Genomic DNA, 223,226 nt, shown 5'->3' on the forward strand with positions numbered 1-223,226 from the left:
TCCAGGGTGAACCGGAACCGCAGATCGACGACTCCGCCGGGGAAGTCGCCCTCGAGGTGGTGCACAGCCACGTAGTGCTCGTCGTCGACGCGGTGGGCCGCGACGAGCGTCGTGGTGTAGGTGTACTGGCTCGCTGCCCGGGCGAGCCAGTCGCGGATCTCCTGCTTGCCGCGGTGGGTCCGGCCCTCGTCGGTGACGACGGCGTCCTCGGTGTAGCAAGCCAGTGCCGGGTCCAGGTCGCGGGCCTGGTGGGCGGTCAGGTAGCCGGTGATCACCGCGGGCAGCTCGTGGGTGTCGATCGCTTCACTCATGACGACCACCGTGGGGTCTCTCCCGGGGAGAGGGTCAAGCGGTGCACAGTGGGGGAGTGTTCCGTGGATTGACGATCGGCGACTTCGCGCAGCTGACGCACCTGAGCGTGCGGCCCCTGCGCCGGTACCACGAGTCCGGGTTGCTGGAGCCCGCCTCGGTCGACCCCGCCAGCGGCTACCGGTACTACACCGCCGACCAGATCCCCACCGCCCAGGTCATCCACCGGCTGCGGGAGCTGGACGTGCCGCTGGCCGACGTGGCCAAGATCCTCGCGACCGAGGACGCGGCGGAGCGGGCGGACCTGGCCGGCGGGCACCTGCGGCGGCTGGAGGCGGAACTGGAACGGACCCGGGCCGCGGTGGTCTCGCTGCGGCGGTTGCTGCGTCCCGGCGACGACGAGCTTCACGTCGAGCTCCGCTCGGTGCCGGCGAAGACGGTCGCCGCCGTCGAGGGTGTCGTCGACCACGACGACGTGCTGGTCTGGTACGCCGAGGCGATGGCCGAGCTCGACGCCGCGGTCGCCGGCCTGCCGTCGCTCGGCCCGCCGGGTGGCCGCTACGCCAACGAGCTGTTCACCGGCGGCCGGGGCGCGGTCCTCGTCCACCGGCCCGTCGGCGATCCGCCGTCGCGCGGCCGGGTGCGGCCCGTGCACCTCCCGGCCGCCGAACTCGCCGTCGTCGTCCACCCCGGGCCCCACCACGACATCGACGTCACCTACGGCCGGCTCGGCGCCTGGGTGGTCGAGCACGCCCTCACCGTGGCCGGCCCCGTGCACGAGACGTACCTCGCCGGCCCGCGCGACGACCCGGACCCGGCGACCTGGCGGACCGAGATCGGCTGGCCGGTGTTCCGGCTCTCGCCCCCACCGGGGCGCCGTGCGGCGGAACCGGCCTGAGGGCGCGAGCAGCCGGGGATCGTGCGCGAGGATGCGGCGCTGGAGATCGGTCAGCGCGGGAGAGGGGTCGACGCCGGCCTGCTCGACCAGCTCGTGCCGGGCTCGCCGGAGCGCGTGCAGTGCGTCCGCCACTGCCGCGTGCCCGTCCCGGGCCAACCGGCGAAACCGGACCACGTCGACCTTTTCCGGTTCCAGCAGCACGTACCCCGGCGTCCGGGTGCGGATCAGGGAGGCGACCGGCGGCAGCGCGCGGCGCAGCCGTGTTGCGCCGTGGGTGAGGAAGCACCGGCCCGGTGCGGGGATACGCCGGTGGTCCGAACAGAGCAGCCGGTCAGGTGATCGCGTCAGCCGAAAACGCGTCGCTGGATTTCGCGGCGGTAGTCCTCCAGCGTGTTGTCCAGGTGCACCGCGGCGGCCTCGGCGGCCGCTTCCGGGTCGCCGTCCCGGATGGCCGCGTAGATCGCCGCGTGCTCTTCGACCGCCTCCGCGGCGTGCCCGCCGACCGTGCCGTGGAGGCCGATCGTGCTGGACTGGTGCTGCAGGCGCCGGACTTCGCGCACGGCGGCCAGGAGGAACTGGTTGTGGGACGCCGCGGCGATCCCGAGGTGGAAGTCTTCGTCCCCGCGGTCGAACAGCGGCGCTTCGCCGGTCAAGTGCCCCTGACGGCAGGTTTCCGCGGCCGCCTCGATCGCGCGGAGCTCGACCGGGGTGGCCCGGGTGGCGGCCAGCCTGCTCGCGGTCATCTCCTGGACGCGGCGGAACTCGAACAGCATGTAGACGTGGTCCAGATCGGTCGGCAGGAAGAAGCCCGACCACCGGGCCGAGCCGAGCATCCCCTCGTCGTCGGCCACGTAGAGGCCGCGCCCCTTCTGGGCGCGCACCCGTCCGATGGCGGACAGGATCTTGATCGCCTCGCGCACCACGGTCCGCGAAGCACCGAGCCGGGCGGCGAGCTCGTTCTCCGTCGGCATGCGGTCGCCGGCCCGCAGCCGCAGCTCGGCGATCAGCGTGAGGATCTGCTCGGCGACGCGTTCGTACCCCGGCCGGTAGGCGGCCTCCTGGGGCGGCCCGGGCTCGTGCGTCTCGTCCACCCGGTTGTCTCCTTCGTCCGCGGCTCGGTGCCGTGAACCCTACATCTGCCCGACCCCGGCAACAATGTGTAGTACTTATTTTCCCGCACCAGAACTCTTGACGAAGACGTCTCGGCCAGCTGTGATGGGTCCCGATAGAGGCCGCTCGCAGCAATGTGTACGACACATACGACGTGCCGTCGCCTCGTCAGGTGCGACCTGCGGGTGCCACGATGAAGTGGAGTTCCTCATGACAGTTCATGTGCGAGCCACCGGAGTCAGCGGATCGTCGGGGCGCCGCAAGCGGTACGCGGGGCTGGTCCTCGGCGTCGCGGCCGTCCTCGCCGCGGTCACGGCCTGCGGCAACGGCGGGAGCGGCAGCGGCGCCCAGGGCGGGTTCCAGCCGGTGCCGCAGACGGGCGGGAAGATCACCGTCTGGGTCGATTCCACGCGGCTGCCCGCGGCCCAGCTCTACCAGAAGCAGCACCCGTCCGTGCCGCTGGACATCGTCACCTACGACGGGGACGCCAACGGCTCGAACTACCTGCAGACCAAGGTGAGCCTGTTCAACCGCACCCGCAGCGGCTGGCCGGACGTCGTGTTCAGCTCGCAGAACAACGAGGTCAGCTGGGCGGTGCCGGCCGGGTTCACGGCGCCGCTGAACAAGGGGCAGATCCCCGACGCCACCCTGAGCGGCTGGACCACCGGGGCCAACGACCCGTGCACGGTCCAGGGCACGCTCTACTGCCTGCGCAACGACCTCGCCCAGACCGTCCTCTGGTACGACGCGCCGCTGATGCGGTCGTGGGGCTACCAGGTGCCGAAAACCTGGGAGGAGTACCAGGCGCTGGGGCAGCGGGTCGCCACCGAGCACCCCGGCTACCTCGTGGGCACGGCCGGCGACAACTTCACCCCGGAGATCTACCTCTGGGCTTCCAAGTGCGGCGCCAACCAGATCACCGGCCCGAAGTCGGTCAAGGTGAACACCACCAGCCCGGAGTGCACCCGGATGGCGGCCCTGCTCGACACGCTCGTCGCGAACAAGACGATGTCCACCAGCAGCGTGTTCAGCTCCGACTTCGCCAAGAACTCCGCGGACAAGGTCCTCATGATGCCCGGGCCGTCCTGGTTCGGCGGTTCGGTGTTCCAGGAGTCGTTCAAGACGCCGGCCGGCAAGATCGCCGCGGCCCCGCTGCCGCAGTGGGCCGGGGACCCGGCCCCGTCCGTCGGCAACGTCGGCGGTGGCACCTGGCTGCTGTCCGCCCACAGCGCCAACCTCAAGGACGCCACCGACTTCCTCACCTGGGTCACCACCTCGGACGACTATCAGGGCAACGTCGCACCCGGGTACCCCGCCCACAAGGCGGCGGCGAAGACCTGGCTGGCGAAGCAGTCATCGAACAAGTACTACGCCGACGACATCGCGGGCCCGCTGCAGACGGCCGCCCCGCAGGTGTGGCCGGGCTGGGGTTACGGCCAGTTCAGCCAGGAGGCGATCTGGGCGGCGACCGTGACCCCGGGGCTGACCGCGGGCAAGACGATCGTCTCGCTGCTCCCCGACTGGCAGAAAGCGATCACGAACTACGCGAAGTCCACCGGGTACGAGGTCAGCCAATGACCACCGTCCGCCCGGCCGGGACCCCCTCGCGGCGGCGGGGGTTCTGGCCGGGGCGGGCCGGGCACCTGTTCGTCGCCGCCTACGTCGTGCTGCTGATCGCGTTCGGTGTCGTTCCCACGGTGTACGCGGTGTACTTCGCCTTCACCGACGCGGGCGACACCTTCGCCGGCCTGTCGAACTTCGTGGACGCGGCCGGCGATTTCCGGTACGTCGACGCCGTCGGGCACGTCGCGCTCTACCTGGTGTTCTGGCTGGTTTCCCTCGTGGTGTTCGTCGTCGGGCTGGCGCTGCTGCTGCACCGCCTGACCTCGAGTGCGGCGAGCAAAGCCCTGCGCTTCCTGTACTACATCCCGGGAGCGCTCGCCGGGGCCGCGAGCGTCATGGTGTGGCTGTTCCTGCTGGACCCGTCGGTGAGCCCGGTGAGCGCGCTGCTGCGCGTGTTCGGGTTCGACACCTTCGGCCAGGTCGTCGCGCCGGACCACCTCCCGGTCCTGTTCACCCTGATCGCCTTCTGGACCGGGGCGGGTGGCTGGATCGTGGTGGTGTACGGCGCGCTGAACAACATTTCGCCCGATCTGCTGGAGGCGGCCCGGATCGACGGCGCGGGCGCGTGGCAGACGGCCTGGCGCATCCAGATCCCGTTGCTGCGCAAGTGGATCGTCTACATGGTCATCCTGGCGTTCGCCGGCGGGACCCAGCTGTTCGTCGAACCGCAGCTGCTGTCGCAGGCGAGCGTCGGCGTGGCGGGCCGCGACTACTCCCTCAACCAGCTGTCCTACGACTTCGCCTTCCAGAACAACAACGTGAACACCGCCGCCGCGATCTCGGTGGAGCTGCTGGTGGTCGGGCTGGTTGTCGCCGGCGTGTTCGTCGCCCGATCGGGGTTCTTCGATGCCGACTGACATCCGCGTACCCGCGCAAGTGGACGAGCCGGTGCGCCGCGCGGCTCCCCGGCAGCGGCGCGGCCGGCGGCTGCCGAACCCGCTCGTGGCCCTGGTGCTCGTGCTGTTCCTCGTCTTCTTCGTGCTCCCGGTGGTTTGGCTCCTGCTGGCAGCTACGAAGACCGACGACCAGCTCGTGCACGGCAACCCCCTGTCCTTCGGGTCGTGGCCCGCGCTGGCGGACAACTGGCACGCGCTCACGTCCTTCCAGGGCAACGCGATCTTCCAGTGGCTGGGCAACTCCGCGGTGTACTCGTTCGTGGCGCTCGCGATCACGTTGTGCGTGGCGATCCCGGCCGGCTACGCCCTCGCGATGACCGAGTTCCGCGGCCGGCGCACGCTGCTGGTCGCGACGCTCGTGGTGATGCTGATGCCGAACGCGACCCTCGTGGTGCCGTTGTTCCTCGAGGTGAACGCGGTGCACCTGATCGGCTCGATGTGGTCGATCATCCTGCCGTACTCGTTCTACCCCTTCGGCGTCTACCTGACCTACATCTACTTCAGCACCGCAGTGCCGCGGGACCTGATCGACGCAGCGAAGCTCGACGGCTGCTCGCAGTTCGGCGTGTTCCGCCACGTCGCGCTGCCGCTGGCCGCGCCGATCGTCGCCCTCGTCGGCTTCTTCAGCTTCGTGGCCAACTGGACCAACTACTTCCTGCCCTACGTCCTGTTGCCGGAAAGCGACCAGTTCCCGGTCCAGGTGGGCCTGGGCACCCTGCTGAACTCGGTGCCGCAGTTCAACCCGACGGTCGGCACCGCGGCGGTGCAGCGGCCGGAACTGGCGCTGGCCACCCTGCTGGCGATCACGCCCGTCCTCGTGGTCTTCCTGTTCTCCCAGCGTTTCCTGGTCGCGGGGATGCTGGCCGGCGCGACCAAGGAGTAGCCGATGTACCCCGCCATCACCGCCTCGGTACCCCTGCTCGAACCACCGGGCTGGGCGATCGCGCAACGCGAGCTGCTCGAGCTGCTCGACCAGGCGTGGCGCCGGTTCGCCCGCGACTTCACCGGCCCGGACGGACGGCTGGCCTACGACGACGGGCTCACCACCCGCGACGGCGTCGACGACTTCTACGAGACGTTCTTCAACTGGCCCCAGCTGTACCTGCTCGGCGGCGCCGACGACCTGCTCGCCGAGTCCGAGCGGCATTGGGAAGGCGTCACCCGGCAGCTGACCGAGCTGGGCATGCTGCACGACGAGTACGAACGCGGCTACGACTGGTTCCACCAGGGCGAAAGCCTGCTGCTGCTGTACTTCCTGTGCATGGCCGCGCCCGGGCGGTGGCGGGAGCGCGCGCTGCGGTTCGCGGAGCTCTACGTCGACCCGGCCCACGGCAACTACGACCCCGGGCACCGCGTCATCCGCCGTCCGCACAACGGCAGCGATCCGGAACGCGAGGGACTCTTCGACGGCGGCTCGTACCCGTGGTTGCCCCGCGAAGCCGCGACGTACGGCTTCCCGCTGGCGTGGCTGCTGCCCGCGGACGCCGAAGAGCCCCCGCGCGACCGCGACCCGCGGCTGGGCGAGCAGATGCGGCGGCGAACGGGAACCGGGGACACCGCGGTCAACCTGGCCGCCGCCGGGCTCGTCTTCAACGCCTTGCTGCTCTCCGGCGAGCAGCGCTACCGCGACTGGCTCGCCGAGTACGTCGGCGCCTGGCGGGAACGCGCGGTGGCCAACGACGGCATCCTCCCCGACAACGTCGCTCCCGACGGGACGGTCGGCGGACTGCTGGAGGGCCGCTGGTACGGCGGGCACTACGGCTGGTCCTGGCCGCACGGCTGGTACAGCGTCGGGCACGCCGCCGTCGTCGCCGCCCTCTCCGCCGCGCTCGCCACGGGCGACGACACGTACACCGACCTGGTGCGCCCGGCACTGGACGAAATGATCGCCCACGGCAAGGTCATGGCGTTCACCGAAGCCGACTCCAGCCTCGCCACGAAGTGGACCGTGCAGTTGCGTGAAGACGTGGACACGCCGACATTGCACGTCCCCTTCCGCTACGACGACCGGGGCTGGTTCGACTACAACCCGATGCTGATGGGCGTCCCGGCCGCGCTGTGGCACCACACGGCCGCGCCGGAGGACCGCGAACGCCTCGAGCGGCTGCGCGCGGCGGGTGGCCACGACTGGCGGACCGTGCGGCCGTTCCGCAGCAAGGAAGAGGCCGGGCACGAGGAGCCGTGGTTCGCCTACCTCGCGGGCGACAACCCGGACTACCCCGAACGCATCCTGGCCGCGGCCCAGGCCCAGGTGCGGCACCGGCTGACCCGCATGGAGCGCTACCGCGGCCGGGCCGTGCCCGAAGCCGACATCCACCTGTGGCAGCAGTCCAACCCCGTGGTCACCGAAGCCCTCGTCCAGCTCACGTGGGGCGCTCCGCAGGTCATCTACAACGGCGGGTTGCAGCAGGCCCGCGTCCGCTACTACGACGCGCAGGCGCGGCGGCCGGGCCTGCCGCCGTCCGTGGCGGCGCTGGTTTCCGGCATCGACCCCGAGGCGACCGTCGTCGAGCTGGTCAACCTCGACCCGCAGGAGCCGCGGTCGGTGGTCGTGCAGGCCGGCGCGTTCGCCGAGCACCACCTCCGCCGCGTCGAGTACAGCGTGTGCGAGGACCCGTCGTGGGTCGGCGGCCTCTACGACTACGGCCACGGCGAACCGGTCGTGACGTCGGCGTCGGCCGACCTCGACGGCCCGTGGCTGCGGGTGGACCTTCCTCGGTCCAGCCGGATCCGGTTGACGCTGCGGATGGTCCTACGCGCCGGCACGCCGTCCTACGCCACCCCGTTCGACGACGGTGACGCAGGCCGCTGACCGAACTCCCCGAATCCCGCACGATCCTCAAGGAGGACGAGCATGCGTCACCCCGTCAAGAAAGCGCTGGCGGCACTGGCCGTCACCGCCGGCGTCACGGCGCTGACCGCCGTCCCGGCGCAGGCAGCCGGGATCCCCGCGTTGACGATCGTGGTGAATCCCCACGGCGGAGAAACCTTGCAGCACGCCCAAAAGCTCGCCCGCACGCTGTCCTCGCTCGCGGACGTCCACGTCGAACTCGCGGGCGGCACCTACCGGCTGAGCACCCCGCTGAAGTTCACCGCCGAGGACTCCGGCCGCAACGGCCACACCATCACCTGGCAGGCCCGCCCCGGGCAGACCCCGGTGCTCTCCGGCGGCCAGGCCGTGACCGGGTGGAAGCTGCACGACCCGGCGGCGAACGTCTTCGTCGCCGACGTGCCGAAGGGCGCCGATTCGCGGCAGCTCTACGTAGACGGCGCTTCGGCTCCCCGGGCGGCGATCACCATCGCGCGGACCGACGTCCAGGTCACCGCCACCGGCCTGACCATCGTAAACCCGGCGCTGGGCTACCTGGCTTCCCTGCCCGCCCGGAACCGGATCGAGGTGGAGAGCCAGAACTCCTTCACCGACCGGTACTCCCCGGTGCAGAGCATCACCGGCACGACGATCACCATGCAGCAGCCGGCGTGGAACAACAACAACTGGGGCTACGACACGCTCGCCCGTCCGTTCGCGGGCGGGACGCTGCTGCTGGAGAATTCGTACTCCTTCCTGCAGACCGGGCAGTGGTACCTCGACCCGGCCGCCGGGAAGCTGTTCTACAAGGCCGCGCCGGGACAGTCCCCGGCCGGCAAGGACGTGGAGCTGCCGCGCCTGACCTCGCTGGTCCAGGTGAGCGGAACCCCCGGCCGGCCGGTCCGCGACCTCGCCTTCCGGGGACTCGGCTTCGAGCACACCACCTGGCTGGAGCCCGGGACGTCGATCGGCTACGCCGACCAGCAGAGCGGCGCGTTCCTCGCCACCGCCTTCCCGCAGCCCGCCGACTTCCTGACGTCGTGCCAGGTCGGCTGCCCCCTGTTCGAGGCGGCGCGCAACAGCTGGCACCAGGTTCCCGCCGCCGTCCAGGTCTCCGCCGCGGACAGCATCGCGTTCGAGGGCAACACGTTCGCCCACCTGGGCCAGGTCGCCCTCGGCATCGGCAACGACGCCGACGCGCACGCGAGCGGCGTCGGCCTCGGCGCGTCCGGCATCTCGGTGCGGCGCAACACCTTCACCGACGACGCCGGTTCCGGCATCGTCGTCGGCGGGGTGCAGCCCGACGCGCACCACCCGGGCAACCCCGCGCTGGCCGACCGGAACGTCACCATCACCGGCAACCTGGTCACGAACGTGGCGCGGGACTACAAGGACATGGCCGGGATCCTGAGCACCTACGTCACCCACGCCGTCATCGAGCACAACGAAGTGTCCGACCTGGCCTACGACGGCATCGACGTCGGCTGGGGCTGGGGCGCCAACGACCCCGGCGGCAGCCAGGACTACCGCGACCGCGGCCTGTACGCCTACCAGCCCGTGTACACGACGCCGACCACGCTGAGGGACACCGTGGTCCGCTACAACCTCGTGCACGGCACGAAGAAGGTCTTCCACGACGGCGGCAGCATCTACAACCTCTCCGCCAACCCCGGCGCGGTCGTCGACCGGAACTACATCTACGACAACCACAACACCGTCGGCCTGTACCTGGACGAAGGATCGCGGTACGTGCGCCTCGCGAACAACGTCATCCAGGACGCCGGGGTCTGGGCGTTCACCAACGCGAGCAGCACCGACAACACCGACGACAGCACTTTCACCGTCAACTGGTACAACACGGGCAGCACGCGGGTCGCGACCGGCGCGCCGCACAACAACGTCCTCGACGGCAACGTCCAGGTCACCGACGGGAACTGGCCGGCCGCCGCGCAGGACGTGATGCGCAACGCGGGCATCGAGACATCACACGTCTCGCCCTGAAATCAGGGGAGAACACGCACGCCGATCAGTTCGTTCGAGAGAGACATCATACGAATGCTAGGCTGACCTCGTTGAGTCCGAGCAACGAGGAGTGCGATGGCGAGGTCGCTGACCGACGAAGCGATCGACCGGATCCGGGAGTTCGTCCGGTCCGGCCGGTTCCCGGCGGGTGCCAAGCTTCCTCCCGAACACGAACTGGCCACCGAGCTGGGGATCTCCCGCAGCCCCACGCGGGAGGCGGTGAAGGCGCTCGCGCTGGCGCGGGTGCTCGAAGTCCGCCGTGGCGACGGCACGTACGTCACCAGCCTCGCGCCGAGCCTGCTTCTGGAAGGCCTCGGCAACGCGGTGGCGCTGATGCGGGACGGCAGCGTCCTGGAACTGACCGAGGTGCGCCGGCTCCTGGAACCCGCGGCGACCGGCCTGGCCGCCACCCGGATCACCGACGCGCAGCTGCGGGACGTGGGCGAGCTGCTGGACGCGATGCACGAAGCGATCGAGGACGTCGAGCGCCTCACGGTGCTCGACGCCGCCTTCCACCGCGCGGTCGTCAGCGCCGCGGGCAACGAGACCCTCACGGCGTTGCTGGACGGGATCTCGTCGCGGACCCTGCGCGCCCGGGTCTGGCGCGGCACGGTCGAGCGCGGCGCGACGCACATCACGCTGTCGCAGCACAAAGCGATCTACGACGCCTTGGCCGACCGCGACCCGGCGGTCGCCACCGCGGCCGCGCTGATGCACGTGGACACCTCGGAACGCTGGCTGCGCGCGCACCTGGCCGACCTCCGCGACCTCGACGGCCGGCCAGGCGCGTGAGAACCTCGGACGACGCCGTCAGGTCTGCCGCTTGCCGCTGGTGATGCGGGACATCACCAGTGCGATGAGGATGATCGCGCCGTTCAGCGCGCCGATCCACTGGGCCGGGACCCCGGCCAGGGTCAGTACGTTCTGGATCATGTACAGCAGCAGGATGCCCGTGAACGCCCCGAACAGCGTGCCCCGGCCGCCGTTCAGGCTCACGCCGCCGATCACCGCCGCGGCGAACACCGTGAAGATGTAGCCGTTGCCCTGCGCCGCGGCCACCGAGGCGAGCCGCCCGGACAGCAGCAGCCCGCCGAGCGCGGCCAGCACGCTCGCGCCGATCAGCACGATCCACACGATCCGGTCGGTCCGGATACCGGCGGCCTTCGCCGCGTCCTCGTTCCCGCCGATCGCGTACAGGCTGCGCCCGAACCGCGTGTAGCCGAGCAGGACGATCCCGCCCGCGAACAACAGCACGCAGACCCAGATCGACGCCGGGATCCCCGCCCACAGCGTGGTGCCGAGGTAGAGCAGCGAATCGGGCAGGCCGAAGAACGTCTGACCGCCGGAGATCCCGGTCAGCAGGCCGCGCAGCACGATCAGCATGCCGAGGGTGACGACGAACCCGCTCAGCCCGAACCGGACGATCAGCAGCGCGTTGAGCGCCCCGACCACCACGCCGACGGCCAGCACCACGGGGACCGCGGTCCAGGACGGCAGCAGCCCGAGGGAATGCCCGCCGCCGACCGTCAGCCAGGCCGCCACGCCGGGCGCGAGCCCGAACGTGGACTCCAGCGAGAGGTCCATCTTGCCGACGACCAGGACCATCGTCTGGGCCAGCACCAGCAGCGCGATCTCCGACATGGTCTGCAGGATGTTGATCACGTTGTCGTACTGGAGGAACACCGGGTTCACCAGCTGGCCGACGACGGCGATCGCGATGATCCCCGGCACGAGCGCGAAGTCGCGCAGGCGGGCCAGGGCGATGCGCCGGGGCGGCCGGGCGGTACCGGGTCCGGTCCGCGGCGGGACGTCCACCGCGACGGGGCTTTCAGGCATCGAGGTCGACTCCTTCCATGGCGGCCACGACCTCGCGGTCCTGCCAGCCGGCGGGGATTTCGGTGGTGAGCCGGCCGTGCACCACGACCAGCAGCCGGTCGCACAGGCGCAGGTCGTCGAGTTCGTCCGAGGCGATCAGCACCGCGGTGCCCGCCGCGGCGGCCTCCGCGACCTTGCCCAGGAGGAACTCCTTCGACCGCACGTCGACCCCGGCCGTGGGGGTGATCAGCACGAGCAGGCGGGGGTCGCCGGCCAGGGCCCGGGCCATGACGACCTTCTGCTGGTTGCCGCCGGACAGCGCGGACACCGGCAGTTCCGGCCCGGGGGTCTTCACCGCCAGCCGCGTGATCAGCTTCCCGGCGACCCGGTCGCGCAGGCCGGACCGGACGAAGATGCCGGGGCCGAGCCGGTCCATGACGCTCATCGTGGTGTTGTCCGCAATGGACATCTCCGGTACGAAACCCTGGTGGTGGCGGTCTTCCGGGACGAAGCCGACCCCCGCGGCCAGCGCGGCCGGGACGTCGCCGGGCCGCGGCCGCCGGTCCCCGACGGAGACCGTGCCGGAGGTGGGTCTGCGCAGCCCGGCCAAAGACTCGGCCAGCTCGGTCTTGCCACTGCCGCCCGACCCGGCCAGCCCGACGATCTCCCCGGGCGCGACGTCGAACGACACGCCGTCGTAGAACGGCGCCAGGCTCAGCTCGTCCACGCGCAGCACGGGTTCGAGGCCGGACCGGGCCGACGACGTCCGCTCCTGCACCGTGACGGCGTTCTCACCGGTCATCGCCGCGATGAGGTCCGCCTTCGGCAGCTCGGCGACCGGCGCGGTGAGGACGTGCCGGGCGTCCCGGTACACCGTGACCGTGTCACAGATCTCGTACACCTCCTGCAGGTGGTGGCTGATGAACAGGAACGTGACGCCTTGGCGCTGCAGCTCGGCGATGTGGCCGAACAGCCGGGTGATGGCGGCCCCGTCGAGCTGCGCGGTCGGCTCGTCGAGGATGACGAACCGGGCGCCGAACGACAGGGCCCGCGCGATCTCGACGAACTGCCGCTGCTCCACGCTCAGCTCGCGGGCCGGCCGGTGCACGTCGACGGCCACCGACCAGCGCTCGAGCAGTTCGGTGGCCGAGCGGCGCAGCGCGGCCCAGCGGACGAACCCGCCGCGGGTCTCCTGCCGGTTCAGGAACAGGTTCTCCGCCACCGACAGCTCGGGGATGATCGTCGACCGCTGGTACACGCACGCCACCCGCGTCCGCCAGCTGTCCCGATCGGACAGTGCCGGCGTTGGTTCCCCGTTCAGCCGCACGGTTCCGGCGTCCGGCTCGGTCAGTCCGGTGAGGACGGACACCAGGGTCGACTTGCCCGCGCCGTTGCGGCCGACGAGCGCGTGCGTCTGTCCGGGTAGGACGGTCAGGTCGGCGTCGTCCAGCGCGACCGTGGCGCCGTAGCGCTTGACCACCTGACGGGCCTCGACGACCGGCACGGTGTTCATGTTCGGTTCCTCTCCGCGGCGCTTCAGCTCTTGCTGTTGCCCCACAGGGACTGGTCGTCGACCTTGACGCTGCTCACCGGCCCGAACGCGGCACCGTCCGCGGTGACCAGCGGCGCGGCCAGCTGGTCCTCCATCAGGCCGTCGCGGACCTGGATGATCGTGCTGTCGTGGTCGGTCTTGCCCACCGCCGGTGTCTTGCCGGCGATCGCGTCCTTGACGTACTGCAGGGCGTACTTGGCGAACAGGTCCGCGGGCTGGGACACGGTCGCGTCCATCTCGCCGGCCCGGATCTTGGCCAGCTCCTCGGGGATGCCGTCGTTGGACACGATGAAGACGTGCTTCGGGTCGCTCGCCGGGACAGCGAGGCCGCGCTGCTTCAGCAGCTGCAGCGTGCCGGACAGCGCGAAACTGGACTGCATGTAGACGCCCTTGATGTCCGGGTTCGCCGTCAGCCGCGTCTGGAGCTTTTGGGCCGCGGTGTTGGCGTCCCAGTTGGTGGCCTCGCCGAAGACCGTGATGCCGGGGAAGTTCTTCTTCATGCAGTCGTTGAAGGCTTCCGTGCGGTCGCGGCCGTTGATCGACGCGAGGTCGCCCTGCAGCATGACGACCTTGCCCTTGCCGCCGAGCTTGGTGCCGAGGAACTGGCAGGCCTTCTCGCCGTAGGCGCGGTTGTCGGCCCGCACGACCATGTAGACGTTGCCCTGGTCGGGGCGGGTGTCCACGGACACGACCGGGATCTTCTTCCCCGCGAGCTGTTGCAGGGTCGGGATGATCGCCGCGGTGTCCTGCGGTGCCATCACCACGCCCTTGACGCCCTGGCTGATCATCGTCTGCACGTTGGCCGTCAGGTTGGCGACGTCGTTCTGCGAGTTGGTGGTCTTGAGGTCGAGGCCGAACTGCCCGGCGAACTGGGGCACGTACTTGATGTAGGCGTTCCAGAAGTCGGTGTCCGAGCGCGGGTAGTCGACCCCCACGACGGTCTTGCCCCCCGAAGCGGCGGTCGAGCCGCCGCCGCTGCAGCCGGCCAGTGCGGCCGCGGTCAGGACGCCGGCTGTGACGACAGCGGCGGCGCGCAGGTGCTGGAACTTCATGACCTCTCCTCGTTGACAGGTTTCGGGCGGAGCCGCAGGCCGGACATACCGCCGTCCACGGCGAGATCGGTGCCGGTGGTGGCCCCGGAGTCCGGGCCGGCCAGGTAGCAGATCGCGGCGGCGACCTCGTCGGCGGTGACGAGCCGGCCGGAGGGCTGGCGCGCGGCGAGCGCGGCCAGCTCGGCTTCGGGGTCCTCGGCGGTGGCCAGCAGCCGGTCGATCCACGGGGTGTGCGCCGTGCCGGGATTCACGCAGCAGACGCGGATCCCTTCGGCCAGGTGGTCGGCGGCCAGCGCGCGGGTGAGCGCGAGGACCGCGCCTTTCGTGGCGCTGTAGAGCGCCCGTTGCGGCAGCCCGGCGGTCGCCGCGATCGAGCAGGTGTTCACGATCGCCGCCGCGGGTGACGCGCGCAGGTGCGGCAGAGCCGCGCGGGTCACGCGCACCATGCCGACGACGTTGACGTCGAAGACGCGGTGCCATTCGGCGTCGTCGTTGTCCTCGACCGTTCCCTGGGCCCCGATCCCCGCGTTGTTGACGAGGACGTCCAGGCCGCCGAGGTGCTCGACCGCGGCGGCGACCGCGGCTCGCACCGAACCGTCGTCCGCCACGTCGGCCCGCACCCCGGTGAGAGTTGCCTCGACTTCGTCGTTCAGGTCGAGGCAGACGACCCGCGCGCCGCGCCGGGACAGCATCCGCGCCGTCGCGAGCCCGATCCCGGACGCCCCGCCCGTCACGACGGCCCGGACGCCGTCGAACTCCCCGCCGGTCACGCGACCACCACCGCATCCCGCTGCCAGACCGGTCCGTCGGGGAACCGGTACCGCGCAATGGATTCCGGGTGCAGCCGCGCGCCGAGGCCCGGCTCCCGCGGAGCCAGGTAGCGGCCGCGCTCGATGCGGACCGGGTCGACGAAGTGCTCGTGCAGGTGGTCCACGTACTCGATGACGCGGTCGGTCTGGGTGCCGCTCACCGCGACGAAGTCGAACATCGCCAGGTGCTGCACCATCTCGCACAGCCCGACCCCGCCGGCGTGCGGGCACACCGGGACGCCGAACTTCGCGGCCAGCAACAGGATCGCGATGTTTTCGGTGACCCCGGCGACGCGGCTCGCGTCGAGCTGGAGGACGTCGATCGCCTCCGCCTGCAGCAGCTGCTTGAACATCACCGCGTTGTGGGTGTGCTCGCCGGTGGCCACCTTGATCGGCGCCACCGCCCGGCGGATGGCGGCGTGGCCGAGGACGTCGTCGGGTGAGGTCGGCTCCTCGATCCAGTACGGGTCGAACTCGGACAGGGGTCGCAGCCATTCGATGGCCTGGCCGACGCCCCAGGCCTGGTTGGCGTCGATGGCGATCCGGACGTCCGGCCCGACGACTTCGCGGGCGAGCCGCAGCCGGCGGACGTCTTCGTCGAGGTCGGCGCCGACCTTGAGCTTGATCTGGGTGAACCCGTCCTGGACCGCCTCCTTCGCGAGCGCCGCGAGCTTCTCCGGCGAGTACCCGAGCCAGCCGGGAGTCGTGGTGTAGGCGGGAAAACCGGTGTCGAGGAGTTCGGCCTGGCGGGTCGCGCGGCCGGGTTCGGCGCGGCGGAGGATGTCGAGGGCTTCCTCGCGGGTGAGGGCGTCCCGCAGGTACCGGAAGTCGACCAGGTCGACCAGTTCCTCCGGTGGCATCTCGGCCAGCAGGCGCCAGACCGGCTTGCCTTCGCGGCGGGCCCGCAGGTCCCACGCGGCGTTGACGATCGCCGCCGCGGCCATGTGGATCGCGCCCTTGTCCGGGCCCAGCCACCGGAGCTGGCTGTCGCCGGTCAGCCGGCGGGAGAACGCGCCGAGGTCGGCGAGCGCGTCGTCCACCGGCATCCCGACGACGAGGGGCACGAGCGCCCGGACGGCGGCGACCTCGACGTCGTTGCCGCGGCCCACGGTGAAGGCCAGCCCGTAGCCTTCGTCACCGGCGCTCGTGCCGATGGTCACGTAGGCCGCCGAGTAGTCGGGCTCGGGGTTCATCGCGTCCGACCCGTCCAAGCTCAGCGAAGTCGGGAAGCGCACGTCGACGGCGTCGATGCCGCTGATCACTTCGGCCAACGTGCCCACCTCTCATCCGGCCAGACAACATATGTATGGCTACGCGTCGGCACGCGGATTGTCCAGAGTCGAGCCACAATATGGCCATGACTTGGACTGAGCGTTATCAATGACTACATTCCGCGCTTTTACATATGATAAGTCACTTGGGCTTTGAGCGAGACATCATATGTCTGTTACGGTCCCCGCCATGCGCTTCCCCCTCGACCCGGCCGGCGGGCGCGTCGACGCGCACCACCACCTGTGGCGCACCTCCGCCCGGCGCCACGCGTGGCTGGACGGCGACGACACCGCGGCGATCCGGCGTGACTACACGACGGCCGACCTGCGGGCGGCCGCCGCGGGGATCGACGCGACGGTGCTCGTCCAGGTCCTGCCCGACCTGGACGAGTCGATCGAGTTCCTCGCGACCGCGGCCGCGGAGCCGCTCATCGCGGGCGTGGTCGGCTGGGTCGACCTCACGGACGCCCCGGCGCGGGACATCGAACGGCTGCGGTCGGCGCCGGGCGGCGAACTCCTGGTCGGTATCCGCCACCTCGTCCAGGCCGAGCCCGATCCGGGTTGGCTGGTGCGGGAAGACGTCCTGGCGGGGCTCGCGGCCGTGCGCGACGCCGGGCTGGTGTACGACGTGCTCGTGCGGCCCCACCAGCTCCCGGCGGCCACCGCGGCGGCCCGGGCGCTGCCGGACCTCACCTTCGTCCTCGACCACCTCGGGAAACCCCCGGTCGCCACCGGCCGGCTCGAACCCTGGGCGACCGAGCTGGCCGCCCTGGCCCGGGAGCCCAACGTCGTCGCGAAGCTGTCCGGTCTCGTCACGGAAGCCGACCGGAATTGGCAGCCGGCCGACCTGCGGCCGTACACGGAGACGGCGCTCACGACGTTCGGCCCCGACCGGCTGATGTCGGGCTCGGACTGGCCGGTGTGCCTGCTCGCGGGGTCCTACGCGAAGGTCATGGAGGCCGCGGACAGCCTGCTCGACGACCTGACCCCGCCCGAGCGCACCGCCATCCGCGGCGGCACGGCTGCTCGCGTGTACGGGCTGCCGCGATGACCGCCGCCACAACGGCTTCGAGCCGCCGCCCGCGCGGACTTCCAGCCGGGCGACCGGGTTGCGATGGTCGATCACCTGGATGCCTCACCAGTTCTGCGAAGAACCGGTCTTGTAGCGCACGGAGATCCGCTTCGCCGACGGCGCGTCCACCAGCTTCCAGGTGACCGGGACCTCCCCCCGGTCGCGCGCCCCGAGGCGGTCGAACGCCTTCGGGTTCAGGTCCAGCTGCCCGACCCGGCAGGGCGCCGGGCAGAGGTTGGTGATCCGCACCGTCACGCTCGCGCCCCCGGCCGCCTGGATCCGGACGTAGGCCCCGCACGCTCGGGAGCCTTCGAAGTCGGCGACGTTCGAGCAGACGTGATCCAGACCACTAACTGACCAACTGACCAATCCGGTCAGTATGGTCGAAGCCATGAACGACACCACCACACGCCGGGTACTGGTCGTAGGAATGGGCGTCAGCGGGATCGCGACGGCGGCGCGGTTGCGGGCCGCGGGCTGGACGCCCGTGCTGATCGAACGCGCGCCGGGGCGTCGGTCCGGTGGCTACTTCGTCGCCCTGTTCGGGGCGGGCAAGGCGGCGGCCACGCGGCTGGGCATCGGGGCCCACCTGCACGACCGCGGCAGCCCGCGGCCGCCGGTGAACCTCGACCGGAACGGGCGCCGCCGGCCGAGCGCGGGCTTCGGCGACCTGCCCGGCAAGCCGTGGCTGATGGTGCGCGGGGACGCCGAACAAGCCGCCTTCGAGGTCCTGCCCGACGACGTCGAAATCCGCTACTCCACCGTGCCGACCGCGATCGAGCAGGACGGCGGCGGGGTCGACGTCACCCTGCGGAACACCGAGAGCGGCACCGAGGTCACCGAGCGGTTCGACCTGGTCGTCGGCGCCGACGGGCTGCGCTCGACCGTGCGGTCGCTGGTGTTCGGCCCGCACGAAGACCACCTGCGCCGCCTCGGCTACATGGTCGTGGCCTTCGAGTACGCCGGGACCCCGGCCGGCCTCGACCCCGGCCAGGGCGCGACGCTGCTCGAGCCGGGCCGGTCGATGTGGGTCTTCGCCTTCGCCGACCACAACCCCACGATCATGCTGACCTACCGCACCGACGACGTCGACGCCGAGTTCACCGCCACGCCCGCGCAGCGCGTCCGCGCCGCCTTCGGTCCACAACCCTTGCGCGGCACGCTCGCCGACGTCGTCGACCACCTGGAGTCGGCCGACAACGCCCTCTTCGACTCCGTGGAGCAGGTGCGGATGCCGCAGTGGCACCGCGGACGCGTCGTCCTGGTCGGCGACTCCGCCTGGTGCGTCACGCTCTACGCGGGCATGGGGGTTTCGTCCGGCCTGACCGGCGCCGACCTGCTCGGCACGATGCTCGAACGCCACGACGACGTCGGAACCGCGTTGACCGAGTGGGAACGCGCCCTGCGCCCCTACATCGACCACTACCAGGACGGCGCGGCCGGCGACCGCAAGATCTTCATGGCCGACAGCCACCCGGAGATCGTGTTCCGCCGCACGCTCCCGAAACTGGCCAAGACCCGGCTCGGCGGCCGCCTGCTCGAACGCGTGATGCGCGTGGACGACATCGAGAAGTTCAAGAACGCCGATATCGTCGGACGCGTACTCGAACCCGGAGGGACCAACGTTGCCGGATCTGCCTGAACACAGCTCGCCCAAGGCGGCGCGCATCCTCGCCGCCGCGGGCGAGCTGCTGCTCGCGCGCGGCAGCAAAGGCGTCACCATCGCCGACGTCGCCACCCGGGCCCACATCGGCAAGGGCACCGTCTACCTGTACTGGAAGACGAAGGAAGACCTCCTGCTCGGCCTGGTCAGCCGCGACTTCATCGCGCTGGCCGACGACGTCACCGAAACGGTCACTGCCGACCCCGACCTCGCCCGGCCGTCCCGGCTGCTCCCCGACATGCTGGCCACCGCGGCCCGGCACCCGTTCGTCGACGCCCTGCGCCGCGGCGACGACGGCCTCCTCGGCGCGCTCACCGACGACCCGCGCTCGGCGAAGCTGCTGGAGACCCTGAGCCCCGACGCGATGATGTACGGCGTGCTCCCGATCTGGCGCCGGCACGCCCTCGCCCGGACCGACTGGCCGCTCGCCGAGCAGGCGCTGGCCCTCCACGCCCTGCTCACCGGCTTCCTGAAAGCCCCCGCACCGAGCCGGTTCCGGCCGGGGCCGGTGGTCCCGGAGGAGGTCCTCGCCAAGGCGGTGACCGCGTTGCTCGGTCCGGAGCAGGCGACGCCGGCCCAGGTCCGGGCGACGGCCGCCGAAGGCCTCCAAGCCCTCGCCGACGCTCGCGTGACAGCGCTCGAGCTCATCGCCGCACCGGCGATCCCGGCCTCCGCGAACTGAGATCCGCGCCGGTCAGCGGGCGCGCAACCGGCGCAGGCCGTCGACGATCAGTTCCAAGCCGAAGGTGAACTCGTCCGCCAGCGGCACCGGCAACGAGTCCGCGACCGCGTGCGTGGCCGGGAACTCGGCCGGCGGCAGGTCGTGGAAATGCGTCGACAAGCGTTCTCGCTCGACGTCGCTCCCGGATCCGGTGAGCTGGATGGCGAAGCCGAGGACATACCGCGCGAGGGTGGCGTAGGCGCGCGCGGCGAGGTGCGGCGGGAGCCCGCCGTCGAGCAGGACGGCCAGGCAGCGTTCGCGCAGCACCATGGCGTTCGGTCCGGTCGGGGTCTGCTCGATCAGCAGCGGGGCGATCTTCGGGTGCCGGCCCAGCGCGTCGAACATCGCCCGGGCGACGGCCTGGCAGGCCTCGTCCCAGCCCAGCCCGGCCAATGACCGGGGGTCGAGCTCGACCTCGCCGAAGACCCGGTCGATCACCTGGGTGATCAACGCCGCCCGGTTGCCGAAGTGGCGGTAGAGCGTGGCCGTGCCGGATTCGAGCCGCTGGGCGAGGGTCCGCATGGACAGCGCCTCGGCGCCTTCCTCGTCGACGAGCCGCAGCGCCGTCGCGAGGATGCGGTCGAGGGGGACGGCGGGACGGCCGCGCGATCGGCGGGCGGCCGTGGCCGGCGAGGACGAGCTTGTCACCCCGTGAGTATGACCGGCGTTGACACGCCGATGAATAACGGCAACACTGTTGCCATTATGGAGAGCACCCAGTCGCTGGCGGTCGACGGCCAGCACATCCACTACGTCCGCGCAGGTCAGGGGCCCGCGGTGGTCCTGCTGCACGGCAGCGGGTCCTCGCTCGAGGGCTTCGGGCGGGTGGCGGAACTGTTGTCGGCGTCCCACGACGTCATCCGCCCGGACCTGCCCGGCTTCGGGCGCACGGGACCGCGGCCCGACCGCGACTACCGCGTCCGGACCTCCGCGCGCACGATCGCCCGCTTCACGACCGCGCTGGGCCTGCCGCACTTCGCGGTGGCCGGGAACTCGCTGGGCGGCAACATCGCGTGGAACCTGGCCCTGGACGCCCCCGAGCGGGTGGACGCGCTGGTCCTGGTCAACGCCACCGGCTACCCCGGGAAGACCCTGCCCGCCGGGTTGCGCCTCGCCCGGAATCCCTTGCTCCGCCCACTGCTTCGGCGCTGGCTGCCGCGCGGCGCGACCGAACGCGGGCTGCGGGAAGCCGTCGGCGCGAACTCGGCCGTCGTCGACGACGCCATGGTCGACCGGGTGCACGCGCTGACGAGCCGGCCGGGGAACCTGTCGGCGTTCGTCGACTTCGCCAACACCGACCAGCCGGACCGCAGCGCCGAGATCCCGAAGATCGCCGTCCCGACCCTGGTCCTGCGCAGCGCCGAGGTCGACGGGCAGCACTTCGCCCGCGACATCCCCGGCGCCCGGGAGCGCGTGCACGCCGGCGGCGGGCACCTGCTGCCGGAAGAAGACCCGGACTGGGTGGCGACGGCGATCGCGGAGTTCCTGCGATGAGGTACTTCGTCGCGTCCGATGAGGACCGCCGGCTCGACGCGGCCACACGGCGAACCCTGCGCGGCAGCTTCGTTTCCCTGTCCGACGGCGTGACGCACTACGAGCTCGCCGGTCCCGAGGACGGCGAACTCGCCGTGCTCGTCGGCGGCATCACGATCCCGCTGTCCTATTGGGACGGACTCGCCGCCCGGCTGCACGCCCGCAGCCTGCGCACCCTGACCTGCAGCGCCTACGGCCGCGGCTACTCCGACCGCGTCCGGGGCCGCTACGACCAGGCGTTGTTCGTCCGGCAGCTGGCCGAGCTGACCTCGGCGCTGGACCTCACGACGCCGCGGCACCTCGTCGGCACGTCGATGGGCGCCCTGGTCGCGATGGCCTACGCGAACCGGTACCCGGAAGCGGTCGCCACGCTCACCGTCGTCGGACCGGCCGGCTTGGGCGAACGTCCGCGGCCGCACCGGTTGCTGCGCAACGACGTCGTGGCCGGGTTCGTCGCCCGGCGTTTCGGCCGCCGGTTGCTGGAAGACCACCTCGGGCACAACGTCCGCGACCCCGGGCTCTCCGCCCGGCTGGTCGCCATGGTCCGGGACGCCTACCGGTACGAAGGCTCGCTGTACGCGTTTTTCCAGACCCTGCAGGGCTTTCCGCTGTACGAGCGGCAGGACCTCTTCCGCCGCACGGGAGAGCTGGGCCTGCCGGTCCTGCTGGTGTGGGGCGACGACGACCGGGTCACCCCGGTCACGCACCTCGACACCGTCGTCGAGCTGCTGCGCCCGCGGCACACGCACGTCATCACCGAATGCGGCCACATGGTCCCCTTCGAACGGCCCCAGGACGTCGGCGACCTGGTCGCGTCATTCGCCGTTCCCCACCCCGATCGGCTCGAACCGTGAACGAACCCCTCGACGTCCTGATCGCCGGCGCCGGCCCGACCGGCACCACCCTGGCGATCGACCTCCTCCGCCGCGGCCTGGCCGTCCGGATCGTCGACAAGGCCCCGCACTCCTTCGCGGGCTCCCGCGCGAAGGGCATCCAGCCGCGGACCCTCGAGGTGTTCGACGACCTAGGCGTGCTCGACGACGTTCTCGCGGGCAGCAGCGACTACCCCCGCCTCGGCATCCACCTGGGCCCGGTCACCGTCCCGTGGCGGATGTTCCGCGACCGCGAACCCAGCGCCGACGTGCCCTACCCGAACACCCGGCTGATGCCCCAGTACCGCACCGACTCCGTGCTGCACGACCGGCTCGAGCAGCTCGGCGGCCGGGTCGAATACGGCCGCGAACTCGCCGGGTTCGACCAGGACGACACGACGGTCACCGCCACCGTGACCGGGGCCGGCGGCCCCGGACGGATCACCGCCCGCTACCTCGTTGGCGCCGACGGCGGGTCCAGCGCCGTGCGCAAGCACCTCGGCGTGGGGTTCGTCGGCGAGACCGACGACCAGGACCGGATGCTCATCGTCGACGCCGTCACCACCGGCTTGTCCCGCGACCGCTGGCACGTGTGGCCGGGGGCGAAAGGTCGGTTCGCCGGCGCGTGCCCGCTGCCGCACACCGACCTGTTCCAGTGGATGATCCGCCTGGCCCCGGACGAAGAACCACCCGACGGTGAGGAAGCCGTCACCCGGCGAATCCGGGCCCACACCCGCGACCGGCACCTCGCCGTGCACGACATCCGCTGGCGGTCGGTGTTCCGGCCCAACATCCGCCTCACCGAGGCCTACCGCCGCGGACGGGTCTTCCTCGCCGGCGACGCCGCGCACGTGCACACCCCGGCCGGCGCGCAGGGCCTCAACACCGGCATCCAGGACGCCTACAACGTCGGCTGGAAGCTCGGCCAGGTCCTCGCCGGAGCCGACGCGCGGCTGCTCGACAGCTACGAAGCCGAACGCCTCCCGATCGCGGCCGGCGTGCTCGGCCTGTCCACCGAGAAGTACGAGGGCTTCGCCAAGCTCGACCCGTCGAGCCTGCGCCGCGGCAAGGACGAACAGCAGCTGTCGCTGACCTACCACGGCGGCCCCCTCGCCTCGGCCGGCCGCGACCGCACCAAGACGCTGCGAGTCGGCGACCGGGCACCGGACGCCGCCCTGCCCGGCTCGCGGCTGTTCGACACCTACCGGGGACCGCACTTCACCTTGGTCGCGTACGGCCCGAAGGCCGCCGCGGCGAGCGGCGAACTCGACTGGCCCGCCGCGGGAGCCCCGCTGCGACGGATCACCATCGAGGCCCGCGACAGCTACGGCTTCGAGGGCGACACGCTGCTGCTCGTCCGGCCCGACGGCTACCTCGGGCACATCGCGACCCGCGACTTCCTCGAGTCGACCCGCGCCGCCGTGCGCACCATGACTCCCGAGGTGGCCGGATGAACCGCGTCCTGCTGCGCGGCGCGCAAGTCATCACCATGGCACCGAACCGGCCGGACGCCGAGCGCGCCGACGTCCTGATCGAAGGTGACACCATCGCCGCCGTCGGCGACGGACTCGACACGACCGGCGCCGAGATCGTCGACGTGACGGACCGGATCGTGGTGCCCGGACTGGTCAACGCCCACCTGCACACGTGGCAAACCGCGTTGCGCGGCGCGGGCGCCGACTGGACGCTGGCGGACTACCTCGGCCGCGTGCACGGCGCCGTGGCCGAGCACTACCGGCCCGAGGACATGCGCATCGGCACCCTCGCCGGCGCATTGAGCCAGCTCGACCGCGGCACCACCACCCTGGGCGACTGGTGCCACAACACACCCACCCCGGACCACACCGACGCCGCGCTCGACGGCCTCGCGGCCGCCGGCGTCCGCGGGGTGTTCCTGCACGGCACCCCGTACTCCGCGGCCGGCGCGGCGCACCCGGTGAGCGAGATCGATCGGCTGCCCGGTGGACCGCTGCTCACCATCGGCATGGCCGTCCGCGGGCCACAACTGTCCACTCCGGACGCCGCGGTCGCCGACTTCCGCGCCGCCGCCGAGCGCGGCCTCGTCGTGTCGATGCACCAGAGCGGCGGAGCGCCCGGGCCGGCGTGGGCCGCGGTGCGGGCGGCCGGGCTGCTGGGCCCCGGCACCAACGTCGTGCACGGCGCCGGGCTGACCGACGACTGGCTCGAGGCGCTGGCCGAAGCGGGCGCGAGCATCACGTGCACGCCCGAGAACGAGCTCGGCCAAGGCCACGGCACCCCCGTCACCGGCCGGCTGCTCCGGCTCGGCGCCGCACCGTCCCTGGGCACCGACACCGACGCCGTCACCCCCGCCGACGTGCTCTCCGCCGCCCGGATCGCGCTGGCCGCCCAGCGCGGTCACGACCACGAGCGTCACCGGCAGGAAACCGGCTCGCCCTCCCTCACCGCGACGATCACCGCCAGGCAGGCGCTGGCCTGGGCGACGGTCGAAGGCGCGCGAGCACTCGGCCTCGCCGACCGCGTCGGCCGGCTCGAGGCGGGTATGCAGGCCGATCTCGTCGTCATCGACAGCTTCGGACCGGATCCGGTCGCGGCCGCGCTGTACGCGGGTACGGGCGACATCGAAGCGGTCATGGTCGCCGGGCGCTGGCGCAAACGCGACCACACCCTGCTCGACGTAGACCTCGACGCGGTCCGGGAACGATTGCGGGAATCCGCGGCCCACCTCCTCCCCCACGCCCGGTCCCGGTGAAACTTACACGCGGAACCGCAAGCGAAATCGTCGACGCCTCCGCCTTCCGGCCCAACGGCAAACGTTTGCCGGAACGCGGTGCCTGGACGTTCGTCCCACGCCACTCCACCATGCTGTCGGCAAGGAAACCCAGGCGTGGGAGGCTTTCGTGACGGCTGCTCGGCGATGGCGGAAGCGACGAGCGGTCATGGTGACCGGCGTGGCCACTTCTCTCGTGGCGGCGACGCTCACGGCCCCGCCGGTCTCGGCCGCGACCGGGCCCGCGCTGGCGATCGACGTCTCCGCCGCCCGGCACCCGATCAGCCCGGACATCTACGGCCTTAACGGCGGCGATCCGGCGTTCAACGCCGAAATCGGCCAGACGGTCGCGCGCTGGGGTGGGAACGCCACCAGCCGGTACAACTTCAAGAACCACACCTACAACACCGGCAGCGACTGGTACTTCGAGAACATCGTCGCCGACCAGGAACACTCCGTGGAAGGGATGGCCGGGTCCGCCCTCGGCCGCGGCATCAAGCCGGTCGTCACCGTGCCCCTGAGCGGGTGGGTGGCCAAGGATTCGCCGTCATCCCACCCGTTCGCCTGCGGGTTTCCCGCGACGCGGTATCCGCGGCAGGACAGCTTCGACCAGTGGGACCCCAACTGCGGCAACGGCAAGCTCGACCAGCAGAACCTCACCGGCGACCCCACCGCCACCTCCATCAGCACGGACGCGGCGTTCGACGGCGAGATGGTGTCGCACCTGGTGGACCGGTTCGGCACCGCGGCGCGGGGTGGCGTGCCGATCTACGAACTCGACAACGAGCCGGTGCTCTGGTCCAGCACGCACCGGGACGTCCACCCCCAGCCGGTCTCGGACGACGAACTGGGCGGCAAGGGCACCGCGGCCGCCGCCGCGATCAAGGCCGCCGACCCCACCGCGGCCGTCCTCGGCCCGTCCGGCTGGGGGTACTGCGAATGGGTCGCGTCCGGAGTGGACGGTTGCGGACCGGGCGCCGACTCCGCCGCGCACGGCGGCCTCAACCTCTCCCAGTGGTACCTGAAGAACATGAAGGACTACAGCGACGCCCACGGCGGCAAGCGCTTCCTCGACTACTTCGACCAGCACTTCTACCCGCAGATCAGCGGCGACAAGACCCCCGAGGCCAACGCGCTGCGGCTGCGGTCCATCCGGTCGCTGTGGGACCCGGCCTACGTCGAGGAGTCCTGGATCGGCCCGAGCGGCGTCAACGCGCCGCCGCTGCAGTTCATCCGCACGATGAAGTCGTGGGTCGACCGGTACAGCCCCGGGACCAAGACCGCCATCACCGAGTACAACTGGGGCGCGCTGGACGACATCAACGGCGCGCTGGCCGAAGCCGACATCCTCGGCGTCTTCGGCCGTGAGGGGCTCGACCTCGCCACGATGTGGGGCGAACCGAAGCCGACCGACCCGGGCGCGTACGCGTTCCGGATGTACCGGAACTACGACGGCGCGGGCAGCCGGTTCGGGGACGTCAGCGTGTCCGCGACCGCCGCCGACCAGGGCCGGCTGGCCGTGTACGCGGCGCAGCGGTCCGCCGACCAGGCGCTGACCGTCATGGTCGTCAACAAGACCGGCGGCGACCTCACCTCGCCGCTGACGGTGGCCGGGTTCGACAACGCCGGTGCGGCGCAACGGTTCACCTACAGCCCGGCCGATCTCGGCGCCATCGTGCGCGGCGACGATCTCCCGGCGGACAACGGCCGGATCGACGCGACCTACCCGGCGAACTCCATCACGCTGCTGGTCCTGCCGGCGGCCGGGTGCTCGGCGAGCCTCCACGTCAACGGCGGCTGGGACACCGGGCACGTCGCGACGGTGACCGTCACCAACGACCGCCGCACGCCGATCACCGGGTGGCGGGTCGGCTGGACCTGGCCCGGCGACCAGCGGGTCACCAACTCGTGGAACACCACCCTGAAGCAGAACGGCGCGAGCGTCGTCGCCTCCGACGCGGGTGGAACGGCCGGATCGGGCCGGGCGGCAGCACCACCTTCGGGTTCCAGGCGACCGGGGCGGCACCACCACCGACGCTGACGTGCGCGCCTGCCTGACCAGGCCGGTCAGCGCGGCACGACCAGGGAGGCGCTGCCGCCGGGCCCGGTCGCGGTGATCCGGACGGTCACCGTGTCCGGCCCGCGGACGACGGTGATCCGCCAGCTCCGCGGCCACCCGACGTCGAGCGTGCTCGTGGCCTGCCGGACGAGGTCGGGAACGCGGTCGGCCGGGATCTCCGCGCGGCCGGCCAGGGACTCGATGATCGCGCGCAGCTCCTCCGCGTCCGGGGCGGACTCCCGCGGGCCGACGGTGACCGTGCTGGAGCTCGAGGACGACGGCGGCGGCTCGACCGGCTCCGGGGTGAACAGCTCGACGCGGAACAGGCCGAGCACGACGGCCGCGCCGAGCAGCAGCCCGGCGAAGGCGGCGAGCGCGAACCCCCACCCCTCCGGTGGCTCCTGGACCAAAGTGGACTCGGGCGCGGACTGGACGACCGCGTCGGCCGCGCGACGCTCCCACTCCGCCGGCGGCGACGGGACGACCTTGCCCCGCCACGGCCGATCCGGCGGGTACTCGACCACGAGGACGTCACCCGGGCGGTAGCGCGGGAGGTCGACCAGGTTGACGTGGTGGGTGATCCCGGTGCGGAACGACGGCACGTCGCCGGGGGCGATCGTGAGGACCAGGTCGACCGGGACGTCACCCGTCTCGGTGCCGCCGGCGCGCAGGCTTTCGATTCTGGCGAGCGCAACGCGCGGAACGACGATCGCCTCGCGGGCCCGTCGCGGCATGCCCGCGACGAAGAGCAGGACGCCGTAGCCGATGGGCAGTCCCAGGCCGAAGAGGATCAGCGGGACCTTCTCGAGCACGATCCCGGTGACGAACGCGCTCAGCGTCACCCCGGTGACACCGCCGCCGAGCAATCCGCGCACGAGAGAGAGCGGACGGACGGGATCGGGTGTGGTGGACATGGGCAGCACTCCCGGCGCTAGAAGAGGGACCCCGCCGGATCCGGTTCGACCAGCACGGCTTCCGGGTCTCGGGGGTCGTAGCGGACCCGCACCGCCGAACCGCGGCACGGAGCTCGGAACAACGGGGTGACCATCGTCGTCACGACCGTGCGTTCCCCGGTCTCCGCCGGGAACCGCACGTGGACGACGAACTTCGGGTGCCCCATGACCCACACGTCGGTGAACTCGACGTGCGTCACGAAGCCGGTCACCTCCCGGCCGCGGTGACGCAGCGCCTGCTCGCGGTCGTCCGCCTCGGCCTCGCTGAGGAAAGCCTGCAGCAGCACCACGATCAGGACCAGCGCCACGAGCCCGGCCACCGCCGGCACCAGGTACGGCTCGTAGTAGACGACCCAGTCCACATCGGACCACGGCTCGGCTTTCCCGTCGAGGAACGGCAACCGCTGCCCCACCGACTCCGGCGGCGTCCACGACGGGATCGCCACGCCACCGCCCAGCGCCACGCCCAGGGCCGTCGTCAGCGAGCTCACCCGGAAGCCGGTGCCCATCCGGTCCACCGAAGGGACGGCGGCCCACAGCATCGCGAAGCCGAGCGACGACGCCACCGTGATCGCGGCGGCGAAGAACAGCACGAGCGAAACCGCCGGGCCCGCGTCGGCCCCCCACGCGTCGACGCGGTTCAGCCACATCAGCCGGAAGCCGTCCAGCAGCCCGAGCGACCCGGACCAGCCCGCGGCGGCCCAGGCGAGCGTCGTCGGGACGCCGAGCAGCCACAGCCGCCACCCGGCCCGGCGCTCCGGCCGGCCGAACCCGGCGAATCCGAACACGGCGGGCCGCCTAGTCGATCGGGCCGAACACGGCGACCTGCGCCGGGTCGGCCGGGTCGACGCGGGCCTCGTGCCGGGTGCCCGGCGCGTACTGCTGGATCGTCGCGAGCGGGGTGACCAGCGGGGTGACGGTCCCGTAGGTGGTCCCGTCCGCGCGGGTGACCTCCAGCGTCGCCGTGTACCGCGCCTGCCCGGCGACGGTCCGGTCGGCCGGCTCGAGGGCCCGGACCACCAGCGTGGCCGGCTCGCCGGTGTCGTACAGCCGCCGCAGCCGCGTGCCGTAGGCCTGCAGTTCCTGCTGCTGGCGCAGCTGCTCCTCCGGCGGCAGCGCCAGGAACTCCGCCATGGCGGGGTCGGCGTGCAGGCTGCGGAACGCCTGCGCGGCCAGCTGCGGCGTCGGCAGCTGCGGGGTGATGTCGTACCCCTCGGCCGCGGCCGCCCGCCGGAACTGCTCCGCGTGCTGCTGGAACTGCTGCGCGCCCCGGGCCGCGCCCTGCTGCGTCGCCTCGTTGACCTTGTCGCGGATCTTCTTGAACATCGGTCCTGCCTTTCGCTGTGCGGTACGCACACAGCTTCGGCGGGACGCGCCGCTACCGAACCCGGGTTTGCCCGTCGTCGGAGGCGTCGAGGCAGGTCAGGGCCGCCCAGAACACCGGCGAGCGGGCCGCTTCGGGCCGCTCGCGCCACCGGGCGAGCCGCTCGCGCTGCCACGCGCACAGCTCGGTGACCGGGTCGTCGCCGGCGAGCGCGGTGTCCACGGCGATCACCAGCTCGGCCATCGGATCCGCGCCGGGCACCGCCGCCGACGTCGGCAGCGCCCACACCGTCGCGGCCACCAGCCGCGCTCCCGCCGCGACGGCGGCGAGCAGCACGCCGAACGGCTCGGCCAGGCCGAAGTCGCCCGCGCTGGCGCAGCCGATCAGCGCGACGCGCGCCGGCATCGCGGCCACTTCGGACAAGGCGAGGTCGGCGGCGGTGTACGGCCGGTGCGCCCCGATCGGCTCGGCCGTCCCGGGCAGCTCCGCCGGGCACGACAGGTGCAGCGCGGTCTGCGCGCCGTGCTCGTCGCGGACGCGGCTGACGTGCCCGGCGAAGACCAGCCGGGAACACGGCTCGGCCAGCAGCCGGGCGAGCAGCCGCCGGTCGGTGTCGGTGCGGCGGACCAGGTCGAGCCCCCGCGCGGCGGACGGCCGGACCGGCCCGGCGGCGAGCCGCGCGTCGAGGTGGCGGATCAGCGGCGACGCCGCGTTCTGCTTGCCGAGCACGGAACCCAGGTCGCCGAAGGCGCTCTGGCCGGGGATCCGCGGGTCGAGCACGTACACCGGCGGTCCCGCAGCGGACGGCGGACGGCGCGGGATCCCGGCGGGCGCGAGCAGGGAGACGTCGGCGACGTCGAGGACGCGGTCGTCGCCGTCGAAGCAGGTACCCTCCTCACCGGGTTCCAGCACATGGTCCGGCCGCCGGTCGGGGAGGGCGAGCAGCCCCCACGGCACCGCGGCCAGGCTCGGCGACGGCTGCACGCGCAGGAGCGGCCGTCGCCCGCGCTCGGCGGCGTCCCGCAGCCGCGCGACGAGGTCGGCGGGCAGGAGGTTGAGCGCGAGGATCCGGGCCAGCCGTTGTTCACCGGCGAAGCCACCGAAGGCGTCGTCGCCGAGTGCGCGCCGGACGGCGTCGGCGACGCTCTCCCCTTCCCGCGGTGTCGGCGAGGCACCGGCCAAGAGCTCCCGAGCCGTCGCGACCAGGGCGGCGTCGACCGGGTGGGTGTGGACGGTGTCGAGGTCGTCCACGGTCCGCCAGCTGAGGTAGGTGTGCCCGGCGTCGGCGTAGCGCAGGACGAACGTCTCGCGGCCTGCCTCGGCGGCGGGCCACGTCGCCACGGTCGCGGTTTCCGGCCGAGGCAAGCCGTACCGCTCGGCGGCGATCCGGAGCCAGCGGTCGAGCCGCATCGGCGCGCCGGGAGACCACCGCAGGGCGGGCGGCGGGGCGAGGCGGAGCGGAAGCGACGCCGTGACGGCGCCCAGCGCGGCCAGCGGCAGCCCCGCAGCGGGCGGCTCCGGCTCCGGGGTGGGCGGCGTGCCGGTCAGGTCGAGCGCCGGTTCGGCGGCCCCGGTGTAGGCCCCGACCGCGCAGGTGCGCTCGATCAGCTCCGCCGCCAGCCTCGGCTCCCGCAGCCGGCCCAGCAACGCCATCAGCAGCTCGGTCGCCGGGCCGGCGACGTCGCGGGCCCAAGCCGCGCGTGCCCGCGGCGACGCGAACTCGAACCGGTAGTCCGCCGCCGCCAGCGCCACCGGGAGCAGCAGGTCCAGCACCGCCGGCAGGTCGTCGCCCCGGGCGAAACCGATCTCGGCCGCCGCGAAGTCCGTGTGCAGGCGCTGGAGCCACAGCCCGGACGTCGATTCCCGCGCGCGGGTCAGGTGCTCCTCCGCCGCCGCCCAGTCGCCTTCCGCGGCGGCGCAGCGGGCCAGCGCGACGTCGCGCCTTCGCAGGTTCGCTTTGTCCCCGTTGGCCTTCCAGAGCGCACCCGCGTGCTCGAACTGGGCGCGGGCCTGCCGCGCGTCGCCGGCCAGCAGCAGCAGCGAGCCCAGCGCGTGGCTCGCTTCCGCGACGTCGCCGGTCGCGCCGGTCGCCGCGAGCTCGTCGCGCGCGGCGACGATCGCGGCCACCGCCCCCGGGAAGTCACCGCCGAGTGCGCGGTCCGCCGCCAGGTCGACGGCGAACTTCGCGGCCGCCGGCCGGCCCTCGTGCTGGGCGTCGAGCCGGACCAGGTCGGCCCGCGCGGCGGCGTCCTGGCCGCCGGCCTGACGGAGGCCGGCGCGTTCGGCGCGCGCCATCGCCTGCAGCGACGCGACTTGGTCCCGGACTTCCTCGACACCGGCGATGGCTTCCAGCGCCGCGAGGATGTCCTCGAGCGCGGCCAGCGCGCCGGCCGGATCCCCGGCGACCACCCGCACCCGCGCTTCGAGGATGCGCAGCGTCAGCTCGTCGGCGCCGTGCGGGTCGAGCAGCTCGCGCGGGTACTGCCCCGGTTCGGCCGCCTTCCGCAGCGCCGCCCGGCGACGCTGCCCGGCGATCAGCTCGCGGGCCCGCGCGACGTCACCCTCCTCCGTGGACAGAGAGACGAGGACGCGTTCGGCGACTTCGCGGGACCCTTCCATCATCCTGATCTCGGCGTACTGTCCGAAGTGGACAACGGCGGCCACGCCGACGCGGAACGCGTTCAGCACGGCCTCGGCGCACACGCGGGCGTTGGTCAGGTCGCCCGCGGAGTAGCAGACGGTGGCCAGGTCGCTGACGGCGGCGAGCTCGAGGTCGGTCCGGTCGAGCCGGTGCGCGAGCTGCCGCATCCGGCCGTACTCCCGATGCGCGCCCGCGATGTCCCGGCCCGCGGCCAGCTGTTTGGCCGTTCGCTGGATCTCGAGGGCTTCTTCCAGCAATCCCCGGTACTCGGCTTCGGTGAGCGAGCACGCGGGCAGGACGCCGTAAGGTGCCGGGTCCAGGCCGAAGTGCGCGGCGACGCACCGGCAGTTGTACCCGTGCGAACTCGCTCCGGCCAGTTCGTCCGGCAGCGGCCGGTCGGGCGGGCTCAGCGGCGGCGGCATCCCGGCGAGCACGTCAGAACTCCTCGTCGCCCGCCGCGGCGGCCGCGCGCTCGGCCAGCGTCCGGGCCGCCGGCGGCAGCGCGGCGCGCGCCCGGACGAGCGACACCACCTCGGCCCGGTCCGCCGGTGTCGTCCCGGCGATGTCCTCGGCCGTCACGCCCACGGTGAGTCCGATGTGGACGGACGTCGCCCGGCGGGCCGTGGCGTCGTCCAGGTCGGCCGCGCCGGCGAACCACCCCGGCCCCAGGAACAACGGGACTTCCGCGAGCACTTCGCCGTCGTGGGTCGCGAACGCCGTGAGGGTCGCGTCGGCGAGCGCCCCGGCGACCTCGACCTCGAGCCGGGTGGCCGCCGCGGCCGCGACGATCCGCCAGGTCACCGTGTCCTCCGCGGCGTCGAGGACACCCGGGGGCACCCGCGCCCAGTCGACGCTGGCCCGGCCCTCGGCCACCACGCCGTCCTCGCCCGGCCCGGAGCCGGTGCCCGCGGCCAAGGCGTACGCGCGCTGCCCCGGCTCGACGGCGGCGGCGAGCGCGGCGGCGGCTTCGGCCCGCACGACGTCGTCCCGGTCGTCGAACCACGCCGACAACCTCCGGCACAGGTCGCGAACCTCGTCGGCGACCGCGGTCGCGGCGACCCCGTCGACGGCGGCGTCGAACAGCTCGGCCGGAGTGGCTTCGAAGCCGTCGAGCATGCCTTCCGCGACGTTCTCGACGGCGGCGGTGGCGACGGCCGTTTCGAGGTCCAGCAGCGCCGGGTCCAGTGGCGGCACGCCGAGCACCGGGCTCGCGGGCCACCACCGGCGGGCCCACAGCAGCAGCGCGAGGGTGGCCAGTTCGGGGCGACTGGGGACGTCGACGTGGCCGGCCGTGATCGCCTCCACCGCGCGGTCCTCGCCGACCAGGCGGGTCAGCCACGGCTCCGCGGCGGCCGCGTCACCGAGCTCGATCCGCATCGGTCCGGGCGCGCCGGCGAGCAGGTCGGCCAGGGCGAAGCGCACGAGGCCGCCGTCCACCGCGACGACGGGCGTGTGCACGGGGTGCGTCACGACACGGCCTCCAGATCCGGCAGCCGGGCCAGGAGCGCGCGGCGCACCTTCGTCCGCAGGTCCAGGGAGGTCGAGCGGACGACGCCGGTGACGAGGTCCCGGACGTCCGCGGCACCGGCCGGGAGGTCACCGCGCACGTCGAAGCCGTGCAGCCGGATCCACAGCCGGCCGAGGAACTGCTTGGCGAACTCGCGCAGTTCGCGCACGAGTTCGGCGTCGGGCCGCGGGGTGAGCGGCGTGGCACCGGCCAGTGCCCGGCGGGCGTGCAGCACATAGCCTTCCCGCGCGACCTGGGCGTTGAGCTGCCGCGCGAACTCGGGCCCGCGCCCGGCCGCGACGCCGTCGAGCGGCCGGAGCGCGGGTGCGAGGACGACGCCGAGCGCGAAGCAGGTGGCCAGCGCGGGCAGCTCGAGCCCGAAGCCGGCGGCGGCCCGGGCGAGCTCGTCGTCGACCAGGCTTTCGAGGGGCCCTCGCTCGTCGGCCGGGAGCCGGCGCAGCGTGGCCCGCACCCGCCGTTCGACGCTGCGTTCGAGCAGCTCGGGCCCGGTTTCGTCGCGCCGGAGCAACGGCGGGACGGCGGTGCGGTCCCCGCGCTGCAGCCCGAGCGCCGGCCGGCCGGGGAGCACGTCGGCGCCACCGGGCCGGCGCAGGGCGAGCCCGAGAGCGTGCCCCGCGGCGGAATTCGCCAGCACCTGCCACGTGGCGTCGGTGAGGTCGTCGACGAACTCGCCGAGCAGCGCCACGGCGTCCTCCGGCGCGAGGCCGGGATCGGCCTCGCTGTGCCACCGGCGGTGCAGCTCCGCGGTGAGGTCCGCGGCCACCCGCGGATCGGCCAGGTACGCGGTCAGCCGGGCAACGCCGGCTTCGTCGCCTTCGCCGTGCAGCTCGCGCAACGCGGCCGCAGCCGTCTCCGGCGCGTCCGGGCCGGGCATGCCGACGCCCGTCGCGAGTTCGTACGCCAGGGGGAAGCAGACGTCCTGGACGTCGCCCGCGGTGATGCGCAGGGCGCGGCGCTGCCGCTTCAGGTGCGTGAACCACGCGGCCGTCGCCTTCAGCCGGGGCGCGTCGGCCAGCAGGAGCTCGGTGAGCTCCGCCGCCGCGGCCGGTTCCAGCAGCGGACGACCCAACCGCGGTCGCGCGGCCGTGCGGAGCACCAGCGGATCGACGATCTTCTTCACGGTACGGGTCAGCGGGCCACCGTCACCCGACGACAGCACCTCCACCCCGGGGATCCGCGCCCACACCGCCGCGAGGACCGCCGAGCGCAGGAGGGGCTTGCTCGATCCCATGCCCACCGCCCTCCACCACTCGACCGCACCCTACCGGCGGCGCGACCGGCCGGGGCTCAGGACGGCTCCGGCGACCGGGTGTCCCGGACCGCGCGGGCGAGCAGCACGAGGGCCGACTGGGACGGTGACCCGGTTTCGCTCGTCGCGACGACCAGCGTCTGCTCGGCCGCGTGCGCGGGCGTCATCGCCTGCTGGTGCACCACCAGGTCGCCGACCAGGGGGTGCCGCATCGCGTACTCGGTGGCCGTGCAGGCCTGGACGCGGTGGTCGGCCCACAGCGCGGCGAACTCGGGGCTCTTCGTGACCAGCTCCCCGATCAACGCGTTGAGCAGCTGGTCGTCACCGTGGCGGCCGGCGGTCAGGCGCAGGTTGCCGACGACCGCCTTCGCCTTCGCCGTCCACTGTGGATAGAGATCGCGGGTGTGCGCGTCGAGGAAGACCAGGCGGGCCATGTTGGGCCGGTCGGCGGGCCGCGCGGGCTCCTCGAAGTCGAGGTGGCCGGCGAAGAACGCGTGGCCGAGCCGGTTCCACGCGAGGACCTCGGTCCGCCGCCCCAGGACGATCGCCGGGACGTCACCCAGCCCGTCCAGCAGCTGTCCGGTCGCCTCGTGCACCCGCTCGACCGGCGGGCGCTTCACGGCTCGGCGACGCCGGGGCCGGGCGAGCACCCGCAGGTGTTCGTGCTCGTCGGTGTCCAGGCGCAACGCCCGCGCGATGTTGTCGAGCACCTCGTCGGAGGCGTTCGCCGACTGGCCCTGCTCGAGCCGGACGTAGTAGGACGCGCTGACGCCGGCGAGGCTCGCGACCTCTTCCCGGCGCAGCCCGGGAACGCGCCTGCGCTCGCCGTAGGTCTCCAGCCCGACGTCGTCCGGCCGCACCCGTGCGCGCATCGCCTGCAGGTACTCGGCCAGCCGCCCGTGATCAGCCATGGTCCGAGTATGCGCCACCGCGGCGCCGCCAACCTGACACCGCCAGGGGTAGGAAACGCCGGGGCTGGCTCGCCGCGGCCCGGCCCGGTGAACCTGGACGCAGCCGCCAAGGGGCGGCGCACGAGAGAAGTCCAGGAGATCCCCCACCATGACCACGAGCGTTCTCGATCCGGCGGCGTTCACGACGGCGCCGGACCGGTGCCCGGAGCGTGGTTCGGCGGCCACAACCGCCGCGGTGCCCGCGAGTGGGACAGCCGCTCGCAGGCCCTCACCGCCGACCCGCCCGGCGAGTGCTCGTTCGTCGTCGGCGTGATCGGACTGGCCCGATGGCTGCACCAACGCACCGCCGCGGCGTGAACCGAACTCCCCCCGAACCGAAGGATCGCCATGACCGACCGGATCACCCTGGGCGACGTCACCGTCACCCGCATCACCGAGTTCTACGGCTCGGTCGAGATGACCCCCGCCGAGTTCTTCCCCGACAGCACCGACGAGTCCTGGCAGGACCGCCGCGACTGGCTGGCCCCGGACTTCTGGGACCCCGAGACCAACGAATGCCGGTCGGCGGTCCAGACCTGGCTGCTGCGGAGCGGCGGCCGCACGATCCTCGTCGACACCGGCGTCGGCAACCACAAGGAGCGGCCCTACTCCCCGGTCTGGAGCCACCTCGACACCGGCTTCCTCGGCACCCTCGCCGCCGCCGGCGTGCGGCCCGAGGACGTCGACCTCGTCGTCAACACCCACCTGCACGTCGACCACGTCGGGTGGAACACCCGGCTGGACGGGCGCACCTGGGTGCCGACCTTCCCCAACGCGACCTACCTGATGCCGCGGCGCGACTTCGACTTCTGGAACCCCGCCAACGACCACCGGCCCCGCCTCGGCCGCGGCAACCAGAACGTCTTCGAAGACAGCGTCGCCCCCGTGCACGAAGCCGGGCTGACGCAGCTGTGGGACGGCTCGCACCGCATCGACGGCAACCTGCGGCTGGAACTCGCCCCCGGCCACACGCCGGGATCGTCCGTGCTGCACCTGGAGTCCGGCGGGGACCGCGCGGTGTTCGTCGGCGACCTCGTGCACACCGCGCTGCAGATCGCCGAGCCCGAGACCAACTCCTGCTTCTGCGAAGACCCCGCCGCCGCGCGCGTCACCCGCCGGAACCTGCTCGGCCAGGCCGCCGAAACCGGCGCGCTCGTCTTCCCCGCCCACTTCGGCGGGCACGGCGCCGCCCAGGTGAAACGCGACGGCAGCCGGTTCGCCATCGCGGGCTGGGCCGGCTTTCCCCGCAGCGCCTGACCCGAGAGGATTTCCCTTGTCAGAACAGCAGAATCCCGTCGTGCGAACGCCGGCGGGTGCCGTCCGCGGCCTCCGCGACACCTTCGGCGAGCGCTACCGCGCCATCCCGTACGCCCGAGCGCCCGCCGGCGCCGGCCGTTTCGGCGAGCCGGCGCCGCACCCGGGGTGGTCCGGCGTCCGCGACGGGACCGGACCGGGACCGACGGCGCCCCAGCCCGTCCGGGACTTCGGCCGCCTCGACCTGACGCCGTACTTCGGGCCCGGCTGGGTCCGCGGCGCGGACTACCTCACCGTCGACGTCCGCACGCCCGCCGCCGACGGCGCGCGCCGTCAGGTCATGGTGTTCGTGCACGGCGGCGGTTTCGTCACGGGGTCCGCCCGCGCCGCGCTCTACGACGGCCGGGCGTTCGCCCGCGACGGTGTCGTCCTCGTGACCGTCCAATACCGCCTCGGCGTCCCCGGGTTCCTGGCGCTCGACGGTGCCCCGGACAACCGGGGCCTGCTCGACGTGCTGCTGGCGCTGCGCTGGGTCCAGGACACCATCGCCCTGTTCGGCGGCGACCCCGGCAACGTCACGGTGTTCGGCCAGTCCGCCGGTGCCACGCTCGTCGGCGCGCTGCTTGCCACAGCCGGGGCGAAGGGCCTGTTCCGGCGCGCGATCATGCAGAGCGGCAGCGGTACCGGGGCCTTCACCCCCGAGCAGGCCCGGCGAGTCACCACCGCGGCGGCCGCGGCGCTCGGCACCGCGCCGACGGCCTCGGCCTTCGCCGGCATTTCGGACGAGCGTTTCCTCGAGACCCTCCCCGCACTGTCCGGTTTGGACCTTCGCACGGACACCGCCGAGGACCCGCTCGCCGGCCTGAGCCCGTTCAGCCTCGTACTGCCCGCACAACCCGCCGACGCACTGACCGCGGATCAGGTCGACCTGCTGATCGGCACCAACACCGAAGAAGGGAACCTCTACCTGGTCCCCCAGGGAAAACCGGGCGGCACCACCGAGGCCGCCGCGCTCGGCGACGCCCTGTTCGGCCACGGGACGGCCCGCCTGGCCGACGCCCACGCGCGCCTCGCCCCGGGCCGCACGCACGTCTATTCGTTCAGCCACCGCTCCACCGCGTTCGACGGCCGCCTCGGCGCCGCGCACACGGTCGAGCTGCCGTTCGTCTTCGACCTGGCCGACGAGCCGTGGCTGCAGGGCGAAACCGGCCTGCTCGGCCCCGACCGCGCACCCGAAGGCCTCGCCGACCGCGTGCACCGGACGTGGGTCGAATTCGCGAAGACGGGCAACCCGGGCTGGCCGGCGCACGCGACGTCCGATCCGGCGACACACCGGTTCGGATAGCAGATCACCACGGCGGTACTACAGCCGCCACCGGAGGTCGCCCGGTGGGCGGTAGGCGCAGAACGTTCCCGTGTGGACGGTCGCGCGCAGGTGCAGGCCCAGCGGCGGGTGCGCTCGCAGGACTGCTCGATCGCGTCGCGGGTGCGGGCCGTCACCGCCTTGCGGGCGCGCTCGGCGTCGTCGCCGAGGCGGCGCGGGCGGCCCCCCCGGCCGGCCGCCGCGGTGATCCGGCGGACCAGCTCGGCGCGCTCCGCTTGGTGGCGCTCGGCTTCCGCCTCGTCGGCGGCGTCGGCGATGGCCTCGTCGAGGCGGGTGATCCTCGCCCGGTAGGCGCGCCGGGCCGCGTCGTCGAGGACGGGGTCCGCCCCGGTCGCCGGGTGGCCGAGCAGTTCGAGGGCGGCAAGCCCCTTGGTGTGCGGCAGGTGCACCTGCCGCCCTTCGTAGCCGAGTGTCCACACGCGACCGTCCCGGTGGAACACACAGCCGCGCGTGGCGTCCGCCAGCTGCTCCCGTGCCCGCTGCGCCCACGCCGGCGTGCCGAGCAGCCGGTACTGCGTGACGGCGGCCTCGAGGTGCGCGACGGCCTCTTCGTGCCGGCCGAGCGCGGCGCACAGCAGGCCGAGGTGGTGGTCGACCGCACCGGAGTAGGACGCGTAGCCGCCGACGACCACGTGCCTGCTCGCGCTGTTCGGCGGAGCCGATCGAGGCCGCGACGGCGGCGGTGAGCGCGCGCATCTCCAGGTGGTACTGCTCGGGCAGCGCGAACCCGCGGAACTCCGTCCGGGCTCGGTCTTCGGCGTCGCCGGCGAGCAACGTCGCGGCGCACAGCAGCGGCAGCAGCGGCGCGACCGGGTCGTCCGGGTCCAGGTCCGGCACCGGGCCGGCCAGCGGGACGACGAGGCTGGCGCTGAGCCGTCGAGCCGCGGCCACCCTCTTCCCCCGATCCGTTTCCCCGGCTACCATTCCACCTCACTGGGAGCGCTCCCAGTCGTCTCGGGCGCGGCGATGACGGTCACTTCACAGTCGTTCGAAGGAGAACGTGCATGCGAAGCAGGACAGTGGCCGCCGGGGTGCTGGCCGCCCTCGCCGGGAGCGTTGTCGTCGTCGGCACCGGCGCGGAAGCCGCCGGGTCCGCCTTCTACGTCGATCCCACCACCAATGCCGCCCAGTGGGTGGCCGCCAACCCCGGGGACTCGCGCGCCGGCGTCATCCGGGACCGGATCGCCTCCGTTCCTCAGGCCAAGTGGTTCACCACCACCAACACCGCCACCGTGCGCGGGCAAGTGGACGCCTACACCGGCGCCGCGGTCGCCGCCGGGAAGATCCCCATCCTGGTCGTTTACGACATCCCCAACCGCGACTGCGGCGGGGCCAGCGGGGGCGGGGCGCCGTCGCACGACGCCTACCGCGCCTGGATCGACCAGGTCGCCGCCGGCCTGGGCGGGCGGCCCGCGGCCATCGTGCTCGAACCCGACGTGCTCGCGCTCATGACGAACTGCCAGAGCGGCGACCAGCAGAACCAGACCACCGCGTCGATCGCCTACGCGGGCAAACGCCTGAAGGCCGGCTCCTCCCAGGCCAAGGTCTACTTCGACATCGGGCACTCCGCCTGGCTTTCGGCCGGCGACGCCGCCGCGCGGTTGCGGGCCGCCGACGTCTCCAACAGCGCCGACGGCTTCTCCACCAACGTCTCCAACTACCGCGCCACCGCCGACGAAGTCGCCTACGACAAGGCGATCCTCGGCCAGCTCGGCGACTCGCGGCTGAAGGCCGTGATCGACACCAGCCGCAACGGCAACGGGCCGCAGGGCAGCGAGTGGTGCGACCCCGCCGGCCGCGCCATCGGCACCGCCAGCACCGACCAGACCGGCGACGGCTCGATCGCCGCCTTCCTCTGGGTCAAGCCGCCGGGCGAGGCGGACGGCTGCATCGCCGGCGCCGGCCAGTTCGTGCCCCAGCGGGCCTACGACCTCGCCGTCGCCGCCGGGTCGGTGCCGACCACCACCCCGACGACGCCGACCACCAGCCCCACCACGCCGACCACCACCCCGCAGCCGACCGGTGGCTGCAAAGTGACGCACTGCGTGGTCAGCACCTGGTCGACCGGGTACACCGGCGAGATCGTCCTCGAAAACCGCGGCGCGCCGGTCGACCACTGGACGCTCACCTTCTCCGCGCCCGGCGTCACGGTCAGCCAGGGCTGGAACGGCACCTGGACCGACACCGGCGACGTCGTCAAGGTCGACAACGCGTCCTGGAACGGCACCCTCGCCACGAACGCGACCGCCACGATCGGCTACAACGCGAACTACACCGGCGGCACGCCACCCTTCCAGGCGGCGACGCTCAACGGGACCTCGTGCAACTGACACCCCGACGCGCGTAGCCCGACAGCCGGCTACGCGCCGGACCTCGCCGCGCGGGTGGCCCGCGCGGCGAGGTCCGCGAAGGCCGTCCGCAGCTCGGGCGGGCCGACCACCTCGAGGTCGGCGTCGAACCGCGCCAGGCCGGCGGCCAGCGCGGCCCACGACCAGGACCCGGTGCGCAGCCGGGTCTTCCCCGACGCGACCTCCTCGGCGACGCCGTCGCCGGCGAACGGCGCGACCGCGGCGACCGGCAGGTCGACGACCACCTCGCCCTGGCACGGCCACGCGTCGGCGGTGGCGGAGCCCTTGAACCGGGCGGCGAGGAACGTCGCGACGTCGCCGCCCGGCACCTCGCGCGGGGTGAACCGCGGCCCGTTCGGCACGCGCAGGTCCATCCGGTCGGCGCGGTAGGTCCGCCAGTCGTCGCGGGCGGCGTCCCAGCCGACCAGATACCAGCGGCCGTTCCGGACGACGAGGTGGTGCGGCTGCACCTGGCGCCGCCGCGACGGGTTTCCGTAGTCGAACCGCACTTCCTCGGTCGCCCGGATCGCCGAGCTGAGCGCGAGCAGCACCTCGGGGCCGACCTGCGTGTCCCGCGCGGTCGCGGTGAGTTCGAGCTGGTCGACGCGCTGCCGCAGCCGGGACGGCAGCACCTGGCGCACCGTGGCCAGAGCCCGCGCCGCGGCCTCCTCGATGCCCGCGCCGGTCCCGACGGCGATCCGCAGCGCCACCGCGAGCGCGACCGCCTGCTCTTCGTCGAACAGCAACGGCGGCATCTGACGGCCGGCTTCGAGCCGGTAGCCGCCGTCGGGCCCCTTGACCGCCTGGACGGGGTAGCCGAGCTCGCGCAGCCGGTCGACGTCACGCCGCACGGTCCGCTCGCTGACGCTCAACCGCTCGGCGAGCAGCGCGCCCGGCCAGTCCCGGCGGACCTGCAGCAGGGACAGCAGCGAGAGCAGGCGACCCGAGGTCGCCGTCGAAGAGGCGATCGGCACGTCTTCCATGGTGCCACGAGAAGCGGACGTTCCCTGACCGCTACTGCTGACAGTGTGGCTCTCGTCGGACCACCATTCGCAAAGGAACGCCATGTCTCTCACCACTGCCGCCCACCTCAACTTCACCGGCCAGGCCCGCGCGGCCCTCGAGTTCTACGCGTCGGTCTTCGGCGGCCAGGCCGTGGTCGTCACCTACGGCGACTTCGGGATGCCCGCCGAGCTGCCCGACGCGGGCAAGGTGGTCTTCGGCCAGGTCACCGCGGACAACGGCTTCCGGGTGCTGGCCTACGACGTCCCCGGCGCCGACGGGCCGGTCACCCCGGCCGCGCCCACCACCCGCCGCGAGAACGGCACCACGATCACGAAGGAGCCGTTCTTCCTCTCGGTCCGCGGGGAGACCGTCGACGAGGTTTCGCCGCTGTGGAAGGGACTCGCCGAGGGCGCGACGGTCATCGAGGAGTTCGGGCCGGCCCCGTGGGCGCCCGCGTTCGGGATGCTGGCCGACCGGTTCGGCGTCACGTGGGTCATCGACGTCGCCCAGGGCTGATCCGCCTCGCGGTGGGGCGCGAGCCGCGTCCCACCGCGACCGACCAATTGGAGAACCTCAGTGCAGACCCGTCCCCTGGGCCGGACCGGCATCCAGGTCAGCGCCTACACGCTCGGCACGATGATGTTCGGGCCGTACGGCAACCCGGACCCCGACGCGTGCGTCCGCATCGTCCACCGCGCCCTCGACCACGGCATCACCACCATCGACACCGCCGACGTCTACGGCGACGGCGAGAGCGAGCGGATCGTCGGCCAGGCCCTGCGCGGCCGTCGCGACGACGTCGTCCTCGCGACGAAGGGCAACGGCCCGATGGGCTCCGATCCGAACCGGCGCGGCAACTCGCGGCGCTGGATCGTCTCCGCCGTCGAAGGTTCGCTGCGCCGCCTCGGCGTCGACCACATCGACCTCTACCAGCTGCACCACCCCGAGCCCGGCACCGACATCGAGGAGCCGCTGAGCGCGCTGACCGACCTGCTGCGCGCGGGCAAGGTGCGCGCCATCGGGCATTCCAACCTGCCGGCGTCCGAGATCGTCGAGGCGCAGTGGGTGGCGGAACGCCGTGGCCTGGCGCGGTTCCGCACCGAGCAGCTGCACTACTCGCTGCTCGACCGCGGCGTGGAGCGCGAGATCCTGCCGGTCTGCCAACGCCACGGGCTCGGCGTGCTCGTGTGGAGCCCGTTGTCGATGGGCCTGCTCTCCGGCCGGTACCGCGAAGAGACGGCCTCGCCCGGCCGCCTGCACTGGGTGCCGAAGCACCTGACCGACCGGCGGAAGCTCGACACCGTCGAAGCCCTCATCCCCCTCGCCGAGGGGGCCGGGATCCCCCTGCGGCACCTGGCCCTGGCGTTCGTGACGGCGCACCCGGCGGTCGCCTCGGCGATCATCGGCCCCCGCACCGAGGAGCAGCTGGACGACCTGGTCGCCGGCGCCGGCGCGGCGATCGAGGACGACCTGCTCGACCGGATCGACGAGGTCGTCGCGCCGGGCACCGACCTCGGCCCGATCGACGTGGCCTACGAGCCGCCGCACCTGCGCCGCGCCGGGGGCTGATGCACGCCGGCGCGGCACGGGGCAGACTGTCGGCATGGCCGAAATCGAGGGTATCGACGTCACCGCCGCGCCGAGCGGGACCGGCTGCGCGGAGTGCCTCGCCGCCGACGGGTGGTGGGTGCACCTGCGGCGCTGTGCGCAGTGCGGCCACATCGGGTGCTGCGACACCTCGCCCGCCCAGCACGCGACCGCGCACTACAAGGCGACCGGGCACCCGTTCATCCGCAGCTTCGAACCGGGCGAGGACTGGTTCTACAGCTTCGAGACGGGCGAGGCCTACGACGGCCCCGCGCTGGCCCCGCCGGAGCACCGGCCGGTCGAGCAGCCGGTGCCGGGCCCCGAGGGCCGCGTGCCGGCCGACTGGCAGACGCGCGTCCACTGACGATTCGGCGCCTCCGCCCGCACCGCCTCGACCTGCAGCGGCTGATGCAGCTCGGCGTGGACGTGCTGACCACGATCATGCGGTGACGGCGCTCAGCCGCGCCCCAGGCCCGCGTCGCGCGCCCGGATGATCGCGGCCGCGCGGTCGGCGACCTGGAGCTTGGTGAAGATCGCCGACACGTTGTTCGCCACCGTCTTCGCGGCCAGGCCCAGGCGGCGGCCGATGGCGCCGTTCGGCAGGCCCGCGGCGAGGAGGTCCAGGATCTCGCGCTCGCGGCGGGTCAGCTCCGGGAACGGCTCGCCGGTGGCGGGCGGCGCGGTGAGGAAGTTCAAGACCTGTTGCGCCACCGCGGGTCCGAAGATCGCTTCGCCCGCCGCCACGGCCCGGATGGCCCGGACGATCTCGTCCTGCTCGGCGCCCTTGACCAGGTAGCCGCGGGCGCCCGCGCGCATCGCGGCGAAGACCGAGTCGTCGTCGGAGAACATCGTGAGCACGAGGACGGCGACTTCCGGAGCGGCGCGGGCGATCTCCTTCGTCGCGGCGATGCCGTCGAGGCCGGGCATCCGCAGGTCCAGCACCGCGACGTCCGGCCGGGTCGTGACCACTTCGCGGACGGCCGCGCGCCCGTCCGCGGCGATCCCCGCGACGGTGAAGCCGGGCAGCGAGTTCAGCAGCGCCGCCATGCCTTCGCGGACGATCGGGTGGTCGTCGGCGATGACGACGCGCAGGGCGGTCACGGTGCCCCCAGCGGGAACGACACCCGGACGCGGCCGCCCTCGGGCGACGGGCCGGCCTCGAACCCGCCGCCGAGCTCGGCGGCGCGCTCGCGCATGGCGTGCAGGCCGACGCCGGGCCGCCACGGGCCGTCCGGCGGACCGTCGTCGGCGATCTCCAGGTCGAGGTCCCCGCCGGCGCAGCGCAGCCGCAGCACCGCGGTCGACGCCGTGGAGTGCCGGACGACGTTGGTCAGCGCCTCGGTCGCGACCCGGTAGGCCGCGACCTCGACGGCGGCGGGCAGCACCGGGACCTCGCCGGGGACGTCCAGGCGGACGAGCAGCGCGCCCCCGTCGGCCCGCCGCACCAGGTGCTCGACGCGCTGGCGGAGCGCGCCGACCAGGCCGAGGTCGTCGAGCGCGGGCGGACGCAGGTCCTCGACGAGCCGGCGGATGTCCGCGACGGCCGTCCGGATCTCCGCGCGGAGCGCGCCGAGCAGCTCGCGGGCGCGGTCCGGGTCGGTGGCGAGCAGGTTGGCGGCAGCGTCGGCGATGAGCGCGACGCCGGTGAGCGCGGGGCCGAGCCCGTCGTGGAGGTCGCGGCGCAGCCGGCGGCGTTCCTCCTCGCGGGCGGCGATGATCCGCTCCCGCGACGCCTGCAGCTGGTCCGAGAGCAGCGTGGCGTGGACGGCGACGGCGAGCGGCGCGGCGACGAGCGCGAGCACGGCGTGGTCGGCGGTCCCGAGGTCGCCCTCCCCCGAGCGCGCGCCGATCCGCAGCTCCCCGACCGCCGCGCCGCCGTACTCGAGCGGCACGACCGTCACCTCTTCCGGCACGGCACCGTCCTCGGCGAGGACGGCCCCGGTCGTCGCGACCGCGGCGTACGGGACGCGCAGCGCGGCCCGGATCGCCGTCACGACCCCGGCCAGGCCGGACCCGGCGAGCTGCTCGCCGACCCGGGAGACGACACGGGCCGGGTCGCCGCGGTCGCCGTAGAGCGCCCGGCCGACCACGCGTTGCAGCCGCGGGAGGACCGGCGCGACCAGCAGGGCCACCACGATGGTGGCGACCGCGGACCGGCCGAGCTGCGCGGAGACGAACCGGTCCAGCACGGTGACCAGCACGCCGTACGCCAGCACGACCCCGGCCGACAGCAGCACCCACGCGAGCACGCGGGCCACGACCAGGCGGATGTCGAGCAGCCGGTGCCGCACGATCGCGATGGTGACCGCGACCGGGATCAGCGGGATGGCGAACAGCACCACCACGGGCGTCCCCGCGACGAACGACCACGGCACGACGAGCGCGGCCGCGGTGACGGTGGCCAGCAGCAGCCACAGCAGCTGCTGCCGGAGGACGTCGTCGCCGCGCCGGTAGCGCACCACCAGCGCCGCGACCGCCAGCGCCAGGGCGAGGACCGTCCGCAGCTCCGCGACCGTCCACAGTGGACTCAAAGTGTCGTGGCCCGCCAGCGTCAGGTAGCCCGGCGGCAGGCCGGGGACGGGCGGCTCCGGGCTGGTCCCGAGCTCGAGGACGAACAGGGGCGCCGTCGCGACGAGGGCGAGCACCGCCGGGCGCCAGCGGCGGCCCGGCAGCTTGCCGTCCGGGAACAGCACCAGCGCCAGCGGCAGGAACAGCCCGATCGACCACGGCCACGACCACGCGAACACCGTCGCGGTCAGCCGCTGCAGCCCGAGCGGGGCGCCGCCGTCGTGCAGGGCCTGCAGCAGCGGGACGGCCGCCGCCGTGGTGGCGTGCCCGAGCCCGTCCGCGAGGAAGAGCCAGCCGATCGGGGAGCGCCGGCGGTGCCAGCCGATGACGGCCCCGCAGACCGCGAAGGCGACACCCATGACCGAGTTCGTCACGACGAAGGCGTCGAGCGCCTGCTGCCACGACCACCCGACGGCGATCGTGAGCGCGACGGCTACGCCGGCCTCGGTGACGGCGAGCGCACCGAGGCCCGCGGCGAGCCCGCGGCCGGTCGTCATGCGCCTCAGTGTCCGCCTTCGCGGTCCCGCTGTCCCGGGACCACGATCCCGGATCGGCCGGGCGTTTTCCCGGGTCCGCGCGGAACGCGGGCTCATGCCGCGGGAGCGGCCGGACCCGCACGGTGGACGGGACTTCAGGAGGTTCGAAATGTCGCGATCAACGCGTGCCGGGCTGCTGGTGCTCGGCTTCCTGTCCGTGGTGGACCTGTTCGTCCCGCTGCTGACCGACGGCGACCACCCGCCGATGCCGGTCGCCGTGGCCGCCGCCCTGCTCGGCGCGCTCAGCCTGGTCCTGGTCGTCGCGGCCTGGCGGGGCGCGCGCCGCGCGGTGCCCGGCCTGCTCGTCCTGCGGGCGCTGTCCGCGCTGGGCGCGGTGCCGGCGGCCGTGACGCCGGGCGTGCCCGGCCCGGTGCTCGTCCTGGCGGGCGCCGGGGTGCTGGCGACGATCGCCGGCGCCGCGATGGTGCTCGCCAGGACGACGCCGACGGGGGGTGCGCGATGAGCCGCCCGGCGCGGTGGCTCGCCGCGGCGCTGCTGCCCCTCGGCCCGGCCGCGATCGCCGTGCTGCGGCTCGTGCTGCCCTACGACACGACCGACGACGCCGCGGTGGTCGTCCGCAAGGTGGCCGCCGCCCCGGACACGCAGTCGCTGGTCGTCTGGCTCGGGTTCCTCGGGATGCTGACGCTGGTCCCGGCGGTGCTGGCGGCCGGCCGGCTGACCCGCCCCGCGGCACCCCGCACGACGGCCGCGGCGATGCTGCTGCTGGTGCCCGCGTACCTGACGCTCGGCCTGCTCGTGGCCGGCGACGCCGGCGTGCTGTTCGGCGTCCGCGAACACCTGCCCGAACCGGTGGTGGCGCGGCTGTTCGAGGCCGTCCACCCGGTCGCGCTGGTGGCGGGCGTGGTGTTCGTCGTCGGGCACGTCGTGGGAACGGTGCTGCTGGGCGTGGCGATGGGGATCTCGGGGGTGGTCCCGCGGTGGGCCGCGGTGGTGACGACCGTGGCGCAGCCCCTGCACTTCGTGGCCGCGGTCGTGCTGGGAAGCCACCCGCTCGACTTCGTGGCGTGGGGGTGCAACGCGGTGGGGTTCGCGGTGCTGGCCGTCGCGCTCCTGCGGTCTCCTCGAGGCGAGGCCGCCGGCGAAGGGTTCGGCGCGGTGCACCGCCCCGCGGCGGTCAGAGGATCGGCTTCCCGCCGGTGACCGCGATGCGCGCGCCCGAGACGTAGCTGCCGTCGTCCGACGCCAGCAGCACGTACACCGGGGCCAGCTCCGCCGGCTGGCCCGGGCGGCCCAGCGGCACCTGCTGCCCGAACGACTCCACCTGCTCCGGCGGCATCGTCGACGGGATCAGCGGCGTCCAGATCGGTCCCGGCGCCACGCTGTTGACGCGGATCCCCTTCGGCCCCAGCAGCTGCGCGAGCGCGGCGCACATGTTCGCGACGCCCGCCTTCGTCACGTCGTAGGGCATCAGCTGCGGGGTCGGGTTGTCGGAGTTCACCGACGAGCTGCCGATGATCGACGCCCCGGCCTCCAGGTGCGGGACGGCGGCCTTGGCGAGGTGGAAGAACGCGCTGAGGTTCGTCGCGAGCGTGTGGTCCCACTCTTCGTCCGGGATCTCCTCCAGGGTCTCGTGCGTCATCTGGAAGGCGGCGTTGTTCACCAGGACGTCGAGCCGGCCGAACTCCTCGACCGCCCGAGCCACCAGAGTACGGCAGTGCGCGGGGTCGGCGACGTCGCCGGGGACGACGACGGCCTTGCGCCCGGCTTCCTCCACCCAGCGCCCCGTCTCCTCGGCGTCGTCGTGCTCGTTCAGGTAGGAGATCAGGACGTCGGCGCCTTCGCGGGCGTACGCGATCGCCACCGCGCGGCCGATCCCGCTGTCCGCGCCGGTGATCAGGGCTGCTTTCCCGGTGAGCTTGCCGGAGCCGCGGTAGGAGTGTTCCCCATGGTCGGGCCGCGGGGTCATCTCCGCGGTGGCTCCGGGCGGGCGTTGCTGCTGGGCAGGCTGGGACACGGCTGACTCCTCGCCGGGCGGGGGCATGATCGACGCGAGTACCCGGGGGTCACGGCTTCACACGGGCGTCCTTCGGTCCCGGCAGCCGGATACCCTGCTGGACATGGGCATCCTCGGCAGGCAAGGCCGGGCAGCTGGCTACACCGGACCGATCCACTCGGAGGAGCGGATCTGCGGGTTCGTCCGGAACCCGGACCTGCCGATGTTGGTCATCGAGACCTTCCCGGCCGGGATGGTCATCCCCCACCACGGAATGGTCCCGCCCGGCCAGACCGGCGTCGTGGTCAGCTTGACGTAGCCTCCCGGGCCGGTCGGCGGTAACACATCACCCACTCGGTCGATAACCCGTTCGTGTCCGGAACACCCGGACCTTCACGAACGGACCTTCTCACCATGTCTCGTTTCCCGCTGGGAGCGCTCATCGCCACCGGGGCGGCCGCCGCCCTGATCTGCTCGGGGTGCTCGAGCAACGCCGGTACCGCGGAACCCGCCGCCGCCACCTCGGCGCCGACGTCCGCGAGCCCCGCGGCCGCTTCGCTCGACGCCTCGAAGGCGGGCTCCGCCGTCGTCGAGGCCGCGAAGCAGGCCAAGTCCGTGCACGTCCGCGGTGTCGTCTCCGAAGGCGGGAACCTCAACCTCGACCTGCAGCTCAACCCGGACAGCGCGAGCGGCACCGTGGTGCAGGACAACCTGGAGATCCCGGTCCTGCGCGTCGGCGACAAGTACTTCTTCCGGTTCAGCGACTCGCTGATCAAGAAGGCGGGCGTCCCGGCGTCGGTCGGCAAGCTGCTCAAGGACAAGTGGGTGCCCTCGACCTCGCAGATCGGCGCCGGGATCGGCGAGTCGTTCAAGCAGTTCCTCGACTACAAGACGTTCACCGACAACACCGTCGGCCAGCTGGACGCGGCGAGCTTCACCGCTTCCGGCCAGACCACCACCAACGGCGTCCCGGCCCTGACGTTCACCTCCCCCGACGGTACGGCGACCGTGGCCGCCGGCGAGCCGCACTACCTGCTGCGCATGCAGGACCCCAAGAGCGGCACGCTCGAGTTCTCCGACTGGGACAAGCCGACGACCGTCACCGCCCCCAAGGCCTCGGAGATCTACTCCGGCCCCGGGGCGTAGCCGGCGCCAGTGGATTTCAGTGCAGTTCGGTCGTGTAACCGCCGTCGACGGTGACCGTGGTGCCGGTGATGTTGGCCGCCACCCGGTCACTGGCCAGGAAGACGGCCAGGTTCGCGATCTCGGCCGGCCGGGTGAACCGGCCGGTCACGGCGTGGGCGGCCGCCTCGTCGGCGACGGACGCGGCGTCCGCCCCGGTGGTCGCGGCGATCGTCTCGGCGACGCCGCCCGCGCCGAGCCACAGGTCCGTCGCGACCGGGCCCGGGTTGATCGCGTTGGCGCGCACGCCGCGCGGGCCGAACTCCTTCGACACCGACTTCGTGAAGCTGACCAAGGCGGCCTTCGCCGCGCTGTAGTCGATGACGCCGGGGTCGGGCAGGGTGGCGTTGATCGACGCGATCGTGACGACGCTGCCCCGCCCGGCCGTCACCATCGACGGCAGCACCGCGCGGGTGGCGCGGACGGCGCTCAGCAGGTTCAGCGTGAGCGACCGCGTCCACTCGTCGTCGGTGACGAGCAGAAAGCCGTCCGGCCGCGGGGTGACGGCGCCGACGTTGTTGACCAGGACGTCGACGCGCCCGAGCTCGGTCAGCGCCAGGTCCACGAGCCGGCCGGGCCCCTCGGGGGTCCCGAGGTCCACGGCCAGCGCGTGCGCCTTCCCGGCGTGGACGAGCGCGTCCAGCCCGGGACCCGGCTCGCGGGCCCCGGCCACGACGTGGGCGCCCTCGGCGACGAGGGCTTCGGCGACGGCGAGGCCGATGCCGCGGCTGGCGCCGGTGACGACGGCGACCGCGCCGTCCAGACCCAGGTCCACGGCCCTAGACCCCGTGCTCGCGCAGCCAGCCGAGCACGGCGTCGGCGACGTCGCGCCAGCCGCTGTCGATGGTCAGCGAGTGGCCGCGGCCCTCGAACTGCTTCAGCTCGGTGACGGCGGTGGAGTCCCGGTACTGCTTGAGCGTCGAGCGGGTGACCACGTCCGGGACGGTGTGGTCGGCGGTGCCGGAGACCAGCAGCAGCGGGCCGCGGTCGGAGCGGTGGGTGTCGACCTTCGCCTGGGAGTGCAGGACGAAGTTGGCGGCCGCGGCCTGGAACAGCGGCCGGGCCGGCGACGGGATCGTCCAGCGCCCGAAGAGCTCGGCCGACTCCTCGTCGCTCAGCGCGTTGCCGAAGCCGAACCGGAACTCCTTCTCCGTCAGCGAAACGGCCCGGTGCAGGTTGGCGGGGTTGCCCAGCGCGGGCAGGCCGGCCCGCAGCTGCGCCAGCGGGAGCGGCAGGACGCCCTTGATCTGCGCGGGGTCGATCGCGACGCCGGCGAGCCCGATGCCCTGGCCGAGCAGCTTTTCGGTGATCAGGCCGCCGAACGAGTGGCCGATGATGACCGGCGGCCGGTCCAGCCCCGCGATGATCGACGCGTAGTGGTTCGTGGCGTCGTCGATGCCGATGTCCGCGACGGCGTCCGGGTTCGCCCGCGCCTCTTCGACGGTGGCGGGTTCGTTCGGCCAGCCGGGCGCGACGGGCGCGTACCCGGCGGTCCGGAAGTGGTCGATCCAGGGGTCCCACGACGTGGCGTGCAGCCACAGACCGTGGATGAACACGACCGGGGTGCCGGTGTCTGCCATCGCGTCCTCCGCTTCGAGCCGGTTCTCCTGCCGCCAGCCAACCGGTCCACGGCCCCGGCGTCCAGGACCTGGTGCGTGCGCATCGATAGCCGGAATGGCATCGTTGGCGCTCTGCTCCCCTCGCGCGGGAAGGCCCGGATGGACCTCGATCTCAGGCTGGTGCGGTACTTCGTCACGGTCGCCGACGAGCTCCACTTCGGACGGGCGGCCGCCAAGCTGTTCATCAGCCAGCCGGCGCTGTCCAAGCAGATCCGCCGGCTCGAAGCCGACGTCGGCGCGCCGCTGCTGGCGCGCGACAGCCGCCACGTGACGCTGACCCCGCGCGGCGAGCGGTTCCTGCAGCACGCGCGGCAGCTGCTGGCCACCGCCGAGCAGATGCTGCGCGAACCCGCGCCGAACCGCCTGCGCGTCGCGCACATCTTCGAGCTGGACACCAGCCGGGTCGTCACCGACGCGTTCGCCGCCGCCCACCCCGGCGTCCAGGTGGTCCAGAGCCAGATGGACAGCGCCCGCCAGCTCACCGCGCTGCTCGACGACCACCTCGACGTCGCCGTCCTCCGCGTCACCGCCGCGCTGACGGCCGAGCACCCGGCGGGCTGGCGCCACGAGCGGCTGCGGCTCGAACCGTTCTGGCTGATCGGACGCCCCGGCGACCCGCGGCGGGCGGCCGCGTCGCTGCACGAGCGTCCCCTCGAGGTCTTCGCCGACGGCCCCGGCACAGCGCTCTACAACGTGCACGGCCGGTACCTGACGTCGCTGGAGCAGCAGACCGGCCTGGACCTGCGCTGGCTGGGCAACCCCGGCACGTTCGAGCACTGCCACGCCGCGCTCGCCCGGGCCGCCGAAAGCGCGTTCCTGCTGGAGTTCGACAGCTACGCCCGCCGGTACGCCGACCGCGGCGTGCCGGTGCACCGGCCCCGGGAGCTGCAGCCGGTCTACCCGTGGTCGCTGGCGTGGCGGGACGGCGACCCGCCGGAGACCGTCCGGGAGTACCTCCGGATCGCCCGCGAAACCGCGGGCCGGCACCGGTGGCTGCACCCCGAGCGGGCCGAAGCCGCGCCGCTGTGGGCGCCGCCGGAAGACCTCGCCTGACGCGTGTCAGCCGGCGTGTCAGGCCGGTGGCCGCCGGGTGTCAGGACGCCCGGACATCGTGGTTCCCGTCCCCACCGACGGGGACACCGACTCCCAGGAGACCACGATGCCGAACTTCACCACCCCCGCCCCGATCACCGCCGTGCTGGACCTGTCCGCCGGGCGCGTCCACCTCGCCGCCGGCGACCGCGCCGACACCACCGTCGAGGTCCGGCCCGCCGACCCGGCCAAGAACCGCGACGTCGAGGCGGCCGAGCAGACCACCGTCACCTACGCCGACGGCGTCCTGACCGTGCGGGCCCCGCAGGGCAAGAACCAGTACTTCGGCCCGACCGGCGCGATCGAGGTCACCGTCGGGCTGCCGGCCGGCTCCGACGTCCGGGCCACGACCGCCGCGGCGGAGCTGCAGGGCACCGGCCGCCTCGGCGACGTCGCCTTCGAGGGCGCCTACCGCAGCATCCGGCTCGACGAGGCGGCCGGCGTCCGGCTCACCGCGACCGACGGCGACGTCGAGGTCGGCCGCCTGGCCGGCCCGGCGCGGATCAGCACCGCGCGGGGCGACATCCGCATCGCCGAAGCGGTGCGCGGCGACGTCGTGCTGGACACCCAGCAGGGCTCGATCACGGTCGGCGCGGCGCCCGGTGTCTCGGCTTCCCTCGACGCGGGCACGTCCTACGGCCGCGTCGACAACGCCCTGAAGAACACGGGGACGCCCGAGCTGGCCATCCGCGCCACCACGTCGTACGGCGACATCGTGGCGCGGAGCAAGTGACTAGCGGGACCCGGCACCGATGCAGACGAACCCGGCGGACGCGGCCAGCGCGCCGGGACCGTCGGCCGCCACCTTCTGCTGCGCGGACGCGAGCGCGGCCGCCGGCGCCTCGCCCGCCGCGAGGCGCCGGTGGACCTCGGTCATCAGCGACGTCGTGGCCAGGTCGGGCACCGGCACGACCGAGGCGACGAGCTGCGCGGTGCCGCGTTCGATGAAGGTGGCGCTCAGGCCGAGCAGCTCGTTGCCCGGGCAGACCACCGACCGGCCGACGTCGCACGCGGCGAGCAGCACGGTCTCCGGCACGCGGGGCAGCCGCCGCACGTCGTGGACCAGCAGCGGGCCGTCGTGCAGGCGCAACGCCGAGAACAGCGGGTTGTCCACCGCCAGCCGCCCGTGCGCGGCGAGGTGCACGGTGCCCGCCGTGGTGAGCGCCGCGAGCACGGCCTCGACCGTCGCGGCGTCGTCCACCAATGCGGTTTCCCGGTGGATTTCCGCGACGGCCAGCGCTTCCTCGCGGGCACCCGGGAGTCCCGGGCCGCCGGCCACGGCGACCCCGCGCACCGGACCCGGCGGCCGGGTCGCCGCCGCGTGCCAGAGCGTCGCCGACGGCGAGACGGCCACCGGGCGGCCCGCGCACGACGGCAGCACCGCCCACGGCACGTTGTGCAGGATCCCGGTCGGCACCACGACCAGCGGGCGGTCCCCGAGCTCGGCCAGCGGGCCGAGCACCACGGCGTCGAGACGCGCGCCCGCGCCGTGCAGGAACTGCTCGACCGGCATCCGCGACCGGCGGAGCAGTTCCTGCGCGGCGAGCTTGCGCAGCGCGAAGGGGATCCGGTCCAGCAGCCCGGCCACCTCGGCCACCGGACCGAGGGTGTGCAGCCGCAGCCGGCCCTCGACCAGGGACAGCCCCAAGACCGTCCCGTCGACTTCGACGAACTCCAGCAGGGCGCGCTCGCCGAGGGCGCCGGCGAGGTCGTCGACGGGCACCGGGCCCGCCGCGGTGTCCCCGCCCGCCGCGGGCAGCAGCCGGCTGCGGTCGCGGATCCGCCGTTCGAGCTCGACCTGCCGGTGCAGCAGCCGGCCGGTGGGCGCGCCCGCGGCCCGGGCTTCCTCGAGCGCCCCGGCGGTGGCCCGCAGCCGGGGCAGGAGCGCGGCCAGCTCGGGATCGTCCGGCGGCCGCGCGGAGCGGTGCAGCAACCGGCTCGCCCGGCCGCGCTCCGCCCACTCGAAGACCCCGCGCACCCGGCCCTCCTCCAGCGCGACGCGGAGCCCGAGGCCGGCGAGGTCCGCGCGGTGCGACGCCGAGTACGCCCGCAGGTCGCCCGCGCCGAGCGCGGCGTGGTGCTCGTCGAGGATCCGCAGTCCGGTCCGCGCGGCGGTGAGCGCGCCGCGGGGGTTCTCCCGGCGGCGGCGCACGGCCTCGGCGTACCAGCCCCGCGCCCGCAGGGTCGCCGGTCCCGCTCCCCGCCGGGCCCGGGCCGCGACGGTGAGGTGCTCCGCGGCCACGGCCGTCCGCCCGCGGGCCTCGGCGAGCCGGGCCGCGTCCAGGTGAGCCTGCACCGCCGCCAGCGGCCGGCCGTTCGAGTCCACTGTGGACACCATGGCCTCGACGACGGCGCCGCTGACCCGGACGCGTTCCCCGGCGCCCAGGCGGGCACGCAGTTCCGCCGAGCGCGCGAGCGCGGCCCACTGCGCCCGCCCCTGCGTGGTGAACGTGCGCAACGCCGTGCGGGCCTGCGCCGCGGCCGTCGCCCAGTCTTCGTCCAGCAACGCGATCTGGGCCAGCTGCAACCGCATCTCGGGGACCTTCAGCCGCCGGTTCTCGGCGGCGAACACCCGCACCGCGCGCTCGGCGGTCCGGCGCGCCTCGGTGACGAGCCCGACCGACAGCAGCAGCTCCGCGCGGTCCTGCAGCACCGGCGCGAGCTGGCCGCCGTGCGCGCCGATGATCTCCTCGGCCCGGTCGAGGCAGGCGAGCGCGGCCGGGACGTCGCCGCGCTGGCTCTCCACGAAGCCCAGGTTCTCCGCGATGATCCCGACGACGAGGTCGCGGCCGAGCTCCCGCGCGAGGACGTCGGCCTCGGCCAGGTCGCGGACCGCGGCGTCGAACTCGTAGCGCTCGGCGTGCAGGATCCCGCGGTTCATCAGGGCGCGCTGCAGCCCGAGCCGGTCGTCGCCGCGGCGCAGCTCCCGGACCGCGGCCTGGAAGTCCACGGCGGCCTCGTCGAGCCGGCCCACGTGGTAGCGGATCACCGCGCGCTGGGCGAGGACCTTGCCGCTCGCGATCCCGTCCAGTTCGCGCACGGCGACGTCGATCTCGCGCAAGGCGGCCCGCGAGCTGCCCCGCTGCACCAGCGCGAAGGCGAGTTTCATCCGGCTTTCCCCGGCCAGCGCGCGCTGCCCGGCGCGTTCGCCGTGCCGCACCGAGCGACGCAGGTGCCGCACGGCCTCCCCGACCTCGCTGCACTGCAGGAGCGCGTGGCCCCAGGCTTGTTCGGCGAGCGCGGCGGCGTGCGGATCCCGCTCGCGCAGCGCCCGCCGGACGGCCCCGGCCGCGGCCGGGACTGCCCTTCCGGGCTGCAGATCGGCCAGACGTACGGCCGCCCGGGCCTCGGCGAGGGCTGAGTCCGCCACCATGGCTTTCAGCATTCCCGGCGGCGCGGCCCACCGCCACCACGTGTCACGACGGCGACCGCGGGCGTCTGAAGAGGTGCCACCACATCGAGGAGGGGATCGCGGTGTCCGAAAACGGCCCTTACCAGCCCGACGCTGCCGAACACGTGGAACCCGGCGAGCTGATCGTCGACTCCCGCGAGAGCGGACTCGTGACGGACGCGCTCCGGAAACTGGGTGTCGTCGTCACCGACGAAGACGACGTCGAGCCCTTCGACCTGACGAAGCTGAAGCTGGAGTACGAGCCGGACCTCGGCTTCGAGATGGCCGTCGACCCGGTGCTGGCCGAACTGCGCCGCCGGTTCGCCGCGCGGTGCGGCGGCTGGGTCCCGTTGCTCGGCAAGAACCGGACGCTGAGCAACCAGTTCGGGGCCTACCCGCAGACCCGGTCGCAGACCGACTTCGACCCCTCGCCCGCGGAGCGCCCCGAGGCCCCGGGCGCCGGCCCGGCGGCCGGCCACGGTGTCCGGGTCGGGATCCTCGACACCAAGCTCTACCGGCACCCCGATCTCGAGGGCCGCTACGAGACACCGGCCGCCGGCACCCTGTTCGACGCTCCGGGCCCGGACGGGGAAACTCCCTGGGAGAACGGGCACGCCACGTTCGTGGCGGGCATGATCCTGGCCCAGGCCCCGGCGGCGACCCTGGTGGTGCGGGACGTCCTGAACGCGGAAGGCCGGGCCTCGGTGTGGGCCACCGTCAAGAAGCTGGCCGAGTTCCTCGAGGACGGCATCGACGTCCTCAACCTGGCGATGGGCACGCGGGCGGCGCAGGACGAGGACGGGCGCTGCCCGGCGGCCGTGCAGCGGGCGATCGAGCGGCTGAGCCCGCACATGGTGGTCGTCGCGGCGGCGGGCAACCACGGCGAGATCCCCGGACTCCGCAACGGGCTCACGCGGACCGCGCCGACCTGGCCGGCGGCGCTCACCGGTGTCGTCGCGGTCGGGGCCACCCAGGCGAACGGCACGCGGGCGCCGTACAGCCCCGACCTGCCGTGGGTCACCTGCACCGCCCTCGGGGACGGGCTCACCAGCACCTACCTGCCCGGCAACGTCCGGCTGCGCAACGGGCAGGTGCTGGAGTTCCACGGCTACGCCACCTGGAAGGGAACCTCCTTCGCCACCGCCACGGTCAGCGGGGCCATCGCCGCCCGCACCAAGCCCGGCGAGGTGACCGCCACCGGGGCTTTCCACGAGGCGCTGGCCGCGGGAACCGTCGTCAAGCCGTACCAGTGGCGGGACGAAGCCCTGTTCACCTGAAGCTATGCTCGGTGGTCATGCCGCGTCGAGGTCGGGTTCCGGGAGCCACCGGGCCTGTGCTCGGGCGGGCGCTGCGGGTGCTCGCGGCCTTCACCCCCGACCGGCCCGCCCTGCGCCTGTCCGAGGTCGCGCGGCGGGCCGGGCTGCCCGCCGCCACCGCGCACCGCGTCCTCGGGGAGTTCTGCGAATGGGGGGCGCTCGAGCGGGACGAATCGGGCGTCTACCGCGTCGGGCTGCGCCTGTGGGAGCTGGGCGCGCTCGCGCCGCGGGGGCTCGGGCTGCGCGAACGCGCCCTGCCGTTCCTCGAAGACCTCTCCCAGATCACCCGCGAGAACGTCCAGCTCGCCGTCCGCGAAGGCACCGAGGTCGTCTACATCGAACGGATCGCCGGGACCGGGGCCGTGCCCGTGCTGACGCGCGTCGGCGGGCGGTTCGCGCTCACCGCGACCGGGGTCGGGCTCGTGCTGCTCGCCCACGCGCCCGCCGACGTGCAGGAGGACGTCCTGCACCGCCCGATCGAGCGGTACACCCCGGAGACCGTCACCGATCCGGACCGGCTGCGGCACCTGCTGGCCGACGTGCGCACGCACGGTTTCTCCATCAGCGACCGCCAGGTCACCAGCGACGCGCTGTCGGTCGGCGCGCCGATCCAGGACGGACGGGGCCAGGTCGTCGCGGCCGTGTCGCTCGTCGTCCGGTACGGCAGCGCCGCCCCGCACACGCTGGCGCCGCTGGTGATGACCAGCGCCCGCGCGATCTCCCGCGCACTCGGCTGAGCCTTTTCCGTCTTATGGAAACGCCCTTCGTGGGCCCCGGGCCGTTCCCGCACGCTGTGAACCCCGCCACGAAAGGACGAAACCGATGAGCGCGATCCCCCGCGACCAGTGGTACGTCGCCGCCTACGGCAGCGAAATCGGCCAGGACCTGTTCAGCCGTACCGTCTGCGGCGAGCCGATCCTGTTCTGGCGGACCCGCGACGGCGCCGTCACCGCGATGGCCGACCGCTGCGTGCACCGGCGGTTCCCGTTGTCGCAGGCCCCTTCCCGGCTCGTCGACGACCAGGTCGTCTGCGGCTACCACGGTTTCACCTACGGCGCCGACGGCAAGTGCGTGGCCGTCCCCGGCCAGGCGCGGGTGCCGCGGACCGCGCGGCTGCGGCACTACCCCTTGGTGGAGCAGGATTCCTTCGTCTGGGTGTTCATCGGCGACCCGGAAAAGGCGGACACGGCGAAGATCCCGCGGGCGCCCTACCTCGACGCCCCCGGCTACACGACGGTCGCCGGCATGGAACCGCTGAAGGCGCGGTTCTCGCTGCTGGTCGACAACCTGCTGGACCTGTCGCACGAGACCTACCTGCACGGCGGCTACATCGGGACCCCGGAGGTCGCGGAGACGCCGATCACGACCGAGGTCGACGACGAGGCCGGCGTCGTCTACGTCTCCCGGCACATGGCCGACGCCGCGTGCCCGCCGTTCTACGCCAAGTCGACCGGGCTGCAGGGCCGGATCACGCGCTGGCAGGACATCGAGTACACCCCGCCGTGCCTCTACAAGCTGCACAGCCGGATCGCGCCGGTCGGGTCCGTGCCGAACCCCGACGGCAGCGACCCGGACGCCTTCCACGTCGAGGTCGTCTACGCGATCACGCCCGAGACCGAGCACTCGACGCACGACTTCTGGGCGGTGGCCCGGGACTTCGCCCTCGACGACGACGGCGTGTCGGCGTTCCTCGCGGAGAACAACCGCACGGTGGTCCTGCAGGACGTCGAAGCGCTCGACGTCCTGGAGCGGGTGATCGCCGCCGAACCGGACGGCTACCAGGAGCTGTCGGTCAACATCGACACCGGCGGCCTCGCGGCGCGACGGATGCTGCAGCGGCTGGTCACGTCGTGACGCGGCCGATGCTCACCGGCGACCGCGTCTACCGCATCCACTGGGTCCTGGGCACCGACCGGCTGCGCGCGGTCTGCCACTGCTCGGCCGAGCGCGAGTTCGACGACCCGGTGCAGCTCTGGGAATGGCTCCTCGCGCACCCCGAAGGACACGACGCATGACCCTCGAACTGGTGTTGTCCCACAAGGAAAAGATCGCCGACGGGGTCGTCCGCCTGACGCTCCGGGCGCCCGGCGGCGAGCCGCTGCCGGCCTGGGAACCGGGGGCGCACGTCGATCTCCTGCTCCCGGGCGGCGTCCGGCAGTACTCGCTGTGCGGACGGCCGGAGGACACGCCGGCGTACCAGGTCGCGGTCCTGCGGGAGCCCGACGGCCGCGGCGGCTCGGCGTACGTGCACGACGAACTCGTTGCCGGGCAACGGGTTTCCGTCGAGGGTCCGCGCAACCACTTCGCGCTCGTCGACGCCAAGCGCTACCTGTTCCTCGCGGGCGGCATCGGCATCACGCCGATCCTGCCGATGCTCGAGCGGGTCGCCGGGACGGGCCGCGAGTGGCAGCTCGTCTACGGCGGCCGCACGCGTTCGTCGATGGCCTTCACCGGCGAGCTGAGCCGGCACGAGGGCCGTGTGACGCTCCGGCCGCAGGACGAGCACGGGCTGCTCGACCTGCCGGGCCTGCTGGCCGAGCCCCAGCCGGACACGGCGGTGTACTGCTGCGGGCCGGAACCGCTGCTGGCCGCCGTGGAAGCGCACTGCGCGGGGTGGCCCGAGGACGCGCTGCACGTCGAGCGGTTCACCCCGAAGGCCGACGACGGCGCGCGCACGGCGTTCGAGGTCGAGCTGGCCGGGTCCGGCCGGGTGCTGGCGGTCCCCGCGGACCGGTCGATCCTGGAGGTCGTCGAGGAGTCGGGCGCGATGGTGCTGTCGTCGTGCCGGGAAGGCACGTGCGGCACCTGCGAGACGGGCGTCCTCGGCGGCGAGCCCGACCACCGCGACTCGGTGCTGACGGCGGCGGAACAGCGGGCCGGGGACGTCATGATGATCTGCGTCTCGCGATCCTGTTCCCCCCGCCTGGTGCTCGACCTCTGAGAGGAGGCCGGCAAGACGGTGGGTTCGCAGAAGGTCCGGATGGGCGAGACGCACGTCGCGCCGGTCACGAACTCGGGCGACCACCACCACGGCGAAGCCGAGACGGCGATCTACGTCAAGTCCGGCCACCCGGTGTTCGTCTTCGCCGACGGCGACGAAGAGGCGGTGGTGATCATCGCGCGCAGCAGCCAGGAGGGCATCGTGGTCGACCTCCCGAGCCTGTGGGCCCCGGTCGAGGTCCCCGGCGGCTAGGGCGTATCCTGTAAGTGATCCAGCTGCGGTTCGGTTGGATCGCGGACGTGGTTGGCCGCGGTGAGTTGACGGGATCACCGTCAGGTGCCGATGCGGTTCCTGCTCACGCCGGGCTAGGCGGGACACAACCCGCAAGTGGTTCCGCTGCTGGACGGCGTCAGCGTCGGCCGTCTCGGGCCAGGACCCGCCGGGCAGCCAAGGGCTCCCGCGGCGGGCGACCCACCGACCTTCGATCCCACGGTCTACCGGCAGCGCAGCGTGGTCGAACGCTGCTTCGACCGGCTCAAACAGTTCCGTGACCTGGCCACCCGCTTACCGGACAGCGGCTAGGGCACCACGACCAGCTTCCCGCTCGCCTGGTCGTCTTCCATGTACCGGTGGGCCTCGACGATCTCCTCCAGCCCGAAGACGCGGTCGACGTTCGGCCGGTAGACCCCCGCCTCCACTTCGCCCACGATCCGCTGCAGCACGTCCGCGCGGCCCTTCATGTCGTCGCTGTGGAAGGCCGTCAGGCGGGTGCCGGACGGGATCATCGCCACCGGCTGGAAGTCCGCGATCGACCAGCCGCTCAGGGAGCCCGCCACGCAGACCACGCCGCCGCGGCGGACCAGCTTCAGCGAGTCCACCGCCGTGCGGGCGCCGACCAGGTCCAGCACGTGGTCGGGGCCGTCGGGCCACGGCAGCGCCAGCGGGCCGCCGTCGTCGATGAGGACGTGGGCGACGCCGGCCGCGGTCAGCGCGGCCGCCTTGTCCGGGCGCCGGGTCGTCGCCGCGATCTCGGCGCCGTGGCCCGCCGCGATCGACGCCGCCGCCAGCCCGACCGACGACGTCCCGCCGCGGATCAGCAGCCGCGTCCGGCCGATGCCCAGCGCGTCCAAGGCGCCCTGGGCGGTCAGGTACGTCTCGGGCAGCGCGGCCAGGACGTCCCACGGCAACGCCGTCGTGAGCGGCATCAGCAAAGCGTTGGGCAGCAACGCGTATTCCGCGTAACCGCCGTCGAACTCCCGCCCCATCCCGCCCATCACGGCCGCGACGGTCGTGCCCTCCGGCAGCGCCGGATCGGTCGACTCGGCCACGACACCCACGCATTCGATCCCGAGCACGCGCGGGAACCGTACGTTCGGCGAATGCCCCTGCCGGGTCCGCAGCTCCGACCGGTTCAGGCCCGCGCCCAGCACCCGGACGAGGCTCCAGCCGTCCCGCACCGCCGGCACCGGTACCTCGCGGATCTCCAGCACCTCCGGGCCACCGGCTCCGACGCAGACCGCCGCGCGCATAGTCGTGCTCACGGGCGCGACCGTGCCACGGCCAAGATCCGTTCGGCAACGCCTTTTTCCGCGCGGTAGCGCCAGCGCTACCCCCGATCCGGTAGCCCGCGCTACTGATCTTCGCGCCCGGTTCGAGCAGCATTTCCGCTATCGATCCGGACATGGAGGAGAAACGATGCGCAAGGGTGTGGCGATCTTGACCGTGGCGGGCCTGCTGGGCACCGTCACCACGGCGGCAGCCGCCGCGGACACGAAGTCTCCGGTGCAGGACAGCCTCAACGCACTGGTGAGCCAGGAGAAGTTCCCCGCCGCCCTGGCCTGGGTGGGCGACCGCGGCGGTTCGACGTCGCTGGTCGCCGGGTCCGCCCGGCTGGACCGGCGGGTGCCCGTGCCGCGCGACGGCCGGGTCCGGGCGGGCAGCAACACGAAGACGTTCACCGCGGTCGTCGTCCTGCAGCTGGTGGCCGAAGGCCAGGTCGAGCTGGACGCGCCGATCGAGAAGTACCTGCCCGGGCTGGTGCGCGGCGAGGGCATCGACGGCCACGCCATCACCGTCCGGCAGCTGCTGCAGCACACCAGCGGGCTGCCGAACTACACCGCCTACATCGGCGTCGAGAACTTCGAAGACGTGCAGCACAAGTTCTTCCAGCCCCACGACCTGCTCGCCGCGGCGCTGGCCCACCCGGCGGAGTTCGCGCCCGGCACGAAGTGGGAGTACAGCAACACCAACTACCTGCTGGCCGGCCTGCTGATCGAGCGCGTGACCGGGCGACCGGTGCAGGAGCAGATCACCCACCGCGTGATCGAGAAGGCGGGCCTGCGCGACACGTACTGGCCGCAGCCCGGCGACCAGACGATCCAGGGGCCGCACCCGCACGGCTACGCGCTGGCGAACAGCACGGGCACGAAGGTCGTCGACGCGACCGAGATGGACCCGTCGTGGGGCGGGGCGGCCGGCCAGCTGATCTCGGCGCCGAGCGACCTCGCGCGGGTCGACCGGGCGCTGCTCGAGGGCAAGCTGCTGCCGCCCGCGCAGCTCACCGAGATGCGCAAGACGGTCGACGCGCCGCTGTTCCCGGGCTGGCGGTACGGCCTCGGCCTCTTCCGCGTCCCGCTCAGCTGCGGCGGTGTCTACTGGGGCCACGGCGGCGACATCGACGGCTACGAGACCCGCGGCGGCGCCACCGAGGACGGCCGGTCGGTCGGCCTGGCCGTGACCGCGCTGCCGGGCACCTTCGGCGACCCCGAGAAGGCGGCGAAGGCCGTCCTGTCCGCAGTGGACACCGCGTTCTGCTCGTGACGGGGTCGCTTGGCCCGGCGGTTCCCGGGTAACCGGGTCCCATGACCGAAGCCGAGAACGGACCCATCACGCCCGACGCGCCGCGCCCGCCCGGGACGCCCGAGCTCGACCTCGACGTCCCCGTCCCGGAGACCGATCGCGACGAGCCCGAGCACCAGGACGTCGACGAGGACGCCGCGGAGCCCGAGCCGCCGAGCTGATCACCGGATAGAGGGAATCCGCGGTGCCGTCGGTGGTCTCCGGGCTGCCCGCGCCCGTCCCGCCGTGCTTGGGTGTTCCCGGGTTACCGGGAGCGAGGAAGGAAAGCTGCGGTGCGGACGTCCAAAGCGGGGCTGGCGGTCGCCGTCTCGATCCTGGTGGCGGCGACGGCGCCGGCCGCGGCGACGACGCCCGATCCGCTCGCGCCCTACCTGACGCAGAAGGTCGACTGGGGCAGCTGCCCGTTCAAGGCCGGCAAGGCCCGGTGCGCGCGGATCACCGTGCCGCGGGACTGGTCCGCGCCGTCGCCCGGGACCGACCTGAAGGTGTCGGTCAGCCGCGCCGCCGCGACCGGCGAGCGGCGCGGCGCGATCCTGGTCAACCCGGGCGGCCCCGGCGGCCAGGGCACCTCGCTCGCCGGCGCGCTGGCCGGCCTGGAACCGGCGGTCAACGAGCACTACGACTTCGTCGGCATGGACCCGCGCGGCACCGGCCAGGAGGGCGGCGACGACGCGGGGTTCGTCTGCCGGGTGCCGACCGGGCGGCTGCCCGCCGAGGACGACCTCGACGCGCGCGACCGCTCGGCCGCCAGCATCGCGGCCCACCAGCGGACGCCGCGCGCGGTGGCCGAGGCCTGCCAGAGCGACGCGCTCGCGCCGTTCGTCACGACGTGGCAGACCACGCACGACATGAACCTGATCCGCGCGCTGCTCGGCCACGAGAAGCTGAACTACCTCGGCTACTCCTACGGCACGTGGCTCGGCGCGAAGTACGCGTCACTGTTCCCGGAGCACGCCGGCCGGGTCGTGCTCGACTCCAGCGTCAACTTCGAGGGCCGGCTGCAGGCCGCGTTCGAGGCGTTCCCGAAGATCGACCAGCGCCAGTTCGACCGCGTCTACGCGCCGTGGCTGGCCCGGCGGTTCCCGGACCAGCTCGGCAAGTCCGTCGCCGAGGTCGAGAAGACCTGGGAGCGGGTGCGCGGCTACTTCCGCGACCAGGGCGTCTCCCCGGACATCTTCGACCACGTCTTCGTCGGCAACGGCAGCACCAAGCAGTGGCTGGTCGGCGCGCTGGTCCTGACCAAGGGCGTGGCGGCCCTGGACGGCACCGACCCGGCCCCGCCGGCCGCGCTGGCCGCAGACCTCGACCGCGTCTCCCGCGCGGAGTTCGGCGTGCCGGCGGCCCGGCTGACGGCGGCGGACGTGGCGCCGCCCGAGCCCGACTACGCGGACGTGGGCGGCACCCGCCTGGCCGTGGCGTGCGGCGACCAGCCGACCCGCGCGGCGACCTGGTACAAGCTGCTGAGCGACCTGCAGGGCCCGGCGTACCCGTTGTTCGGCTGGGCGTACGGGCTGAGCGAGCCGTGCGGGTACTGGTCCGACCTCCCCCGCCACCAGCTGCCGACGCTACCGGCGGAGGCGGCGAAGAACGTGCTGGTGGTGCAGGGCGAGTTCGACCCGCAGACGGGCTACGAGCAGGCCGAGGCCGCGGCCCGGGCGGCCGGCGTCCCGATGGTGTCGGTGGCGGATTCGCCGTTCCACGGCCAGTACGCGGTCAGCGGCAACTCCTGTGTGGACGCTCTGGTGAGCGGCTGGTTCCTGGGCGCCCCCCGCCCGGCGGCGACGATCTGCCCGGGGGTGCCGCTGCCGGGCGAGAAGAAGGTCTACCCGGTGACGGGCCCGGCGGGCGAGGCGACCGAGCCACCGGAGCCGGCCCCCCGGGACGCGCTTTCGCCCACGCGGCAGCAGCTCCAGGACCGGATCAGCGCCGTCAACCGCGGGGCCTAGCCCGAGTACGCGCCCGTGTCGAGGTCCTCGATCAGCGTGGGCCCGTCCGGCACCCAGCCCAGCAGTTCCTGCGTCGCCGCGCTCGTCGCCGCCAGGTCCATCGCGAAGAACCCGCCGATCCAGCCGTAGTGCGCCGCCACGTCGTCCGGGGCCACCGAGGCCACCGGCAGGTCGAACGCCCGGCCGATCGCCTCCGCGATCTCCTTCGTCGGCACGCCCTCCTCGGCCACCGCGTGCAGCCGCGTCCCCGCGGGGGCCTTCTCCAGACCGAGCACGACCATGCGTGCCGCGTCCTTCACGTGGACCGCGGCCCAGCGGTTCGTGCCGTCGCCCGGGTAGGCCGACACGCCCTTCTCGCGGGCGATCGCCGACAGGATCGCGATGAACCCGTGGTCGCCGGTGCCGTGCACCGTCGGGGAGAACCGCAGGCTCACCGGCCGCACCCCACGGTCGGCGTACTCCAGCGCCAGGTTCTCCGCGCCGCCGCGCGGGGAGTCCGGGCCGTGGAACGGGGACGCGTCGGCCTCGGTCACCGGGTGGCCCTGCCGGATGCCGGCGACCCCGGACGCCAGCAGCAGCGGACGGCCGCTGCCGGAAAGCGCGTCGCCGAGGGTCTCGACGGCGGCGCGCTCGGCCGCGTTCGACACCGCGGGGTTGGCGAAGTCGTGCTTGTTCGCCAGGTGGATGACGGCGTCGGCCGCCTCGGCGCCGGCGCGGATGCCGGCCAGGTCGTCGAGGTCGCCGCGGCGAACGTCGACGCCCTTCGCTTCGAGCTTCGCGGCGGACGCGGCCGAGCGGGCCAGCCCGCTGACCTCGTGGCCGGTGGCGAGCAGCTCGTCGACGACGGCGGAACCGATCCAGCCGGAGGCTCCGGTGACGAAAACGCGCATGGCGTGAACTCCTTCGAGAGAGGGTGACAATGTCAGTCGCTGACATCGCCACCCTACGCCTCCATGTCAGCCGCTGTCATCACCTAGAATCGAACCATGGTGCGCTGGGAACCCGGAACCGCGGAACGGCTGCAGAAGGCCGCGCTCGAGCTGTTCGCCACCCGCGGGTACGAGCAGACGACCGCCGCGGAGATCGCGCAGTCCGTCGGCCTCACCGAACGCACCTTCTTCCGGCACTTCAGCGACAAGCGCGAGGTGCTCTTCCAGGGGCAGGAACTGCTGGCCCAGGCGTTCCTCGACGGCATCGACGCCGCCCCGCCGGACGCGTCGCCGTTCGAGCTCGTCGCCCGCGCGCTGCGGTCGGCGGCGACCTTCTTCCCGGACGAGCGCCGCCCGCACTCCCGCACGCGGCAGTCGGTGATCGACCGCAACCCCGCGCTGCAGGAACGGGAGCACCACAAGCTGACGACCCTGGCCACGACGGTCGCCGCCGCCCTGCGCGCCCGGGGCGTCGACGACGTCGCGGCCACGCTGGCGGCGGAGTCGGGCGCCACCGTGTTCGGGATCGCGTTCACCCGGTGGCTGCGGGAGGAAGGGTCACTGGCCGACATCGCGACCGAAGTGCTGGACGAACTGCTGTCGCTCGCCGCTCAGGCTTTGCGCCCCACGAGGTGAAAGACGCGGCTGAGCCCGCGGTAGGGATCGCGCCGGCCGGCCTCGAGCTCGACGGCCGCGACCCGTTCGGCATCAGCCGGGTCCACCTCGGCGCCGGCGAACCCGAGCCAGTCGACGAACAGCCAGACCCCGTACCACCGCACGGGTTCCACGCCCCGGGCCCGGAGCAGCCCGCTCAGCTCCTCGACGGTGTCCGCTCGCGTCGGAACGCCCAGCACGCCGATCTCGCTCCGGGTGTCGAACGCCGCCAGCGCGTCCTCCCACCGCTGCTCCAGCGCCGGCCGGACCGCCATCGCGTGGGCGTTGCCCGTCATGATCGAGACCACGCCCCCGGGAGCGGCGAGGCGGCACAGCCGGTCGACCACCGGCTCCGGCCGCTCGAGGTACCCGAGGACGCCGTGGCACAGGACGGCGTCGAAGCGCCGGCCGCCGACGGCCTCCTCGGCGTGCTCGCCGTCGGACTCGATGAACGCCACGCGCTCGGCACCCGGCCGTTGCCGCGCCTTGGCCAGCATCGCCGGGGACGGGTCCAGGAGCGTGACGGCGTACCCGGCCTCGGCCAGCGGGAAGCACTGGTGGCCGGCGCCGCCGCCGACGTCGAGGACCGTGGCCGGCGGGGGCGGGAGGTGCTCCAGCAGCTGGCGGTGCAGGACGTAGGTGCGCACCCGGCCCTTCACCGACGCGTAGGCGTCGTCGGCGAATTGGCCGGCCAACGCGGCCCAGGTGTCGTCAGCCACGCGGCTCACGGTACCGGCGCGCGGCTCGTGACTCCGGGGTGCCGCGCGGGGTAGTGTCGTCGTCGCTGCGGTTGAGCACAGCAGCCGCCTCCTGGAACCCCATGGGCCCGCGCGATCCCGCGCCGGCCGGGACCGGCGGGCCGGGCCCGCCTCATCGAGGTGAGGACGCCATGCACGACACCATCACCCGTCCGGGCATCGCCCTGCTGGCGGGGTTGCCGTCCCGGACGGCGATCACGACGACGGCCGAGCGCACGGTCGTGGCCGTCACGGGCGAACTGGACCTGGCGCGGACCGGCCGCCTGGCGTCGTTGCTGGGCGAAGAGCTCGATCTGGCACCGAGAGCCCTGGTCATCGACCTGACCGGGCTGGCCTTCTGCTCGGCCCGCGGGCTGGGCGTCATCCTGGACTCGGTGTCGGCGGCCCGCGCGGCCGGGATCCCGGTGGCCGTCGTCGCCGAGGGCCGGGCGGTGCTGCGGCCCATCAAGGCCCTGGGGCTCGAGGGCGCGCTGCCCCTGCACCGGACGCTCGCCGACGCGACGGAGCACCATGACCTCTGAGCAGGAGTGGCAGCGCGACAAGGAAACCTTCGTCGCCGGCGAAACCCGGCCCGGTCCGCTCGCGGGCGAGTTCGCCCGGCTGACCGCCCGGCTGCTGACCGCCCCCAGCGTCGAGGACGTTCTCCAGCGCGTCCTCGAGGCCACCACGCTGATGGTCCCCTCCGCCGACCTCGCCAGCTTCACGCTGATCGGTCCCGACGGGCAGTTCCACACGCCCGCGGAGACCGGCGAGGTCGCCATCGAGCTCGACCTGCTGCAGTACCGGTTCCGGGAAGGGCCGTGCGTCGAGGCGGCCGAGCCCGCCGGACCCGCCGTCGCGATCGCACCCGACCTCGCCGACGAGCCCCGCTGGCCGCGGTGGGCGCCCGCCGCCGCGGAGCTCGGCGTGCGGGCCGTCGTCTCGACCGCGCTCATCCCCGGCGCGCCCACCGGCCGGTCCATCGGCGCGCTCAACGTGTACTCGCGTTCCGCGGCCGGCCTGGACGAGGCCGACCGCGACGTCCTCCTGCTGCTGGCCACGCACGCATCGCTGGCCCTGGCGGCCACCGACGCCGTCACGCGCGGCGAGCTGCAGGCCGCGAACCTGCGCAAGGCGATCGACAGCCGGGACGTGATCGGCCAGGCCAAGGGCATCATCATGGCCCGCCGCGGCGGCTCGGCCGATGAGGCGTTCGACGTCCTGCGGCGCACCTCCCAGGACCTGAACGTCAAGCTGGCCGAGCTGGCCCGGACCCTCGCCGAACGGCACACGGAGATCGACCTGCCCGGCTGACGTCATCACATAGACGACTTGCCTCTTGTCATCGTTCGGACGACATGTTAAAACGGTAGTGCGTGTTGACACCCCGATGTCGAACAGGAGGAGAACGATGTTGATGCGCACCGACCCGTTCCGCGAGCTCGACCGCTTCGCCCAGCAGGTCTTCGGCAGCCCCGGCACCTGGTCCAAGCCGGCCGCGATGCCGATGGACGCCTACCGCTCCGGCGACGAGTTCGTCGTCTGCTTCGACCTGCCCGGCGTCACGAAGGACGCCATCGAGCTCGACATCGAGCGCAACGTCCTGACCGTCAAGGCCGAACGGCGGCCCCTCCCCGGCGGCGACGACGTCCAGATGCAGGTCTCCGAGCGTCCCCTCGGCGTCTTCTCGCGCCAGCTCTTCCTCGGCGACACCCTCGACGCCGACCACATCAAGGCCGACTACGAGGCCGGCGTCCTGACCCTGCGCATCCCGGTCGCCGAAAAGGCGAAGCCGCGCCGCATCGAGATCGCCGGCGAGGAGTCCGACCGGAAGCAGCTCAACGCCTGACGCACCCGGCCGCGGCGGACCGGCTCCGCCCGGTCCGCCGCGAAGGGGCTTTCGAGGAAGCGCATGACCGATCCCGTCCAGGCCGCGGCGGAGCGGATCTTCGCCGCCGCCGAAGAACTCGGCACCACCCGTCAGGAAGCGGTGCTCGTCACCCGCGCGGTGCACGCGGTCAAGAACGGCCGCCCCACCGACGTCGCCCTCACCGACTCCGGGCCGCACCGGCGGCGCCGGCTCGCCCACGTCGTCGGCTGCGCGCTCTGGGACCCGGCCCTCGACGCGGACGCCGTGCTCGCCGCCGTCACGAGCAGCGCCCGGATCCCGCGCGCGGCAGCCTGATTCCACGCTGTACACAGTGGACGTCCACTGTGGAGTCACCGCCGGTCGCGGATCCACGCGCGGGCGTCGTCGACGGTCGCGTGCACGGCGAACGCCTCGTCCAGCCGGCTCAGCCGCACCGCGCGCAGCACCGGGTACCGGTCGGCGACCACCGCGAGCGGCACGCCGTCCTCCGACGTCCGGGCCGCGAGCTCGGCCAGCACCTGCAGGCCCGCCGACCCGCAGAACCCGATCCCGTCCAGGTCGACGATGAGCGCCCCCGGCCCGTCGGCCAGCACGGCGCCGGCCCGGGCGCGCAACACCGGCGCGGTGGCGAGATCCAGGTCACCCGCGGCCGCGACGACGACGGCCTCGGGCGTCGTGCGCACCCGCACGGTCAGCGTCCGCTCCTCGGTCACCGCGTCTCCCTTCCGCCGGTGCCCGACTTTAAGCGGCCCGCATCGTTTTGTCATCGATTCGCGGGGTAACCGGGGCTGGACCGCAGAAGAGGAAGGAGACGCCCACGATGAGCACCGTGACCGAGACCGTCGACGTCGAAACCGATGTCAGCACGGCGTACAACCAGTGGACCCAGTTCGAGTCCTTCCCGCACTTCATGGAAGGCGTCGACGAGATCAGGCAGCTCGACGACACGCACACGCACTGGAAGATCAGTGTCGGCGGCCAGACGCGCGAGTTCGACGCGACGATCACCGAGCAGCACCCCGACGAGCGCGTCGCCTGGAAGTCGGACACCGGCCCGAACCACGCCGGCGTGGTGACGTTCCACCGCCTCGACGACCGGCACACGCGGGTCACCGCGCAGCTCGACATCGACCCCGAGGGCTTCGTCGAGAACGTGGCGGACAAGCTCGGCGTCCTCGACCGCCGGGTCAAGAGTGACTTGGGTCGCTTCAAGACCTTCATCGAGGAGCGCGGCGGCCGCGAAACCGGCGCGTGGCGCGGCGATGTGCAGCGGCCCGGGTCCTGAGCGGCCGGGTCCTTGACGGATCCCCCGGCGACCGCCCCCACCGTCACCTGGACGGCGGGGGCGGTCGCGCGCATGCTCGACCTGCCGCCGTCGACGCTGCGCGCGTGGCACCGCCGGTACGACCTGCGGCTCACCACGCCCCAGACGGGCAGCCACCGCAGGTACGGCCGGGCCGACGTCGACGCCCTGCTCCGCATGAAGTACCTGATCGACCAGGGGCTCGGCGCGGAGTCCGCGGCCGCGCGGGCGTTCCACGCCGGCGGCACCGACGTCGAGACGCTGCTGACCGCGATCCGGCAGCTGAAGATCGACACCGCGACCGCGCTGCTGGACGCCCACCTGGGCGGCCACGACGTCGTCGGCACGTGGGACCACCTGTGCCGGCCCGCGATGCACGCCCTGGGCGGCCACGACCGGCGCATCGACCTGGTGCACGGGCTGGCGTGGGCCGTCGCCGCGGCGCTGCACCGCATCCCCACGCCCGGCAGCGCTTCCCCGCCGGTGCTGCTCGCCTGCGCCGACGGGGATCGGCACACGCTTCCGCTGGAAGCCTTGCGCGCGGCCTTGGCCGAACAGGGCCGCGCGGCAGTGTTCCTCGGCGCGTCCATTCCGGACCCGGCGCTGCGGGACGCGGTGGCCCGGACGCACCCGGCGGCCGTGGTGCTGTGGGCGAGCCGGGTGGTGGTGCCCCCGCGCCGGCTGCGGGTGCCCTTGGTCGTCCTGGCCGGGCCGGGCTGGCCCCGCCACACCGGACGCGCGGCCCGTCCGGCGACGCTCGGCGACGCCGTGGCGCTCCTTTCCCGGTGACCGGCCGCGCGTACCGGGGTCAAAGCGGTGATCGACACCCGCTACCCGGCCTGCGCGGCCCGCCCGGCGCGCGTCGGGCATTCTTGTGCCCGGAGTTGTCCAGGCGATGAGGGGACGAGGATGGGTGCTTCACCCGAGGTGACCATGCCGGCGAGGGTCGACAGCCCGGTGCCTCCGAAGCCGCCGGCCTCCGGGCTGGCGCGGTGGCTGCTGGAGCACCGGGTGGCACCCGTCGGCCGGCAGGGCGGCGAGGACCACGGCACCCCGCAGTCCTGGTGGAAGGTCATGTGCCTGACCGGCGTCGACTACTTCTCCACCCTCTCCTACCTGCCCGGCATCGCCGCGCTCGCCGCCGGGGCGCTTTCGCCGCTGGCGACCTTGCTGATCGTCGCGCTGACGCTGCTCGGCATGCTGCCGATGTACCGCCGGGTCGCCCGCGAAAGCCCGCACGGCCAAGGCTCGGTGGCGATGCTGGAGGACCTGCTGCCGTTCTGGCGCGGGAAGCTGTTCGTCCTCACGCTCCTCGGCTTCGTCGCGACGTCGTGGATCATCACCATCACGCTGTCGTCGGCGGACGCCACCGTGCACATGCTGGAAAACCCGTACCTGCCGGGCTTCCTGCACGGTCACGCCGTCCTCATCACCGTCGTGCTGCTGCTGATCCTCGGCGGGGTGTTCCTGCTGGGCTTCAGCGAGGCGGTCGGCGTCGCCATCCCGCTCGTCGCGGTCTTCCTGGTGCTCAACGCCGTGGTGACGGTCGCCGGCGTGCTCGACCTGCTCGGCGACTCCGCGGCGCTGTCCCGCTGGACGGACGCGCTCACCGCGGGCGGCGGCGGGTTCGGCGGCATCGTCGGGCCGGCCGTGATCGCGTTCCCGCTGCTGGTGCTGGGCCTCTCCGGGTTCGAAACCGGCGTCAGCATGATGCCGCTGGTCGCCGCGAGCGGGAAGACGCCGGAAGAAAAGCTGGAGTCGCGGATCCGCAACACGCGCAAGCTGCTGACCGCGGCCGCGCTGATCATGTCGGTGTTCCTGATCGCGACCAGCTTCGTCACGACCGTGCTGATCCCGGCGGACGCGTTCAAGGAAGGCGGCGAGGCCAACGGCCGGGCCATGGCCTACCTCGCTCACCACGAGCTGGGCGAGATCTTCGGCACCGCCTACGACATCAGCAGCGTCCTGATCCTGTGGTTCGCCGGCGCGTCGGCGATGGCCGGGCTGATCAACATCGTCCCGCGGTACCTGCCGTCCTACGGCATGGCGCCGGAGTGGGGCCGCGCGGTGCGGCCGGTGGTGATCGTCTACACGGTGATCAGCATCCTCATCACGGTCGCGTTCGGCGCCGACGTCAACGCGCAGGCCGGGGCGTACGCCACCGGCATCCTGGCGATGATGGTGTCGGGATCGGTCGCGGTCAGCATCTCGGCGGTCCGGCGGCACCAGCGCGGCGCGGCGATCGGGTTCGGCGTCCTGACGCTCGTCCTGGTGTACGCGCTCGTCGAGAACGTCATCGAGAAGCCGGACGGCATCGCCATCTCGGCGCTGTTCATCCTCGGCATCATCGTCGTCTCACTGGTTTCGCGGGTCTCGCGGACGACGGAGCTGCGGGCCGAGCGCATCGAGTTCGACGAGGAAGCCCGCCGGTTCATCGAGGATTCGCTCGCCAACGACGGCGCGCTGCACATCATCGCCAACAAGCGGCAGGGCGGCGACGAAGCGGAGTACTCGGCCAAGGAAGCCGAACAGCGGTCGATGAACCCGGTTCCCGGCGCCGCCGACGTCCTGTTCCTCGAGATCGACGTCGTGGACCCGTCGGAGTTCAGCAACGTGTTGAAGGTGCGCGGCGTCGACGTCGACGGCTACCGGATCCTGCGCGCGGACAGCCCCGCGGCGCCGAACGCGATCGCGGCGATCCTGCTGGCCCTGCGCGACGTCACCGGCGTCCGGCCGCAGTGCCACTTCGAGTGGGCGGAGGGCAACCCGCTCGGGCACTTGTTCCGCTACTTGATCCTGGGCCGCGGCGACACGGCCCCGGTGGTCCGGGAGATCATCCGCAGCGCGGAGAAGGACCCCGCCCGCCGCCCGGGCATCCACGTCGGCGGCTGACCCCCGGAACCCTCTCGACGCACCGGCGTCCGGCACACCCACCGCCTCCGCGAGCGGGCTACCCACCTTCGCGGCGGACACGCGTGCCCGTTTACGCGGGCAGCGCCCGGGTAGCCCGCGGCTCTACGAAGCCGAGGGCACCGGAAGTGCCTCTCCCGCAAGGAGGTCGAGATGACACAGGGACCCGGCGGCCAGTCACCGCCGTCGACGACGGACACCGCGAAGGACGAGGCACGCGAGGTGGCCACCACGGCCGCCGACCGCGGGGGTGAGGTCGCGCAAACCGCCGCCCACGAGGCGAAACACGTCGCCGAGCACGCCCAGCGGGAAGCGCGTGACCTGCTTCGCGAAGGCCGCGCGCAGCTCGAATCCCAGGCGCGGGACGGCCAGCGGAAGGCAGCGCAGAGCCTCCACCAGCTGGCGGGCCAGCTGGACCGGATGGCCGAACAGACCGACTCCCCCGGCGTCGCCGCCGACGTCGCGCGGCAGGTTTCGGACCGGACGCGGTCGGTCGCGGACTGGCTGGAGCACCGCGAACCCGGCGACCTGCTCGACGAAGTACGGCGTTTCGCCCGCCGCCGTCCCGGGACCTTCCTGGTCGGCGCGGCGGTGGCCGGCGCCCTCGTCGGGCGGCTCACCCGGGGCGTCGTCGCCCAGCAGCAGCGGGAAAGCACCCCGAACGGCCAGGCGGCCGCGGCCACCCCGCCGCAGCACCCCGGCCCGGCCGGGGTCCCGCCGGTGCCGCCGGCTCCGGGGCCGGGCGGCACGGGATACCCGCCGCCGGTCGCCCCGGGCGGGTACAGCGCACCGCAGCCGGGCGGCCCGGTCGGTCCTGATGGCTTCGGCGCGCCGCAGCCCGGCCCGGGTGGCCTCACCGCACCCCAGCCCGGTTCTGGTGGCCACACCGCATCCCAGCCCGGCCCGGGCGGCCCCACCGCGCCTGGCTCCGGCGCGGCCGAGGCATCCCAGCCCGACCCCGGTGAGCTGGACGCGCCGCCGACCACGCCCGGCGGTTTCGCCGCGCCTCAGCCGGGCGGGTACCCACCCCTGCCGCAGCCCAGCCGCCCCGCCGCGCCCGGGCAGGTGCCGTGATGACTCAGCCACCCGGCCCCCACCCCGATGTCGCCGACAGCTCGGTCGGCGAGCTGATGTCCAACGTCATGAAGGACCTCTCCACCCTCGTGCGGCAGGAGGTGGAACTGGCCAAGGCCGAGACGAAGGCCGAGGCCACCAAGGCGGCCAAGGGCGCCGGCCTGGTCGGCGGCGCCGGGTTCGCCGGCTACATGGTGCTGCTGTTCCTGTCCGTCGCGCTGTGGCAAGCCCTCGAGAACGTCATGGACGGGGGCTGGGCCGCGCTGATCGTGGCCGCGGTGTGGGCGATCGCCGGCGCGGTCCTCTACACCACCGGGCGCGGCGAGTTCCGCCGCGTCAACCCGAAACCCGAACGGACCGTCGAAACCCTGCAGCAGGTCCCGGACGCACTGAAAGGCGAACGACCATGACCGAACCGGACCGGATCCGCCGGGAAATCGAAGGCACGCAACGGAACCTGAGCACCGACGTCAACGCGCTGACCGAGAAGGTGAGCCCCGGCCGCATCGTCGAGCGCCGGGTCGGCCGGGTGCGGACGGCGTTCGGCAACGCCAAGGACCGCGTCATGGGCGCCGCCGACCACCACGCGTCGGCCGTCGGCGACCAGGCCGGCTCGGTTGCCTCGACCGCGCAGGACAAAGTGAGTTCCGCGGCCGACGCGGTGTCCAACGCCCCGCGGCAGATCCGCCGCGGCACGCAGGGCAACCCGCTGGCGGCCGGCCTGATCGCCTTCGGCGCCGGCTGGCTGGTGTCGTCGCTGCTGCCGGCGAGCGAGCCGGAGCGCAAGCTGGCCGGCCAGGCGACGGACCTGGCGCGCGAGCAGCTGGCCCCGGTCGCCCAGCACGCGGCGGAAGAGCTCCGGGACACCCTGCGCGAGCCGGCGCAGCAGGCGGTCGAGTCGGTGAAGTCCGAAGCCGCCGACAGCGCGTCGACGGTGAAGGAAGAAGCGCGCTCGGCCACGGGCGACGTCACCGACCGGGCGCAGGAGGCCCAGCGGAACGTGCGCTCGTCGTGAGCCTTCCCGGGGGTACGGCGGTCGCGCCGTGCCCCCGGGAGTTCAACCGGAACCCACGCGCGGTCCACCCCGGCGGGGTAGCTTGCACCGCGTGAAGACGAGGACGCCGCTCGCCCTGACCCTGTCCGCCGCGCTGACCCTGGCGCTGAGCTCGCCGGCCTCGGCCGCCGGGGACGTGCTCGCGCCGGGGCTGACCGTCTCCACGACGGTCACCGGCGACGGCACGGGCCACAACTCCTGGACCGTCACCGCGCAGGTGCCCGGCGGGTCGAGCCCCGATCCGGACGCGCCGGCGTCCGTGCTCGGCAGCCGCGAGCACGCCGAAACACTCGTGACCTCCTTGCGCGGCAAGGGTTTCGCCGCGCGCGCCGAAGAGGTCGACTGGCCCGCCTTCGTCGACACCCCGCGCGGCGCCCTCGGCTGGCGCGTGCGGGTCGGCTCCTTCGCCGACCGCGCGCAGGCCGCCGCCACCGCGAGCGCCCTGACCGCGAACGGCTTCTCCGGCGCCGTCGAGTGGACCGGCCAGGACGGGCCGGAAGCCCAAGGGCCGCAACGCGTCCGGGTCGCCGTCGTCGATCCGCGGCGGTTCCGCGGCGACGTCGTCGCGTCGCACGGCGAGTCGGTCGCGGGCCGGCGCACGACGTCGGCGCTGGCGGCCGCCGCGGGCGCGCTCGTCGGGACCAACGGCGGCTTCTTCGTCATCGACCCGCGCGACGGCATCCCCGGCGAACCCGCCGGCATCGGTGTCTACCAAGGCCTCCTGCAGAGCGAAGCCACCACCGGGCGGCCCGCGCTGCTGCTCGGCGACCGGCCGTCGATCGGCGTCCCGCGCACCGCGCTCACCGTCGGCGGCCGCGAGGTCAACGGCGTCAACCGCAAACCCGGCCTGATCCGCAACTGCGGCGAGCCCGGCGACGTCCCGACGGACCGGCCGCTGCACGACACGACCTGCACCCACGCGGACGAACTCGTGCTGTTCACTCCGCAGCTCGGCACGCCGACCCCCACCGGCGATGGCGTCGAAGCCGTCCTGGACGCCCACGACGTCGTCACGGCTGTGCGTCCCGCCGGCGGTGGCGTGCCGGCCGGCGGCCACACCGTGCAGGGCATCGGCGCGGCGGCGACGTGGCTGACCGGGCACGCGCGGCCCGGCACGCGGCTGCCGGTCGCGACGCGCGTCTTCGAGGGCTTCCGCCCGGTCCACCCGGCCGGCGTGGTCAACGGCGGCCCGTGGCTGGTCCGCGACGGCCGGATCGCGGTGGACGCGGCATCGGACGGCATCGTGCACCCCGGTGACCCGTCGTTCGTGTACGGCTGGGGCGTCAAGCGCAACCCGCGCACGATGGTCGGCCTCGACCGGCAGGGGCGGCTGCTGATCGTCACCGCCGACGGGCGTCAACCGGGCTTCGCCGAAGGGCTTTCCCTGATCGAGGGCGCGAAGCTGATGGCGCGGCTCGGCGCGGTGACGGCGATCAACCTCGACGGCGGCGGCTCGACGGCGATGGCGATCGACGGCAAGCTGGTCAGCTCCCCGTCGGACGCGACGGGCGAACGCCCGGTCGGCGACGCGCTGCTGGTGCTGCCGCGGCGGTGACCCCCGCGACCGTGGTGTTGGATGGCCGCGTGGAACAGAAGAAGTCGTCCGAGCGGCTGGTGTTCTTCACCGACGCCGTGGTCGCGATCGCCCTGACCTTGCTGATCCTGCCGCTCGCGGATCTGGTGCCGGAGCTGGTCGCGGAGCACAAGCCCGCGACGGACGCCGTCACCGAGAACTGGTCGAAGATCTTCAGCTTCGTGCTGAGCTTCGCCGTCATCGGCCGGTTCTGGTCCGTTCACCACGGCATCTTCGAGCACGTGCGCAGCTACAGCACCGCGCTCGTGCGCGCCAACTTCGCCTGGCTGCTGACGATCGTGGTGGTGCCCTTCCCCAGCGAACTGATCGGCGCCTACCAGTCCGAGCGCTTCACCGTGGTGTTCTACCTCGGGACGTTGCTGGCCAGCAGCCTGTGCCACACGACGATGGTGTTCATCATCCGGCGCGACCCGCAGATCCGCGGGGACGCCGAGCCCGTGTCGGACGAGACGTGGTGGAACCACGTGCTGAGCGCGGTCGTGTTCGCGCTCGCGGTCGTGGTGGCGCTGATCAAGCCCAGCCTCGGCTACTACGTGCTGCTGTTGCTGCTGTTCCCGGCGCGGATCGCTCTCTGGCTGCGGGCCCGACGCACCGCCGGTAAATGAGTTGGGCGCGGGGGCGCCGGGTCGCTATCGTGCCGGAGACCGTGACTCGACGCCGGGAGGTGAGCCCCATGAACGCTGTTTCGATGTGGGTGCTCCCCTCGTCGTCACGGTCGGGCGACTGACGTAGGGGTCGCCGGGAGCGCTTCGAGCACTCCCGAGAGGTACGAACCCATGCAAACCACGCATTTCATCGCGGGTGAACCCGCGGTCGTGATCACGCGCGTCGCGGCGCGGCATTGGCACGCGCTGGAGGACGACGTCGTGGTCGGCCGCGGCGAAGCCACCACCCGGCCCGACGGGCGGACCTTCCTCAGCATCGACTCCTGGCACCGCTCGGTCTTCGACCAGCTCGCCGACGCGATGCTCGCGGACCTGCCCGCTCCCCTGTACACGGTCGTCGACGAAGTCCACACCGACCTGACGGCGGGGTGGGAGCGAGCCGGCTTCACGCTCCGCCGGCGCGAGTGGGAATGCCTGGTGCCCACCGCGCAGCGGACCACCGCCCCACCGCCCGGCGTGACGATCGTGCCCCGCGGCTCGGCTTCGGAAGGCCCGCTGCGCGCGCTGGACCGCGTGGTCCGGGCCGAGGTCGAAGCGAGCGTCGGCTGGCAGGAGATGCCGGCCGAGGTCCTGCCTCGGACGGCCGGGGACACCATCGTCGACCCGGCGCTCTACGCGGCCGCGGCCGAGGGCGACGAGTACGTCGGCCTGGTCCGGGTGGTCCAGGTGACGCGGCTGCCGCGGATCGGCCTGATCGCCGTCCGCGCGGACCGGCAGCGCCGCGGCATCGCCCGGGCGCTGCTGACCGGAGTACTGGACTCGTTGCACGCGGCGGGAATCCCGACGGCGTCGGCCGAAGTGGACGAAGCCAACCCGGCGGCGACGGCGCTGTTCGAGAGCGTCGGCGCCCGGCGGGCGAGCAGCACCCTGGAGCTGGTGCGCCATGGCGAATAAGGGCGGCATCGAAGTCGAGGGCACCGTGATCGAGTGCCTGCGCAACGCCACCTTCAAGGTGGAACTGCCGAACGGGCACCACGTCCTGGCCCACATCAGCGGGAAGATCCGGAAGAACTACATCAAGATCCTGCCGTTCGACCGGGTCCTGGTGGAGCTGAGCCCGTACGACCTCGCCCGGGGCCGCATCCTGTTCCGCTACCGCACCTAGTCCCGGACGGTCGTGAGTACGCAACACCGTTGCGCACTCACGACCGGTCAGGCCAGTTCGGTGAGCAATGCCCGGATCGCGGGGCTGGCGTCGGCACTTCGCCGCCACGCCGCGTGGACCTCCCGCTTCGGCTGCCGCCGCAACGGGCGGGCCACCAGGCCGGCCCCCAGGGGCGGGCCAGGCGCGGGATCAACGCGATCACCTCGCCGGAGGCGACCAGCGCCAGCTGCGTCGCGAAGTCGTCGACCAGGTGCCGCACGTCCGGCTCCTCCGGCGCGTCCGCGAACAAGCGGCGGAACCATTGGTGGCACACGGTTCCCGGCGGGCTGGTCACCCAGGCGTGGCCCGCGAGGTCGAGGCGGCCGAGCGGTTCGGTGGCCGACGCCAGCGGGTGCGTGCGGCTCAGCACCACGTCGCCGACGTCGGTGTGCACCGGCCGCTGCGTCAACGACGGGGGCAGCGGGGCCGGCAGCCCGTCGGCGTCGTGGACGAGGGCGAGGTCGGCCGTTCCCGCGTCGACGCTGTGCAGCGCCTCGTCCGGGTCCTGCTCGGTGATGTGCACGCGCAGGTCCGGACAGCGTGCCGGCAAGTCCGCCAGCACCGGGGCGAGCAGGCCGCGGATCGCGGTCGAGAACGCGACCACCCGCAGCGTCCCGCGTGGCGCGCCTTCCGAGACCGACTGGGCCGCTTCGGCGCAGCGCTCGAGCGCCTGGAACACCTCGGGCGCCGAGTCGACGATCGCCTGACCGGCCGGGGTCAGCACCACGCCGCGGCCCGCGGGTGCCAGCACCGGCACGCCGACCTGCCGTTCGAGGCGCTTGATCTGCTGCGACACCGCGGACGCCGTGAACCCCAGCTCGTCGGCCGCGCGAGCCAGCGTCCCGAGCGCGGCCACCGACCGCAGCGCTCGCAGCGCGCCCACTTCGATCATCAAGCCAGATTACGGGGTATCGGCAAAAAAGCATCGCTGGACCACACCAGTCGCGCCGGGCATGGTCGACGTCATGACCGACTTCGGCGCCAACCTCGTCGCGATGGTGACCCCCATGCAGCCCGGCGGGGCGCTCAGCGAACCCGGCCTCGCGAGCCTCGTCGACCACCTGCTCGCCACCGGCTGCGACGGGCTCGTGGTGGGCGGGACGACCGGCGAGTCCCCCACCCTGACCGAACCCGAAGCCGCCGGGCTGGTCCGGAGCGTGGTGGCCCGGGTCGCCGGCCGGGCGCGGGTGATCGCCGGCGTCGGCACGTACGACACGGCCGCGAGCGTCCGCCGGGCCCGCGACGCCGAGGCGGCCGGCGCGGACGGGCTCCTGCTCGTCTGCCCGTACTACTCCCGGCCGACGCAGGCCGGCGTGGTGGCGCACTGCCTCGCGGTGGCCGACGCGACCGAGCTGCCGGTGATGCTCTACGACGTCCCGGCGCGGGCCGGCATCGCGATGACGCCGGCGACGCTGGCCGAACTCGCCGCGCACCCGCGGATCCGGGCGGTCAAGGACGCGAAGGGCGACCTGTTCGAGGCGATGACGGTGATGGCGAGCACGGGACTGGCGTACTACTGCGGCATCGACGAGCTGAACCTGCCGTACCTCGCCTCCGGCGCGGCGGGCGTGGTCAGCGTGGTGGGCAACGTGGCGGCGGACCGCACGGCGGCCCTGATCGCCGCGGTCCGCCGCGGCGACCTCGAGTCGGCGCGAACGATCAACCACTCGCTGATCCCGCTGGTGGAGACGATCATGCGCGCGGGCCCCGGAACGACGGCGGCCAAGGCGGCCCTCGTCGACCTCGGCGTCATCCCGCACCCGACGGTCCGGCTCCCGCTGGTCGAGGTCAGCGCGACGGCAGCCGGTACACCGACACGTGCGATGGCGACCGCGTCGTGAACTCCGCCCCCGTCCAGTCCGCGTGCCGGGACTCCAGCTCGAACCCGGCCAGTCTGCCCATCAGGTCCAGCTCCGCCGGCCAGATGTAGCGCTGCGGGCACCGGCTCACCCGGGCCTGCCGCCCCTCGCCGAACGAGAAGTGGTGCGACACCAGGTGCTGGCGCACCGTGTCGTACGTGTCCACGCCGAAGTACCCCGACTCGGCGGTGAACACCAGCGCGTCCTGGCCCGGCGGGAGCCGGCGCAGCTCCGGGACGCCCAGCTCGATCACGAACCGGCCGCCCGGGCTCAGGTGGCGGGCCGCGTTGCGGAAGCACGCGATCTGCTCGTCCTGGGTCAGCAGATTGCCGATCGTGTTGTAGACCAGGTAGACCAGCGAAAACTCGCCCGGCGCCGTCGCCGTGGCCATGTCGCCGACGACCACCGGGATCGCCGCCTTCTCGCGGAGCTTGGCGAGCATCGGCCGGGACAGCTCGATGCCCGCGACGGGCACGCCCCGCGCGGCGAGCGGGACGGCCACCCGGCCGGTGCCGATCGCGAACTCCAGCGCGCGCCCGCCGCCGGCCAGCGCGGCGAGCCGGTCGACGACCGGGTCCACGACCTCCGGCGCGAACACGCCGCGGCCCGGGGTGTCGTAGCGGTCGGCGGTCTCGACGTCCCAGATGTCTTCTTGACGCACACCTCCACCCTCGCCGCCACCCCTAAGACTGTCCAACTATTAAAGCTTGCCCGATTTCGGGCAAGAATTTGAAGTCTGCGACACGAGCGGGGCATGATGGCCGACGTGGCAGAGACCGACATCGTCGAGCGCGTGGCCGCGTCCACCGGTCTCCCGCCGGGGGTCGCCGCCCGCGTCGTCGACGACGTCCTCGCCTACTACCGGACGCCCACCGAGGCCTACGTCCGCCGCCGGCACGCCGAGCTGCAGGCCGAGGGCCGGAAGAACCCCGAGATCTTCCCGCTCATCGCCGCCGAGCTCCGGAGGCGCCTGGTGGCCGCGCCCGACCTGTCCGAGCGCCAGCTGCGCCGCATCGTCTACGGCTGAGAAGCCACCGAAAGAAGGTTCGCCATGTGCGGGATCGTCGGCTACATCGGCGGCCAGAACGCCGCCCCCATCCTCCTCGAGGGCCTGACCCGGCTCGAGTACCGCGGGTACGACTCCGCGGGCATCGCCGTCCTCGGTGCCAAGGGCGCCCCGCAGGTCCACCGCGTCGTCGGCCGCGTCCGCAACCTCACGGCCGCGCTGCCCAAGCGCCTGACCGGCAAGGTCGGCATCGGCCACACGCGCTGGGCGACGCACGGGCCGGCGTCGGAGGCCAACGCGCACCCGCACACCTCGGAGGACGGCCGGATCTGCGTCGTCCACAACGGCATCATCGACAACGCCGACGCGCTGCGCGCCCAGCTCTCCGACGCCGGTGTCACCCTCACCTCCGAGACCGACACCGAGGTCCTCGCCCACCTCATCGCGCGCTCGGCCGCCGAAACGCTCGAAGACGCCGTGGTCGAGGCGGTCTCGCGGATCACCGGCACGTACGCGATCGCCGTCACCGACAGCGCACACCCGGACCGGCTCGTCATCGCGCGCAACGGCTCGCCGCTGATCATCGGCGTCGGCGAGCGCGAGATGTTCGTCGCCAGCGACCTCGCCGCGCTCGTCCGGCACACCTCCCAGGTCGCGCACCTCGACGACGGCGAGTTCGCCACGGTCTTCGCCACCGGCTACCGCACCTTCACCGTCGACGAGAGCGACACCACCAAGCCGGCCACCGAGATCGACATCGCGGCCGAAGACCTCGACCTCGGCGGCTTCCCGCACTACATGGCCAAGGAGATCCAGGAGCAGCCCGAGTCCGTCGAGCGGATGATCCGCGGCCGGCTCGACGACCGGTTCGGCGTCGCCCGGCTCGACGGGCTCAACCTGACGCCGCGGGAGCTGCGCGGGTTCAGCCGCGTGAAGATCCTCGGCTGCGGCTCGGCCTACTACGTCGGCCAGATCGGCGCGACGATGATCGAGGAGCTCGCCCGGATCCCGGCCGACGCCGAAGCCGCGTCGGAGTTCCGCTACCGCAACCCGATCGTCGAAGCCAACACGCTCTACATCGCGGTCAGCCAGTCCGGCGAGACGATCGACACCGCGTTCGCCGTCGAGGAGATCAAGCGCAAGGGCGGCCGGGTGGTCGGCCTGGTCAACGTCGTCGGCTCGACCATCGCGCGCGCCTGCGACGGCGGCGTCTACCTGCACGCCGGCCCGGAGATCGCGGTCGCCTCGACCAAGGCGCTGACGAACATGGCCGTCGGTTTCGCGCTGATCGCGCTGTCCCTCGGCCGCGTGCGCGATCTGTCCAATGCGGACGGTCAGCGGATCATCGACGCGATCCGCGCGCTGCCCGGCCAGATCAAGGCCGTGCTCGACGCCGAGCCGCTGATCGCCGAGCACGCGAAGGCCGCGGCGACCGCGAAGAGCCTGTTCTTCATCGGCCGCGTCCGCGGCTACCCGGTGGCCCGCGAGGGCGCGCAGAAGTTCAAGGAGATCTCCTACCGCCACGCCGAGGCGTACCAGACGTCCGAGCTGAAACACGGCCCGCTGGCCCTGATCGACGACTCGCTCCCGACGGTCGCGATCGTCCCCGCCGACGAGCTGGCCGGCCGCAACCTGGCGGCGCTGCAGCAGATCCGCGCCCGCGGCGGGTCCGTCCTGGCCGTGACGCACGAAGACGTCGACTTCGGCGAGCTGGACGTCCCGCGGATCGTCGTGCCGCGGACCGAGCCGGAGCTGGACCCGATCCTGCTGACCATCCCGTTGCAGCTGCTCGCCTACCACGCGGCGCTGACGCTGGGCTACGACATCGACAAGCCGCGCAACCTCGCGAAGTCCGTCACGGTCGAGTGAAGCCGGGCCTGCTTGGGCATGTTCCAGCCCAGCACCCCGGTGACGCGGCCGGCCCGGCGGTATTCGGCCACGAACCGGGCCGCCGCCACCTCCCCTTCCACAATGGACACTTCCGCATCGGCGGACAACGTCCCGTACACGTGGATCCGGGCGTCGAACTGGTTGGTCCAGAAGTACGGCACCGGTGTGTACGGCCGATCCTCACCGAGGATGTTGCCCGCCACAGCGGCCGCCTGCTCCGTCGCGTTGGTGCGGTTTTCCAAGCGCAGCAGCACGTCGAGGCCCTCGTGGTGCCAGCGGGCCACGTCGCCGGCCGCGTAGATCCCGTCCGCCGCCCGGCAGCGGGAGTCGCACACGACGCCGTTGTCGCACAGCACTCCGCTGCCCGCCAGCCAGTCCGTCGCCGGGGCCGCGCCGAACGCCACCACCACGACGTCGGCGGGCAGCACTTCGCCCGTCTCCAGGAGGACTCCGCCGACGCGTCCGTCCGAAGCGGACAGTCCGGTGACCGCGCTCCCGAGTCGCAAGTGGACACCGCGGTCGGCGTGCAGGGAAGCGAGCAGGCCCGCCGCCAGGGGGCCGAACTGGTAGGCGAGCGGCGCGGACTGCGGACCGGCCAGCGTGACCGGCACGCCGAGGCCGCACACGGTGGCCGCGATCTCCGCGCCGAGGACACCGTCGCCGACGACCACGACCCGCTTGCCCGGCGCCAGGTCCGCGCGCAGGGCAAGCGCGTCGTCGAGCGTGCGCAGCACGTGGACGCCCGCGAGGCCGTCCTGGCCCGGCAGGGTGCGCGGCCGGAGCCCGGTGGCGAGCACGACCGCGTCCGCGGTCAGCGCCCGCCCCTGTGCCGTGTGGACGGTCCGCGCGCGGGCGTCCAGCCGCACCGCCGGGTCGCCGAGCACGAACTCGGCGGCCAATGCGGACAGTGCGTCCGGAGTACGCAGACTGGTTTGCGAAGGCGTCCAGCTGCCCGCGAGGACCCGTTTGGACAGCGGCGGCCGGTCGTACGGGAGGTGCGCCTCCGCGCCCAGCACGGTCACGCCACCGTCATAACCCTTGCGGCGCAGAGCTTCCACGGTCGCGAGGCCGGCCGCCGAGGCGCCGACGACCAGGACGTTCACGCGTCCTCGCGGACCGAGATGGCGACACCCGGGCAGACGCTCGCCGCCTCCCGGACGGTCGCGTGCAGCTCTTCGCCGGGGGTCTCGTCGAGCAGGATGACGATGCCGTCGTCGTCGCGCTGGTCGAACACGTCCGGCGCGAGCATCACGCAGGTGCCGGCGCCGCAGCACTTTCCTTCGTCCACAGTGACCTTCATGCCTGTTCCTTTCCGGGGTCGCGGGGTGTCACGGGGGCGAGCCAGAGGCCGACGAGGGCGTCGGTGAGGCCGATGGCGGCCTCACGTCAGTTGGCTCGCGGGGTGTTACTGCCTTCGGCGAGCGCGCGTTCGCGCTCGGCCATCGTGTGGATCAGCAGCTGACGGGTCATGGCGTTGCGTTCAGCGCGGACGTCGGCGGGCAGCTCGGGCAGGCACCGGCTCAGCCCCTCGACCGTCCGCGCCAGCGACGGCGACGAGAGCGTCTCGACGGCGACGGCGGATCGCAGCGACGGCTCGGTCATCACCTGCGCGGTGAACCGGGCGAACCAGCTCGGCGTGCCCACCCGCGCGAGGTGCTCGGTCGACGGGTGGACCAGGCACCGGACCCAGTCGCGCAGGTCCGCGCGGGCGCCGAGCTCGGCGAGCATGCGCGCCCGCAGGTCCTCGACCGCCGCCGAGTGCCGGCGGGCGATGGCCCGGACCAGGTCGGCGCGGGTGCCGAAGTGGTACCCGACGGCGGTGTTGTTGCCCTGCCCGGCGGCCTCGCTGATCTGCCGGTTGGACACGGCGAGCACGCCGTGCTCGGCGTAGAGCCGTTCCGCCGCGGTCAGGATCGCCTCCCGCGTCGCGTGCGCCCGGTCCACCGAAGTCACCACCGGACGGGCAGTTCCCGCAGTCCGCCGACGGCGAGCCCTTCGACGCGGCGCAGCTCGTCCGCCGGGACGGCGAGCTCGAGCGACGGCAGCTTGCGCAGCAGGACTTCCAGCGTCACCTGCAGTTCGGTGCGCGCCAAGGGCTGTCCGAGGCAGGCGTGCGCGCCGGCGCCGAACGCGAGGTGCGGGTTCGGGCTGCGGCCCAGGTCCATTTCGGACGCGTTGTCGAACGCGGTCTCGTCGCGGTTCGCGGCGGCCATGCTGCACATCGCGGTGGTGCCGCCGGGCAGGACGGTGCCGGCGACCTCGAAGTCGTCGGCCAGGTAGCGGGACATGCCGATCCCCGCGTTCGCGTCGAAGCGCAGGGACTCCTCGACGGCGGTGCGCACGAGCGCCGGGTCGGCCAGCAACCGCTCCCAGCGGGTCCGGTCGGCGAGCAGCATCGCGACCATCTTGGCGATCATGTTGGCGGTGGTTTCGTGGCCGGCGATCAGCAGGCCGATGCCGGTGGCGGTCAGCATCGCGTCGGACCAGCCTTCGGGCAGCAGCGCGCTGAGGATGTCGTCGCCGGGTTCGGCGCGCTTTTCGGCGATGAGCCCGCCCATGTACCGGCCGAACTCCTGCTGCGCGGCGTCGAACTCGGCCTGGGTGTAGCGGGTCATGCTGAGCATGACGTCCGACCAGTGCGCGAACCGGTCGCGGTCGGAATCGGGCACGCCGAGCATGTCGCAGATGACCCAGACGGGCAGCGGGAAGGCGAGCCCGGCCTTGAGGTCCCCGGGCGCGCCCTTCGCGACGAGGTCGTCGATGAGCTGCTCGGCCATCGCGGCCATGCCGGGCCGCAGCGCGTTCATCCGCTTGGCGGTGAACCACTTCCCGATCGTGCGGCGCCAGGTGAGGTGGGCTTCGCCGTGCTGCGGGAGGACGGTCGCCATCTCGCTGTTGAAGACCCCGCCGGACTCGGTGTCGGCGACCCGCGCGGCGTTGTCGGCGGGCGTGGGCCGGGTCCACCGCGGATCGGACAGCACGTTCTTGACGTCGGCGTAGCGCGTGATCAGCGCGGCCTCGTCCCCGCTGGCCAGCCGCACGGGCGCGACCGGGCACTTCGCCCGGAACTCGGCCCACTCCGCGGGCGGCGCCAGCGCGGTCTCGGCGACGAACGGGAAGCGCGGCAGCTCGGTGTGGCTTTGCGTCATGGCGGTCTCCTCGTTGGTGAATGACCCCTACGACGCAGCATGGCCACGAAACCCGATTACGTCAAGCGCTTGACTTAAATATCGGTGATGCCGGCGTCCGCCGGACATTTCCGGCCGGGCTACTCGCGCTCGACCTTGCGCAGGCCGCCCTCGGGCGTCCACCACTCGACGACCAGCAGCGTCGCCGCCTCGTTCAAGTGCGTGTGCACCACCTCGGCGACGTCCACGCGGAACCGCTCGCCGTCGTCGACGGCCCGGCCGGAGATCTTCGCCTCCCCCGGCCACTTCGCCTCTTCGCCGTCGACCGGGTCGACCGTCGCGCTGTGCAGCGCCACCCGCGGATCCCGCCGCAGGTCGGCGCCTTTGCGCGCGTTCGGCATCGACCCGAACGTCAGCTCGCCGTCGTCGAACTTCATTTCGATGCCCGAGATCCGGGGCGAACCGTCGGCCCGCAGGGTCGCCATCGTCTTGTGCCTGCGCGCGTCGAACAACGTCCGCACGCGCTGAGCGAACTCCGGTTCCGCCGCCTCGAACTCACGCCACGCCGTCATGCGGTCATGATGGCAGCCACCGCGCGGGGACCGCGACGGGTTTGCGGAACACCAGCCCCGACGGCGCGGCCGGCTCCGCCAGCGCGATGCCGGGCAGCCGGTCGAGCACGGTCTCCACGGCGATCCGCGTCTCCAGCCGGGCCAGGTCGGCACCGAGGCAGAAGTGCGGGCCGTGCGCGAACGCGAGCTGCTTGCGCAGGTTCGGGCGGTGCGGGTCGAAGACGTCCGGGTCCGGGAACACCGCGGGGTCGCGGTTGGCCGCGGTGAGCGAGACCGTGACGAGGTCGCCCCGCGCGATCGACGCTCCCGCCAGCTCGACGTCGCGCGTCGCGTAACGGTCGACCACCGCCGCCGCCGGTTCCAGCCGCAGTGACTCCTCGATGGCCGCCGGGACGAGCGCGCGGTCCAGGTGCGCCGGGTTCCCCAGCAGGTGCAGCAGGAGGTTGGCGATCATGCCCTCGGTCGTCTCGATGCCGCCGAACATCAGCACCGCCGCGTTCGACACCACCTCCGGCAGCTCCAACGCGGTCGCCGCCTCGGTCAGCAGCGAGGGCCGCCCCACCGTGCCCTCGATGTGCGTGCGCAGCTCGCCGAACGCCTCGGAGCCAAGGGAACCCGGCTCACGGCCGGCCGAAATGTCGTCCACTGTGGACACGATCGCGTCGTACCAGGCCAGCACCCGCGCGGTGTCGGTGCCGTCCAGGCCCAGCGCGTCGGCCACCACCGCGACCGACAACGGACCGGCCAGCGCCCGCCGCAGCTCGGCCCGCCCGGCGGCGGCGAACCCGTCGACCAGCCGGGCGCACTCGGCGCGGACGAACCCGGCGAACCGGTCCTCGATCTCCCGCGGCCGGAAGTGCCGGGCGAACGGCGTCCGGTGGCGGGTGTGCGCGGCCGCGTCCAGCGAGAGCATCGACGGGCCGACGACCCGGGCGGTCGAGAAGCGCGGGTCGTCCACGGTGAAGGTGGCCGCGTCGCGCATGACCTGCAGTGCCAGGTCGTGCCGCGTGACGAGCCAGCCGGTCAGCTCCGGCAGCCAGGCCACCGGCTCGGTCGCCCGCAGGTGGGCCAGCAGCGGGTACGGGTCGGTCGTGAGCTGCTCGATCGTCACGCCCGCAGCCCCGCGATGAGCAGCCCGACCAGGCGGCGCGCGTCGTAGTCCGGGTTGTCGTCCTCCGCGCCGACGCACAGGTTGCCCACCCCGCGCATCAGTTCCAGCGGCCGCACCTTCGCGGTCAGCTCGGCCGCTTCGAGCAGCCGGCCGCACACCGGGACCAGGCGATCGAGGAAGTACGCGTGCAGCGAGGCGAAGCCGTCGCCCTGCAGCACCCCCGCGAGCCCGTGCTTGGTCACCAGGAAGTCGACGAACAGGTCGATCCACTCGGCCAGCGCCGCGTGCGGCGAGGACGCCGTCTCCAGCAGCGCGGGACCCGCGTCGGCGCACGCCTCCACCTGGTGCCGGTAGACCGCGACGATCAGGTCCGCCCGCGTCGGGAAGTGGCGGTAGATCGTGCCCATCCCGACGCCGGCCTTCGCCGCGATGTCCCGCACCGGCGCGTCCACCCCCGACGCGACGAAGACCGCGGCCGCCGCGTCGAGCAACGCCTTCTCGTTGCGCCGGGCGTCCGCGCGCTTGGGCTTGCTCATCACACCTCCCGGGTTGCTAACCGGAACAATGCTCCGTATGGTTAGCGGAGCAACGTTCCGCTTGCCCATGATGTCACACGGAGGACCTTCCCATGCAGTACCGCACCTTGGGCCGCACCGGCGTCCAGGTCAGCAGCCTCGCGCTCGGCGCGATGAACTTCGGCGCCATCGGCCGCACCACCCAGGACGAGGCCACCGCCATCGTCGACGCCGCCCTCGAAGGCGGGGTCAATCTCGTCGACACCGCCGACATGTACGGCCAGGGCGAATCGGAGGTGATGGTCGGCAAGGCGATCAAGAACCGCCGCGACGACCTCGTGCTCGCGACCAAGGCCGCCATGCCGATGGGCGAGGAGCGCAACCACCGCGGCACCTCGCGCCGCTGGATCTACCAGGCTCTGGAAGACAGCCTGCGCCGGCTCGACGTCGACCACGTCGACCTCTACCAGATGCACCGCTGGGACCCCGCCACGAGCGACGAGGAAGCGCTTTCCGCACTGACCGACCTGCAGCGCGCGGGCAAGATCCGCTACTTCGGCTCGTCGACGTTCCCCGCGTACCGGATCGTGCAGGCCCAGTGGGCCGCGCGGGAAAACCGGCTGAGCCGGTACGTCACCGAGCAGCCCAGCTACTCGATCCTGCAACGCGGCATCGAGGCGCACGTGCTCCCGGTGACGCAGGAGTACGGCCTCGGCGTGCTGGCCTGGAGCCCGCTCGCGACGGGCTGGCTCTCGGGCGCGGTCCGCGCCGGGCGGGAGATCACGACCAGCCGGTCGAAGATCCTGCCCCAGCGCTTCGACCTCACCGACCCGGCCAACCAGGCCCGCCTGGACGCCGTCGAGAAGCTCGTCAAGCTCGCCGAGCAGGCCGGGCTCACGCTCATCCAGCTCGCGCTCGGGTTCGTCACCGCGCACCCGGGCGTGACCAGCGCGCTCATCGGCCCGCGCACGCTCGACCACCTGAAGTCGCAGCTCGCGGCGGCCGACACCGTCCTGCCCGCCGACGTGCTCGACGAGATCGACGCGGTCGTCGCCCCCGGCGTCGACCTGGCCGCGCACGAGAAGTTCGACACCCCGCCCGCCCTGCTCGACCCGTCCCTCCGGAGGCGTTGATGACCAGCTTCGGCATCCTGACCGCGCCCATGAACGTCGGCTACGACGAGATCCGGCGCGTCTGGCGCGAAGCCGACCGGATCCCGGAGATCGAGCACGCCTGGCTGTTCGACCACCTCATGCCGATCGGCGGCGACCCGGACGGCCCGATCTTCGAGGGCTGGACGCTGCTGTCGGCCCTGGCCGCGCAGACCGAGCGGATCCGGCTCGGCCTGATGGTCACCAGCAACCGCTTCCGGCCGCCGGCCGTGCTGGCGAAGATCGCGTCCACAGTGGACGTCATCTCCGGCGGGCGGCTCGACTTCGGCATCGGCGCCGGTTCCCGCCCGAGCCACCCCCTGGCCCGCCGCGAATACGACGGCCACGGCCTGCCGTACCACACGCAGGACGACGCCGTCGCCGCGCTCGCCGAGGCGTGCACCGTCATCCGTCGCTTGTGGACCGAGGACGCACCGTTCGACTTCGACGGCGAGTACGTCAAGCTGAAGGGCGCGTTCGGCAACCCGAAGCCGGTGCAGCGGCCGCACCCGCCGATCATGATCGGCGGCCGGGCGAGCGCGACGCTGCGCGTGGTCGCCGAGCACGCCGACCAGTGGAACATCCCGGGCGGCGGCGACATCGACGACCTCGTCGGCCGCAGCGAGCTCCTCGACCGCTACTGCACGGAGATCGGCCGCGACCCGGCGGAGATCACCCGCTCGATCTTCCTCGCCGTCGACTACGACAAACCGGCCGCCACGCGCGAGAAGATCGAAGAAGCCGTCGACGCCGGGTTCGGGCACGTCGTGCTCGGCTTGGGCAACCCGTACCCGGACGGCGTGGTCCGATGGGTCGCCGACGAGCTGATCCGCTGAGCTACTTGTCGGCTCCTTCGTAGGTGCCCTGGGTGAACCGGCGCGAGAACACGAAGTAGACGATCGCGACCGGCACGGTCATCAGCAGCGCCGCGGCGAGCTTCAGCGGAAACTGGTTGCCCTGGCCCAGTTCGCCGGACACCAGGCTCGCGACGCCGGAGGTCAGCGTGTTCAGCGCCGGGTCCTGCCGGGACACGATGTAGTGCGGCAGCTCGTTCCACGATCCCTGGAACGACAGGATGGTCACGGTGATCAACGCCGGTTTCGACATCGGCAGCACCACCGACCAGAACGTCCGGAACGGCCCGGCGCCGTCGATCCGGGCGGCCTCTTCGACGCTCACCGGCACGGTGTCGAAGAACTGCTTCATGATGAACACCCCGGTGCCGTCGACCAGCAGCGGGATGATCATCGCCGCGTAGGTGTCGTACATGCCGAGCTGGTTGAGCACCAGGAACTTCGGGATCAGCAGCACCACGCTCGGCACGGCGATGACCGCCAGGACGGCCCCGAAGACCGCCCGCCGGCCGCGGAACCGCAGCCGGGACAGGGCGTACCCGGCGAGGGAGTCGAACACGACCCGGCCGACCGTGATCGTCACCGAGACGAACACGGAGTTCATGGCCCAGCGCGGGAAGTCCTGCTCGGCGAGCGTCCGGAAGACGCTGACGGACCACTGCCGGGGCCACGGCAGTAGCGGGTGCGCGGTGGCGTCGGCGTCGGTCTTGAACGCCGTCGCGAGCTGGATGAGGAAGGGGTAGATGTACAGCGCCGCGACGAGGATGAGGACCGCGTACCCGAGCCAGCGTTTCTTCATCGGCGCTCCCGCAGGGCCCAGCGCTGCACCAGCGTGAAGGCCACGATCACCACGAACAGGAGGAACGCGATCGCCGCGCCCTGGCCCCACTGGTGGCCGACGAACGACGTCGAGTACGACAGGTAGGCCGGGGTCAGCGTGGTGTTGGCCGGGTTGCCGCGGCTGAGCACGTACACCTGGTCGAAGACCTGCCAGGTGCCGATCAGGCCGAGCGTCAGGACGAGGAAGAGCGTCGGGCGCAGCTGCGGCAGCGTGACGCGCCAGAAGCGTTGCCACGCCGTCGCGCCGTCGATGAGGGCGGCCTCGTCGACGGACGGCGGCAGGTTCTGCAGCGCCGCGTAGAACATCAGCATGAAGCCGCCGGTGGAGGTCCAGACGACGAGCACGATGATCGAGCACATCGCCACGCTGGGCCCGGCCAGCCAGTCCCACCAGGACAGTCCCAGGAAACCGTGGCCCGCCAAGGCGGCCGGCGGGTTCGCCGGGTCGCCGAAGGCGAGGTGGAAGATCCCGCGCGGGTCGGCGAACCAGCTGGGACCGTCCACTCCGAACAGCTTCAGCGCGGCGTTCACCGTGCCGGTGCTGGAGAAGAGGAAGAGGAACACGACCGAGATTGCGACCGAGCTGGTCACGGTCGGGAAGTAGAAGGCCGTGCGGAAGAACTGGCGGCCCTTCAGCTTCTTCCGGTGCAGGACCAGCGCGAGGAACAACGCGAACGCCGTCTGCAGCGGCACGACGAACAGCACGAAGTAGCCGTTGTTGCGGACGCTGGTGGCGAAGTTCTGGCGCGTCAGCCCGGGTTCGGCGAGCAGCGCGGCGTAGTTGTCGCCGCCGACGAAGTGCACGCGCGAGGAGAACGGGCTGCCGTTGCCGGTCCAGTCGCTGACGCTCACCCACAGCGCCATCAGGATCGGCAGCACCATGAACAGGCCGAGGATGAGCAGCGTCGGGGCGAGGAAGAGCCAGCCGGCCCGGCCGTCGCGCCGGAGGGGGCGGCGGCTCCGGCCGCCTCGCGCGGGCGCGGCGGCCGGAGCGGTGAGGACGGTGCTCACGGCGTCACTGCCCGAGCGCGGCCGCGGTGTTCTGCTGCAGCTGCTGCAGGATCCGCTTCGGGTCGGCGCCCGGCAGCTGCTGCAGCTGGGCGTCGAAGTCGGTGAGCACGGGGTCCATTTTGGTCAGCGTGACGGGCCCGTGCGCGTGGTCGGCGCCGGCGACGAACGCGGCCTGCGCGGGGAACTTCTGCTCGTACTGCGTCCGCACGGACTGCCGCGACGGGATCACGCCGAACGCCTCGGCGAACGCAAGCTGTTGCTGCGGCTGCATGAACGAGTCGACGAGCTGCTTGGCCTGTTCCTGGAACTTGGTCTTGGCGGCGATGCCCCAGCACTGCGTGAACGACAGCGTCCCCGGCCCGGCCGGTCCGGCGGGCAGCGCGACGACGCGGTACTTGACGTTCGGGTAGTCCTTCTTCATACCGCCGGCCATCCAGTTGCCGTCGATGCTCATGGAGGCTTTGTGCTGGCCGAACGCCTCGCCGGAGTCCCCCGCGCCGATCTGCTTCGGGTACTTCGCGACGCCGGACGCGAGCAGGTCGCGGACGTAGGTGAGGGCCTGGAGGTTCTGCGGGGTGTCGGCGGTGGCCTTCTTCTGGTCGGCGTCGACGGCCCAGCCGCCGGCCTGGACGAGGAAGGCGCCGACGCGGTCACGGGTGTCGTTGAAGACGAGCCCGGTGCGGCCGCCGGTGGTCAGCTTCCGCGCGACGGTCTTCAGCTGGTCCCACGTCTTGGGGACGTCGTTGTCGGTCAGCCCGGCCGCGGCCCAGTCGTCGGTGTTGATCGCCAGCGCGAGGGTCGAGAAGTCCTTGGGGGCGCAGTAGAGCTTGCCGTCCTTGGTGAACGTCGTGCGCAGCGTCGGATAGATGTCGTCCTTGTAGGACAGGCTGTCGCCGTACGGGAGCATCTCGTCGGCGTAGCCCTGGAACTTGGTGGCGTCGACGGCGAAGACGTCCGGCGGGCTGCCCGCGGCGAACCCCTGGCTGAGCTGCTGCGCGAGGTCGTTGGCGCTGACGACCTCGGCTTTCGATCCTCCGGGGTGCCACGCGGCGGCGGCGTCCTGCATGGCTTTGAGCTCGGCGCCCCCGCTCGCGGCGATCATCACCTTGAGGGTGGCTGGCCCGGCCTGCTGGGTCGCGGGTTTCGACGAGTCGTCGAAACCGCTGCCGCAGGCGGAAAGCGGGAGCAGCAGGCCGGCCGCCGCGAAGGCGGCCACAGTTCGGCGGGGAAGCATCGATCCTCCTTGATCGCGCGGGGACTCAGGTGGTGCGGAGCACGAGGTGCGGGGTGAAGAGGGTGGTCGCGGGTTCGGTCTTACCCCGCAGGATGGTCCGCAATTGCCGAACGCATTCGGCGGCGACATCGGCGATGGGCTGGGCGACGCTGCTCAGGCCCAGGACGGCGGCGGTGGGGGTGTCGTCGAAGCCGATGACGGCGGCATCGGCACCGGGCCGGATCCCGCGGTCGCGGAGTTCGGCGGTGACCCCGAGGGCGAGCGAGTCGCTGGCGCAGACGAACGCCGTGGGCGCGCCGGTGTCGGCGGGGCGGCTTCCGCCACCCGCGGCCGGCCTGCCGCCGCCGGCCAGGGTCGCCGCGCGCGTCGCGAATGAGTCATTCACGACGCCGCCGCCACCACTCCCGGCCGCCCCACCCGCGTCGAGCAGCCGGGCGGCGGCCGAACGGCCCCCTTCCACGCCATCGAACACCGCGACCTGCGGCCCTTCCCCCAGCCCGGCCGCGGCCAGCCCCGCCGCCCAGCCGGCGCGGCGGTCGTCACCGCTGCCCGACCCCTCCGGCCAGCCGACGAACGCGATCCGCCGGTGTCCCTGGCGGACCAGGTGGTCGGTGGCCAGCCGCGTCCCGGCGGCGCCGTCGACGTCGACCCACGGGTGCGTGTCCTCCGCTCCCCACGGCCGGCCGAACGTGACGAACGGCAGCTCGCGCTCGAGCAGCCAGCGGGTGCGCAGGTCGTCGTGGTGGGTGCTGGTCAGCACGAACCCGTCGATCCCGACCGAGGCGATCAAGTCGGCGTACGCGCGGGTCTCGGCCTCGTCGTCGGCCGCGGTGAACAGCATGATCCGGTGGTCGTAGCGCTCGGCCGTCGCGGTCAGCGAGTGCAGGAACTGGTCCAGGACGACGCCGCTCACGCCGTTGCCCGAAGGCGGGACGCACAGCCCGATGATCTGCGACCGCGTGGTGCGCATCTGCCGCGCCGCGGTGTTCGGGCGGTAGCCGAGCCGTTCGATGGCGGCCAGGACGCGTTCGCGCGTCTCCGGGCTCACCACCTCGGGCGAGTTGATCACGTTGGACACGGTCTGGCGCGACACCGCGGCTGCCTCGGCCACCGAGTTCAGCGTGGGCCGTCCCATGTCCTGCCTCCGGGTTTGAACGTTCAACTGCGGGCCACTCTGAACCCGTGGCGCTGAGCTGTCAAGACTTCGAAGTCAGTTGACATTCTTTCGTTTGATCGATCCAATCGTGGTCATGGCCGACCTCCAGCCCCTGCTCCACGACCTCGCGATCGCGCTGCACGCGCCGACCGTCGTCCTGTCCGGCCGGGACGGGCAGATCCGCGCCGGCGGGACGCAAGGCCTGCTGCACGGCGACCTGCGGCTGCTCAGCGAGGCCGTCGTGACCGTCGACGGCGACGAGCCCGAGGCCATCGGGAGCGACGAGCCGGGCGCCGACCGCGCGCGGTTCACCGGGCTGCTGCGCCGGCTGGGCGACCCCGGCCCCGACCCGACGGTGTGGCTGCGCCGCGACCGCACGGTCACGGCGTCGGGAATGACCGAGGAGCTTTCGCTGGTCTCGACGGCCAGTGCGCGCCGCCGGTGCGTCGTCGAAGTGGTGCTGGCGGCCGACTTCGCGCCGATCGACGAGATCAAGTCGGGCGGGCGGCGCTCCCCCGTCGTCCCGGCCGGCACTGGCTGGGCCGCGTCCTCGGCGGTCTCCGAGGTGACGGCCGAAGGCGCCGAAGTCGTCGTCGACGGGCCGCGGCTCCGGCTGCGCTGGACCGTCGAAGGACCGGCGACGCTGCGGTGGTCCCTGCGGGTTTCCGACGAGCGGGCCCTGTTCGTACCGGCCGGCACCCGGCTGCCCCGGCCGCGGGTGCACGCCGACGACCGGCGGTTCACGGCATTGCTCGACCGCGCGCTCGACGACCTCGACGGGCTGCTGCTCGCCGAACGCGACTACCCCGCCGACGCGTTCGCCGGCGCGGGCGCGCCGTGGTTCCTCACGCTGTTCGGCCGAGACAGCCTGTGGGCCGCGCGGCTGGCGCTGCCGCTGTCGGTCGGCCTCGCGGGCGGAACGCTCCGGACGCTCGCCCGCGCCCAAGGCACGCGCCACGACCCGGCGACCGGCGAGGCGCCGGGCAAGATCCTGCACGAGCGGCGCCGGGACGCGTTCGAGACGGTCGGTGCTTCGCTGCCCGCCGAGTACTACGGGACGGTCGACGCGACCGCGTTGTGGGTGTGCCTGCTGTACGACGCGTGGCGCTGGGGCCTGCCCGAGGACGAGGTCCGCGACCTGCTGCCGACGTTGCGGTTCGCGCTGTCGTGGATCACCGGCGCCGCGGACACCGACGGCGACGGGTTCGCCGAGTACCGCGACGAGAGCGGGCACGGCCTGGCCAACCAGGGCTGGAAGGACTCGGGCGACGCGGTCCGCTTCCACGACGGCGCGCAGGCGAAACCGCCGATCGCGTTGAGTGAAGTCCAGGCCTACCAACACGAAGCCGTCGTGCGCTCGGTCTCTTTGCTGTCTGCTTTGGGTTCACCTTGCGACGGCCTTTCCGAGTGGGCCGCCGCTCTTCGTTCGCGGTTCCGGGACAGGTTCTGGGTGTCCACTTCGGACGGCCGTTACCCGGCATTGGCCTTGGACGGCGACAAGCGGCCGGTGGACGCCCTGACGAGCAACATCGGCCACCTCCTCGGCACCGGCCTGCTGTCCCCTTCCGAGAGCGCGTCGATCGGCTCGTTGTTGCTGGACTCCTCACTGGCGTCGGGTTTCGGCTTGCGCACGATGAGCGCGTCCGCGGGCGGTTATTCGCCGTTGAGCTACCACTGCGGCTCGGTCTGGCCGCACGACACGGCGATCGTCGTCCGCGGCCTGCAGCGATCCGGTCAGGTGTCCCGCGCTGCCGCCCTGGGCGCGCAACTGCTTTCCGCCGCGCCGGCGTTCGACTACCGGCTGCCGGAGTTGTTCGCCGGGTACGGCGTTTCGGAGACGACGGCACCGCTGCCGTACCCGGCATCGTGCCGGCCGCAGGCCTGGTCGGCGGCAGCCGCGGTGAGCCTGCTGGTGGCGTTCCTCGGCTTGCAGGTCGACGTCCCGGCGCGCACGGTTTCCCTGTCCCCGCCCCGGCCGAGCCCGGTCGGAGCGTTGCGGGTGTCGGGTTTACCGCTGGCGGGCGGAACCCTCGACATCGCCATTTCCGTCGACGGCGAGGTCACCGAACTGCGGCTGCCGCCGGGGTTTTCCGTCCTTCCGGAACAGTCCGGCGAGTAGGAAGGTCATACCGAAGCGGCCGGTGTTTTCCTTCATCGGGCGTAGTTCGAGTTCGGTGAAGGTGCCGAACAGTTTTCGCAGTTCGTCCGGCGCGTAGGCGAGGCCGCCGTGGAGGCTGCGGTCGCGGTAGAGCTGCGCGTCCGGGATTTCCGTGCCGGAGCCGGGGTTTCCGGTGCCGGCGGCGAAGCAGACGAGGCCGAAGTGACCGCCCGGTTTCAGGTACCGGTCGAGCAGGGCCAGGTAGCTGATCCGCCGGTGCGGTGCGAGGTGGTGCAGGCAGCCCGAGTCGTAGACCAGGTCGTACTCCTCGTGCGGCAGGTCCATCGCGAAGATGTCGGCTTGGTGGAAGCGGGCGTCGTCGACGCGTTCGCGGGCCCAGGCGATCGCTTCCGGTGAGCCGTCGACCGCGTCCACGTCGTAGCCCGCCTCCGCGAGCCTTCGCGCGTTGCGGCCGGGTCCGCAGCCCAGCTCCAGCGCGCGTCCGCCGGTCAGCGGCCCGTCGCGGAGCCAGGTGTCGAGGTTTTCGTCGGGCTCGTCGACGAAGAACGGAACCGGCCGGTCGCGGTCCGCGTAGAAGCCGTCCCACTCGATGTTTTCGAAGAGGCCGTCCAGCATCCGCAGGAGGTCGTCGACCGACCGGATGTCCCGGTTCACCGTTCGACGTGCGCGCGCACGGCCTGCAGTTCCTCGGCGATGACCGCCATCTGGGCGTCGACCGCCGCCGGTTCGGTGCCCTCGGGGAAGAACAGGCTGAAGATCAGCTCGGCCCCGGTCAGGTTGGGCACGACACGGGCGAAGAGGCCGAGGTTCGGGGCGTCGGCGCTGACGAAGTCTACGACGCCGTGGTCCGCCGCGACCTTGACGGCGACCGGCCGCGCGTCCTCGCCGACGCGCCAGACGTCACCGTGGTCGTGCTCGACGGTGCTGGCGAAGCCCGGCGCCCATTCGGGCAGGCGGCGGACGTCGGACAGGTAGGCGAAGACCCGCGCGGGCGGCGCGGAAACGGAGATCGTGCGCGTCTCGGCGCGCCCCGGCTTGAATGTGGTCATGACGCAAACGATACGCACCTGCGTATCATTTGTCGACGCGTAAAATCCGGCGGGTGAACGAGGACGACGATCTCGGGGCGTTGTGCGCCGGAGCGGGCCGCGCGCTGGCCGAGGCCGAGCGCCCGGTGCTGGAGTCGCACGGGCTCACGATGTGGCAGTACGTGGTCCTGTCGGCCCTCTCCCCCGGGGCGGCGGCGAGCCAGCTGGTGCTGGCCCAGCAGATCCACTACGACAAGACGCGGCTGATCGCGTTGCTGGACGGGTTGGAAGCGGCGGGCCTGGTGAGCCGAGCCCCGGACCCAGCAGACCGCCGGGCGCGAGTGGTGCGCTTGACGGAAGCGGGCGCGAGGCGGCACGCGGCGGTCCGGGAGGCGATCCGGGTGCTGGAGGAGCGCAAGCTGGCGGGGTTGAGCGCCGAGGAGCGGCGGGTGCTGCGGTCGGCCCTGGCCCACCTCGCGAACTCCGACTGAAGAGGTGAAATGACTCATTCATGTCGCCACACGACATGAATGAGTCATTTCACGCCGGGTTCAGCCGAGCGAGCAGAGAGTTCCGTTCAGCCTGAACGCCGTCGGCAGGATGTTCGGACCGCCGTAGTCCGCCACGAACCCCACATCCACGCCCGAAGACAACGCCGCCGACGACGTCACCTTCACCGCCGTCCCCTCCTGGACCCACGTACCGTTCCAGCCGCTCGTCACCCGCTGGCGCGCCGTCGGCCAGGTGAACGTCAACGCCCAGTCACCCGTCACCGCCGTCGACGACACGTGGATGCCGCCCACGAAACCGCTTGCCCAGTCGTTCACGTCCGTCAACCGGACCGTGCAGGTGCTCGACGACGGCGCGCCCGTTGTCAGCGTCAGCGGTGGGGATGCCCACGACACCTCTCCCGCCGCGTCGCGGGCCAGCACGTTCACCGTGTAGCGCGTTCCCGGGGACAAATTCCTGACCGGCAGCGACGTCCCCGTCGTCTCGCCCCACTCCTCGCTGACCGCCCCCACCTGCCGGTACACCTCGTACTTCACGCCCGGGGCCGACGCCGGCCAGCTGATCGTCGCCGTCGTGTCGGTCGTCGTCGCGGTCGGCTGGCCAGGAGCGGGCAACGGCGAAACGGCCGCGTGCAACACCACCGTCGTCAGGGAATACGGCGGCAGCGTTCCGTCCCATGTGGACGACCAGGTGATCGACGACGCGCCGTTCGTGAACGTGTACACCTCGGCCACCGACGATGGCGCGTAGTCGAAGTGAGCCACCCGTGCCGCCGCGGGGTCCTTGTTCACCAGCAGGACCGCCACGTCCCCGTTCGGCCGACGGGCCGCGTGCGCGTCGACCAGTGGGTCGTCCGCGGCGGCGCGGACGAACTGGTCACCTGGGCGCGCGAACGCGCTCAGCATCTGCAACCCGTAGTACGGCGCGAATGGCGTGTTCAAGGCCGGCTCGCAACCACCGTCCAAACAGGTCGCGCTCGACAGCAGGCCGGAGTCGCCGTAGTCGGGATAGCCGGCCACTGTGGACAGTTTGGTCCCGCCGTTGTGCGTGTCCCACCAGTCCACGGTGAACACGCCGTTCTCCAGCATGGACGCGTACGTCTCGGCCGCGAACAACGCGCCCGGCTGGGTGTCCATTCCCACCGGCGTGTTCGTCTCGGTGAGCGCGATGCCGAGCGGCTTGCCCGCGTACCGCGTGATCTGCTCGCGCGCCAGGTAGAGCATGTCGTCCACCTGCTCGGGGCGGGAAAGCGCCTCCTCGGCCGTGGAGCCGCTCGGGTACCAGTGCAGCACGGCGAAGTCGACGTGCGGGCCGGCGATCGAGAGCACCGTCTGGTTCCACGTCCCGGTGTCGCCCGCCGCGACGATGCCGTCCGGCCAGTTCGCCGGCGTCGTCAGCACGACGCCGATCTTCACCGTGGGATCGACGGCCTTCATCGCGTCGGCGTAGGCCACGACGCCCGCGGCGTACGCGGCCGGACTCTTGTCCTCGTGGTTGTCGGCCTCCCAGTTCGCGCCGTAGTGGCCGTTGCCGTAAAGCTCGTTGCCGATCTCCCAGTACTTGACGCCGTAGTCCTTCGTGACGTTCGCGTAGCGCACCCAGTCCGCGGCCTCCGCCGGCGTCCCGGTGCCGTAGTTGGCGATGACGATCGGCTGGGCACCCGCCCGCCGGACGCCGCCCATGAACGCGTCGAAGTCCGTGCCCGGCGCCACGTAGCCGCCGGGCGCGGTGTTGTCCTTCCAGTGGTAGATGTCGCCGTAGGAGCCGCCCGGGTACCGCATCGTGCGGACCCCGGCGGCGCCGAACAGGTCGGCCACGGTATCGGTGCCGAGCTGGCTGTCCCACACGGCGTGGTTGACGCCGACCGCGGTGTCCGGCACGGTGGCCAGCCCCGCTTTCACGTTGACGGTCACGGTCGTTCCGGCCGGCGTCGCCGCGGTGGCCGCCGGCACCGCCGCCACGAGCACGGCCGCCACCGGCCACGCTGCCCAGCGCAGACGTCGAGCTGTCATCGAAGGGTCCATCCTCTCGTCGGGCACGAACGGATGGCTGGAAGCGCTCTCAGAGCAGCGAACCAGCGCGCGGCCCGGAAGTCAACGGAAGTCCCGGGACGGCGCCGCCCGCATCGACAGGTCGAGCGGCTCGAGCCGGTCCGCGACGAGCGTGACGACCCCTTCCGCCGCCTGGACGTACCCGCGGACGAGCAGCGCGGCACTCGTGTGGGCGACCAGGCGCTGCCGGCGCCAGAGCCCCGGGGAGACGAGGACGTTGGCCATGCCGGTCTCGTCCTCCAGGTTGAGGAACGTGATCCCGCCCGCGGTCGCCGGGCGCTGGCGGTGGGTGACCGCGCCGCCGACCCGGACGCGCGTCCCGTCCTCGGCCCGCGCGAGCTCGGCCGTCGTGATCGCGCCGCGCGCGACCAGCAGCTCGCGCAGGTACTCGACCGGGTGGCTGTCCGGGGAGACGCCGGTGGCCCACAGGTCCGCCGCGGTGACCTCCAGCCGCGTCATGCCCGGCAGCGCCGGCGCGTCGAGGCCCGGGGCCAGGCCGGGCAGGTGCCCGGGCCGGGTGGCCGCCGCGGCACCGGCGGCCCAGAGGTCCTGGCGCCGGTCGCCGCCGAACGCGCCGGCGGTGGCCAGCGCCTCGACGACGTTCTTCTTCAGCTGGACGCGGCGGGTGAGGTCGCCGACCCCGGCGTATGGGCCGTTCGCGGCACGTTCGGCGACGATTTCGTCGGCGGCGGCGTCGCCCAGGTGCCGGACGCCGGCGAGGCCGAGGCGGAGCGCGACGCCGCCGGTGCTCTCGGCGTCGGGTTCGAGCGTGGCGTGCGCGAGGCTGGCGTTGATGTCCGGTTCGCGGACGCGGACGCCGTGGCGGCGCGCGTCGGCCACCAGGGACTGCGGCGAATAGAACCCCATCGGCTGCGCGCGCAGCAGCCCGGCGCAGAAAGCGGCCGGGTAGTAGCGCTTGAACCACGCGGACGCGTACACGAGCAGCGCGAACGACATCGAATGCGCCTCGGGGAAACCGTAACCGGAGAAAGCGTGGATCTGCTCGAAGATCCGCGTCGCCAGTTCGCGGTCGAGGCCGTTGGCTTCGCAGCCGGCGAAGAACCGCGCCATCAGCGCCTTCATCTTGGCGCTGGACCGCTTGGCACCCATGGCGCGCCGGAGCTGGTCGGCCTCGGCCGGGGTGAAACTCGCGACGTCGACGGCCATCTGCATCACCTGTTCCTGGAACAGCGGCACGCCGAGCGTCCGGTCCAAACTGGACGCGAGCAGCGGGTGCGCGTGCTGCCACTGCTCGTCGCCGCGGCGGCGCCGGATGTACGGGTGCACCGAACCGCCCTGGATCGGGCCGGGCCGGATCAGCGCGACTTCGACGACGAGGTCGTAGAACTCCCTGGGCCGCAACCGCGGCAACGTCGCCAGCTGCGCGCGGGATTCCACTTGGAACACTCCGACGGCGTCGGCTTCGCACAGCATGTCGTAGACCTTCGGGTCGGCGAGGTCGAGCTTGCCGATGTCCACAGTGGATCCGTGGTGTTCGGCGACGAGGTCGAGTGTGTAGTGCAGGGCCGACAGCATGCCGAGGCCGAGCAGGTCGAACTTGACCAGGCCGACGGCCGCGCAGTCGTCCTTGTCCCATTGCAGCACGGAACGGTTCTCCATCGTCGCCCACTCGACGGGGACCACTTCGGACACCGGCTGCTTCGAGATGACCATGCCACCGGAGTGAATGCCCAGGTGGCGAGGAAAATCCTCGATCCGGGCGGCCAGGTCGAGGACCTCTTCGGGGATGTCGCCGGCGGTCTGCTGTCCGGTTCGGCTCCAGCGGTCGACGAGCTTGCTGAAGGCGTCCTGCTGCCCGGGGCTGTGGCCGAGCGCCTTCGCGGCGTCGCGGATCGCCGAGGGCGCGCGGTAGGTGATGACGTTGGCGACCTGCGCGGCGTGGAACCGGCCGTGCTTTTCGTAGACGTACTGGATGGCCTCCTCGCGGCGGTCGGACTCGATGTCGATGTCGATGTCCGGCGGCCCGTCCCGTTCCGGTGCGAGGAAGCGCTCGAAGAGCAGGTTCCACTTCACCGGGTCGGCGTGGCAGATCTCCAGCGCGTAGCAGACCGCGGAGTTCGCCGCGGAGCCGCGGCCCTGGCAGAGGATGTTCGACTCCTTGCAGAACCGGACGATGTCCCACACCACGAGGAAGTAGCCCGGGAAACCGAGCTTTTCGATGATGTCGAGCTCGTGCTCGAGCTGGGCGTAGGCCTCGGGGTTCTCGTCCCGGGTCCCGTAGCGTTTCGCGGCGCCGCGCCAGGTCAGTTCGCACAGGAACGACATTTCGTCGTGCCCGGGCGGCACCGGGAACGGCGGCAGGTCGGGCGCGACGAGCTTCAGGTCGAACGCGACTTCGACGCCGAGGACGGCGGCGCGCCCGACCGCGCCCGGGTAGCGGCGTTCGAAGCGGCGGCGCTGCTCCATCCCGGACCGCAGGAACGCCTGTCCGGACGGCGGCCGCCAGGCTTCGAGGTCCTCGGCCGAGCGCCGCGCCCGGACGGCGGCGACCATGTCGGCCACGACGGCGTCCTCGGGGCGGGCGTAGTGGACGTTGTTCGAGACGACGGTCGGCAGCCGCAGCTCGTCGGCCATCGCGGCGAGGTGGTCGTTGGCGGCGTCGTCGAGGGGCTGCCGGTGGTCGATCAGCTCGACGGCGACGTGCCGCCGCCCGAACCGGTCGGCGAGCCGGCCCAGCTCGGCCCGCGCGGCGGCGGGCCCGTGCGCGGCCAGCGCCCGGCGCACCGGCCCCTTGCGGCACCCGGTGAGCACGACGACGTGCCCGGCCAGCTCGTCGGCGAGCTCGTCGAGGTCGTAGCTGGGCCGGCCCTTTTCGCCGCCGGCGAGCTGCGCGCGCGAGATGACTTTGCAGAGCCGGTGGTAGCCGGCTTGCTGCCGCGCGATCACGAGCAGGTGCGAACCGGCCGGATCGGGTTCGCCGGCCTGCGGCGCGGGCAGGCCGAGGGAGAGCTCGGCCCCGAACCCCACCCGCACGCCGAGCTCCCGCGCGGCGTCGTTGAACCGCACGGCGCCGTAGAGGCCGTCGTGGTCGGTGAGGACGAGGGCGTCGAGCTCGAGCCGCGCGGCCTCCTCGACGAGCGTCTCTGGGTGGGAGGCACCGTCGAGGAAGCTGAAGTTGGAGTGCACGTGCAGCTCGGCGTACGGGGCGCGGATCCGGTCGCCGCCGTCGTCCCGGGCCCGGCGGTTCCGCAGGTCGTCGGGCGCGCCGCCGTACCCTTCGCGTTTGCGCGACCACGCGGGGGCATCGTTGCCGTCGCCGGGAACGGGCGGCCGCCCGGAGGCGATCCGTTCCACTTCGGACCACGGAACGTTCGGATTGTTGAACGCCAAATCGGCTCCCCACAAGGAGTTCGCTGTGGGGAAGCCAGCGACTACTGTTCGAACACACGTACGACTACTGTGGATCGATCCTGTGCCTGGTGGGGCGCTGTGTCAACTCGGCAGTCGCCTCGATCACAAAGGACGGTCAGTCGTAGACGCCCTCGACCGTCCACTGTGGATCTCTGCCCACGGTGACCTTCAGCAGCAGCGCGAGGTCGTCGTGCTCCTCCTCCAGCACCACCTGCATCCGGGCCAGCGGGCGGTCACCCCTCTTCGCGGGCAGGGACGGGTGCACCACCCACGGCCCCGCCGAGCCCAGGACGCGGCGCACCGGGCCGCCGTCGATCGCGATCGTTGCCGGGGGGTACGTCAGCTCGCCGCGGTCCGTGCACGCCACCGGGTCGCCCACCGCGTCCAGCACGCTGGCCGGTGGTGGCTCCGGTGGGACCCGGGCCGGGGACGGCGCTGGGAGGCGGCCCGGCCACGGGCGGTCCTCGACCGCCGGTTTTCGCGGCTCGCCCCACGGGATCAGGCGGACGCGCTCGGCCGGGCCGCGGCCGCCGTCCAGCAGCGGCGTCACCACCGCGTCGGGGCCCAGGAGGCCCTGGATGCGCACCAGGGCGCGGCCCGCGCGTTCGGCCGCGTCGGCGTCGCGGCCCAGCGAACCGAGCTGCAGCTGCAGCGCCTGGCCGCCGACGACCTCCTCGGGATCGAGGCGCAGCCGGATGATGCCGGCGCTGGGCCGGTCGCGCGCGGTCAGCCAGCCTTCGCACTGCCAGCGCACGCGGTCCGCCGTCGCGCGGGCGGTCAGGGGTTCGGCGCAGCGCCAAACGCGTACGCGTTCTTCGCCCGCTTCGGTGACCGCGACGATCGCCAGGCGCGTGCAGGCGAGACCGTGGTTCGCGAGGCCGGCGAAGAAGCGTTCGCCGAGGGTCTTCGCGATGAACGCGGCTTCGTCGACCCGGCTCAGGGGGTGGTCGAACTCCTCGGTGACCGCCAGGTCCGGCGGGAGGGCGCGGCGCAGCGGCGGGCGTTCGGCGAGGCCGCGGGCGAGGCGGTGGGCGGTGATGGCGTCCTTCGGGAACCGGCCGGCGACGTCGCGTTCGGCCAGCGCGGCGAACGCGCCGAGGGTGCGCAGGCCCAGGCGCCGCAGCAGGCCGACGAGCTCGCCGCGGTCGTCGCCCGGCTGGTTCAGCTCGGTGATCGGGAGCGGCGCGAGGAACCCGGGCGTGTCCCCGGCCGGGACGAGGGCCGCGCGGCGGGCGGCGAGCGTCGCGGCGAAGAGGCCGTCGGCGATCCCGACCTGGCATTCGACGCCGGCGCCCGCTCCGACCTCGTTGATGAGGAGCTCGGCGAGCGCTTCCTCGCCGCCGAAGTACCCGGCGGCGCCGGTGACCGGGACGGCGACGATGCCCGGCCGCACGACCTCGACCCCGACGGCCTGCCGTTCGACGGCGGCGGCGACGGGTTCGAAGAGGCGGGCATCGCGGTCGGGATCGTGCTGGTGGACGACGAGCCCGGGACACCGGGACTGGGCATCGCGCCGGCGCATCCCGCGCCCGACGCCGTCGCGGCGAGCGGACGCGGAGCAGGCGACGACGCGGTTGGCGGAGAAGACGGCGGCGGGCGCGAAGGGCGGAGTACCGGCCGCGGCCCCGGCGGCGACGACGGGCCAGTCCGGGCACCACAGCACCAGCAGCCGTGGTGAACCGCTCATCCCGCGAACTGCGGTGGATTCGGTGCCATCACGAGACCGGCACGAACAAGAACAGCCCGCCGGTCAGCGAGCGCGCAAGGCAAGCCACCCCGCCGGCCGCGCGAACCACGGCACCCGCGCCGGTCATCGTGCGACCACCGCGGGAAACCGGCTCACCCGGCCACCTCGGCCAGCCGCCGCTTCCGGGGTTCGCCCGCCGCGACCGCGCCACCCGGCCCCGGCAGCTGCAACGGCATCGACGACGGCCGCACCGCCGCGCCGCGCCCGACGCTCGTCGCCACCACTTCGCGTGTGCGCAAATGACCGTGGCCGTCCGGGGTCAAGCCGTGCCAGCGGCGGCCCGACACCCTCAGCTCCACGTCCGCTCCCGGCCACGGGCCCACCGCCAGCAGCACCGTGCCGCGGTTGCGGACCCGCCCCGCCAGCCGGCGCGCGAGCTGGGGCTGGACGCCGACCGGGCCCAGCACCACCAGGTCGAACCCGTCCACCAGCGCCGACAGCACGCCCGTCAGCTCCGCGCCCGGGTGCGGCACCAGCGCGATCCGCTCCAGGTCGACGCCGAGTTCCGCCGCCGCGGCCAGGCCCAGCTCGGGCAGGCCCGTGACCGCCGCCCAGGAACCTTCGCGGGTGGCCGCCGCCAGCAGCGCCAGCACCAGCGATGTCGCGCCGCGCACCGAGACCGTGCTGCCGCGCTTCAACCCGCCGCCCGGCAGCAACCCGGCCAGCGGCGGCAGCACGGCCAGCACGTCATCGGAAACCGGGGAAGAGCTCAGCTGCGCGGCCGTGCCGACCCCCGGGATCGCCGTGAGCCCGGCCAGCGCGTCCGGCACCGCCACCACCGCCCACCTCCAGCACCACGTACTCGCACCGGAGACACCCGCACCAGGCGGGCGCACCCAGGAGAAAGTTATCGAACACTTGTTCGCATAGTGCGAGACGAGCGGCCCGCTGTCAAGCCGGGGGTCACCCCGCCGGGGCAGGGTCCGCTCCGGCACACTGGCGGCATGACCCGCACGAACCCGGGCATGGACGCCGCCGGCGTCGACACGCTGACCGACGCCGTCCTCACCGCGTCCCGGCTGCTGGTGGCGGTGTCCGTCCGGTCGATCGCCGCGGCCGAAGACGGCCTGACGCTGCCGCAGTTCCGGCTCCTCGTGGTGCTGCACACCCGCGGGCCGCTCAAGCACGCGACGCTCGCCGAGCACCTCGGGGTCACGCCGTCCACGGCCAGCCGGATGGTCGACCGGCTGGTCGCCGCCGGGCTCGTCGACCGGCAGCACAGCCCGGTGTCCCGCCGCGAGATCGTGCTGGACATCACCCGGGAGGGCGCGCGGATCGTCCGGCAGGTGACGACCCGGCGGCGGCGGGAGATCGCCAAGATCGTCGCCCGGATGCCGGTGGAGAGCAGGCAGGGGCTCGTCGACGCGCTGACGGCGTTCGCCGAAGCCGGCGGCGAACCGCCCGCGGCCACGGCACCCGAAGCCAGCTGGGGCTGACGCTCACACCTCGCGGCGCAGGATCCACGCGTGGGCGCCGAGTTGACGCCGAGCGCTCGCTGTGACGCGGATCCCTGTCACGCCGTCCTCGGCCACCTCGTCCAGTCAGTGAAGCGAGAAAAGAGGACGAGATGCGCCGGATCCTGATCGTCGGCGGCGGGTACGCCGGGTTCTACGCCGCCTGGAAGCTGGAAAAGAAACTCCGCCGGAACGAGGCCGAAGTCACCCTCGTCGATCCGCGGCCTTACCTTACCTACCAACCGTTCCTGCCCGAAGTCGTCGCCGGGGCCGTCGAAGCTCGGCACGCCGCCGTGTCGTTGCGGCGGCACCTGCGCCGGACCCGCGTGCTCGCCGGGACCGTCACCGCCATCGACCACGCGCACCGCGTCGTGACCGTGCGGCCGGCCGACGGGGACGCCTTCGAGCTCGGCTACGACATCGTCGTCGTCACCGCCGGGGCCGTCACGCGGAAGCTGCCCGTGCCCGGCGTCGCCGAAGAGGCGATCGGCCTCAAGCACGTCGAAGAGGCCGTCGCGATCCGGGACCGGCTGCTCACCTCGTTCGACCGCGCCGCCGCGCTCCCCGATGGGCCGCAACGGCGGAAGCTGCTCACCGTCACCTTCGTCGGCGGCGGCTTCTCGGGCGTCGAAGGCTTCGGCGAGCTGCTGTCGCTGGCCACCGCGCTGCTCAAGCGCTACCCCGAGCTGCGCCGCGACGAACTCCGGTTCCACCTCATCGAAGCATCGGGCCGCATCCTGCCGGAGGTCACCGACCGGCCCGGGCGCTGGGTCGTGCGCGAGCTGGAACGGCGGGGCGCGCGTGTCCACCTCGACACGCTGGTGACGTCGGCGACCGGCGGGCACGTGACCCTCTCGACCGGCGAGGCGTTCGACTCGGAGCTGATCGTCTGGACCGCGGGCAACGGCGCGAACCCCGTGATCGGCAAGCACACCGACCTCCCGGTCGACGCGCGCGGCCTGGTCGTCGTGCGGCCCGACCTGCGGGTCGAGGGTGTGACCGACGCCTGGGCGGCCGGCGACGACGCCGCGGTGCCCGACCTCGCCTCGCCGGTCCCGGGCGCGCGCACGGTGCCCAATGCGCAGCACGCGTACCGGCAGGGAAAACTGTTGGCCCGCAACATCATCGCCACTTTGCGCGGCCGGACGCCGAAGCCGTACGTGCACCGCAGCCTCGGCTCGATCGCGACGCTCGGCCTCGGCCGCGGCATCTTCCAGTACCGGCGCCTGGTGATCACCGGCCTGCCGGCGTGGCTTGTGCACCGCGGCTACCACGTCCTGGCCGTGCCGAGCTGGGAACGCAAGGTCCGCGTGCTCGCGGTGTGGCTGACGGCGGCGCTGTTCGGACGCGACATCCTGTCGCTGGCTTCGGTGCAGCACCCGCGCGACGCGTTCGTCAGCGGCGGGGCGCGTCCGGACGGGGAAGATCTTCCCGCCCCCTTCAAGGTATAGCCGACCCCGGGGCTTGCGGCAAGGGCGGGGTGATCACCCAGAATGGCCCGCCGTAAGCGATCACCAGGGGAAACGGGGAAATGCCGGATGCGTGTTCTGTTGACGACGTGGGGCTCACGAGGGGACGTCGAGCCGCTGGCCGGGCTGGCGGTGGCCCTGCGGGAGCTGGGCGCGGACGCGGTGGTGTGCGCGCCGCCGGACGACGACTTCGGGCGGCTGCTGGCGCGGGCGGGGGTGCCGCTGGTGCCGCTGGGCCCGACGGTGCACTCGATCGTCGCCAATCCGAAGCCGCCGACGGCCGAAGACGCGTTCAAGCTCGCGCCGCGGCTGGTCGACGCGCGGTTCGAGACGCTCACCGCGGCGGCCGAAGGGTGTGACGCGCTGCTGGCGACGGGCCTGATGCCGGCCGGCGCGCGGGACGTGGCGGACCACCTGGGCCTGCCGTACGTGTTCGCGTGCTTCCACCTGCTCGGGCTGCCGTCGCGGCACTTCCCGCCGGGGGCGCGGCCGGGCACGCCGTCCTCGCCGGACGAGACCGACAACCGGGTGTTGTGGCGGCAGGACGCCGAGCGGGTCGACGCCCTGTACGGCCCGGCCGTGCGCAGCCACCGCGCGGCGCTGGGCCTGCCGCCGGTGGACAACGTCCGCGACTACGTCTTCACCGATCAGCCGTGGCTGGCCGCGGACCCGCTGCTGTGTCCTTCGGAGGGCAAGACCGACCTGGACATCTTCCAGACGGGCGCGTGGATCATGCCCGACGACCGGCCGCTGCCGGACGGGCTCGTAGAGTTCCTCGACGACGGCGAGCCGCCGGTGTACGTCGGCTTCGGCAGCATGGCCGCGTACGCGCCGGAGGGCATCGCGCGGATCGCCATCGAGGCGGGCCGGGCGCGCGGCCGCCGGATCGTGCTGGCCGCCGGCTGGGCGGGCCTGGCCCCGATCGACGACGCCGGTGACTGCTTCGCCGTCGGCGAGGTGAACCAGCAGGCGCTGTTCCGCCGGGTCGCCGCCGTCGTGCACCACGGCGGCGCCGGCACCACCACGACGGCCGCCCGGGCCGGCGCGCCGCAGCTTGTCGTGCCGCGGATCGCGGACCAGCCGCACTGGGCGGCGCGGGTGGCCGAGCTGGGCATCGGCGCGGCGCACCAGGACCCGGCACCGACGGTCGAGTCCCTGTCCGCCGCGCTGGACACGGCGCTCGCCGCGGAAAGCCGGGCGAAGGCCGTGGGCGGCGAGATCCGTCCCGACGGTGCGCTGGTGGCCGCGAAACGGCTCGTCGAACTGGCCGGCTGAGCACCGGGCGGCACTTTCGCCACGAAAGTGCCGCCCCTTCGGCCTCAGCCCGCGAACGGGCTCGCGTCGACCGCGCAGGTCTTGCCCGCCGCCGGGAACGTCCCGGAGATCAGGTAGTCCCGCTTCACCTGCTCGGTGCAGGTGCTCGGCACGTACATCGACGAGTGGCCGTACCCCTCGGTGACGAACACCCGGGCGCGGGCCAGCTCCGCGGCCCCGTCACGCGCGCCCGGCAGCGGCGTCGACGGGTCGTAGCGGTTGTTCAGCACCAGGATCTCCGCCGACGTCGGGCGGTTCCACGGACCCGTGTAGCGGTCGGTGTCCTTCGCCTGCCAGAACGCGCAGCTCATCATGTCCAGCACCGCGATCCGGCCGAAGTACGGCACGCGCTGGTCTTCCGATTCGGCGTACCGGCTGTAGATCGCCGGGTCGGTCGGGACGTCGCTGTCGCTGCACTGGATCGCGTTGAACGCCTCGGTGCGGTTGGATGTGTACGGCTCGCCCGCTTTGAACGCGGCCGCTGTGCGGGGCGCGTCGTACAGGCGCTGCAGCAGGGACGCGATGTCCGGCCAGCCCCGCGAGTCCGACAGGTCCGCGGCCGCGTTGATGATCCCGGAGTACGTCCAGGTTTCGCCGTCCACGGTGATCGGCGCCTGCTTGGCCCGTGCCGTGATGGCCGCCCACTTCGCCTTCGGGTCGCCCGAGGAGAACGCGCACTTCGGGCCGGCTTCCGCGCACAGGCGCAGGAACTGGTCGAACGTCTGCGAGATGCCCGTGGCGACGTCCTGGCGGGTGTCCAGCGGGACGGTCTTGCCGGCGCCGTCGTGGCCGGTGGAGTTGCCCGCGAAGTCCATGGTGCCGTCGAACACCATGGCGCGGATGCGGTTCGGGAACAGGTTGGCGTAGGTGGCGCCGAGCTGGGTTCCGTAGGAAATGCCGTGGTAGGTCAGCTTCGCGTCGCCGACCGCGCGGCGCAGCAGTTCGAGGTCCCGCGCGGTGTTCGCCGTCGAGACGTGTTCGAGGATCGGGCCGGCCTTCGCCGCGCAGCGGTCGGCGAGCTCCTTGGACTTGGCGTAGAAGACGGCGTTGCCGCTCGCGTCGCCGGGCATCTCCGGGAAGGAGCCGAAGAACGACTCCTGTTCGGCGACGGTGTCGAAGCACCGGACGGCGGTGCTGTTCGCGATGCCGCGCGGGTCCCACGAGACGAGGTCGAACCGGGCGCGCAGCTGGTCGGAGAACAGCCACGGCCACTTCCCGCGCTCCCGCAGGCGTTGCAGGCCGGACGCGCCGGGGCCGCCGAAGTTGACGAACAGCGTGCCGATCTTGTGCGTGGGATCGGTGGCGGGCAGCTTGATGAGCGCGAGGTCGATCTTCGCGCCGGCGGGCCGGTCGTAGTCCAGCGGCACGGAAGCGGTGGCGCACTGGAAACCGTCTTCGCAGCCGGTCCAGCTCAGCTTCGGCGTGGGAACGCTGTCGACGGAGGCGGAAGCGACCGCCGGCCCGGCCACGACGGCCATCGAGACACCGAGCGCGACGACGATGCTGCGCACGATGCCTCCCCCAGGAAATCGACGCACGAAGAACCCTTTCGTCGGAGGAGATGATCACCCCCTCAGACGGGTGAGGGGGTGATCGGGTTGGCAGCCGCGCGGAAAAGATCACGGCTGTCGTGCGGTTGTTCGCGCGAAGCCCGGCGAGGGTTCCCGCGCCGACCGTCAGGACGCCGGCCGAAAAGATCCCTGGCGCGGACTTGCACCGTTTAGCTATAGTACTAGGCAACTAGATAAATGGAGTTGTCGATGATCGAATTCCACCTCGACGCCCGGTCGGGGCTCTCGCCGTACCAGCAGCTGGTCCAGCAGGTGCGGCACGCCCTCCGCCTGGGTCTGCTCGCCGAAGGGGACCAGCTCCCGAAGGTCAAGGACGTGGTCGCCTCCCTCGCGATCAACCCCAACACCGTGCTGAAGGCCTACCGCGAACTGGAGCACGACGGCCTCGTCTCGGCCCGGCCCGGCGTCGGCACCTTCGTCACCGCGACGCTCAACGGCGGCACCTCCTTCGCCGTGCTCGGGTCGCTGCGGCAGGACCTGCGGCGGTGGCTGGGCAAGGCCCGCAAGGCCGGTCTCGACGAAGAGAGCATCGAGGCCCTGCTGATGTCCACGTTTCGCGACTCCGCCAGAGAGGACATAGCGTGACCGTCCTGCGAGCCCAGGGGCTGGGCAAGAAGTACAAGCGCAAGCAGGCGCTGACCGGCTGCACGCTCGAGATCGAAGCCGGTCACGTCACCGGGCTCGTCGGCCCCAACGGTGCCGGGAAGTCCACCCTGCTGAACATCGCGTCCGGCATGCTGGAGCCGACGACCGGCAGCATCGAAGTCTGCGGCGGCGTCCCCGGCAGCGGGCCGGACCAGCTGGCGAAGGTCGGGTACGTCGCCCAGAGCACGCCCGTCTACACCGGGCTGACCATCGAGGAGCACCTGCGGCTCGGCGCGCACCTCAACCCGCGCTGGGACACCGCCCTCGCCGCGAAGCGGATCGAACGGCTGGGGCTCGACCCGAAGCAGCACGCCGGGAAGCTGTCCGGTGGCCAGCGCGCGCAGCTCGCGCTCACCCTCGGCATCGCCAAGCGGCCCGAGCTGCTGCTGCTCGACGAACCGGTCGCCGCGCTGGATCCGTTGGCACGCCGGGAGTTCCTGCAGGACCTCATGGAAGCCGTCGCCGAGCACGGGCTGTCCGTCGTCATGTCCTCGCACCTGGTCAACGACCTGGAACGCGTCTGCGACCACCTCGTCGTGCTGGTGGACTCGCAGGTCCGGGTGATCGGCGAGGTCGAAGAGCTGCTGGCCACGCACCACCGGCTGTCGGGGCCGCGCCGCGACGTCGGCACGCTGCCGGCGGACCAGCTCGTCGTCTCCGAGAAGCACACCGACCGCCAGACCACCGTGCTCGTCCGCACCGAGGCGCCGATCCTCGATCCCGCGTGGACGGTCGCGCGGATCGGCCTCGAGGACCTCGTCCTCGAATACATGAGCAACCCCGCCGCCGCCCGTCCCGCCCTGGAGGTCCTCCGATGACCTGGCTGACCTGGCGCCAGTTCCGCACGTCGGCGCTGTCCCTCTTCGCCGCGCTGGTCCTGATCGGCGTCGCGCTCGCGATCACCGGCCCGGACCTGGTCGGGCGCACCGACTTCTCCGACGAGGACGCCCTCTTCGCGGGCACGATCCTGGTGCTGTACCTGCTGCCCGCCGTGATCGGCGTCTTCTGGGGCGTCCCGATGATCACGCGCGAGCTGGAGACCGGGACGCACAGCCTGGTCTGGAACCAGACCGTCACGCGCAAGCGGTGGCTCGCCACCAAGCTCGGCTACGGCCTGCTCGCCGCGGTGGTCGCGGGCGGCCTGCTCGGCTGGGCGGTGTCGTGGTGGGCGAGCCCGATCGACGCGCTCGCGGCCGCGCAGACCGACCGCGGCATGCTTTCGCGCATGGCGCCGGTGGTTTTCGGCGCGCGTGGCATCGTCCCGATCGGCTACGCGGCCTTCGCCCTCGCGCTCGGCGTCGCGGTCGGGATGCTGCTGAAGCGGACCGTGGCTGCCATGGCCGTCACGCTCGTCGCGCTCGCCGCCGTGCTGCTCCTGGTGCCGAACTTCGTGCGGCCCCACCTGCTGCCGCCGCAGACCGAGACGGTCGCGATCACCGGCGAGAACATCACGAACATCACCGGCGACGCAAACGGCGTGCGGGAGATCGGCGTGCGGAACCCGCCCGGCGCGTGGGTGCTGACGAACGAAACGGTCGACCCGGCCGGGAACCTGGCCGTCCCGCTGCCGGACTTCGTGCGGAACTGCCTGCCGGGGCCGGGCGGCCCCATCCCGGAACGCGGCAACGTCCAGGAGTGCATGGCGCAGCTGGGCGCGCACGGCTACCAGCAGCGCCTGACCTACCAGCCGGGTTCGCGGTTCTGGCCGCTGCAGTGGCTCGAACTCGCGCTCTACCTCGCGATGACCGCCCTGCTCACCTGGTTCTGCTTCCGTCGCGTCCGCCACCTGTCCTGACTCCGGTTCCTGGGGGAATCATGCGCACCCTCGCGGTAGCCACCGCTTTGACCCTCCGCCCGACCGGCCACGAGCCCGTCGGCGTCAGCACACTGTCCCTTGTGGACGGATCACGGCCCGATCCCTGGGTGCCCACGGTGCCCTACCGGGAGCTGATGGTCTCCGTCTTCTACCCGGCGACGTCGGCGAACGGGCCCACGAAGCAGTACATGACGCCGCTGGAGTCCGAGCGCAACCTCGAACGGGACAACGTCCCCGGGCTGGACGCAGCCGCGGGCCGTCCTCACGGCGCTGGCCGAGGAGCTCGCCAGCCGCGGCTACGCGGTGGCGGCGATCGACCACACCTACGAGAACCGGGCCACGACCTTCCCCGACGGTCACGTCACCGGCTGCGCCGCCTGCGAAGTCGACGACCAGCCCGGGACCTGGGAAGGTCGCGCAGGTGCGGTCGAAGGACACGTCGTTTGTGCTCGACTCGCTGCTGCGCTCGAAGAAGTGGGGCGCGCTGATCGACCCGGCGCGGATCGGCATGACCGGGCACTCCGCGGGTGGCGCGGTCACGACGCAGGCGATGCTGGCCGACCCGCGCATCCGGGCCGGGGCCGACATCGACGGGAGCATCCACGTCCCGCTCCCGGCGTCCGGGCTGGCCCGGCCGTTCCTGTTCCTGGGCAGCATGGACGACTACACGCCGGGCCAGCCGGGCCCGTACGACGACTGGGAGACCGACTGGACGCACCTCACCGGGTGGAAGCGCTGGCTCATGGTGTCCGGCACGGTGCACGGCTCGTTCACCGATCTCGCGGAACTACGTAAGCGCTTTCTTCGACCGGAACCTGCGGTGCCGGCCCCAGCCGCTGCTGGCCGCGCCGTCGCCCGCCTACCCAGAAGTGACGTTCATCGGATGAAGACGACGATCCTGACCGCGACATGACGCTTTCCCTGCCGGCGCCGACCGGGGACCGGCCGGTGGGCAGCACGCCGGTGTACCTAAAGGACACCTCGCGGGCGGACCCCTGGGTGCCGTCGGTGCCCTACCGGGAGTTGATGGTCACGCTGTTCTACCCGGCGGCGTCCGCGCACGGGCCGAAGGCGCAGTACCTGACGTCGGCCGAATCCGCGGCACTGCTGCAGGACAGCGGTTTGGACGTGCCGCCGGACCTGCTCACCGGGGTGGTGACCCACTCGGCGGCCGGTGCCCGGCCGGCCGGGCACCACCTGCCCCTGGTGGTGCTTTCGCCCGGCTACACCAAGCCTCGCGCCACGCTCACCGCGCTGGCCGAGGACCTGGCGAGCCACGGGTACGCCGTCGCGCTCGTCGGCCACACCTACGAGAACACCGGCACGAGCTTCCCCGACGGGCACTTCGCCGGGTGCGCGTCCTGCGAGGTGCCGCACGACAGCGCGTTCTGGACGAAGCGGGAACTGGGCCGGCCCGCCGACGTGTCGTTCGTACTGGACTTCCTGAAGCACTCGCGGTGGGCGTCGCTGATCGACGCGTCGCGGATCGGCATGGCCGGGCACTCCATCGGCGGCGCGAGCACGATCCCCGCGATGGTCGCCGACCCCCGGATCCGCGCCGGGATCGACATCGACGGACGCACGGAGGTCCCGCTCACCGCACCCGGGCTGGCGCGGCCGTTCATGTTCGTCAACCACGAGCAGACGCCGAGGTGCGCGCCGGGCAACGTGGAGTGGGAACGGGACTGGGCGCGGATGACGGGGTGGAAGCGCTGGGTCGAGGTGGCGGGCACGCTGCACGCGTCCTTCACCGACGTGGGCCTGATCGGGGACCGGCTAGGGGTCGACACGGGCGCGACGACGAGCGCCGCGCGGACGCAGGAGATCACGCGGATGTACGTGAACGCGTTCTTCGACCAGCACGTGCGGGGCGAGCCGCGGCCGGTGCTCGACACACCGGGCTACCCGGAAGTCTCGTTCTGCCGCTAGGGGGACGGCGGAAGCGGCACGCGTTGGGGGTGTGCCGCTTCCGCCTGCCTACGCCGAGACGGGTTCCAGCGCTTCACCGGCTGGACGCGGCTCGGCCGTCGGAGCCGGCTCGCCGCGGCCGAGAAAGGAGCCGCTGCTCGACGTCTTGCTGGGAGCCGCCGGTCTGGCGGCGACGCTGCTCAGCCTGGTCCTGATCGCCGTCGCGCTGAGCCGGACGTTCTGGCCGGCGACGTGGCTCACCACGTTCCTGTAGCGCTCAGAGCTTGCCGCCCGCGACCGGTGGCATGTCCGGTGCGTCCTCGACCCCGGTCGCGGCCTCGCGGTACAGGTGGTTCTCGACCTCGAAGAGGTTGTCCGCGGCGCGCTCGACGACCGTGAGCAGCGTGGACATCTGGGCGACCTCTTCGACCTGCTCCTTGAGGAACCAGGCCACGAACTGCTCGCCGAGGTAGTCCTCCTCCAGCCGCGCGGCCTTCGCCATGGCCTCGATGTCGGCGGTCACCGCCCGCTCCTGGTCGAGGGCGACCTCGATCGCCTCGTGCGCGCTGGAGAAGTCGTTGCGGACGTCGCCGCTGCCGGGGACGGCCACCGGCTGGTCCCGGTCGAGCAGGTACTGGACCATGGCGAGCGCGTGGTTGCGTTCCTCGATCGACTGCCGGTAGAAGCGTTTCGCCAGCCTCGGCAGGTCACGGGCGTCGAACCAGACGGCGAGGGCGATGTACTGCTGCGCGGCGGTGAACTCGTGCCGGATCTGCGCCTGCAGGAGCTCGGAGAACTTCGAACGCTGGGTATCGGCCATGCCCCACAAGGTACGCGCGCGGGCTACGAGCGGCGCGCTCCCCGGACGCTGTCCTTGACGGCGTCGAGCAGCTCGTTCCGGGCCGCGTTCAGGGCCCGGTACTCCGGCTTTCCGGGGTTGATCAGCTCGTGCCACAGGGAAATGACCGCGGCGCTGCGGTCCTCCAGCTCGTGCGCCCGGGCGATCACCGCCGGCGTCCCGATCACTTCCAGCATCGCGACCTGTTCCCGCAGGCCCGCGAGCGCCTCGGCGCCGGCCTGGTACCTCGACCGGCGGTCGCCCTCGTCGGTGAGCACCTGGTACCGGAACGCGGTGATCCGCCCGAAGTACCGGGTGATCTCCAGGTAGGCGTCCCGGATGTCGCGGTCCCACTGGCGCCGGTCCTCCCGGTTCAGCCGCCGGCGATCGCTCAGCGAGGTCGCGAGGAACGCGATCACCGCGCCCGCGAGCAGGAAGCCCCCGGCGATCACCGGAACACCCCACCACGGCGCGGAACCCGGTGCGGCTGGGGCGAGGGCGGCGGGCACCGGCGAGAGCATGCCGGCACGATACCGGGGAAAGGCGGCAAATCCGCCTGAAGAATTCGGCCGGAAGCTACGATCTGCGCGTGCCGAGCCACCTGCCCGACCTCGCCGGAACGGTGACCTGCGTGACCGGCGCGTCCGGGACCATCGGCCGCGGGATCGCCCGGCGCTTCGCCGAGGCCGGCAGCGCCGTAGCCGTGCACCACCGCCGTCCCGGTGCGGCCGACGACGTCGTCGCGGCGATCGAAGCCGCGGGCGGCTGTGCCCGCTCCTTCACCGCCGAACTCACCGACGACGACGCCTGCCACGCGCTCCTGGCCGCCGTCGCGGACTGGGGCGGCCGGCTCGACGCGCTCGTCAACAACGCCGGTGCCCAGCCCGTCGAAGCCCTCGCGGACCTGACCGCGCGGCAGTGGCGGGCCATGCTCGACGCGACCCTGACCAGCGCGTTCTCCTGCACCCAAGCCGCCGCACGGCTGCTGCACGACGGCGGCAGCGTCACGCACGTCGCTTCGATCGAGGCCCGGCAACCCGCGCCCGGGCACGTCCACTACAGCTCGGCCAAGGCCGCGCTCGTCATGCACGCCCGCGGCGCCGCGCTCGAATACGGCCCGCGCGGGATCCGCGTCAACACCGTGTCCCCCGGGCTGATCGCGCGCGACGGGCTCGAGCGGGACTGGCCCGAAGGCGTCGAACGGTGGCACCGCGCCGCGCCGCTGGGCCGGCTCGGCACCCCCGAAGACGTCGGCAAAGCGTGCGTCTTCCTGGCGTCCCCGCTGGCTTCCTGGATCACCGGGCACGACCTCGTCGTCGACGGCGGGGTCACCGCCCGGCCGACCTGGTAATCTGGAACACGTTCTAGTTCCTGGGGGCGCGATGACCTTCCCGATCGTCGACGGCGTGCCGCCCGGGCGCGCGCTGCTGGGGTCCCGGATCCGCGAGCTGATCGAAGCTTCCGTGTGCGCGGGCGACGAAGCCGACCTGGCCGCCGCCGCGAGCCGGGTCGAAGCCGTCACGGCCGCGCTGCGGGAGGGCGGCGGCGCACCGCCGTTGCTGCTCGCCGCGCTCGAGGGCGGCGGCCACCTGAGCGTCAACAACCCGCTGGAAGGGCCCGGGAACCCGTTGGCGCCCCCGCTGTCGTGGACGCATGTGGGTCCGGACAGGGTCCGCGCGGAGGTCCTGCTCGGCGCGGCGCACGAAGGACCACCCGGCCGGGTCCACGGCGGCTGGGTGGCGGCGATCCTGGACCACGTGCTGGGCCGCGCCACCGCCGCGGCCGGCTTCCCCGGGATGACGGCGTCGCTGACCGTCGACTACCTCCGCGGCACGCCGTACGCGGTGCCGCTCAGCGTCGAAGGGCGGCTCGAGCGCCGGGACGGGCGGAAGCTGCACGCCACCGGCACCCTCCGCGCGGGCGAAGAGATCTGCGCGACGGCCACGGCGATCCTCGTCCACTTCAGCGCCGACCGCTTCCCGGTGTCCACTTCGGACTAGGGCACGACCGACGTGTGCCGGGGCGCTTCCGAGCTGGACGACGCCATCAGCACCGCGCAGATCGGCACCGCCATCGCCAGCGCCGCCAGCACGAACACCGGGAACAGGAACGAGAACACCTCCGCGCCCGACGGGTCCGGTGCCCCGGCGTCGAGGTGCAGCCGGACCGCCGCCATGCCCGTGTAGTGCATGCCCGTCACCGCCGCCGCCATCACCAGGCCCGCCGCCAGGCGCGGCAGGAGCTTGTCCAGCCCGACCGTGAACCACAGCGCCGCCGTCGCCGCCACCACGGCGATCACCACCGACAGCACCACCAGCGTCGGGTCGTAGCCGATCGTGCCCTTGATCTGCACCGCCCACATCCCCGTGTAGTGCATGACGTTCACGGCGAGCCCGGTCAGCAGGCCGCCGAGCAGGAGCCGCCGCCAGGCGAACCGGTTGCGGACGCCGAACACCAGCAGGCCGCAGAACACCGCCGCCACCGACAGGACCGCCGACAGCGCCGTGCGCAGGATGTCGTAGCGCACCGGCAGGCCCGGCGTCGAGAACCCGAGCATCGCGATGAAGTGCATGACCCAGATGCCGACGCCGCCGATCGACAGCGCGGCGAGCCCGAGCCAGGTCAGCCGGGTGCGCGCGTTGTCCGTCGTGCGCGCCTGCAGCGTGCACGCGAGCCCGAGGGCGCAGCCCACCACCGAGGTGAGGTACGCGAGCACGACGAGCCAGTGGCCCATCGCGAAGTCGTCGTGGTCCATGTGCATTTCCGGGCTCCTGTCAGGCTTGCCGCTGCCGCGGCGCGTGCAACGCGGCCAACGCGTACTCGGCCGCGGCGATGAGGGTCTGCTTCGTCGACTCCGGCGAGCGCGCGTCGCAGGTGATGACTTGGACCTCCGCCGGGACCTTGAGCGCTTCGCGCACCTGCTCCGGCGGGTGCTGGCGGGTGTCCTGGAACTGGTTGACGGCGATCAGGAACGGCAGCCCGCGCGACTCGAAGAAGTCGATCGAGGCGAAGCTGTCCGCCAGCCGGCGCGTGTCGACCAGGACGATCGCCGCCACCGCGCCGCAGACGAGGTCGTCCCACATGAACCAGAACCGGTGCTGCCCCGGCGTGCCGAACACGTAGAGGATCAGGTCGTCGGCCAGCGTGAGCCGGCCGAAGTCCATCGCCACCGTCGTGGCGAACTTCCCCGGCACCGCTTCGGTCCGGTCGACCCCGATGGCGGCGGCCGTCATCACGGCTTCGGTGCGCAGCGGGTCGATCTCGGAGACGGCGCCGACGAACGTCGTCTTGCCGGCCCCGAACCCGCCGGCCACGACGATCTTGGCCGAGGTGATCCGCTTGTCAGAGTGCGCGTAGTCCACTGAGGACCCTTTCGAGCAGGTCGTTGCGTTCGTCGAAGGAGGCGTCCGCGGTGAGCGTGTCGCGGATGGACACCTGGCCGGCGACCAGCAGGTCGCCGATGAGCACCCGGGCCACGCCCAGCGGCACGCCCAGGTGCAGGGCGACCTCCGCCACCGAGCGCTGGTTCAGGCACAGCTGCGTCACCGCGGCCAGCGGGTTGGTCGGGCTGAAGGGCGCCGCGCGTCCCTCGGCCGTCGTCTCGACGAGGGCTTCCACCGCCAGGTCGACCGTCGGCCGGGTGCGCCCGGCGGTCCACGCGTACGGCCGGGCCAGCGATGCCGCGTGCCGCCCGCCTTCGCGCCGCCGGCCTTGGGTCACCGGCTCGCCCCGGGTGCGGCCGTGGGGCGCGCGGGCGTCTCGACCATCTTCCCGACCCGGTCGACCAGCAGCGTCATCTCGTAGCCGACCAGGCCGATGTCGCACCCCGGGTTGGCCAGGACCACCAGGTTCGAGCCGTCGCCGACGTTCATCAGCAGCAGGAAGCCCTGCTCCATCTCGATGACCGACTGCACGACCCGCCCGGCGGTGAACAGATCGGCGGTGCCGAGCGCGAGGCTCGCGAGACCGGACGCGATCGCGGAGAGCTGGTCCGCCCGGTCGCGCGGCATCGAGTCGTTCGCCGCCACGAGCAGGCCGTCCGCCGACACGAGCGCGGCGTGCGCGACGCCGGGCACCTCCTGCGTGAACGCCGACACCAGCCAGTTCCGGGACTGGTCGACCACTTCCGCTCCTCCCTGCCGGGTGCTCATGCTCATCACTGGCCCTTCGGGTCGGTCGCGACCCGGTGGCGGGCCGCGCGCATACCGCTGTAGTGCCGGGAAAGGTTGCTCCGCACCGCGGCCGGGTCCCGGAACGACGGGTCGGCCTCCCGCGGCTTGCGCGGGGTGACCGAGCCGGGGGCGAGCTGGGCGCCGGGCTGCCGCGTCGGCAGGCCCGAGTCGGTGAGCTCGAGGTCGTCCAGCGTGCCGACCGCGGCCTCGGCGGCCTGCCGGACGTCGTCGGCGGGGGTCGCCCACTCGCCGGTGCGCGCCGGTTGCGCGGGCGGGTCGGCGAACCAGTGCGACAGCATCTGGTCGAAGATCGGCGTCGGCATCGGCACGGGCTCCGCGACGGCCGGGGGTTCCTCGGCGGGCCACCGGGGTTCCGGCTCGTGCCGGGCGCCGCCGTTGAGCGACGCGGGCAGCCCGGGCCGCGGCGGCAGGTCGACCAGGATCAGCACCCCGGGGACGTGCACGCTGGCGGTGATGCCGGCGCTCGCGGTCCGCGTGGTCGTCGGCCGCAGCCGCACGGTGATCCCGTGCGAGGCGGCGAGCCTGCTGACGACGAACAGGCCCATCCGGCGGGTGGTCTCCGGGCTCACCGACGCGCCGGCGGCGAGCCGGGCGTTCGCCGCTTCGAGGTCCTCGCGGGTCATGCCGAGCCCGGTGTCGACGACCTCGATCAGCACGCCGCCGTCGAAGCCGCGGTCGGCGGTGAGCACGACCTGCTCGTCCGGCGGCGACGACCGGATCGCGTTCTCCAGCAGCTCGGCGAGGATGTGCACGACATCGGCCGCGGCCTCGGACTGCACCGACCCGCGGGGCGCGTTGCCGAGCGTCACGCGCTGGTAGTCCTTGACCTCCGACGTCGCCGCGCGCAGCAGCTCGACCGTCGCGACCGGCCCGACCTCGCGGCGCACCGGCCGCCCGCCCGCGAGGACCTGCAGGTTCTCGCCGTTGCGCCGCAGCCGGGTGGCGATGTGGTCGATCTGGAAGAGCTCGGCCAGCCGCTGCGGGTCCTGCTCGTCGGCTTCGAGGTCCTCGATCACCGACAGCTGCAGCTCGACGAGCGACTGGCTCCGCCGCGACAGCGTCATGAACATCTCACTGACCTGGATCCGCATCTCGGCCTGCTCGCCGACGGCCAGCCGCACCGCCTGCCGGTGCATGTCGTCGAAGGCGCGGGCCAGCTCGCCGACCTCCTCTTCGGACTCGACGGGCAGCCGCTCGGTCGCCTGCCAGTCGACGTCCTCGCCTTCCCGGATCCGCTCGATGGTCGCGGGCAGCCGGCGGCGCGCGGTGTCGACCGCGGCCGCGTGCAGCCGGCGGATCGGGGCGACCACCGAGCGGGCCACGGCGAGCGCGATGGCGAGGGCCCCGAGCAGCGCCGCGATCACGAGCGCGGCGTCGCGCAGCGCGTCGGACCGGATGAGGTTGGTCCGGGCGCCGACCGCGTCCGCGAGGGTCGTCACCTGGTCGTCCAGGATGCTCCCGAGCGCCGCGCGCTTGGCCGCGGGCCCGCCGGCGCCGGGGATGGTCGCGGCGGCGAACCGCGCCGCCACCGCACCGGACGGCAGCGCGCGGCGGATCTGCCCGGTGAGCACCGCCTCTTCGGCGACGGCGGCCGCGAGCGAGTCCGCGGATCTTCCGTCCGGCACCTCCTGGCCGGCCAGGGACGTCCTCAGCTGCGTCAATGCTTTCGTGATATCGGCGGGCCGGTCGAGATCGACATTCCCGGCTTGGGCGACGATACCGGGGATCACCTCGCTCAAGCCGACGACGAAGTCGTGGTAGGCGGCGGCTTTCCCCCCGGCCAGCCCTTCCTGCTGCCGCAGGCCGGCCAATTTCGCCAATTGATCTTCCAGTGTGCGGGAAAGCTCCGGGCCGAGCTGCGCGAATTCGGCGTCGTGCCGGATCGAGGCGGTTTTCGCGTCGACGGCGGCGGTCTGCGCGGCCGCGCCGTCGTGGATCAGCTCGTCGTCGACGAGGCCGGCGAGCTCGGCGATCCCTTGCACGACCGGCATTTGGTCGCGCACGGCGCTGAGCGCGCCGGCCTGGGCCAGCTCGGTCTGGATGCGGCCGCCCGCCAGCAGCAAGGCGACCAGGACGGGCAGCAACAACACGACGGAGATCTTGGTGCGCAGCCGCCAGGTGCCGGGATTCCACGACGGGGTGGAACGACGGCGAAGCGGTTCGTCTTCTTTCATCGGTGGCGTGGCTCGATTCGTACCGGTGGCCGAGAACGATTTCCGGGATCTTTTTTCACGGAATTCAGACCGGAGACATAACTCCGCGGGCGACGGTGCTGTCAAGGAACCGCGGCCGTTTCCCCCGTACGCATCAGCTACGCAGGGTAATGGTCGGCGACGCCGCTTTTCGCCTTCGCGAAGTGCGTGAATTTCCGTCCGCGGGAAGGCGGGATCGGGCCGGGCCGACCCCCAGCCGGCCCGCGCCACTCGCCGTGAAATCCGGCGGGAGGTGAGCAAGACGGTGCCAGCGGCTCGTGAGCAGCGTCAACAGCCGTGCGGACCTTTCACGCCTGGGTGAAACGTCACTCGGCGTCACCGCGGCTATCCTCGGCCGGGAAAGGGGGTGCGGGCATGCTGGAGATCCACTTCACGGACGCGGACCTGGCGAAGGTGACCATCGCCGAGGACGCCGATCCGATGTGGGAGCTGCTGATGAGCAGCTACCGGATCCGCCGGCCCGAGGGCGAGCCGTTCTTCGGCCGGTGGCGCAAGGGGTCGCGCACCGCCGCCCCCGAGTCCGGCCGGCTGCTGATGTCGGCCGTCCCGCCGTACGGGTACTGCCCGGACTTCCTCACCCCGGCCGGGCTGGCCACGATCGGTGACGGCGTCTCCGCGCTGCTCGAGACGCCGGGAAAGGTGCTGGCCGCGGACGTCGCCGAGCTGGCCTCGCAGGGCACGCGCGTCACGCCGTGGCTGCGCCGGCTGGCCGGCGGCGAGACCCGCGAGCTGCACCGGCTCGGCACCGCGCTGCAGGACTACTACCGCCAGTGCCTGGCCCCGGACTGGGCGACGGTCCGCCACGTCGTCGCCCGCGACCGCGACCGGCTGCGGGCGAACCTGGACCGCGGCGGGCCGCAGCTGCTGCTCTCGACGCTGCACCCGGACGTCACGTGGACGCCGCCGGTGCTGCGGGTGCGCTTCCCGATCGCGCAGGAGCTGCACCTCGACGGCCGCGGCCTGCGCCTGATCCCGACGTTCTTCGCGCACGGCATGCCGACGACGTACAAGGACCCGGGCCTGCCGCCGGTGCTGGTCTACTCGATCGGCCACCCGCGCTTCGACAGCGACGCCGAGCCCGGGCCGTCCCTGGTGGCGCTGCTCGGCCAGACGCGGGCGCGGGTGCTGGTGACGGTGGCGACCACCCGGTGCAACACGAGCGAGCTGGCGTCGATGACGGGCGTGTCGCTCGCGACGGCCAGCCAGCACGCGTCGGTGCTGCGGGCCGGCGGGCTGATCACCAGCGCGCGGTCGGGGAAGTCGCAGATCCACGAGATCACCCCGCTGGGCCTGGGCGTCATCCGCGCCGGCTGATCGGGTGTTGCCCCGGCGCGCGGGCGTCGTGTTAGCCTGTCGCCGTGCAGCGCCTCATGACGTCCTCGCGACTCGTAACCCGGCGCGCCGGCTGAACCCAGGTCGCCGGCGCGCAGCGTCGTCGATCGCTCTTCTCGGGACCTGGCCCCGATCTCATTCCTTCTTCGTTCGGGAGATCCGCCATGTCCACGTCGTTCGCCATTCCCGCGACCCGCTCGGCGATGCTGCTGCGCCGCCGCATCGCCACGTACTTCGTCGGCGGCGCCGACGAGATCCCGGCGCTGGTCACCGCCCTGGGCGGCCACCTGGTCCACGAGCTGTCCGTCGACATCAAGGACGGCGTCCGCGAGAGCAGCATGGTCTGCGCGGTCCTGCTGGCCGCGGAGGAGACCGAGCCCCTGCTCGACCGGCTGCGCGGGCTGGCGTCGGTCGTCTCGGCGGAGCTCGCCTAACTGCGCACCAGGGTGCGGGGGCGCATGGCGTTCGCGACCATCGCCATCCCGCCCTCGGTGAACAGCGACTCCGGGTGGAACTGGACGCCCTCGATCGGCAGCTCGCGGTGCCGGACGCCCATCACCTCGCCCGTCGACGACCACGCCGTCACGACCAGGTCCGCCGGCAGCGACGCCGGGTCCAGCACCAGCGAGTGGTACCGGGCCACCGTCAGCGGGTTCGGCAGCCCGGCGAAGACGCCGCGGCCGTCGTGGGCCAGGGGTGAACACTTGCCGTGCATCGGCTCGGCCGCGTGCACCACCCGGGCGCCGAACGCCGCGCCGATCGCCTGGTGGCCGAGGCACACACCGAGGATCGGCACGCGCCCCGCCAGCGCGCGGACCAGCTCGACCGAGATGCCCGCGTCCGCCGGGGCGCCCGGGCCCGGGGAGATCAGCACCAGCTCCGGGTCGAGGGCGGCCACGTCGGCCACCGACACCTCGTCGTTGCGGTAGACCTGGCACGACGCGCCGAGGTCGCCCAGGTACTGCACCAGGTTGTAGACGAACGAGTCGTAGTTGTCGAGCACGCAGATCACGCCGCCGCCCCTTCCACCGTCACGCCGAGGGCTCGCGCCCCGGACCCGAGCTTCGCCAGGCACTCCGCGTACTCCTCGGCCGGGTCGGAGTCGTGGACGATGCCGCCGCCCGCCTGCAGCCGGATCTCGCCGTCACACCACACCATGCTGCGGATCGTCAGGTACAGGTCCACATGGGACACCCCGAACGAGCCGACCGCGCCCGAGTACAGCCAGCGCCGCGCGGGCTCCAAAGAATCGATGATCTCCATCGCGCGCACCTTCGGCGTCCCGGTCATGGTGCCCGCCGGGAACGTCGCCCGGATCAGCTCCGCCGTCCCGCGCTCCCGGGCGGGCTCGCCCCAGACGTCGGACGTCAGGTGCATGACGTGCGAATACCGCTCCACGGCCATCAGCCGCTCCACCGACACCGTGCCGGGACGGCACACCCGGCCCAGGTCGTTGCGGGCCAGGTCGACCAGCATCCGGTGCTCGGCCAACTCCTTGACCGACGAACGCAGGTCGTCCTCGGCGAGCCGGTCGGCGCGGCCGTCGCGGCCCCGCGGCCGGGTGCCGGCCAGCGGGCGGATCAGCGCCCGGCCACCCGACAGCGTCAGGCACGGTTCCGGCGACGCCCCCACGGCCTCGAACTCCGGCCCGCCGTGCCAGAAGTGGTACGGGGACGGGTTGATCTCGGTCAGTCGGTTGTAGACGGTCAAGCCGTCCACAGTGGCCGGCGCGGTCCAGGGGTTGGACAGCACGAGCTGGAAGACGTCGCCGTCGAGGATGTGCTGCTGGGCGCGCCGCAGGGCGTGGACGTACTCGTCGTAGCCGAACCCGAACGTCCCGGTCCCGACCGCGACGGCACCGAGCGGGGCGACGACGAGCCGGTCGAGCGTCCGGGCGACCTGCTCGGCCGCCTTGCGGGCCGCCGCGGGGGTCGTGCCCCGGCCGATCACCCGCCCGTCGATGACCAGCACCTCGGGCAGGAAGAACTCGTACACCGGCCGCCCGTTCGCCGGGTGCCGGCTGGGCAGCCGCTCGAAGTCGCGCGCGGCGTCGTAGGCCAGGAAGCCGTACCAGGCCGCCTCGGCGTCGGTGGTGTCCGGCGGCAGGTCCAGCCCGGCCAGCAGGTCCACCGCCGCAGTGAGCGGGGCGGGTCCGTCACCGCCGGGGTGCGACAGGACGGCGAGCTCGCCCGCGGCCAGCACCGCGTCCCGGCCGCCCGGCCCGGCGGTGAGCATGACGCGCCCGGCCGGCCGCAGGGCCGCGGCGGCGGCCACCGGGTCCACTGTGGACGCCAGCGGGACGGCGCAGCGGTGCAGCCGCGCGCCCGGGGACAGCGCGGACGTGATCATCGCGCGACCGCCGGCACCCGGAACTGCGTCCGCTCGTGGTCGCCGACGGGCTTGCCCATGGCGTAGCGGAACGCGGCGAGCTGGATCGCCCGCGGCGGGCAGCCTTCGACGAAGATGCCGAGGTCCCGGCTCTCGTACAAGCAGTTGCCGACGAGCAGCACTTCCCCGCGCAACGGCGGGAGCGAGACTTGCGGCCCGGAGATGACCGTCATCTCCCCGTCCCACTCGCACAGTTCCCCGGCCAGCGCCCGCATCGCCCCGGCGACGAACCGGCTGCACGCCGGGCACGCGTTGTCCGCGTAGACGTGGATGCCCTCGCGCGGCACGACGATCTCGACCGGCGCCTTCACCATGTCGAACGCCAGCTCCTCGAGCGGCGTCCCGAGCAGCTGGATGTCGTCGAGGGAAAGGGGTCCCATCCCCCGCGCGTGCGCGTCCCGCAGGTACGCGACGCTGTCCGGGTCGAAGCCGGCCAGGGTCCCGACGGCGACGTCCAGCGCGACGGCGTTGCGGCTCGCCGCCAGGAAGCCGACCTCGCGGGCCTGCCCGTCCATCGGGTAGTTGCCTTCGATCACGGTGGTCCCGTCGCAGACGACCAGGTCCTGCGGGCGCATCAGGTTCAGGTCCACAGTGGACTCGTCGACGCCCGCCATGTGCACGATCCGGGTGGTGTACCCGGGCAGCAGCCCGACCAGGTTCTTCATCGCGTTCGAGTAGACGACGCTCGCGTGCGTGCGCAGCTGCGGGACGCCGATGAAGTAGTCGCAGTCCAGGATCAGCTCGGGGACGGCGATCGGCACCCGCAGCGACGTCGCCCCGGGGATGCCGGTGATGCGCAGCGGCAGGTCGTCGAAGCTGACGACGCGGGCGTACTTCGCGGCCTCGTGGTCGCGCAGGATCTCGTAGATCGCGTGCGTGCGCTCGGCGATCACCGGCCGCGCCCCGCGTTCGGCGACGGCGCGGGCGATCGCGGCCAGCAGCGCCGGCCGCACGTGGAACCCGGGCGCGGTCTGGAAGAGGTTCGGCTTGATCAGCACCTGCGCGCCGGGCGGCAGCGCGGACAGCGGTTCGCCGAGCAGGTCGAGCAGCCGGGCCAGGCCGTCCGGCACGCCGGCGTCACCGCCGACGGCCGTGAGCGCGACCTGTTCAGTCATCAGTGTCCTCCACGGCGATCACGCGCGCGGGCGCGGCTTCGGCGCCGGCGACCTTGGTCGGCAGTGCGATCAGCTGGACGACCTGCTTGGTCAGCTCGTGCATGTTGGTGACGTACTCCAGCAGCGGGATCCCGGCGGCGAGCAGCGCGTGGTGCACCGGGGACTCGGCGTCGCCCGGCCGTTCGGTCAGGCAGTCGAAGCCGATGAGGCACGCGCCGTTGTCGATGGCCCACCGCGCGGCCGACGGCGTCAGGTAGGGCGGGCGGTCCCAGTAGTCGGAGCGGCCCCAGTTGTGCCGCAGCCAGTCGGTGCGGATGAGCAGCCGGTCGCCGGGCCGCCACACCGGCCGCAGCGCCTTCTCCAGGTCTTCGCCGGTCACCTCGTCCAGCTCGCCCTTGTGCGACAGGTCGGCGACGCAGGCGCGGCCGATCAACGTCTGCAGCGGGACCTCGTCGATGCCTTCGGTGCCGGGGTAGAAGTGCAGCTTGTACTCCATGTGCGTCCCGTTGTGCGGGAACACGTGCAGGTACGAGAAGGTGCGCTTGGTGCCGTACGGGTCGGTCTCCGGCGTCATCGAGCGTTCGCTGACGAACTTCGGGAACCAGTCGGCGGGGTAGGACGGCATTCCGTCGTAGAAGCCGTGGGTGAGGTCGACGAGTCGGGGCACCGGGGTTCTCCTTGCTCAGCAGGTGAAGAGGCAGGTGTTGCGGACGTCGGGGTTGTTGATCATCGTGATGACGGTGGTGCCGCCGGGCGGGATCGCGCGCACGCCGCCGCCGGAGAGCCCGGCCGGCGTCATGAACGCCGCCCACAGCGCGTACCACTCGGAGCGCTCGCCGGTGTCGGGGTCGATCACCGTCTCCAGGTTGGGCCGCACGATCTCCTGGACGAGCGAGCCGGTCCGCGAACCGGCTTCGAGCGTCTCCCGCCAGGTCGCCGCGTCGACCTCGGGGCCGATGACGACGCCCTGGCCGCCGTAGAGGCCGGTCGGCTTGAACACCAGCTGGTCCTGACGCTCGATGCACTCGTCGATGCGGCCGGCGTCCGGGCCGGCGCCGGGGCGGCCGAGCATCCGGCACCACGGGAGCACGCGCTCGATCGCCGCCCGCTCGGCCGGCTCGAAGGTGTCGGCGAACTCGGACAGCATCGCCAGGGTTCCCTTGTTGCTGAACACGTTCGTCGGCGTCCAGACGACGACCCGGCCGGTTTCGTGGGCGCGGAAGACGGGTTCCAGCAGCGCGTCGCAGTCGGGGTGCTCCAGCATTTCCTCGAGGCCGTAGTAGCGCAGGATGACGTCGACGCCCGCGCCTTCGAGGTACGGCTTGCCGGACCGGAACTCCAGGTCGCCGATCTCCCCGACGCGGCAGACGACGTCGTTTTCCTCGAGCAGTTCGGCGATCGCCCGCCGCTGGTGGCCGTACGTCGTCATCCCGCCGGGGCCTTCGAGGATCGCCACCACCGGCTCGCCCGCCCCGATCGTCTTGCCCGCGTTGCGCAGCGCCTCGGCGAGGTCGGAGCCCATGTCGAGGAACCCGAGCCCGTGCTCGGCGGCGAACTCGGCGACCGCCGGGACCCGCAGGTACGCCTTGGGCAGCGTGCCCACCATGTCCAGCCCGCCGAGCGCGCTGCCGATGTTGTACTCCAGCAGCTTGAACGCCGTGCCGTCGTAGTAGACGTCGGCGCGGCCGTACAGCGGCGGCGGTTCCTCGCCGAGCAGCCGGGTCATCAGCGCGGCGTGCCGGTCGTCGATGCCGAGCGACCGGCGGAACCGGTCGAAGTCGCCGTCGAACAGGCGCCGCGGCAGGCTGCCGACGAGCTCGTAGACCGTGACGAGGTCGCGGCCGAACGCCCGGTACTCCGCCTCGTCGACCACGATCGGCCGCGGCAGCAGCCGGGGCCAGGACCGGCGCTTGGTCTCCGACAGCTCGAGGCTCTCCCGCGCGTGGCGCAGCGGGTTGTCCGCCTCCTCGCACCCGGCGAGGTAGGCCTTGGTGATCCGCTCGGACCGTGCCGACATGGTTACCTTCCCAGGGGGTTCAGGCGGAGACCGCGACGCGCGTCTCGCGCCGGGCCAGGATCGCCCGGTACTGCAGGATGATCACGACGCCAAAGGCCAGGTAGATCCCGGCCATCCCGGCCATGCTCACCACCGCGCTCAGGCTGATCAGGATCGAGTTGACGATCTGGCCGAACCGGATGTGCAGGTAGTACGCGGCCAGGTACCGCGGTCGCCCGTCGTCCGGGGCCAGCTCGGCGAGCAGCGCCTGCTGCACCGGCAGGTTCATCAGCTCCCCGACGGTCAGCACGACGACGGCCACGAGCAGCAGCCACGCGTCGTCGGTGACGGCCAGCACCGCGAACCCGCCCGCGTACAACGTGATGCCCGCGTACAGGCGCGCGCGGTCCGGCATCCGCTTCAGCAGCGTGTTGACCACCAGGGCGAACGCGACGACCAGGATCGTGTTGACCGCCTTGAGCACGCCGAGCATCTCCACGCCGGTCACCGCGCCGAACGGGAACACCGGCTGTGTCGGGAAGTCCGTCGACAGCCGGATGCCGATCGCGGTGCTCAGCTGCCCTTCGAGGGTCAGGATCAGCGTGGCGGCGATGATCAGCCGGCGGAACGTCGAGTCGGCGAGCACGACCTTGTAGCCCTGGGCGAACTGCGCGAGCCCGGTGAGCTTGGTGGGTGGCCGGGGAATCTCCGGCCTGGTCTCGGCCACCATCGTCACGGTGATCGTGAGGGCGAAGGCCATGCCGATGGCGCCACCGAGGATCACCGCGCCGAAGTGGGCGCTGTACAGGAACGCGCCGAGCAGCGCGCCGGTGCCGAGGGCGACGTTGATCACCCAGTAGTTGACCGTGTAGACGAACTTGCGCTCGGCCGGCGGCGTGACGTCGATGATCGTCGCGTCGTTGGCGGGCAGCGCGAGGTTCGTCCCGAACTTCACGACGGCGTAGGAGAAGTAGACCGCGAGCGCGCCCCACTCCGAGTAGTAGGCGACGGCCATCACCGCGAGGAAGCCGGTGCCGACCAGGTCGCCGATGACGAGCACCGGACGCCGGCCCCAGCGTTCGGACAGGTGCCCGCCCACCAGCATGCCGACCACCGCGAACGCGGCGAACACCAGGATCAGCGCGCCGGCGACCGCGACGCCGACGTGCGCCGCGAGGTAGATCGCGATGAAGGTGAGGATCATCGCGTCGATCAGCTTGTGCACGAACGCGAGGCCGATCCGGACCCGGACGTTGCGGTGCAGGGCGAAGTAGCTCCTCATCGGATCTCCACCTCGATCAGGGAACGGACGTGGTCCGCGCGGGCTTGGGCCTGTTCCGCGTCTTCGGAACCGGTGAGGATCACGAAACCGTGCCGGGTCTTGGAGCTGACGGTCTCCGGCAGGACGTCTCCGGGAACGAACGGGAAGCTCAGGGTGTCCACATAGTCCAGTGCTCGCGCCTTTTCGAGACCCGTGACCGACCGCAGAACTCCGGTGGGGAAGGAGAAGTACGCGATGTGCCCGACCGAGCCGGCCGGTTCCGGCAACGACGTCCGCCCGGCAAGCGCGGCGAACATCGCGCGCTTGACGTCGAACCCGCGCGCGTGCCGGATGATGTCCGGGATCTTGTCCCCGCCCAGCCGGGCCTGCGACTCCACGATCCGCGGGCCGTCGGCGGTCAGGATGACCTCGGTGTGCGCCGGGCCGCACTGGTAGCCGACGGCGTCGAGCAGCTCGACCGCGAGCGCGGCGACCGCCCGCGTCTCCGCCGTCTCCGGCTCGCCGAAGAGGTGGCCGCGCTCGACGAAGTGCGGCAGCGGGCCGAGGAGCTTGCGCGTCACGCCGATGACGTGGTGCTCGCCGCGCACGGTCATCGTCTCGACGCTGAACTCGGGGCCGCGCAGGTATTCTTCGACCAGCAACGGCCCGGAGTAAGCCAGCGCCGCCAGCTCGTCGCCCCAGGCGGGCAGCTCGGCGGGGTCGGTGAGCAGCCGTGTCCCGCGGCTGGCCGACAGCGCGGCGGGCTTCACCACGACGGGCAGCGTGAAGCCGGCCAGCAGCGGTTCGACGTCCTGCCAGCGGTCCGCGGTGGCGAACCGGACCGTCGAGATGCCCTTGTCGCGCAAGAGGGTCCGCATGGCGAGCTTGTCGTTGAGCAGGAACACCGAGCGCGGCGAGTTGACCGCCGCGCCCAGCTCGTCGGCGACCTCGTGGGCGAGCTGCATGCTCTCCTCACTGCCGACGTGCCAGACGTGGCCGGCGCCGGTGTCCCGCACGGCCGCGCGGATCGCTTCGGCGTAGGCGGCCCGGTCGGTGAAGTCGACCAGCCACAGGCTTTCGGCGAGGCTCTCGACCTCCTTCAGGTACGCGGGCGCGTCCGCGCCGAACAGCCGCGTGGCCTCGGCCGGGTCCCAGATCGCCGTGATCCGGAAGCCCTCCGTCCGCGCCTTGCCGAGGTATGCCTTGTAGGGCATCACCATCACGAGGTTCGGCATGTCTTCTCTTCCTCCGTCCGGCCGGGGTCCAGCCTCGCCGACGCGGCCATCAGCGGACCATCGGCGGCGCATCGGCCCGGGTTCCGACCACGATCTGCTGGGCGGCGGCCTCGGCGATCCGGCCCGCCAGGTAGGCGTCGGCGGCCGTCGCGAGGACGTGGCCGACGCGGTCTTCGTTGACCCGCAACGGGTCGACCCGCCCGCCGGGCCCGACCGACACCCCGGCTTCGCGGACCCCGGGCACCGCGGCCGCGATGTCCAGGCCGGTCACGGCGGTCACGATCCCGGGGTCGGCGGTGAGGTACCGGATGGCGGCGCCGCGCGCCGGCTCGGTCACGACGTCGCCGGCGGGCTCGCCGAGGTACTGGCGGATCAGCAGCTCCATCGTGCACCACCCGAAACTGGCGTCCATCAGCTCGGTGATCCGGTCGCCCGCCGGCCGCGGGTTGATCTCGATCAGCTTCGGGCCGTCCCCGGTGTACTTGAGCTCGACGTGCGCGATGCCCAGGTCGAAGCCGACGGCCTCGGTGGCGGCCACCGCGGCCGACTCCAGCTCGCGCCGGACGTCGCCGGGCAGCGCCGTCGGGAAGCTGTGCCCGAGCTCGACGAACCGGTTGCGGCCGCCGAGGACCTTGTCGGTGACGCCGAGCACGCGGACCGCGCCCGCCTCGGCCAGCACCTCGACACTGACCTCGAACCCGACGAGGCACTCTTCGACGAGCACCTCGGGCGAGCGGGCCTGGCCGCGGCGGTTGGTCGTCGCGGAGCGGATCGCCGTGAACGTCCCGGTGACTTCGTCGAGCGTCGTGCAGCGGACGACGTGCGCGCCGCTGGTCTCGTCGACCGCCTTCACCACGCACGGCAGCCCGATCTCGCCGGCCGCCCGTACGGCCTGCTCGGCCGTGGTGACGACGCGGAACTCCGGCACGGGCACCCCGCGTTCGGCCCAGCGACGTCGTTGCGCGGCCTTGTCGCGGGCGATCCGGACGGCGGCCGGGTCGGGGCCGGGCAGGCCGAGCTGGCGGGCCGCTTCGGCGGCCTGGATCACCTCGTACTCGGCCACCGAAAGCAGCGCGTCGAGCGGCTTGGCGGCGTCGACGGCCTTGACCGCCTCCAGCAGCGGTTCCAGCTCGTGGGTCGGGCAGGACACGAACTCGTCGACGCACGTTTCGAGCACCTCGGTGCCGCCCGGCGTCGCGTGGTAGCGGTCCAGCCCGCAGCTGAAGAAGGTGACGTGCAGGCCCAGCCCGCGCGCCGCCCGCAGGGCGTCGAAGCCGGATCCGGACCGGTTCGACTCGACGAACCCGATGCGTCTCATGTCCGTTCCCTCACTCGTAACTCAGGCCCGGCGTCCGGGCGCGCTTCAGCTCGAAGAAGTGCGGGTTGCGCGCGAGCGCGACCACGCCGTCGAAGAGGCTGACGGCGTCCTCGCCGCGCGGGATCGCGTTGAGCACCGGGCCGAAGAAGCCGGTGCCGTCGACGTGGATGGCCGGGGTGCCGAGGTCCGCGCCGACCGGGGCCAGCGCCTCGGCGTGGCTCTTGCGCAGGGCCTCGTCGTACTCGGTGCTCTCCGTCGCGTCGATGAGCCCGGCCGGCAGGCCGACCTCGGCCAGCGCCTGCGCGACGACGTCGGGGAAGTCCTTGTTGCGTCCGTTGTGGATCCGGGTGCCGAGCGCGGTGTAGAGGTCACGCAGGACGTCCTCGCCGTGCTGCTGCGCGGCGGCGACGCAGACCCGGACCGGGCCCCACGAGCGGTCGCAGAACTCGCGGTACCAGGGCTCGATCTCGCGGTCCTCGTTGAGCACGCCGAGGCTCATCACCCGGAACCGCAGGGTGACCTCGCGGTGCCGTTCGACATCGAGGATCCACCGCGAGGTGATCCAAGCGAACGGACAGGCCGGGTCGAAGTAGAAGTCGATCTTCACGAAGTCCTCCCGGTGACGGCGTGCAGCCAGCCGAACTCGTCGGGGGTTTCGCCGTACTGGATGTCCAGCAAGGCGTTCAGCAGACGCCGGGTGACCGGGCCGGTGGTGCCGTCGCCGACGGCCCACTCGCGGTCCGGCGTGACCGCGTGCCCGACCGGGGCCAGCGCGCGGGCCGTGCCGCACGCGAACGTCTCGGTGACGCGCCCGGACCGGCAGCCGCGTTCCCAGTCGTCGAGGGTGACCGGCTCTTCGGCGACCGCCAGGCCGAGCCGTCCGGCCAGCCGCAGGATCGAGTCGCGCGTGACGCCGGCCAGCAGCGTTTCGCTCAGCGGCGGCGTCACGAGCCGGTCACCCTCGACGAAGAACAGGTTGGAGCCGCCCACTTCTTCGACGAACCGGCGCTCACGCGCGTCCAGCCAGACGACCTGGTGGCAGCCGTGTTCGGCGGCCTCCCGCTGTGCGACGTACGAGCCGCCGTAGTTGCCGCCGCACTTGATCGTGCCGGTGCCGCCGTCGGCCGCGCGGACGTATTCGGGGGACGCCCACAGCCGGATCGGGGCCGGTTCGACCGTGGCGGGCCGGGCGGGGCTGCCGATGACCGCGAACAGGTACTCCTCGGCGGGCCGGTTCGACAGGTGCGTCTCGCTGGCGATCATGAACGGCCGCAGGTAGAAGCTGTGCCCGCGGGACCGCGGCACCCAGTCGCCGTCCACGCGCAGCAACGCCGTCACGGCCGCGAGGAAGTCCGCCTCCGGCAGCTCGGGCATGGCCATCCGGCGGGCCGACCGCGCGAACCGGGCGGCGTGGTCGCGCGGCCGGAACAGGACGTGCCGGCCGTCCGGGCGCCAGAACGCCTTCAGCCCCTCGAAGATCGTCTGTCCATAGTGGAACGCCATGGTGGCGGGGTGCAGGGAGAGCTCGGCAAGGGGCCGGCTGCGGGCGTCGTGCCAGCCGCGATCGGCGGTCCACCGGGCGGTGATCATGTGGTCGGAGTAGAGCGACCCGAAGCCCGGCATCCGCAGCAGCTCTTCACGCTGGTCGGCGGGCATCGGGTCGGTCCGCTCGTGGGCGAAGTCCAGGGTCGTCATCGTCGCTCCTCGCGTTCGAAGCGGGCCAGGGCCCGGTCGGCCAGCGGGCCGGAAAGCCCGGTGTAGCCCGCCGGGTCCAGCAGGCCGGGGGAAACGTCGAGCAGGCCGGCCAGGTCCGCGCCGGTGCGCTCGGCCTCGGCGGTGGCCTCGGTCAGCAGGCGCTTGGCCGCGGCCTTGCCCAGCTTCGGGGCCAGGACGGCGTTGACGCGCTCGGAGACGATCGCGCCCCGCGTCAGCCGCAGGTTCGCCGCCATCGCTTCGGGGTGCACCCGCAGCGTCTCGGCCAGCCGGACGCCGTTGGCGGCGGCCCCGCCCGTGATGCGCAGGGCGTCGCGCAGCGGCTGCCACTCGGCGTGCCAGCCGCCCGACGACCGTTCGTCCTCGGCCGTCATCGAGCCGAACAGCACGACGGCCAGCGGCGGCAGCTGCCGGGCTGCGGTCGCCACGAGCGTCGCGAACACCGGGTTGTGCTTCTGCGGCATCGCCGAGGACGCCCCGCGGCCCGGCGCGCGCTCCTCGGTGACCTCGCCGATCTCGGTGCGCGCCAGCACGAGGACGTCCGCGGCGATCTTGCCGAGCGCACCCGTGGTGACGAGCAGGGCCGAGGCGACGTCGGCGATCGGGGTGCGAATTCCGTGCCACGGCAGGACTTGCGGAGCCAAGCCGAGCTTCTCCGCCACCCGGTCGGGCAGTTCCAGCGAACCGGGACCGTACTCCTCGTACGCGGCGAGCGTCCCGGCCGCGCCGCCGATCGAGACCGGCAGGTCCGCGCGCGCCCGGCGCACCCGCTCGACGGCGTCGAGGACGAGGTGCAGCCAGGTCGCGGCCTTGAGCCCGAACGTGACCGGCACGGCGTGCTGGGTCAGGGTGCGCCCGGCCATCGGCGTGTCCCGGTGGGTCCGGACGTGGTCCGCCAGGCTCGCGGCGGTCGTCAGGAGGTCCCGGGTGACGCGGTCGAGGGTGGCCGCGCAGAGCAGCATCAGGGCGGTGTCGAGGATGTCCTGGCTGGTGCTGCCGCGGTGGACGTACTCGGCGGCGGCCGGGTCGACCGCGGCGGTGAGCCCGGCGATGAAGGCGACCACCGGGTTCGCCGTCTCGCGCACTCCCGCCGCGATGGCCCGCGCGTCGAGGTCGGCGACGGTGACGGCCCGGATGGCTTTCGCCGCGGTTTCGGGGATCGCGCCCAGCTCGGCTTGCGCCTCGGCGAGGGCGACCTCGGTGCCGAGCATCGCGGTCAGCAGCGCGTGGTCGTCGACGAGCGCACCGGCGCCGGTCCCGGCCCACGCGGGGGCGAGCAGCTCGCTCACGCGGTCCTCCCCAGATCGTCTTGGTCGGCGGCGATCCGCAGACACGAACGCGCGATGGCGTCCGCGTCGCCGAGGATCACCGAATTGACACCGGGCCGGATGCCCGCCGCCGTCACCCAGTGCACCGCTTCGGTCGGCACGCCGAACGCGAACCGGCTCGGGTGCGGCCGGTCCCCCGCGTCCAGGACGTGGTACGGCCGGCGCGTCACCGCGAGGCCGCCCGTCTCGAACTCGCCGATGCGGTACGGGCGGCATTCGCCGCGCGCCAGCAGCGCGCGCAGCAGCGGGTCCGTCGTGCGCCGCAGGTCGGTGTCCGGCAGGCGCGCCTCGATCAGCGTCTTCGCGCGGACCGTGACGTCGGGGCAGGCCGCCGACCGCGCGGCGAACCGGCCGCCGGCCGCCTCGATCCGCAGGTCCGGCCCGAGCACTTCGAGCACGCCCGCGTCCAGCAGCGCGCCGAACTGCTCGACGCGTTCGGCGGGCGGCCCGATCGACAGGTACGCGTTGAGCGGCATGTACCAGCGCCGCAGGTCGTCGCGGTAGGACGCGCCGGAGATACCGCCGTGGTCGACGACCAGCCGGATCTCGTTGCGCAGGTCGCGCAGCACGTCGGTGGCCGCCTTCAGCGGCCCGGTCACGTTGCCCTTGCGCGCCTCGGCCAGCTCGGTGTCCACAGAGGACCGCAGCCACGCGCGGAAGGTCGTCGTCGAGACCAGGTCGGCCGCCGAGTACGGCGTCGCGACGCTTCCCCAGTCCCAGGTCCGGTCGAGCCCGAACTTGGCCAGCACGATCCGCTGGGCCTCGGTCTCCCGCATCGCCAAGGGATCCGCGGACACCTCCGCCGGCCCGGCCGCCGCGAACGCTTCGGTGAACTCCTCGACGTCGCACGCGCACCCCCGCTCCCGCACCAGCGCCGCGTAGAAGACCGTGCGGACCTCCTGGTCGATCACCGGCCAGACGTCCCGGCGGAAGTCGGCGCCGGCCCGCAGCCGCCCGATCACCGCCGTGGTGAGGAACCGCGGTTCGTGCCGCCCGGACGCGCCTTTTTCGTTCCGGGCGCGGGCGTGGTACGGGACCCCGCGCCGCGACCCGGCGACCAGCCGCGGCTCCCGGCCGGACGGCACGTACGTCAGCGCGCCACCCGGCTCGCGGGTGAACTCGCCGCCGCGCCCGAGCGTGAGCAGAGCCAGGTGGTCGAAGAAGTTCAGGCCCATCCCGCGCAGCAGCACCGGCTCCCCCGCCGGCACGTCGTCGAGCGACGCGTCGGCCGGGTTGCCCGGCGCGAGGTACCGCAGGCCGTGCCGGTCGGCGTAGCGGCTCAGGTCCGCTTCGGCCGGGGTGAGCTCGTGCGGCTGGTGGCCCAGCGCGAGCACGACGGCGGCCAGCCCGCCGAGGGTCGTGCCGTCGTCGAGGACGACGTCCTGCCGGCCGCCGCCGGTGTCCCGGACGTCGACCGCCCGCGCCTGGTGCGCCGCGAACTCGAGCGACGGCGGCGCGGTCCGGGTGATCCGCCGCCGCGTCCACCGCAGGTAGCTGCCGTAGAACGCGCGCGACGGGTAGTCGTCCGGGCCCAGCTCCTCGGCTTCGGCCCGGACGGCGTCCGGCACGGCCGGGCTGCCGAGCAGGGCGATCGACCGCGCCCACTCGTACAGGCTCGGGCCGCGCACGACCGGCCCCGCGCAGTCGACGGTGTCGTCGACGAACATCGTCACCTGCGAGGCGACGGTGTTCATCAGCAGCAGGCGGTCCTGCGTGCTGCGCCACACCTGGCCGCCGTCGGCCAGCCGCGGGTCGACCAGGTGCACGACGAGCCGCCGGCCCCGCGGGACGAGCGCGTGTGCGTTGGCGCTCAGCCGTTCCGCGACCGACAGCCCGCGCGGGCCGAGCCCGACCACGGCGATCTCCGACGTCTCCCCGAACACTGTCTCCCACTCCCGTACTGGTGACTTGGTCAGCGTTTTTGCAGGCTGCGGCCCAGGCCGGCCGCGGCGCCGGCGAGCCGGGTCATCAGCGCGGCGAACTGCTCCGGCCGCAAGGCCTGCTTGGCGTCGCACAGCGCCTGCTCCGGCTGGACGTGCACGTCGATCAGCAGCGCGTCCGCCCCGGCCGCGATGGCGGCGAGCGACAGCGGCTCCACCAGCTCCGGGCGCCCGCCCGAGTGGCTCGGGTCCACGATGACCGGCAGGTGGGTGCGCTGCTTCCACAGCGCCACCGCCGTCAGGTCGAGGGTGAACCGCGCCGACGGCTCGAACGTGCGGATGCCGCGCTCGCACAGCACCACCTGGTCGTTGCCTTCGAGCAGCAGGTACTCCCCGGCGGAAAGGGTCTCCTCGACCGTGCAGCCGAACCCGCGCTTGAGCACGATCGGCAGGCCGCTCTGGCCCACCGCGCTCAGCAGCGCGAAGTTCTGCATGTTCCGCGCGCCGATCTGGAAGCCGTCGACGACCTCGGCCAGCCGTTTGACGTGCTCCGCGTCGACGACCTCCGTGACGAACGGCAGGCCCGTCCGCTTCCGCGCCTCGACGAGCAGCTCCAGCCCGGAGAACCCGAGCCCCTGGAACGAATGCGGCGACGTCCGCGGCTTGAAGACCCCGCCCCGCAGCGCGACGGCACCGTGCTCGGCCACGACCTCCGCCGTGGCCAGCATCTGCTCGGGCGTCTCGACCGCGCACGGGCCGGCGATCACCGCGACCGAACCGTCCCCGATCGTCGTGGACCCGAGGGTGACCTCGGTCCCGGCCGGGCGCAGCTCCCGGCGGCCCAGCCACGCCTCGCCGCCCCGCGGCACGCGCCGGGTCGGCGACGGCAGGTCCGCCGCCGCGGCGAGCAGCTCGGGGTTGTCCACTCCGGACACCGGGAGGACGTGGCTCGCGCCGAGGCGGTACACCTGCGTCGGCGTGCCGGCGGACTCCAGGTACCGCAGCCAGCCGTCGACCCGGGCGCGGGTCACGGTCTCGTCGAACACGAGCAGTTGGTCTTGGTGGGTCACGGCAATCGTCTCTTCTCGGCAGGTCACGCGAGCGCGTCGCTCGTCGCGAGGTTTTTGCCCCGGCGGTCCCGGACGTGGACGGCGAGGTCCTTGTACTTGTCGCGGAGGAAGCGCTTGAGGGACTTCCCGGTCACGCCGAGCGGGAAGTCGTCGTCGCCGGTGGCGACCTCGACGACCGACAGCTCGGGTTTCCCGTTGGCGCGCAGGGCTTCGTTGGCCGCGAACAGCACCTTCTCGGCGTCCACGTCCCGGCCGGTCACGACGGCCACGGCCACCTTCTCCCCGCCGTAGCCGCCGGCCACGACGGTGCAGTCCTCGACGCCGGCGACCTCGTTGAGGATCAGTTCCTCCATCAGCACGGAGTAGCCGGGGCCGTCGGCGGTGTGCACGACGTCGACCGCGCGGTCGACCTGGTAGAAGTTGCCCTCTTCGTCGCGGTAGGCGACGTCCCCGGTCAGCCAGTAGCCGGCGAGCTTGCTGCGGTAGTAGGTGTCCTGGTTGCCCCAGTAGCCCACGGTCATCGACGGCGGCTTCGCACCGAGGAAGCCGTACTCGTAGGGCTCGGCGAGCGTGCCGTTCTCCCGCACGATCGCGACCTCGGCGAAGCCGACCGACTTGCCGACGCAGCGGTCGTTGCGTTCGGTCGCGAGGGTGCGCGGCTGCATGAGCACGCCCCAGCCGAGCTCGGTGGTCCCGAGCCGGTCCAGGAACGCGGCCGGCGGCCGTTCCGGCGACCGGCGGCCGAGGATGTTCTTCAGGTGCCGCTCGTGGATGGCGTCCGCCATGGACACCCAGATGTTGACCGAGTCGAGCGCGCCCGGCGGCGTCTCGATCGCCGCGAGCTCCGGGTAGGCGTGCCCGAAGGCCATCACCATGGTCGGCTGGTGCGTCTCGACGGCCTCGGCGAGCTCGGCGCCGGAGACGTCCCGGTGGACGACCATCGGCTGCCCGCCCAGCACGGCGTAGGCGTTGAACGACACACAACCCTGGTGCGACTGCGGAAGCGCGTTGAGGATGAGCGCGTCGGGCTCTTCCTGGTAGTTCACCGCACGCCACTTCGGGCCGTCCAAAATGGTCTTGTGCGTGTGGATGACGGGCTTCGGCAGGCCAGTGGTGCCGGAGGAGTGCATGAGGCCGACGGGGTCGTCCGGGTGGTGCCGGAACCGGTCGGCTTCCGGCAGCACGGCCGACGGCGGGCCGTCCTGGTCGGTGTGCACCCACTCGAGGTTCAGCCGGTCGAGGTCCGGGGCGACCCGGCCGAGCCGTTCGGAGTCGGTGTAGAGGCCGATGGCCCCGCTGCGCTCGATCAGGGCGACGGCGCTGTCCCGCTTGGCGTTGCTGTTGATCAGCATGGAGATCGCGCCGATCCGCGCGAGCGCCGAGAGGTGCAGGAAGTACTGGATGGAGTCCGGCGGGAAGACGGCGACCCGGTCGTGCGGCCGCACGCCCCGCTCGAGGTACCAGACCGACCAGCTCTGCACGAGGTGGTCGAGGTCGCGGAGGCTGAACCAGTGCCGCGTTTCGCCGTCGGTGTAGGGGATCGGCGTGAGCGAGTGGATGAAGGGCTCGTCCGGGAAGGGGTTGAGCTCCAGCATCGCGGGCAGCAGGTTCCCCCCGCCGATGCTCGGGTCGGCGAGCACCCGGGCGCGCAGCTCGGGGCTCAGGACGGTCTTGTGCGTGAACTCCATGGCATCACTTTCTGCTGCGGGACCACGGTTTTGACTCCGGGACCGAGGATGCCGGGTGAGACCATCGGCGCGGCCTTGCCGGTGCATCGGTGGTGCATCGGGACGGATGCATTGCGCGGCAAGGGTTTGCGGTGAGTACCGGAGCTGTCACGGAAGGACAGGAAGAACCCCGCGGAGCCGGTGGGCTCGCGCGGGGTTACTCAGTGCGTCCTGCCCGGATCAGCCGAGGCTGCACTCCAGCTCGCCGACCGTGGCCAACGTCGTCCGGCCGAACGTCGACAGCAGCGCCTCGTGCTCCTCGCCCTTCTCGCGCGCGTGCTCGCGCACCAGCGCGTGGAAGTGGTACCGGCCCGCCTTCCGCTGGCGCAGCACGTGGGCGTCGAACAGCTCCTCCAGCAACCTCTCCGCCTCCGGCACCGGCTGGTTCAGCACCAGAGCCGCGTCGGCCGCGTCGAACTCCTCGCCGGCGAACGCTCCCAGCGCCCGGAACAGCCGGCGCTGCGCCGCCGTCAGCCGCTCGTACGACACCTCGAACCGCGACGCCACGCTCCGGTCCTCCAAGCTCAGCTCGGCCAGCCGCCGCACGCGGTCGCGCAAGCGGAAGGCCAGGTCGTCCAGCGACCAGGCCGGCCGGTTGTGGAAGCGGCACGCCGCGATCGTGATCGCCAGCGGCAGGTTGCCGCACAGCGCCACGATCTCCGCGACGGCGTCCGGGCGGTCCGCGGTCCGGCCCGGGCCCGCGATCCGGGTGAACAGCGCCGCCGCGTCCGGCGCCGGGAACACGTCCAGGGAGCGGGACGTCACCCCGTCCAGACCCGCCAGCCGGCGGCGGCTCGTGATGATCACCTGCGCCTTGCCCGTGCCGGGCAGCAGCGGGCGGACCTGGCGGGCGTCGAACGCGTTGTCCAGCACCACCAGGACGCGCCGCTCGGCGACCTCCGCGCGCCAGCGGGCCGCGCGCTGCCGGGCGTCGCGGGGGATCCGGGACGGCGGGAGCCCGAAGTCCAGCAGCAGCCGCTCCAGCGCCGCGTCCGGTTCGAGCGGCTCCTGGCCGGCCGTGTGCCCGTGCAGGTCGATGTAGAGGTGGCCCTCCGGGTACCGGTGCGCGAGCTGGTGGGCGAGCCGGACCGCCAGCGTCGTCTTGCCGGCGCCGGCCATCCCGTCGATGGCCAGGATGCTCAACGCGGTCCCGGCGGGCCGGCTGCCGGCCAGGAACCGCAGCTCCTCGGCGCGGCCGGTGAAGTGCGCGGTGTCGTACGGCAGGAAGGACCGGCCCGCCGCGGGCTCGGGTGGCCGCCGCTTCGGCAGGTCGTCGCGCAGGATCCGTTCGTACAGCTCGCGGATGCTCGCCCCCGGGTCGACGCCCAGCTCGTCGCGCAGCATCCGCCGGCCCTGTTCGTACGCGTTGAGCGCGTCGGCCGTCCGGCCGCACCGGTGCAGGGCCAGCATCAGCAGCTTGCGGGTCTCCTCGCGCAGCGGGTGCCGCGAGACGAGCTCGCCGAGCTGCGGCACGAGCGCCGAGGCCTCGCCGCCGTCCAGGCGCAGCCCGATGAGCCGTTCGGTCGCGCTCAGCCGGTTCTCCTCGAACCGGGCGGCGACGATCTCGAACACCGGGCTGTTCAGCCCGGACAGGGCCGGGCCGTTCCACAGCGCGAGCGCCGCTTCCAGGTGCTCGACGGCCGCGGTGGCGCGCCCGGCCGCGGCCGCCGCCGAGGCCGACGCGACCAGCGTCGTGAACCGGTGCGCGTCGACGTCCTGCGGGTCGGCCGTGATCCGGTAGCCGGGACCGTCCTTGACGACGATGTGCTTGGCCGCCCCGAAGCTGCGTCTCAGCGCGGCGACCGCGTTGTGCAGCTGTCTTCGCGCGGTCACCGGCGGCTCACCGTCCCACATGGCCTCCAGCAGCCGGTCGGCGCCGACCACTTTGTTCACGCTCAGCAGCAGCATCGCCAGCAGCCGCTGCTGGCGCAGGCCGCCGAGGTCCACCCGCTCCCCGTCGCGCTGGACCCGCAAGGTGCCGAGCAGCTCGAAGTTCATGCGATCCTCCCCCACTGTACGCGGGAAACATAGCCGAGAAATGCGCTCGGCAACACGGGACAACCGACACGGTTTTTCGGCACGGCGATACCCGGGAATGATCGACTCGGACCGTACTCGAATCGTCGCAATTCGCTGACGAATACGTCCGACGCGATAGCTTCGGACGGGCGTGTGTTTTTTTCATAGCCCGTTCGGCGACGGCACAAATCACCGCGCGGGCGAATGCCTACGGCGGTGGTGCGAGTGCGGGTGTGCGATAGGCCCCGACCTCGCCCGGGCCGGTCAGCCCGAGATCGGCGAGTTCGCCGACCACGGCCACGGCGAGCCCCGGCCGCGCTGCGACAGCCTCGTGCGCAGGGCCATCCACCTCCACCCGGAATCCCCGGCCGAGCAAGCGGACGCGCAGGTCGTGCGGGCGGATCCCCGCCTCGGCCAGCCGCGCGCCCACCGCGATCTCGGCGCGTTCCACCAGTCCCAACCTCCCTAAAGAGACCGGTACGCCCACGGAGATACGTGACGCCAGGCAAGGTGTCGACGGCTTGTCCGCCACGGGCAGCGACCACGCGGCCGCCAGCGCCCTGACCTCGGCCTTCCCCAGCCCGGCATCGGCCAGCGGCTCGACGACGCGCAGCTCGCGGGCCGCGCGCAGGCCGGGCCGGTGCAGGGCGCGGTGGTCGTCGGCGTGCGTCCCGGTCGCCACGTGCGCGAACCCGCGCCGCAGCGCGAGCGCGGCGATCGCGTCGAGCACCGTCCGCTTGCAGAAGTAGCAGCGGTCTCCGGCGTTGTCCCGGTACCCGGGCACGGTCAGTTCGGCGGTCGGGACCTCGGCGAGCTCGACGCCGAGGCCGGCCGCGATGTCCCGCGCCGCGGCGAGTTCCGCCCGCGCGAGGCTGGGCGAGTCGGCGATCGCCGCCAGCACGCGCCCGGCGGGCAGCGCCCGCACGGCCGCGGCCAGCACGAGCGCCGAGTCGACCCCGCCGGAGAACGCGACGGCGACGGCGCCGAGTCCCCGGACCCGCGCCAGCAGTCGATCTTCGATTCCGGTGTCCATTACGGCGTCCCCGCTGGTGGCTCGGTCACGGTGTTCCGATTTCGGCAATAGAACGGCACTTGTCCTCCGATCGAGGCGTCTTGCGTGCGGTAAGTCGATCGCGGCGGGTCCACCCAGTCAACCCATTGCCGTATTCGTGCGCTATCCCCCGGGAGCAGTTTACATACGACGCGCGAGAAGGCTAACGTGTCGAAGGTGGTATCGACTGGGGTTACGGCGGCGACCGCCGATCTGGGTTTTGCGCGATTGGACCTCGACCGGGCCGCCCGGACCGGGGATCCGGAAGTGGTGTTCGGCGCGGGGAAGACCCCGGAGCAGATCGCGGCCGCCCTCGCGCGGCTGCACGAAGCCCATCCGGACCGCGCGGTGCTCGCCACGCGGGTCGGCGGCGAAGCCCGGAGCCTGTGCCGGGATCGCTTGCCCGGCGCGGACATCGACGACGCCGGCCGGACGGTGACGCTGGGTGCGGTGCCGCCGCCGCGCGGCAACGTGGCCGTCGTGTGCGCGGGGACATCGGACCTGCCGGTCGCGCGGGAGTGCGCCACCACGGTGGCGGTCTTCGGCGCGGAGCCGGACCTCGTCGTCGACGTCGGCGTGGCCGGGCTGCACCGGCTGCTGGCCGAACGCGACCGGATCGCCGCGGCCGACGCCGTCGTGGCGATCGCCGGCATGGAGGCCGCGCTGCCGACCGTCCTCGGTGGACTGTGCGGGAAGCCGCTGATCGCCGTGCCCACGAGCGTCGGCTACGGCTGGCACCTCGACGGCCTGACCGCGTTCCTGACCATGCTCAACAGCTGCGCCCCCGGCGTGGTGACGGTCAACATCGACAACGGCTTCGGCGCGGGCGTCGCCGCCGCCCGCGTTGCCCGGCAGTCGGTGGCCCCGTGACCGTCGCGTGGATCGACGCCGGCAACGGCTGCGCCGGCGACATGCTGCTGGCCGCGCTGGTCGACGCGGGCGCGGACTTCGCCGCGATCACCGAAGGCCTGGCCGGGCTGCGCGTCGAGGGCATCCGGCTGACCGAGCGGGTGGTGCGGCGCCACGGCCTGCGCGCGCGGCACGTCGTCGTCGAAGCACCCGAGACGCGGCACGCCCGCCACCTCCCGGAGATCCTCGAGCTCATTTCCGAAGCCGAACTGTCCGGTGCCGTGAAACGCTTTGCCACCAAGGTGTTCGACCGGCTGGCGGACGCGGAAGCCGCCGTGCACGGCATCGGCCGGGACCACGTGCACTTCCACGAAGTCGGCGCGCTGGACGCGATCGCCGACATCGTCGGGTGCGCCCTCGGCCTGGACGCGCTCGGCCTGCTGGACGCGACCGTGACGGTCTCGCCGATCGCCGTCGGCGGGGGCACGGTGACCGCGGCGCACGGCCGGCTCACCGTCCCGCCGCCCGCGGTGCTCGCGCTGCTCACCGACGCGGGCGCGCCAGTCGCCGCGCACGCGGCCGCCCGCGAGCTGTGCACGCCCACCGGCGCCGCGCTGCTCGTCACGCTGGCGGACGCCTACGGCCCGATGCCGGCGTGCGTCCCGGTCAAGGTCGGCGTCGGCGCGGGCACGGCCGATCCGCCCGGGCACGCGAACATCGTCCGGGTGGTCGTCGGCGCGGCTTCGGAAGAACGCGGGTGGGTGCGCGCGAAGATGACCGTCGTCGAGACGACGGTGGACGACCTCGATCCCCGGCTGTGGCCCGAAGTCCTCGCGACCCTGCGCGCCGCGGGCGCCGCCGACGCGTGGTGCGCGCCGGTGACCGCGCCGAAGGGCCGGCCAGGCATGGTCTTGACGGCGCTGGCGGCCGACGACCGCGTCGACGGCGTCTGCGCGGCGGTGTTCGCCCACACGTCGACGCTGGGCGTGCGGCTGTCCCCGGTCGAGCGGCGGTCCCTGCCGCGCGACCGCGTCACCGTCGACTACCGCGGGCACGCGGTGAGCGTGAAACGCGGGTTCCTCAACGGGTCCGTCGTCACGGCGCAGCCGGAGTACGACGAGGTCAAGGCCGCCGCGGACGCCACCGGGCAGCCGCTGCGCCGGGTGCTGGAGGAGGTGCGCGCCGCCGTCGAGGTGTGAGGCGGTTTGTCCGCGCCCCCGCCGGGTAGCCACGCGGCTACCCACTCATGCGGAGGTGTCATGACAACGGAAATCCGGTCGCGGCGGAGCACCGCGCGGACGGCCGCGCTGGCGGTCGGCATCGCGTTCCTCGTCGTGGGGGTGCTCGGGTTCGTGCCGGGGATCACCGCCGGCTACGGCGATCTGCACTTCGCCGGGCACGAATCGGGGGCGCGGCTGTTCGGCGTGTTCACCGTTTCCGTGCTGCACAACCTGGTCCACCTGCTCTTCGGCGTGCTCGGCGTGCTGGCCGCGCGCGGCAACGGCGGGTCGCGGGCGTTCCTGATGATCGGCGGCGGGGTGTACGTCCTGCTGTTCGTGTTCGGGCTGGCGATGAACCACGACACCCCGGCCAACTTCATCCCGGTCGACGACGCCGACGACTGGCTGCACCTGGGCCTCGGCGTCGCGATGATCGCGCTCGGCATCACGACGACGGCCATCGACCGCCGCCGCGGCCAGTACCCCGAACCGGAGATCCAGGGGCACTGATCTCAGGGCAGTCCCGGCAGCAGCTTGTCCAAGGTGATCGGCAGGTCACGCACGCGGACGCCGGTGGCGTGGAAGACGGCGTTGGCCACCGCCGCCGCCGTCCCCACGATGCCGATCTCGCCGACTCCCTTGCTGCCCCTGGGGTTCACGTGCGGGTCGACCTCGTCGAGCCAGTCCGCCTTCAGGTCGAGCACGTCCGCGTTGGCCGCGATGTGGTACTCCGCCAGATCGTGGTTGACGACGTGACCGAACCGCGGGTCGAGCAGGCTGTGCTCGTGCAGGGCCATCGACAGGCCCATGGTCATGCCGCCGAGGAACTGCGAGCGCGCGGTACGCGGGTTGACGATCCGGCCGGCCGCGAACGTGCCGTGCAGCCGCGAGACGCGCACCTCGCCGGTGTCGGCGTCGACGCGGGCCTCGGCGAACTGCGCGCCGAACGCGTACATCGCGTACCGGTCCTCGTCCGGGTTCTCCGGCGTATCCGCCGAGACCTCGTCCCCGTCGCCGGGGTCGTCGCCGTACTTCGCGCGGAACGCCTCGGCGGCCGCGACCAAGGTGGCACCCCACGACGTCGTCCCGGTGGACCCGCCGGCGACCGTCGCTTTCGGCTGCTCGGTGTCGCCGATGCGGACGTCGACGTCTTCGACCGGCACGCCGAGGGCGTCCGCCGCGATCTGCGGCAGGATCGTCCACGCGCCGGTGCCGAGGTCGGCGGCCCCGATTTCCGCCGTGTAGCGGCCGTTTTCGAACCGGACGGCCGCGGTCGAGCCCGGCATCCGCTTCGCCGGGTAGACCGAGGCGGCGACGCCCGTGCCGACCAGCCACCGGCCGTCCCGGCGGACGCCCGGGCGCGGATCGCGGTCCGCCCAGCCGAACTCGGCCGCGCCGGTGCGCAGGCACTCGACGAGGTTGCGGCTGGAGAACGGGTTCCCGGTCTCCGGGTCGCGCTCGGGTTCGTTGCGGACGCGCAGCTCGACTGGGTCGATGCCCAGTTCGTACGCGAGTTCGTCCATCGCCACCTCGGGCCCGAACATGCCGGGGCACTCCCCCGGCGCGCGCATCCACGACGGCACCGGCACGTCGAGCGCGGCGAGCCGGTGGCTCGTGCGCCGGTTCGCCGCGGCGTACATCATCCGCGCGGGCAGCGCGGTCTGCTCGGCGAACTCCTTGATCCGCGACGTCTGCTCGACGACGTCCAGCCGAAGCGCCCTCAGCCGCCCGTCGCGGCCGGCGCCCAGGCGCATGCGCTGGATCGTCGGCGTGCGGTAGCCGGCCAGGCTGAACATCTGCTGCCGCGTCAGCGCGAGCTTCACCGGGCGGCCCGGCACGGCCCGCGCGGCCAGCGCCGCGAGGACGACGTGCGCGTGCGCGGTCCCCTTCGACCCGAACCCGCCGCCGACGTACGGGCAGATCACCCGCACCTGCTCTTCCGGCAGGCCGAACACCTTCGCGACGGTGCCGCGCACCGAGTGGACGCCCTGCGTGGAATCCCACAGCGTGAACTCGTCGTCCTCCCACAGTGCCGTCGTGGTGTGCGGTTCGAGCGGGTTGTTGTGGTACATCGGCGTCGAGTAGGTCCGGTCGAGGGTGACGTCGGAGTCGCGCAGGGCGGCGTCGACGTCACCCTCGTCGGTGTCCGTCTCGAAGGACGGGTTGACCTTCTCCGGTTTGTAGAGATCATCGCGGTCGGCGCGGAGTTCGACGTCGGCCTCGTCGCGTTCGTAGTCGACTTCGACCAGGTCCGCAGCGTGCCGGGCGATCTCCGGGCTCTCGGCGATCACCAGGGCGAGCACCCGGCCACGGAACGGAACTTCCCGGTCCTGCAGCACGGCCAGCTCGGCGTCCTCGGTGTCCGCCAGCCGTTCGGCGGTGAACGGCGTCAGCACCCGCAGAACGCCGTCGAGCGACTCTGCCTCGACGGTCCCGACCCGCGTGCAGCGGCCCCGCGCGATCGTCGCCTGCACCGCGTGGCAGTAAGCGGCGTGCTCGACGGGCGCCTCGTACGCGTACGGCGCGGTGCCGGTGACCTTCGCCGGCCCGTCGCGGCGGGTGAGGGCGCGGCCGATGGCTTGCGGTTCCAGCAGTCCGGTCATCGGCCCGGCTCCTCGGCGGTCAGGTCGCGCAGGACGGCGGTCAGAGTGCGGGTGACGAGCGGAACCTTGAAGCCGTTCCCGCCGTCGATCCCGTCGAGGGGACGAGCCTCGGCCAGCTCGGCTTCGGCCGCTGCGCGGAACAGCGCTTCGGCCGGCCGTTCGCCGCGCAGCACGTCTTCGGCGCGGTGGGCGCGCCACGGCTTGGGCGCGACGCCGCCGAGCGCGACCCGGACATCCTCGATCACGCCGTCCACAATGGACACGGCGGCGGCCACGGAGACCAGGGCGAACGCGTAGGACGCCCGGTCGCGGACCTTGCGGTAGGCCGACCGGCGGGCCCACGGCAGCGCGGGGACGGTGATCGCGGTGATCAGGTCGCCGTGCTCGAGGGCGGTGTCGCGGTCCGGCCGGTCGCCGGGCAGGCGGTGGAGGTCGGTGAACGGGATTTCACGGTCGCCCTCCGGCCCGAGCACGTGCACACGCGCGTCCAGCGCGGCCAGCGCCACCGCCAGATCGGACGGGTGGGTGGCGACGCAGTGCTCGGACGCGCCGAGGATCGCGTGGTGCCGGGTGGCCCCGCCGAGCGCCGAACAGCCTTCACCCGGGTTGCGCTTGTTGCACGGCGTCGTGACGTCCTGGAAGTACACGCACCGGGTGCGCTGCAACGGGTTGCCGCCGGTGCTGGCCATGTTCCGCAGCTGCGCCGACGCACCGGAGAGCAGGGACTGGGCCAGCACCGGGAAGCGCTCGCGCACCCGCCGGTCGGCCGCGAGGTCACTGTTGCGCACGCCGGCGCCGATCTCCAGGCCGCCGTCGGCGTCCTCCCGGATCTCCGTCGACGTCAACGCCGTGACGTCGACGATCCGGCCGGGTGCCGCGATGCCGAGCTTCAGGAGGTCGACCAGGTTGGTGCCACCGGCCAGGAACTCCGCAGCCGGATCGGCCGCGACGGCTTCGACCGCCTCCGCCGCCGTGGCCGGCCTGCCGTACGCGAACGGTTTCACGAGTTCCCTCCCGCCTGCCGGACGGCGCCACGATCCCGGCGTAGGCCCCGCAGCGGCAGAGGTTCCCGCTCATCCGCTCGGCGATCTCGTCGTCCGTCCACTGTGGAGCCTCCGTCACCGGCGCGGTGACGTGGCTCGGCGCGCCTTCGGAAAACTCGGTCAACAGCCCGGCCGCGGAGCAGATCTGGCCGGGGGTGCAGTAGCCGCACTGGAAGCCGTCGTGCTCGAGGAACGCCTGCTGAACCGGGTGCAGCTCGCCGTCCGGGGCCAGGCCCGCCGCCGTCGTCACTTCGGCGCCTTCGCAGGTCACCGCGAGGACGAGGCATGCGAGCACGCGGCGGCCGTCGATCAGTACCGTGCAGGCGCCGCACTGCCCGTGGTCGCAGCCCTTCTTCGGGCTGTACACGCCGAGCTGGTCGCGCAGCAGGTCGAGGAGGGTCCGCCGCGGGTCGACCGCGACGCGGCGCGCGGTCCCGTCCACCCGCAGCGCGAGCGCGACTTCGGTGGTCATGGGCTCTCCTCGTCAGCGGCGAACCGGGCGGTTACCCCGCGGGGACCGGCGCCAACCACCCGATCGGGCGGCGCCGGGTTCGCCCCGGCACTACGCTCGGACCGTGCTCAGGCTCGGGTTCCCGGTGCTCGGCGTTTCCGACGTCGACCGCGCCGCCGCGTTCTGGTCGGCGGCGCTGCACCTGGTCGTGGCCGAGGAGTGGGCCAGCGACCGCTGGCGCACGCTGGAGCACTCGGACGGCTCCGGGCACGCACTGGGGCTGATGCTCAGCGAGTCGCCGGTCGAGCCGTACCCGCGTGTGCACCTCGACCTGCTGGTCGACACGACGGCGGAGCAGACGGCCGAGGTCGCCCGGCTGCTGGACCTGGGCGCCACCGAAGTCGGCTGGGACCGCTACCCCGCGGAGCCGGACTTCGTCGTCCTCGCCGACCCGGACGGCAACCGCTTCTGCGTCGTCGACCTCAGCAAGGCGCCGTCCAGCGGCTAGGGGCGGGCCGCCCTGCTATCTTCGAAGGGAAGATCCTTTGGAGGAGACCCATCGTGGCAGGTGACGTCGACATCTCCGGATAGCTCCGGAGTGTGCAGGCCCCCGGCAGTGCCGGTGCGGGCCGCTTTCGACGTCCCCCTTTCGCTTCGCACCACTTCGAGGTCTTCACCATGTCCGAAATCGTGCTGTCCGGCTTGTCCTTCTCCTGGCCGGACGACACCCCCGTCTTCGACCGCCTCTCCGCCACCTTCCCGGCCGGCCGCACCGGGCTCGTCGCCCCGAACGGCTCCGGCAAGACGACGCTGCTGAAGCTCGTCGCGGGCGTCCTGCGGCCGTCGGCGGGCAGCGTGACCGCCGACGGCGTCCTCGGCTACCTGCCGCAGGACCTGCCGCTCAGCGGGGAGCCGTCCGTCGCCGAAGTCCTCGGCATCGCACCGGTCCTGGCGGCCATCGCGGCCGTCGAGTCCGGCGATGCCGCCGAAGCGCACTTCACCACCATCGGCACCGACTGGGACATCGAGGAACGCACGCGCGCCCAGCTCGACCGGCTCGGCCTCGACGTCGCGCTGGACCGGTCGCTGAGCACGCTGTCCGGTGGCCAGATCGTCTCTTTGGGACTGGCCGCGCAGCTGCTCAAGCGGCCGGACGTGCTGCTGCTCGACGAGCCGACCAACAACCTCGACCTCGACGCCCGCCACCGGCTGTACGCGGTGCTCGACGACTGGTCCGGCTGCCTGGTCGTGGTCAGCCACGACCGCGCGCTGCTCGACCGGGTGGACCGGATCGCCGAGCTCGACCGCGGCGAAATCCGGTTCCACGGCGGCAACTTCACGGCGTACGAAGAGGCCGTCCAAGCCGCGCGGGAGGTCGCCGAGAAGAACATCCGCAACGCCGAACAGGAGGTCAAACGCGAGAAGCGGGAAATGCAGCAGGCCCGCGAGCGCGCCGCCCGCCGCGCGAGCACGGCGTCGCGCAACCTGGGCAACGCCGGGCTGCCGAAGATCTTCGCCGGCACCATGAAGCGCAGCGCCCAGGAGTCGGCGGGCAAGGCGGACGGCACGCACGCGGCCCGCGTCGGCGCGGCGAAAGCCAAGCTCGAACAGGCCGAACGCGCGCGGCGGGACGAGCAGAAGATCAGCCTGGAGCTGCCGCAGACGGAGGTCCCGGCGGGCCGCACGCTGTTCCTCGGCGAGGGCCTGCGGGCACGCGGGCTCTTCCCGGACGGCGTCGACCTGGCGATCCGCGGGCCGGAGCGGATCACGCTGACCGGGCCCAACGGCGCCGGGAAGTCCACCCTGCTGCGCATGGTCCACGGCGACCTCGCCCCGGACGGCGGTTCGGTGTCCCGTGCGGAGGGCCGGATCGCGTTCCTGTCCCAGCGCCTGGACCTGCTCGCCGACGACCGCACGGTGGCCGAGAACCTGGCGGCCGCCGCGCCCGCGTTGCCGCCCGCGCAGCGGATGAACCTGCTGGCGCGCTTCCTGTTCCGCGGCTCGCGGGTGCACCTGCCGGTCGGCGTCCTCTCGGGTGGCGAACGGCTGCGCGCGACGCTGGCGTGCGTGCTGTTCGCCGAGCCGGCGCCGCAGCTGCTGTTGCTGGACGAGCCGACGAACAACCTCGACCTGGTCAGCGCGGGACAGCTGGAGAGCGCGCTGACGGCGTTCCGCGGCGCGTTCGTGGTGGTGAGCCACGACGAACGGTTCCTCGACGCCATCGGGATCGACCGCCGGCTGCGGCTCGAAGGGGGCGAGGTGCGCGGCTGACGAGTGTCACATGCGGGCGGCGTCGAGGATCGCTTGGGCGAACGGCTTCGGCGCCTCCTGCGGCACGTTGTGGCCGATGCCGTCCAGGATCCGGTGCTCGTACTTGCCGGTGTACTTGCTGCGGTAGGCCGTGCCGTCCTTGGCCGCGCCGTCGAAGTCGCTGGCGATCGTGATCGCCGGCACCGGGATCGCCGGGCCCGCCTGCAGCTTCTGCTCGTACGCCTCGTACTGCGGCTCGCCCGGGGCGAGGCTCAGCCGCCAGCGGTAGTTGTGGATCACGATGTCGACGTGGTCCGGGTTGTCGAACGCCGCCGCGCTGCGGTCGTACGTCGCGTCGTCGAAGTGCCACGCCGGGGACGCCGTCTTCCAGATCAGCTTGTTGAAGTCGTGGCGGTTCGCCGCGTAGCCCGCGCGGCCGCGCTCGGTCGCGAAGTAGTACTGGTACCACCAGCCCAGCTCCGCCTGTGGGGCCAGCGGCTTCTGGTTCGCCGCCAGGTTCGTCACGATGTACCCGCTCACGGCGACGATCGCCTTGCACCGCTCCGGGAACAGCGCGGCGATGACGTCGACCGTCCGCGAGCCCCAGTCGTACCCGCCGAGCACCGCCTTATCGATCTTGAGCGTGTCCATCAGCGCGACGACGTCGAGCGCGACCGCCGCCTGCTGGCCGTTGCGGACGGTCTGCGCCGACTTGAACGCCGTCGGGCCGTAGCCGCGCAGGAACGGGATGATCACCCGGTAGCCGGCCGCGGCCAGGATCGGCGCGACGTCGACGTAGCTGTACGGGTCGTACGGCCAGCCGTGCAGCAGGACGACCGGCTGCCCGGTCGCCGGCCCGGACTCGTGGTACGCCATGGTCAGCACCCCGGCGTCGGCGTGCTTGACCTCGCCGAGCGAGGTGTGCTCGCCGGAGCCGGCCCGCGGGTCGGGGGTCGTCGACGGCGCCGCGGCGGGGGCGGCCGCGTTCGACGAGCAGGCCGCCAAGGACGTCGCCGCCAGTCCGGCCGCGAACGCCTGCCCGAACCTTCTCCTGCTGATCATCGTGACTCCTGTGCGAAAGACCGTGGGACTTTCACGACGTTAGAGCCGGTTCGGTGACCTTCGCGCCCGTCAGGTGACGCAGCGGGTGTACGTCACCCTTCGAGGTTCTTCAGCGTCGCGGCGAGGTCGGCGCGGGAGCTCACGCCCAGCTTGGGGAAGATCCGGTGCAGGTGGGTGCCGACGGTCCGGTGCGAAAGGTACAGCCGCTGCCCGATCTCGCGGTTCGTCAGCCCCTCCGCGGCCAGCTGGGCGATGCTCAGCTCGTGCGGGGTCAGCTTCTCGCGCGCGTCCGGGCCGCGGTTCGGGCTCGACTCGCCCGCGCCGCGCAGTTCGCGCCGGGCCCGCTCGGCCCACGCCGTCATGCCGAGGGCGTCGAACGTCTCGCGCGCGGTCCGCAGGTGCGTCCGCGACTCGACGACCCGCCGCTGCCGCCGCAGCCACTCGCCGAACGCCAGGTGGACGCGGCCGCGTTCGGCGGGCCAGCCGCTCAGATCGGCTCCGAGGGCTTCGGCGAACCGCTCGTCACTCGGATCGAGCACGGCGCGGGCGTACCGCAGCCCGATGTGCAGCGCGGGCGACGGCGAGTCGAGGCACTCCAGCTCGGCGAGGACGTCCCGCAGGTCGTCGGTCCGCCCGGCCCGGACGGCGGCCTCGGCCAGCTCCGCGACGCAGTACGCGCGCAAGGCCAGCTGGTAGGCGGGGTCGCCGGGATCGAGGGTCCGGCGCAGGTCGGCGAAGGCGTCCTCGAAGCGGCCTTCGCTCAGGTTCGTGAGCCCGCGCGTGAGCTGGACGGTGGCGAGCACCGGCCGGGCCCCGGCGGCCAGCCCGGTGCGTTCGGCCTCGGCGCAGAGGGTTTTCGCCTGCTTGTGGTCGCCGCGCAGGGCGGCGATCTCGGCCTGGACGGCCGTGGCCAGCCCGGCCATGAACGGCTGCCCGGTCTCGTGCGCGAACCGGACGGCCTCCGCGGCGGCGGGCACGGCGCCGGCCAGGTCACCGAGCCGGACGCGGCTCCACGCGAGCACGGCCAGCGCGCGCGGCAACGCCCCCAGCCGTCCTTGCGCGCGCAGGCCCGGCGCGGCGGCCGCGGAGAAGCGGGCGGCGAGGTCGAAGGCCCCGACCTGCAGCGCGGCGCTGCCGAGGTAGCGGTCGACCTCGGGATCGGCGCCGGTCCGCGCGGCCAGCTCTTTCAGTTTTTCCAAGACGCCCCGGCCGCGTTCGAAGGGGGCGACGTACGCGGTGACGGCCACGATCCGCGGATCATCGGCCGGGACAGGCAGCGCGTCGGCGACGTCGAGCAGCGCCCGCCGGGCGGCCGGCCCGGGCTCGGTCCAGAAGCACCGCATGGCGGCGCTCCAGAGGATCCGCAGAGCGGCGTCGTACTGCCCGTCGGCGGCGACAGTTCCGGCGGTGGCCGCCAGCTCGGCGACGCGGGCGGGGTCTTCGCGAACGCCGTCTTCGAACTCGCTGAGCAGCCGGCTCGCGGTGGCGCGCTGACGTTTGCCGGCGGGGTTGGCGGCGCGCACGAGCCGTTCGGCGGTCTCGCGCCGCCCGGACTCGACGGCCAGTTCAGCGGCCTGGAGCAGCCGATCGGTTCTCGCTTCGGGCCGTTCGCTGAGCCGCGCGGCCTGTTCGAGAGCGGCGATGGCGGCAGCGGCCCCGCCGCGATAACGGGCGCGTTCGGCGGTCCGTTCGAGTTCGGCGGCAACGGTTTCCTCGGGCCCGGCGGTCGCGGCGGCTTGGTGCCAGGCCCGGCGATCGGGCTGGTCGCGCAGGGCTTCGACAAGGGCGAGGTGGGCCCGCCGCCGCTCGGCTGCCGTGGCGGCGGCGGGGATGGCGGAGCGCATGAGGGGGTGCCGGAAGGTGACGGTCCCGGCGGAGAGTTCGACCAGCCGAGCCTCGACGGCGGGAGCAAGGACGTCAGGTTCGACGGCGAGGGTCGCTTCGGCGGACGGCTGGTGGGCATGGCCGCTTGAAGCGGGCTCCCCGCGGCCACCAGCCACCTGCTGCGCGGCGCCATCGCCCCCCAAAGCCGACCCCGCCCGGCCGCCACGCGACCCACCTGCCGGACCGGCCCACCCCGCGCCGCCATCGCAGGCCCCACCGAGGAGCGCGCCCGTTGCCGTCAACGTCTCCGCCAGCGCCGTCGTCTCGTTCAAAGCCGCCACCAGCAGCGCCGTCCGCGTCGCCTCCGGCAAGCCCGCCACCCGGGCCGTGAACGTGCGCTCCAGCCTCTCCGTCAGCGGCAGCACCGGGTCGAGCCCGTCGAAGTCCGCCGACGGCAGCTCCGTCAACGCCAGCGGATGCCCCGCCGCCTCCGTCAGCAACCTCGTCCGGACCGCCGGTGCCAACCTCGGCGCGACCGCGTCCAGCAGGTCCGCCGCGTCGTCCGCCGCCAGCCGGTCCAGGACCATCGGCGCCAGGCCCGCGTCCAGCAGCGGCGAAGCAGCCCCTTCCCGCAGCGTCGCCACCAGGACGATCGGCTCGTTCTCGATCCGCCGCGCCACGAACGCCAGCACGTCCGCGCTCGCCCGGTCCAGCCAGTGCACGTCCTCCGCCACCAGCAGCAACGGCTTCGCCGCCGCCTCCTCGGCCAGCAGCGTCAGCGCCGCGAGCCCGACCAGGTAGGCGCTCGGCGAGGCGCCGTCTGCCAAGCCCAACGCCGTGCGCAGCGCGTCCCGCTGCGGCGCCGGAAGCTCGGCCACCCCCGCCCGGACGGGGTACAGCAGCTGGTGCAGCCCCGCGTACGCGAGGTTCTGCTCGGCCTCCGCCCCGGTCGTCCGCAGCACGCGCAGCCCCGCGACCGACGCCGCGTGCGCCGTCTCCGCCACCAGCGCCGACTTGCCGATGCCGGCTTCGCCGCGGATGACCACACCACTGCGGTCCTCGGGGCCGTCGACGAGCTCGCCCAGCTCCTTCAGCTCGGCTTCCCGCCCGTGCAACGCCATGCGACCGACCTTACCCAACCGGTGTTTCCGCAGCTCAAGGCCGAGTGACGTACACCGGCAGCGTCATCCGACGGGCGCGGCGACCACCGACCGCCCAATAGCGTCGCAGCGTCCACGCAAGCGACCCGAGGAACCGATGAGACGCATCCCCAAGTTCTTGGCGGCCGCCGTGCCGCTCCTGCTGACCGGCCTGGTCCCGCTCGCCCCGAGCGCGTCGGCCGCGACGCCGGTCTGCGCCGCCGTGCCGGTCGAGGCGCCGGCCGGCGCGAAGATCGAGTCGGTACAGGCGGACCGCAAGGCCGCCTACTGCCAGCTCACCGTCACCCTGACCCACTCCGGCCGCGACCACGTCAAGGTCGCCGTGGCCCTGCCCGACACCGGCTGGACCGGACGCCTGCAGGCCCTCGGCGGCAGTGCCTACGCCGCCGGCAACTTCGACGGGCTCGCCCAGGCCGTCAAGGACGGCTACGCCGGCGTCACGACCGACGCCGGCGTGTCCCTCGACGGGCTCGACACGTCGTGGGCGCTGACCGCGCCAGGCAAGGTCGACCAGACGCTCCTGACCAACTTCGCCACCCGTTCGGTGCACGAAGAGACGCTGATCGGCAAGGCCGTCACGCAGCGGTACTACCACCGCCCGGTGACGTACTCGTACTGGACCGGCTGCTCGACCGGCGGCCGCCAGGGCTACTCCGAGGCTCAGAACTACGCCGACGACTTCGACGGCATCCTCGCCAACGCCCCGGCCGTCGACTGGACGCAGTTCGCCGTCGCGACGCTCTGGCCGCAGATCGTCATGAACCAGAGCCACGACTTCCCCAGCACCTGCGTGCTTTCGGCGTTCCGGACCGCCGCGGTCCAGGCGTGCGACGCGCGTGACGGCGTCACCAACGGCATCGTCGACCGGCCGGACGAGTGCGGCTACGACCCGCGCAGCCTCGTCGGGACGAAGGTCGTCTGCGACGGCCGGGAGTTCACCGTCACGGCGGCGGACGCCGAGGTCATGCGCAAGATCTGGGCCGGCCCGACCGACGAGCGCGGCCGCAAGCTGTGGTCCGGCCTGCCCAAGGGCGCGGACTTCACCTGGCTGGCCGGCACGACGCCCGGCCCCGACGGCACGCTCGTCGCGCCCGGCTTCCCGGTGGCCGTCAAGTGGGTGCAGTCGTTCGTGGAGAAGCAGGCTGATTTCGACACGTCGAAGCTGACTTACGCCCAGTTCGCCGACGTGTTCCGCCAGTCGGTGCGGGAGTACGACGACGTCATCGGCACGTCCGACCCGGACCTGTCGGCCTTCCGCCGCGCCGGCGGCAAGCTGATCACGTTCGTGGGCGCGAACGACCAGCTGATCCCGCCGGGCGGCACGCTGTCCTACCGCCGTGAAGTGGAGCGGACCATGGGTGGCGCGCACCGGGTGAACGACTTCTACCGGCTGTTCTCGGCGCCGGGCGTCGAGCACTGCTTCGGCGGTGGCGGCCCGGAGCCGACGAACGCGCTCGGGCAGCTGGTCGACTGGGTCGAGCACGGCAAGGCCCCGGCCACCCTGACGGCCGCTTCGGCGGACGGCAAGACCCGGAACCTGTGCCCGTACCCGTCGGTCTCGCGCTACGACGGCCACGGTGACCCCGCCGTGGCGTCGAGCTACCGCTGCCGCTGAGTCCCCGCCGTGGGTGCCGGCCTCCCTCCGGCACCCACGGCGATTGGACTTGCGGGTCCAAAAACGGCTCGGCACGCTGAAGTCATGGCACTCGACCAGTACTACCTCCTCGGCCGGTCCGGACTGCGCGTCAGCAGGCTCGCGCTCGGCACCATGAACTTCGGCACCGGCGGCTTCCACGCCGCCTACGGGAAGACCGAAGACGAGGCCCGCCCGATCTTCCGCAAGTACCTCGACGAGGGCGGCAACTTCGTCGACACGGCGGACTTCTACACCGCCGGCGAAAGCGAGACGATCCTCGGCCGCCTGATCGCCGAAGCGAACTTGCGCGACCGGGTGGTCCTGACCACCAAGTTCACCAACAGCGTCGACCCCGGCGACCCCAACGCGGGCGGCAACGGCCGCAAGCACCTGATCCGCGCGCTCGAGGCGTCGCTGCGCCGGCTGGGCACCGGCTACGTCGACTTGTTCCTGCTGCACACGTGGGATCGGCTCACGCCGGTGGAGGAGGTCGTGCGCACGCTCGACGACCTCGTCCGGGCGGGCAAGATCCGGTACGCGGGCCTGTCCGACGTGCCGGCGTGGTACGCGGCTCGCGCGCAGAGCGTCGCCGAGGCGAACTCGCTCAGCCCGATGATCAACCTGCAGCTGCCGTATTCGTTGGTGCAGCGCCAGATCGAGACCGAGCACATCCCGATGGGGCAGGAGCTCGGCCTCGGCGTCACGGCGTGGAGCCCGCTGGCGGGAGGCTTCCTGACGGGCAAGTACCGCGACGGCGGTTCGGGCCGCTTCTCGGATCCCTCTGAGCAACCCTGGACCGAGCGCGACTGGCAGCTGCTCAAGCCACTGGAAGAGGTGGCGGGCCAGCTGGGCGTGACGATGGCCCAGGTGGCGATCAACTGGGTGGCCACGCAGCCGGGCATGGCATCGGCGATCGTGGGCGCGAGCAGCGCGGGCCAGCTGGAAGCGAGCATGGCGGCGCTGGACTTCGAGATCCCGCCCGAGCTGCGCGCGATCTTGGACGAGGCGAGCGCGCTCCCGCCGGCGTCGGTGTACCGGATGTTCACGGCGCAGTACCAGAACTGGATCGTGACACCGGAAACGAAGGTGGGCGACAAGCCGGCGGGGTACGCGCCCGCGGTGCGAAACTGGTAGCTCCACTCTTTCGAGTGAAGATTTCTCGCTTTTTGTCGGCGACCGAGGACATGATGGAAATGCGGCCACCCGGACGGGTGGCCGCATTGCTCTGTCCGAGCGGGATCCTCTGCGGAGGCAGGGATCGACGGGTCGGCGAAGCTCTACAGTGGAGCGACCACGCCGCCGCTACCCGTTGAATTCGCAGCGTATTTATCCTGCTCAGACCCTGGACACACATTCCACGAACGGGTTCACCGACGAATAGCCCACCCGGTTGATGGGACCCCATCCGTCGCGAGTACGGTGCTCGCAACACCAAAGTGTGACCGCCTAAAGAGAGCCCACCCGCATCCACCCCAGCGGACCCGCGCGAGCAAAGATTTTACCTGATCCGCGCGGCGAAGGTGCGCGGCGAGCGGTCCCCGACCGATGTGAGGAGGAGTCCTTGATGCACGCTTTGCTGCCCCTGTGGTGGATCATCATGAGCGGCGCCGCCTGATCGGCGACCGCACGGCGCCCGGGCTTCGCGGTTCTCGCGGAGCCCGGCGAGCGTCAAGGCTGACCGCGCCGGCGGAGTTCGACCCCCTCGGCGAGCAGGACGTTCCGGGTCTGGTTGTACGACATGCCGTACGTAGTCGCGAGCTGGCGGATCGAGCGCCCGTCGAGGTAGGCGTTGACGAGGCCGGGCGGGGTCGGCGGCAGCGGGATGCGCGGCGGCCGCAACGTGACCCCGGCGTCGAGCAACGCCGTCCGGATCTTGCGGTAGCTGTACGGGTACCGCGCGACCAGCCCTTCGATCGTCTCCCCGGCCGCGTAGTGCTCCACCAGCTCCCGCACCACGTCGTCGGGCACGGGCTCGGCTCTGTGGTCCTCGCTCACGAGATCAACCGCCCCGCTGGTCCGGGTGAGCACACCCTGCGTACCCAGCGAACGGCATCGCGGCGGGCGCGTAAACCGCCGCGAGTGTGGTGCTCCGGTCGCTCCCTGCTCATGGCCGCTCCCCTCGCTGCCCTGGTGGAACGACCGCGGCCGGGAATGATGACGCGGGTCGGGGATTCTGTAACGGACGACACGACCCCCAGCTTCGGTGTTCCGGCCGGTAGACACCGAAGTCACAGGGGGTGAATCCTCCACTGTAGACAGTCACGCCCCGGATCATCGCCGCCGCGGCGCAAACCCCGATCCCGCCGAGTGGGATTCCCGGATCACCGCTCTTGCTGCAACGGCGGCGGAAGCATCGCCACTGTGTCGCGCTCGCCGTCGCGCGCGACCGGGATGGCCGGCTCTTCCGCGTCGAGCTCGGCGATCAACTCACCAAGCTCAGCCACCCGCATGCCACGCTCCCGGCCCCGGTAGAGCTCCGCCGCCTGCAGCCACAGCGCCCGCGCGTCCGCCCGGTTCTCGCGCTCGCGCAGGATCGCCGCCAGCGCCGACAACGCCCTGGCCTGCCCGGTCGCGTGGCCGGTGCGGTCGGCCAATTCGACGGCCCGGTACGCGTACCACAGCGCCGCCCGCGCGTTGCCCTGTTCGTGCCGCAGCCGGGCCAGGACCGTGTTCAGCTTCATCACCGACGGCAGGCTCAGGCTCGCCGACGTCAGCTCCGAGGCGCGCCGGCACTGGTCGTCGGCCTCGGTCAGCCGGCCCTGGTCGGTCAGCAGGGACGCCCACGCGGTGTGGATCTCCAGCCGCGTCGTCACGTCGGCGGTGTCGCGCAGGTCGGCCAGGGCCTCGGCGTACAGCTGCGCCGCCTCCGGCTCGAACCCGCCCGCCGCCACCAGCGCGTTCGCGAGCCGGTGCGCGGCGACCGCGCACAACGACGGCTCGCCCAGCTCGTAGGCCACCTCCAGGGCCAGCCGGCCCAGCACCGCGGCCTCCGTCGCGCGGCCGGACCGCAGGTGCCACCTGGCCAGGTTCAGCGTCGAAGCGATCCGGCCCAGCGGGAAGCCGTCCGCCTCCGCCAGCTCCAGCGCCCGCCGGAGGTGCTGTTCCGCCTGCTTCTCCTCCCCGCGGTGCATCAGGACGACGCCGAGGTCGTTCAGGTGCGACCCCAGCAGCTGCCGCAGCCGCGCCTGGTCGCCGCCGGCCTCGGCGAGCGCCGCTTCGACGCTGCCGACCGCGGTCGTCAGGCAGCTGATCGCGTCGGCGAAGTACCCCTTCGCCACGAACAGCTCCGCGAACAGCGCCGGGAGGTGGTAGGCGATTTCGTGCAGCCCGACCGCGGCGGCGCCGGTGACGACCTCGGCCAGCAGGCTCTTCTCCCGGATCACCCACTGCCGGGCCGCTGCCGCGCCGGCGAAACCGGCGCCCGCCCACGCCAGCGTCGTGGCCGGCAGCGGTGGCGGCGGTTTGTGCGGGAACACCAGGCGGTGCGCGTCGCGGGCCATCAGCAGGTAGAACTCGAACAGCCGGCGCCGCACCGCGTCGACGTCGTCCAGCTGCGCCGCGACCGAGGCGGCGTAGGCGTGCAGGAGGTCGTGGACGCGGTAGCGGTCGAGGTCGCCGGGGTGCTCGAGCAGGTGCGCCGCGACCAGGACGTCGAGCGAGCGGCGCACCGCCGGCAGCGGCCGCCCGTCCGCCGCCGCGATGGCTTCGGCCGTCACCTCGGCCCCGGGGTGCAGCCCGACCACGGCGAGCGCACGCCGCTCGTCCGGCGCCAAGGCCTGGTAGGACACGGTGAAGGCCGCGCGCAGGCTGCGTTGCGGCCAGTCGCCCTCGTGCCCGAGGTCCAGCAGCAAGTCGGCGTCGCGCAGGAGCCGGGCCAGCGTCGGCAAGACCATGCCCGTGCGCGCCAGCGCCCGGTCGGCCACCAGGGTCAGCGCGAGCGGGTTGCCCCGGCACAGCCGCACCAGTTCCGCGACGCCCCGGCGGTCGTCCCGCGCGCGCCGGCCGATCCGGCGCTCCAGCATCGACGTCGCGTCCGCGACGGCCAAGGGCTGCACGGTGACCACCGGCGGGGACACCGTCGCGGCCAGCGACGGCAGCCGCCACCGCGACACCACCAGCACCGTGCACGGGGCGAGCACGCCCAGCAGCGGGGCGACCTGCTCGCGGCTGCGGACGTTGTCGAGCACCACCGCCAGCGGACGCCGCCGCAGCAGCGCCTCGAGTTTCGCCGCCCGCGCAACGGGGTTCACCACCTGGTCGACCGGGAAGTCCAGCAGCGACAACAGCGTGTCGACGACCTCGCCGCCGTCCGCGGCCGTCGCCTGGCTGTCCCCGCGCAGGTCCAGCAGCACCACGCCGTGGCGGAACCGCCGCCGCGCCCGGTGCGCCCACCGCACCACCGCTGTCGACTTGCCGACGCCCGGGCCGCCGGTCACCACGGCCACGCCCGGGCGGGGCGCGCCGCTCGAGTCGGAGGTGAACGCGTCGAGCTCCGCGAGCAGTCCGTCGCGGCCCTCAAGCTCGTCGCAGTCCGGCGGGACGTGCCACACGGGCGAGCCTTCGGGTTCCGCCACGGCGGGGATTTTCACCACCTGGCGCGGGAAAGCTCCGCCGCCGGCGAGCACCTCCTCGTGCACCGCGCGCAGTTCGTCCGCGGCCCGCAGCTCGCCCGCTTCGAGGTACTGCCGGCGCATCGTCAGGTAGAACTCGGTCACCTCGCCGGGGCGCTCCGCCGCGGCCAGGGCGCGGATCCGCAGCTTCGCGAGGCTCAGCTCCAGCGGGTGGGCCTGTTCGAGCTCCATCAGCCTGCCGAGCGCGACGTCGGCCTGCCCGACGGCGAGCAGTTCGGCGACCAGCAACGCGTTCGCCGGGAGCCACTGGCTGCGCAGCCACTGCGCGCGCCAGTCCGCGGCCCGCCGCGTCCGCAAGTCGGAAAGCGGTTCGTCACGCCACAACCGCATCGCCGCCTGCGCTTCGACGTGGGCGCGGTGGTGGTCGCCCTGGTCCCGCAGCTGCCGCGCGGGCGCCAGCAGGCGGGCGAACGCGACGTGGTCCACCAGCCCGGGGTCGATCTCGACCACGCAGCCGGTCTTGCCGACGCCGACCCGCGCGTCGATCCCCTTCGCCTGCAACGCGTGCCGCAGGTGCGCGGCGTTCTGGTGCAGGGTCGCGAGCGCTCCGCGGGGCACGCTCTCGTCGTCGGCCCACACCCATTCGACGACGTCGTCGACGGAGAACCGGTGGTTCGGCCACGTCAGCAAAGCGGCGAGAACCTGCCTCGACCGGGGCTGGGCCCACTTCACATCCACTTTCCCGTGCAGCAGCAAAGCCGTTTGCCCGAGAATTCCGAACACCAATTCCACGCCGCCCCCCCTTCCCCCACGGTGCACGCCGTCCACCGCCCGCTCCTCCTCGATCACCTTCCCATTGATCGCACCGAAGAACCACGTCAGAGCACCGGCGAAAGCGCGTTGACGATCATTGTTGATCCATTGTCAAGCAGTGAAAGCACAGGCCGAAAGCCATTTCTCAACGGCGTCCCCGACATTCGTGACAACAACTGGACACGACTTCAGGAGGACCGCGATGGCCGAGAGCACCTGGGTACGCAGCCCCATCGGAGCCGCCGACGCGCACTTCGCGACCCGGCGCGGCACGAAATCCGTGCTGGTGCTCGTGCCGCACATCGTGGCCGGCACCCGGTTGCTGGACCTGCTGCCGCTGTTCGAAGCCGACCACCGGGTCCAGGTCGTGTTCACCGACCCCGAGGACGGCGACGGCTGGCCGGCCACGCACGACTTCCTCCGCGCGCACGGCGGCGCGGTGCTCCCCTGGGCCCAGGCGCGCCGCGCCGACGTCGACCTCGTGCTCGCCGGCAGCACCCGCGGTCTCGACGACCTGAGGGCGCCGGCCGTGCTGGTGCCGCACGGCGGCGGCTTCGGGCAGTACCGGCCGTGGCGGCCGCCGGCCACCACGCGGCCCCACCGGCCGCAGACGGGGCTCGGCGCCGACCAGCTGATGCGCGAAGGGCGCGTCCGCGCCGACGCGATCGTCCTGGTCCACGACCGCGAGCACGAGCTCCTCGCGGAGGTCTGCCCGGCGGCGCTGCCCGCGGCGGTCGTCGCCGGCGACATCGCGCTCGACCGCCTCACCGCCAGCCTGCCGTTCCGCGACCGGTACCGGCAGGCCCTCGGCGCCACCGCGGGGCAGGAGGTCGTCGTGGTCTCGACCACCTGGTCGCCGCAGTCGGCGTTCGGCCGCCACCCGGACCTGTTCGACCGCGTGCTGGCCCGGCTGCCCCGCGACCGCTACCACGTCGTCGGCGCGCTGCACCCGCAGATCTGGGCCCACCACGGGGCTTGGCAGGTCGGGACGTGGCTCGCCGACGCCGTCCGAGAAGGTTTGACACTCGTCCCGCCGGACGAGGGGTGGCGTGCGGCATTGGCTGCGGCCGACCACGTGCTCGGCGACTACGGCTCGGTGACGGGCTACGGCGCCGCGGCGGGCGCGGCGATCCTGCTCGCCGAAAGCCAGGATCGGCCGTTGCTGCCGGGGACGCCGAGCGAGGTTCTGGCCCGGCACGCTCCTCGGTGGCAGCCCGAGGAGCCGTTGCCGCCACAGCTGCGCGCGGCGGCCGAAGCGCGCGACGCCGTGGGGCTGCCGAGGATGGTGCGGGAGCTGCTCACGTCCCGGCCCGGGCGGGCGGGGCACATCCTGCGCCGGACTTGCTACCGGTTGCTGGGGCTGCCGGAGCCGGCCCGCGCGGTGCCGGTTTCGCCGGTGCCGCTGCCGAAGCCGGTGCCGGCATGAGCCTCACGCGCTGGTGCTGCAGTTGGGGAGGGCGGCGCAGCACGGTGGTTACCGGCGCGCGGATCGGCCGGGTCTCGCTCGCCGAGGCCCGCCCGCGCCACGCCGACAGGGAACACTGTTGCGGCACAGCGGTCGCCGGTACGCGCGGCACACTGGTGACCGGCAGGCTTTCGCTCGCCGACGCGGTCCTCACCGAAGCCCGCCCCTCCCGAGTCGCGCTGGCCGCCCTCTTCGACGAGCTGCCCGGGCTGACGGTGGCCGCCGTCCCGATCGGCGCGTCCTACCTGCTTCTCCGCGACCGCACCGGCGACACCACGCTCGTCCGCTCCGGCGACGGCGAACTCGCCGCGGCCGCCACCTGTCTCTGGCTGAGCACCGGACGGCGATTAGCCGCCCTCGCCGCCATCCGCCGCCTCGAGCGCCGCCCGGGCACGGTCCAGCGATGCTCCGCCGACGTCGGCCAGCAGCTCGACCGCCGCGGTGAGGTAGGCGCGGGCTTGGTCATCGGTCTCGGTGACTTCGGCCAGCGCCAGCAGCACCTCCGCCTCGTACACCGCTGATCCCGACCGGCGCAGCACCGACCGCGCCCGCTCCAGCCGGCGGACCGCCGCCTCGGGCCGCCCGGATCGCGCGTCGATCCGGGCGAGCCCGAGCGCCACCCGGGCCGCGCCCTTGTCGTCGCCGAGCTCCTCGAACAGCCGCGATGCCATTTCCAGGTGCCGCGCCGCGCCGGCCTCGCGACCGGCCTGCAGCAACGCCTCGCCGATCCGGCGGTGCCGCGCCGCCACGCCGCGTTCGATGCCCAGCTCCTCCTCGATGCGCAGGCTGTCGGCGAACAGCACCACCGCCGCGTCGACGTCCCCGCGGCCCTGCGCCACCATTCCCAGCTGTTCCAGCGCCGCGGACTCGTTCCGCCGGTCCCGCGCCTCGCGCGCGAGATCTGCCGCCCACCGCGTCTCGCGCTCGGCCGGTTCCAGCTGCCCGAGGTCCAAGTGGGCACGCCCGAGCTGGCACCGCAGCCGTGATTCGGCCACCCGGTCGCGGCAACGCTGGGCCGCGGTGATGCCCAGCTCGTGCGAGCGCAGCCACTCCGGATAGTGCTTGCGGTACAGCAGCAGCTCCCACAACGCTTCGCAGAGCTGCCACGCGACCTCGTCGTGCCGGTCGGCCACCGCTTCCTCCAGCAGCGGCAGCACGTTCGGCAGCTCGCCGGCCAGCCAGTCCAGGGCCGCGCCGTCGTCGGCGAAGGGCGCCGGCTCGGCCCGCACCTCCTCGGCGACCGGGCTCACGCGCCAGCGCGACGGGATCACGACCAGGTTCGCCCGCGTCAGCTCCCGCACGTACCACCGGGCGGCGCGGGGCACCGCTTCGAACCGGTCTTCGTCCCGCTGGGCGCGCGCGTGCAGCCGGACCAGGTCGTGGAAGCGGTAGCGGTCGAGGTCGGCCTCCTCGAGCAGGCTCGCGTCGACCAGCACTTCCAGCGCGTCGCCGACGTCGTGCTCCCGCAGGCCGGTGACCGCGGCCGCCAGCTCCGCGGTGAACTCCGGCACCGGGACCTCCGCCGTCAACCGGTACAGCACCGCCGCGTGCTCCGGCAGCTCGCGGTAGGACCAGTCGAACGCCGCCGTCGCCGAATCCTCCGCGCCCGCCAGCCGGGACAGCGTGGCGAGCCGCGAACGCTCGTCGCGCAGCTGCGCCACCACCCGCGACACCGGCCAGCGCGGCCGGGCGGCCAGCCGGGCCGCCGCCACCCGCAACGTGATCGGGAACCGGCCGCACAGGTCTGCCAGCTCCGCCACCGCAGTGGGCTCCGCGTCGGCGCGGCTCGGCCCGACCGTCCGGGTGAGCAACGCGATCGCGTCTTCGCGCGGCAGCGGGGCCACGTCCACGAACCGGGCGCCGTCGGCGAGCAGCCCGTCCAGGCGCAGCCGGCTCGTCACCACCACCGCGCATCCGGCCGACGCCGGGATCAGCGAACGCACCTGGGCGGTCGACACGGCGTTGTCCAGCACCACCAGCAACCGGCGCTCGGCGGTCACCGTCCGGTAGAGCCCGACCTGCTCGGCCAGCCCGGCCGGCACCCGTTCCGGCGCGACGCCCAGCGCGCGCAGGAAGACGCCGAGCACCTCTTCCGGGGCCACCGCGGTGTCCGGGGAGAAGCCGCGCAGGTCGGTGTAGAGCTGCCCGTCGGGGTAGCGGTGGGCGTGGCCGGACGCCCAGGTCACGGCCAGCGCGGTCTTCCCCACCCCGCCCGGCCCGACCACGACGACCACCTGCGCGCGAGAACCGCCGCCGGAGTCCGTGAGGGCGTCGAGGTTCGAGAGTTCGTCGACGCGGCTGACGAAGTGCGCCGGTGGAGGGGGCAGCTGGCGAGGGCTGCCCGGCACTGCGGCGGGCTCCGGGTCATCAGCCTCGCGCCGACTCTGCCCCACCGCAGCGGCGCGCTCCGGGTCGCCAGCCTCGCGCCAGCCAGGCCCCACCGCGGCGGCGGCCTCCGGGTCACCGGCCTCGCGCCGGCCCTGCCCCACCGCGCCGCCGCGCTCCGGGTCGGCAGCACCGCGCCGACCCCACCTCTCGGCACCCGGCACCGCGCCGGTGGGCTCCGGGTCGACCGCACCGTGCTGGGACGGTACGCCCGGCAACCGCGCCGTCCCCGGCGAGCGGGCGGCGTCGTGGCCGTCCGCCCCCGTCGCCGCCCCGCGCCCACCCTCGCTGACGCCGTTCACCCGAACACCCCCCGACGTACCCGGAACTTCCCTGTCTACAGGGTGCGCACGGAAAAGTCAGTGGGCCGGTACGTGAATTGCCCGACAGCGCGGATCTCAGACGGCCGTGCCGGAGACCACCTCGCCGCCCTGGATGATGTGGCGGAAGTGCTTCGGCTCGGCCAAAACGCCGATGTCCGCCAGGGGATCTCCGTCCACCACCAGCAGGTCCGCGTGCGCGCCCACGGCCAAGGTCCCGATTTCACCCGTCAGGTTCAGCAGGTCGGCCGCTGTCGACGTCGCCGAACGGATGACCTCCAACGGTGGCTGGACTTCGCCGCGCAGGCGGAACTCGTGGTTCTGGTGGCGGTGCATGCCGCCCAGGAGGTCCGTTCCGTAGACCAGCTTCACGCCGCCGCGGGCCGCTCGATCCAGGGCCGCCAGGCCCGCGCCCAGGACCTCGTCGACCTTGCGCCAGCTCGCTTCCGGGAGGCCGTGCTCGCGGCCCTCCTCCTTCAACGCCCAGTACGTCACCAGCGTCGGGACCAGGTAAGCGTCCTGGGAGAGGAACAGCGAAACACTCCGGTCGTCCAGCAGGTTGCCGTGCTCGATCGACCGGACGCCCAGTTCCAGCGCGCGGTTGACCGCCCGGGCGGTGTACGCGTGCGCCGCCACGTACCGGTTGGTCGCCGACGCCTCCTCGACGATCGCGCCCAGCTCTTCCGCCGAGTACTGCGTCGAGTCGATGCGGTCGGTCGGGGACGCGACGCCGCCCGAGGCCATCACCTTGATGTGGTGGGCGCCCTTGCGCAGCTCGTCGCGGGCGGCCGCGCGGACCGCGTCGACGCCGTCGGCCACCCGGCCCAGCCCCGCGCAGCACGGGTGGTCGTCCTTGACGTGCGTGCCGCGGGTGCGGCTGTCGCCGTGGCCACCCGTCTGGCTCAGCGCGCGCCCGCAGAACAGCAGCCGCGGACCGCGGAACAGCCCGTCCGCCTGGGCGTCGGCCAGCCCGTAGTCGGCGCCCGAGGCGTCGCGGACCGTGGTGAACCCGCGGTCGAGCATCCGGCTCATCGTCCGCGCGGCCTGAGCGGCCACATAGGACGGTGACGACGACGAAAGCAAGCCCAGGTCGGCCGTCGACGCCGTGACGTGCACGTGCGCGTCGACCAGCCCGGGCAGCACGACCGCGCCGCGGACGTCCATCGAAGGCACGTCGGCCGCGGCGAGACCCGGCCCCACCTCGACGATGCGGCCGTCAGCGCACCGGAGGTCACCTTCGGTGTATTCGCCGGACAGCGGGTCGAGCAGCCGGGCGTTGCGCAGCAGCAGGGATCCGGTCACCGGTTCTCCTTCTCCAGGTCGAGCAGGGCGGACACGGCCAGCGGCGCGAGCGATTCGGCCACCACCACCGCATCGTCGTCGTAGCTGCCTTCCGCGTCGAGGATGTTGAGCACCCCGAGCGTCCGGCCGTCGGCGATCACCGGCACGTTGATGATCGAGCCGCAGCCGAGGCCTTCGATCAGGTCGTGGTCGGCGAAGATCTCGCGCACCGCCGCGCGGTCCGGCCCGAAGTACGGCTTCTGCGCGGCGATGCACTTCTCCAGCCAGCCCGCGGCGACCTCGACCGTCTTCTCCCCGCCCACCGGGTACTCCGCGGGGTGGCTGCTGTGCACGCGGCGCAGCGCGTTGCGCTCGGGAACCCACGCGAGCACGGTGAACAGCCGCACGCCGATCGCGTCGCGCACCCGTTCCTCCACAGTGGACAGACTCACTTCGTCATCTCCTTCGCGACGGCCTTCGGCGCGCCGTGTTCGGTCAGTTCTTCCAGGGACCGGCCCGCGGTGGACAGGCCGAAGACGAGCACGCAGAGCACCCCGGCCGCCAGCACCGCCGTCGTCATGCCGAAGACGCCGGCGAACCCGAGGCTCGCCGAGGACAGGCCGATGATCGTCGGCGCGAGGATGCTGCCGACCCGGCCGAACGCGCTGGACAGGCCGGTGCCGCTGGCGCGGATCCAGGTCGGGAAGACCTCGGGCGTGTAGGAGTACACCCCGGCGTAGGTGCCGTTGAGGAAGAACGACAGCACCGCCCCGGCGAGCGTGATCGACCACGGCGCGCTCGTCTGGCTCAGCCAGAACGCGCTCACGGCGGAGCCCGCGAGGTACAGCGCGATGGTCTGCTTGCGGTCGAGCCGTTCGGACAGCCACGCGGCGGAGAAGTACCCGGGCACCTGGGCCAGGTAGATGATGATCGAGAACTCGAAGCTCTTGGTGACCGTGATGCCGCGTTCGACGAGCAGCGTCGGGATCCACGAGAAGAAGCCGTAGTAGGAGAACGTGATCACGAACCAGACGACCCAGATCACCGCCGTCCGGCGCCGCATCGCGGGGCTCCACAGGAACTTCAGCGCGCTGAAGAGGTTGACCTTCGGCGTCTCGGTGGCCGGCTGGGCGTCGGCGGGCGGCACCGGCGGGAGCGCCGCGCGGGTGGCCTTCTCGACGTCCCGTTCCATCTTGGCGACGACGGTTTCGGCTTCGGTGACCCGTCCCTGCGCGAGCAGGAACCGCGGCGACTCGGGCAGCGACCGCCGCCACCACAGCAGCATCACGATCGGCAGCGCCGTGACCAGCTGCGCGACCCGCCAGCCCTCGTCGAACGACGGCACGACGAACCGCCCGATCAGCGCGGCCGCGACGAACCCAAAGGAGAAGAACCCGGCGAGCGCGCCGACGAACCAGCCGCGGCGCTTGGCCGGCACGAACTCGGACAGGAACGGCGCGATGATCGCGCTTTCGGCGCCGGCGCCCGCCCCCGCGAGCACCCGGGCGCCGAGGAACACCTCGTAGTTGGGCGAGAAGGACGCGATGACCGAGAACAGCGCGTAGAACGCCAGCGCGTACATCATGACCTTCTTGCGGCCGATGCGGTCGCCGAGCAGGCCGGCGGCGATCGCGCCGAAGAGGAAGCCGAACGGCGTCGCGGAGCCGATCAGGCCGAGCTGGCCGTTGTCGAGTCCCCACGCCGCCTTGGCACTGGGCAGCAGGAAGGCGACGACCGCCGAGTCCATGCCGTCGAAGGTGTAGCCGAGCCCGCCGATGAGCAGCAGTTTGTAGTGGGGCCGGCTGAGCGGCAGCCGATCCAGTCGTGCCAGCAGGGTCATGGGGGAACGCCTTCCGTGTCCGGGCGCCGGGGAGTGCGGACAACGTATACTGCGTTTTCGCAGTTTTGCAATGTTCATTGCACGTCGACACCCCTGCGTTACGGTTCACCCGACCCCGAGGGAGGGACGAGTGGCGGAGACCGACGACGGTTTCGAGGCGTGGCTGCGGGACCGGCTGCCCGAGCGCGGGCTGCGGCCGAAGTCGGCCGCGGTGCTGGAGGTCCTCGTCTCCCAGCCGAGGCGGGCGTCCTTCGGCTCGACGGCCGAGCTGGCGCAGCTCGCCGGCGTCAACGTCGCGACCGTGACGCGCACGGCGCAGGCGCTCGGCTTCGCCGGCTGGCCGGCGTTGCAGCAGGAGCTGCGGGCCCGGTACATGTCGTCGCTGAGCGCGCCGCAGGTCGCCGAGGAGCACCGCGGCGTCGACTCGCCGGGCTCGGCGTCGCTGCGCCGCGACCTCGACAGCCTGGCGCTGCTGAACCGGCGGTTCGACGAAGAGGTGATCCGCGAGGTCGCCCGCGCGATCGCGGCAGCCCGCCGGACGCTGGTGATCGCCGACGGCAGCTACGCGGCGGTCGGCATCGCCTTCGCGCACAACGCGCGTCTCGCCGGCTACGACGTCCACGCGGTGACGGCGGGCGACGCGGAACTCGCCAACCAGACGGCGAAACTGACGTCCGACGACGTCCTGGTGGCGATCAGCTTCTGGCGCTTGTACGAGAGCACGGTCCTGGCGGCGAACGAGGCGAAGAGCCGCGGCGCGCGCGTGTTCGCCGTGACGGACGCGGCCAGCCCGGCCCTGGCGGGCGCGGTCGAGCAGGTGCTGATGGTGCCTGCCGAGGGCGTGACGTTCTTCCCGTCGCTCACGGCGGGCATGGCGCTGGTCCAGGCGATCGTCGCCCAGCTCGCGGCGGTGGACCCGGCGCGGACGAGCGAGTCGATCGAGGCCGCGGAGGCGATGTGGTCGCGGTTCGACCTGCTGCACCGCCGCCCGTCCGCCAAGTCCGTGTGACCTGGGTCACTCAGCGACGGTTTTCCGCTCCCCCGGTGGTCTCGATCCGGTCCGCATCGACCACCTCGGGAGAGCCCATGTCCACTCCATCCACCGCTGTCGTCACCGGGGCCGGCCGCGGCTTCGGGCGCGCCATCGCCGCCGCGCTCGTCGCCGACGGCCGCACCGTCGTCGGCGTCGCGCGCACCTCGAGCCAGCTCGACGCCGTGCGCGACGAGCTCGGCGCGCGGTTCGTCCCCGTCGCCGCCGACGCGACCGACGACGCCCTCGCCGTGAGCGTCCTGCGCGAGCACCGGCCGGGCCTGCTCGTCCTCAACGCGGGCGCCGTGCCGCACATGGCGCCCGTGCACGAACAGACCTGGGACACCTTCAGCCGCAACTGGCACGTCGACACCCGGCACGTCTTCGCCTGGACGCGCGCCGCACTCCGGGAGCCGCTCGAAAAGGGCAGCGTCGTCGTCTCGATGTCGAGCGGGGCCGCCCTCGGCGGGTCGCCGCTCAGCGGTGGGTACGCGAGCGCGAAGGCCGCGATCCGGTACCTGCGCGCGTACGGCGCCGAGGAGTCGGAACGCGCCGGGCTCGGCCTCCGGTTCGCCACGATCCTGCCGCAGCTGACGCCGACCACGGGCCTCGGCACGGTGGGCGTCGAGGGCTACGCCGCGCGCTCCGGCGTCGACCGCGACGCGTTCGTCGCGAAGATGGAGTCGGTCCTGACGCCCGAGCAGGTCGCCAAGGCCGTCCTCGAGGTCATCGACGGCGACGCCGCGGAGTACCAGGTCAGCGGCAGCGGCCTGCGTACGCTCTGACTGCCATGACCGACTTCGCCGCGCGCACCGAGCAGTTCCGGCCCGAGCTGCTCGCGCACTGCTACCGCCTGCTCGGCTCGATCCACGACGCCGAGGACCTCGTGCAGGAGACGTACCTGCGGGCGTGGCGCGCGTTCGGCGGGTTCGAGGGCCGCTCGTCGGTGCGGCGCTGGCTGTACAAGATCGCCACGACGGCGTGCCTGACGGCGCTGGAAACCCGGGCCCGGCGGCCGCTGCCGTCGGGGCTGGGCGCGCCGGCCGACGACCACCGGGTCGCGGTGGCGGCCGCGGACCCGGCGGTGCCGTGGCTGCAGCCGATCCCCGACGCGCTCCTCGACCCGGCGGCGGTCGTGGCCGGGCGCGCCGGGGTGCGGCTGGCGTTCGTCGCCGCGCTGCAGCTGCTGCCCGCCCGGCAGCGGGCGGTGCTGACCCTGCGGGACGTGCTGGCGTTCGGCACCGCCGAGGTCGCCGAGATGCTCGGCACGACCCCGGCGGCGGTCGACAGCGCGCTGCGCCGGGCCCGCGGCCGGCTCGCCGAGGCGGGCCCGGTGCAGGAGGACCTGGCCGAGCCGGCCGGGCGAGGCCGGTTGCTCGACAGCTACGTGGAGGCGTTCGTCCGGGCCGACGCGGGAGCGCTGGTGACGTTGCTGCGCGCGGACGTCGAGCTGGAGATGCCGCCGATCCCGACGTGGTTCACCGGCCGGGACGCGGTGGCCGGGTTCTTGAGCCACCGCGTGCTGCGGCCCGGGGCTTGGCGCTTGGTGCCGACGCGCGCGAACGGCCAGCCGGCGCTGCTGGAGTACGAGAAGGCGGCCGACGGCCGGTTCGCCGCGCACGGGGTGCAGGTGCTGACGGTGGTCGGCGAGCGGATCGCGCGGATCACGGCGTTCAACGACGCCACGCTGGTCCCGGTGTTCGGCCCGGCCCCGACGCTCACCGGAGAGCCCGGGCGGCCATGATCCGGCGGGTCCCGGCCGGCGGCGATTCCGGCCGGGACGCCGTACCTAGGAGCGGCCGCTGTCGGGCGTGCTCATCCTCTTCGTGAAGCGGGCCGCGACGTCGCGCAGCTTCGTGTTCGTGTGCTGCGACTCGACGATCAGGCGCTGCATCGCCGCGTCCTCGCTCGCCCGGTGGATGAGCATCAGCATGCCCTTGGCCTGCTCGATCACCGCCCGCGTCTCCATCGCGTTGCGGAGCTCGTCGGCGAGCCGGCGGGCCTCCCGGTAGCGGCGGGTCAGCCGCAGGACCGTCTCCACGCACAACGTGAACAGCCGCAGCACCTTCGTGTCGAACTCGTGGTAGCCGTGCGCGCCGAAGCCGAACAGCGTGATCGCGCCGACGAGCGTGTCGTCGACGCGCAGCGGGACGGCCAGGTAGCTGCCCACTCCGAGCTCCTTGGCCGCGAGGACGAACTCGGGCCACCGGTCGCCGGTGTCGCCGACGGCGACCCGCACGACCTCGCCCGTGAGCGCCGCGAACAGCCCGGGCCCGTCGCCCGCCGCGTACTGAACGTCGTCGATGCGCCGGGCTCGCTCGTCGGTGAAGGCCGCGGTCTGCGTCACGCCGTCGCGGACCACGACGATGCTCGCCAAGTCCGCGTCGGGCACCACCCGGACCGCTTCGCCGCACACCGCGTCCAGCAAGCCTGGCGTGTCCGAGACCGATTCGAGGACCCCGACGAGATCGGCCAGGACGGCGTTCAGCTCGTCGACCCGCTCCGCCATGGCGTCGCCAGTGGTCGGCAAGATCCACCCCTTCCCATGCGTCAAGCGGCGAGCAATGGGAAAGAGCTCGCCAGCAGCGTCAACCGAGACCACCGCTGGCGTTTCAACGGGTCCGGGAGAACTCTACCGGCCGCGCGCGTGCGGTTCGGCGAGGGCCGCGCCGCGCAGCCCGGGAGAATCACGGACGCGACGGGTGGCGGCCGGAGTTCCCCCGGTTGGCGGACACGACCTCGCGCGAGCCGGCCGACTCGCTGCGCGCGCGACGCGGGGTCGGCGGGGCCGGCCCGCCTGCCGGGTGCCGGCCGCGCGGCGGGCGAACCGCACCGGCGCCCGCGCGAGCCGGCCGACTCGCTGCGCACGCGCGAAGCAGGCCCGGCGAGGCTGCCTAGCCGGCCGGGTGCCGGGCGGCGCGGCGAGTGAACCGCACCGGCGCCCGCGCGAGCCCGCCGACTTACTGCGCGCGACCCGGGCGCGACGAGGCCGCCCCGCAGACGAGCCACCCGGTGCCGGTGGCGGGGCGGGCGAACCGCACCGGCGCGGGTTTGTCGCCCCTTCCGCCGGGTACGCGTCCGGCACAGGGGGCAGGTGAGGAGGCCGTCATGGCCGAACAGGAGAACCACCACGGCTGGGCACCGGACGTCTCGGGCGATGACCCGACGGCGGCCGTGGCCGGCGACAAGGCCCGGGAGGCGAGCGGTTCACGCGGTTCCGGAGTCGCGTCCGAGGGGACGACGTCCCCGACCGACATGGCTCCGGACTCGAGCGACAGCGGCCGCCGCGGGGCCGAGGAGATCGCGGCCGACGAAGGCCGTGAAGCCGAGGGCCACAAGGGCGCGTCGCAGCGTCCCTACGGCTCAGCGGACTGACGGCCCGGCTGAGCAGCCCCCGGTTTCCACGCTAGCGGAGGGCACCGACGGAATCGGCGCCCTCCGCGCGCGGCTGCCCGGGGTTGTCCACAGCCCTAACGGGCTACGGCCTGCCAGCGCTGGTTCGGCCCGTTCGTCGGCCGGTACAGCCCGATCCGGGCCCCGTCGTCGCGGGACTCGCCCGTGACGTCCAGCAGCTGACCGCTCGCCGCGTTGACGAACGTCCACGTCCCGTCGCCCGTCGTCGACAGCGTCCACTGCGCCGACGCGTCCGGCGTTCCCGGCGGGGCCAGCGTCACCGCGCCGCCCGAGGTGCTCAGGACCTCGCCCGTCGCGGCCGACGTGATCGAGAACCGGTCGCGGTTGCCGTAGCGGCCGGTGCGGTCGGTCAACGTCCAGCGCTGCGCGGCCGCCGACGCGTCCGTCGTGCGCTGGACCAGCGTGCCGTTCTCCGCCGACAGCGACTTGCCGCTCTGCACGCCGGTGAACGCGAACGGCTTGCCGGAACCCAGCCCCGTGCCCGCGGCCGTCGACGACACGCCGTTCACCAGGAACGTCGTCACCGACCGCGCCGGGACCCGCAGCGTCGCCCGCGCCGACGTCACCCGCACCGGCTTGCCGCGGCGCAGCGCGCCCGTGACGTCGGTGACGACCGGCGTCACCGAGGCACCCGGCCGGACGCAGCCGAAACCGGACAGGTCGAGCGTGACGTCCTGCTCCGCCGTCCCCGAGTTGACGTGGACCACCGACGACAGGTCGTCGCCGCGCAGCGCGGCCGTCGAGGCGGTGTCGTTCGACGCGATCAGCCGGTCACCCGGACGGATGTAGTGGGTGAAGTTCCGCACGGTGTCGAACTTCGTATTGGTCCGGATAGGACAGTCCGAAGTGGTGCAGTCGAACGGAACCTGGATCTCGCCCCAGTTCATCCCGGCCGCCGACTCCCCGCCCGGCTTCATGTTGTCGTAGTCCTCGATCGGCTGCCAGCTGACCCACGCGTTCGGCTCCAGCAGGCGCAGGTCGTCGGTGATCTGGGACGCCAGCCCGAGCCCGGGGTCCATGCTGGTGAAGTCCTGCCGGTCCAGCCAGCTGCCGCCGACCTCGCTCATCCACAACGGCTTCGACGCGCCCTTCGCGAGGTCACGCGGGATCGGCCGGTTGCCGGTGCCGTAGGTGTGCACGTTCAGCCGTCCCGCCGCCGCCCGCGCCTCGGCCGACCAGCCCGCCCAGTCCGCGGCGAAGATGTCCGGGTTGGTCTCGTCGGGCGCGGAGACCACCTTCCCGGGCAGCGCCGCGGCCATCGCCGGGATCAGCTGCGCCTGGACGGCCGGCCCGATGTGTGCGCCTTCCTGGCGGCCGCCGGCCGGGTTCCCGTCGGCACCGAGGGTGGTCTTCCAGTAGTTCGTGTTCGGCTCGTTCAGCGGGTCCACCGAAGCGAACTTGATGCCGTGGGCCCGTTCCAGCGTGCGCACGACCTGCGCCAGGTACGCCGTGAAGTCGCCGATCTTGTCCGGGCGCAGCTGCTCGTCGGTGGCGTTGAAGCCGCCCGAGACGTACCCCGACACCGTCTGGAAGTACGGCGGCGAGTTGCTGAACGCCTCCCACTTCGTGACGCGGCTCTTGATCTTGTCGACCCACCAGCGCTGGTTCGGGTCCGCGGACTTGTCGAACTCGGCCGGGTCCCCCGGCGTCCACCAGTCCTTGTCGGCGCGGGTCGTCCCGGCGGGCGCCTTCCACCAGCCGGGCACCGCACCGCCCGGACGCAGGTACGCGGGGACGTCCGGGGCGTTGCCGCCGCCGATGTTGAACCGCGCGATGTTGAGGTTCAACCCGTCGGGCCCGAAGACCAGGTCCGCCAAGCGGTTCCGGACGGAGTCGGGGTAGCCGCCGGTCGCCTCGGCCATCCACGCCAGGCTCGAGCCCCAGCCTTCGAACGGCTGCTGGCGATAGGTGGGATCGGGCCGCACGGTGACGGCAGTGGCCGCGGAAGCGGGTGCCGCGGCCACCCCCGTTGCCACTATCGGTACACAAAGGACGGTCAGCAAACGCCGCGGGTTCATCGTCGAACTGCCCTTCGTTCGGTGGGGACTTCCTCAGGCCTCCGTGTGGCCCAGCAGCGGCCGCGGCACGAACCGGGCCGCCGGGTCGAGCATCGTGCCCAGTTCGAGCACGACGAGGTCGTTGCCGCCCGCGCGGACGACCGGGCGCGGGACGTACAGCGTCCGCTGCGGCCCGCGCCGCCAGTACCGGCCGAGCGGGAACCCGTTGAACCACACGAGACCCTTGCCCCACTCGCCGGTGTCGAGGAACAGGTCCGCGGACGCGTCGACGTCCACCGAAGCCCGCAGCAGCACCGGCCCGGCCACCGCGCCGGCGACCAGCGACGGCACCGCCGGGCGCAGCTCCGGGAGCGCGTCCAGCTCCACGGGCAGCACATCCCAGCCGGTCAGCGGCTCGCCGTGCAGCGTCGCCCCGCCGATGATCCCCTTCGCCTCACCGATGCGCGGGCCGTAGTCGACGCGGCCCTGGTCCTCGACCAGCACCAGCAGCTCGCCGTGCGCCCGCGGCAGCGCGATCGCCCGCTCGTGGTGGTCGCGCTGCAGCGTGCCCACCGGGTCGCCGTCGAAGAACACCGTCGCGCGGTCGCGGACCTCGCCGAAGGTCAGGACGCCCGGCCGGTCGCCGGCAACGGTCGTGCGCAGCAGCGCCAGGCGCGGCATCGGCGTCAGGTCGTCGAACGCGGGCAGCTCCTCGTGGAACTCCCAGGTGCCCCAGCGGTCCGGGGCGTCGAGCAGCCGGACGGGGTTGCGCAGGACCGCGTGCGCGGCCGGCGCGGGCCGGGCCGGGGGCGGGACGGAGTCCGGCACCTTGTGGTAGCGCGCGATCACGTCCCGGAACGCGTGGTACTTCGGCGTCGGGTCGCCGGCTTCGTCCAGCGGCGCGTCGTAGTCGTAGGACGTCACCAGCGGCTGGTAGACGCCCTTGTCGTTCGCGCCGTTGGTGAGGCCGAAGTTGGTGCCGCCGTGGAACATGTACAGGTTGACCGACGCGCCCGCGGCGAGCAGCGCGTCGAGCTCCGCCGCGGCGTCGGCGGCCGGCGTCGTGTGGTGGTGCGCGCCCCAGTGGTCGAACCAGCCGTTCCAGAACTCGCTGCACATCAGCGGGCCGGTCGGCTGGTGCGCGCGCAGGATCGCGAGCCGCTCGCGCGCGCCGGAACCGAAGGACGCGGTGCGGTGCAACCCTTCCAGGCTGCCGGCTTCGAGCATGTCCGGCTGGTCCACTGTGGTCAGTGGCACGGTGATCCCGGACGCGCGCGTGTGGTCGGCCAGCGCCCGCAGGTACTGCTTGTCGTCGCCGAAGGCGCCGTACTCGTTCTCGACCTGGACGAGCAGCACCGGCCCGCCGCGGTCGACCTGGTGCGGCACCACGACTTCGTAGACGCGCGTCAGGTATTCGCGCACGGCCGCGAGGTACCGCGGCTCGTACCGGCGGACCCCGACCGCCGGGTCGCGGAACAGCCACGCCGGCAGGCCGCCGTTGTCCCACTCCGCGCAGATGTACGGGCCGGGCCGGACGATCGCGTACATCCCGGCTTCGGCGACGAGCCGCAGGAAGCGGTCGAGGTCGAGGCCGCCGGACAGGTCGAACGCGTCCGGCGAAGGGGCGTGCGCGTTCCACGGGACGTACGTCTCGATGGTGTTGAGACCCATCCGCCGGGCCTTGTCGATCCGGTCGGCCCACAGGTCCGGGTGCACGCGGAAGTAGTGCAGCGCACCCGAAAGGATCCGGAACGGCTGCCCGTCGAGCAGGAAGTCGGTCTCCCCGATGGCGAACTCAGGCATGCGGAGCCGCCTCCGGGCTCAGCTGGAGCACGGTCCAGGACAGCGGTGGCAGTGTCACGGTGATGGTCGTCCCCCCTGGGTCGGACGTCGCGGCGGCGCCGGGCAACGGCACCGGCCGGACCGGTTGCGCGGTGGCGGTGTTGGTCGTGTGGCGCGTCCCGCCGTCGGGCGTGGTCAGCGTTTCGGCGGCGTACACGCCGTACCGCGCGCCGCGCAGGCGGATGTGGACTTCCGTGGGCGACGCCGTGGCGCGGTTGGTGAGGAACACCGCCCCGCGCCCCGATTCCCCCGCCGTCGCGGCGACGTCGACGAGGTCGACTTCGCCGTGTTGCGCGGTGCGGATCCGGTCGCCCTCGACGGACAGGCGCAGGCTCGCCCCGCTCGCCAGCGCGGCCACCCGCTGGAACGGGAAGAACGTCGCCTGCCGCCACGCCGGGCCGCCGGGCTCGGTGCGGATCGGCGCGATCACGTTCACCAGCTGCGCCTGGTTCGCCATGGTGACGCGGTTGACGTTGCGCAGCAAGGAGCTCAGCAGCGAGCCGACGACGACCGCGTCGGTGACGGTGTAGTCGTCCTCGATGATCCGCGGGTGCTCCCGCCAGCCGCCCTCGGCGAGCCGCGCCTGGTCGACCTCGTTCCAGCGGCGCAGGTCCCAGACGTTCCACTCGTCGACGCTGATCCCGATCTTCTTGTCCAGGCCCAGTTCGGCGAGCGTCTCGTCGATGATCCCCGCGGTGGTGCCGATGAAGCGGTCGAGCGCGGCGCCGCTGGCCAGGTAGCTGTCGGTGTCGCCGTGCAGCTCCTGGTAGTAGGCGTGCAGCGAGATGTGGTCGACGAGCTCGGCGGTGTGGCGCAGCACCGTGCGTTCCCACGACCCGAACGTCGGCATGTCCGCGTGCGAGCTGCCGGCGACGACCAGTTCGACGTCCGGGTCGATCATCCGCATGACCCGCGCGGTCTCGGCGGCGAGGCGGCCGTACTCCTCGGCCGTCTTGTGGCCGATCTGCCACGGGCCGTCCATCTCGTTGCCCAGGCACCACAGCTTGAAGCCGAACGGGCGGTCGGCGCCGTTCGCGCGCCGCCGCTCGCTCAGCTCCGTGCCGCCCGCGTGGTTGCAGTACTCCAGGACGTCGGTGGCCTCTTGGATGCCGCGGGTGCCGAGGTTGACGGCGTACATCACCTCGGCCCCCGCGGCTTCGGCCCACGCGGCGAATTCGTGCAGGCCGAAGCGGTTGGACTCCACGCTGTGCCAGGCCGGGTCGAGCCGGACCGGCCGGTCCGGGCCGACGCCGTCCTCCCAACGGTAGCCGGAGACGAAGTTGCCACCGGGGTAGCGGAGCACGCTCGGCCCGAGCTCCCGGACCAGCTCCAGCACGTCGCCGCGGAACCCGCGATCGTCCGAAGTGGAGTGACCGGGCTCGAACAGTCCCGTGTAGACGGACCGGCCCATGTGCTCGACGAACGAGCCGAAGAGGCGACGCGGGACCGGGCCGATGACCTGACCCGCGTCGCCTTCGATGTGGACGGTCATCCGGCGCTGACCGTGAAGCCCTGCTGGTTGCCGTAGTCGACGAGCGCCTGCTGCCAGGCGGCGAGTCCGGCGTCGAGCCCGGTGCCGTTCAGGTAGGCCTTGCCGACGGTGTCGCTGAAGACGCTGTTGGCGTAGGTCTGGTACGGCAGGTAGGTCCAGCCCTTCGCGACGTCCTTCGACGCCTGGGTCAGCACCTGGTTGATCTTCTGGCCGCCGAAGTACGGGACGGCCTCGTCGACGAACGCGGGCGAGGTCAGGTCGGCCGTAGTGGACGGGAACCCGCCGCTCTTGATGAACGGCTGGACGCCGCCGCCGTGGTTGAGCCAGCGCACGAACGCCGCGGCCAGCGCCGGATTGGCGCTCTGCTTGACGACGGACTGGGTGCTGCCGCCGTTCTCCGCGGTGACCGGCTGCCCGTCGTAGGTCGGCATCGGCGCCACCGCCCACTTCCCGTTGCCGCCCGGCACCGAGGACATGAAGTTGCCCGGCATCCAGGCGCCGGTGACCAGGGACGAGATGGTGCCGTCACCGAGGGCGCGGAACCAGTCGTCGGACCACTCCTTGACCGGGGCGAGCAGCTTGCCCTGGATCAGCTGGTCCCAGTTCGCGGTCCACTTCTTGACGCCCGGGTCCGCGAAGTTGATCTTGACGTTCTTGCCGTCGACGCTGAACGGGCGCCCGCCCGCCTGCCAGATCATGCTCAGCGCGAACCCGGGGTCGCCGGTGTCGGAGGCGATGAACTTCGTCGGGTCGGCCGCGTGCAGCTTCTTGGCCGCCGCGAGGTACTCGTCCCACGTCTTCGGCACGGCGATGCCGTTCTTGTCGAAGACTTCCTTGTTGTAGAACAGGGCCATCGGCCCGGAGTCCTGCGGCAGGCCGTAGAGCCCGGTGCTGTTCTTCACCTGCGCCCAGGTCGAGGCGCTGTAGTCCTTTTCGAACGAACCGAAGCCGTATTGATCCAGGTTGACCAGTGAATCGGTCAGCGCGAACTGCGGCAGCGCGTAGTACTCGATCTGCGCCACGTCCGGCGCGCCGTTGCCGGCCTTGATCGCGTTCTGCAGCTTGGTGTACTCGTCCTTGTTCGTCCCGGCGTTGACGTAGTTGACGTGCACGTTCGGGTATTCCTTCTCGAACGCGGCGACCTGGTCCTTGGCCGAGGGGGTCCAGCTCCAGTACGTGATCGTCCCGCCCGCCTTGAGCGCGGCGTCGACCGAGTCCTGGGTGCCGGTGGCGGCGGCGGGGCCGGACGTGCTCCCGGACGAGCAGCCGACCGCGAGAGCGGCGGCGAGCGCCACGGCGGCGAACGCCTTGGCGCGACTGCGGATGCGTGACATCGAGTGTCCCTTCACGACGGTGTGACGGCGGCTATTGCTTGACGCTGCCCGCGCTCAGCCCGGACTGCCAGAACCGTTGCATGAGCAGGAAAGCGAGGACGAGGGGGATGATCGTGAGCAACGACCCCGTGAGCACGAGGTTGAAGATCGGCTGGGCGCCGGCGCCGTTGGCCTGTGCGCTCCACTGGTTGAGCCCGACGGTCAGCGGGTACCACTTGGGCTCGCTGAGCATGATCAGCGGGAGGAAGTAGTTGTTCCAGGTCTGCACCATGGTGAACAGCGCGACCGTGACGATCCCGGGGACGAGCTGGCGCAGCGTCACGGTGAGGAAGATCCGGAGCTCGCCCGCGCCGTCGATCCGCGCCGCTTCCAGCAGCTCGTCGGGGATCGCGTCGGCGGCGTAGACCCAGATCAGGTAGAGGCCGAACGGGCTGATCAGCGACGGGATGATGATGGCCAGCGGTGTGTTGGTCAGCCCGAGCTTGCTGAACATCAGGAACGTCGGCACGGCGAGCGCCGTCGCGGGGACGGCCACGGCCCCGAGGACTACCGCGAACACCGCGCGGCGACCCGGGAAGCGGTACTTGGCCAGGCCGTAGCCCGCCGCGGTGGCGAGGACCGTCGCGCCGCCGGCGCCGACCACGACGTAGAGCAGCGTGTTGCCGAGCCAGCGGAAGAAGATCCCGCCGTTGTAGGTGAACGTCTGGCCGATGTTGTCGAACAGCGCGAAGGTGCCGCCGAGGGACAGGCCCGACGTCGAGAACAGGGCGTCCTGGGTTTTCGACGCGTTGATCAGCAGCCAGACCAGCGGCACCAGGGTGTAGAGCAGGTACAGCGCCATGACCGCGGTGAGGACGCGGGACTTGCGCGGCCGCGTCACCGAAAAGGTCGCCACGTCACATCCCCTTCCGGGAGCCGCGCAGCTGCACCACGTAGGCGATGACCGCGGTGATCACGCCCATCACGATCGCGACCGCGGCGGAGTAGTTGTACTGCTGGCCCGCGAAGGAAAGGTTGTAGGCGTACATGTTCGGCGTGTAGAACGTGCCGATCACGTTCGGCACCAGGTTGCGCATGATGTTCGGCTCGTTGAACAGCTGGAAGCTGCCGATGATCGAGAAGATCGTCGCGATCACGATGGCCCCGCGGATCGCCGGGAGCTTGACCGACAGGATCGTGCGGAACGCGCCGGCGCCGTCGATCGAGGCCGCTTCGAACAGCTCCTGGGGAATCACCTTGAGCGCGGAGTAGAAGATCAGCATGTTGTAGCCGACGAACTCCCAGGTGACGACGTTGCCGATCGAGGCGAGCAGCCAGTTCTGGGACAGCGGCTTGATCGCGTCGGTGCCGAGCAGGTGGTTGAGGTCGGCGGCCAGTCCGAAGTGGTCACCGTAGATGAAGCCCCACATCAGGGCGGCGACCACGGCCGGCACGGCGTACGGCAGGAAGATGACGACCCGGAAGAACCCGGCGGCGTGCAGGCGGGCGCTGTCGATCGCCAGCGCCGCGATCAGCGCGAGCACCAGCATGATCGGCACCTGCACGGCGAGGAACACCAGCACCCGCCGGAAAGCCTCCCAGAACTTGGGGTCGGCGAGCACCTGCGCGTAGTTGTCACCGCCGACGAACACCGTGCCGCCGAAGAAAGCCTGGTCGCGGAAGAGGCTGAGCACGAAGGCGTAGACGACCGGCGCGACGAAGGTCAGCGCGAACACCAGCATGAAGGGGGCGACGAAGAGCCAGCCGCGCCAGTTCCGCCGCGGGCGGCGGGCCGCGGGCGCCGGGCGAGCCGGGGCCGCGACGGGCGGTGCCGCTGTGGACGTCATCGTCCCTCCGGGAGTTTCGTGCCGATGTTTACGTCAACATTCTCGCGGCGAAGGGTAACGTGTTGACGTAAACATGTCCAGGACACTCCCGAGGAGACACTCGTGCCGGCTGCATCCCCCCGTCGTGGACCGTCGATGGCGGACGTGGCCCGCGAGGCGGGCGTGTCGGGGCAGACGGTGTCCCGGGTGGCGAACGGGAAGACGAACGTCGATGACGCCACCCGCGAACGCGTCCTCGCCGCGATGCGCCGCATCGGCTACCGGCCCAACAGCGCGGCGCGGGCGTTGCGCAACGGCAAGTTCCGCAGCATCGGCGTGATCATTTCGGCGCTGCCGACGTTCGGCAACAGCCGCACGCTCGACGCGATCGCGGCGGCGGTCGTGCCGGAGGGGTTCTCGATCATCCTGATGCCGGTGACGCGGCCGACGCAGGGCGAGGTGACGGGCGCGTTCAGCAAGCTGAACGAGCAGGCCGTCGACGGCGTGATCATCCTGATCGAGCAGCACCAGCTGGACCAGAGCGAGATCGAGCTGCCGCACGGGCTCCCGGTGGTGGTGATCGACTCGAGCGCCCGCTACGACTACCCGGTGGTGGACACCGACCAGGCCGACGGCGCGGCCACGGCGACCCGCCACCTGCTGGAGCTGGGGCACGCGACGGTGTGGCACATCGCGGGTCCCCCGCAGTCGTACTCGGCCGAGCGGCGCCGCAAGTCGTGGCGGGCCACTTTGGAGCTGGCGGGTGCGTTCGTGCCGCCGGTGCTGACGGGTGACTGGTCTCCGTCGTCGGGCTACGAGGCCGGGTTGGCGTTGGCCCGCGACCCGTCGGTGACCGCGGTGTTCACGGCCAACGACCAGATGGCGCTGGGGTTGCTGCGGGCGTTGCACGAGTCGGGCCGCCGGGTGCCGGACGAGGTGAGCGTGGTGGGGTTCGACGACATGGAGGAGTCGGCCCACTTCTGGCCCCCGTTGACGACGATCCGCCAGTCGTTCGAGGCGGTCGGCCGGCACGCGGTCGAGGCGCTGCTGGCGGAGATCGAGACGGGCGCGGAGGCCGGCGAGCCGGTGTCGGTGCCGACGGAGCTGATCGTCCGTTCGAGCACGGCCCCGCCCCCGGCTTGACCTGCGGGCCCGCGGCGACGGTCCGGAACTGTCGGTGCCTGCCGGTAGAGTAGAAGACGGGGGGCGCCCCCGCGGGCTCGGTCGGGCGGGCGCCGTCAGGCAGGCTCGGTCGGGCGGAACTGGTGAGGGCATGACATCCGCAGTGGGCGACCGGCTTCGGGACTTCCTCCGCGACCTCCAGGCCACCACCACGTGGACGATCGTCGCCGACGAGGCGTGCTGGCGGCTGGCCGGGTCGACGTGGCAGGCCACTGTGGTCGTCGAGCCGCGCTGGCTCGGGCTGGAGTTCGAGGCGCGGGATCCGGCCACCGGCAAGCGCGTCACCTACGACATCGACACCGACCTGTACGACATCTCGCGCGACGAGCAACGCGCGTTCGCGGACGAGATCGAGCGGGACATCATCGAGTTCCTCGGCAACCTGCGCGGGGAAGTCCTGCTGCGCGGGACCGACGGGGCGAAACTCGTGCTCGACTTCCCCTTGGACGGTTCCTACGTCCGCGTCGTCCGGGGTCGCTTCCGGACCAGCGCGTCCACGCACGCCGGCCTCAGCACGGACGGCTTCGTGCCGGTGCGGTGACGAACTCCGTTTCACCGCGCGGAAGCCGGGGCATTACCGGCCACCAAGCCGGGACTGCCGGTCCCGCGAACGTCGCAGTGGTGTGGACCATTCGGCCGCACCGCAGCAGAAACGAGGCCGTCATGCTCGCCATCCTCGCCGCCGTCCTCTTCGGGCTGGCCCTGCTCATGGAACTGGCCGGGTTCGGCCTCGGGCCGGTCGTCACGACCGGGACGCTGACCACCGCCGGGCTGCTGTGCGTCGCGCTGCACCTGGCCGGCGTCGCGACGGACCGGTCGCGGTTCAGCCGGCGGCGGCGTCGCTGACGCGCTGGAGCACCTGGGCGAACACCTCGGGCGACTGGGCGCCCGCGACGCCGAACCGCCGGTCGATCACGAAGAACGGCACCCCGGTCGCGCCGAGCGCCCGGGCTTCTTCGCCGTCCGACGCGACTTCGGCTTCGTAGGCGTCCGACTCGAGCACCGCGCGGGCGTCGCCGGCGTCGAGCCCGGCTTCGGCGGCCAGCTCCACCAACGACTCGCGGTCGAACAGGGACCGCCGTTCGGTGAAGTGCGCGCGGTAGAACCGGTCGACGACGGTGTCGGCCAGCCCGTGCTCGGCCGCGAGGTGGACCAGGCGGTGGCCGTCGACGGTGTTTCCCATGTGGACACCGTCGAGGTGGTACTCGAGACCGTCGGCGGCCGCGCGCTGCTCCATCTGCGCTTCCATCGCGTCGGCTTCTTCGAGCGTCCGGCCGTACTTCTCGGCGAGCACCTCGCGCGTCGGCCGGGACGTCCCGCGCGGGAACGAGGGGTCGAGCTGGAAGGAGTGGTGCACGACCTCGACGTCGGCGCCGAGCTCGGCGACCGCCCGTTCGAAGCGGCGCTTGCCGAGGTAGCACCAGGGACACACGAGATCGGACCAGATGTCAACACGCACGAAACCAAGCTAACCCGGCCGGTGGCACGCACTTCAAGGTAACCGAGCGCGACCTGCGGATAGGGTGGCCCGGTGACCGTTTCGACCGACGACATCGTCCGCCACGCGGCGCGGCTGCTGTTCGCCGGAACCCGCCTCGACCTCGGCCGGATGGCGGCCGAGCTGGGGATCTCCCGCACGACGTTCTTCCGCCGCGTCGGCAACCGCGACGACCTTATGGGCGCCGGGCTGCGGTTGCTGTCCGACCGCACGTGGCAGCGGGCGCTGGAGCACTGGCACGCCGCCCACGGTGCCGCGGTCCGCGACCCCGAGGGACGGCTGCGGTGCCTGTGGGTGATGGAGGAGTACCGCCGCGAGGTGGCGGGCAACGAGGGCATGCGCAAGCTGATCGAGGCGGAGTCGACGGTGGCGTTGCGGGTGCTGACCGACCCGCGCGGAGCGGTCCAGCCGGCGTTGGTCGACGCGCACGTGGAGCTGTTCCGCGCGGACGCGTCGGCGGCGGGTTTGACGCCGCTGGTGGGGTTGCCGGACTTGGCGTTCGCGGTAGTGCGGCTAGGTGAGTCGTTCTTGTATTCGGACGTGCTGGCGGCGCGAACGGTGGACTTGAAGGTGGCGACGACGCTGCTGGACACGTTGGTGCGCGGAGCTTTGGAGCCGACCGCGGCCCACTGACGCGGTTGCCCGCTTCGCTGCCGCACGCCTGCGCGATGCGGCGGCCGATCGGCGGCCGCCGTACCCGGAGCGGCGCCGCGCCCCGAGCAGCCGCCCTACCCGGGGCGGCCGCCGCGCCCGGAGCGACCGCCGTACCCGGAGCAGCCGCCACGCCCAGAGCGACCGCCGCGCCCCGACCAGCCGACGCACCCCGAGCAGCCGCTGGACCGGAGCAGCCCCCGCGCCCGGAGCGACCGCCGTATCCGGAGCAGCCGCCGCGTCCGGAGCGGCCACGGCGGCGCAGCGCAACCACCGCCGCCGAACTCGCCACGGCGGCCGGAAGCCGGGGCCCCGCCGGCCCACTTTGCTCACCGGCGTGAGTGCCTTCCACCCCCGAATCGCTGAGCAAGCGCACAGTCGGTCAGCCGCTCACCCGTTCGGGTGTTGTGGAACATTTGACCGAAGTGTTTCATAAGGCGACGGGAAAGCGGTTACCCCGCATCCCGCACGCGGCACGCCCTTCGTTGCCGTGCAACGGTTCTGTCGATCCGCCCCTCCGTGTCCGGGCGCGCTTCCGCCTGCCCGGGGAAAGAGAGCGATCCATGTCCGTACTCACCAGCCCGCCGACGTCGTCTGGCTCGGGTGAGAAAATTTCCCGCCGCCGCTCCTGGCGGGCCAAGGCCGCCGGGGTCCTCGTGGCCGCCTTGACGGTCACCACCGTCGTCGCCTCGCCGGCGCCCGCCGCCGACAACCCCTACGAACGGGGGCCCGACCCGACCACCGCCAGCATCGAAGCGAGCCTTGGCAGCTTCGCCACCAGCACCGTCACCGTGTCGCGGCTGGCCGTTTCGGGTTTCGGCGGCGGGACCATCTACTACCCCACCACCACGACCGCCGGCACGTTCGGGGCGATCTCGATCGCGCCCGGCTTCACCGCGCTCCAGTCGAGCATCGCCTGGCTGGGCCCGCGGCTCGCGTCGCAGGGGTTCGTCGTGTTCACCATCGACACGCTGACCACCAGCGACCAGCCCGACAGCCGGGGCCGGCAGCTGCTGGCCTCGCTCGACTACCTCACCCAGCAGAGCAGCGTCCGGTCCCGCATCGACAGCAGCAGGCTCGGCGTGGTCGGGCACTCGATGGGCGGCGGCGGCACGCTCGAGGCGGCGCGCTCCCGGCCGTCGCTGCAGGCCGCGATCCCGCTGACCGGCTGGGACCTGACCAAGAACTGGTCGACCCTGCAGGTGCCGACACTCGTCGTCGGCGCGCAGGCGGACACCGTCGCCCCGGTGGCCACGCACTCGATCCCGTTCTACACCAGCCTGCCGTCCTCTTTGGACAAGGCGTACCTCGAACTGCGCGGCGCCAGCCACTTCGCCCCCAACTCGCCGAACACGACGATCGCGAAGTACACCCTGGCCTGGCTCAAGCGGTTCATCGACAACGACACCCGCTACGAACAGTTCCTCTGCCCGATCCCGAGCCCCGACCTGTCCATTTCGGACTACCGGGGCAACTGCCCGCACAACGGCTGACCGGTCAGCCGGACACGCCGAGGGTGACCGACACCTTGCCCCTGGCGTGCCCGGCTTCCTGGTACGCGATCGCGGTGCGCAGGTCGTCGAACGGGTAGCTCCGGTCGATCACCGGCGTGACCGCACCCCGCTCCACCAACGCGGCCAGCTCGCCCAGGACCGCCTTCTTGTCCGGGCAAGCGACCGCGTCCGCGAGCACCACCCGCCGCCGCGCGAACGGCCCGGCGGCCAGCGCGGCGAAGACATGCCCGGCCGGCTGCAGCCAGCGCCCCGCGGGCCCGCCCACCGCGACGAACCGGCCCGAACGCTCCAGCACCCGGCGGCAGCCGAAGAGCGATCGGCCGCCGGCGATGTCCAGCACGACGTCGTACCGCCGTCCGGTGCGGGTGAAGTCGGCAGACCGGTAGTCGACCACGTGCGACGCCCCGAGGGATCGCACGAGGTCCGCGTTCGCCGCGCCGCACACCGCGTCGACCTCCGCCCCGAGCGCCTTCGCGAGCTGGACGGCGAAGGTGCCGACGCCGCCCGAAGCGCCGTTGACGAGCACGCGCTGCCCGGCAGACACTCCCTCCAGCGCGACCCACGCGGTGACGGCCGCCATCGGCATTGCCGCCGCCTGCTCGTGGGTGAGGTTCGCGGGCATGGGTGCCAGCAGGTCCTCACTTACGCAGACGTACTCCGCGTACGCCCCGCGCGGCAGCAACGCGTAGACGTCGTCCCCCGGCGAAAACCGCCGCCCGACGGTCTCCACCCGGCCGGCCAGGTCGCAGCCGAGGACGCCCACCGGCGGGCGGCGCAGACCGAACCCGCCCGTCATGAGTCTCGCGACGTACGGCTCGCCTCTCATGAAGTGCCAGTCGTACGGGTTGACCGACGTGGCGTGCACGCGGACCAGCACCTCACCGTCCGCGGGGACGGGGTCGGGCACGTCTTCCCAGGTCAGAGTCTCCGCCGGGCCGTACACACGCTGAACGAGAGCCTTCACAGCGCCTCCCTTACGTTGTAAGTCGTACGTTGTACGGTAGCGGCGGTCCGGACGCGGGGTCAAGGAGCCTTACGTTGTACGATCTTCGGCGTGACCACCGACGCGCGGATCCCGCTGAGCCGGCAGCGCGTGCTGCGAACGGCCGTCGCGCTCGCCGACGAGCACGGTCTGCGCGCGGTGACGATGCGCCGCCTCGCGGAGGAGCTCGGCGCCGAGGCGATGTCGCTCTACTACCACGTGGCCAAGAAGGACGACGTGCTCGACGGCATCGTCGACGTCGTCGCGCAGGAGATCAACGAAGCCGTCGCCCGGCTGGAACCCGGTCCGGACTGGCGGCGGACGGCCCGCCGGCGCATCCTCGCGGCCCGTCAGGTGTTCCTCCGCCACCGCTGGGCCCCGCCCCTGTTCGAGACGCGGTCGTCGACGAGCCTCGCGGTGCTGAAGTACTACGACGGCCTGGTCGGCGTGATGCGCGACGGCGGGTTCTCGCACGACCGGATCCACCACGCCCTGCACGCGCTCGGCAGCCGGGCCCTGGGGTTCAGCCACGAGGTGTTCGACCCGAACGCGGGCGCGTCGGCGGAGATCCCGGCGGACCTGGCGGCGCAGCTGCCGAACCTGGTCGGGATGCTGAGCGAAATCGCCCACGACGACCCGGACTCGACGCTGGGCTGGTGCGACGACCAGGCGGAGTTCGAGTTCGGGCTGGACCTCATCCTCGCCGGCTTGGACCTGCTGCGGGACCGGTAGTCCAGCACGTGGGACACCGCCGCCCGGCGGAGCAGAATCGGCGGTGTGTCGCGACCACTGCGGAAGCTCGGCTTCCTGACCATCGGCCTCTTCGACCCCGCCGACCCGCGGCGCGGGCACGAGTCGACCCTGGAGATCATCGAGCTCGGTGAGCGGCTGGGGTTCGACAGCGCCTGGTTGCGGCACCGGCACCTGCAGCACGGCATCTCATCACCCGTCGCCGTGCTGGCCGCGGCGTCGCAGCGCACCGAACGGATCGAGCTCGGCACCGCCGTCATCCCGCTCGGCTGGGAGAACCCGCTGCGGCTCGCCGAGGACCTCGCCACCGTCGACTTGCTTTCCGGGGGCCGGCTCAACCCGGGGATCAGCGTCGGGCCGCCGATGCGCTACGACGAGGTCAAGCGCGCCCTCTACCCGGACACCGCGGACGCCGAGGATTTCTCCTACGAGCGCGTGCGGCGGCTGCTGGACTTCGTGCGCGGCGAGCCGGCCACCGGGTTCAGCGGCACCGAGGGCTTCGAGGTCTTCTCCGACCGCGTCCAGCCGCAGTCACCCGGGCTCGGCGAGCGCCTGTGGTACGGCGGCGCGAGCCTGCGTTCGGCGGAGTGGGCGGGCAAGCACGCGATGAACTTCCTGACCAGCAGCGTGGTCAAGGCCGAAGGCGAGAGCACGGACTTCGCCGAGATCCAGCTTTCGCACATCCGGACCTTCCGCGAGCACCACCCGGCCGGGCGCATCTCGCAGGGCCTGGTCGTCATCCCGACCGACACGGCGACGCCGGAACAGCGCGCGAAGTACGAGGCCTACGCCGAGAAACGGCTGCCGCGCACCGCGGTACCGCAGGGCCCGGCGCGGATGCTGTTCTCCCCCGACTACGTCGGCAGCTCTGCCGAAATCGCCGAGCGCCTGCACGCGCACGCGGCGTTCCGCGAGGTCGACGAGGTGGCTTTCGCCCTGCCGTTCACCTTCGAACACGAAGACTACGTGCAGATCCTCACCGACATCGCGGAACGCCTGGGCCCGGAGCTCGGCCGGAAGAGCTGACTTACTTGTTGGTGCCCGGGGTCAGCACCTTGTCGATCACGAAGACCGTGGCGTTCTTCGTGGGGATGTTGCCGCACAGGATCTTCGCGCCGTTGACGGTCAGGTTGTCGCCCGAGCCCTCGATCTTCAGCGGCCCGCCCGCGGTGTTCAGCGAGTCCAGCGTGCCGGCGGCCGCGAGGCCCTTGGCGTCGTAGCGCTTGCCGACGACGTGGTACTGCAGGATCGGCGCCAGCTCGGCCGGCTTGCCCGCCAGCTCGTTGAACTTCGCGTCGCCCAGCGCGGCGAAGGCCGGGTCGGCCGGCGCGAACACGGTGATGGCCTGCTGGCTGTTGAGGGTGTCGACCAGGTTGGTGGCCTTGACCGCCGCCACCAGCTTGGTCAGCAGCGGGTTCGTCGACGCGGCCGAAGCGACCGGCTGCGGGCCCATCGAGTCCAGCGAACCGGGCGCGGAACCCTGCGGCAGCTGCGAACAGGCGGGGCCGAAGACGTCGGCGTTGGTCGTCACGCCGTTGGACGCGGCGGAGTCGGCGGAAGACGACGGCGCGGCCATCGACGACGACGGCGCGGGGGCCGGGGCACTGCTGGAGCTCCCGGAGGAAGCGGTGTCGCTGCCGCTGCACGCGGTCAGCGAAAGCGCGGCCACGGCGGCGAAACCGATTCCGGCGACACGAAGCTTGGTCACGAAAATCACTCCAAAAAAGCGGCTGTGAACTTCTTCTTACTCGGCATTCGGAACTACTCGGAAAGCGGATTGGCACCCGATCGAGTGATGCAGGTCACCGGGCGGTGAAATTGATGCTGTGCCACCCGGTGGCTCCGTCGGGCACGGTTCCGGCGCGCATGTCCGTCTGCGTGTACCCGCTTTTGTCGGTCGCCCGGCAGACGACCTGGTGGCCGCCGGACGCGGCGTCGAACTCGATCCACCACATGCGCCAGGTGTTGAGGTTCACCTCGTGTGAGACCATGGCTTCGCGCCACGGGCCGTCGTCGAGGCGCACCTCGACCTTCTCGACGCCGGTGTGCTGCGCCCACGCGATGCCGGCGACGCGCACCTTTCCCGACGGCACGGTTTCGAAACCCTTCGGCGTGTCGATCCGCGATTCCGTCTTGATCGGCGCTTCGCGGCTCCAGCCTCGTTTCAGCCAATAGGCCTGACGGGCTTGCCACGTCGTCACTTCGAGATCGGTGACCCATTTCGTCGCCGACACGTAACCGTACAACCCCGGAATCACGAGCCGCGCCGGGAATCCGTGTTCGATCGGCAGCGGTTCCCCGTTCATCCCGATGGCGAGCATGGCGCCGCGCTCGCGGTCCGTCGCCGCGGCGACCGGACTGCCGGACGTCCAGCCGTCCACACTGGACGAATAGAGCTGCTCGGCCCCGGGCCGGACCCCGGCCTCCTCGAGGAGGTCCGCCAGGTCGACGCCGATGAAGTTCGCCGTGGACACGTAGGTGCCGCCGACCTCGTTGGAGACGCACGTCATCGTGATGGTGCGTTCGACCAGCGGCCGATTGCGGATGTCGCCGTAGCGGTAGCGGAGTTCGCGGTCGACCATGCCGTGCAGGCGCAGGCTCCAGTCCTCGGTCCGGACCTGCGGGACCGACAGCGCGGTGTCCACGCGGTAGAAGTCGGCGTTGCGGGTGACGAACGTCGGCGTGCCCAGTTTCGCGAAGTCGGCGTCGGCCGGGATCATCGGCGCGGTGCGGACCGGGACCAGCCGCCCGACGGCGGCGCGCGACGACGCCGCGTCCCGGGTGCCGGCGAGGAGCTGCCCGCCGAGGCCCGCGACGCCCGCGCCGACGACCACGCCGGCGCCGGCCAGCAACACCGTCCGGCGCGAGGAGTCGGCCACGACGTCGCGCCGGGCCGCCCGGTGCAGGAAGGCGAACGTCGCGACGCCGGCGACCAGGCTGGCCAGCGGGGCGAGCAGGGCGACGGTGGAGAGGTCGGGACGCGCGTACACCGCGACCATGCCGAGGAGGCCGAACCCGGTGACCACGACGAGCCCCGGCCACGGCGTGCGCCGGGAGGCGAGCCCCGCGACCGCCGCGGCCAGCACCATGACGACGGCCATGCCGGAGAGCAGCACGAGCTTGTCGTACGTGCCGAAGGTGCGGACCGCGAAGTCCTTGAGCTGCACCGGCGTCAGGTCGATCGCGCCGTTGCCGACCGCCAGGTAGGGCGACGCGTTGACGCCGACGAACCCGGCGACGAGGTGGCCCGCCGCCAGCGCGGCCGCGAGCGCCAGGACACCCAGGAGGGCGGCGACCCACCAGCGGAGCTTCGGCGCGGGTGCCGTCGGAGATGGCCGTTCGGCCGTGGAGGTGCTCATCGCGTGCGCATCCGATCGCTAGGCAAGGGAAATCCGGGTGACGGCCGGGGTCGTCGGGCCCGCGGACCCGCCCGCGGGCTCGACGGTGATGCCGATCCGGTCGGTGCCGGGCGGGATGTCGGACATCAGCATCCGCGGCTGCAGGAGCCCGGCCGAGTGCGCTTCGCCGGCGCGGATGAGCCACACCTGGTAGACGTGGCCGGCGTCGAGCGCGGGGAGGTCCGAGGCGAGCAGCACGGCCTGGTTGCGGCTACGCGAGACGACCAGCGTCGCGTGTCCCTCGCCGGTGCCCTGGATCGCCGAGGCGTCGGACGCGGACAGCACGGAGTCGACGGGAGCCGGCGGAGTCGAGGTGACGACCCCCACGCCGACCGCGACGACGGCCGCCGCGGCGGCCCCGGCCAGCGCCAAGCGCAGCCGGAAAACCTTGCCGCGCTTGGGTTCTCCACCCCGCTGGACCGGGATCCGCGGCGGCAGCTGCCGCGTGCGGGCGACGTCGGCCAGCACCAGCAACCTCAGTTCGGCCGGCGGCGTCACCGACGCGGCCGCTCCCAGCCGCGCGCCGGTCGCGCGCAGCTCGGCCACTTCCTGGCGGCACGCCGCGCACTGGCCGAGGTGCCGTTCGAACCCGGCGCGCTCCACATCGGACAGTGCGTCCAGCGCGTAGGCCCCGGTCAGCGTGTGCAGCTCGGCGGTCATCGATCCACCCCCAGGCAGTCACGCAGCCGGATCAGACCGTCCCGGATGCGGGTCTTGACGGTCCCGGGTGCCACTTTCAGCACCTCGGCGACCTCGGGATAGGTGTAGCCGTTGTAGTACGCCAGCACGATCGACTCGCGCTGGAGATCGGTCAGCTGCGCCAGGCACTGCCGGACGCGCTGCTGGTCGAGCGTGGCCAAAGTGGACTCGGTGACCTCGTCGAAGGGGCGCCGCACATCCATCCGGCCGGCTTTGTCCTCCCGGTCGAGCACGGCTTGGTGCGACCGCACGCGGTCGACGGCCCGGCGGTGGGCGATGGTCAGCACCCACGACAGCGCGCTCCCCCGGTCCGGGACGTAACGAGCGGCTTTGCGCCACACCTCCACCAGCACCTCCTGCGCCACTTCTTCGGCCTGGGCGTGGTTGCGCAGCACGCGAGTCACCAGTCCGAGCACCGGACCGGCGATGACGTCGTACAGCGCCGCGAAAGCGGGTTCGTCTCCCGCCGCGACACGCCGCAGCAGTTCTTCGGCGTTCGCCGCGGGCACCGGCGCTCCGTCCGGTTGCAGCCGCAGCCGCCCACGCTCACCCATGCCCGGCACCCTCCGCCTCACCCTGGTTGTGTGGGGCGTTCGCGGCTGGGAGGTCGAGCGGACTGGTGTGCAGTGAGGCTTCCCACCCGGACGGTGCAACTCGGGGGGTGGGACCCATCCAGGGGTGGGCGGGCTCCGAAAGTCTGGTGTCGAGGTCGGTTCGCCGGGGGTCGGGCGGTCTCGTGGGGAGTTGGCCGGGGATGTCGCGCAGTGACCTCAGACCTGCATCGGCTGCGAAAGTTGAGTTACTTCACTTATACAGCCACTCCAGATCGCCCAATCACCCAGCGTGAGAAATCTGCCCGTTCGGCCACGCCGACGGTGACCACGCACACTTCTTGATCACCCCAGAGTGTGAAAGTTTTTCGGAACGCTGGGCGTTGAACTCACCATGGGTTATCCCTGGAACAAGACGAAGTTAACCGACGAGTAGCAAAGGCAGCCCCGATGGCCGACCCGCACAGCGTGACCAGCGCCAGCATCGACTTCGCCCTGCGCACCTTCGGCGCCGGGCCGCGGCCGGTGCCCGCCGAGCTGGAGTACGACACCCGCGACCCCTATGCGGTCGCCGTGGTGCTGCACGCCGGCCCGAGCGCCGTCCGGTGGCTCTTCGGGCGGGACCTCCTCGCCGATGGCCTGCTCGCCCGCTGCGGCGATGGTGACGTCCGCGTCGGGCCGGCCGGCGATCCCGCCCTGATCGTCGTGGAGCTGACCTCCCCCGACGGCGCCGCCGTGCTCGAAGCGCCCGCCAAGGACGTCGCCGCCTTCCTCGACCGGACCTACGAGGTCATCCCCGCCGGCGGCGAGACCGGCTGGTTCGACTTCGACCAGGAACTCGCGAAGCTCTCCTACCAGGACTGAGTACCGTCCACGCGGTGAGCTTCTTCCTGACGAAGGTCCTCGCCGCGCTCGAGGACGGCGGTGACCGCCCCCTCTTCCACGACGACCGGGACGGCGTCACCACCTACCACCAGGCCCGCGACCGCCTCCGCCGGCTGCACGGCGGCCTCCGCCAAACGGGAACCGTCGCCGTCGACCTGCGGAACCGGCCCGAGACCGTCCTCGTCCAGCTCGCGGCCCTCCTGCGCGGCGCGACCGCGCTCATGGTCCCGGCCTCGGCGCCGACGCGAGACCGGCTCGCCGCGGCCGCAGGCGCCACCGTCGTCACCGATCGCCCCCACGACTGGCCCGGCGCCGACACCAGGACCCCCGACGACCTCGACGGCGACCCCGAACCGCTGGACCTGCCGGAGACCGTGCACCTCCTCTTCCCCACCGGCGGCACCACCGGCACCCCCAAGCTCATCCGCCACAGCGGCATCTACGACGGCATGGCGCACATCTTCACGCCGAACCCGGACGCCCCCGGCCGCACACTGCTCGTCGCGCCCATGACGCACATGACCGGCAACGCCACCGTCCTCGGCACGCTGCTCCGGCGCGACACCGTCGTCATCCACGACGGTTTCGACGCAGGCGCCGTCCTCGACGCGATCCAGGAACACCGGATCGACACGCTCTCCCTGACGCCGCCGCGCCTGGCCGCCGTCCTCGATCACCCCGGACGGAAGAACACCGACCTCAGCAGCGTCCGCTCGCTGTCCCTCGGCGCCGCGCCGCTGCCGCCGCACCGGCTCGCCCAGGCCCTCGACGTCTTCGGCCCGGTCGTCGGCCAGGGCTACGGCCTCACCGAAGCGCCGATGATCGCGAGCATCTCCGCCGCCGAACTGATCGCGCGCCCCGGGCTGCGAAGCTCGGTCGGCCGGGTCGTGCCCGGCATGGAAGCCCGCATCACCACCGACGGCGAAGTCGAGGTGCGCGGACTGTCCATGATGGACGGTTACCTCGGCGGCCCGGACGTCGGCGCCGGCTGGCTGCGCACCGGCGACCTCGGCCGCTTCGACGACGACGGCTACCTCTACCTGCTCGACCGCGCCGACGACGTCGTCGTGACCGGCGAGCACGGCACCAAGGTCCCCACGACCGTCGTCGAGCACGCGCTGGAGACGCACCCGGCGGTCCGGAGCGCGGCCGTGTTCGGCCAGGGCGACCTGCTGCACGCCGTCGTCGTCACCACCGGCGAAGTGACCGAGGATGACCTGAAAGCGCACGCCAAAGCCATCTTCGACCAAGACCACTACGTCCCGGCGAAAGTGGACTTCGTCGCCGCACTCCCCCTCACCGACGTCGGCAAGGTCGACAAACGCGCGCTCGCTCAGCTCGTGACGGCGCCGTAGGACGACGACCGGACCAGCTTCGCGTACTTGCCGAGCACCCCGTCCGGGAACTTGTTCGGCAGCGGCTCCCAGCCTTCCCTGCGACGGGCCAGCTCGGCGGCGTCGACCAGCAGGTCCATGCTGCGGCCCTTGATGTCGACGGCGATCCGGTCGCCGTCGCGGATGAACGCGATCGGGCCGCCGTCGACCGCCTCGGGCGCCACGTGGCCGATGCACAGCCCCGTCGTCCCGCCGGAGAACCGCCCGTCGGTCAAGAGCAGGACGTCGCGACCCAGCCCGGCGCCCTTGATCGCCGCGGTGATCGCGAGCATCTCGCGCATGCCCGGGCCGCCCTTGGGCCCTTCGTAGCGGATGACGACGACGTCGCCGGCGGAGATCCGGCCCTCGTTCAGCGCCGCCATCGCCTCCTGCTCGCGCTCGAACACGCGGGCCGGGCCTTCGAAGTTGGCCGTGTCGAAGCCCGCCGACTTCACGACCGCGCCTTCGGGCGCGAGCGACCCGCGCAGGATCGTGATGCCGCCGGTCGGATGCAGCGGGTTGTCCAGCCTCCGCAGGACCTCGCCGTCGATCGGGTCGGGGTCGAGTTCGGCGAGGTTCTCGGCGACGGTCCGGCCGGTGACGGTCAGCGCGTCGCCGTGGAGGAGCCCCTCGTCCAGGAGCGCCTTCATCAGCACCGGGATGCCGCCGTGGCGGTCGATGTCCTGCATGACGTACTTGCCGAACGGCTTGAGGTCGCCCAGGTGCGGGACGCGGTCGCCGACGCGGTTGAAGTCGTCGAGGGTCAGCTCGACCTTCGCCTCGTGCGCGATCGCCAGCAGGTGCAGCACGGCGTTGGTCGAGCCGCCGAGCGCCATGACGACGGTGATCGCGTTCTCGAACGCCTCGCGCGTCAGGATGTCGCGGGCGGTGATGCCGCGTTCGAGCAGCCCGACGACGGCTTCACCCGAAAGGTGCGCGTAGTGGTCGCGACGGCGGTCCGCGGACGGCGGCGCGGCCGATCCCGGCATGCTCATCCCCATCGCCTCGGCCGCCGACGCCATCGTATTCGCGGTATACATTCCGCCGCAGGCGCCCTCACCAGGGCAGATGGCCCGTTCGATGCGGTCCAGGTCGGCGGTCCCGAGCCGGCCGGCCCGGCACGCGCCCACCGCCTCGAAGGCGTCGATGATGCTGACGTCCTTCTCGGTGCCGTCGGTGAGCTTCACCCAGCCGGGGGCGATCGTGCCCGCGTAGAGGAACACCGACGCGAGATCGAGCCGGGCGGCCGCCATCAGCATGCCCGGCAGGGACTTGTCGCAGCCGGCCAGCAGCACCGAGCCGTCGAGCCGCTCCGCCTGCATGACCGTCTCGACGGAGTCGGCGATGACCTCGCGGGACACGAGCGAGAAGTGCATGCCGTCGTGGCCCATCGAAATGCCGTCGGAGACGGAGATCGTGCCGAACTGCAGCGGGTAGCCGCCGGCCGCGTGCACGCCTTCCTTCGACGCTTGCGCCAGCCGGTCGAGGGACAGGTTGCACGGCGTGATCTCGTTCCACGAGCTGGCGACGCCGATGATCGGCTTGCGCCAGTCGCCGTCCCCCATCCCGACGGCGCGGAGCATGCCGCGGGCGGGCGCGGCCTCGATCCCGTCGGTCACCGTGCGGCTGCGGGGTTTCGGATCGATCGTCATCGCGGGGCCCTCCGGTACGACGTTCGGACGCACTGCAGCCTACTCGGCCCGGCGCGGTCCGCTGGCCGGAACGAATCCCTTCCCGGACCCGGGCGAACCGGCGAAAACTCGGCGAAATGATCGCCACGGTGGTGTGGGGCACGGGCAACGTCGGCCGTGCGGCAATCCGGGCCGTCGACGCCCATCCGGCGCTGGAACTCACCGCCGTGCTCGTCCACGACCCGGCGAAGGTCGGCAAGGACGCGGGCGCGCTGGCGGGCGTCGGGGACCTCGGTGTCGCCGCGACGGACGACATCGACGCCGTGCTGGCCGCGAGCCCGCGAGCCGTCGTCTACGCCGCTTCGGGGGACGTCCGGTTCGACGACGCGCTCGCCGACATCGTCCGCGCGGTCGGGACGGGCGCGGTCGTCGTCACGCCGGCGCTCTACCCGCTCTACGACCAGCGCAACGCGCCTCCGGAACTGCGCGACCCGGTGCTCGCGGCGATCAAGGACGGCGGCGGCTCGCTGTTCGTCTCCGGCGTCGACCCCGGCTGGGGCAACGACGTGCTGCCGCTGCTGATCAGCGGGCTCGGCACGGACGTCGACGTCATCCGCTGCCAGGAGATCTTCGACTACTCGACCTACGAGCAGCCCGACTCCGTCCGGTACCTGGTCGGCATGGGCCAGCCGATGGACTACGACCCGCCGATGCTGATGACCGGCGTGCCGTCGATGGTCTGGGGCGGGCAGGTCCGGCTGATCGCGCGTGGCCTCGGCGTCGAGGTCGAAGAACTCCGCGAGACGCTGCAACGGCGTCCGCTCGAGGAAACCGTCTCGACGCGGACGATGGGCGACTTCGAGCAGGGCACGCAGGGCGCGGTCCGGTTCGAGGTGCTGGGCATCGTCGGCGGCGAACCGCGGATCGTCATCGAGCACGTGACGCGCATCCACCCGTCGTGCGCGCCGGACTGGCCGACGCCGCCCAGCGGCGACGGCGCCCACCGCGTGATCATCGAAGGCCGGCCGCGCATCGAGGTCAGCGTCGAAGCGAGCGACGAGGGCGAAAACCGTTCGGCGGGCGGCAACGCCACCGCCGTCGGCCGGCTCGTCGGCGCGATCGACTGGCTGGCCGAGGCGGAACCCGGTCTCTACGACGCACTCGACGTCCCGCTGCGCCCGGCAGCCGGCAAGCTCGGAAGGAGGCGCTCGTGAACATCGACATCCCCGAGGGCAAGGACCCGATCGGGTACGTGTGGGGCGAGATGGTGCCCGGCATCGGGATCGCCGCGTCGCAGTTCTCGCTGGCGGTGTACTCGCACACCACGCTGGGACTGCGGGAGTTCGAGGCCGCGCGGCTGCGGATCGCGCAGATCAACGGGTGCGTCTTCTGCCTGGACTGGCGCACCGAGCGCGACGGCGTCAAGGTCGAGCCGGAGTTCGCGGACGCCGTCGCGGAGTGGCGCACCACCGAGCTCTTCGACGAGCGCACGCGGCTCGCGGCGGAGTACGCCGAGCGGTACGCGACCGACCACCACAACCTGGACGACGAGTTCTGGAAGCGGATGTCGGAGCACTACACGCAGAAGGAGATCGTCGAGCTGAGCATGAGCCTGGGTTCGTGGCTGGCTTTCGGGCGCCTCAACCACGTCCTGGGCCTGGACACCGTCTGCGTCCTGCCGTCCCACCGGTCGTGAGGGGCGGATCCGCCCCTCACGACCCGCGGGTCAGAAGTCCGTGGCGATGATCTTCTCGATGTTGCGCTCGGCCAGCGCCGTGATCGTCACGAACGGGTTCACGCTCGTGTTGCCCGGGATCAGCGAGCCGTCGATCGCGTACAGGCCCGGGTAGCCGGCCAGGCGGCCGTAGTTGTCGGTCGCCTTGCCGAGCACCGCGCCGCCGAGCGGGTGGTACGTCAGGTGGTCGCCCCAGATCTTGTACACGCCGAACAGGTCCGTGCGGTAGATCGTGCCCTCCTTCGCGTTGATCTTGTCGAAGATGGTCTTCGCCATGTCGATCCCCGGCTGCTTCCACGCCGTCTGCCAGTTGAGGTCGACGTTCCCCGTCGCCGGGTTGTAGGTGAACTGGGCCCGGTTCGGGTTCTTCGTGATCGACAGGTAGAACGACGCCCACGTCTCGATCCCGGTCGGCAGCGGCGCCACCTCGGCGAACGCGCCGCCCGCGGCCCAGTTGTCGATGCCGCCGCAGGGGATGGACGACTGCAGGCTGCCGGTCGGGTCCCAGATCTGGTTGGCCCGCCCGACCATCACGTTCCCGTTGTCGCCCCAGCCCTTCCCGACCTCGCCGTTGAGGTTGGGCAGAGCGCCGGTGGCCTTCAGCTTGACGAGCAGCTTGCTCGTGCCGACGCTGCCCGCGGCGAAGAACACCTTGTCCGCGGTGACGCCCTTGGTCGCGATCACCGCGCCCGAGGTGTTCAGCTGCTCGAGCGTCACCGCGTACCCGCCGCCGGCCGCGGGCGTCACCGACGTCACCCGGTGCAGCGGCGAGATGGTCACCCGGCCGGTCGCCTTGATCTGCGGCAGGTACGTCTTCTGCAGGGACTTCTTGCCGTAGTTGTTGCCGTACAGGATTTCCCCGGCCAGCGCCGACCGCGGCACGGTGTTGGCCTGCTCCTGCTGCATGTAGTTCCAGTCGTAGACGTCCGGGACGAAGACGAACGGGAACCCGGACCGCTGCGCCTGCTTCCGGCCGACGCGCGCGTACTGGTAGCACTCGGCGGAGTCGAACCAGGTGGGGTCGACCAGGCCGACGCCGAGCCCGGCGTTGGCGCGCGGGTAGTAGGTGCCGTACATCTCGTCGGCGTCGACCGTCGGGAGGATCGCGCCGAAGTTCTCCCGCTTGGGCGTGACGGCCATGCCGCCGTTGACGAGTGAACCGCCGCCGACGCCGCGGCCCTGGTACACGATGATCCCGCCGAACTCCTCCGCGTCGAGGATGCCGGTGTACTTCGGGATGTCCTTGTCGATCGGGAACCCGAGGAAGTTGGACAGCGGCTGCTTCGTCCTGGTGCGCAACCAGAACGAGCGCTGGTCCGGGCTGGTCGTGTTCGCGAAGATCTTGCCGTCCGAGCCGGGCGTGTCCCAGGCCATGCCCATTTCGACGAGCTGGACGTCGACGCCGGCCTGGGCCAGGCGCAGGGCCGCGACCGAGCCGCCGTAGCCCGACCCGATCACCAAGGCGGGCACGCGCGCGGCGTCGGCGATGGTGGCGGCGGCCGCCCGGCTCCCCACAGCCGCGGCCGCCAAGATAGAACCAGTTCCAGCGATGAAAAGACGACGGGAAACTTGCCCAGAAGCCGTTCTCCATACGGATTCGTCGCGCATGTGATAGTCCTCACCGTTGAGGTATATTAGAACAGGTTATAACTCAGCAGTGCAGACAAGTCGACATATACCCGCGAGTAACCTCCCCGGGTTGCGCGAGGATTCCGCTGAATGGGCCATGATGGACGACTGTGGAGTCGACCCGAGTGGACCGCTGGCTCTGGGCGGTCCGGCTGACGAAGACGCGTCCGGACGCCGCGGCCGCGTGCCGGGGCGGGCACGTGCGCGTCAACGACAAGCCGGCCAAGCCCGCGACGACCGTCGTGCCGGGCGACGAAGTCCGCCTGCGCGTCGGCGGGACGACCAGGATCCTCGACGTGGTACGGGTGATCCAGAAACGCGTGGGCGCGCCGGACGCGGTGACGTGCTACGTGGACCGGACGCCGAAGCCGCCGCCGGAAACCGCGATCCCGGTCGCCCGGCGCGACCGCGGCGCGGGGCGTCCGACCAAAAGGGAGCGCCGCGTGCTGGACGCATTCCGGCAGCAGGAGTTCTGATTTGTTGCGATCGAACCATTTCCGAAATGGGACGATCGCAACAAGACCGAAGTGATTCGGCCGGGCCGATGAATGCGCGAGGGTTACGCGGGACTGAGGAACTCCAGCCGGTTGCCCAGGCAGTCGTGGGTGTAGAAGCGGCGGTGGCCGGGGAAGCCGTCGTCCCAGTCGACGTCGGCGCCGTGCCGCCGCAGCCGGTCGGCCAGCGCGTCGAGGTCGTCGACGAGGATGCCCGGGTGGGCCTTGCGGGCCGGGCGGAAGTCCTCTTCGACGCCGAGGTGGAGTTCGAGGCCGCCGGTCCGCAGCCAGAGCCCGCCGCGACCGGCGAGCGCGGGCGGCTTCGGGATCTCGGTCAGGCCGAGCACGCCGACGTAGAACGCGCGGCAGCGGTCCTCGCTGCCCGGCTCGATGGCGAGCTGGACGTGGTGCAGTCCGAAGGTCATGCCCCCAGGGTGCCACCCGGCCGATGGTCATTCCGCGTGATGACCTAGTTATCGCCGTCGCGCGCGGGGATTCGCCGCGGATAACGGGGACTTCGCCCGGCGCGGGTCGGTTCCGGGCGAAAACGGGTAGTCCCCCCGCCGGATGGAGGGGAACGATGACAACCGCGGAAGAAGCCCCGGACCGCCTGCTCGCCGCAGCCCGGCCACTGGTGGTGCGCTACTGCCGAGCCCGTCTCGGCGCGCGGCCCGACGCTTGGCGCTCGGCCGACGACGTCGCCCAGGACGTGTGCGTCGCCCTGCTGAAGGCCCTGCCCGGCCGGCCCCCGGACCGGCCGTTCCCGAACTTCGTGTGCGGCATCGCCCGCCACAAGGTCGCGGCGGCCCGCAAGGCGGCGGCCCGGCAGTGGGACGAGCCGGTGGCGGAGCTGCCCGAGGAGGTCGACGCGTCGCTGGATCCCGAGCACTACGCCCTGCGCCGCGAGCTGGGCGAACGGATGGCGAAGCTGCTGCAGGTGCTGCCGGAGAAGCAGCGGGAGATCGTCGTGCTGCGGGTGGCGGTCGGGCTGTCGGCCGAGGAGACGGCGGAGGTGGTGGGGTCGACCCCGGGCGCGGTGCGGGTGGCGCAGCACCGGGCACTCAGCCAGCTGCGGAAACTGGTCGGCGGTTAGAGCTACGCTGGTTTTGTGAGCGACAGCGAGAACTTCGAAGGACGCGATGTCGGGTCCGGGATCTCCGTCATCCGCGAAAGCAGCGACGTCGTCGGCTCCGGGCCGCGCCTGCACCGGCACCCCTACACCGAGACGTTCGTGATCATCCGGGGGCGGGCCCGGTTCACCGTCGGCGACGCCGAACGCGACGGCGGCGCCGGGGACGTGCTGGTCGTCCCGGCCGGCACGCCGCACAAGTTCGCCGTGCTCGGCCCCGGTGTCTACGAGGCCGTGCACATCCACGAAAGCGACCACTTCATCACCGAATGGCTGGAGTGACGCTCAGAACCCGCCCTCGCCGATCATGCCGCGCAGCTTCGTCAGCGCGCGGTACTGCGTGATGCGGACGTTGCCGGCGGAGATGCCCAGCGCCTCCGCCGTCTCGTTCGCCGACAGGCCGACGACGATCCGCAGCGACAGGATCTCCTGGTGCAGCGGCGGCAGCGACGCCATGAGCTTGCCCAGCCGGGCGCCGAGGTCGAGGTCGAGCACGTGGGTCTCCGGCTCGTTGCCGCCGAGCGGCCGGTCCGGCAGCTCCGGCACGGGCTTCGACCGGTCCCGCGCCACCGAGCGGAACGCGTCGGCGACCTTGTTCGCGGCGATGGCGCGCACGAGGTAGAGGAACGAGCCGCCGCGGTCCTGGTAGCCGGGCAGCACCTTCAGCACGGCCAGGCACACCTCCTGCGCGACGTCGTCGGCCGACAGGTAGGACAGGTCGCGCCCGCCGATCCGGGCGCGGCAGTAGCGCACGACCGTCGGCTTGATCAGGCGCAGCAGCGCTTGGACGGCGTCCGCGTCGCCGGTGCGGGCCGCCGCCACGAACGGGTCGAGCTGCTCAGTCGTCAGCTTCCCGTCCGGGCGCGGCAGCTCCTCGAGCACGACGTAGCCGTCGACCGCCGTCTCCGCCATCATGGTGTCCACGGGTTCCCTCCTCGCATCGTCCACCGGACCGCCACCGGGTACCCGTCGTCCACAATGGACCACACTGGCCCGTGTCCGCTGTCCTCGGTTCCCGGTCCGACAATCGGAGTAATCGAGGCGCTGACCAGCAACGTTGCAAGGGTGTGGTTCTTGTCCAGATATTGTCCGTTAACCACAAACGGCCCACCGGGCTTACCCGGCGGTCATGCCCGCCGGGCGGGACAATTAGTGGACAGATCCTGCCGCGCGTAGCGAAACGACCGGCCGATCCGATCCTTGGCGCGTGACCGAATCCGACCTCCCGGGAACCGAAGCCATGATCACCCATTGACCGCCGACCGGTTCGACGTCTTCCTGTGTCCCGAGGCGTCCGGCAGCGTGGAAACCGGGCTGCGCGCCGCGGGGCTGCGCGTTTTCCGGAGTACGTCCATCGACGATTTCGACATGATCGCGCCGGAGCTGGCGGCGTCCCGCGTGCTGCTCGCCGAGCATTCGGAGGGTATTTTCTCGGACCGCGTGCTGACGCTCGTTCCGGGAGAACCGCTGCCGGACCTCGTCCGGCGGGTGCGCGAAAGGGCCGCCGGCGGTCTCGGTTTTCCGCTGCTGTGGACTGTCCACCGTGAACTCGTCGCGCGGCGGGCGGTCCTGGTCCGCGGCCTGCCGGGCGCCGGCAAGACGGTGCTGGCCGAGCAGTACGCGTGCCTGGCCGGCCGGTTCGGCGCCCGGGTGCTGCGGACGGGCCCGTTCGGCCACCTCGCCCCGGACGACTTCCTGCCCCAGTTCCACCTCGCGCTGGCGGCGGCCGCGGGGACGGTGGAGGACGGGTTCGACCGGTTGCGCAAGCGGCTGGCGGCCCGCATCGACGCGGCGGGTGCGCGGGTGCTGGTGCTGGTCGACGACGTCCCGGCGGGGGTGCCACCGGGCGAGCTGGACCGGGTGCTGCTGCCGGCGAGGGCGGTCCGCACGCTGCTGACGAGCCGAGCGGCCCACTGGCCCGGGGCGACGGTGGAGGTGCCGGGGCTGACGCTTTCCGAGGGTCTGCGGCTGCTGCCGTCGGGGGCGGAGTTCATCGCCCGCTGCGACGGCCACCCGATGACCCTCCGGGCGGCGGCGTTCCTGCTGCGGGAGCGGGCGGGTTCGTCGCCGTCGGAGCTGCCGGACACGGCCCCGCATGCGATCCGCGAGGTGCTCCTGCGGCTGAGCCGGCCGGAGCCGTTGCCGGCGCCGTCGCCGGAGGAGCTGCCGGACACGGCACCGCACGCGATCCGCGAGGTGCTCCTCCGGCTGGGCCGGTCGGCGTGCCAGCTGATGCGGCTGGGATCGGTGCTGGCGCCGGCGCCGATCCCGGTCGAGGTGGCGCGTTGCGCGGTGGCGGGTGCGGAGTTCGAGGGGGCGGTGGAGGAGCTGGTCGCGCGGGGGTTCGCGTGGCGGGTGGCGGGTGGATTGCGGCTTCAGGGGCTGGCGGTGGAGGTGGCCTGCCGGATCTTCGGGGAGCCGGCCGCCGGTGGAGCTGCGGAGGCGGTGTTGAGGGGGTTGGCCAGTGGCTCAACCGGCCGCCCGAGCGCGGTTGGACCGGCTGACGCCTCGACGCTGGAGCACGGGAGCGCCGCTGGACCGGCTGGCGCGGGCGAATCCGCTCCTGGCCGCGCAAGCGCCGCCGAGCAGGCACCCACCAGGTCTGCGCAGGCCCAACCCAACGCAGCCGCATCCGGCGGCCGCCCGAGCGCAGTCACCCACACGTACCTCATCCAGCACGCCCGCGTGCTCGCCGAACACAGCCCAGCCCACCGGGTCGCCCTGCTTCGGCCCGTCGCGGCCGCGCACGAAACCCACGGCGACCCCGCCACCGCCGGCGAGATCCACGCCGCCATCCTCTCGAGCGGCGAAGCCACCCCCGCCGACTTCGGCGCCGCGGCCCGGGTCGAACTCGCTTGCGGGCTCGTCGCCGAAGCCCTCGCCCACGCGCGTCGGGCCCTGGCCGGCGGGCACCAAGCCGCCGCGTCCGTCGTCGCTCAAGCCCTCTACCTCGCCGAAGCCGGCCGGGACGCCCCCTGACCCCTCACTCGTTCTGCCAGCGGATCCCGTACGCGAAGCCCGGCGCGAGGTGGCGGAACCGGACGTGGACCTCGCCCGCCGCGTCGGGCTTCAGCTCTTCGCCGCGCGGTGATCGCGTGTCGTTCTGGAACGCCTTCTCCAGCAGGATGATCCTTGCCGGCACCCGGTCGCCGAAGCGGACGTGCAGGTCGAACAGGTCGCACGGGCGCCGCGGGACGCAGATGTAGTGCGGCTGGCGCATGTTCGCCCGGAACCGCAGCCCGATGTCGTGCCGCTCACCGCGCCGCAGCGGCTCCGGCAGCCGCAACGCCAGCCCGATCCGGTCACTCGACTCCATCGCGCGGCCGGCGAGCGCGCCGCCGTGGAACACGTCGACCTCCAGATCCGACTCGCGCACCGAATCACCGGATTCGGCGCCCGCGGTGAGCGTCAAGGCCAGGTCGAGCTCGGCGATTTCGTCGGCGTCGGCGACGACCCGGCGGAATTCGAACGCCTCGGCCACCGGCTGGTCGAGTGCGAGCGTCACGCGCAGTTCTTCGGTGTGCCAACTGCGGCTCGGATAGCGCGGCCGCGGATCCGGTCCGCCCGCCGCGACGGCCATTGCCGCGACCTGCTCGATTCCTTCGTCGATCCGGCGCCGGACCGTCCGGTCGTCGCGGTCGAGCGTGATCGCCGCCCAATGCACCCGTTCCTGGTAGAACGGTTTTCGGGCTCGCTCGTCCAGCGCGAACGCCGCCCGCAGAGCGATCTTCAGGTCGTCGGGCAACGACTCGACGAGCGGCCGCAATCGGTCGGTGAGTTTACGCCGCATCTCCACCGAGTCGTCATCTTCCAAAATGCCACAGGTGGCGCGCAAAGCGGGACCGACGCGATCCGCGAGCGGTGTGGTGAAAATTCCCCGCCCTTTGCGCAGAACCTTCAACTCACCGACCACGTCCGCCGCACTGAGGTCCACCGTTCCTCCCTCGCCCTTCCCGCCGGGCATCAATATTCGTCAGCGCCGACGCCGATGTCCAGTCGATCAAGCGGCGGCAAACGGATCGTTATCCGCCGCATTCTTGGCGGGCTTCACCGATTTCGCGCGGAAAAGCACCGGCCCTCACCCGGCGGCCGAACGCCGGCGCGTCGAAAACGTCGAACGCCCACGCGCCACCCCGGCGGGTGATCATGGAGTGGCCGTGGGTGGACCCGGGTACTTGTTGATCATGAACCCGAAGGTGTGGCGCCTGCTGATCTCGGGGTCGCTGCGGCTGTTCCTGATCAGCGCCGTGCCGGCCGCCGCGCACCTGTCCCTGTTCGTGGGGGTGGTCGCGACGGTGATCGCGTTCGTCGTGCCGGCGCCGCGGACGCCGCACCAGCGCCTGGACCCCTAGGCCGCCACGACGCGCGCCAGGACGGCCGGGACCGCCCGTTCGAGCTCGGCCGCGGCGTCCTCACCGCCGGCCAGGTACCGGAGCAGGGCCTGCTGGAACAGGCCGTCGAACAGCGCGTACGCGACGGACCGCGGCACGCTCGCCGGCACCGACGCCAGTTCGGCGTAGCGCGCGACGACGTGGTCGATCATCTCTTCGCGGCGCCGGTCGATCTCGAGCACGTCGGCGCGGAAGGACTCCTCGAACAGGCTCTGGTTGCGCAGGTCGTACCAGAGCCGGTGCATCTTGGCGTCCGCGCGCAGCGTCGCGGCCATCGCCACCGCGAAGTCGCGCTCCAGCTCCGCCGCCGTCCGCGCGCGGGCCACGATCTCGTCGTACCGCGTGACGCACACTTCCTCGAACCGGCGCACGCAGTGGGTCAGCAGGTCGACCTTGTCGGCGAAGTAGTAGTGCAGGACGCCGTGCGAGAACTCCGAGTCCTGCGCGATCTCCCGCAGGCTGGTGCGCGCGTAGCCGAGCTCGGCCAGGGTCTGCAGCGCCGACTCGGCCAGCTGGGCCCGGCGGTCGGCGAACTTGTCCACCCCGCGGCGCGAGATCCGGTCGCGGGTCCGCTCCTTCGCCTCTGTCACCTGCACCGTCCGTCACGTCGTGGGCTGCCGGTTTCATTCTATCGGGCCGTTGACCAGCTGCTTTACCGCGCCAGTTCTCGCCGTACGTCCGCCGGCGTAGGGGCGATTGCCGTACGGCGGGGGACGACCGCGGCCGCCCGGCGCACGACCATGGGACGCGCCACGAAGGAGGCACCCATGACCCAGCCCGTGGAAACCACCGGCCTGACCAAGCGCTACGGACCCACCGCCGCCGTCGAGGGGCTCGACCTGACGGTGCGCGCCGGCGAGGTCTACGGCTTCCTCGGCCCGAACGGCGCCGGCAAGACCACCACGCTGCGGATGCTGCTCGGCCTGATCCGGCCCACCTCCGGCCGCGTCCGGGTGCTCGGCGCCGAACCGGGGCCCGGCAGCCTCGCCCGCGTCGGCGCGCTGATCGAAGGCCCCGCCTTCTACCCCTACCTGTCCGGCCGGGCCAACCTGCGCGTCCTCGCCGACCACGCCGGCGTGCCGCGCAGCCGGGTCGACGCCGTGCTCGACGTCGTGAGCCTCGCCGGCCGCGCGAAGGACCGGTATTCGGCGTACTCGCTCGGCATGAAGCAACGGCTCGGGCTCGCCGCGGCGCTGCTGAAGGAGCCCGAGCTGGTCGTGCTCGACGAGCCGACCAACGGCCTCGACCCGGCCGGCATGGCCGACATGCGGGTGACCCTCCGCAAGCTCGCCGCCGACGGCTGCACCGTGCTGCTGTCCAGCCACCTGCTGGCCGAGGTCGAGCAGATCTGCGACCGCGTCGGCGTGCTCGACCACGGCCGCCTGGTCAGCGAAACGACGGTCGCGGACCTGCGGGCGGGCGGCGCGCTGCGCGTCGTCGCCGACCCGCTCGAGGAGGCCCGTGACCACCTGCGCCGGCTCTACGACACCGTCCGCGTCGACGGTGACGCCCTCGAGCTCGACGTCGACCGCGGCGAGGCCGGGCGGGTCAACGCCGAGCTCGTCGGCGCCGGGCTGACCGTCACCGAGCTGCGCTGGCGCGAACCCGACCTGGAACAGACCTTCCTCACCCTCACCGGAGGTACCGGCCGTGCTGCGTGACATCCGCGCCGAACTGACCAAGCAGGCCCGCCGCCCGGCGAGCTGGCTGCTGCTCGCCGTCGCCCTCGTCCTGTCGCTGACGTTCGGCTACGCCGTCCCCTACGCGGGGTTGAACGGCGCCGCCGGGCCGCCCGGCCCGGCGCGCGGCTTGGACGCGCTGCTGCCCGGCGCGTTCGTCGGCAGCGCCCTCGGCGGGCTGCCGATCTTCGTCGGCGCCCTCGCGCTGATCTTCGGCGTGCTCGTCACGGGGAGCGAATACGGCTACGGCACGTGGAAGACCGTGCTGGTGCAGCACCCGTCGCGCGTCGCCGTCTTCGCCGCGAAGCTGGTCACCGTCGCGGTCGGCGCGCTGGCCGTGGTGCTCGCGCTGCTGGCGGCGACCGCGGGCGCGAGCGTGCTCGTCGCGTCCCTGAAGGACCAGCCGGTGGTCTGGCCGGCGGTCTCCGACGTCCTGCTCGGCCTCGGCGCCGGCTGGCTCGTCACGACGATGTGGGGCGCGCTCGGCGTGCTGCTCGCCGTCGGGCTGCGCTCGGTCGCGCTGCCGATCGGGCTCGGCCTGGTGTGGCTGCTCGCCGTGCAGAATCTGCTCGCGTCGATCGCCGCGCCGCTGCTGGGCTGGGTCGCGCAGCTGCAGAAGGCGCTGCCCGGGCCGAACGCGGGCGCGCTCGCGGCCGCGTTCGGGGCGAGCGCGCCGGGTGTCGACCCGATCGTGGGGTCCGGGCAGGCCGCTGTCGTGCTGGCCGCGTACCTGGTCGCCTTCGCCGTGCTCGGCGGCTGGCTGCTGCACCGCCGCGACATCGCCTGACGCGGGGTACCGGCCACCGGTGCGGTGAGCCGGGGCGCGCGTCCGTCCGGTGTAGTGTTTGCCGGTCCGACCGGCGGGTGACCCACGTGAGGTGCCATGACAGTGCGGCGGTACCCAGTCGCGGCCCTGCTCGTCTTCCTCACGGTGGCCCTGGTCGTGGTCAACGGCTTCGCGTTCTGGGGCGACACCGTCGCCCTCTGGATCGACGACGCCATGCAGCTGAGCGCCGGGGTCGGCGCGGTCGTCTGCGGCGTCGTGGCCGCGCGCCGCGTCCGCGGGCACCAGCGCTGGTGGCGGGTGCTCGTCGCGATCGGGATGGCCGGCTGGTCGCTCGGCCAGTGCGCGTGGTCGTGGTACCAGCTGGTCGACGGACGCGGGCTGCCGTCGCCGTCCCTGGCCGACGTCGGCTACCTCAGTTTTCCGCTGTTCGCGCTCGCCGCGCTGTTCGTCCTGGCCCGGGCGCGGGTCCGGCCGGACCGCGAACGCTGGCAGCCGGCCCAGTGGACCGCGCACTTCGGCGTCGCGGTGGTGCTCGACGGCCTGATCGTCACCGGCTCGCTGTTCATCCTCACCTGGACCGCCGCGCTCGGGCAGCTGGTCCGGGCCACCGCTCCGGACAAGCTGACCTGGGCCGTCGCCATCTCCTACCCGCTGTCGGACCTCGTGATCGTGGTCGTCGCGGTGCTGCTGGTCGTGTTCGACCGGGTGGACCGCCCCTACCGGGCGAACCTGCTGCTCGCCGCCGTCGGGATCGTGGCGCTGGCCTGCTCCGACAGCGTGTTCGCCTACCTCGTCAGCATCGGCGCGGAGAGCATGAAGCCGTGGTCGGACGGCGGGTTCGTGCTGGGGCCGCTGTTCATCGCGTTCGCGCTGCTGGTGACGCCCGGTTCGCGACGCCGCGAGGACGCGGGCCCGGCCGCCGGGGTCGACTGGTGGCAGCTCGCGCTGCCCTACGTCCCGGTCACCGCCGTCGCGCTGCTGATCACCGTGCAGCTGGTGGCCGGCGCGGGCCCGGACGGCGTCGAGGTGTTCGTCGGCGTGCTCGTGGTGTTCCTCGTGCTCGCCCGGCAGCTGCTTTCCTTGCTGGACAACCGGTTGCTGCTGCGGCGGGTGTACGAGGGCCAGCAGCAGCTGACCCACCAGGCCTACCACGACCCGCTGACCGGCCTGGCCAACCGCGCGCTGTTCGCCGACCGGCTGGACCGGGCCGTCGAGGCCCCCGACCGGCCGCTCGTGCTGATCTTCGTCGACCTCGACGACTTCAAGGAGGTCAACGACCGGTTCGGGCACGCGGGCGGCGACGTCCTGCTGCACGCCGTCGCCCAGCGGCTGCTGAGCTGCGTGCGCGCGGGTGACACCGTCGCGCGGCTGGGCGGCGACGAGTTCGCGATCCTGCTGGAGGGCGAGCTGGACGCGCCGCAGGCCGTCGCCGACCGGATCCAGGGCGCGCTGCGGCGGCCGTTCGCGGTGCACGGCACGCTCGTGTCGGTCCGCGCGAGCATGGGCCTGGTCGTGCCGGACCCGGCCGAGCCGCTGGTGACGTCGGACGTGCTGCTGGGCCGCGCGGACACGTCGATGTACGCGGGCAAGCGGCTGGGCAAGGACACGACGGTCGTCTACCGCCCGTCCCAGGACGGGCCGCCGGACTTCCCGTCCGCGCTGCGGCGCGCGTCGGGTGGCATCCCGGAGGGGTTCGGCCTGGTGTTCCAGCCGATCGTCCGGTTGGCCGGCGAGGTCCCGGTGGCCGTGGAGGCGCTGGCCCGCTGGACCACGCGCGACGGCACGGTGGTGTCGCCGGAGACGTTCGTCCGCGCGGCCGAGGGCGCCGGGCTGGGTGCCGAGCTGGACGCGCTGGTGCTGGACCTGGCGTGCCGCGAGATCACGACGGCCGGGCTGGACCTGACGGTGCACGTCAACGTGTGCGCGAGCCGCCTCGGCGCGGCGGCGCTGGAGCGCAGCGTCGGGTCCGCGCTGGAGCGCTACCGGCTGCCGCCGTCCCGGCTGGTCGTCGAGATCACCGAGACGGTCCCGGTCCCGGACCTGGCCGCGGGCGCGGCGGCGATCCGGCGGCTGCAGGAGCTGGGCGTCCGGGTGGCGCTGGACGACTTCGGGGCGGGGTACAGCTCGCTGACGGTGCTGCACGCGCTGCCGGTCGACCTGATCAAGCTGGACCGGGCGCTGACGACGGGGGTGCAGCCGGAGCGGGACGCGGCGCTGTGCCGGTCGCTCGTCGGGCTGTGCGCGGAGCTGGAGCTGGACGTGGTCGCCGAGGGGATCGAGACGGCCGAACAGGCGTCGCTCGTGACGCGGGCGGGGTGCACGACCGCGCAGGGCTACCTGTACGGCCGCCCGGCCCCGCTGTCCGCGCTGCGCTTGTCGGCGATCTCGGCGGGTTGAGCGGGGCCGGGCACTCGTCAGTCCGCGTGCACTCCGGGCGGGAGGACGCCGTAGATCGTCGCCGTGGAGCCCGCGCCCCGGCGGTTGATCGGCCCACCCACCAGGACCCACGCCCCCGTCGTCGGCAAGGCCTTCAGGTTCGCCAGGATCTCCAGGCTGATCCGGTGGCGCCGGTAGACCAGCTTCGACACCGTGTACGTCTCGTCGGTGCCGACGTCCGGGCTGAACGTGTCGGTGCCCGTGCCGCCGCGGCGGCCGAGCCGGCCCGTGTCGATCAGCCACTTCACCGCCGGGATCGAGAACCCGGGCTGGTGCAGCACGCCGTCGGCGCCGGTGTTCGGGTAGGCCGGCGTGCCCCACTTCGCGTCCCAGCCGGTCCAGAGCACCACGACGGACTCGTCGGGGATGCGGCCGTGGCGCTTCTCCCACGCCTTGAGGTCGTCGATCGTCACGGCGTAGTCCGGGTTGCCCGCGGCCTTCGCTCTCACGTCGATCTTGACGGCGGGCCGGAATAGATCCGCCGGGTCCATGTCGTCGGCGAGGGGCTCGCCCGTGTTGAAGTGGCCCGGCGCGCCCCAGTGCGTGCCCGTGTGTTCGCCTTCGCGGACGAACTGCAGGTAGTAGCCGTCGTTCGGGATGGTGGCGATGGTTTCCAGCTCGAAAGCCGGGTCGCCGGGGAAGACGTTCGTCGTGGCGGGGTCGTTGACGTGCGACAGGTTGACCAGGTTCAGCTGGTCGAGCCGGACCGGCGGCGCCGTCGCGGCCTGGGCGGTCCGCCCGGACAGCGCGGCGCCGAACACCCCGGCCAGGCCCGCGGCCAGCACCCTGCGTCTCATCGGCATTGGGGATCACCTTTCACCGGAACACCGCCCGTACGGTGCGGCCTGCTCGGTGATATCACCCGAGCCGCGCGGGGCCAAGGAGTTGAGCGAGGATGGACGCATGGACGACGACATCGAAGACCACGCCGACGAAGGCATCCTCGACCCCGAGGACACCCTGGTCGACCGCGACGAGCTGGCCGAGGGTTATTCCCCGCCGGAACGCCCGCGGGAAACGGAAGAGTGGGGCACGACCGCGCGTGAGACCGCCGAGGGCGAGAGCTGGGAAGGCCGGCTGGCGCGCGAGGTCCCGGACCTGGCCGCGGACGAGGGTGACGGCCTCGGCGACAGCGAGGACACCGACGGCGAGCTGATCGACGACGAGGTCGGCGACGTCCGCGCGGGCCGCCTGGTGGCGACGGACGAGGGCTTCGGCGAGGACTCCGATGAGGAGCTGTACGCGTCCGACGCCGGCGTCGACGGCGGCGCGGCCTCGGCGGAGGAAGCGGCAGTCCACGTGATCGACCCGTCCCGGCGGTGGTGACTAGCCGGACCCGCCCCCTCGACGGGTCCGGCCCTTTTTTCGCGACCGGCCTAATCCTTTCCCCCGTCCGGCGCGTGGGGTAGGCGGCAGAGCGGTCGTGTCCGGATCCGGCCGGGTTCGCTCGCGCTGCCGGAAAGGGACGCGGAATGCTCGAGGGGCTGCTGACACCCGGCGCGGGCGCGCTGTACGACGCGATGGTGCGCACCGGGCCGCTACCGCTGGACGACCCGCGGGCCGAGAGCCCGGAGATGCGGGAGCTGTTCGACCGCGGGTTCGTGCGCCGCGACTACCGCGAAGACCCGGTGATCGCGCCGATGGAGCCCGTGCGCGCGGTCGATCACGCCATCCTCGGCGCTCAGCAGCAGCTGCTGGAGCAGCAGCGGCAGATCGTCGCCGCGCGCCAGCAGCTGGACGTGCTGCAGGCGGTGTACCGGGCGGCGAACGGCGCGGGCGGCGACTCGGCCGTCGAGGTGCTGACGGACCCCCGGCGCATCGGCTCGCTGTCGCTGGAGCTGTGCCTGTCCGCGCGCGAGGAGTTCCTGACGTTCACGACGCACCACTTCAAGCGCAAGCCGGACGCGGGCACGGTGATGCGCCTGCCCGAGGCGGTGACCGAGCGCGGAGTGGCGTTGCGCAACGTCTACGAGCGCGCGGCGCTGGAGTTCGAGGGGGCGAAGGAGGTCGTCGCCGCGAGCGTCGAGGCCGGCTGGACCATGCGGGTGGCCTCGGAGCTGCCGATGAAGATGGTGATCGCCGACCGCCATTCGGCGCTGGTCCCCCTGGACCCGAGCGGGATGGAGGGCGCGCTGTTCGTGCGGAGCCCAACGATCGTGGCGGCGCTGCGGATGCTGTTCGAGCTGGTGTGGGCGCAGGCGGTGGCGGTGCACGGGCCGGCGGCCCCGCCCCGGCACGGGTTGACGCCGACGCAGGCGAAGGTGCTGGACCTGCTGGCGACGGGCATGACGGACGGGGCCATCGCGCGGCACCTGGACGTCAGTGAGCGGACGGTCCGGAGGCACGTGCAGGGGTTGCTGGAGGCGTTGCAGGCGGACAACCGGGTGGCGGCGGTCTTCGCGGCGACCCGGTTGGGCTGGCTGGGCTGAGCGGCGGCCGGCTCGCTCGGCGAGGTCGCGAACGACCCATCGTTCGCGACGCCGGTCGGTCACCGCTTGCCGCGGCCTACTCCAGCTTGCGGCACTCCGGCGGGCCGTCGGTCCAGATCCACACGCACACGCCCGGCGGCCGGACCGCCGGGTCGCCGTTGCCCGTCGCCGCGGCCGCCGCCGGCGCGGCCAGCGTGCCGATCGCCGCCGCCGCGGCCAAGCCCGCCAGCGCTCGCTTGATCATGGCTGTCCTCCCCGAAGTGATCTTCCGGGACCAACTTAAAGCCGGACCACCGCGCGGCGGCAGGGGCGGGTTCGGCCACTGTCCGCTTCCGGCCGGCCCGAACCGGCCGGAACCGGACGTTGGCCGCCGTCGACCGGTGTGCGGACCGTCTTCCGCTCTTACCGTCGGCCCCATGGGTGAGGACGCGCCCCCGCGCTGGTGGGCCGAGGAAGGGGCTCGTCCGCGGCCGGAGCCCGCCGGCTGGTGGCCCGAAGCCGACACTCTGCACTGGGTGCGGAACCCCGACGAAGCCGGCTAGACCCGGTTGTACTCGCGGACCGCGTCGAGGTACTCCGCGATCGCGTCGCGGTTGCGCAGCAGGCACTCCGCCCGCCGGGCCATGCGGTCGCGCTCCTCCTCGAGCGTCGCGATCATCTCCGGGGTCGCGTCCGGGAAGTAGATCGCGCGGGGCTTGTCGAGGCAGGGCAGGATCTGTTTGATGATCCGCGTGGGCAGCCCGGCGTCGAGCAGCCCGCGGACCTGGATCACCCGGTCGACCGTCGGCTCGTCGTAGTCGCGGTAGCCGTTCGCCCCGCGCGACGCGATGATCAGGCCCTGCTCCTCGTAGTACCGGAGCAGCCGCCGGGACGTCCCCGTGCGCTCCGACAGCTCGCCGATCCGCATGTGCCCCACCTCACGTAGACCTTCACACGTATGTGAGGGTTCGAGCATAGCGGCATGACGAGCACCGAAACCCGCCGGCAGACCGCCGCCCTCCTCGCCCTCACCACCGCCGCGTTCGTCACCGTGCTCACCGAGGCGCTGCCCGCCGGCGTGCTGCCCGGCATGAGCGCCGGCCTCGGCGTCGGCGAGCCCGCGGCCGGCCAGGCCGTGACGATCTACGCCCTCGGCACGGCCCTCACCGCGATCCCGCTCTCCGCGGCCACCGCGACCTGGTCCCGCAAGCGCTTGCTGCTGGCCGGGGTGGCCGGGTTCGCCGTCGCCAACACCGTGACGGCGCTGTCCGCGAGCTACCCGCTGACCATGGTCGCCCGGTTCGTCGCCGGCGTGGCCGCGGGCGTCGTCTGGGCGCTGCTGGCCGGGTACGCCCGGCGGCTCGTCCCCGGGAACCAGGGCAAGGCGATCGCGATCGTGATGGCGGGCATCCCGCTGGCCCTGTCGCTCGGCATCCCGGCCGGGACGTTCCTCGGCGGCCTGCTCGGCTGGCGCTCGGCGTTCGGCGTCATGTCCGCGATCGCCGTGGCGCTGCTGCCCTGGATCGCCGTGAAAGTCCCGGACCGGCCCGGGCAGACCGGCGGCCGGGTCCCGGTGCTGCGCACGCTGGCCGTGCCCGGCGTCGCGCCCGTGCTGGCCGTGACGCTGGTGTTCGTGCTGGCCCACACCGTGCTCTACACCTACGTCGCCGCGTTCCTCGGCCACGCCGGGATGGGCGACGCGGTGGACGTCGTCCTGCTGGTCTTCGGCGTCGCGTCGATGGCCGGGATCTGGGTCGTCGGCGCGCGGATCGACCGCGCACTGCGCACTTTGACGGTCCTCAGCACGATCCTGGTCGCGGTGGCCGCGACGATCCTCGCGACCGCGTCGGGCAGCCCGGCGCTGGTCTACGCCGCCGTCGCGCTGTGGGGCCTCGGCTGGGGCGGCGTCCCGACGCTGCTGCAGACCGCCGCCGGCAACGCGGGCGGCGAAGCGGCGGACAACGCGCAGGCCATGCTCGTCACGCTGTGGAACGCGGCGATGGCCGCGGGCGGCGTGCTCGGCGGCGTCCTGCTCGACGCCGCCGGACCGGCGTCGTTCCCCTGGACGCTGCTGGTGCTCCTGCTGCCGGTGCTCGCCGTGGTGCTGGGCGCCCGGCGGCACGGGTTCCCGGTTCGATCCTGAGTGGACGAAGGGCCCGGGCGGGTTCGCGCCCGGGCCCTCCAGCTTCAGCAGCGGCCGGCGATGGCCCGCAGCAGTTCCGCGTTCGCGGTGTCGCCCGAGAGCTCCCAGGCGAACATCCCGCCGAGCCCCTGCGACTTCGCGTAACCCGCCTTCGCCGACGCCGTTTCGGACGTGTCGTAGCTCCACCACTGAGAACCGCACTTCGCGTACGCCGTACCGGCGACCCTGCCGTTGGCGGGGCACGTCGTCTTGAGGACCTTGTAGTCCTCGACGCCCGCTTCGTACGTTCCCGGGGCGGGCCCGGTGGCGGTGCCGCCGGGCTGCTTCTGCGTCACGCCGTCCCAGCCGCGGCCGTAGAACCCGAGGCCCAGCAACATCTTCGCCGACGGAACGCCCTGGTGGCGCAGCTTCTGGATCGCGGCGTCGGCGTAGTACCCGGCGTGCGGGATGCCCGGGTAGGACCGCAGCGGCGAGTGCGGCGCGGTGGGCCCGGTCGGCTGGCCGCCGGCGACGAAGTAGTCGTAGGTCATCACGTTGTACCAGTCGAGGTACCGGCTCGCGCTGCCGTAGTCGGTGGCGTCGATCTTGCCGTCCTTCGAGCCGTCCGCGGTGATCGCGGCGGTGACGAGCTGGTGCCCGAACTTCGCCCGCAGCGCCTTGACCAGCGCCGTGAACGCCTTCGGCCCGCTGGTGTCGCAGGTGGCGCCGCAGGCGTTCGGGTACTCCCAGTCGATGTCGATGCCGTCGAAGACGCCCGCCCAGCGCGGGTCGTTGACCAGGTTGTAGCAGGACTGGGCGAAGGCCTCGGGGTTCTTGGCCGCCTCCGGGAAGCCGGCCGACCAGGTCCAGCCGCCGAACGACCAGAGCACCTTCAGCTTCGGGTGCAGCTTCTTCAGCTCGAGGAGCTGGTTGAAGCTGCCGTGCAGCGGACCGCTGTCGGCCTGGCCGTTGACGCTCGTGGTGGCGTCGTAGGGCATGTCGTGGTCGGCCCACGGGTCGCCGACGGCGCACCCGCCGCCCGTGACGTTGCCGAACGCGTAGTTGATGTGGGTCAGCTTCGCGGCCGAACCCGACGTCTCGATGTCCTTGACGTGGTAGTTGCGGGCGTAGACGTCCCAATCGGCGAAGTAGGCCATCACCTTGCCCGAGGGCTGGCTCGCTTCGGCGGACGGCGCCACGACGCCGGCGGCGGCCAGCGCCAGTGCGGCGACGGCGACGCTCTTTCTCATGCGGAGCACGACTTTCCCTTCCGGCCTGCGGACTGGGTGGCGCGCTGAGGCTAACAGGTCCAGACCACTGCGGACCAGGGCGAAACGTTGTGGTCAAAGGTTTCGCGATGACACCGCAGCCCGGCGCGAATTCACGGCGTGGCATGATCGGCCGATGACCGAGTTCGGCTGCGCCCGCTGCTCCGGCGAAGACGCCCTCACGGCGCTGGCGTTCTGCACGACCCGCCTGCGCGAAACCCACCGCCTGGTCGAACAGTCCCACTTCGGCATTTCGCTGCGCGAATGTCCGGAGTGCCGCCAGGGGTTCGCGGCGATCTTCACGGAGTTCGTCGACCGGTCCGGCGGCGAAGACGCGCAGTACTTCGATTTCGTCCCGATCACCCCCACCGAGGTGACGTCGTTGGCAGCGCAGGGTTCCCGCGTCGACCTCGTCCGGCTGGGCGCGCTCGGCAGCGTCCGGCGGCGGCTGTCGTCGAGCTGGCCGACCGGCGCGGAGAAGCAGATCGGCTGGCGGACGGACGCCCTTTCGGTGCGCGAAGGCTACTGAGCGGCCAGCCTGAGGATCGCCGCGGCCGAGCGGTCGACGTCGGCCTCCGTCGTCGACCAGTTGGACACCGAAATCCGCAGGTACCGGCGGCCGCGCCAGGTGGTTCCGCCGAGCCAGCAGGTTCCGTCTCGCTGAACCCGCTCGACGACCGCGTCGGTGTGGTCGCCGAAGGACACCAGGACCTGGTTGAGGACTACGTCGTTCGCGATTTCGGCGCCGCCTTCGGCGAGGGTGCGCGCGAAGCGGCGGGCCAGCCGGCAGCAGCGGCCGACGAGCTCGGCGACGCCGTCGCGGCCCAGTTCGCGCAGCGCGGCCCAGACCGCGAAGCCGCGGGCGCGGCGCGACGACTCCAGCGTGAGGTCGCCCATTCCGGACACTTCGCCGGCGCCGGTCAGGTAGGCGGCGCGGTAGGCGATCGCCTCGGCGTGGACGTCCGGGCGCGCGCAGAAGACGAACCCCGAGTCGTACGGCACGTTGAGCCACTTGTGGCCGTCGCAGGCCCAGGAGTCGGCCAGCTCGACGCCGTCGAGCAGCGCCCGGGTGTCCGGGTTGGCGGCGGCCCAGAGCCCGAACGCGCCGTCGACGTGGATCCAGGCGTTCCCCGCGACCGCGCGAGCGGCGCGAATATCGTCGCAGGCGCCGGTGTTCACGTTGCCCGCCTGCAGGCAGACGATGGTGGGACCGTCGACTTTGGCCGCGAGGTCGTCGATGTCGATGGCACCGTCCGATTTGGCCTTGACCGGCACGACGGCCCGGGTGCCGAACCCGAGCAGCCGCAGGGCGCGGTCGACGGTGGCGTGCCGTTCCTCGCTCGCGACGACGCGGACGCGCGGGGCGCCGGCGAGCCCGTCGTGCTCGACGTCCCAGCCGGCTTCGGCGAGCACGTGGTGCCGGGCGGCGGCCAGCCCGACGGTGTTGGCGGCCTGGCCCCCGGTGACGAAGCCGGCGGACGCGGTCGCGGGGAGGCCGAGCAGCTCCTTGAGCCAGTCCCCGGCGACCTGCTCGGCGGCGGCCGCGGCGGGCGAGAGCACGGCGTTGAAGGCGTTCTGGTCCCACCCGGCGGTGAGGACGTCGGCGGCGGTCGCGGCGGGCAGCGCGCCCCCGACGACGAAGCCGAAGAACCGCGGCCCGGCGGTGGCGACCAGCCCGGGCTCGGCGGCTGCCGCGAGTTCTTCGAGGACGGTCGCCGGCGGCGTGGGGGCGTCGCGGAGCTGCCCGAACCCCGCGCGCAGGGCGTCCGGGTCGACGGGCCGGGCGACGGGGCGGCCGGTCAGGCTGCCGCGGTGCTCGGCGGCCAGCTCGGCGGCGCGGGCGAGGAGATCACGCAGTTCGTCCACGACGTGACTGTAGGCCGAAGTGACATCCGCCGGAGCCGGGAACAATCGCGGGCCGCCGGGCGTAGCGTCCTGGTATGGAGACCCAGCTGAGCACCGACCGGCTCGTGATCCGGGACTGGACGGTCGACGACGCCGAAGCCGCGTACGCCATCTACGGCGCGGAAGACGTCACGCACTGGCTGACCCCGGCCATGGAGCGCGTCGGCGACATCGGCGCCATGCGCTCGGTGCTGCACGCCTGGCAGGAGACCCAGCCGAACCTGCCGCCGCCGCGCGGGCGGTGGGCCGTCGAACGCAAGGAAGACGGCGTCGTGATCGGCGGCCTCGGCATCCGGCTGCTGCCGCCGTTCGAAGAGGACCTCGAGCTCAGCTGGCAGCTCGCCCCCGGCGTCTGGGGCCGGGGTTACGCGTCGGAGGCCGCGACCGCGCTGATCGAGTGGGCGTTCACCCAGGACACCGAAGAGCTCTTCGCCGTCGCACGGCCGAACAACACGCGCGCGATCGCCGTCGCCAAGCGGCTCGGCATGCAGTGGGTCGGCGAGACCGAGAAGTACTACAACCTGCGGCTGCAGGTGTACCGGATCCGGCAGACCGACCTCATCTGACCGGCTCCAGCAGGAAGACGCGGATTTCGCGGTCGCCGGCGCGCACGGCGTAGCGGTCGTACGCCGGCCAGTACGACGCGACCGCGTCCCACATCTCCTGCCGCTCCTCGCCGGTCAGGAGCCGGCCGGTGACCTCGACGGTCCGGCCGCCGATCGCGACCGTCGCAGCCGGCCGGGCCAGCAGGTTCGCCGACCACGCCGGGTGCGCCTCGCCGCCCCAGTTCGAGCCGATGACGACGTACCCGCCGCCGCGCTCGACGTAGAGCAGCGGCACCTGCCGGGGTTCGCCGCTGCGCCGGCCGACGGTGGTCAGCAGCAGCGTCCGCAGCCCGACGGCCGCACCGACGCCGACCCGGCCGCCGGTGACCCGCAGCAGCACCCGGTCGGCGGGCACGAGCGCCCGCCCGAGCACCGCGAACGCCCTGCTCTTGCCGAACCCGGCGAAGACACCTCGCAAACCAGCCACGGCGAAACCCTAGCGGTCACCACCCCGAGGGCGCCGGGGGCGGCACGACCGGCGGCCGGTCGTCGCAGGTGATCGTGTTGGGCAGGAGCCACGGCGCGAGCCAGCTCTCGTTGCCGCCGAGGTCGGTCAGCGCGAACTCCGAACCCGTCGCCGGGAAGTTGAACGACCCGCAGTTGTTGACCGCGACCGCGCCGACGTTGCGCGCGGCCACGTTCCGGAACGACGCCGAACCCGCCGACCGCGCGCTGAGCACCGACGTCCCGGTGCCGTCGACGCGCAGGTCCGCGAACCGCAGCCCGCTGATCGAGTACTTGTCCTTCACGGGGAAGTCGCTGACCAGCATGATCGCGTTGTAGGTGGAGTCGAGGAAGTGGTCGCCGGTCACCGAGATGTCGGCGGCGATGTCCTTCTCCAGCGCGTAGAACCAGATCGCGCCGAGCCCGATCTTCCAGTTCAGCTCGAACGTCCCGGCGCGCACGGTCGTGTTGTCCGCGATCCGCAAGCCGCCCCCGAACGCTTCCGCGCCGAACCGCGAGCCCACCTGGATGGCGCTGCCCTCGCGGATCGGGTCGGCGACCAGGTTCGCCGAGACGACGTTGTCCACCCCGCCGTAGAGCGCGATCCCGTTGGCCAGCACCGGCGTCTGGACCGTGTTGTGGTCGAACGTGTTCCGCGCGTCCTGCGCCTTCTCCGACCACATGGCCAGGCCGTCGTCGCCGGTGTTGCGCAGGAAGTTGTTCGCCACCACCGAATCCGTCACTCCCGTGTGGAAGTTCAGGCCGTCGGCGATCTGGTCGGCGACGACGTTGTTCGTGATCCTCGTGCGGGACATCGGCCCGTCGAACCACAGGCCGACCTTGGTGTGGTGCAGGTACAGGGAGTCCACAGTGGAGTCGCTGAGCGCGCCGCCGACCGCGTTGACCTGGTCGGTGTCGACGCGCTCCCGGACGTCACCCTCGATCGCGAAGCCGGCGAGGTGGACGTCGTGGCTGCCACCCGCGGCGGC

The 223,226-nt window shown here is 72.6% G+C and carries 213 protein-coding genes and 4 pseudogenes (2 of these 217 running past the window's edge); 110 read left to right on the plus strand and 107 right to left on the minus strand.

The genetic code is table 11. The features are described from left to right. Positions 1-311: the 5' portion of a nuclear transport factor 2 family protein gene (locus ACZ7OH_RS00545; RefSeq protein ID WP_470278910.1), read on the minus strand. The gene continues 37 nt to the left of window position 1, outside the view; only the first 311 of its 348 coding nucleotides appear in the window; its start codon is at positions 309-311; its stop codon lies off the left edge, out of view. 56 nt (positions 312-367) lie between these two features. Here ACZ7OH_RS00545 and ACZ7OH_RS00550 point away from each other — a divergent pair, with 56 nt between their 5' ends. Further along, a complete protein-coding gene (locus ACZ7OH_RS00550) occupies positions 368-1,207 on the plus strand; it encodes a MerR family transcriptional regulator (protein WP_470278911.1) in 840 nt (279 codons plus the stop codon). 344 nt (positions 1,208-1,551) lie between these two features. Here the strand turns inward: ACZ7OH_RS00550 and ACZ7OH_RS00555 are convergent, their stop codons facing one another. Then, positions 1,552-2,298, minus strand: coding sequence for a FadR/GntR family transcriptional regulator (locus ACZ7OH_RS00555; protein ID WP_470278912.1), 747 nt, complete (start codon positions 2,296-2,298; stop codon positions 1,552-1,554). Positions 2,299-2,527: 229 nt separating this feature from the next. Here ACZ7OH_RS00555 and ACZ7OH_RS00560 point away from each other — a divergent pair, with 229 nt between their 5' ends. The 6 genes from ACZ7OH_RS00560 to ACZ7OH_RS00585 all read left to right on the plus strand — a co-directional run bounded on the left by ACZ7OH_RS00560 (position 2,528) and on the right by ACZ7OH_RS00585 (position 10,459). Next, on the plus strand, positions 2,528-3,895 hold the full coding sequence (locus ACZ7OH_RS00560) for a type 2 periplasmic-binding domain-containing protein (protein WP_470278913.1): 1,368 nt from the start codon (positions 2,528-2,530) through the stop codon (positions 3,893-3,895). Further along, positions 3,892-4,797, plus strand: a complete 906-nt coding sequence (locus ACZ7OH_RS00565) for a carbohydrate ABC transporter permease (RefSeq protein ID WP_470278914.1) — start codon at positions 3,892-3,894, stop codon at positions 4,795-4,797. Before ACZ7OH_RS00560 ends, ACZ7OH_RS00565 begins: the two co-directional genes overlap by 4 nt. Continuing rightward, positions 4,787-5,719 carry a carbohydrate ABC transporter permease gene (locus ACZ7OH_RS00570; protein WP_470278915.1) on the plus strand — a complete coding sequence of 311 codons (933 nt, stop codon included), beginning with the start codon at positions 4,787-4,789 and terminating at the stop codon, positions 5,717-5,719. The genes ACZ7OH_RS00565 and ACZ7OH_RS00570 overlap by 11 nt, the downstream gene beginning before the upstream one ends. Before the next feature lie 3 nt (positions 5,720-5,722). Beyond that, positions 5,723-7,648 carry a DUF8034 domain-containing protein gene (locus ACZ7OH_RS00575; protein ID WP_470278916.1) on the plus strand — a complete coding sequence of 642 codons (1,926 nt, stop codon included), beginning with the start codon at positions 5,723-5,725 and terminating at the stop codon, positions 7,646-7,648. Between the two features lie 42 nt (positions 7,649-7,690). Next, positions 7,691-9,646 (plus strand): right-handed parallel beta-helix repeat-containing protein, encoded by a 1,956-nt coding sequence (locus ACZ7OH_RS00580; protein ID WP_470278917.1) that lies wholly within the window; start codon positions 7,691-7,693, stop codon positions 9,644-9,646. A 96-nt stretch (positions 9,647-9,742) separates the two neighbouring features. Further along, positions 9,743-10,459 carry a FadR/GntR family transcriptional regulator gene (locus ACZ7OH_RS00585; RefSeq protein WP_470278918.1) on the plus strand — a complete coding sequence of 239 codons (717 nt, stop codon included), beginning with the start codon at positions 9,743-9,745 and terminating at the stop codon, positions 10,457-10,459. 18 nt (positions 10,460-10,477) lie between these two features. On the opposite strand, the gene ACZ7OH_RS00590 is transcribed toward ACZ7OH_RS00585, so the two are convergent. From ACZ7OH_RS00590 to ACZ7OH_RS00610, 5 genes are read right to left on the minus strand one after another with little or no spacing between them, the layout of a single operon-like run. Then, positions 10,478-11,503 carry an ABC transporter permease gene (locus tag ACZ7OH_RS00590; RefSeq protein WP_400908624.1) on the minus strand — a complete coding sequence of 342 codons (1,026 nt, stop codon included), beginning with the start codon at positions 11,501-11,503 and terminating at the stop codon, positions 10,478-10,480. Then, positions 11,496-12,995 carry a sugar ABC transporter ATP-binding protein gene (locus ACZ7OH_RS00595; RefSeq protein WP_470278919.1) on the minus strand — a complete coding sequence of 500 codons (1,500 nt, stop codon included), beginning with the start codon at positions 12,993-12,995 and terminating at the stop codon, positions 11,496-11,498. Before ACZ7OH_RS00595 ends, ACZ7OH_RS00590 begins: the two co-directional genes overlap by 8 nt. A 23-nt stretch (positions 12,996-13,018) precedes the next feature. After that, positions 13,019-14,086, minus strand: coding sequence for a sugar ABC transporter substrate-binding protein (locus ACZ7OH_RS00600; protein ID WP_470278920.1), 1,068 nt, complete (start codon positions 14,084-14,086; stop codon positions 13,019-13,021). Next, positions 14,083-14,856 carry an SDR family NAD(P)-dependent oxidoreductase gene (locus ACZ7OH_RS00605; protein WP_470278921.1) on the minus strand — a complete coding sequence of 258 codons (774 nt, stop codon included), beginning with the start codon at positions 14,854-14,856 and terminating at the stop codon, positions 14,083-14,085. The genes ACZ7OH_RS00600 and ACZ7OH_RS00605 overlap by 4 nt, the downstream gene beginning before the upstream one ends. Continuing rightward, on the minus strand, positions 14,853-16,175 hold the full coding sequence (locus tag ACZ7OH_RS00610) for an enolase C-terminal domain-like protein (RefSeq protein WP_470278922.1): 1,323 nt from the start codon (positions 16,173-16,175) through the stop codon (positions 14,853-14,855). Before ACZ7OH_RS00610 ends, ACZ7OH_RS00605 begins: the two co-directional genes overlap by 4 nt. 181 nt (positions 16,176-16,356) lie before the next feature. Between ACZ7OH_RS00610 and ACZ7OH_RS00615 the strand changes: the two genes are divergently transcribed. After that, positions 16,357-17,217, plus strand: a complete 861-nt coding sequence (locus tag ACZ7OH_RS00615; RefSeq protein ID WP_470278923.1) for an amidohydrolase family protein — start codon at positions 16,357-16,359, stop codon at positions 17,215-17,217. Positions 17,218-17,301: 84 nt separating this feature from the next. Here the strand turns inward: ACZ7OH_RS00615 and ACZ7OH_RS00620 are convergent, their stop codons facing one another. Next, positions 17,302-17,631, minus strand: a complete 330-nt coding sequence (locus ACZ7OH_RS00620) for an expansin EXLX1 family cellulose-binding protein (RefSeq protein ID WP_470278924.1) — start codon at positions 17,629-17,631, stop codon at positions 17,302-17,304. On the opposite strand from ACZ7OH_RS00620, the gene ACZ7OH_RS00625 reads away from it, so the two are divergent. Both ACZ7OH_RS00625 and ACZ7OH_RS00630 read left to right on the plus strand, forming a co-directional pair. After that, on the plus strand, positions 17,630-18,880 hold the full coding sequence (locus ACZ7OH_RS00625; protein WP_470278925.1) for an FAD-dependent monooxygenase: 1,251 nt from the start codon (positions 17,630-17,632) through the stop codon (positions 18,878-18,880). The two genes, ACZ7OH_RS00620 and ACZ7OH_RS00625, sit on opposite strands and share 2 nt — an antisense overlap. After that, on the plus strand, positions 18,864-19,583 hold the full coding sequence (locus ACZ7OH_RS00630) for a TetR/AcrR family transcriptional regulator (RefSeq protein ID WP_470278926.1): 720 nt from the start codon (positions 18,864-18,866) through the stop codon (positions 19,581-19,583). Before ACZ7OH_RS00625 ends, ACZ7OH_RS00630 begins: the two co-directional genes overlap by 17 nt. A gap of 12 nt (positions 19,584-19,595) precedes the next feature. Here ACZ7OH_RS00630 and ACZ7OH_RS00635 read toward each other — a convergent pair whose 3' ends face one another. Beyond that, positions 19,596-20,270 (minus strand): TetR/AcrR family transcriptional regulator, encoded by a 675-nt coding sequence (locus ACZ7OH_RS00635; protein ID WP_470278927.1) that lies wholly within the window; start codon positions 20,268-20,270, stop codon positions 19,596-19,598. Positions 20,271-20,327: 57 nt separating this feature from the next. On the opposite strand from ACZ7OH_RS00635, the gene ACZ7OH_RS00640 reads away from it, so the two are divergent. The 5 genes from ACZ7OH_RS00640 to ACZ7OH_RS00660 all read left to right on the plus strand — a co-directional run bounded on the left by ACZ7OH_RS00640 (position 20,328) and on the right by ACZ7OH_RS00660 (position 26,817). Then, on the plus strand, positions 20,328-21,116 hold the full coding sequence (locus tag ACZ7OH_RS00640) for an alpha/beta fold hydrolase (RefSeq protein ID WP_470278928.1): 789 nt from the start codon (positions 20,328-20,330) through the stop codon (positions 21,114-21,116). Then, positions 21,113-22,009, plus strand: a complete 897-nt coding sequence (locus tag ACZ7OH_RS00645; RefSeq protein ID WP_470278929.1) for an alpha/beta fold hydrolase — start codon at positions 21,113-21,115, stop codon at positions 22,007-22,009. Before ACZ7OH_RS00640 ends, ACZ7OH_RS00645 begins: the two co-directional genes overlap by 4 nt. Continuing rightward, positions 22,006-23,481 (plus strand): FAD-dependent oxidoreductase, encoded by a 1,476-nt coding sequence (locus ACZ7OH_RS00650; protein WP_470278930.1) that lies wholly within the window; start codon positions 22,006-22,008, stop codon positions 23,479-23,481. The genes ACZ7OH_RS00645 and ACZ7OH_RS00650 overlap by 4 nt, the downstream gene beginning before the upstream one ends. After that, positions 23,478-24,758: an amidohydrolase family protein gene (locus ACZ7OH_RS00655; protein WP_470278931.1), complete on the plus strand. Its 1,281-nt coding sequence runs from the start codon at positions 23,478-23,480 to the stop codon at positions 24,756-24,758. Before ACZ7OH_RS00650 ends, ACZ7OH_RS00655 begins: the two co-directional genes overlap by 4 nt. Positions 24,759-24,957: 199 nt before the next feature. Further along, complete coding sequence (locus ACZ7OH_RS00660) at positions 24,958-26,817, plus strand: glycoside hydrolase family 44 protein (protein ID WP_470278932.1); 1,860 nt, start codon at positions 24,958-24,960, stop codon at positions 26,815-26,817. A 26-nt stretch (positions 26,818-26,843) separates the two neighbouring features. Here the strand turns inward: ACZ7OH_RS00660 and ACZ7OH_RS00665 are convergent, their stop codons facing one another. Genes ACZ7OH_RS00665 through ACZ7OH_RS00695 form a run of 7 tightly spaced genes read right to left on the minus strand, consistent with a single transcriptional unit; the run spans position 26,844 to position 35,441 of the window. After that, positions 26,844-27,749 (minus strand): hypothetical protein, encoded by a 906-nt coding sequence (locus tag ACZ7OH_RS00665; protein ID WP_470278933.1) that lies wholly within the window; start codon positions 27,747-27,749, stop codon positions 26,844-26,846. A gap of 17 nt (positions 27,750-27,766) precedes the next feature. Beyond that, positions 27,767-28,576: a DUF3592 domain-containing protein gene (locus tag ACZ7OH_RS00670; RefSeq protein ID WP_470278934.1), complete on the minus strand. Its 810-nt coding sequence runs from the start codon at positions 28,574-28,576 to the stop codon at positions 27,767-27,769. Positions 28,577-28,586: 10 nt separating this feature from the next. Continuing rightward, positions 28,587-29,114 carry a DUF3592 domain-containing protein gene (locus ACZ7OH_RS00675; protein ID WP_470278935.1) on the minus strand — a complete coding sequence of 176 codons (528 nt, stop codon included), beginning with the start codon at positions 29,112-29,114 and terminating at the stop codon, positions 28,587-28,589. 52 nt (positions 29,115-29,166) lie between these two features. Beyond that, on the minus strand, positions 29,167-32,187 hold the full coding sequence (locus ACZ7OH_RS00680) for a hypothetical protein (protein ID WP_470278936.1): 3,021 nt from the start codon (positions 32,185-32,187) through the stop codon (positions 29,167-29,169). 1 nt (position 32,188) lies between these two features. Continuing rightward, positions 32,189-33,223: a hypothetical protein gene (locus tag ACZ7OH_RS00685; protein ID WP_470278937.1), complete on the minus strand. Its 1,035-nt coding sequence runs from the start codon at positions 33,221-33,223 to the stop codon at positions 32,189-32,191. Further along, positions 33,220-34,512, minus strand: coding sequence for a serine/threonine-protein kinase (locus tag ACZ7OH_RS00690; RefSeq protein ID WP_470278938.1), 1,293 nt, complete (start codon positions 34,510-34,512; stop codon positions 33,220-33,222). Before ACZ7OH_RS00690 ends, ACZ7OH_RS00685 begins: the two co-directional genes overlap by 4 nt. Before the next feature lie 56 nt (positions 34,513-34,568). Then, complete coding sequence (locus ACZ7OH_RS00695; RefSeq protein WP_470278939.1) at positions 34,569-35,441, minus strand: helix-turn-helix domain-containing protein; 873 nt, start codon at positions 35,439-35,441, stop codon at positions 34,569-34,571. Positions 35,442-35,639: 198 nt separating this feature from the next. Between ACZ7OH_RS00695 and ACZ7OH_RS00700 the strand changes: the two genes are divergently transcribed. The 5 genes from ACZ7OH_RS00700 to ACZ7OH_RS00720 all read left to right on the plus strand — a co-directional run bounded on the left by ACZ7OH_RS00700 (position 35,640) and on the right by ACZ7OH_RS00720 (position 40,448). Then, complete coding sequence (locus ACZ7OH_RS00700) at positions 35,640-35,798, plus strand: hypothetical protein (protein WP_470278940.1); 159 nt, start codon at positions 35,640-35,642, stop codon at positions 35,796-35,798. Positions 35,799-35,828: 30 nt separating this feature from the next. After that, the gene (locus ACZ7OH_RS00705) at positions 35,829-36,737 is read left to right on the plus strand and encodes an MBL fold metallo-hydrolase (RefSeq protein ID WP_470278941.1); all 909 of its coding nucleotides are present in this window, start codon (positions 35,829-35,831) and stop codon (positions 36,735-36,737) included. A gap of 40 nt (positions 36,738-36,777) precedes the next feature. Then, positions 36,778-38,079, plus strand: a complete 1,302-nt coding sequence (locus tag ACZ7OH_RS00710; RefSeq protein WP_470278942.1) for a carboxylesterase/lipase family protein — start codon at positions 36,778-36,780, stop codon at positions 38,077-38,079. A 257-nt stretch (positions 38,080-38,336) separates the two neighbouring features. Then, the gene (locus ACZ7OH_RS00715) at positions 38,337-38,804 is read left to right on the plus strand and encodes a hypothetical protein (RefSeq protein WP_470278943.1); all 468 of its coding nucleotides are present in this window, start codon (positions 38,337-38,339) and stop codon (positions 38,802-38,804) included. A gap of 333 nt (positions 38,805-39,137) precedes the next feature. After that, positions 39,138-40,448: a glycoside hydrolase family 6 protein gene (locus ACZ7OH_RS00720; RefSeq protein WP_470279554.1), complete on the plus strand. Its 1,311-nt coding sequence runs from the start codon at positions 39,138-39,140 to the stop codon at positions 40,446-40,448. 29 nt (positions 40,449-40,477) lie between these two features. On the opposite strand, the gene ACZ7OH_RS00725 is transcribed toward ACZ7OH_RS00720, so the two are convergent. Further along, positions 40,478-41,440, minus strand: coding sequence for a helix-turn-helix transcriptional regulator (locus ACZ7OH_RS00725; RefSeq protein ID WP_470279555.1), 963 nt, complete (start codon positions 41,438-41,440; stop codon positions 40,478-40,480). Positions 41,441-41,531: 91 nt separating this feature from the next. On the opposite strand from ACZ7OH_RS00725, the gene ACZ7OH_RS00730 reads away from it, so the two are divergent. The 3 genes from ACZ7OH_RS00730 to ACZ7OH_RS00740 are packed head-to-tail and all read left to right on the plus strand — an operon-like array spanning position 41,532 to position 43,422. Next, positions 41,532-41,987, plus strand: a complete 456-nt coding sequence (locus ACZ7OH_RS00730; protein WP_470278944.1) for a VOC family protein — start codon at positions 41,532-41,534, stop codon at positions 41,985-41,987. A 60-nt stretch (positions 41,988-42,047) separates the two neighbouring features. Then, positions 42,048-43,040: an aldo/keto reductase gene (locus tag ACZ7OH_RS00735; protein WP_470278945.1), complete on the plus strand. Its 993-nt coding sequence runs from the start codon at positions 42,048-42,050 to the stop codon at positions 43,038-43,040. Positions 43,041-43,074: 34 nt separating this feature from the next. Beyond that, on the plus strand, positions 43,075-43,422 hold the full coding sequence (locus tag ACZ7OH_RS00740; protein WP_470278946.1) for a UBP-type zinc finger domain-containing protein: 348 nt from the start codon (positions 43,075-43,077) through the stop codon (positions 43,420-43,422). A gap of 92 nt (positions 43,423-43,514) precedes the next feature. Here the strand turns inward: ACZ7OH_RS00740 and ACZ7OH_RS00745 are convergent, their stop codons facing one another. Both ACZ7OH_RS00745 and ACZ7OH_RS00750 read right to left on the minus strand, forming a co-directional pair. Next, positions 43,515-44,159, minus strand: a complete 645-nt coding sequence (locus ACZ7OH_RS00745) for a response regulator (RefSeq protein WP_470278947.1) — start codon at positions 44,157-44,159, stop codon at positions 43,515-43,517. Next, entirely contained in the window at positions 44,156-46,123 is a 1,968-nt protein-coding gene (locus tag ACZ7OH_RS00750) for a sensor histidine kinase (protein WP_470278948.1), read from the minus strand. The genes ACZ7OH_RS00745 and ACZ7OH_RS00750 overlap by 4 nt, the downstream gene beginning before the upstream one ends. Positions 46,124-46,271: 148 nt before the next feature. Here ACZ7OH_RS00750 and ACZ7OH_RS00755 point away from each other — a divergent pair, with 148 nt between their 5' ends. After that, complete coding sequence (locus ACZ7OH_RS00755) at positions 46,272-46,625, plus strand: hypothetical protein (RefSeq protein WP_470278949.1); 354 nt, start codon at positions 46,272-46,274, stop codon at positions 46,623-46,625. Further along, positions 46,622-47,323 (plus strand): hypothetical protein, encoded by a 702-nt coding sequence (locus ACZ7OH_RS00760; protein WP_470278950.1) that lies wholly within the window; start codon positions 46,622-46,624, stop codon positions 47,321-47,323. Before ACZ7OH_RS00755 ends, ACZ7OH_RS00760 begins: the two co-directional genes overlap by 4 nt. Here the strand turns inward: ACZ7OH_RS00760 and ACZ7OH_RS00765 are convergent. Further along, a complete protein-coding gene (locus ACZ7OH_RS00765; protein ID WP_470278951.1) occupies positions 47,298-48,164 on the minus strand; it encodes an SDR family oxidoreductase in 867 nt (288 codons plus the stop codon). The two genes, ACZ7OH_RS00760 and ACZ7OH_RS00765, sit on opposite strands and share 26 nt — an antisense overlap. 76 nt (positions 48,165-48,240) lie before the next feature. On the opposite strand from ACZ7OH_RS00765, the gene ACZ7OH_RS00770 reads away from it, so the two are divergent. Further along, complete coding sequence (locus ACZ7OH_RS00770; RefSeq protein ID WP_470278952.1) at positions 48,241-48,435, plus strand: hypothetical protein; 195 nt, start codon at positions 48,241-48,243, stop codon at positions 48,433-48,435. Positions 48,436-48,530: 95 nt separating this feature from the next. Next, the gene (locus ACZ7OH_RS00775) at positions 48,531-49,262 is read left to right on the plus strand and encodes a hypothetical protein (RefSeq protein WP_470278953.1); all 732 of its coding nucleotides are present in this window, start codon (positions 48,531-48,533) and stop codon (positions 49,260-49,262) included. Positions 49,263-49,278: 16 nt separating this feature from the next. On the opposite strand, the gene ACZ7OH_RS00780 is transcribed toward ACZ7OH_RS00775, so the two are convergent. Both ACZ7OH_RS00780 and ACZ7OH_RS00785 read right to left on the minus strand, forming a co-directional pair. Beyond that, positions 49,279-50,073 (minus strand): SDR family NAD(P)-dependent oxidoreductase, encoded by a 795-nt coding sequence (locus tag ACZ7OH_RS00780; RefSeq protein WP_470278954.1) that lies wholly within the window; start codon positions 50,071-50,073, stop codon positions 49,279-49,281. Positions 50,074-50,077: 4 nt separating this feature from the next. Then, positions 50,078-50,878, minus strand: coding sequence for an alpha/beta hydrolase (locus ACZ7OH_RS00785; protein ID WP_470278955.1), 801 nt, complete (start codon positions 50,876-50,878; stop codon positions 50,078-50,080). Positions 50,879-51,016: 138 nt separating this feature from the next. On the opposite strand from ACZ7OH_RS00785, the gene ACZ7OH_RS00790 reads away from it, so the two are divergent. Further along, entirely contained in the window at positions 51,017-51,970 is a 954-nt protein-coding gene (locus ACZ7OH_RS00790) for a LysR family transcriptional regulator (protein ID WP_470278956.1), read from the plus strand. Between the two features lie 106 nt (positions 51,971-52,076). Beyond that, on the plus strand, positions 52,077-52,742 hold the full coding sequence (locus ACZ7OH_RS00795; RefSeq protein ID WP_470278957.1) for a DUF4097 family beta strand repeat-containing protein: 666 nt from the start codon (positions 52,077-52,079) through the stop codon (positions 52,740-52,742). Here the strand turns inward: ACZ7OH_RS00795 and ACZ7OH_RS00800 are convergent, their stop codons facing one another. After that, complete coding sequence (locus ACZ7OH_RS00800; RefSeq protein WP_470278958.1) at positions 52,743-55,382, minus strand: CHAT domain-containing protein; 2,640 nt, start codon at positions 55,380-55,382, stop codon at positions 52,743-52,745. A 101-nt stretch (positions 55,383-55,483) separates the two neighbouring features. On the opposite strand from ACZ7OH_RS00800, the gene ACZ7OH_RS00805 reads away from it, so the two are divergent. The 6 genes and pseudogenes from ACZ7OH_RS00805 to ACZ7OH_RS00830 all read left to right on the plus strand — a co-directional run. Beyond that, positions 55,484-56,677, plus strand: coding sequence for a S8 family peptidase (locus ACZ7OH_RS00805; RefSeq protein ID WP_470278959.1), 1,194 nt, complete (start codon positions 55,484-55,486; stop codon positions 56,675-56,677). 17 nt (positions 56,678-56,694) lie between these two features. Continuing rightward, the gene (locus ACZ7OH_RS00810; RefSeq protein WP_470278960.1) at positions 56,695-57,453 is read left to right on the plus strand and encodes an IclR family transcriptional regulator; all 759 of its coding nucleotides are present in this window, start codon (positions 56,695-56,697) and stop codon (positions 57,451-57,453) included. A gap of 85 nt (positions 57,454-57,538) precedes the next feature. Continuing rightward, positions 57,539-58,570: a Rieske 2Fe-2S domain-containing protein gene (locus ACZ7OH_RS00815; protein WP_470278961.1), complete on the plus strand. Its 1,032-nt coding sequence runs from the start codon at positions 57,539-57,541 to the stop codon at positions 58,568-58,570. Next, entirely contained in the window at positions 58,567-58,731 is a 165-nt protein-coding gene (locus tag ACZ7OH_RS00820) for a hypothetical protein (RefSeq protein WP_329056117.1), read from the plus strand. The genes ACZ7OH_RS00815 and ACZ7OH_RS00820 overlap by 4 nt, the downstream gene beginning before the upstream one ends. Next, a complete protein-coding gene (locus ACZ7OH_RS00825) occupies positions 58,728-59,657 on the plus strand; it encodes a PDR/VanB family oxidoreductase (protein WP_470278962.1) in 930 nt (309 codons plus the stop codon). Before ACZ7OH_RS00820 ends, ACZ7OH_RS00825 begins: the two co-directional genes overlap by 4 nt. A gap of 6 nt (positions 59,658-59,663) precedes the next feature. Further along, a pseudogene (locus ACZ7OH_RS00830) lies at positions 59,664-59,909 on the plus strand (cupin domain-containing protein); the annotation flags it as partial. 326 nt (positions 59,910-60,235) lie between these two features. Here ACZ7OH_RS00830 and ACZ7OH_RS00835 read toward each other — a convergent pair. After that, positions 60,236-61,198, minus strand: a complete 963-nt coding sequence (locus ACZ7OH_RS00835; RefSeq protein ID WP_470278963.1) for a zinc-binding dehydrogenase — start codon at positions 61,196-61,198, stop codon at positions 60,236-60,238. Between the two features lie 154 nt (positions 61,199-61,352). Between ACZ7OH_RS00835 and ACZ7OH_RS00840 the strand changes: the two genes are divergently transcribed. From ACZ7OH_RS00840 to ACZ7OH_RS00850, 3 genes are all read left to right on the plus strand, one after another. Then, the gene (locus tag ACZ7OH_RS00840) at positions 61,353-62,477 is read left to right on the plus strand and encodes a serine hydrolase domain-containing protein (protein WP_470278964.1); all 1,125 of its coding nucleotides are present in this window, start codon (positions 61,353-61,355) and stop codon (positions 62,475-62,477) included. A 41-nt stretch (positions 62,478-62,518) separates the two neighbouring features. Beyond that, on the plus strand, positions 62,519-62,677 hold the full coding sequence (locus tag ACZ7OH_RS00845; RefSeq protein WP_400908760.1) for a hypothetical protein: 159 nt from the start codon (positions 62,519-62,521) through the stop codon (positions 62,675-62,677). A 111-nt stretch (positions 62,678-62,788) separates the two neighbouring features. Further along, on the plus strand, positions 62,789-64,462 hold the full coding sequence (locus ACZ7OH_RS00850) for an alpha/beta fold hydrolase (RefSeq protein WP_470278965.1): 1,674 nt from the start codon (positions 62,789-62,791) through the stop codon (positions 64,460-64,462). Here ACZ7OH_RS00850 and ACZ7OH_RS00855 read toward each other — a convergent pair. Then, positions 64,459-65,352, minus strand: coding sequence for an SDR family oxidoreductase (locus ACZ7OH_RS00855; RefSeq protein WP_470278966.1), 894 nt, complete (start codon positions 65,350-65,352; stop codon positions 64,459-64,461). The two genes, ACZ7OH_RS00850 and ACZ7OH_RS00855, sit on opposite strands and share 4 nt — an antisense overlap. A 96-nt stretch (positions 65,353-65,448) precedes the next feature. Here ACZ7OH_RS00855 and ACZ7OH_RS00860 point away from each other — a divergent pair, with 96 nt between their 5' ends. After that, positions 65,449-66,027: a TetR/AcrR family transcriptional regulator gene (locus tag ACZ7OH_RS00860; protein ID WP_470278967.1), complete on the plus strand. Its 579-nt coding sequence runs from the start codon at positions 65,449-65,451 to the stop codon at positions 66,025-66,027. On the opposite strand, the gene ACZ7OH_RS00865 is transcribed toward ACZ7OH_RS00860, so the two are convergent. Further along, entirely contained in the window at positions 66,003-66,764 is a 762-nt protein-coding gene (locus ACZ7OH_RS00865) for a methyltransferase (RefSeq protein WP_470278968.1), read from the minus strand. The genes ACZ7OH_RS00860 and ACZ7OH_RS00865 overlap by 25 nt on opposite strands. Positions 66,765-66,934: 170 nt before the next feature. On the opposite strand from ACZ7OH_RS00865, the gene ACZ7OH_RS00870 reads away from it, so the two are divergent. From ACZ7OH_RS00870 to ACZ7OH_RS00885, 4 genes are all read left to right on the plus strand, one after another. Further along, entirely contained in the window at positions 66,935-67,324 is a 390-nt protein-coding gene (locus tag ACZ7OH_RS00870) for an STAS domain-containing protein (RefSeq protein WP_470278969.1), read from the plus strand. Beyond that, complete coding sequence (locus ACZ7OH_RS00875) at positions 67,314-68,096, plus strand: GAF and ANTAR domain-containing protein (protein ID WP_470278970.1); 783 nt, start codon at positions 67,314-67,316, stop codon at positions 68,094-68,096. Before ACZ7OH_RS00870 ends, ACZ7OH_RS00875 begins: the two co-directional genes overlap by 11 nt. 97 nt (positions 68,097-68,193) lie before the next feature. Continuing rightward, entirely contained in the window at positions 68,194-68,631 is a 438-nt protein-coding gene (locus ACZ7OH_RS00880) for an Hsp20/alpha crystallin family protein (RefSeq protein WP_470278971.1), read from the plus strand. A 63-nt stretch (positions 68,632-68,694) separates the two neighbouring features. After that, positions 68,695-68,967 carry a hypothetical protein gene (locus ACZ7OH_RS00885; RefSeq protein ID WP_470278972.1) on the plus strand — a complete coding sequence of 91 codons (273 nt, stop codon included), beginning with the start codon at positions 68,695-68,697 and terminating at the stop codon, positions 68,965-68,967. Positions 68,968-69,002: 35 nt separating this feature from the next. Here the strand turns inward: ACZ7OH_RS00885 and ACZ7OH_RS00890 are convergent, their stop codons facing one another. Beyond that, entirely contained in the window at positions 69,003-69,365 is a 363-nt protein-coding gene (locus tag ACZ7OH_RS00890) for an STAS domain-containing protein (protein WP_470278973.1), read from the minus strand. A 107-nt stretch (positions 69,366-69,472) separates the two neighbouring features. Between ACZ7OH_RS00890 and ACZ7OH_RS00895 the strand changes: the two genes are divergently transcribed. The 10 genes from ACZ7OH_RS00895 to infA all read left to right on the plus strand — a co-directional run bounded on the left by ACZ7OH_RS00895 (position 69,473) and on the right by infA (position 78,357). Beyond that, complete coding sequence (locus ACZ7OH_RS00895; protein ID WP_470278974.1) at positions 69,473-69,937, plus strand: SRPBCC family protein; 465 nt, start codon at positions 69,473-69,475, stop codon at positions 69,935-69,937. Positions 69,938-69,949: 12 nt separating this feature from the next. Beyond that, positions 69,950-70,744 (plus strand): MerR family transcriptional regulator, encoded by a 795-nt coding sequence (locus ACZ7OH_RS00900; protein ID WP_470278975.1) that lies wholly within the window; start codon positions 69,950-69,952, stop codon positions 70,742-70,744. Positions 70,745-70,864: 120 nt separating this feature from the next. Continuing rightward, positions 70,865-72,847 carry an APC family permease gene (locus ACZ7OH_RS00905; protein WP_470278976.1) on the plus strand — a complete coding sequence of 661 codons (1,983 nt, stop codon included), beginning with the start codon at positions 70,865-70,867 and terminating at the stop codon, positions 72,845-72,847. Positions 72,848-73,018: 171 nt separating this feature from the next. Continuing rightward, a complete protein-coding gene (locus ACZ7OH_RS00910; RefSeq protein ID WP_470278977.1) occupies positions 73,019-73,939 on the plus strand; it encodes a hypothetical protein in 921 nt (306 codons plus the stop codon). After that, entirely contained in the window at positions 73,939-74,349 is a 411-nt protein-coding gene (locus ACZ7OH_RS00915) for a phage holin family protein (protein ID WP_470278978.1), read from the plus strand. Before ACZ7OH_RS00910 ends, ACZ7OH_RS00915 begins: the two co-directional genes overlap by 1 nt. Next, a complete protein-coding gene (locus tag ACZ7OH_RS00920) occupies positions 74,346-74,954 on the plus strand; it encodes a DUF3618 domain-containing protein (RefSeq protein WP_470278979.1) in 609 nt (202 codons plus the stop codon). The genes ACZ7OH_RS00915 and ACZ7OH_RS00920 overlap by 4 nt, the downstream gene beginning before the upstream one ends. A gap of 91 nt (positions 74,955-75,045) precedes the next feature. Beyond that, a complete protein-coding gene (locus ACZ7OH_RS00925; protein WP_470278980.1) occupies positions 75,046-76,548 on the plus strand; it encodes a phosphodiester glycosidase family protein in 1,503 nt (500 codons plus the stop codon). Between the two features lie 29 nt (positions 76,549-76,577). Beyond that, complete coding sequence (locus ACZ7OH_RS00930; protein ID WP_470278981.1) at positions 76,578-77,192, plus strand: TMEM175 family protein; 615 nt, start codon at positions 76,578-76,580, stop codon at positions 77,190-77,192. 171 nt (positions 77,193-77,363) lie between these two features. Continuing rightward, positions 77,364-78,146 (plus strand): GNAT family N-acetyltransferase, encoded by a 783-nt coding sequence (locus ACZ7OH_RS00935; RefSeq protein WP_470278982.1) that lies wholly within the window; start codon positions 77,364-77,366, stop codon positions 78,144-78,146. Further along, positions 78,136-78,357 (plus strand): translation initiation factor IF-1, encoded by a 222-nt coding sequence (infA, locus tag ACZ7OH_RS00940; protein ID WP_364462868.1) that lies wholly within the window; start codon positions 78,136-78,138, stop codon positions 78,355-78,357. The genes ACZ7OH_RS00935 and infA overlap by 11 nt, the downstream gene beginning before the upstream one ends. A gap of 47 nt (positions 78,358-78,404) precedes the next feature. On the opposite strand, the pseudogene ACZ7OH_RS00945 reads toward infA, so the two are convergent. Further along, positions 78,405-79,288 (minus strand): annotated as a pseudogene (locus tag ACZ7OH_RS00945) (LysR family transcriptional regulator). 73 nt (positions 79,289-79,361) lie between these two features. Here ACZ7OH_RS00945 and dapA point away from each other — a divergent pair. Continuing rightward, positions 79,362-80,237 (plus strand): 4-hydroxy-tetrahydrodipicolinate synthase, encoded by an 876-nt coding sequence (gene dapA, locus ACZ7OH_RS00950; protein WP_470278983.1) that lies wholly within the window; start codon positions 79,362-79,364, stop codon positions 80,235-80,237. Here dapA and ACZ7OH_RS00955 read toward each other — a convergent pair. After that, the gene (locus tag ACZ7OH_RS00955; RefSeq protein WP_470278984.1) at positions 80,185-80,916 is read right to left on the minus strand and encodes a class I SAM-dependent DNA methyltransferase; all 732 of its coding nucleotides are present in this window, start codon (positions 80,914-80,916) and stop codon (positions 80,185-80,187) included. The genes dapA and ACZ7OH_RS00955 overlap by 53 nt on opposite strands. Before the next feature lie 93 nt (positions 80,917-81,009). Between ACZ7OH_RS00955 and ACZ7OH_RS00960 the strand changes: the two genes are divergently transcribed. Together ACZ7OH_RS00960 and glmS are read left to right on the plus strand one after the other, a co-directional pair. Continuing rightward, positions 81,010-81,282 carry a hypothetical protein gene (locus ACZ7OH_RS00960; RefSeq protein WP_470278985.1) on the plus strand — a complete coding sequence of 91 codons (273 nt, stop codon included), beginning with the start codon at positions 81,010-81,012 and terminating at the stop codon, positions 81,280-81,282. 24 nt (positions 81,283-81,306) lie between these two features. Next, positions 81,307-83,130, plus strand: a complete 1,824-nt coding sequence (gene glmS / locus ACZ7OH_RS00965) for a glutamine--fructose-6-phosphate transaminase (isomerizing) (protein WP_470278986.1) — start codon at positions 81,307-81,309, stop codon at positions 83,128-83,130. Here glmS and ACZ7OH_RS00970 read toward each other — a convergent pair. The 7 genes and pseudogenes from ACZ7OH_RS00970 to ACZ7OH_RS01000 form a co-directional block, all read right to left on the minus strand. Further along, complete coding sequence (locus ACZ7OH_RS00970; RefSeq protein WP_470278987.1) at positions 83,079-84,254, minus strand: NAD(P)/FAD-dependent oxidoreductase; 1,176 nt, start codon at positions 84,252-84,254, stop codon at positions 83,079-83,081. The genes glmS and ACZ7OH_RS00970 overlap by 52 nt on opposite strands. Continuing rightward, positions 84,251-84,451: a ferredoxin gene (locus ACZ7OH_RS00975; RefSeq protein WP_436388810.1), complete on the minus strand. Its 201-nt coding sequence runs from the start codon at positions 84,449-84,451 to the stop codon at positions 84,251-84,253. The genes ACZ7OH_RS00970 and ACZ7OH_RS00975 overlap by 4 nt, the downstream gene beginning before the upstream one ends. Continuing rightward, positions 84,448-85,107 (minus strand): annotated as a pseudogene (locus ACZ7OH_RS00980) (TetR/AcrR family transcriptional regulator). Before ACZ7OH_RS00980 ends, ACZ7OH_RS00975 begins: the two are co-directional and overlap by 4 nt. Beyond that, positions 85,101-86,300 (minus strand): cytochrome P450, encoded by a 1,200-nt coding sequence (locus tag ACZ7OH_RS00985; RefSeq protein WP_470278988.1) that lies wholly within the window; start codon positions 86,298-86,300, stop codon positions 85,101-85,103. The pseudogene ACZ7OH_RS00980 and the gene ACZ7OH_RS00985 overlap by 7 nt, the downstream one beginning before the upstream one ends. Positions 86,301-86,419: 119 nt before the next feature. Further along, positions 86,420-86,851, minus strand: coding sequence for a pyridoxamine 5'-phosphate oxidase family protein (locus ACZ7OH_RS00990; RefSeq protein WP_372664513.1), 432 nt, complete (start codon positions 86,849-86,851; stop codon positions 86,420-86,422). 4 nt (positions 86,852-86,855) lie between these two features. Then, positions 86,856-87,962, minus strand: coding sequence for a cytochrome P450 (locus ACZ7OH_RS00995; protein WP_470278989.1), 1,107 nt, complete (start codon positions 87,960-87,962; stop codon positions 86,856-86,858). After that, positions 87,959-88,498, minus strand: coding sequence for a TetR/AcrR family transcriptional regulator (locus ACZ7OH_RS01000; protein ID WP_470278990.1), 540 nt, complete (start codon positions 88,496-88,498; stop codon positions 87,959-87,961). Before ACZ7OH_RS01000 ends, ACZ7OH_RS00995 begins: the two co-directional genes overlap by 4 nt. Before the next feature lie 92 nt (positions 88,499-88,590). On the opposite strand from ACZ7OH_RS01000, the gene ACZ7OH_RS01005 reads away from it, so the two are divergent. Further along, the gene (locus ACZ7OH_RS01005; protein WP_470278991.1) at positions 88,591-89,610 is read left to right on the plus strand and encodes an aldo/keto reductase; all 1,020 of its coding nucleotides are present in this window, start codon (positions 88,591-88,593) and stop codon (positions 89,608-89,610) included. Further along, on the plus strand, positions 89,610-90,464 hold the full coding sequence (locus tag ACZ7OH_RS01010; RefSeq protein ID WP_470278992.1) for an LLM class flavin-dependent oxidoreductase: 855 nt from the start codon (positions 89,610-89,612) through the stop codon (positions 90,462-90,464). Before ACZ7OH_RS01005 ends, ACZ7OH_RS01010 begins: the two co-directional genes overlap by 1 nt. Position 90,465: 1 nt before the next feature. On the opposite strand, the gene ACZ7OH_RS01015 is transcribed toward ACZ7OH_RS01010, so the two are convergent. Genes ACZ7OH_RS01015 through ACZ7OH_RS01030 form a run of 4 tightly spaced genes read right to left on the minus strand, consistent with a single transcriptional unit; the run spans position 90,466 to position 94,702 of the window. Next, positions 90,466-91,281, minus strand: a complete 816-nt coding sequence (locus tag ACZ7OH_RS01015) for a carbohydrate ABC transporter permease (RefSeq protein WP_470278993.1) — start codon at positions 91,279-91,281, stop codon at positions 90,466-90,468. Further along, complete coding sequence (locus ACZ7OH_RS01020) at positions 91,278-92,333, minus strand: carbohydrate ABC transporter permease (RefSeq protein WP_470278994.1); 1,056 nt, start codon at positions 92,331-92,333, stop codon at positions 91,278-91,280. The genes ACZ7OH_RS01015 and ACZ7OH_RS01020 overlap by 4 nt, the downstream gene beginning before the upstream one ends. A gap of 4 nt (positions 92,334-92,337) precedes the next feature. Further along, positions 92,338-93,567 carry a sugar ABC transporter substrate-binding protein gene (locus tag ACZ7OH_RS01025; protein WP_470278995.1) on the minus strand — a complete coding sequence of 410 codons (1,230 nt, stop codon included), beginning with the start codon at positions 93,565-93,567 and terminating at the stop codon, positions 92,338-92,340. Between the two features lie 25 nt (positions 93,568-93,592). Continuing rightward, positions 93,593-94,702, minus strand: a complete 1,110-nt coding sequence (locus ACZ7OH_RS01030) for a LacI family DNA-binding transcriptional regulator (RefSeq protein WP_470278996.1) — start codon at positions 94,700-94,702, stop codon at positions 93,593-93,595. Positions 94,703-94,817: 115 nt separating this feature from the next. Between ACZ7OH_RS01030 and ACZ7OH_RS01035 the strand changes: the two genes are divergently transcribed. Beyond that, positions 94,818-96,842 (plus strand): amylo-alpha-1,6-glucosidase, encoded by a 2,025-nt coding sequence (locus ACZ7OH_RS01035; RefSeq protein WP_470278997.1) that lies wholly within the window; start codon positions 94,818-94,820, stop codon positions 96,840-96,842. On the opposite strand, the gene ACZ7OH_RS01040 is transcribed toward ACZ7OH_RS01035, so the two are convergent. Continuing rightward, positions 96,732-97,496 (minus strand): class I SAM-dependent methyltransferase, encoded by a 765-nt coding sequence (locus tag ACZ7OH_RS01040; protein ID WP_470278998.1) that lies wholly within the window; start codon positions 97,494-97,496, stop codon positions 96,732-96,734. The genes ACZ7OH_RS01035 and ACZ7OH_RS01040 overlap by 111 nt on opposite strands. Then, positions 97,493-97,891 (minus strand): SRPBCC family protein, encoded by a 399-nt coding sequence (locus ACZ7OH_RS01045; protein ID WP_470278999.1) that lies wholly within the window; start codon positions 97,889-97,891, stop codon positions 97,493-97,495. The genes ACZ7OH_RS01040 and ACZ7OH_RS01045 overlap by 4 nt, the downstream gene beginning before the upstream one ends. Before the next feature lie 53 nt (positions 97,892-97,944). Here ACZ7OH_RS01045 and ACZ7OH_RS01050 point away from each other — a divergent pair, with 53 nt between their 5' ends. After that, positions 97,945-98,361, plus strand: coding sequence for a MarR family winged helix-turn-helix transcriptional regulator (locus ACZ7OH_RS01050; RefSeq protein WP_470279000.1), 417 nt, complete (start codon positions 97,945-97,947; stop codon positions 98,359-98,361). A gap of 60 nt (positions 98,362-98,421) precedes the next feature. Here the strand turns inward: ACZ7OH_RS01050 and ACZ7OH_RS01055 are convergent, their stop codons facing one another. The 4 genes from ACZ7OH_RS01055 to ACZ7OH_RS01070 all read right to left on the minus strand — a co-directional run bounded on the left by ACZ7OH_RS01055 (position 98,422) and on the right by ACZ7OH_RS01070 (position 106,326). Continuing rightward, positions 98,422-100,392 carry a cellulose binding domain-containing protein gene (locus ACZ7OH_RS01055; protein WP_470279001.1) on the minus strand — a complete coding sequence of 657 codons (1,971 nt, stop codon included), beginning with the start codon at positions 100,390-100,392 and terminating at the stop codon, positions 98,422-98,424. Between the two features lie 81 nt (positions 100,393-100,473). After that, the gene (locus ACZ7OH_RS01060; protein WP_470279002.1) at positions 100,474-103,782 is read right to left on the minus strand and encodes an error-prone DNA polymerase; all 3,309 of its coding nucleotides are present in this window, start codon (positions 103,780-103,782) and stop codon (positions 100,474-100,476) included. 136 nt (positions 103,783-103,918) lie between these two features. Beyond that, a complete protein-coding gene (locus ACZ7OH_RS01065; RefSeq protein ID WP_470279003.1) occupies positions 103,919-105,490 on the minus strand; it encodes a DNA polymerase Y family protein in 1,572 nt (523 codons plus the stop codon). A 152-nt stretch (positions 105,491-105,642) separates the two neighbouring features. Beyond that, positions 105,643-106,326, minus strand: a complete 684-nt coding sequence (locus tag ACZ7OH_RS01070) for a hypothetical protein (protein WP_470279004.1) — start codon at positions 106,324-106,326, stop codon at positions 105,643-105,645. 168 nt (positions 106,327-106,494) lie between these two features. Between ACZ7OH_RS01070 and ACZ7OH_RS01075 the strand changes: the two genes are divergently transcribed. From ACZ7OH_RS01075 to ACZ7OH_RS01085, 3 genes are all read left to right on the plus strand, one after another. Next, positions 106,495-106,986: a MarR family winged helix-turn-helix transcriptional regulator gene (locus ACZ7OH_RS01075; RefSeq protein ID WP_470279005.1), complete on the plus strand. Its 492-nt coding sequence runs from the start codon at positions 106,495-106,497 to the stop codon at positions 106,984-106,986. Positions 106,987-107,117: 131 nt separating this feature from the next. Then, positions 107,118-108,455 (plus strand): NAD(P)/FAD-dependent oxidoreductase, encoded by a 1,338-nt coding sequence (locus ACZ7OH_RS01080; protein ID WP_470279006.1) that lies wholly within the window; start codon positions 107,118-107,120, stop codon positions 108,453-108,455. Between the two features lie 87 nt (positions 108,456-108,542). Then, complete coding sequence (locus tag ACZ7OH_RS01085; protein ID WP_470279007.1) at positions 108,543-109,748, plus strand: glycosyltransferase; 1,206 nt, start codon at positions 108,543-108,545, stop codon at positions 109,746-109,748. A 44-nt stretch (positions 109,749-109,792) separates the two neighbouring features. On the opposite strand, the gene ACZ7OH_RS01090 is transcribed toward ACZ7OH_RS01085, so the two are convergent. Next, entirely contained in the window at positions 109,793-111,298 is a 1,506-nt protein-coding gene (locus ACZ7OH_RS01090; protein ID WP_470279008.1) for an alpha/beta hydrolase, read from the minus strand. 249 nt (positions 111,299-111,547) lie between these two features. Between ACZ7OH_RS01090 and ACZ7OH_RS01095 the strand changes: the two genes are divergently transcribed. From ACZ7OH_RS01095 to ACZ7OH_RS01120, 6 genes are all read left to right on the plus strand, one after another. After that, complete coding sequence (locus ACZ7OH_RS01095) at positions 111,548-111,943, plus strand: GntR family transcriptional regulator (RefSeq protein ID WP_400878524.1); 396 nt, start codon at positions 111,548-111,550, stop codon at positions 111,941-111,943. Continuing rightward, complete coding sequence (locus tag ACZ7OH_RS01100) at positions 111,940-112,821, plus strand: ABC transporter ATP-binding protein (protein WP_470279009.1); 882 nt, start codon at positions 111,940-111,942, stop codon at positions 112,819-112,821. The genes ACZ7OH_RS01095 and ACZ7OH_RS01100 overlap by 4 nt, the downstream gene beginning before the upstream one ends. Continuing rightward, a complete protein-coding gene (locus tag ACZ7OH_RS01105) occupies positions 112,818-113,798 on the plus strand; it encodes a transporter (protein ID WP_470279010.1) in 981 nt (326 codons plus the stop codon). The genes ACZ7OH_RS01100 and ACZ7OH_RS01105 overlap by 4 nt, the downstream gene beginning before the upstream one ends. A gap of 442 nt (positions 113,799-114,240) precedes the next feature. Further along, on the plus strand, positions 114,241-114,732 hold the full coding sequence (locus ACZ7OH_RS01110) for an alpha/beta hydrolase (protein ID WP_470279011.1): 492 nt from the start codon (positions 114,241-114,243) through the stop codon (positions 114,730-114,732). Next, complete coding sequence (locus tag ACZ7OH_RS01115) at positions 114,729-115,748, plus strand: alpha/beta hydrolase family protein (protein ID WP_470279012.1); 1,020 nt, start codon at positions 114,729-114,731, stop codon at positions 115,746-115,748. The genes ACZ7OH_RS01110 and ACZ7OH_RS01115 overlap by 4 nt, the downstream gene beginning before the upstream one ends. A gap of 31 nt (positions 115,749-115,779) precedes the next feature. Further along, complete coding sequence (locus ACZ7OH_RS01120) at positions 115,780-116,001, plus strand: hypothetical protein (RefSeq protein ID WP_470279013.1); 222 nt, start codon at positions 115,780-115,782, stop codon at positions 115,999-116,001. A gap of 3 nt (positions 116,002-116,004) precedes the next feature. Here ACZ7OH_RS01120 and ACZ7OH_RS01125 read toward each other — a convergent pair whose 3' ends face one another. Both ACZ7OH_RS01125 and ACZ7OH_RS01130 read right to left on the minus strand, forming a co-directional pair. Next, complete coding sequence (locus tag ACZ7OH_RS01125; RefSeq protein WP_470279014.1) at positions 116,005-116,547, minus strand: ferritin; 543 nt, start codon at positions 116,545-116,547, stop codon at positions 116,005-116,007. Positions 116,548-116,570: 23 nt separating this feature from the next. Continuing rightward, on the minus strand, positions 116,571-117,086 hold the full coding sequence (locus ACZ7OH_RS01130) for a hypothetical protein (protein WP_400893553.1): 516 nt from the start codon (positions 117,084-117,086) through the stop codon (positions 116,571-116,573). Positions 117,087-117,166: 80 nt separating this feature from the next. Here ACZ7OH_RS01130 and ACZ7OH_RS01135 point away from each other — a divergent pair, with 80 nt between their 5' ends. Both ACZ7OH_RS01135 and ACZ7OH_RS01140 read left to right on the plus strand, forming a co-directional pair. After that, positions 117,167-117,916 (plus strand): SDR family NAD(P)-dependent oxidoreductase, encoded by a 750-nt coding sequence (locus ACZ7OH_RS01135; protein ID WP_470279556.1) that lies wholly within the window; start codon positions 117,167-117,169, stop codon positions 117,914-117,916. A gap of 31 nt (positions 117,917-117,947) precedes the next feature. After that, the gene (locus tag ACZ7OH_RS01140) at positions 117,948-118,565 is read left to right on the plus strand and encodes a PaaI family thioesterase (protein WP_470279015.1); all 618 of its coding nucleotides are present in this window, start codon (positions 117,948-117,950) and stop codon (positions 118,563-118,565) included. Here ACZ7OH_RS01140 and ACZ7OH_RS01145 read toward each other — a convergent pair. Genes ACZ7OH_RS01145 through ACZ7OH_RS01165 form a run of 5 tightly spaced genes read right to left on the minus strand, consistent with a single transcriptional unit; the run spans position 118,562 to position 122,932 of the window. Beyond that, positions 118,562-119,320, minus strand: coding sequence for an MHYT domain-containing protein (locus ACZ7OH_RS01145; protein WP_400897402.1), 759 nt, complete (start codon positions 119,318-119,320; stop codon positions 118,562-118,564). The genes ACZ7OH_RS01140 and ACZ7OH_RS01145 overlap by 4 nt on opposite strands. Before the next feature lie 19 nt (positions 119,321-119,339). Then, positions 119,340-119,927, minus strand: a complete 588-nt coding sequence (locus ACZ7OH_RS01150; RefSeq protein ID WP_400893556.1) for a GTP-binding protein — start codon at positions 119,925-119,927, stop codon at positions 119,340-119,342. After that, positions 119,908-120,285 (minus strand): DUF742 domain-containing protein, encoded by a 378-nt coding sequence (locus tag ACZ7OH_RS01155; protein WP_400893558.1) that lies wholly within the window; start codon positions 120,283-120,285, stop codon positions 119,908-119,910. Before ACZ7OH_RS01155 ends, ACZ7OH_RS01150 begins: the two co-directional genes overlap by 20 nt. Next, entirely contained in the window at positions 120,282-120,716 is a 435-nt protein-coding gene (locus tag ACZ7OH_RS01160; RefSeq protein ID WP_400897404.1) for a roadblock/LC7 domain-containing protein, read from the minus strand. Before ACZ7OH_RS01160 ends, ACZ7OH_RS01155 begins: the two co-directional genes overlap by 4 nt. Before the next feature lie 5 nt (positions 120,717-120,721). Next, a complete protein-coding gene (locus tag ACZ7OH_RS01165) occupies positions 120,722-122,932 on the minus strand; it encodes a HAMP domain-containing sensor histidine kinase (protein WP_470279016.1) in 2,211 nt (736 codons plus the stop codon). Between the two features lie 393 nt (positions 122,933-123,325). Between ACZ7OH_RS01165 and ACZ7OH_RS01170 the strand changes: the two genes are divergently transcribed. Together ACZ7OH_RS01170 and ACZ7OH_RS01175 are read left to right on the plus strand one after the other, a co-directional pair. Continuing rightward, complete coding sequence (locus ACZ7OH_RS01170; protein ID WP_470279017.1) at positions 123,326-124,285, plus strand: ArsR/SmtB family transcription factor; 960 nt, start codon at positions 123,326-123,328, stop codon at positions 124,283-124,285. 182 nt (positions 124,286-124,467) lie between these two features. Then, a complete protein-coding gene (locus ACZ7OH_RS01175) occupies positions 124,468-124,737 on the plus strand; it encodes a hypothetical protein (RefSeq protein ID WP_400893564.1) in 270 nt (89 codons plus the stop codon). Here the strand turns inward: ACZ7OH_RS01175 and ACZ7OH_RS01180 are convergent. From ACZ7OH_RS01180 to larE, 16 genes are all read right to left on the minus strand, one after another. Continuing rightward, the gene (locus ACZ7OH_RS01180; protein ID WP_470279018.1) at positions 124,734-125,315 is read right to left on the minus strand and encodes an anthranilate synthase component II; all 582 of its coding nucleotides are present in this window, start codon (positions 125,313-125,315) and stop codon (positions 124,734-124,736) included. The two genes, ACZ7OH_RS01175 and ACZ7OH_RS01180, sit on opposite strands and share 4 nt — an antisense overlap. Continuing rightward, entirely contained in the window at positions 125,312-126,652 is a 1,341-nt protein-coding gene (locus ACZ7OH_RS01185) for an anthranilate synthase component I family protein (protein ID WP_470279019.1), read from the minus strand. Before ACZ7OH_RS01185 ends, ACZ7OH_RS01180 begins: the two co-directional genes overlap by 4 nt. Continuing rightward, positions 126,649-127,806, minus strand: a complete 1,158-nt coding sequence (locus ACZ7OH_RS01190; RefSeq protein WP_470279020.1) for a DUF362 domain-containing protein — start codon at positions 127,804-127,806, stop codon at positions 126,649-126,651. Before ACZ7OH_RS01190 ends, ACZ7OH_RS01185 begins: the two co-directional genes overlap by 4 nt. Further along, a complete protein-coding gene (locus ACZ7OH_RS01195; RefSeq protein WP_470279021.1) occupies positions 127,799-128,473 on the minus strand; it encodes a cyclase family protein in 675 nt (224 codons plus the stop codon). Before ACZ7OH_RS01195 ends, ACZ7OH_RS01190 begins: the two co-directional genes overlap by 8 nt. A 15-nt stretch (positions 128,474-128,488) precedes the next feature. Further along, a complete protein-coding gene (locus ACZ7OH_RS01200; RefSeq protein ID WP_470279022.1) occupies positions 128,489-129,823 on the minus strand; it encodes a hypothetical protein in 1,335 nt (444 codons plus the stop codon). 19 nt (positions 129,824-129,842) lie between these two features. Beyond that, entirely contained in the window at positions 129,843-131,084 is a 1,242-nt protein-coding gene (locus tag ACZ7OH_RS01205) for an MFS transporter (protein ID WP_470279023.1), read from the minus strand. After that, positions 131,081-132,298 (minus strand): ATP-grasp domain-containing protein, encoded by a 1,218-nt coding sequence (locus ACZ7OH_RS01210; RefSeq protein WP_470279024.1) that lies wholly within the window; start codon positions 132,296-132,298, stop codon positions 131,081-131,083. Before ACZ7OH_RS01210 ends, ACZ7OH_RS01205 begins: the two co-directional genes overlap by 4 nt. Positions 132,299-132,347: 49 nt before the next feature. Further along, positions 132,348-133,616 carry an ATP-grasp domain-containing protein gene (locus ACZ7OH_RS01215; protein ID WP_470279025.1) on the minus strand — a complete coding sequence of 423 codons (1,269 nt, stop codon included), beginning with the start codon at positions 133,614-133,616 and terminating at the stop codon, positions 132,348-132,350. Between the two features lie 10 nt (positions 133,617-133,626). Beyond that, positions 133,627-134,223, minus strand: coding sequence for a mycothiol-dependent nitroreductase Rv2466c family protein (locus ACZ7OH_RS01220; RefSeq protein ID WP_470279026.1), 597 nt, complete (start codon positions 134,221-134,223; stop codon positions 133,627-133,629). Then, positions 134,220-135,311, minus strand: a complete 1,092-nt coding sequence (locus tag ACZ7OH_RS01225) for a branched-chain amino acid aminotransferase (protein WP_470279027.1) — start codon at positions 135,309-135,311, stop codon at positions 134,220-134,222. Before ACZ7OH_RS01225 ends, ACZ7OH_RS01220 begins: the two co-directional genes overlap by 4 nt. Further along, positions 135,308-136,618 carry a class-II fumarase/aspartase family protein gene (locus tag ACZ7OH_RS01230; RefSeq protein WP_470279028.1) on the minus strand — a complete coding sequence of 437 codons (1,311 nt, stop codon included), beginning with the start codon at positions 136,616-136,618 and terminating at the stop codon, positions 135,308-135,310. The genes ACZ7OH_RS01225 and ACZ7OH_RS01230 overlap by 4 nt, the downstream gene beginning before the upstream one ends. Beyond that, entirely contained in the window at positions 136,615-138,540 is a 1,926-nt protein-coding gene (locus ACZ7OH_RS01235) for an FAD/NAD(P)-binding protein (protein WP_470279029.1), read from the minus strand. The genes ACZ7OH_RS01230 and ACZ7OH_RS01235 overlap by 4 nt, the downstream gene beginning before the upstream one ends. 29 nt (positions 138,541-138,569) lie before the next feature. Then, the gene (gene aroF, locus ACZ7OH_RS01240; RefSeq protein WP_470279030.1) at positions 138,570-139,607 is read right to left on the minus strand and encodes a 3-deoxy-7-phosphoheptulonate synthase; all 1,038 of its coding nucleotides are present in this window, start codon (positions 139,605-139,607) and stop codon (positions 138,570-138,572) included. 23 nt (positions 139,608-139,630) lie between these two features. Continuing rightward, a complete protein-coding gene (locus ACZ7OH_RS01245; RefSeq protein ID WP_470279031.1) occupies positions 139,631-141,295 on the minus strand; it encodes a class I adenylate-forming enzyme family protein in 1,665 nt (554 codons plus the stop codon). A gap of 219 nt (positions 141,296-141,514) precedes the next feature. Then, positions 141,515-143,332, minus strand: coding sequence for an AfsR/SARP family transcriptional regulator (locus ACZ7OH_RS01250; RefSeq protein WP_470279032.1), 1,818 nt, complete (start codon positions 143,330-143,332; stop codon positions 141,515-141,517). A gap of 229 nt (positions 143,333-143,561) precedes the next feature. After that, a complete protein-coding gene (larE, locus tag ACZ7OH_RS01255) occupies positions 143,562-144,386 on the minus strand; it encodes an ATP-dependent sacrificial sulfur transferase LarE (protein ID WP_470279033.1) in 825 nt (274 codons plus the stop codon). Positions 144,387-144,572: 186 nt separating this feature from the next. On the opposite strand from larE, the gene larB reads away from it, so the two are divergent. The 3 genes from larB to ACZ7OH_RS01270 are packed head-to-tail and all read left to right on the plus strand — an operon-like array spanning position 144,573 to position 146,983. Continuing rightward, entirely contained in the window at positions 144,573-145,274 is a 702-nt protein-coding gene (gene larB, locus ACZ7OH_RS01260; protein ID WP_470279034.1) for a nickel pincer cofactor biosynthesis protein LarB, read from the plus strand. Then, positions 145,271-146,452 carry a nickel pincer cofactor biosynthesis protein LarC gene (gene larC, locus ACZ7OH_RS01265; protein WP_470279035.1) on the plus strand — a complete coding sequence of 394 codons (1,182 nt, stop codon included), beginning with the start codon at positions 145,271-145,273 and terminating at the stop codon, positions 146,450-146,452. The genes larB and larC overlap by 4 nt, the downstream gene beginning before the upstream one ends. 60 nt (positions 146,453-146,512) lie before the next feature. Further along, complete coding sequence (locus ACZ7OH_RS01270) at positions 146,513-146,983, plus strand: DUF4383 domain-containing protein (RefSeq protein WP_400893602.1); 471 nt, start codon at positions 146,513-146,515, stop codon at positions 146,981-146,983. Positions 146,984-146,985: 2 nt separating this feature from the next. Here ACZ7OH_RS01270 and ACZ7OH_RS01275 read toward each other — a convergent pair whose 3' ends face one another. From ACZ7OH_RS01275 to ACZ7OH_RS01285, 3 genes and pseudogenes are all read right to left on the minus strand, one after another. Beyond that, positions 146,986-149,076, minus strand: a complete 2,091-nt coding sequence (locus ACZ7OH_RS01275; RefSeq protein ID WP_470279036.1) for a xanthine dehydrogenase family protein molybdopterin-binding subunit — start codon at positions 149,074-149,076, stop codon at positions 146,986-146,988. Then, positions 149,073-150,080 (minus strand): FAD binding domain-containing protein, encoded by a 1,008-nt coding sequence (locus tag ACZ7OH_RS01280; protein ID WP_470279037.1) that lies wholly within the window; start codon positions 150,078-150,080, stop codon positions 149,073-149,075. The genes ACZ7OH_RS01275 and ACZ7OH_RS01280 overlap by 4 nt, the downstream gene beginning before the upstream one ends. A gap of 25 nt (positions 150,081-150,105) precedes the next feature. Then, positions 150,106-150,591: pseudogene (locus ACZ7OH_RS01285) on the minus strand ((2Fe-2S)-binding protein); the annotation flags it as partial. 103 nt (positions 150,592-150,694) lie between these two features. On the opposite strand from ACZ7OH_RS01285, the gene ACZ7OH_RS01290 reads away from it, so the two are divergent. Both ACZ7OH_RS01290 and ACZ7OH_RS01295 read left to right on the plus strand, forming a co-directional pair. After that, entirely contained in the window at positions 150,695-151,078 is a 384-nt protein-coding gene (locus ACZ7OH_RS01290; RefSeq protein WP_470279038.1) for a VOC family protein, read from the plus strand. Between the two features lie 170 nt (positions 151,079-151,248). Further along, complete coding sequence (locus tag ACZ7OH_RS01295) at positions 151,249-152,841, plus strand: ABC-F family ATP-binding cassette domain-containing protein (protein ID WP_470279039.1); 1,593 nt, start codon at positions 151,249-151,251, stop codon at positions 152,839-152,841. A gap of 6 nt (positions 152,842-152,847) precedes the next feature. Here ACZ7OH_RS01295 and ACZ7OH_RS01300 read toward each other — a convergent pair whose 3' ends face one another. Both ACZ7OH_RS01300 and ACZ7OH_RS01305 read right to left on the minus strand, forming a co-directional pair. Then, positions 152,848-153,882, minus strand: coding sequence for an alpha/beta fold hydrolase (locus ACZ7OH_RS01300; protein ID WP_470279040.1), 1,035 nt, complete (start codon positions 153,880-153,882; stop codon positions 152,848-152,850). Between the two features lie 92 nt (positions 153,883-153,974). Then, on the minus strand, positions 153,975-156,827 hold the full coding sequence (locus tag ACZ7OH_RS01305; protein WP_470279041.1) for an AAA family ATPase: 2,853 nt from the start codon (positions 156,825-156,827) through the stop codon (positions 153,975-153,977). A 136-nt stretch (positions 156,828-156,963) separates the two neighbouring features. Here ACZ7OH_RS01305 and ACZ7OH_RS01310 point away from each other — a divergent pair, with 136 nt between their 5' ends. Together ACZ7OH_RS01310 and ACZ7OH_RS01315 are read left to right on the plus strand one after the other, a co-directional pair. After that, positions 156,964-158,481, plus strand: a complete 1,518-nt coding sequence (locus tag ACZ7OH_RS01310; RefSeq protein ID WP_470279042.1) for a tannase/feruloyl esterase family alpha/beta hydrolase — start codon at positions 156,964-156,966, stop codon at positions 158,479-158,481. 84 nt (positions 158,482-158,565) lie between these two features. Then, on the plus strand, positions 158,566-159,636 hold the full coding sequence (locus tag ACZ7OH_RS01315) for an aldo/keto reductase (RefSeq protein WP_470279043.1): 1,071 nt from the start codon (positions 158,566-158,568) through the stop codon (positions 159,634-159,636). A 534-nt stretch (positions 159,637-160,170) separates the two neighbouring features. Here ACZ7OH_RS01315 and ACZ7OH_RS01320 read toward each other — a convergent pair. Both ACZ7OH_RS01320 and ACZ7OH_RS01325 read right to left on the minus strand, forming a co-directional pair. Beyond that, on the minus strand, positions 160,171-160,497 hold the full coding sequence (locus ACZ7OH_RS01320; protein ID WP_470279044.1) for a helix-turn-helix domain-containing protein: 327 nt from the start codon (positions 160,495-160,497) through the stop codon (positions 160,171-160,173). A 326-nt stretch (positions 160,498-160,823) separates the two neighbouring features. Further along, positions 160,824-163,865, minus strand: coding sequence for an AfsR/SARP family transcriptional regulator (locus tag ACZ7OH_RS01325; protein ID WP_470279045.1), 3,042 nt, complete (start codon positions 163,863-163,865; stop codon positions 160,824-160,826). Positions 163,866-164,088: 223 nt separating this feature from the next. Here ACZ7OH_RS01325 and ACZ7OH_RS01330 point away from each other — a divergent pair, with 223 nt between their 5' ends. Continuing rightward, positions 164,089-165,312, plus strand: coding sequence for a hypothetical protein (locus ACZ7OH_RS01330; protein WP_470279046.1), 1,224 nt, complete (start codon positions 164,089-164,091; stop codon positions 165,310-165,312). 386 nt (positions 165,313-165,698) lie between these two features. On the opposite strand, the gene ACZ7OH_RS01335 is transcribed toward ACZ7OH_RS01330, so the two are convergent. The 4 genes from ACZ7OH_RS01335 to ACZ7OH_RS01350 all read right to left on the minus strand — a co-directional run bounded on the left by ACZ7OH_RS01335 (position 165,699) and on the right by ACZ7OH_RS01350 (position 171,177). Further along, positions 165,699-168,038, minus strand: coding sequence for an ATP-binding protein (locus ACZ7OH_RS01335; RefSeq protein ID WP_470279047.1), 2,340 nt, complete (start codon positions 168,036-168,038; stop codon positions 165,699-165,701). Positions 168,039-168,134: 96 nt separating this feature from the next. After that, positions 168,135-169,358: a metal-dependent hydrolase family protein gene (locus ACZ7OH_RS01340; protein WP_470279048.1), complete on the minus strand. Its 1,224-nt coding sequence runs from the start codon at positions 169,356-169,358 to the stop codon at positions 168,135-168,137. Beyond that, positions 169,355-169,789 (minus strand): GAF domain-containing protein, encoded by a 435-nt coding sequence (locus ACZ7OH_RS01345; protein WP_470279049.1) that lies wholly within the window; start codon positions 169,787-169,789, stop codon positions 169,355-169,357. Before ACZ7OH_RS01345 ends, ACZ7OH_RS01340 begins: the two co-directional genes overlap by 4 nt. After that, the gene (locus ACZ7OH_RS01350) at positions 169,786-171,177 is read right to left on the minus strand and encodes an MFS transporter (protein ID WP_470279050.1); all 1,392 of its coding nucleotides are present in this window, start codon (positions 171,175-171,177) and stop codon (positions 169,786-169,788) included. The genes ACZ7OH_RS01345 and ACZ7OH_RS01350 overlap by 4 nt, the downstream gene beginning before the upstream one ends. Positions 171,178-171,307: 130 nt before the next feature. Here ACZ7OH_RS01350 and ACZ7OH_RS01355 point away from each other — a divergent pair, with 130 nt between their 5' ends. The 3 genes from ACZ7OH_RS01355 to ACZ7OH_RS01365 all read left to right on the plus strand — a co-directional run bounded on the left by ACZ7OH_RS01355 (position 171,308) and on the right by ACZ7OH_RS01365 (position 173,951). Then, complete coding sequence (locus tag ACZ7OH_RS01355; RefSeq protein WP_470279051.1) at positions 171,308-172,186, plus strand: MurR/RpiR family transcriptional regulator; 879 nt, start codon at positions 171,308-171,310, stop codon at positions 172,184-172,186. Positions 172,187-172,263: 77 nt separating this feature from the next. After that, entirely contained in the window at positions 172,264-172,992 is a 729-nt protein-coding gene (locus tag ACZ7OH_RS01360; protein ID WP_470279052.1) for an SDR family oxidoreductase, read from the plus strand. Positions 172,993-172,997: 5 nt separating this feature from the next. Further along, positions 172,998-173,951, plus strand: a complete 954-nt coding sequence (locus tag ACZ7OH_RS01365) for an RNA polymerase subunit sigma-70 (protein WP_470279053.1) — start codon at positions 172,998-173,000, stop codon at positions 173,949-173,951. A 45-nt stretch (positions 173,952-173,996) separates the two neighbouring features. Here ACZ7OH_RS01365 and ACZ7OH_RS01370 read toward each other — a convergent pair whose 3' ends face one another. Further along, a complete protein-coding gene (locus tag ACZ7OH_RS01370; RefSeq protein WP_470279557.1) occupies positions 173,997-174,716 on the minus strand; it encodes an ANTAR domain-containing response regulator in 720 nt (239 codons plus the stop codon). A 599-nt stretch (positions 174,717-175,315) separates the two neighbouring features. Between ACZ7OH_RS01370 and ACZ7OH_RS01375 the strand changes: the two genes are divergently transcribed. Next, on the plus strand, positions 175,316-175,582 hold the full coding sequence (locus ACZ7OH_RS01375) for a hypothetical protein (protein WP_470279054.1): 267 nt from the start codon (positions 175,316-175,318) through the stop codon (positions 175,580-175,582). A 95-nt stretch (positions 175,583-175,677) separates the two neighbouring features. Here the strand turns inward: ACZ7OH_RS01375 and ACZ7OH_RS01380 are convergent, their stop codons facing one another. From ACZ7OH_RS01380 to ACZ7OH_RS01405, 6 genes are all read right to left on the minus strand, one after another. Then, positions 175,678-177,585 carry a glycoside hydrolase gene (locus ACZ7OH_RS01380; RefSeq protein WP_470279055.1) on the minus strand — a complete coding sequence of 636 codons (1,908 nt, stop codon included), beginning with the start codon at positions 177,583-177,585 and terminating at the stop codon, positions 175,678-175,680. A gap of 87 nt (positions 177,586-177,672) precedes the next feature. Continuing rightward, positions 177,673-179,421, minus strand: coding sequence for a glycoside hydrolase family 35 protein (locus ACZ7OH_RS01385; RefSeq protein WP_470279056.1), 1,749 nt, complete (start codon positions 179,419-179,421; stop codon positions 177,673-177,675). After that, positions 179,414-180,952, minus strand: coding sequence for an alpha-N-arabinofuranosidase (locus tag ACZ7OH_RS01390; RefSeq protein WP_470279057.1), 1,539 nt, complete (start codon positions 180,950-180,952; stop codon positions 179,414-179,416). The genes ACZ7OH_RS01385 and ACZ7OH_RS01390 overlap by 8 nt, the downstream gene beginning before the upstream one ends. Next, on the minus strand, positions 180,949-182,286 hold the full coding sequence (locus ACZ7OH_RS01395) for an ABC transporter substrate-binding protein (protein ID WP_470279058.1): 1,338 nt from the start codon (positions 182,284-182,286) through the stop codon (positions 180,949-180,951). Before ACZ7OH_RS01395 ends, ACZ7OH_RS01390 begins: the two co-directional genes overlap by 4 nt. Before the next feature lie 31 nt (positions 182,287-182,317). After that, positions 182,318-183,181, minus strand: coding sequence for a carbohydrate ABC transporter permease (locus ACZ7OH_RS01400; RefSeq protein ID WP_470279059.1), 864 nt, complete (start codon positions 183,179-183,181; stop codon positions 182,318-182,320). 1 nt (position 183,182) lies between these two features. After that, positions 183,183-184,112, minus strand: coding sequence for a carbohydrate ABC transporter permease (locus tag ACZ7OH_RS01405; protein WP_470279060.1), 930 nt, complete (start codon positions 184,110-184,112; stop codon positions 183,183-183,185). 135 nt (positions 184,113-184,247) lie between these two features. On the opposite strand from ACZ7OH_RS01405, the gene ACZ7OH_RS01410 reads away from it, so the two are divergent. The 3 genes from ACZ7OH_RS01410 to ACZ7OH_RS01420 all read left to right on the plus strand — a co-directional run bounded on the left by ACZ7OH_RS01410 (position 184,248) and on the right by ACZ7OH_RS01420 (position 186,119). Further along, positions 184,248-185,234, plus strand: a complete 987-nt coding sequence (locus ACZ7OH_RS01410; RefSeq protein ID WP_470279061.1) for a LacI family DNA-binding transcriptional regulator — start codon at positions 184,248-184,250, stop codon at positions 185,232-185,234. A gap of 130 nt (positions 185,235-185,364) precedes the next feature. Beyond that, on the plus strand, positions 185,365-185,814 hold the full coding sequence (locus ACZ7OH_RS01415) for a hypothetical protein (protein WP_470279062.1): 450 nt from the start codon (positions 185,365-185,367) through the stop codon (positions 185,812-185,814). A 122-nt stretch (positions 185,815-185,936) separates the two neighbouring features. Next, positions 185,937-186,119, plus strand: coding sequence for a hypothetical protein (locus ACZ7OH_RS01420; protein ID WP_160701928.1), 183 nt, complete (start codon positions 185,937-185,939; stop codon positions 186,117-186,119). On the opposite strand, the gene ACZ7OH_RS01425 is transcribed toward ACZ7OH_RS01420, so the two are convergent. Then, positions 186,097-186,720, minus strand: coding sequence for a DsbA family oxidoreductase (locus ACZ7OH_RS01425; RefSeq protein ID WP_470279558.1), 624 nt, complete (start codon positions 186,718-186,720; stop codon positions 186,097-186,099). The two genes, ACZ7OH_RS01420 and ACZ7OH_RS01425, sit on opposite strands and share 23 nt — an antisense overlap. An 84-nt stretch (positions 186,721-186,804) precedes the next feature. Here ACZ7OH_RS01425 and ACZ7OH_RS01430 point away from each other — a divergent pair, with 84 nt between their 5' ends. Both ACZ7OH_RS01430 and bdeA read left to right on the plus strand, forming a co-directional pair. Further along, positions 186,805-187,404 (plus strand): QsdR family transcriptional regulator, encoded by a 600-nt coding sequence (locus ACZ7OH_RS01430; protein WP_470279063.1) that lies wholly within the window; start codon positions 186,805-186,807, stop codon positions 187,402-187,404. A 581-nt stretch (positions 187,405-187,985) separates the two neighbouring features. Then, on the plus strand, positions 187,986-188,915 hold the full coding sequence (gene bdeA, locus ACZ7OH_RS01435; protein ID WP_470279064.1) for a bis(hydroxyethyl) terephthalate hydrolase: 930 nt from the start codon (positions 187,986-187,988) through the stop codon (positions 188,913-188,915). 4 nt (positions 188,916-188,919) lie between these two features. On the opposite strand, the gene ACZ7OH_RS01440 is transcribed toward bdeA, so the two are convergent. Next, entirely contained in the window at positions 188,920-189,900 is a 981-nt protein-coding gene (locus ACZ7OH_RS01440) for an NAD(P)-dependent alcohol dehydrogenase (protein WP_470279065.1), read from the minus strand. 90 nt (positions 189,901-189,990) lie between these two features. Here ACZ7OH_RS01440 and ACZ7OH_RS01445 point away from each other — a divergent pair, with 90 nt between their 5' ends. Beyond that, complete coding sequence (locus ACZ7OH_RS01445) at positions 189,991-190,650, plus strand: TetR/AcrR family transcriptional regulator C-terminal domain-containing protein (RefSeq protein ID WP_470279066.1); 660 nt, start codon at positions 189,991-189,993, stop codon at positions 190,648-190,650. Positions 190,651-190,695: 45 nt separating this feature from the next. Further along, on the plus strand, positions 190,696-191,694 hold the full coding sequence (locus ACZ7OH_RS01450; RefSeq protein ID WP_470279067.1) for an LLM class flavin-dependent oxidoreductase: 999 nt from the start codon (positions 190,696-190,698) through the stop codon (positions 191,692-191,694). A 1-nt stretch (position 191,695) separates the two neighbouring features. Here the strand turns inward: ACZ7OH_RS01450 and ACZ7OH_RS01455 are convergent, their stop codons facing one another. From ACZ7OH_RS01455 to sigK, 4 genes are all read right to left on the minus strand, one after another. Continuing rightward, positions 191,696-192,376, minus strand: a complete 681-nt coding sequence (locus tag ACZ7OH_RS01455; protein ID WP_400893670.1) for a fasciclin domain-containing protein — start codon at positions 192,374-192,376, stop codon at positions 191,696-191,698. Between the two features lie 94 nt (positions 192,377-192,470). After that, a complete protein-coding gene (locus ACZ7OH_RS01460; protein WP_470279069.1) occupies positions 192,471-194,027 on the minus strand; it encodes a molybdopterin-dependent oxidoreductase in 1,557 nt (518 codons plus the stop codon). An 18-nt stretch (positions 194,028-194,045) separates the two neighbouring features. Then, entirely contained in the window at positions 194,046-194,726 is a 681-nt protein-coding gene (locus tag ACZ7OH_RS01465; RefSeq protein WP_470279070.1) for an anti-sigma factor, read from the minus strand. Beyond that, positions 194,723-195,319 carry an ECF RNA polymerase sigma factor SigK gene (gene sigK, locus ACZ7OH_RS01470; protein ID WP_470279071.1) on the minus strand — a complete coding sequence of 199 codons (597 nt, stop codon included), beginning with the start codon at positions 195,317-195,319 and terminating at the stop codon, positions 194,723-194,725. Before sigK ends, ACZ7OH_RS01465 begins: the two co-directional genes overlap by 4 nt. 447 nt (positions 195,320-195,766) lie before the next feature. Here sigK and ACZ7OH_RS01475 point away from each other — a divergent pair, with 447 nt between their 5' ends. Together ACZ7OH_RS01475 and ACZ7OH_RS01480 are read left to right on the plus strand one after the other, a co-directional pair. Further along, a complete protein-coding gene (locus tag ACZ7OH_RS01475) occupies positions 195,767-196,180 on the plus strand; it encodes an SsgA family sporulation/cell division regulator (RefSeq protein WP_400893678.1) in 414 nt (137 codons plus the stop codon). 14 nt (positions 196,181-196,194) lie between these two features. After that, complete coding sequence (locus ACZ7OH_RS01480) at positions 196,195-197,556, plus strand: class I adenylate-forming enzyme family protein (protein WP_470279072.1); 1,362 nt, start codon at positions 196,195-196,197, stop codon at positions 197,554-197,556. On the opposite strand, the gene ilvD is transcribed toward ACZ7OH_RS01480, so the two are convergent. Then, positions 197,535-199,226: a dihydroxy-acid dehydratase gene (gene ilvD / locus ACZ7OH_RS01485; protein ID WP_470279073.1), complete on the minus strand. Its 1,692-nt coding sequence runs from the start codon at positions 199,224-199,226 to the stop codon at positions 197,535-197,537. The genes ACZ7OH_RS01480 and ilvD overlap by 22 nt on opposite strands. A 116-nt stretch (positions 199,227-199,342) precedes the next feature. Here ilvD and ACZ7OH_RS01490 point away from each other — a divergent pair, with 116 nt between their 5' ends. Further along, positions 199,343-200,419, plus strand: coding sequence for an NAD(P)H-dependent amine dehydrogenase family protein (locus ACZ7OH_RS01490; RefSeq protein WP_470279074.1), 1,077 nt, complete (start codon positions 199,343-199,345; stop codon positions 200,417-200,419). After that, positions 200,416-200,901 carry a carboxymuconolactone decarboxylase family protein gene (locus ACZ7OH_RS01495; protein ID WP_470279075.1) on the plus strand — a complete coding sequence of 162 codons (486 nt, stop codon included), beginning with the start codon at positions 200,416-200,418 and terminating at the stop codon, positions 200,899-200,901. Before ACZ7OH_RS01490 ends, ACZ7OH_RS01495 begins: the two co-directional genes overlap by 4 nt. Positions 200,902-200,931: 30 nt before the next feature. Here the strand turns inward: ACZ7OH_RS01495 and ACZ7OH_RS01500 are convergent, their stop codons facing one another. Further along, positions 200,932-202,455 (minus strand): GMC oxidoreductase, encoded by a 1,524-nt coding sequence (locus ACZ7OH_RS01500; RefSeq protein WP_470279076.1) that lies wholly within the window; start codon positions 202,453-202,455, stop codon positions 200,932-200,934. A 224-nt stretch (positions 202,456-202,679) separates the two neighbouring features. On the opposite strand from ACZ7OH_RS01500, the gene ACZ7OH_RS01505 reads away from it, so the two are divergent. After that, a complete protein-coding gene (locus ACZ7OH_RS01505) occupies positions 202,680-203,045 on the plus strand; it encodes an RNA-binding S4 domain-containing protein (RefSeq protein ID WP_470279077.1) in 366 nt (121 codons plus the stop codon). 83 nt (positions 203,046-203,128) lie between these two features. Here ACZ7OH_RS01505 and ACZ7OH_RS01510 read toward each other — a convergent pair whose 3' ends face one another. Then, complete coding sequence (locus ACZ7OH_RS01510; RefSeq protein WP_470279078.1) at positions 203,129-203,488, minus strand: VOC family protein; 360 nt, start codon at positions 203,486-203,488, stop codon at positions 203,129-203,131. A 155-nt stretch (positions 203,489-203,643) separates the two neighbouring features. Here ACZ7OH_RS01510 and shbA (ACZ7OH_RS01515) point away from each other — a divergent pair, with 155 nt between their 5' ends. Further along, positions 203,644-204,156 carry an RNA polymerase sigma factor ShbA gene (shbA, locus tag ACZ7OH_RS01515; RefSeq protein WP_470279079.1) on the plus strand — a complete coding sequence of 171 codons (513 nt, stop codon included), beginning with the start codon at positions 203,644-203,646 and terminating at the stop codon, positions 204,154-204,156. A gap of 15 nt (positions 204,157-204,171) precedes the next feature. Then, positions 204,172-204,474, plus strand: coding sequence for a cupin domain-containing protein (locus ACZ7OH_RS01520; RefSeq protein WP_400893693.1), 303 nt, complete (start codon positions 204,172-204,174; stop codon positions 204,472-204,474). Positions 204,475-204,477: 3 nt separating this feature from the next. Here ACZ7OH_RS01520 and shbA (ACZ7OH_RS01525) read toward each other — a convergent pair whose 3' ends face one another. Further along, complete coding sequence (gene shbA, locus ACZ7OH_RS01525) at positions 204,478-205,107, minus strand: RNA polymerase sigma factor ShbA (protein WP_470279559.1); 630 nt, start codon at positions 205,105-205,107, stop codon at positions 204,478-204,480. A 336-nt stretch (positions 205,108-205,443) separates the two neighbouring features. On the opposite strand from shbA (ACZ7OH_RS01525), the gene ACZ7OH_RS01530 reads away from it, so the two are divergent. Next, entirely contained in the window at positions 205,444-207,171 is a 1,728-nt protein-coding gene (locus ACZ7OH_RS01530) for a hypothetical protein (protein ID WP_470279080.1), read from the plus strand. Positions 207,172-207,175: 4 nt separating this feature from the next. Here the strand turns inward: ACZ7OH_RS01530 and ACZ7OH_RS01535 are convergent, their stop codons facing one another. Next, positions 207,176-207,982, minus strand: coding sequence for a hypothetical protein (locus tag ACZ7OH_RS01535; RefSeq protein WP_470279560.1), 807 nt, complete (start codon positions 207,980-207,982; stop codon positions 207,176-207,178). 367 nt (positions 207,983-208,349) lie between these two features. On the opposite strand from ACZ7OH_RS01535, the gene ACZ7OH_RS01540 reads away from it, so the two are divergent. Continuing rightward, a complete protein-coding gene (locus ACZ7OH_RS01540; RefSeq protein ID WP_470279081.1) occupies positions 208,350-208,544 on the plus strand; it encodes a hypothetical protein in 195 nt (64 codons plus the stop codon). On the opposite strand, the gene ACZ7OH_RS01545 is transcribed toward ACZ7OH_RS01540, so the two are convergent. After that, positions 208,541-209,173 (minus strand): TetR/AcrR family transcriptional regulator, encoded by a 633-nt coding sequence (locus ACZ7OH_RS01545; RefSeq protein ID WP_470279082.1) that lies wholly within the window; start codon positions 209,171-209,173, stop codon positions 208,541-208,543. The two genes, ACZ7OH_RS01540 and ACZ7OH_RS01545, sit on opposite strands and share 4 nt — an antisense overlap. Before the next feature lie 177 nt (positions 209,174-209,350). On the opposite strand from ACZ7OH_RS01545, the gene ACZ7OH_RS01550 reads away from it, so the two are divergent. The 3 genes from ACZ7OH_RS01550 (at position 209,351) to ACZ7OH_RS01560 (ending at position 213,446) form a co-directional block, all read left to right on the plus strand. Continuing rightward, positions 209,351-210,244, plus strand: a complete 894-nt coding sequence (locus ACZ7OH_RS01550) for an ABC transporter ATP-binding protein (protein ID WP_470279083.1) — start codon at positions 209,351-209,353, stop codon at positions 210,242-210,244. Next, the gene (locus tag ACZ7OH_RS01555) at positions 210,234-211,049 is read left to right on the plus strand and encodes an ABC transporter permease (protein WP_470279084.1); all 816 of its coding nucleotides are present in this window, start codon (positions 210,234-210,236) and stop codon (positions 211,047-211,049) included. The genes ACZ7OH_RS01550 and ACZ7OH_RS01555 overlap by 11 nt, the downstream gene beginning before the upstream one ends. Before the next feature lie 102 nt (positions 211,050-211,151). After that, positions 211,152-213,446: a putative bifunctional diguanylate cyclase/phosphodiesterase gene (locus tag ACZ7OH_RS01560; RefSeq protein ID WP_470279085.1), complete on the plus strand. Its 2,295-nt coding sequence runs from the start codon at positions 211,152-211,154 to the stop codon at positions 213,444-213,446. A gap of 17 nt (positions 213,447-213,463) precedes the next feature. Here ACZ7OH_RS01560 and ACZ7OH_RS01565 read toward each other — a convergent pair whose 3' ends face one another. Beyond that, positions 213,464-214,288: a cyclase family protein gene (locus ACZ7OH_RS01565; protein ID WP_470279086.1), complete on the minus strand. Its 825-nt coding sequence runs from the start codon at positions 214,286-214,288 to the stop codon at positions 213,464-213,466. A gap of 100 nt (positions 214,289-214,388) precedes the next feature. On the opposite strand from ACZ7OH_RS01565, the gene ACZ7OH_RS01570 reads away from it, so the two are divergent. Together ACZ7OH_RS01570 and ACZ7OH_RS01575 are read left to right on the plus strand one after the other, a co-directional pair. Continuing rightward, positions 214,389-214,811: a DUF5709 domain-containing protein gene (locus ACZ7OH_RS01570; RefSeq protein WP_470279087.1), complete on the plus strand. Its 423-nt coding sequence runs from the start codon at positions 214,389-214,391 to the stop codon at positions 214,809-214,811. Positions 214,812-214,957: 146 nt separating this feature from the next. Next, complete coding sequence (locus ACZ7OH_RS01575) at positions 214,958-215,914, plus strand: LuxR C-terminal-related transcriptional regulator (protein WP_400893712.1); 957 nt, start codon at positions 214,958-214,960, stop codon at positions 215,912-215,914. A 76-nt stretch (positions 215,915-215,990) separates the two neighbouring features. Here ACZ7OH_RS01575 and ACZ7OH_RS01580 read toward each other — a convergent pair whose 3' ends face one another. Next, the gene (locus tag ACZ7OH_RS01580) at positions 215,991-216,158 is read right to left on the minus strand and encodes a hypothetical protein (RefSeq protein ID WP_470279088.1); all 168 of its coding nucleotides are present in this window, start codon (positions 216,156-216,158) and stop codon (positions 215,991-215,993) included. 172 nt (positions 216,159-216,330) lie between these two features. Here ACZ7OH_RS01580 and ACZ7OH_RS01585 point away from each other — a divergent pair, with 172 nt between their 5' ends. Beyond that, the gene (locus ACZ7OH_RS01585; RefSeq protein ID WP_470279089.1) at positions 216,331-216,456 is read left to right on the plus strand and encodes a hypothetical protein; all 126 of its coding nucleotides are present in this window, start codon (positions 216,331-216,333) and stop codon (positions 216,454-216,456) included. On the opposite strand, the gene ACZ7OH_RS01590 is transcribed toward ACZ7OH_RS01585, so the two are convergent. After that, positions 216,453-216,821, minus strand: a complete 369-nt coding sequence (locus ACZ7OH_RS01590; protein WP_470279090.1) for a MerR family transcriptional regulator — start codon at positions 216,819-216,821, stop codon at positions 216,453-216,455. The two genes, ACZ7OH_RS01585 and ACZ7OH_RS01590, sit on opposite strands and share 4 nt — an antisense overlap. A 54-nt stretch (positions 216,822-216,875) precedes the next feature. On the opposite strand from ACZ7OH_RS01590, the gene ACZ7OH_RS01595 reads away from it, so the two are divergent. Beyond that, positions 216,876-218,036 carry an MFS transporter gene (locus tag ACZ7OH_RS01595; RefSeq protein WP_470279091.1) on the plus strand — a complete coding sequence of 387 codons (1,161 nt, stop codon included), beginning with the start codon at positions 216,876-216,878 and terminating at the stop codon, positions 218,034-218,036. Positions 218,037-218,080: 44 nt separating this feature from the next. On the opposite strand, the gene ACZ7OH_RS01600 is transcribed toward ACZ7OH_RS01595, so the two are convergent. Then, positions 218,081-219,265 (minus strand): glycoside hydrolase family 18 protein, encoded by a 1,185-nt coding sequence (locus tag ACZ7OH_RS01600; protein WP_470279561.1) that lies wholly within the window; start codon positions 219,263-219,265, stop codon positions 218,081-218,083. Positions 219,266-219,419: 154 nt separating this feature from the next. On the opposite strand from ACZ7OH_RS01600, the gene ACZ7OH_RS01605 reads away from it, so the two are divergent. Beyond that, positions 219,420-219,812, plus strand: a complete 393-nt coding sequence (locus ACZ7OH_RS01605; RefSeq protein WP_470279092.1) for a hypothetical protein — start codon at positions 219,420-219,422, stop codon at positions 219,810-219,812. Here ACZ7OH_RS01605 and ACZ7OH_RS01610 read toward each other — a convergent pair. Next, positions 219,806-221,140, minus strand: a complete 1,335-nt coding sequence (locus ACZ7OH_RS01610; RefSeq protein ID WP_470279562.1) for a pyridoxal phosphate-dependent decarboxylase family protein — start codon at positions 221,138-221,140, stop codon at positions 219,806-219,808. The genes ACZ7OH_RS01605 and ACZ7OH_RS01610 overlap by 7 nt on opposite strands. Before the next feature lie 83 nt (positions 221,141-221,223). On the opposite strand from ACZ7OH_RS01610, the gene ACZ7OH_RS01615 reads away from it, so the two are divergent. Beyond that, positions 221,224-221,754 (plus strand): GNAT family N-acetyltransferase, encoded by a 531-nt coding sequence (locus ACZ7OH_RS01615; RefSeq protein WP_400893725.1) that lies wholly within the window; start codon positions 221,224-221,226, stop codon positions 221,752-221,754. On the opposite strand, the gene ACZ7OH_RS01620 is transcribed toward ACZ7OH_RS01615, so the two are convergent. Both ACZ7OH_RS01620 and ACZ7OH_RS01625 read right to left on the minus strand, forming a co-directional pair. Continuing rightward, positions 221,747-222,211 carry a nitroreductase family deazaflavin-dependent oxidoreductase gene (locus ACZ7OH_RS01620; RefSeq protein ID WP_470279563.1) on the minus strand — a complete coding sequence of 155 codons (465 nt, stop codon included), beginning with the start codon at positions 222,209-222,211 and terminating at the stop codon, positions 221,747-221,749. The two genes, ACZ7OH_RS01615 and ACZ7OH_RS01620, sit on opposite strands and share 8 nt — an antisense overlap. 25 nt (positions 222,212-222,236) lie before the next feature. Continuing rightward, on the minus strand, positions 222,237-223,226 hold the 3' portion of the coding sequence (locus ACZ7OH_RS01625) for a glycosyl hydrolase family 28-related protein (protein WP_470279093.1). It continues 942 nt past the right edge of the window; only the last 990 of its 1,932 coding nucleotides appear in the window; its start codon lies beyond the right edge, outside the window — the gene reads right to left on this strand; its stop codon occupies positions 222,237-222,239.

It is taken from the genome of Amycolatopsis sp. NPDC114478, from assembly GCF_055633805.1.

Coding starts and splice junctions, on each gene's coding strand:
- ACZ7OH_RS00560 (WP_470278913.1), top strand. CDS start 2,528: ATGACAGTTCATGTGCGAGCCACCGGAGTCAGCGGATCGTCGGGGCGC.
- ACZ7OH_RS00565 (WP_470278914.1), top strand. CDS start 3,892: ATGACCACCGTCCGCCCGGCCGGGACCCCCTCGCGGCGGCGGGGGTTC.
- ACZ7OH_RS00570 (WP_470278915.1), top strand. CDS start 4,787: ATGCCGACTGACATCCGCGTACCCGCGCAAGTGGACGAGCCGGTGCGC.
- ACZ7OH_RS00575 (WP_470278916.1), top strand. CDS start 5,723: ATGTACCCCGCCATCACCGCCTCGGTACCCCTGCTCGAACCACCGGGC.
- ACZ7OH_RS00580 (WP_470278917.1), top strand. CDS start 7,691: ATGCGTCACCCCGTCAAGAAAGCGCTGGCGGCACTGGCCGTCACCGCC.
- ACZ7OH_RS00585 (WP_470278918.1), top strand. CDS start 9,743: ATGGCGAGGTCGCTGACCGACGAAGCGATCGACCGGATCCGGGAGTTC.
- ACZ7OH_RS00590 (WP_400908624.1), bottom strand. CDS start 11,503: ATGCCTGAAAGCCCCGTCGCGGTGGACGTCCCGCCGCGGACCGGACCC.
- ACZ7OH_RS00595 (WP_470278919.1), bottom strand. CDS start 12,995: ATGAACACCGTGCCGGTCGTCGAGGCCCGTCAGGTGGTCAAGCGCTAC.
- ACZ7OH_RS00600 (WP_470278920.1), bottom strand. CDS start 14,086: ATGAAGTTCCAGCACCTGCGCGCCGCCGCTGTCGTCACAGCCGGCGTC.
- ACZ7OH_RS00615 (WP_470278923.1), top strand. CDS start 16,357: ATGCGCTTCCCCCTCGACCCGGCCGGCGGGCGCGTCGACGCGCACCAC.
- ACZ7OH_RS00625 (WP_470278925.1), top strand. CDS start 17,630: ATGAACGACACCACCACACGCCGGGTACTGGTCGTAGGAATGGGCGTC.
- ACZ7OH_RS00620 (WP_470278924.1), bottom strand. CDS start 17,631: ATGGCTTCGACCATACTGACCGGATTGGTCAGTTGGTCAGTTAGTGGT.
- ACZ7OH_RS00640 (WP_470278928.1), top strand. CDS start 20,328: ATGGAGAGCACCCAGTCGCTGGCGGTCGACGGCCAGCACATCCACTAC.
- ACZ7OH_RS00645 (WP_470278929.1), top strand. CDS start 21,113: ATGAGGTACTTCGTCGCGTCCGATGAGGACCGCCGGCTCGACGCGGCC.
- ACZ7OH_RS00655 (WP_470278931.1), top strand. CDS start 23,478: ATGAACCGCGTCCTGCTGCGCGGCGCGCAAGTCATCACCATGGCACCG.
- ACZ7OH_RS00665 (WP_470278933.1), bottom strand. CDS start 27,749: ATGTCCACCACACCCGATCCCGTCCGTCCGCTCTCTCTCGTGCGCGGA.
- ACZ7OH_RS00675 (WP_470278935.1), bottom strand. CDS start 29,114: ATGTTCAAGAAGATCCGCGACAAGGTCAACGAGGCGACGCAGCAGGGC.
- ACZ7OH_RS00690 (WP_470278938.1), bottom strand. CDS start 34,512: ATGGGATCGAGCAAGCCCCTCCTGCGCTCGGCGGTCCTCGCGGCGGTG.
- ACZ7OH_RS00695 (WP_470278939.1), bottom strand. CDS start 35,441: ATGGCTGATCACGGGCGGCTGGCCGAGTACCTGCAGGCGATGCGCGCA.
- ACZ7OH_RS00705 (WP_470278941.1), top strand. CDS start 35,829: ATGACCGACCGGATCACCCTGGGCGACGTCACCGTCACCCGCATCACC.
- ACZ7OH_RS00730 (WP_470278944.1), top strand. CDS start 41,532: ATGTCTCTCACCACTGCCGCCCACCTCAACTTCACCGGCCAGGCCCGC.
- ACZ7OH_RS00740 (WP_470278946.1), top strand. CDS start 43,075: ATGGCCGAAATCGAGGGTATCGACGTCACCGCCGCGCCGAGCGGGACC.
- ACZ7OH_RS00750 (WP_470278948.1), bottom strand. CDS start 46,123: ATGACGACCGGCCGCGGGCTCGCCGCGGGCCTCGGTGCGCTCGCCGTC.
- ACZ7OH_RS00755 (WP_470278949.1), top strand. CDS start 46,272: ATGTCGCGATCAACGCGTGCCGGGCTGCTGGTGCTCGGCTTCCTGTCC.
- ACZ7OH_RS00760 (WP_470278950.1), top strand. CDS start 46,622: ATGAGCCGCCCGGCGCGGTGGCTCGCCGCGGCGCTGCTGCCCCTCGGC.
- ACZ7OH_RS00765 (WP_470278951.1), bottom strand. CDS start 48,164: ATGCCCCCGCCCGGCGAGGAGTCAGCCGTGTCCCAGCCTGCCCAGCAG.
- ACZ7OH_RS00770 (WP_470278952.1), top strand. CDS start 48,241: ATGGGCATCCTCGGCAGGCAAGGCCGGGCAGCTGGCTACACCGGACCG.
- ACZ7OH_RS00775 (WP_470278953.1), top strand. CDS start 48,531: ATGTCTCGTTTCCCGCTGGGAGCGCTCATCGCCACCGGGGCGGCCGCC.
- ACZ7OH_RS00785 (WP_470278955.1), bottom strand. CDS start 50,878: ATGGCAGACACCGGCACCCCGGTCGTGTTCATCCACGGTCTGTGGCTG.
- ACZ7OH_RS00790 (WP_470278956.1), top strand. CDS start 51,017: ATGGACCTCGATCTCAGGCTGGTGCGGTACTTCGTCACGGTCGCCGAC.
- ACZ7OH_RS00795 (WP_470278957.1), top strand. CDS start 52,077: ATGCCGAACTTCACCACCCCCGCCCCGATCACCGCCGTGCTGGACCTG.
- ACZ7OH_RS00800 (WP_470278958.1), bottom strand. CDS start 55,382: ATGGTGGCGGACTCAGCCCTCGCCGAGGCCCGGGCGGCCGTACGTCTG.
- ACZ7OH_RS00810 (WP_470278960.1), top strand. CDS start 56,695: ATGCCGCGTCGAGGTCGGGTTCCGGGAGCCACCGGGCCTGTGCTCGGG.
- ACZ7OH_RS00815 (WP_470278961.1), top strand. CDS start 57,539: ATGAGCGCGATCCCCCGCGACCAGTGGTACGTCGCCGCCTACGGCAGC.
- ACZ7OH_RS00825 (WP_470278962.1), top strand. CDS start 58,728: ATGACCCTCGAACTGGTGTTGTCCCACAAGGAAAAGATCGCCGACGGG.
- ACZ7OH_RS00840 (WP_470278964.1), top strand. CDS start 61,353: ATGCGCAAGGGTGTGGCGATCTTGACCGTGGCGGGCCTGCTGGGCACC.
- ACZ7OH_RS00845 (WP_400908760.1), top strand. CDS start 62,519: ATGACCGAAGCCGAGAACGGACCCATCACGCCCGACGCGCCGCGCCCG.
- ACZ7OH_RS00855 (WP_470278966.1), bottom strand. CDS start 65,352: ATGCGCGTTTTCGTCACCGGAGCCTCCGGCTGGATCGGTTCCGCCGTC.
- ACZ7OH_RS00860 (WP_470278967.1), top strand. CDS start 65,449: ATGGTGCGCTGGGAACCCGGAACCGCGGAACGGCTGCAGAAGGCCGCG.
- ACZ7OH_RS00870 (WP_470278969.1), top strand. CDS start 66,935: ATGCACGACACCATCACCCGTCCGGGCATCGCCCTGCTGGCGGGGTTG.
- ACZ7OH_RS00875 (WP_470278970.1), top strand. CDS start 67,314: ATGACCTCTGAGCAGGAGTGGCAGCGCGACAAGGAAACCTTCGTCGCC.
- ACZ7OH_RS00880 (WP_470278971.1), top strand. CDS start 68,194: ATGTTGATGCGCACCGACCCGTTCCGCGAGCTCGACCGCTTCGCCCAG.
- ACZ7OH_RS00885 (WP_470278972.1), top strand. CDS start 68,695: ATGACCGATCCCGTCCAGGCCGCGGCGGAGCGGATCTTCGCCGCCGCC.
- ACZ7OH_RS00895 (WP_470278974.1), top strand. CDS start 69,473: ATGAGCACCGTGACCGAGACCGTCGACGTCGAAACCGATGTCAGCACG.
- ACZ7OH_RS00905 (WP_470278976.1), top strand. CDS start 70,865: ATGGGTGCTTCACCCGAGGTGACCATGCCGGCGAGGGTCGACAGCCCG.
- ACZ7OH_RS00910 (WP_470278977.1), top strand. CDS start 73,019: ATGACACAGGGACCCGGCGGCCAGTCACCGCCGTCGACGACGGACACC.
- ACZ7OH_RS00915 (WP_470278978.1), top strand. CDS start 73,939: ATGACTCAGCCACCCGGCCCCCACCCCGATGTCGCCGACAGCTCGGTC.
- ACZ7OH_RS00920 (WP_470278979.1), top strand. CDS start 74,346: ATGACCGAACCGGACCGGATCCGCCGGGAAATCGAAGGCACGCAACGG.
- ACZ7OH_RS00935 (WP_470278982.1), top strand. CDS start 77,364: ATGCAAACCACGCATTTCATCGCGGGTGAACCCGCGGTCGTGATCACG.
- infA (WP_364462868.1), top strand. CDS start 78,136: ATGGCGAATAAGGGCGGCATCGAAGTCGAGGGCACCGTGATCGAGTGC.
- dapA (WP_470278983.1), top strand. CDS start 79,362: ATGACCGACTTCGGCGCCAACCTCGTCGCGATGGTGACCCCCATGCAG.
- ACZ7OH_RS00960 (WP_470278985.1), top strand. CDS start 81,010: ATGATGGCCGACGTGGCAGAGACCGACATCGTCGAGCGCGTGGCCGCG.
- glmS (WP_470278986.1), top strand. CDS start 81,307: ATGTGCGGGATCGTCGGCTACATCGGCGGCCAGAACGCCGCCCCCATC.
- ACZ7OH_RS00975 (WP_436388810.1), bottom strand. CDS start 84,451: ATGAAGGTCACTGTGGACGAAGGAAAGTGCTGCGGCGCCGGCACCTGC.
- ACZ7OH_RS00985 (WP_470278988.1), bottom strand. CDS start 86,300: ATGACGCAAAGCCACACCGAGCTGCCGCGCTTCCCGTTCGTCGCCGAG.
- ACZ7OH_RS00990 (WP_372664513.1), bottom strand. CDS start 86,851: ATGACGGCGTGGCGTGAGTTCGAGGCGGCGGAACCGGAGTTCGCTCAG.
- ACZ7OH_RS01000 (WP_470278990.1), bottom strand. CDS start 88,498: ATGAGCAAGCCCAAGCGCGCGGACGCCCGGCGCAACGAGAAGGCGTTG.
- ACZ7OH_RS01005 (WP_470278991.1), top strand. CDS start 88,591: ATGCAGTACCGCACCTTGGGCCGCACCGGCGTCCAGGTCAGCAGCCTC.
- ACZ7OH_RS01010 (WP_470278992.1), top strand. CDS start 89,610: ATGACCAGCTTCGGCATCCTGACCGCGCCCATGAACGTCGGCTACGAC.
- ACZ7OH_RS01015 (WP_470278993.1), bottom strand. CDS start 91,281: ATGAAGAAACGCTGGCTCGGGTACGCGGTCCTCATCCTCGTCGCGGCG.
- ACZ7OH_RS01025 (WP_470278995.1), bottom strand. CDS start 93,567: ATGCTTCCCCGCCGAACTGTGGCCGCCTTCGCGGCGGCCGGCCTGCTG.
- ACZ7OH_RS01030 (WP_470278996.1), bottom strand. CDS start 94,702: ATGGGACGGCCCACGCTGAACTCGGTGGCCGAGGCAGCCGCGGTGTCG.
- ACZ7OH_RS01035 (WP_470278997.1), top strand. CDS start 94,818: ATGGCCGACCTCCAGCCCCTGCTCCACGACCTCGCGATCGCGCTGCAC.
- ACZ7OH_RS01045 (WP_470278999.1), bottom strand. CDS start 97,891: ATGACCACATTCAAGCCGGGGCGCGCCGAGACGCGCACGATCTCCGTT.
- ACZ7OH_RS01055 (WP_470279001.1), bottom strand. CDS start 100,392: ATGACAGCTCGACGTCTGCGCTGGGCAGCGTGGCCGGTGGCGGCCGTG.
- ACZ7OH_RS01065 (WP_470279003.1), bottom strand. CDS start 105,490: ATGAGCGGTTCACCACGGCTGCTGGTGCTGTGGTGCCCGGACTGGCCC.
- ACZ7OH_RS01075 (WP_470279005.1), top strand. CDS start 106,495: ATGACCCGCACGAACCCGGGCATGGACGCCGCCGGCGTCGACACGCTG.
- ACZ7OH_RS01080 (WP_470279006.1), top strand. CDS start 107,118: ATGCGCCGGATCCTGATCGTCGGCGGCGGGTACGCCGGGTTCTACGCC.
- ACZ7OH_RS01085 (WP_470279007.1), top strand. CDS start 108,543: ATGCGTGTTCTGTTGACGACGTGGGGCTCACGAGGGGACGTCGAGCCG.
- ACZ7OH_RS01095 (WP_400878524.1), top strand. CDS start 111,548: ATGATCGAATTCCACCTCGACGCCCGGTCGGGGCTCTCGCCGTACCAG.
- ACZ7OH_RS01105 (WP_470279010.1), top strand. CDS start 112,818: ATGACCTGGCTGACCTGGCGCCAGTTCCGCACGTCGGCGCTGTCCCTC.
- ACZ7OH_RS01115 (WP_470279012.1), top strand. CDS start 114,729: ATGACGCTTTCCCTGCCGGCGCCGACCGGGGACCGGCCGGTGGGCAGC.
- ACZ7OH_RS01125 (WP_470279014.1), bottom strand. CDS start 116,547: ATGGCCGATACCCAGCGTTCGAAGTTCTCCGAGCTCCTGCAGGCGCAG.
- ACZ7OH_RS01130 (WP_400893553.1), bottom strand. CDS start 117,086: ATGCTCTCGCCGGTGCCCGCCGCCCTCGCCCCAGCCGCACCGGGTTCC.
- ACZ7OH_RS01140 (WP_470279015.1), top strand. CDS start 117,948: ATGACCTTCCCGATCGTCGACGGCGTGCCGCCCGGGCGCGCGCTGCTG.
- ACZ7OH_RS01145 (WP_400897402.1), bottom strand. CDS start 119,320: ATGGACCACGACGACTTCGCGATGGGCCACTGGCTCGTCGTGCTCGCG.
- ACZ7OH_RS01160 (WP_400897404.1), bottom strand. CDS start 120,716: ATGAGCACCCGGCAGGGAGGAGCGGAAGTGGTCGACCAGTCCCGGAAC.
- ACZ7OH_RS01165 (WP_470279016.1), bottom strand. CDS start 122,932: ATGAAAGAAGACGAACCGCTTCGCCGTCGTTCCACCCCGTCGTGGAAT.
- ACZ7OH_RS01170 (WP_470279017.1), top strand. CDS start 123,326: ATGCTGGAGATCCACTTCACGGACGCGGACCTGGCGAAGGTGACCATC.
- ACZ7OH_RS01175 (WP_400893564.1), top strand. CDS start 124,468: ATGTCCACGTCGTTCGCCATTCCCGCGACCCGCTCGGCGATGCTGCTG.
- ACZ7OH_RS01185 (WP_470279019.1), bottom strand. CDS start 126,652: ATGATCACGTCCGCGCTGTCCCCGGGCGCGCGGCTGCACCGCTGCGCC.
- ACZ7OH_RS01190 (WP_470279020.1), bottom strand. CDS start 127,806: ATGACTGAACAGGTCGCGCTCACGGCCGTCGGCGGTGACGCCGGCGTG.
- ACZ7OH_RS01200 (WP_470279022.1), bottom strand. CDS start 129,823: ATGTCGGCACGGTCCGAGCGGATCACCAAGGCCTACCTCGCCGGGTGC.
- ACZ7OH_RS01205 (WP_470279023.1), bottom strand. CDS start 131,084: ATGAGGAGCTACTTCGCCCTGCACCGCAACGTCCGGGTCCGGATCGGC.
- ACZ7OH_RS01210 (WP_470279024.1), bottom strand. CDS start 132,298: ATGCCGAACCTCGTGATGGTGATGCCCTACAAGGCATACCTCGGCAAG.
- ACZ7OH_RS01215 (WP_470279025.1), bottom strand. CDS start 133,616: ATGAGACGCATCGGGTTCGTCGAGTCGAACCGGTCCGGATCCGGCTTC.
- ACZ7OH_RS01225 (WP_470279027.1), bottom strand. CDS start 135,311: ATGACGACCCTGGACTTCGCCCACGAGCGGACCGACCCGATGCCCGCC.
- ACZ7OH_RS01245 (WP_470279031.1), bottom strand. CDS start 141,295: ATGGAGTTCACGCACAAGACCGTCCTGAGCCCCGAGCTGCGCGCCCGG.
- ACZ7OH_RS01250 (WP_470279032.1), bottom strand. CDS start 143,332: ATGAACTTCGAGCTGCTCGGCACCTTGCGGGTCCAGCGCGACGGGGAG.
- larE (WP_470279033.1), bottom strand. CDS start 144,386: ATGGACACCGGAATCGAAGATCGACTGCTGGCGCGGGTCCGGGGACTC.
- ACZ7OH_RS01270 (WP_400893602.1), top strand. CDS start 146,513: ATGACAACGGAAATCCGGTCGCGGCGGAGCACCGCGCGGACGGCCGCG.
- ACZ7OH_RS01275 (WP_470279036.1), bottom strand. CDS start 149,076: ATGACCGGACTGCTGGAACCGCAAGCCATCGGCCGCGCCCTCACCCGC.
- ACZ7OH_RS01295 (WP_470279039.1), top strand. CDS start 151,249: ATGTCCGAAATCGTGCTGTCCGGCTTGTCCTTCTCCTGGCCGGACGAC.
- ACZ7OH_RS01300 (WP_470279040.1), bottom strand. CDS start 153,882: ATGATCAGCAGGAGAAGGTTCGGGCAGGCGTTCGCGGCCGGACTGGCG.
- ACZ7OH_RS01305 (WP_470279041.1), bottom strand. CDS start 156,827: ATGGCGTTGCACGGGCGGGAAGCCGAGCTGAAGGAGCTGGGCGAGCTC.
- ACZ7OH_RS01310 (WP_470279042.1), top strand. CDS start 156,964: ATGAGACGCATCCCCAAGTTCTTGGCGGCCGCCGTGCCGCTCCTGCTG.
- ACZ7OH_RS01315 (WP_470279043.1), top strand. CDS start 158,566: ATGGCACTCGACCAGTACTACCTCCTCGGCCGGTCCGGACTGCGCGTC.
- ACZ7OH_RS01330 (WP_470279046.1), top strand. CDS start 164,089: ATGGCCGAGAGCACCTGGGTACGCAGCCCCATCGGAGCCGCCGACGCG.
- ACZ7OH_RS01350 (WP_470279050.1), bottom strand. CDS start 171,177: ATGACCCTGCTGGCACGACTGGATCGGCTGCCGCTCAGCCGGCCCCAC.
- ACZ7OH_RS01360 (WP_470279052.1), top strand. CDS start 172,264: ATGTCCACTCCATCCACCGCTGTCGTCACCGGGGCCGGCCGCGGCTTC.
- ACZ7OH_RS01365 (WP_470279053.1), top strand. CDS start 172,998: ATGACCGACTTCGCCGCGCGCACCGAGCAGTTCCGGCCCGAGCTGCTC.
- ACZ7OH_RS01370 (WP_470279557.1), bottom strand. CDS start 174,716: ATGGCGGAGCGGGTCGACGAGCTGAACGCCGTCCTGGCCGATCTCGTC.
- ACZ7OH_RS01375 (WP_470279054.1), top strand. CDS start 175,316: ATGGCCGAACAGGAGAACCACCACGGCTGGGCACCGGACGTCTCGGGC.
- ACZ7OH_RS01385 (WP_470279056.1), bottom strand. CDS start 179,421: ATGCCTGAGTTCGCCATCGGGGAGACCGACTTCCTGCTCGACGGGCAG.
- ACZ7OH_RS01390 (WP_470279057.1), bottom strand. CDS start 180,952: ATGACCGTCCACATCGAAGGCGACGCGGGTCAGGTCATCGGCCCGGTC.
- ACZ7OH_RS01395 (WP_470279058.1), bottom strand. CDS start 182,286: ATGTCACGCATCCGCAGTCGCGCCAAGGCGTTCGCCGCCGTGGCGCTC.
- ACZ7OH_RS01405 (WP_470279060.1), bottom strand. CDS start 184,112: ATGACGTCCACAGCGGCACCGCCCGTCGCGGCCCCGGCTCGCCCGGCG.
- ACZ7OH_RS01410 (WP_470279061.1), top strand. CDS start 184,248: ATGGCGGACGTGGCCCGCGAGGCGGGCGTGTCGGGGCAGACGGTGTCC.
- ACZ7OH_RS01415 (WP_470279062.1), top strand. CDS start 185,365: ATGACATCCGCAGTGGGCGACCGGCTTCGGGACTTCCTCCGCGACCTC.
- ACZ7OH_RS01420 (WP_160701928.1), top strand. CDS start 185,937: ATGCTCGCCATCCTCGCCGCCGTCCTCTTCGGGCTGGCCCTGCTCATG.
- bdeA (WP_470279064.1), top strand. CDS start 187,986: ATGTCCGTACTCACCAGCCCGCCGACGTCGTCTGGCTCGGGTGAGAAA.
- ACZ7OH_RS01460 (WP_470279069.1), bottom strand. CDS start 194,027: ATGAGCACCTCCACGGCCGAACGGCCATCTCCGACGGCACCCGCGCCG.
- ACZ7OH_RS01465 (WP_470279070.1), bottom strand. CDS start 194,726: ATGACCGCCGAGCTGCACACGCTGACCGGGGCCTACGCGCTGGACGCA.
- sigK (WP_470279071.1), bottom strand. CDS start 195,319: ATGGGTGAGCGTGGGCGGCTGCGGCTGCAACCGGACGGAGCGCCGGTG.
- ACZ7OH_RS01475 (WP_400893678.1), top strand. CDS start 195,767: ATGGCCGACCCGCACAGCGTGACCAGCGCCAGCATCGACTTCGCCCTG.
- ilvD (WP_470279073.1), bottom strand. CDS start 199,226: ATGACGATCGATCCGAAACCCCGCAGCCGCACGGTGACCGACGGGATC.
- ACZ7OH_RS01490 (WP_470279074.1), top strand. CDS start 199,343: ATGATCGCCACGGTGGTGTGGGGCACGGGCAACGTCGGCCGTGCGGCA.
- ACZ7OH_RS01510 (WP_470279078.1), bottom strand. CDS start 203,488: ATGACCTTCGGACTGCACCACGTCCAGCTCGCCATCGAGCCGGGCAGC.
- shbA (WP_470279079.1), top strand. CDS start 203,644: ATGACAACCGCGGAAGAAGCCCCGGACCGCCTGCTCGCCGCAGCCCGG.
- shbA (WP_470279559.1), bottom strand. CDS start 205,107: ATGATGGCGGAGACGGCGGTCGACGGCTACGTCGTGCTCGAGGAGCTG.
- ACZ7OH_RS01535 (WP_470279560.1), bottom strand. CDS start 207,982: ATGCGGCGTAAACTCACCGACCGATTGCGGCCGCTCGTCGAGTCGTTG.
- ACZ7OH_RS01550 (WP_470279083.1), top strand. CDS start 209,351: ATGACCCAGCCCGTGGAAACCACCGGCCTGACCAAGCGCTACGGACCC.
- ACZ7OH_RS01565 (WP_470279086.1), bottom strand. CDS start 214,288: ATGCCGATGAGACGCAGGGTGCTGGCCGCGGGCCTGGCCGGGGTGTTC.
- ACZ7OH_RS01570 (WP_470279087.1), top strand. CDS start 214,389: ATGGACGACGACATCGAAGACCACGCCGACGAAGGCATCCTCGACCCC.
- ACZ7OH_RS01575 (WP_400893712.1), top strand. CDS start 214,958: ATGCTCGAGGGGCTGCTGACACCCGGCGCGGGCGCGCTGTACGACGCG.
- ACZ7OH_RS01580 (WP_470279088.1), bottom strand. CDS start 216,158: ATGATCAAGCGAGCGCTGGCGGGCTTGGCCGCGGCGGCGGCGATCGGC.
- ACZ7OH_RS01585 (WP_470279089.1), top strand. CDS start 216,331: ATGGGTGAGGACGCGCCCCCGCGCTGGTGGGCCGAGGAAGGGGCTCGT.
- ACZ7OH_RS01590 (WP_470279090.1), bottom strand. CDS start 216,821: ATGCGGATCGGCGAGCTGTCGGAGCGCACGGGGACGTCCCGGCGGCTG.
- ACZ7OH_RS01595 (WP_470279091.1), top strand. CDS start 216,876: ATGACGAGCACCGAAACCCGCCGGCAGACCGCCGCCCTCCTCGCCCTC.
- ACZ7OH_RS01600 (WP_470279561.1), bottom strand. CDS start 219,265: ATGAGAAAGAGCGTCGCCGTCGCCGCACTGGCGCTGGCCGCCGCCGGC.
- ACZ7OH_RS01605 (WP_470279092.1), top strand. CDS start 219,420: ATGACCGAGTTCGGCTGCGCCCGCTGCTCCGGCGAAGACGCCCTCACG.
- ACZ7OH_RS01615 (WP_400893725.1), top strand. CDS start 221,224: ATGGAGACCCAGCTGAGCACCGACCGGCTCGTGATCCGGGACTGGACG.